Origin of the sequence: Streptomyces sp. SJL17-4, from assembly GCF_036826855.1 — a bacterium.
Lineage (GTDB): Bacteria > Actinomycetota > Actinomycetes > Streptomycetales > Streptomycetaceae > Streptomyces.
Genome location: NZ_CP104578.1, coordinates 3838896 through 4065112, shown reverse-complemented (window position 1 = coordinate 4065112; position 226217 = coordinate 3838896). Strand labels below are relative to the sequence as shown.

The 226217-nt window shown below is 72.0% G+C and carries 201 protein-coding genes, 1 tRNA gene, 16 pseudogenes and 1 riboswitch (1 of these 219 only partly in view); of the genes and pseudogenes, 117 read left to right on the top strand and 101 right to left on the bottom strand.

The window, feature by feature from the left end; genetic code table 11:
• A protein-coding gene (locus N5875_RS18095; protein WP_318208488.1) for a GNAT family N-acetyltransferase crosses the window boundary here: on the top strand, positions 1–185 show its 3' end. The gene continues 1060 nt to the left of window position 1, outside the view; only the last 185 of its 1245 coding nucleotides appear in the window; its start codon lies beyond the left edge, outside the window; it ends in the stop codon at positions 183–185.
• Between the two features lie 16 nt (positions 186–201).
• Here N5875_RS18095 and N5875_RS18090 read toward each other — a convergent pair whose 3' ends face one another.
• Both N5875_RS18090 and N5875_RS18085 read right to left on the bottom strand, forming a co-directional pair.
• A complete protein-coding gene (locus N5875_RS18090; RefSeq protein WP_318208489.1) occupies positions 202–969 on the bottom strand; it encodes an ABC transporter permease in 768 nt (255 codons plus the stop codon).
• Complete coding sequence (locus tag N5875_RS18085; RefSeq protein WP_338494860.1) at positions 962–1927, bottom strand: ATP-binding cassette domain-containing protein; 966 nt, start codon at positions 1925–1927, stop codon at positions 962–964. Before N5875_RS18085 ends, N5875_RS18090 begins: the two co-directional genes overlap by 8 nt.
• Before the next feature lie 134 nt (positions 1928–2061).
• On the opposite strand from N5875_RS18085, the gene N5875_RS18080 reads away from it, so the two are divergent.
• The 3 genes from N5875_RS18080 to N5875_RS18070 all read left to right on the top strand — a co-directional run bounded on the left by N5875_RS18080 (position 2062) and on the right by N5875_RS18070 (position 5608).
• Entirely contained in the window at positions 2062–2847 is a 786-nt protein-coding gene (locus N5875_RS18080) for a TetR/AcrR family transcriptional regulator (RefSeq protein ID WP_318208491.1), read from the top strand.
• Entirely contained in the window at positions 2844–3485 is a 642-nt protein-coding gene (locus N5875_RS18075) for a TetR family transcriptional regulator (protein ID WP_338494857.1), read from the top strand. Before N5875_RS18080 ends, N5875_RS18075 begins: the two co-directional genes overlap by 4 nt.
• 113 nt (positions 3486–3598) lie before the next feature.
• Complete coding sequence (locus N5875_RS18070) at positions 3599–5608, top strand: AAA family ATPase (RefSeq protein WP_318208493.1); 2010 nt, start codon at positions 3599–3601, stop codon at positions 5606–5608.
• Here the strand turns inward: N5875_RS18070 and N5875_RS18065 are convergent.
• The 3 genes from N5875_RS18065 to N5875_RS18055 all read right to left on the bottom strand — a co-directional run bounded on the left by N5875_RS18065 (position 5514) and on the right by N5875_RS18055 (position 8589).
• The gene (locus tag N5875_RS18065) at positions 5514–6527 is read right to left on the bottom strand and encodes a WYL domain-containing protein (RefSeq protein WP_338494854.1); all 1014 of its coding nucleotides are present in this window, start codon (positions 6525–6527) and stop codon (positions 5514–5516) included. The two genes, N5875_RS18070 and N5875_RS18065, sit on opposite strands and share 95 nt — an antisense overlap.
• Positions 6524–7990, bottom strand: coding sequence for an MFS transporter (locus tag N5875_RS18060; protein ID WP_338494852.1), 1467 nt, complete (start codon positions 7988–7990; stop codon positions 6524–6526). The genes N5875_RS18065 and N5875_RS18060 overlap by 4 nt, the downstream gene beginning before the upstream one ends.
• A 113-nt stretch (positions 7991–8103) precedes the next feature.
• On the bottom strand, positions 8104–8589 hold the full coding sequence (locus N5875_RS18055) for a MarR family winged helix-turn-helix transcriptional regulator (protein WP_338494850.1): 486 nt from the start codon (positions 8587–8589) through the stop codon (positions 8104–8106).
• Positions 8590–8709: 120 nt separating this feature from the next.
• Between N5875_RS18055 and N5875_RS18050 the strand changes: the two genes are divergently transcribed.
• Positions 8710–9189 carry a hypothetical protein gene (locus N5875_RS18050; protein WP_318208497.1) on the top strand — a complete coding sequence of 160 codons (480 nt, stop codon included), beginning with the start codon at positions 8710–8712 and terminating at the stop codon, positions 9187–9189.
• 178 nt (positions 9190–9367) lie between these two features.
• The gene (locus N5875_RS18045; protein WP_318208498.1) at positions 9368–9745 is read left to right on the top strand and encodes a hypothetical protein; all 378 of its coding nucleotides are present in this window, start codon (positions 9368–9370) and stop codon (positions 9743–9745) included.
• Positions 9746–9760: 15 nt separating this feature from the next.
• Here N5875_RS18045 and N5875_RS18040 read toward each other — a convergent pair whose 3' ends face one another.
• The 3 genes from N5875_RS18040 to N5875_RS18030 form a co-directional block, all read right to left on the bottom strand.
• Positions 9761–10519: a DUF5710 domain-containing protein gene (locus tag N5875_RS18040; RefSeq protein ID WP_318208499.1), complete on the bottom strand. Its 759-nt coding sequence runs from the start codon at positions 10517–10519 to the stop codon at positions 9761–9763.
• Positions 10520–10683: 164 nt separating this feature from the next.
• Complete coding sequence (locus tag N5875_RS18035; protein WP_266967640.1) at positions 10684–11100, bottom strand: VOC family protein; 417 nt, start codon at positions 11098–11100, stop codon at positions 10684–10686.
• Between the two features lie 140 nt (positions 11101–11240).
• Positions 11241–11636 carry a helix-turn-helix transcriptional regulator gene (locus N5875_RS18030; RefSeq protein ID WP_338494844.1) on the bottom strand — a complete coding sequence of 132 codons (396 nt, stop codon included), beginning with the start codon at positions 11634–11636 and terminating at the stop codon, positions 11241–11243.
• A gap of 173 nt (positions 11637–11809) precedes the next feature.
• Between N5875_RS18030 and N5875_RS18025 the strand changes: the two are divergent.
• Positions 11810–12046: pseudogene (locus tag N5875_RS18025) on the top strand (helix-turn-helix domain-containing protein); the annotation flags it as partial.
• A gap of 21 nt (positions 12047–12067) precedes the next feature.
• On the opposite strand, the gene N5875_RS18020 reads toward N5875_RS18025, so the two are convergent.
• The gene (locus tag N5875_RS18020; protein ID WP_338494841.1) at positions 12068–12775 is read right to left on the bottom strand and encodes an ATP-dependent endonuclease; all 708 of its coding nucleotides are present in this window, start codon (positions 12773–12775) and stop codon (positions 12068–12070) included.
• Positions 12776–12886: 111 nt separating this feature from the next.
• Here N5875_RS18020 and N5875_RS18015 point away from each other — a divergent pair, with 111 nt between their 5' ends.
• The 3 genes from N5875_RS18015 (at position 12887) to N5875_RS18005 (ending at position 14482) form a co-directional block, all read left to right on the top strand.
• Positions 12887–13414 carry a helix-turn-helix transcriptional regulator gene (locus tag N5875_RS18015; RefSeq protein ID WP_338494840.1) on the top strand — a complete coding sequence of 176 codons (528 nt, stop codon included), beginning with the start codon at positions 12887–12889 and terminating at the stop codon, positions 13412–13414.
• Positions 13415–13466: 52 nt separating this feature from the next.
• A complete protein-coding gene (locus N5875_RS18010) occupies positions 13467–14048 on the top strand; it encodes a hypothetical protein (RefSeq protein ID WP_318208503.1) in 582 nt (193 codons plus the stop codon).
• 89 nt (positions 14049–14137) lie between these two features.
• Positions 14138–14482 (top strand): DUF2516 family protein, encoded by a 345-nt coding sequence (locus N5875_RS18005; protein ID WP_073911664.1) that lies wholly within the window; start codon positions 14138–14140, stop codon positions 14480–14482.
• A 79-nt stretch (positions 14483–14561) separates the two neighbouring features.
• Here the strand turns inward: N5875_RS18005 and N5875_RS18000 are convergent, their stop codons facing one another.
• From N5875_RS18000 to N5875_RS17990, 3 genes are all read right to left on the bottom strand, one after another.
• Positions 14562–15809, bottom strand: a complete 1248-nt coding sequence (locus N5875_RS18000; protein ID WP_318208504.1) for a PP2C family protein-serine/threonine phosphatase — start codon at positions 15807–15809, stop codon at positions 14562–14564.
• Positions 15810–16140: 331 nt separating this feature from the next.
• A complete protein-coding gene (locus N5875_RS17995) occupies positions 16141–17190 on the bottom strand; it encodes a C40 family peptidase (protein WP_318208505.1) in 1050 nt (349 codons plus the stop codon).
• Between the two features lie 206 nt (positions 17191–17396).
• Positions 17397–18191: a class I SAM-dependent methyltransferase gene (locus N5875_RS17990; RefSeq protein WP_338494836.1), complete on the bottom strand. Its 795-nt coding sequence runs from the start codon at positions 18189–18191 to the stop codon at positions 17397–17399.
• A gap of 263 nt (positions 18192–18454) precedes the next feature.
• On the opposite strand from N5875_RS17990, the gene mshA (N5875_RS17985) reads away from it, so the two are divergent.
• From mshA (N5875_RS17985) to N5875_RS17975, 3 genes are all read left to right on the top strand, one after another.
• Positions 18455–19822 carry a D-inositol-3-phosphate glycosyltransferase gene (mshA, locus tag N5875_RS17985; protein WP_318208507.1) on the top strand — a complete coding sequence of 456 codons (1368 nt, stop codon included), beginning with the start codon at positions 18455–18457 and terminating at the stop codon, positions 19820–19822.
• A complete protein-coding gene (locus tag N5875_RS17980; RefSeq protein WP_338494834.1) occupies positions 19815–20327 on the top strand; it encodes a YbjN domain-containing protein in 513 nt (170 codons plus the stop codon). The genes mshA (N5875_RS17985) and N5875_RS17980 overlap by 8 nt, the downstream gene beginning before the upstream one ends.
• Before the next feature lie 85 nt (positions 20328–20412).
• Positions 20413–22083 carry a glycosyl hydrolase family 28-related protein gene (locus N5875_RS17975; RefSeq protein ID WP_338494831.1) on the top strand — a complete coding sequence of 557 codons (1671 nt, stop codon included), beginning with the start codon at positions 20413–20415 and terminating at the stop codon, positions 22081–22083.
• Here N5875_RS17975 and N5875_RS17970 read toward each other — a convergent pair.
• On the bottom strand, positions 22070–23041 hold the full coding sequence (locus N5875_RS17970; protein ID WP_338494830.1) for an AraC family transcriptional regulator: 972 nt from the start codon (positions 23039–23041) through the stop codon (positions 22070–22072). The two genes, N5875_RS17975 and N5875_RS17970, sit on opposite strands and share 14 nt — an antisense overlap.
• Before the next feature lie 114 nt (positions 23042–23155).
• Between N5875_RS17970 and N5875_RS17965 the strand changes: the two genes are divergently transcribed.
• On the top strand, positions 23156–24070 hold the full coding sequence (locus N5875_RS17965; protein ID WP_338494828.1) for an MBL fold metallo-hydrolase: 915 nt from the start codon (positions 23156–23158) through the stop codon (positions 24068–24070).
• Here the strand turns inward: N5875_RS17965 and N5875_RS17960 are convergent.
• Positions 24060–25388, bottom strand: a complete 1329-nt coding sequence (locus N5875_RS17960) for an MFS transporter (protein WP_338494825.1) — start codon at positions 25386–25388, stop codon at positions 24060–24062. The genes N5875_RS17965 and N5875_RS17960 overlap by 11 nt on opposite strands.
• Before the next feature lie 126 nt (positions 25389–25514).
• Here N5875_RS17960 and N5875_RS17955 point away from each other — a divergent pair, with 126 nt between their 5' ends.
• The 3 genes from N5875_RS17955 (at position 25515) to N5875_RS17945 (ending at position 27412) form a co-directional block, all read left to right on the top strand.
• Positions 25515–26273 (top strand): phosphoglyceromutase, encoded by a 759-nt coding sequence (locus N5875_RS17955; RefSeq protein ID WP_318208513.1) that lies wholly within the window; start codon positions 25515–25517, stop codon positions 26271–26273.
• Positions 26274–26514: 241 nt separating this feature from the next.
• A complete protein-coding gene (locus N5875_RS17950) occupies positions 26515–26865 on the top strand; it encodes a hypothetical protein (RefSeq protein WP_318208514.1) in 351 nt (116 codons plus the stop codon).
• A 73-nt stretch (positions 26866–26938) separates the two neighbouring features.
• Complete coding sequence (locus tag N5875_RS17945) at positions 26939–27412, top strand: GNAT family N-acetyltransferase (protein WP_338494822.1); 474 nt, start codon at positions 26939–26941, stop codon at positions 27410–27412.
• 71 nt (positions 27413–27483) lie between these two features.
• On the opposite strand, the gene N5875_RS17940 is transcribed toward N5875_RS17945, so the two are convergent.
• Both N5875_RS17940 and phoU read right to left on the bottom strand, forming a co-directional pair.
• Positions 27484–27642, bottom strand: a complete 159-nt coding sequence (locus N5875_RS17940; protein WP_318208516.1) for a hypothetical protein — start codon at positions 27640–27642, stop codon at positions 27484–27486.
• A gap of 91 nt (positions 27643–27733) precedes the next feature.
• Positions 27734–28414 (bottom strand): phosphate signaling complex protein PhoU, encoded by a 681-nt coding sequence (phoU, locus tag N5875_RS17935; protein ID WP_030323218.1) that lies wholly within the window; start codon positions 28412–28414, stop codon positions 27734–27736.
• Positions 28415–28679: 265 nt separating this feature from the next.
• Here phoU and N5875_RS17930 point away from each other — a divergent pair, with 265 nt between their 5' ends.
• Positions 28680–29909, top strand: coding sequence for an ATP-binding protein (locus tag N5875_RS17930; RefSeq protein ID WP_318208517.1), 1230 nt, complete (start codon positions 28680–28682; stop codon positions 29907–29909).
• Positions 29906–30586 carry a response regulator transcription factor gene (locus tag N5875_RS17925; protein ID WP_015035162.1) on the top strand — a complete coding sequence of 227 codons (681 nt, stop codon included), beginning with the start codon at positions 29906–29908 and terminating at the stop codon, positions 30584–30586. The genes N5875_RS17930 and N5875_RS17925 overlap by 4 nt, the downstream gene beginning before the upstream one ends.
• A 94-nt stretch (positions 30587–30680) precedes the next feature.
• On the opposite strand, the gene N5875_RS17920 is transcribed toward N5875_RS17925, so the two are convergent.
• Positions 30681–31313, bottom strand: a complete 633-nt coding sequence (locus N5875_RS17920) for a DUF461 domain-containing protein (protein WP_318208518.1) — start codon at positions 31311–31313, stop codon at positions 30681–30683.
• Positions 31314–31973: 660 nt separating this feature from the next.
• Between N5875_RS17920 and N5875_RS17915 the strand changes: the two genes are divergently transcribed.
• From N5875_RS17915 to N5875_RS17890, 6 genes are all read left to right on the top strand, one after another.
• Positions 31974–32456 (top strand): CarD family transcriptional regulator, encoded by a 483-nt coding sequence (locus N5875_RS17915; RefSeq protein ID WP_003953493.1) that lies wholly within the window; start codon positions 31974–31976, stop codon positions 32454–32456.
• A 365-nt stretch (positions 32457–32821) separates the two neighbouring features.
• Positions 32822–33571, top strand: coding sequence for a 2-C-methyl-D-erythritol 4-phosphate cytidylyltransferase (gene ispD, locus N5875_RS17910; protein ID WP_318208519.1), 750 nt, complete (start codon positions 32822–32824; stop codon positions 33569–33571).
• Positions 33561–34070, top strand: a complete 510-nt coding sequence (gene ispF, locus N5875_RS17905; protein WP_338494815.1) for a 2-C-methyl-D-erythritol 2,4-cyclodiphosphate synthase — start codon at positions 33561–33563, stop codon at positions 34068–34070. Before ispD ends, ispF begins: the two co-directional genes overlap by 11 nt.
• A 124-nt stretch (positions 34071–34194) precedes the next feature.
• The gene (gene cysS, locus N5875_RS17900; RefSeq protein WP_318208521.1) at positions 34195–35595 is read left to right on the top strand and encodes a cysteine--tRNA ligase; all 1401 of its coding nucleotides are present in this window, start codon (positions 34195–34197) and stop codon (positions 35593–35595) included.
• Between the two features lie 77 nt (positions 35596–35672).
• Positions 35673–36632, top strand: a complete 960-nt coding sequence (rlmB, locus tag N5875_RS17895; protein WP_318208522.1) for a 23S rRNA (guanosine(2251)-2'-O)-methyltransferase RlmB — start codon at positions 35673–35675, stop codon at positions 36630–36632.
• Positions 36633–36909: 277 nt separating this feature from the next.
• Positions 36910–38538, top strand: coding sequence for a DoxX family membrane protein (locus tag N5875_RS17890; protein ID WP_338494811.1), 1629 nt, complete (start codon positions 36910–36912; stop codon positions 38536–38538).
• An 86-nt stretch (positions 38539–38624) separates the two neighbouring features.
• Here N5875_RS17890 and N5875_RS17885 read toward each other — a convergent pair whose 3' ends face one another.
• The 3 genes from N5875_RS17885 to ugpC form a co-directional block, all read right to left on the bottom strand.
• On the bottom strand, positions 38625–39341 hold the full coding sequence (locus tag N5875_RS17885) for a nucleotidyltransferase family protein (protein WP_318208524.1): 717 nt from the start codon (positions 39339–39341) through the stop codon (positions 38625–38627).
• A gap of 67 nt (positions 39342–39408) precedes the next feature.
• A complete protein-coding gene (locus tag N5875_RS17880) occupies positions 39409–39819 on the bottom strand; it encodes a hypothetical protein (RefSeq protein ID WP_318208525.1) in 411 nt (136 codons plus the stop codon).
• 278 nt (positions 39820–40097) lie between these two features.
• Positions 40098–41195, bottom strand: coding sequence for a sn-glycerol-3-phosphate ABC transporter ATP-binding protein UgpC (ugpC, locus tag N5875_RS17875; protein ID WP_030323200.1), 1098 nt, complete (start codon positions 41193–41195; stop codon positions 40098–40100).
• 182 nt (positions 41196–41377) lie between these two features.
• Here ugpC and N5875_RS17870 point away from each other — a divergent pair.
• Positions 41378–41451: transfer RNA gene (locus N5875_RS17870), tRNA-Thr, on the top strand.
• 71 nt (positions 41452–41522) lie between these two features.
• Here the strand turns inward: N5875_RS17870 and N5875_RS17865 are convergent.
• Together N5875_RS17865 and N5875_RS17860 are read right to left on the bottom strand one after the other, a co-directional pair.
• Positions 41523–42659: a tyrosine-type recombinase/integrase gene (locus tag N5875_RS17865; RefSeq protein WP_338494805.1), complete on the bottom strand. Its 1137-nt coding sequence runs from the start codon at positions 42657–42659 to the stop codon at positions 41523–41525.
• On the bottom strand, positions 42659–42790 hold the full coding sequence (locus tag N5875_RS17860) for a hypothetical protein (RefSeq protein WP_338494802.1): 132 nt from the start codon (positions 42788–42790) through the stop codon (positions 42659–42661). Before N5875_RS17860 ends, N5875_RS17865 begins: the two co-directional genes overlap by 1 nt.
• Before the next feature lie 1315 nt (positions 42791–44105).
• On the opposite strand from N5875_RS17860, the gene N5875_RS17855 reads away from it, so the two are divergent.
• Positions 44106–44453 (top strand): DUF1801 domain-containing protein, encoded by a 348-nt coding sequence (locus N5875_RS17855; protein WP_318208529.1) that lies wholly within the window; start codon positions 44106–44108, stop codon positions 44451–44453.
• Between the two features lie 32 nt (positions 44454–44485).
• Here N5875_RS17855 and N5875_RS17850 read toward each other — a convergent pair whose 3' ends face one another.
• Together N5875_RS17850 and N5875_RS17845 are read right to left on the bottom strand one after the other, a co-directional pair.
• Positions 44486–44872: a DoxX family protein gene (locus tag N5875_RS17850; RefSeq protein WP_338494799.1), complete on the bottom strand. Its 387-nt coding sequence runs from the start codon at positions 44870–44872 to the stop codon at positions 44486–44488.
• 68 nt (positions 44873–44940) lie between these two features.
• Positions 44941–45414, bottom strand: coding sequence for a carboxymuconolactone decarboxylase family protein (locus N5875_RS17845; protein ID WP_338494797.1), 474 nt, complete (start codon positions 45412–45414; stop codon positions 44941–44943).
• Positions 45415–45662: 248 nt separating this feature from the next.
• On the opposite strand from N5875_RS17845, the gene sigJ reads away from it, so the two are divergent.
• On the top strand, positions 45663–46625 hold the full coding sequence (gene sigJ, locus N5875_RS17840; RefSeq protein WP_338494794.1) for an RNA polymerase sigma factor SigJ: 963 nt from the start codon (positions 45663–45665) through the stop codon (positions 46623–46625).
• 410 nt (positions 46626–47035) lie between these two features.
• Here the strand turns inward: sigJ and N5875_RS17835 are convergent, their stop codons facing one another.
• The 3 genes from N5875_RS17835 to N5875_RS17825 form a co-directional block, all read right to left on the bottom strand.
• The gene (locus N5875_RS17835) at positions 47036–48238 is read right to left on the bottom strand and encodes an IS110 family transposase (protein ID WP_338499191.1); all 1203 of its coding nucleotides are present in this window, start codon (positions 48236–48238) and stop codon (positions 47036–47038) included.
• A gap of 434 nt (positions 48239–48672) precedes the next feature.
• Complete coding sequence (locus tag N5875_RS17830; RefSeq protein ID WP_338494791.1) at positions 48673–49245, bottom strand: TIGR04222 domain-containing membrane protein; 573 nt, start codon at positions 49243–49245, stop codon at positions 48673–48675.
• Positions 49246–49386: 141 nt separating this feature from the next.
• Positions 49387–50220, bottom strand: a complete 834-nt coding sequence (locus tag N5875_RS17825) for an NAD(P)H-binding protein (RefSeq protein WP_338494789.1) — start codon at positions 50218–50220, stop codon at positions 49387–49389.
• Positions 50221–50375: 155 nt separating this feature from the next.
• On the opposite strand from N5875_RS17825, the gene N5875_RS17820 reads away from it, so the two are divergent.
• Entirely contained in the window at positions 50376–50741 is a 366-nt protein-coding gene (locus N5875_RS17820; protein ID WP_338494787.1) for a hypothetical protein, read from the top strand.
• Positions 50742–51173: 432 nt separating this feature from the next.
• On the opposite strand, the gene N5875_RS17815 is transcribed toward N5875_RS17820, so the two are convergent.
• Positions 51174–52340 (bottom strand): MFS transporter, encoded by a 1167-nt coding sequence (locus N5875_RS17815; RefSeq protein ID WP_338494785.1) that lies wholly within the window; start codon positions 52338–52340, stop codon positions 51174–51176.
• Positions 52341–52394: 54 nt separating this feature from the next.
• On the opposite strand from N5875_RS17815, the gene N5875_RS17810 reads away from it, so the two are divergent.
• Positions 52395–53156, top strand: coding sequence for a helix-turn-helix transcriptional regulator (locus N5875_RS17810; protein ID WP_318208539.1), 762 nt, complete (start codon positions 52395–52397; stop codon positions 53154–53156).
• 102 nt (positions 53157–53258) lie between these two features.
• Here N5875_RS17810 and N5875_RS17805 read toward each other — a convergent pair whose 3' ends face one another.
• Positions 53259–53552, bottom strand: coding sequence for an antibiotic biosynthesis monooxygenase (locus N5875_RS17805; protein WP_318208540.1), 294 nt, complete (start codon positions 53550–53552; stop codon positions 53259–53261).
• A gap of 237 nt (positions 53553–53789) precedes the next feature.
• Here N5875_RS17805 and N5875_RS17800 point away from each other — a divergent pair, with 237 nt between their 5' ends.
• Positions 53790–55886, top strand: a complete 2097-nt coding sequence (locus tag N5875_RS17800) for a restriction endonuclease (protein ID WP_338494781.1) — start codon at positions 53790–53792, stop codon at positions 55884–55886.
• Between the two features lie 207 nt (positions 55887–56093).
• Here the strand turns inward: N5875_RS17800 and N5875_RS17795 are convergent, their stop codons facing one another.
• Positions 56094–57482, bottom strand: a complete 1389-nt coding sequence (locus N5875_RS17795) for an FAD-dependent oxidoreductase (RefSeq protein WP_338494778.1) — start codon at positions 57480–57482, stop codon at positions 56094–56096.
• A 300-nt stretch (positions 57483–57782) separates the two neighbouring features.
• Here N5875_RS17795 and N5875_RS17790 point away from each other — a divergent pair, with 300 nt between their 5' ends.
• The 4 genes from N5875_RS17790 (at position 57783) to N5875_RS17775 (ending at position 59956) form a co-directional block, all read left to right on the top strand.
• Positions 57783–58055 (top strand): hypothetical protein, encoded by a 273-nt coding sequence (locus tag N5875_RS17790; protein ID WP_338494776.1) that lies wholly within the window; start codon positions 57783–57785, stop codon positions 58053–58055.
• On the top strand, positions 58052–58939 hold the full coding sequence (locus N5875_RS17785) for an aminoglycoside phosphotransferase family protein (protein WP_338494773.1): 888 nt from the start codon (positions 58052–58054) through the stop codon (positions 58937–58939). Before N5875_RS17790 ends, N5875_RS17785 begins: the two co-directional genes overlap by 4 nt.
• A 186-nt stretch (positions 58940–59125) precedes the next feature.
• On the top strand, positions 59126–59605 hold the full coding sequence (locus N5875_RS17780; RefSeq protein WP_318208545.1) for a GNAT family N-acetyltransferase: 480 nt from the start codon (positions 59126–59128) through the stop codon (positions 59603–59605).
• Between the two features lie 9 nt (positions 59606–59614).
• The gene (locus tag N5875_RS17775) at positions 59615–59956 is read left to right on the top strand and encodes a hypothetical protein (RefSeq protein ID WP_318208546.1); all 342 of its coding nucleotides are present in this window, start codon (positions 59615–59617) and stop codon (positions 59954–59956) included.
• 48 nt (positions 59957–60004) lie between these two features.
• Here the strand turns inward: N5875_RS17775 and N5875_RS17770 are convergent, their stop codons facing one another.
• On the bottom strand, positions 60005–61003 hold the full coding sequence (locus N5875_RS17770; protein WP_338494770.1) for a zinc-binding dehydrogenase: 999 nt from the start codon (positions 61001–61003) through the stop codon (positions 60005–60007).
• A gap of 57 nt (positions 61004–61060) precedes the next feature.
• A complete protein-coding gene (locus N5875_RS17765; protein WP_338494768.1) occupies positions 61061–62272 on the bottom strand; it encodes an FAD-dependent oxidoreductase in 1212 nt (403 codons plus the stop codon).
• A 116-nt stretch (positions 62273–62388) separates the two neighbouring features.
• Here N5875_RS17765 and N5875_RS17760 point away from each other — a divergent pair, with 116 nt between their 5' ends.
• Positions 62389–63063 (top strand): pentapeptide repeat-containing protein, encoded by a 675-nt coding sequence (locus N5875_RS17760; RefSeq protein WP_338494765.1) that lies wholly within the window; start codon positions 62389–62391, stop codon positions 63061–63063.
• 86 nt (positions 63064–63149) lie between these two features.
• On the opposite strand, the gene N5875_RS17755 is transcribed toward N5875_RS17760, so the two are convergent.
• The 3 genes from N5875_RS17755 to N5875_RS17745 are packed head-to-tail and all read right to left on the bottom strand — an operon-like array spanning position 63150 to position 65669.
• Complete coding sequence (locus N5875_RS17755) at positions 63150–63650, bottom strand: hypothetical protein (RefSeq protein ID WP_318208550.1); 501 nt, start codon at positions 63648–63650, stop codon at positions 63150–63152.
• A 13-nt stretch (positions 63651–63663) separates the two neighbouring features.
• Positions 63664–64401 carry a response regulator transcription factor gene (locus tag N5875_RS17750; protein WP_338494762.1) on the bottom strand — a complete coding sequence of 246 codons (738 nt, stop codon included), beginning with the start codon at positions 64399–64401 and terminating at the stop codon, positions 63664–63666.
• Positions 64398–65669, bottom strand: a complete 1272-nt coding sequence (locus tag N5875_RS17745; RefSeq protein WP_318208552.1) for a sensor histidine kinase — start codon at positions 65667–65669, stop codon at positions 64398–64400. The genes N5875_RS17750 and N5875_RS17745 overlap by 4 nt, the downstream gene beginning before the upstream one ends.
• Before the next feature lie 269 nt (positions 65670–65938).
• Here N5875_RS17745 and N5875_RS17740 point away from each other — a divergent pair, with 269 nt between their 5' ends.
• Both N5875_RS17740 and N5875_RS17735 read left to right on the top strand, forming a co-directional pair.
• The gene (locus N5875_RS17740) at positions 65939–66895 is read left to right on the top strand and encodes an ATP-binding cassette domain-containing protein (RefSeq protein WP_338499190.1); all 957 of its coding nucleotides are present in this window, start codon (positions 65939–65941) and stop codon (positions 66893–66895) included.
• Positions 66892–67695, top strand: a complete 804-nt coding sequence (locus N5875_RS17735) for an ABC transporter permease (RefSeq protein ID WP_318208553.1) — start codon at positions 66892–66894, stop codon at positions 67693–67695. The genes N5875_RS17740 and N5875_RS17735 overlap by 4 nt, the downstream gene beginning before the upstream one ends.
• A gap of 10 nt (positions 67696–67705) precedes the next feature.
• On the opposite strand, the gene N5875_RS17730 is transcribed toward N5875_RS17735, so the two are convergent.
• The 3 genes from N5875_RS17730 to N5875_RS17720 all read right to left on the bottom strand — a co-directional run bounded on the left by N5875_RS17730 (position 67706) and on the right by N5875_RS17720 (position 70897).
• Positions 67706–68911 (bottom strand): FAD-dependent monooxygenase, encoded by a 1206-nt coding sequence (locus N5875_RS17730; protein WP_318208554.1) that lies wholly within the window; start codon positions 68909–68911, stop codon positions 67706–67708.
• Between the two features lie 184 nt (positions 68912–69095).
• Entirely contained in the window at positions 69096–69716 is a 621-nt protein-coding gene (locus N5875_RS17725) for a response regulator transcription factor (protein ID WP_030223700.1), read from the bottom strand.
• A complete protein-coding gene (locus N5875_RS17720; RefSeq protein WP_318208620.1) occupies positions 69716–70897 on the bottom strand; it encodes a sensor histidine kinase in 1182 nt (393 codons plus the stop codon). The genes N5875_RS17725 and N5875_RS17720 overlap by 1 nt, the downstream gene beginning before the upstream one ends.
• A 298-nt stretch (positions 70898–71195) precedes the next feature.
• On the opposite strand from N5875_RS17720, the gene N5875_RS17715 reads away from it, so the two are divergent.
• From N5875_RS17715 to N5875_RS17705, 3 genes are all read left to right on the top strand, one after another.
• Positions 71196–71735, top strand: coding sequence for a heme-binding protein (locus N5875_RS17715; RefSeq protein WP_318208621.1), 540 nt, complete (start codon positions 71196–71198; stop codon positions 71733–71735).
• A gap of 111 nt (positions 71736–71846) precedes the next feature.
• Positions 71847–73313, top strand: coding sequence for a M1 family metallopeptidase (locus N5875_RS17710; protein ID WP_338494753.1), 1467 nt, complete (start codon positions 71847–71849; stop codon positions 73311–73313).
• A 76-nt stretch (positions 73314–73389) separates the two neighbouring features.
• The gene (locus N5875_RS17705) at positions 73390–73833 is read left to right on the top strand and encodes an NUDIX domain-containing protein (protein WP_318208556.1); all 444 of its coding nucleotides are present in this window, start codon (positions 73390–73392) and stop codon (positions 73831–73833) included.
• Here N5875_RS17705 and N5875_RS17700 read toward each other — a convergent pair.
• On the bottom strand, positions 73811–74335 hold the full coding sequence (locus N5875_RS17700) for a GNAT family N-acetyltransferase (RefSeq protein ID WP_338494750.1): 525 nt from the start codon (positions 74333–74335) through the stop codon (positions 73811–73813). The genes N5875_RS17705 and N5875_RS17700 overlap by 23 nt on opposite strands.
• Before the next feature lie 73 nt (positions 74336–74408).
• The gene (locus N5875_RS17695) at positions 74409–74984 is read right to left on the bottom strand and encodes a TerD family protein (RefSeq protein ID WP_318208558.1); all 576 of its coding nucleotides are present in this window, start codon (positions 74982–74984) and stop codon (positions 74409–74411) included.
• Between the two features lie 115 nt (positions 74985–75099).
• Between N5875_RS17695 and arfB the strand changes: the two genes are divergently transcribed.
• Positions 75100–75537: an alternative ribosome rescue aminoacyl-tRNA hydrolase ArfB gene (arfB, locus tag N5875_RS17690; RefSeq protein WP_209496113.1), complete on the top strand. Its 438-nt coding sequence runs from the start codon at positions 75100–75102 to the stop codon at positions 75535–75537.
• A gap of 65 nt (positions 75538–75602) precedes the next feature.
• On the opposite strand, the gene N5875_RS17685 is transcribed toward arfB, so the two are convergent.
• A complete protein-coding gene (locus N5875_RS17685; protein ID WP_318208559.1) occupies positions 75603–76166 on the bottom strand; it encodes a flavin reductase family protein in 564 nt (187 codons plus the stop codon).
• 295 nt (positions 76167–76461) lie between these two features.
• Between N5875_RS17685 and cdgB the strand changes: the two genes are divergently transcribed.
• A complete protein-coding gene (cdgB, locus tag N5875_RS17680; RefSeq protein ID WP_338494744.1) occupies positions 76462–78309 on the top strand; it encodes a diguanylate cyclase CdgB in 1848 nt (615 codons plus the stop codon).
• Between the two features lie 95 nt (positions 78310–78404).
• A complete protein-coding gene (locus N5875_RS17675; RefSeq protein ID WP_338494743.1) occupies positions 78405–79391 on the top strand; it encodes a CBM35 domain-containing protein in 987 nt (328 codons plus the stop codon).
• Positions 79392–79413: 22 nt separating this feature from the next.
• Here the strand turns inward: N5875_RS17675 and N5875_RS17670 are convergent, their stop codons facing one another.
• The 3 genes from N5875_RS17670 to N5875_RS17660 all read right to left on the bottom strand — a co-directional run bounded on the left by N5875_RS17670 (position 79414) and on the right by N5875_RS17660 (position 82620).
• Positions 79414–80340, bottom strand: a complete 927-nt coding sequence (locus N5875_RS17670; protein WP_338494740.1) for a 1-phosphofructokinase family hexose kinase — start codon at positions 80338–80340, stop codon at positions 79414–79416.
• Between the two features lie 178 nt (positions 80341–80518).
• Positions 80519–81661 (bottom strand): N-acetylglucosamine-6-phosphate deacetylase, encoded by a 1143-nt coding sequence (nagA, locus tag N5875_RS17665; RefSeq protein WP_338494738.1) that lies wholly within the window; start codon positions 81659–81661, stop codon positions 80519–80521.
• Positions 81661–82620 carry an ROK family protein gene (locus tag N5875_RS17660; RefSeq protein WP_318208565.1) on the bottom strand — a complete coding sequence of 320 codons (960 nt, stop codon included), beginning with the start codon at positions 82618–82620 and terminating at the stop codon, positions 81661–81663. Before N5875_RS17660 ends, nagA begins: the two co-directional genes overlap by 1 nt.
• A gap of 196 nt (positions 82621–82816) precedes the next feature.
• Here N5875_RS17660 and N5875_RS17655 point away from each other — a divergent pair, with 196 nt between their 5' ends.
• The 3 genes and pseudogenes from N5875_RS17655 to otsB all read left to right on the top strand — a co-directional run bounded on the left by N5875_RS17655 (position 82817) and on the right by otsB (position 85417).
• On the top strand, positions 82817–84124 hold the full coding sequence (locus tag N5875_RS17655) for an extracellular solute-binding protein (protein WP_318208566.1): 1308 nt from the start codon (positions 82817–82819) through the stop codon (positions 84122–84124).
• Positions 84125–84304: 180 nt separating this feature from the next.
• Positions 84305–84514, top strand: a pseudogene (locus N5875_RS17650) (DUF3263 domain-containing protein); the annotation flags it as partial.
• Positions 84515–84571: 57 nt separating this feature from the next.
• Positions 84572–85417 carry a trehalose-phosphatase gene (gene otsB / locus N5875_RS17645; RefSeq protein WP_318208567.1) on the top strand — a complete coding sequence of 282 codons (846 nt, stop codon included), beginning with the start codon at positions 84572–84574 and terminating at the stop codon, positions 85415–85417.
• 33 nt (positions 85418–85450) lie between these two features.
• Here the strand turns inward: otsB and N5875_RS17640 are convergent, their stop codons facing one another.
• Complete coding sequence (locus N5875_RS17640) at positions 85451–87754, bottom strand: immune inhibitor A domain-containing protein (RefSeq protein ID WP_318208568.1); 2304 nt, start codon at positions 87752–87754, stop codon at positions 85451–85453.
• A gap of 191 nt (positions 87755–87945) precedes the next feature.
• Positions 87946–88830: an NAD(P)-binding domain-containing protein gene (locus N5875_RS17635; protein ID WP_318208569.1), complete on the bottom strand. Its 885-nt coding sequence runs from the start codon at positions 88828–88830 to the stop codon at positions 87946–87948.
• Positions 88831–88928: 98 nt separating this feature from the next.
• Here N5875_RS17635 and N5875_RS17630 point away from each other — a divergent pair, with 98 nt between their 5' ends.
• Together N5875_RS17630 and N5875_RS17625 are read left to right on the top strand one after the other, a co-directional pair.
• On the top strand, positions 88929–89279 hold the full coding sequence (locus tag N5875_RS17630) for a helix-turn-helix domain-containing protein (protein ID WP_338494733.1): 351 nt from the start codon (positions 88929–88931) through the stop codon (positions 89277–89279).
• Between the two features lie 471 nt (positions 89280–89750).
• Entirely contained in the window at positions 89751–90239 is a 489-nt protein-coding gene (locus N5875_RS17625) for a helix-turn-helix domain-containing protein (protein WP_338494730.1), read from the top strand.
• 61 nt (positions 90240–90300) lie between these two features.
• Here the strand turns inward: N5875_RS17625 and N5875_RS17620 are convergent, their stop codons facing one another.
• From N5875_RS17620 to N5875_RS17610, 3 genes are all read right to left on the bottom strand, one after another.
• On the bottom strand, positions 90301–91743 hold the full coding sequence (locus N5875_RS17620; RefSeq protein ID WP_318208572.1) for a trehalose-6-phosphate synthase: 1443 nt from the start codon (positions 91741–91743) through the stop codon (positions 90301–90303).
• A gap of 113 nt (positions 91744–91856) precedes the next feature.
• Positions 91857–93695 carry a hypothetical protein gene (locus N5875_RS17615; RefSeq protein WP_338494728.1) on the bottom strand — a complete coding sequence of 613 codons (1839 nt, stop codon included), beginning with the start codon at positions 93693–93695 and terminating at the stop codon, positions 91857–91859.
• 90 nt (positions 93696–93785) lie between these two features.
• Positions 93786–94727 carry a glucosyl-3-phosphoglycerate synthase gene (locus N5875_RS17610; RefSeq protein WP_318208574.1) on the bottom strand — a complete coding sequence of 314 codons (942 nt, stop codon included), beginning with the start codon at positions 94725–94727 and terminating at the stop codon, positions 93786–93788.
• A 149-nt stretch (positions 94728–94876) separates the two neighbouring features.
• A riboswitch (SAM riboswitch) is annotated at positions 94877–95021 on the top strand.
• On the opposite strand from N5875_RS17610, the gene thrC reads away from it, so the two are divergent.
• The 4 genes from thrC to groL all read left to right on the top strand — a co-directional run bounded on the left by thrC (position 95015) and on the right by groL (position 99229).
• The gene (gene thrC, locus N5875_RS17605) at positions 95015–96325 is read left to right on the top strand and encodes a threonine synthase (protein ID WP_318208575.1); all 1311 of its coding nucleotides are present in this window, start codon (positions 95015–95017) and stop codon (positions 96323–96325) included. (Overlaps the previous riboswitch by 7 nt.)
• A 32-nt stretch (positions 96326–96357) precedes the next feature.
• Positions 96358–96633, top strand: coding sequence for a MoaD/ThiS family protein (locus N5875_RS17600; protein ID WP_317873523.1), 276 nt, complete (start codon positions 96358–96360; stop codon positions 96631–96633).
• A 399-nt stretch (positions 96634–97032) separates the two neighbouring features.
• Positions 97033–97236, top strand: coding sequence for a cold-shock protein (locus N5875_RS17595; protein ID WP_015035246.1), 204 nt, complete (start codon positions 97033–97035; stop codon positions 97234–97236).
• A 364-nt stretch (positions 97237–97600) separates the two neighbouring features.
• The gene (groL, locus tag N5875_RS17590; protein ID WP_189836124.1) at positions 97601–99229 is read left to right on the top strand and encodes a chaperonin GroEL; all 1629 of its coding nucleotides are present in this window, start codon (positions 97601–97603) and stop codon (positions 99227–99229) included.
• A gap of 167 nt (positions 99230–99396) precedes the next feature.
• Here the strand turns inward: groL and N5875_RS17585 are convergent, their stop codons facing one another.
• Complete coding sequence (locus N5875_RS17585; protein ID WP_338494715.1) at positions 99397–101157, bottom strand: hypothetical protein; 1761 nt, start codon at positions 101155–101157, stop codon at positions 99397–99399.
• Positions 101147–102796, bottom strand: coding sequence for a hypothetical protein (locus N5875_RS17580; protein ID WP_338494712.1), 1650 nt, complete (start codon positions 102794–102796; stop codon positions 101147–101149). Before N5875_RS17580 ends, N5875_RS17585 begins: the two co-directional genes overlap by 11 nt.
• Before the next feature lie 235 nt (positions 102797–103031).
• Between N5875_RS17580 and N5875_RS17575 the strand changes: the two genes are divergently transcribed.
• Positions 103032–103502 (top strand): SRPBCC domain-containing protein, encoded by a 471-nt coding sequence (locus tag N5875_RS17575; RefSeq protein ID WP_318208578.1) that lies wholly within the window; start codon positions 103032–103034, stop codon positions 103500–103502.
• 15 nt (positions 103503–103517) lie between these two features.
• Here N5875_RS17575 and N5875_RS17570 read toward each other — a convergent pair whose 3' ends face one another.
• The gene (locus tag N5875_RS17570) at positions 103518–103844 is read right to left on the bottom strand and encodes a deoxyxylulose-5-phosphate synthase (protein ID WP_318208579.1); all 327 of its coding nucleotides are present in this window, start codon (positions 103842–103844) and stop codon (positions 103518–103520) included.
• Between the two features lie 73 nt (positions 103845–103917).
• Positions 103918–104667 (bottom strand): class I SAM-dependent methyltransferase, encoded by a 750-nt coding sequence (locus N5875_RS17565; RefSeq protein ID WP_338494706.1) that lies wholly within the window; start codon positions 104665–104667, stop codon positions 103918–103920.
• A 594-nt stretch (positions 104668–105261) separates the two neighbouring features.
• On the opposite strand from N5875_RS17565, the gene N5875_RS17560 reads away from it, so the two are divergent.
• Complete coding sequence (locus tag N5875_RS17560; protein ID WP_338494703.1) at positions 105262–106542, top strand: lysine 2,3-aminomutase; 1281 nt, start codon at positions 105262–105264, stop codon at positions 106540–106542.
• 27 nt (positions 106543–106569) lie between these two features.
• Here the strand turns inward: N5875_RS17560 and N5875_RS17555 are convergent, their stop codons facing one another.
• Together N5875_RS17555 and N5875_RS17550 are read right to left on the bottom strand one after the other, a co-directional pair.
• Positions 106570–107319, bottom strand: coding sequence for a transporter substrate-binding domain-containing protein (locus N5875_RS17555; RefSeq protein ID WP_338494700.1), 750 nt, complete (start codon positions 107317–107319; stop codon positions 106570–106572).
• A 40-nt stretch (positions 107320–107359) separates the two neighbouring features.
• Complete coding sequence (locus N5875_RS17550) at positions 107360–108307, bottom strand: aldo/keto reductase (RefSeq protein WP_338494699.1); 948 nt, start codon at positions 108305–108307, stop codon at positions 107360–107362.
• A 1104-nt stretch (positions 108308–109411) separates the two neighbouring features.
• Between N5875_RS17550 and N5875_RS17545 the strand changes: the two genes are divergently transcribed.
• Positions 109412–110905: an alpha/beta hydrolase gene (locus N5875_RS17545; RefSeq protein WP_338494696.1), complete on the top strand. Its 1494-nt coding sequence runs from the start codon at positions 109412–109414 to the stop codon at positions 110903–110905.
• 83 nt (positions 110906–110988) lie between these two features.
• On the opposite strand, the gene N5875_RS17540 is transcribed toward N5875_RS17545, so the two are convergent.
• Genes N5875_RS17540 through N5875_RS17530 form a run of 3 tightly spaced genes read right to left on the bottom strand, consistent with a single transcriptional unit; the run spans position 110989 to position 114387 of the window.
• A complete protein-coding gene (locus N5875_RS17540) occupies positions 110989–112479 on the bottom strand; it encodes a PTS transporter subunit EIIC (protein ID WP_338494693.1) in 1491 nt (496 codons plus the stop codon).
• Between the two features lie 34 nt (positions 112480–112513).
• The gene (gene murQ, locus N5875_RS17535; RefSeq protein ID WP_338494691.1) at positions 112514–113443 is read right to left on the bottom strand and encodes an N-acetylmuramic acid 6-phosphate etherase; all 930 of its coding nucleotides are present in this window, start codon (positions 113441–113443) and stop codon (positions 112514–112516) included.
• 26 nt (positions 113444–113469) lie between these two features.
• Positions 113470–114387, bottom strand: a complete 918-nt coding sequence (locus tag N5875_RS17530) for a MurR/RpiR family transcriptional regulator (RefSeq protein WP_318212917.1) — start codon at positions 114385–114387, stop codon at positions 113470–113472.
• A gap of 145 nt (positions 114388–114532) precedes the next feature.
• Here N5875_RS17530 and N5875_RS17525 point away from each other — a divergent pair, with 145 nt between their 5' ends.
• The gene (locus N5875_RS17525) at positions 114533–114889 is read left to right on the top strand and encodes a hypothetical protein (protein WP_318212916.1); all 357 of its coding nucleotides are present in this window, start codon (positions 114533–114535) and stop codon (positions 114887–114889) included.
• A gap of 13 nt (positions 114890–114902) precedes the next feature.
• Complete coding sequence (locus tag N5875_RS17520; protein ID WP_318212915.1) at positions 114903–115175, top strand: DUF4031 domain-containing protein; 273 nt, start codon at positions 114903–114905, stop codon at positions 115173–115175.
• A 97-nt stretch (positions 115176–115272) separates the two neighbouring features.
• Here N5875_RS17520 and cpt read toward each other — a convergent pair whose 3' ends face one another.
• Both cpt and N5875_RS17510 read right to left on the bottom strand, forming a co-directional pair.
• Positions 115273–115806 (bottom strand): chloramphenicol phosphotransferase CPT, encoded by a 534-nt coding sequence (gene cpt, locus N5875_RS17515; protein WP_338494688.1) that lies wholly within the window; start codon positions 115804–115806, stop codon positions 115273–115275.
• An 88-nt stretch (positions 115807–115894) separates the two neighbouring features.
• A complete protein-coding gene (locus N5875_RS17510) occupies positions 115895–117103 on the bottom strand; it encodes a Cmx/CmrA family chloramphenicol efflux MFS transporter (protein ID WP_338499187.1) in 1209 nt (402 codons plus the stop codon).
• A 470-nt stretch (positions 117104–117573) separates the two neighbouring features.
• Between N5875_RS17510 and N5875_RS17505 the strand changes: the two genes are divergently transcribed.
• From N5875_RS17505 to N5875_RS17495, 3 genes are all read left to right on the top strand, one after another.
• Positions 117574–124836: a hypothetical protein gene (locus tag N5875_RS17505; protein ID WP_338494685.1), complete on the top strand. Its 7263-nt coding sequence runs from the start codon at positions 117574–117576 to the stop codon at positions 124834–124836.
• Positions 124837–125266: 430 nt separating this feature from the next.
• Positions 125267–132625, top strand: coding sequence for a polymorphic toxin type 27 domain-containing protein (locus tag N5875_RS17500; RefSeq protein WP_338494683.1), 7359 nt, complete (start codon positions 125267–125269; stop codon positions 132623–132625).
• A gap of 14 nt (positions 132626–132639) precedes the next feature.
• A complete protein-coding gene (locus N5875_RS17495; RefSeq protein WP_338494680.1) occupies positions 132640–133053 on the top strand; it encodes a hypothetical protein in 414 nt (137 codons plus the stop codon).
• Positions 133054–133135: 82 nt separating this feature from the next.
• Here the strand turns inward: N5875_RS17495 and N5875_RS17490 are convergent, their stop codons facing one another.
• Together N5875_RS17490 and N5875_RS17485 are read right to left on the bottom strand one after the other, a co-directional pair.
• Positions 133136–133882, bottom strand: coding sequence for a hypothetical protein (locus N5875_RS17490; RefSeq protein ID WP_318212909.1), 747 nt, complete (start codon positions 133880–133882; stop codon positions 133136–133138).
• Between the two features lie 95 nt (positions 133883–133977).
• Positions 133978–134652, bottom strand: a complete 675-nt coding sequence (locus N5875_RS17485) for a hypothetical protein (RefSeq protein ID WP_338494677.1) — start codon at positions 134650–134652, stop codon at positions 133978–133980.
• Between the two features lie 195 nt (positions 134653–134847).
• Between N5875_RS17485 and N5875_RS17480 the strand changes: the two genes are divergently transcribed.
• From N5875_RS17480 to N5875_RS17380, 21 genes and pseudogenes are all read left to right on the top strand, one after another.
• Positions 134848–136281 carry an MFS transporter gene (locus N5875_RS17480; RefSeq protein ID WP_318212907.1) on the top strand — a complete coding sequence of 478 codons (1434 nt, stop codon included), beginning with the start codon at positions 134848–134850 and terminating at the stop codon, positions 136279–136281.
• 87 nt (positions 136282–136368) lie between these two features.
• Complete coding sequence (locus N5875_RS17475; protein ID WP_318212906.1) at positions 136369–137538, top strand: aminotransferase class I/II-fold pyridoxal phosphate-dependent enzyme; 1170 nt, start codon at positions 136369–136371, stop codon at positions 137536–137538.
• 100 nt (positions 137539–137638) lie between these two features.
• On the top strand, positions 137639–138178 hold the full coding sequence (locus N5875_RS17470; protein ID WP_318212905.1) for a MaoC family dehydratase: 540 nt from the start codon (positions 137639–137641) through the stop codon (positions 138176–138178).
• A gap of 73 nt (positions 138179–138251) precedes the next feature.
• On the top strand, positions 138252–139094 hold the full coding sequence (locus tag N5875_RS17465) for an SAM-dependent methyltransferase (protein WP_318212904.1): 843 nt from the start codon (positions 138252–138254) through the stop codon (positions 139092–139094).
• Positions 139091–140134, top strand: coding sequence for a class I SAM-dependent methyltransferase (locus N5875_RS17460; protein WP_338494673.1), 1044 nt, complete (start codon positions 139091–139093; stop codon positions 140132–140134). Before N5875_RS17465 ends, N5875_RS17460 begins: the two co-directional genes overlap by 4 nt.
• A 174-nt stretch (positions 140135–140308) precedes the next feature.
• On the top strand, positions 140309–141202 hold the full coding sequence (locus tag N5875_RS17455) for a diiron oxygenase (RefSeq protein ID WP_318212902.1): 894 nt from the start codon (positions 140309–140311) through the stop codon (positions 141200–141202).
• Positions 141203–141233: 31 nt separating this feature from the next.
• Positions 141234–142121 carry a hypothetical protein gene (locus N5875_RS17450; RefSeq protein ID WP_318212901.1) on the top strand — a complete coding sequence of 296 codons (888 nt, stop codon included), beginning with the start codon at positions 141234–141236 and terminating at the stop codon, positions 142119–142121.
• 1 nt (position 142122) lies between these two features.
• Entirely contained in the window at positions 142123–142572 is a 450-nt protein-coding gene (acpS, locus tag N5875_RS17445) for a holo-ACP synthase (protein WP_318212900.1), read from the top strand.
• 22 nt (positions 142573–142594) lie between these two features.
• On the top strand, positions 142595–142846 hold the full coding sequence (locus tag N5875_RS17440) for an acyl carrier protein (protein ID WP_030322008.1): 252 nt from the start codon (positions 142595–142597) through the stop codon (positions 142844–142846).
• Positions 142843–144051: a methionine adenosyltransferase gene (gene metK / locus N5875_RS17435; protein ID WP_338494669.1), complete on the top strand. Its 1209-nt coding sequence runs from the start codon at positions 142843–142845 to the stop codon at positions 144049–144051. The genes N5875_RS17440 and metK overlap by 4 nt, the downstream gene beginning before the upstream one ends.
• Before the next feature lie 3 nt (positions 144052–144054).
• Positions 144055–145038 (top strand): carbohydrate kinase family protein, encoded by a 984-nt coding sequence (locus N5875_RS17430; protein WP_318212898.1) that lies wholly within the window; start codon positions 144055–144057, stop codon positions 145036–145038.
• Entirely contained in the window at positions 145035–148508 is a 3474-nt protein-coding gene (gene metH, locus N5875_RS17425) for a methionine synthase (RefSeq protein ID WP_338494666.1), read from the top strand. Before N5875_RS17430 ends, metH begins: the two co-directional genes overlap by 4 nt.
• Complete coding sequence (metF, locus tag N5875_RS17420) at positions 148505–149365, top strand: methylenetetrahydrofolate reductase [NAD(P)H] (protein WP_338494663.1); 861 nt, start codon at positions 148505–148507, stop codon at positions 149363–149365. The genes metH and metF overlap by 4 nt, the downstream gene beginning before the upstream one ends.
• Positions 149358–150752, top strand: a complete 1395-nt coding sequence (gene ahcY, locus N5875_RS17415) for an adenosylhomocysteinase (protein WP_338494660.1) — start codon at positions 149358–149360, stop codon at positions 150750–150752. The genes metF and ahcY overlap by 8 nt, the downstream gene beginning before the upstream one ends.
• A 2-nt stretch (positions 150753–150754) precedes the next feature.
• Positions 150755–151429 carry a maleylpyruvate isomerase family mycothiol-dependent enzyme gene (locus N5875_RS17410; RefSeq protein ID WP_338494657.1) on the top strand — a complete coding sequence of 225 codons (675 nt, stop codon included), beginning with the start codon at positions 150755–150757 and terminating at the stop codon, positions 151427–151429.
• A gap of 571 nt (positions 151430–152000) precedes the next feature.
• A pseudogene (locus tag N5875_RS17405) lies at positions 152001–154050 on the top strand (amino acid adenylation domain-containing protein).
• 764 nt (positions 154051–154814) lie between these two features.
• Positions 154815–155021, top strand: coding sequence for an acyl carrier protein (locus N5875_RS17400; protein ID WP_338499186.1), 207 nt, complete (start codon positions 154815–154817; stop codon positions 155019–155021).
• A 103-nt stretch (positions 155022–155124) separates the two neighbouring features.
• Complete coding sequence (locus tag N5875_RS17395) at positions 155125–155343, top strand: thioesterase domain-containing protein (RefSeq protein WP_338494654.1); 219 nt, start codon at positions 155125–155127, stop codon at positions 155341–155343.
• Positions 155340–155714, top strand: a complete 375-nt coding sequence (locus N5875_RS17390; RefSeq protein ID WP_338494651.1) for a hypothetical protein — start codon at positions 155340–155342, stop codon at positions 155712–155714. Before N5875_RS17395 ends, N5875_RS17390 begins: the two co-directional genes overlap by 4 nt.
• A gap of 175 nt (positions 155715–155889) precedes the next feature.
• Positions 155890–156156 (top strand): hypothetical protein, encoded by a 267-nt coding sequence (locus tag N5875_RS17385; protein ID WP_338494650.1) that lies wholly within the window; start codon positions 155890–155892, stop codon positions 156154–156156.
• A 70-nt stretch (positions 156157–156226) separates the two neighbouring features.
• Positions 156227–156640 (top strand): DUF4232 domain-containing protein, encoded by a 414-nt coding sequence (locus N5875_RS17380; RefSeq protein ID WP_338494647.1) that lies wholly within the window; start codon positions 156227–156229, stop codon positions 156638–156640.
• Between the two features lie 71 nt (positions 156641–156711).
• Here N5875_RS17380 and N5875_RS17375 read toward each other — a convergent pair whose 3' ends face one another.
• Both N5875_RS17375 and N5875_RS17370 read right to left on the bottom strand, forming a co-directional pair.
• Entirely contained in the window at positions 156712–157458 is a 747-nt protein-coding gene (locus tag N5875_RS17375) for a dienelactone hydrolase family protein (protein ID WP_338494645.1), read from the bottom strand.
• Between the two features lie 149 nt (positions 157459–157607).
• Entirely contained in the window at positions 157608–157832 is a 225-nt protein-coding gene (locus N5875_RS17370; RefSeq protein ID WP_318212603.1) for a hypothetical protein, read from the bottom strand.
• A 109-nt stretch (positions 157833–157941) separates the two neighbouring features.
• Between N5875_RS17370 and N5875_RS17365 the strand changes: the two genes are divergently transcribed.
• Positions 157942–158484 carry a GNAT family protein gene (locus N5875_RS17365; RefSeq protein WP_338494641.1) on the top strand — a complete coding sequence of 181 codons (543 nt, stop codon included), beginning with the start codon at positions 157942–157944 and terminating at the stop codon, positions 158482–158484.
• A 64-nt stretch (positions 158485–158548) separates the two neighbouring features.
• Here the strand turns inward: N5875_RS17365 and N5875_RS17360 are convergent, their stop codons facing one another.
• Positions 158549–159490, bottom strand: coding sequence for a sigma-70 family RNA polymerase sigma factor (locus N5875_RS17360; protein WP_318212601.1), 942 nt, complete (start codon positions 159488–159490; stop codon positions 158549–158551).
• Between the two features lie 129 nt (positions 159491–159619).
• Positions 159620–160906 carry an FAD-dependent oxidoreductase gene (locus N5875_RS17355; RefSeq protein ID WP_338494638.1) on the bottom strand — a complete coding sequence of 429 codons (1287 nt, stop codon included), beginning with the start codon at positions 160904–160906 and terminating at the stop codon, positions 159620–159622.
• 188 nt (positions 160907–161094) lie between these two features.
• On the opposite strand from N5875_RS17355, the pseudogene N5875_RS17350 reads away from it, so the two are divergent.
• Positions 161095–162636, top strand: a pseudogene (locus N5875_RS17350) (carboxylesterase family protein).
• Between the two features lie 21 nt (positions 162637–162657).
• Here N5875_RS17350 and N5875_RS17345 read toward each other — a convergent pair.
• Positions 162658–163309: pseudogene (locus N5875_RS17345) on the bottom strand (NUDIX domain-containing protein).
• Between the two features lie 80 nt (positions 163310–163389).
• Entirely contained in the window at positions 163390–163758 is a 369-nt protein-coding gene (locus tag N5875_RS17340) for a DUF4406 domain-containing protein (protein WP_318212609.1), read from the bottom strand.
• Between the two features lie 79 nt (positions 163759–163837).
• On the opposite strand from N5875_RS17340, the gene N5875_RS17335 reads away from it, so the two are divergent.
• The 4 genes from N5875_RS17335 (at position 163838) to N5875_RS17320 (ending at position 166040) form a co-directional block, all read left to right on the top strand.
• Positions 163838–164599, top strand: coding sequence for a DeoR/GlpR family DNA-binding transcription regulator (locus N5875_RS17335; RefSeq protein WP_338494636.1), 762 nt, complete (start codon positions 163838–163840; stop codon positions 164597–164599).
• Between the two features lie 112 nt (positions 164600–164711).
• Positions 164712–164990 (top strand): hypothetical protein, encoded by a 279-nt coding sequence (locus tag N5875_RS17330; RefSeq protein ID WP_318212597.1) that lies wholly within the window; start codon positions 164712–164714, stop codon positions 164988–164990.
• Between the two features lie 61 nt (positions 164991–165051).
• Positions 165052–165405, top strand: coding sequence for a DUF2087 domain-containing protein (locus tag N5875_RS17325; protein WP_318212596.1), 354 nt, complete (start codon positions 165052–165054; stop codon positions 165403–165405).
• The gene (locus N5875_RS17320; RefSeq protein ID WP_338494631.1) at positions 165402–166040 is read left to right on the top strand and encodes a LysE family transporter; all 639 of its coding nucleotides are present in this window, start codon (positions 165402–165404) and stop codon (positions 166038–166040) included. Before N5875_RS17325 ends, N5875_RS17320 begins: the two co-directional genes overlap by 4 nt.
• A gap of 28 nt (positions 166041–166068) precedes the next feature.
• Here the strand turns inward: N5875_RS17320 and N5875_RS17315 are convergent, their stop codons facing one another.
• From N5875_RS17315 to N5875_RS17295, 5 genes are all read right to left on the bottom strand, one after another.
• Complete coding sequence (locus N5875_RS17315; protein ID WP_318212594.1) at positions 166069–166404, bottom strand: hypothetical protein; 336 nt, start codon at positions 166402–166404, stop codon at positions 166069–166071.
• A gap of 37 nt (positions 166405–166441) precedes the next feature.
• The gene (locus tag N5875_RS17310; protein WP_318212593.1) at positions 166442–166615 is read right to left on the bottom strand and encodes a hypothetical protein; all 174 of its coding nucleotides are present in this window, start codon (positions 166613–166615) and stop codon (positions 166442–166444) included.
• 41 nt (positions 166616–166656) lie between these two features.
• Positions 166657–167688 (bottom strand): hypothetical protein, encoded by a 1032-nt coding sequence (locus tag N5875_RS17305; protein ID WP_318212592.1) that lies wholly within the window; start codon positions 167686–167688, stop codon positions 166657–166659.
• A gap of 89 nt (positions 167689–167777) precedes the next feature.
• On the bottom strand, positions 167778–167984 hold the full coding sequence (locus tag N5875_RS17300) for a hypothetical protein (RefSeq protein WP_338494628.1): 207 nt from the start codon (positions 167982–167984) through the stop codon (positions 167778–167780).
• 44 nt (positions 167985–168028) lie between these two features.
• Positions 168029–168412, bottom strand: coding sequence for a PIG-L family deacetylase (locus N5875_RS17295; protein WP_338499184.1), 384 nt, complete (start codon positions 168410–168412; stop codon positions 168029–168031).
• Between the two features lie 218 nt (positions 168413–168630).
• Between N5875_RS17295 and N5875_RS17290 the strand changes: the two are divergent.
• The 9 genes and pseudogenes from N5875_RS17290 to N5875_RS17250 form a co-directional block, all read left to right on the top strand.
• Positions 168631–169593: pseudogene (locus tag N5875_RS17290) on the top strand (asparagine synthetase B); the annotation flags it as partial.
• Positions 169523–170482, top strand: coding sequence for an asparagine synthase C-terminal domain-containing protein (locus N5875_RS17285; protein WP_338499183.1), 960 nt, complete (start codon positions 169523–169525; stop codon positions 170480–170482). The pseudogene N5875_RS17290 and the gene N5875_RS17285, both read left to right, overlap by 71 nt.
• Before the next feature lie 507 nt (positions 170483–170989).
• Positions 170990–171832, top strand: a complete 843-nt coding sequence (locus tag N5875_RS17280; protein WP_338494625.1) for a hypothetical protein — start codon at positions 170990–170992, stop codon at positions 171830–171832.
• Positions 171833–171922: 90 nt separating this feature from the next.
• Positions 171923–172669: an SDR family oxidoreductase gene (locus tag N5875_RS17275; protein ID WP_229314727.1), complete on the top strand. Its 747-nt coding sequence runs from the start codon at positions 171923–171925 to the stop codon at positions 172667–172669.
• A 37-nt stretch (positions 172670–172706) separates the two neighbouring features.
• A pseudogene (locus N5875_RS17270) lies at positions 172707–173264 on the top strand (class I tRNA ligase family protein); the annotation flags it as partial.
• A 220-nt stretch (positions 173265–173484) separates the two neighbouring features.
• Entirely contained in the window at positions 173485–173949 is a 465-nt protein-coding gene (locus N5875_RS17265) for a hypothetical protein (protein WP_338499393.1), read from the top strand.
• A gap of 55 nt (positions 173950–174004) precedes the next feature.
• The gene (locus tag N5875_RS17260) at positions 174005–174277 is read left to right on the top strand and encodes a hypothetical protein (protein WP_338499392.1); all 273 of its coding nucleotides are present in this window, start codon (positions 174005–174007) and stop codon (positions 174275–174277) included.
• Between the two features lie 174 nt (positions 174278–174451).
• Positions 174452–175657: pseudogene (gene mshA / locus N5875_RS17255) on the top strand (D-inositol-3-phosphate glycosyltransferase); the annotation flags it as partial.
• Between the two features lie 325 nt (positions 175658–175982).
• On the top strand, positions 175983–176177 hold the full coding sequence (locus N5875_RS17250) for a hypothetical protein (protein WP_338494619.1): 195 nt from the start codon (positions 175983–175985) through the stop codon (positions 176175–176177).
• A gap of 96 nt (positions 176178–176273) precedes the next feature.
• Here the strand turns inward: N5875_RS17250 and N5875_RS17245 are convergent, their stop codons facing one another.
• The 8 genes from N5875_RS17245 to N5875_RS17210 form a co-directional block, all read right to left on the bottom strand.
• Positions 176274–177353, bottom strand: coding sequence for a LuxR C-terminal-related transcriptional regulator (locus tag N5875_RS17245; RefSeq protein WP_318212586.1), 1080 nt, complete (start codon positions 177351–177353; stop codon positions 176274–176276).
• Between the two features lie 48 nt (positions 177354–177401).
• Entirely contained in the window at positions 177402–177695 is a 294-nt protein-coding gene (locus N5875_RS17240) for a LuxR C-terminal-related transcriptional regulator (protein WP_338494616.1), read from the bottom strand.
• 433 nt (positions 177696–178128) lie between these two features.
• Entirely contained in the window at positions 178129–179163 is a 1035-nt protein-coding gene (locus tag N5875_RS17235; protein ID WP_318212584.1) for a helix-turn-helix domain-containing protein, read from the bottom strand.
• A 97-nt stretch (positions 179164–179260) separates the two neighbouring features.
• Complete coding sequence (locus N5875_RS17230) at positions 179261–179701, bottom strand: transcriptional repressor (protein WP_338494614.1); 441 nt, start codon at positions 179699–179701, stop codon at positions 179261–179263.
• A gap of 132 nt (positions 179702–179833) precedes the next feature.
• Complete coding sequence (locus tag N5875_RS17225) at positions 179834–180694, bottom strand: methyltransferase domain-containing protein (protein WP_318212582.1); 861 nt, start codon at positions 180692–180694, stop codon at positions 179834–179836.
• Positions 180695–180908: 214 nt separating this feature from the next.
• Positions 180909–181130: a GNAT family N-acetyltransferase gene (locus N5875_RS17220; protein ID WP_338494611.1), complete on the bottom strand. Its 222-nt coding sequence runs from the start codon at positions 181128–181130 to the stop codon at positions 180909–180911.
• Positions 181131–181533: 403 nt separating this feature from the next.
• Entirely contained in the window at positions 181534–182451 is a 918-nt protein-coding gene (locus N5875_RS17215) for a M56 family metallopeptidase (RefSeq protein ID WP_318212580.1), read from the bottom strand.
• Positions 182448–182840 carry a BlaI/MecI/CopY family transcriptional regulator gene (locus N5875_RS17210; protein ID WP_318212579.1) on the bottom strand — a complete coding sequence of 131 codons (393 nt, stop codon included), beginning with the start codon at positions 182838–182840 and terminating at the stop codon, positions 182448–182450. Before N5875_RS17210 ends, N5875_RS17215 begins: the two co-directional genes overlap by 4 nt.
• 93 nt (positions 182841–182933) lie before the next feature.
• Here N5875_RS17210 and N5875_RS17205 point away from each other — a divergent pair, with 93 nt between their 5' ends.
• Entirely contained in the window at positions 182934–183089 is a 156-nt protein-coding gene (locus tag N5875_RS17205) for a hypothetical protein (RefSeq protein ID WP_318212578.1), read from the top strand.
• Between the two features lie 54 nt (positions 183090–183143).
• Here the strand turns inward: N5875_RS17205 and N5875_RS17200 are convergent.
• From N5875_RS17200 to N5875_RS17190, 3 genes and pseudogenes are all read right to left on the bottom strand, one after another.
• Positions 183144–183442: pseudogene (locus N5875_RS17200) on the bottom strand (metal-sensitive transcriptional regulator).
• A 64-nt stretch (positions 183443–183506) separates the two neighbouring features.
• Positions 183507–185773, bottom strand: a pseudogene (locus tag N5875_RS17195) (heavy metal translocating P-type ATPase).
• A gap of 102 nt (positions 185774–185875) precedes the next feature.
• Complete coding sequence (locus tag N5875_RS17190) at positions 185876–186160, bottom strand: heavy-metal-associated domain-containing protein (RefSeq protein ID WP_318212576.1); 285 nt, start codon at positions 186158–186160, stop codon at positions 185876–185878.
• A gap of 196 nt (positions 186161–186356) precedes the next feature.
• Between N5875_RS17190 and N5875_RS17185 the strand changes: the two genes are divergently transcribed.
• From N5875_RS17185 to N5875_RS17175, 3 genes are all read left to right on the top strand, one after another.
• Positions 186357–187346: a hypothetical protein gene (locus N5875_RS17185; RefSeq protein WP_318212575.1), complete on the top strand. Its 990-nt coding sequence runs from the start codon at positions 186357–186359 to the stop codon at positions 187344–187346.
• Between the two features lie 52 nt (positions 187347–187398).
• Positions 187399–188097 (top strand): copper homeostasis protein CutC, encoded by a 699-nt coding sequence (locus N5875_RS17180; RefSeq protein ID WP_338494607.1) that lies wholly within the window; start codon positions 187399–187401, stop codon positions 188095–188097.
• A 259-nt stretch (positions 188098–188356) separates the two neighbouring features.
• The gene (locus N5875_RS17175; protein WP_318212573.1) at positions 188357–189271 is read left to right on the top strand and encodes an aminoglycoside phosphotransferase family protein; all 915 of its coding nucleotides are present in this window, start codon (positions 188357–188359) and stop codon (positions 189269–189271) included.
• Between the two features lie 49 nt (positions 189272–189320).
• Here N5875_RS17175 and N5875_RS17170 read toward each other — a convergent pair whose 3' ends face one another.
• Together N5875_RS17170 and N5875_RS17165 are read right to left on the bottom strand one after the other, a co-directional pair.
• Positions 189321–189893, bottom strand: coding sequence for a dihydrofolate reductase family protein (locus N5875_RS17170; protein ID WP_318212572.1), 573 nt, complete (start codon positions 189891–189893; stop codon positions 189321–189323).
• A gap of 154 nt (positions 189894–190047) precedes the next feature.
• Positions 190048–192081, bottom strand: coding sequence for an ATP-binding domain-containing protein (locus N5875_RS17165; RefSeq protein WP_338494604.1), 2034 nt, complete (start codon positions 192079–192081; stop codon positions 190048–190050).
• 249 nt (positions 192082–192330) lie between these two features.
• Here N5875_RS17165 and N5875_RS17160 point away from each other — a divergent pair, with 249 nt between their 5' ends.
• The 3 genes from N5875_RS17160 (at position 192331) to N5875_RS17150 (ending at position 193440) form a co-directional block, all read left to right on the top strand.
• A complete protein-coding gene (locus N5875_RS17160; protein ID WP_318212570.1) occupies positions 192331–192519 on the top strand; it encodes a hypothetical protein in 189 nt (62 codons plus the stop codon).
• Between the two features lie 49 nt (positions 192520–192568).
• Positions 192569–192895: a hypothetical protein gene (locus N5875_RS17155; RefSeq protein ID WP_338494601.1), complete on the top strand. Its 327-nt coding sequence runs from the start codon at positions 192569–192571 to the stop codon at positions 192893–192895.
• A 218-nt stretch (positions 192896–193113) separates the two neighbouring features.
• The gene (locus N5875_RS17150) at positions 193114–193440 is read left to right on the top strand and encodes a hypothetical protein (RefSeq protein ID WP_318212568.1); all 327 of its coding nucleotides are present in this window, start codon (positions 193114–193116) and stop codon (positions 193438–193440) included.
• A gap of 17 nt (positions 193441–193457) precedes the next feature.
• Here the strand turns inward: N5875_RS17150 and N5875_RS17145 are convergent, their stop codons facing one another.
• Positions 193458–195098, bottom strand: a complete 1641-nt coding sequence (locus N5875_RS17145; protein ID WP_318212567.1) for a DNA repair helicase XPB — start codon at positions 195096–195098, stop codon at positions 193458–193460.
• A gap of 112 nt (positions 195099–195210) precedes the next feature.
• Between N5875_RS17145 and N5875_RS17140 the strand changes: the two genes are divergently transcribed.
• Positions 195211–195789 carry a Uma2 family endonuclease gene (locus N5875_RS17140; RefSeq protein WP_318212566.1) on the top strand — a complete coding sequence of 193 codons (579 nt, stop codon included), beginning with the start codon at positions 195211–195213 and terminating at the stop codon, positions 195787–195789.
• Positions 195790–195842: 53 nt separating this feature from the next.
• Here the strand turns inward: N5875_RS17140 and N5875_RS17135 are convergent.
• Positions 195843–198366, bottom strand: a pseudogene (locus N5875_RS17135) (helicase C-terminal domain-containing protein).
• 72 nt (positions 198367–198438) lie between these two features.
• On the opposite strand from N5875_RS17135, the gene N5875_RS17130 reads away from it, so the two are divergent.
• The gene (locus tag N5875_RS17130) at positions 198439–199551 is read left to right on the top strand and encodes a hypothetical protein (RefSeq protein ID WP_338494599.1); all 1113 of its coding nucleotides are present in this window, start codon (positions 198439–198441) and stop codon (positions 199549–199551) included.
• Positions 199552–199566: 15 nt separating this feature from the next.
• Here the strand turns inward: N5875_RS17130 and N5875_RS17125 are convergent, their stop codons facing one another.
• The 3 genes and pseudogenes from N5875_RS17125 to N5875_RS17115 all read right to left on the bottom strand — a co-directional run bounded on the left by N5875_RS17125 (position 199567) and on the right by N5875_RS17115 (position 202472).
• Positions 199567–200382, bottom strand: a complete 816-nt coding sequence (locus N5875_RS17125; protein ID WP_338494597.1) for an ABC transporter ATP-binding protein — start codon at positions 200380–200382, stop codon at positions 199567–199569.
• Positions 200379–201471, bottom strand: a pseudogene (locus N5875_RS17120) (iron chelate uptake ABC transporter family permease subunit). The gene N5875_RS17125 and the pseudogene N5875_RS17120 overlap by 4 nt, the downstream one beginning before the upstream one ends.
• The gene (locus N5875_RS17115) at positions 201468–202472 is read right to left on the bottom strand and encodes an iron chelate uptake ABC transporter family permease subunit (protein WP_338494595.1); all 1005 of its coding nucleotides are present in this window, start codon (positions 202470–202472) and stop codon (positions 201468–201470) included. Before N5875_RS17115 ends, N5875_RS17120 begins: the two are co-directional and overlap by 4 nt.
• A gap of 129 nt (positions 202473–202601) precedes the next feature.
• On the opposite strand from N5875_RS17115, the gene N5875_RS17110 reads away from it, so the two are divergent.
• On the top strand, positions 202602–203234 hold the full coding sequence (locus N5875_RS17110; RefSeq protein ID WP_338494592.1) for an HAD family hydrolase: 633 nt from the start codon (positions 202602–202604) through the stop codon (positions 203232–203234).
• Here the strand turns inward: N5875_RS17110 and N5875_RS17105 are convergent.
• Entirely contained in the window at positions 203222–203500 is a 279-nt protein-coding gene (locus N5875_RS17105; protein WP_338494590.1) for a hypothetical protein, read from the bottom strand. The two genes, N5875_RS17110 and N5875_RS17105, sit on opposite strands and share 13 nt — an antisense overlap.
• A 115-nt stretch (positions 203501–203615) precedes the next feature.
• Here N5875_RS17105 and N5875_RS17100 point away from each other — a divergent pair, with 115 nt between their 5' ends.
• The 3 genes from N5875_RS17100 (at position 203616) to N5875_RS17090 (ending at position 206044) form a co-directional block, all read left to right on the top strand.
• Positions 203616–204446 carry a recombinase family protein gene (locus N5875_RS17100; protein ID WP_338494589.1) on the top strand — a complete coding sequence of 277 codons (831 nt, stop codon included), beginning with the start codon at positions 203616–203618 and terminating at the stop codon, positions 204444–204446.
• Positions 204353–205366 carry a zinc ribbon domain-containing protein gene (locus N5875_RS17095; RefSeq protein WP_338499182.1) on the top strand — a complete coding sequence of 338 codons (1014 nt, stop codon included), beginning with the start codon at positions 204353–204355 and terminating at the stop codon, positions 205364–205366. The genes N5875_RS17100 and N5875_RS17095 overlap by 94 nt, the downstream gene beginning before the upstream one ends.
• A gap of 294 nt (positions 205367–205660) precedes the next feature.
• A complete protein-coding gene (locus N5875_RS17090; protein WP_318212558.1) occupies positions 205661–206044 on the top strand; it encodes a cold-shock protein in 384 nt (127 codons plus the stop codon).
• Positions 206045–206113: 69 nt separating this feature from the next.
• Here N5875_RS17090 and N5875_RS17085 read toward each other — a convergent pair.
• The 4 genes and pseudogenes from N5875_RS17085 to N5875_RS17070 form a co-directional block, all read right to left on the bottom strand.
• Positions 206114–206970: pseudogene (locus N5875_RS17085) on the bottom strand (1,4-dihydroxy-6-naphthoate synthase).
• A pseudogene (locus tag N5875_RS17080) lies at positions 206967–207772 on the bottom strand (futalosine hydrolase). The pseudogenes N5875_RS17085 and N5875_RS17080 overlap by 4 nt, the downstream one beginning before the upstream one ends.
• 7 nt (positions 207773–207779) lie before the next feature.
• Positions 207780–208259: a DUF2771 domain-containing protein gene (locus tag N5875_RS17075; protein WP_318212555.1), complete on the bottom strand. Its 480-nt coding sequence runs from the start codon at positions 208257–208259 to the stop codon at positions 207780–207782.
• 166 nt (positions 208260–208425) lie between these two features.
• Positions 208426–209805: an MFS transporter gene (locus N5875_RS17070; RefSeq protein WP_318212554.1), complete on the bottom strand. Its 1380-nt coding sequence runs from the start codon at positions 209803–209805 to the stop codon at positions 208426–208428.
• 515 nt (positions 209806–210320) lie between these two features.
• Between N5875_RS17070 and N5875_RS17065 the strand changes: the two are divergent.
• Together N5875_RS17065 and N5875_RS17060 are read left to right on the top strand one after the other, a co-directional pair.
• Positions 210321–211249: pseudogene (locus N5875_RS17065) on the top strand (DUF3027 domain-containing protein).
• Positions 211250–211778: 529 nt separating this feature from the next.
• Positions 211779–214927 (top strand): annotated as a pseudogene (locus tag N5875_RS17060) (molecular chaperone Hsp90).
• Positions 214928–216098: 1171 nt separating this feature from the next.
• Here N5875_RS17060 and N5875_RS17055 read toward each other — a convergent pair.
• Positions 216099–218507, bottom strand: coding sequence for an HAD-IC family P-type ATPase (locus tag N5875_RS17055; RefSeq protein ID WP_318212541.1), 2409 nt, complete (start codon positions 218505–218507; stop codon positions 216099–216101).
• 223 nt (positions 218508–218730) lie between these two features.
• On the bottom strand, positions 218731–219036 hold the full coding sequence (locus N5875_RS17050; protein WP_318212540.1) for a DUF2530 domain-containing protein: 306 nt from the start codon (positions 219034–219036) through the stop codon (positions 218731–218733).
• Positions 219037–219195: 159 nt separating this feature from the next.
• Here N5875_RS17050 and N5875_RS17045 point away from each other — a divergent pair, with 159 nt between their 5' ends.
• Positions 219196–220647, top strand: a complete 1452-nt coding sequence (locus N5875_RS17045; RefSeq protein WP_318212539.1) for an NCS2 family permease — start codon at positions 219196–219198, stop codon at positions 220645–220647.
• Here N5875_RS17045 and N5875_RS17040 read toward each other — a convergent pair.
• The gene (locus N5875_RS17040; RefSeq protein WP_318212538.1) at positions 220617–220850 is read right to left on the bottom strand and encodes a hypothetical protein; all 234 of its coding nucleotides are present in this window, start codon (positions 220848–220850) and stop codon (positions 220617–220619) included. The two genes, N5875_RS17045 and N5875_RS17040, sit on opposite strands and share 31 nt — an antisense overlap.
• Before the next feature lie 190 nt (positions 220851–221040).
• On the opposite strand from N5875_RS17040, the gene N5875_RS17035 reads away from it, so the two are divergent.
• On the top strand, positions 221041–221484 hold the full coding sequence (locus N5875_RS17035; protein ID WP_055600160.1) for a MarR family transcriptional regulator: 444 nt from the start codon (positions 221041–221043) through the stop codon (positions 221482–221484).
• A 26-nt stretch (positions 221485–221510) separates the two neighbouring features.
• Positions 221511–222848, top strand: a complete 1338-nt coding sequence (locus tag N5875_RS17030; protein WP_318212537.1) for an MFS transporter — start codon at positions 221511–221513, stop codon at positions 222846–222848.
• Between the two features lie 73 nt (positions 222849–222921).
• Here the strand turns inward: N5875_RS17030 and N5875_RS17025 are convergent, their stop codons facing one another.
• Positions 222922–223428 carry a GNAT family N-acetyltransferase gene (locus N5875_RS17025; protein WP_318212536.1) on the bottom strand — a complete coding sequence of 169 codons (507 nt, stop codon included), beginning with the start codon at positions 223426–223428 and terminating at the stop codon, positions 222922–222924.
• Positions 223429–223461: 33 nt separating this feature from the next.
• On the opposite strand from N5875_RS17025, the gene thpR reads away from it, so the two are divergent.
• Positions 223462–224037, top strand: a complete 576-nt coding sequence (gene thpR, locus N5875_RS17020; protein WP_338494584.1) for an RNA 2',3'-cyclic phosphodiesterase — start codon at positions 223462–223464, stop codon at positions 224035–224037.
• A gap of 237 nt (positions 224038–224274) precedes the next feature.
• On the opposite strand, the gene N5875_RS17015 is transcribed toward thpR, so the two are convergent.
• A complete protein-coding gene (locus tag N5875_RS17015) occupies positions 224275–225489 on the bottom strand; it encodes a transposase (RefSeq protein WP_318212534.1) in 1215 nt (404 codons plus the stop codon).
• A gap of 51 nt (positions 225490–225540) precedes the next feature.
• Here N5875_RS17015 and tnpA point away from each other — a divergent pair, with 51 nt between their 5' ends.
• Positions 225541–225969 carry an IS200/IS605 family transposase gene (tnpA, locus tag N5875_RS17010; RefSeq protein ID WP_338494582.1) on the top strand — a complete coding sequence of 143 codons (429 nt, stop codon included), beginning with the start codon at positions 225541–225543 and terminating at the stop codon, positions 225967–225969.
• Positions 225970–226217: the final 248 nt, after the last annotated feature.

Genomic DNA, 226217 nt, shown 5'->3' with positions numbered 1-226217 from the left:
GTACGGACGAGTCGGCCGATCTCGCCTTCGACATCGCCGAGTTGGGCGTGCTCGCCTTCGGTGACGAGTCGGCGGTACGGCTCCATCGGCTCGGGCGCGTCGAGGAGCTGACGGCCGGCGCGGCCGCCCGCGCCGACCTGCTGTTCCGTACGCCGCTGCGGCCCTTCTCGCCCGACATCTTCTGACGTCTCGCAGGGACGGTCAGCGCGTACGGAGCCGGAAGAGGAACCCGGACGCGGCGACCGCCAGGGTCAGCAGGCCCGCGCACCAACCCAGCGCGATCCACGGCGAGTTGCCGACCGGCTGGTCGAGCAGCAGGCCCCGCATGGACTCGATCAGCGGAGTCACCGGCTGGTGCTCGGCGAAGCCGTGCAGCCAGCTCGGCATCGTCTCGATCGGCACGAACGCGCTGCTCGGATAGGGCAGGAACATCATCACGAACGTCACCGCGCCGGCCGCCTCCGCCGTTCTGGTGACGAGGCCGATCGTCGCCGCCAGCCACGACACCACGGTGATGTAGGCGAGCAGCAGTCCGATCGCCGCGAGCCAGCCGCCGGGAGTGGCGGCCGGGCGGAAGCCGATGGCGAAGGCGACGCCGAGGACGAGCGTGGTGGAGAGCGCGTTACGGGTGACGGAGGCGGCGACGTGCCCCGCCAGGAACGGTGTCCCGCCGATGTCGAGCGTACGGAAGCGGTCGACGACCCCGAGCCGCATGTCCTCGCTGACGGCGAGGGCGGTGCTCGCCGCGCCGAACCCGGCGCAGAGGACGAGCACGCCGGGGACGACGTAGGTGACGTACCGGGTGCCGGTGTCGATGGCTCCGCCGAAGAAGTAGACGAAGACCAGCATCAGCATGATCGGCAGCATCATCGAGGTGACGACGGCGTCGAGGTTGCGGCGGCTGAGGCGGATGCCGCGCCCGGCGAGGGTGCCCGCGGCGGTGAACCCGCCGGTGAGGGTGTCAGACATGGCTGGGCTCCTTGTCGGCGGTGAGGGTCAGGAAGACGTCGTCGAGCGTGGCCGTGTGCAGTCCGAAGCGGGCGATGTCCCGGCGCTCGGGGTCGAGCGTGTCCAGCACCTCCCGTACGTGGGCGGCGCTGCCGTCGGTGGGGATGCCGAGCGTGCGGGTCTCGGGGTCGTGGGTCGCCGCGGGGCCGGTCCGGTCGGCCCGGTCGGTCAGCCGTGCGTAGCTCTCCTCGCCGGACGCCCCGACGTCGAGGCGGTGGGCGGCGTACCGGGCCTTGAGCTCGGCGGGGGCGCCCTCGGCGAGGGTGCGGCCCTTGCCGAGGACCGCGATGCGGTCGGCGAGCCGGTCCGCCTCCTCCAGGTACTGGGTGGTGAGGAAGACCGTCGTACCGGCGTCGGAGAGTTCGCGGACCGCCTGCCACAGTTCCCGGCGGCTGCGCGGGTCGAGTCCGGTGGTCGGTTCGTCGAGGAACATCACCTCGGTCGAGCCGGGGTCGCGGACGAGACCGGCGGCGAGGTCGAGGCGCCGGCGCATGCCACCGGAGTACGTCTTCGTGAGGCGGCCGCCGGCCTCGGTGAGGCCGAAGCGTTCGAGGAGTTCGGCGGCGCGGCGGGCGGCTGCGGGGCGGGAGAGGCCGGAGAGCCGGGCCGCCGTCCAGAGGTTCTCGGCGCCGGTCTGGGTCTCGTCGACGGCGGCGAACTGTCCGGTGAGGCTGATCGCGCGGCGGACCCGGGAGCGCGCGGTGACGACGTCGTGCCCGGCCACGCGCGCGTGCCCGGCGTCGGGTGTGGTGAGGGTGGCGAGGATGCGGACGGTGGTGGTCTTGCCGGCGCCGTTGGGGCCGAGGAGGGCGAAGACGGTGCCGCGCGGGACGTGGAGGTCGAGGGCGTCGAGGACGCGGACGTCTCCGTAGGTCTTGGACAGGCCGGTGGCTTCGACGGCCGGGGGTGTGGGTGGCATGGCTGTGCTCCCTGGGCGTGGGGGACTGCTTCGCGTGTGGGACTGCTCGCCGTACTGCGTATGACGTACGCGTTACTGTGTAAGGGTTACGCATTACTAGGATGGGCGTCAAGCATGCGAGGTGGAGGAGGGTCATGACGGGCGGCGACGGCGGTAACGGCGGCAACGGCGCGGGCGACGGCGGGGCCTTCCTGCCGCCGAGCATCGAGGCGGCCTGGGGGCTGCGGGAGCGCCCCTCGAAGGGCCCCAAGCCCGGCCTGACCCTGGACCGGATCGTCGACGCGGCCGTCTCCCTCGCTTCGACCGAGGGGCTCGGCGCGGTCTCCATGGGCCGGGTCGCCAAGGAGCTGGGCGCCTCGACGATGTCCCTCTACCGGTACGTCTCCGCCAAGAGCGAGCTGTACGTCCTCATGCAGGAGGCCGCCACGGGCGCCCCGCCCGAGCTCTTCCCGCCCGGCGCCGACTGGCGCGAGGCGATGGAGGCCTGGGCCTGGGCCATGCGCGAGGTCTACCACCGCAACCTCTGGATGCTCCGGATCCCCGTGTCGGGTCCGCCCGCGACGCCGAACGTGGTCGCCTGGTGGGAGAAGGCCCTCGTCGCCCTGAAGGGCACCGGTCTCGACGCGGGCGAGAAGATCTCGGTGGCCATGCTGCTCGGCGGCTTCGTCCGGAACGACGCCCTGGTCGTGGCCGACCTCGGCACCGTCATCGCCGCGGACGGAGGGAGCCCGGAGGACGTCCTCGCCCGTTACGGCCGCACCCTGCGGCGGCTCGCCGACCCGGAGAAGTACCCGGAGGTGGCGGGGATGCTGGACTCGGGCGTGATGGACGTCGCCGACGAACCGGAGGTCGAGTTCCGCTTCGGCCTCGCCCGGATCCTGGACGGGATCGCCGTGCTCGTGGAAGGGCGTGCCTCGTGAGTGACGAGCGCGCCGCGGCGCCGGGGCTCCGCGAGCGGAAGAAGGAGCGGACCCGTCAGGCCCTGTCGGACGTGGCCGTCGCGCTCTTCCTGGAGCGCGGCTTCGACGCCGTCTCGGTCGCCGAGGTGGCGGCCGCCGCCGAGGTCTCCAAGCCGACTCTGTTCCGGTACTTCCCGGCCAAGGAGGACCTGGTCCTCCACCGGTTCGCCGATCACGAGGACGAGTCGGCCCGGGTGGTGGCCGCGGGCCGCCGCGCCGGTACGGCCCCGCTCGACGCGCTGTCCGCGCACCTCCTCGACGGTCTCGCCCGGCGCGACCCGGTCACCGGGCTCTGTGATCACCCGTCGGTCCTGGCGTACCTCCGGCTGCTGTACGGCACGCCGGCCCTGGTCGGCCGCCTCCACGCCTACCGCGTGCGGTCGGAGGCGGCGCTCGCGGACGCGCTGGCGGCCGGCGCGGAGGGTGACCCCCTCCTCGCGCGGCTCGCCGCCGGGCAGATCGTGACCGTGCTCCGGATCCTCGCCGAGGAGAACACCGCCCGGATCGCGGCCGGGGAGACGGCCGACGCGGTGGAGGCGGACGCGGTGGCAGCGGCGGGGCGGGCGTTCCGGGCGCTGCGGGAGGGGCTCCCGTACTGAGCGCGTACGACCTGAGCGCGTACGACCTGGGCACGTACGACTTGGGCACGTACAACCCCGCGTAGACAAGTAAAAAATGTAACTCAGTAACGTTTTCCGTTAGGCTTGTAGGAATGACGTCACTGGATCTTGAGCTCGCCCGCGAACGCTCCCACCACGACGCCTGCCGCGCCGCCCTGTCCCGGATGACCGAGGACGTCGCCGAACAGGTCGTCACCGGCGAGGACACCGCCGCCTCCGGTGCCGACGCCGAGGCGCTCGGCCGCCATCTGCGCAGTCGCGCCAAGGAGATGCGGGAGCAGCCGCCGGGGCCGCTGTTCTTCGGGCGCCTCGACCTCGACGACGGTCAGGTCCACCACATCGGCCGCCGCCGGATCGGCGAGGACCCGGCCGCCCCGCCGCTCGTCGTCGACTGGCGCGCGCCCGTCTCCCGCGCCTACTACCAGGCCGGCGCCCGCGACCCGCAGGGCGTGCTCCGCCGCCGCCGCTTCGGCTGGGCCCCGTACAGCGAGGGCGCTTCGGAGGATCTGACCGCGCTCGAGGACGAACGGCTCACGGCGGGCGGGGAGGTGACGGTCAGCGCTCTGCTCGCCGGGGAGATCGAGCGCCCCCGGGTGGGCCCGATGCGGGACATCGCGGCCACCATCCAGCCCGAGCAGGACGACCTCGTACGCTCCGACCCGGCCGCCTCCCTGTGTGTGCAGGGCGCGCCCGGTACCGGCAAGACCGCCGTGGGCCTGCACCGGGCCGCGTACCTCCTCTACACCCATCCGCAGCGGATCCGGCGTTCCGGGCTGCTCGTCCTCGGCCCGCACCGCGCGTTCCTCTCGTACATCTCCGAGGTGCTGCCCTCGCTCGGCGAGACCGGGGTCCGCCAGGCCACCCTCGACGACGAGATCGCCCGCCACCCGGTCCGCGCCGAGGACGGCGAGGCGGCGGCCCGGGTCAAGCACGACGCCCGGATGGCGGAGGTGCTCCACCGCGCGCTGTACGGCAGGGTCGACCCGGCGCCGGCGGAGGACCTCGCGGTGCCGGACGGCTCGTCCCACTGGCGGCTGCCGGCCGAGCAGCTCGCCGCGATCGTCGCGGACGTCCGGGAGGAGGCGCCGCCCTACGCGACGGGCCGCGAGCGGGTCCGCGCCCGGATCGTGCGGGCCCTCCAGCTCCGGGCCGAACGCCGGTGGGGGCCGATGGGCGCGGCCTGGGCGCGGCGGATCGAGCGGGCGCGGGCGGTGACGGCGTTCCTCGACGCGTGCTGGCCGAGGACGACCCCGGAGGAGGTGCTCGCGGGCCTCCTCACGGACCCCTCCGACCCCGCCCTGACGGCGGCCGAGCGGGTGGCGATCCGCTGGGACCGGCCGCCGCGCTCGTACCGCTCGGCGCGCTGGACCGCCGCCGACCTCGTGCTCCTCGACGAACTGGCGGGCCTGATCGAGCGGCCCGAGAGCTACGGCCATGTCGTCGTCGACGAGGCGCAGGACCTCTCGCCCATGGAGTGCCGCGCGATCGCCCGCCGCACCGAGTTCGGGTCGCTCACCGTCCTCGGGGACCTCGCCCAGGGCACCACCCCGTGGGCGGCCCGCGACTGGCACGAACAACTCGCCCACCTGGGCAAGGCCGGGGCGCCCGTGGTGCCGCTCACCCTCGGCTACCGGGTCCCGGCGGCGATCGTGGACCTCGCCAACCGGCTTCTGCCGCACCTGGGCGCGGACGTGCCGGCGGGCCGTTCCGTCCGGAAGGACGGCGAGGTGACGGTCGTCCGGACGACGGCCCGCCCCGGCCTGCCCGGTGCGACCGCCGAAGCCGTACGCGAGGCGCTCGCGGCGGAGGGGTCGGTCGGGGTGATCACGGCCGAAGGCCTGCTGGGTACGGTGGCGGAGGCCGTACGGGGGTGCGGGGCGGGGGAGCGGGTGACCGTGCTGCCCGCGACGGTCGTGAAGGGCCTGGAGTTCGACCATGTCGTCGTGGTCGAGCCTGCCGCGATCGTGGCGGCCGAGGCGCGGGGGCCGAACCGGCTGTACGTGGCGCTCACCCGGGCGGTGTCACGGCTGACCCTGGTGCACGAGGCGGAGCTTCCGGAGTGTCTGAGTCCGGAGGCGTCGACTGCCCGTAGAGCAGGCTGAGTTCGGCCCCGATCCGGGCGAGGGCCGTACGTGCCTCCGGCGGGTCCAGGAGCTCCACGCGGGCGCCGAGGCCCGCCAGTTGGGCGGCGACCACCTCGGGGGACGGCCCGTCGGCCTCGAAGGGCGTCCAGTCGTCCGCGGCGCGGTCCCCGTACCGTATTCGCCCGCCGAGCAGGCCCTCCAGGACCGACTCCGTGCCGGGGGCGGCCCGGCCGCGTACCGTCGCGGCGACCATCCGGCCCTCCATCCGGGCGGCGAGCGCGCGCCAGGCGGTGGGGAGGTCGAAGCCCTCGGGGCGTACGGCGGGGGCGCCGGTCTCGGTCACGGAGGTGACGCGGCCGATCCGGAAGGTCCGCAGGCCGTGCTCGGTGCCGGCGACGAGGTAGCGGACCCCGGACTTCGCGGCGATGCCGAGCGGCTGGATAGTTCGCTCGCGGGGCTCCCGGCCGGGACGGGCGTAGCCGATCCTGACCTCTCTCGCGTCGACCACCGCCCGCTGGAGCGGGGCGAGTCGGGCCTCCTCCGTCTCCGCGCCGGCCCAGTCCGTACCGTCGGAGACGCCCGCGCGGGCCGCCGCCTCGGCGCCTTCCCGGAGCGTCGCGGGGAGGGCCCGTACGAGCTTCCGCAGGGCGGTCCGGGTCCGGGGGTCGGCGTTGGTCTCCGGTCCGGTCAGGAGGAAGAGCGCGCGGATCTCGGGGGCGGTGAGGCCGGTCAGATCGGTACGGGCTCCGCCGACGAGGGACCAGCCGCCGCCCTGGCCCGCCTGCGAGTACACCGGGATCCCGGAGCTCGCGAGAGCTTCGAGATCCCGGCGGGCGGTGCGCTCGGACACCTCCAGCTCGGCGGCCAGTTCGGCGGCGGTGACGCGCTGCCGGGTCTGGAGGAAGAGCAGGGCGGCGACGAGTCGGTCGGCTCTCATGCCGCCATTGTCGCGGGGGACTTCGTCCTGCTCTGCTTCGTGGTCCGCTGCGGCGTTCCCGGCTTCCCGGGGCGGCGCAGGACGGTGAAGGCGATGGCCAGGGCGGCGAGCAGGAGCCCGGCGCCGACGGCGAAGGCCAGGTGGTAGCCGCCGGTCAGGGCCTCGGCGGTGGGGCGGCCGGCGGCGGTGAGGGACTCGGTGCGGGTGGCGGCCAGGGTGGAGAGGACGGCGATGCCGAGGGCCATGCCGATCTGCTGGGTGGTGTTGAAGAGCCCCGAGGCGAGGCCCGCGTCCTTCTCCTCGGCGCCCGACATGGCGAGCGAGGTGAGCGCGGGGAGCGCCAGGCCGAAACCGGCGGCGAGCAGCATCACGGGGAGCAGGTCGGTGGCGTAGGAGGCGTGGACGGGGACGCGGGCCAGCAGGCCGAGGACGCCGACGAGCAGGACGAGGCCGGTGAGCAGGACGTTCCGCTCGCCGAAGCGGGCGATGAGGCGGGCCGAGACGCCGAGGGAGACGGCGCCGATGACGGCGGCCGCGGGCAGCATCGCGAGACCGGTCTCGGCGGCCCCGTACCCGAGGACCTTCTGCAGGTAGAGGGCGACGAGGATCTGGAAGGAGAAGAGCGCGGCGACCATCAGCATCTGGACGGCGTTGGCGCCGGAGACGCTGCGCGAGCGGAGGATCCGCAGCGGCATGAGCGGGTTCGTGGCCTTCGCCTGGCGGACGAGGAAGCCGGCGAGGAGGGCGAGCGCGAGGGCGCCGAGGCCGAGGGTGTGCGCCGAACCGGCCCCGTGCTCCTCGATCTTGACGACCGCGTAGATCCCGGTCATGAGTCCGGTCGTGACGAGCACCGCGCCGAGGACGTCGGCGCCCGCGCGGAGTCCGAGGCCCCGGTCGGAGGGGAGGGCGCGGAGGGCCACGAGCAGGGTGGCGAGGCCGATGGGCAGGTTGATGAAGAAGATCCAGTTCCAGGTGAGGGCATCGGTGAGGACGCCGCCGAGGACCTGGCCGAGGGAGGCGCCGGCGGCGCCGGTGAAGCTGAACACGGCGATGGCGCGGGCCCGTTCGCGCGGCACGGTGAAGAGCGTGACGAGGATGCCGAGGCCGACGGCGGAGGACATCGCGCTGCCGACGCCCTGGAGGAAGCGGGCGGCGATGAGGATGCCTGGGGAGGTGGCGACCCCGGCGAGGAGCGAGGCGGCGGTGAAGATCCCGGTGCCCGCGAGGAACATCCGTCTGCGGCCGATGAGGTCGCCGAGGCGGCCCGCGAGGAGGAGGAACGAGCCGAAGGCGATCAGGTAGGCGTTGACGACCCAGCTGAGGCCGACGGGGGTGAAGCCGAGGTCGCTCTGGATGGCGGGCATCGCGACGGTGACGATGCTGCCGTCGAGGATCGTCATGAGCATGCCGGTGGCGAGGACGCCGAGGGCGAGGTGACGGGAGGGGGCGGAGGTGGAGGGCATGGGGATCACTCCTGTTCGGTGGAGCCGACAGGAGTGACATTAGCAGAAGGTTTTGTTGCAGACTATTTTTTACGGAACGAGTGTGCCCTCTTCGAGGCCTCCCGCTGTCCGGATCAGCCGCGCTGACGGGCCCGGCGGGCCGGCCTCGGGCTCTCGATCGGGGTCTCCAGATGACCGGTGACCAGCAGGTTCAGGGCCTTCAGCAGGGCGGCGCGCGCGTCGTCGGGGAGGGAGGCGAGGGCGCTCTCGTGGACGCCGTCGACGATCTTCTGGCTCTCCACGGCGACCTTGGCCCCCGCCTCGGTCACCGCGATGATCCGCGCGCGCCGGTCCGTGCTCGACGGCCGGCGCTCGGCGAGCCCGGCCTTCTCCAGGGCGTCGACGGTGACGACCATGGTCGTCTTGTCCATGTCCCCGATCTCCGCGAGCTGCGCCTGGGTGCGCTCCTCCTCCAGGGCGTGGACGAGGACGCAGTGCATGCGGGGGGTGAGCCCGATCGCGTCGAGCGCGGCGGTCATCCGGGTCCGCAAGGCGTGACTGGTGTGGTCGAGGAGGTAGGAGAGGTCGGGCTCGGTGCGGGTGGGCGCCATGGCTGTCATGCCTGCAAGGGTAACGAGGATCGATCCGTCGCGGATTATCGCGAAGTGGACGAATGGAGGGGAGGGCCGCGGCACCCTGCGATCGGTCACCTGTGGTCGGTGGCCGGTCAGGATGGAGCCATGGCGACCCCCCTGCTCTTCCTGGATGTCGACGGCCCGCTGATCCCCTTCGGGGCGAGCGGACGGGAGTACCCGACGTACGCACCGTCGCCGCCCGCGTCCGTGAGCCCGCTCCTCGCGCGGCTCGATCCCGCGCAGGGGCCGCGGCTCGCGGCACTCCCGTACGCCCTCGTCTGGGCGACGACCTGGGAGGACGACGCGAACGCCTGGGTCGCGCCGCGCCTCGGGCTTCCGGCGCTGCCCCTGGTCCGGTGGCCCGAGGACGGGCCCGACCCCGCGCCGGGGGTGCACTGGAAGACACCGGGACTCGTGGCGTGGGCCGACGGGCGGCCGTTCGCCTGGGTCGACGACGAGATCGGCGCGGCCGACCGCGACTGGGTGGCCGCCCACCATCCCGGCCGGGCGCTGCTGCATCGGGTCGATCCCCGGCAGGGACTCACGGCGGCGGACTTCGGGGTGCTTGCCGCCTGGGTGGAGTGACGTTCGGCCCAACCGCCGTCCCGATGGCGGGTGTTGGGTGATACGAGGACCACCCCGCCGACCTCTCGTGTCATCTGCCAGTACGGCGGACGGGCCTCCGCGGAGCAGACTCGACGGGCGCGCAGAACTTCGGGACCACACGACGAAGGACCTCAACTATGCCGAGGACGTCGCGGGGATGGAGCGGATGTGCCGCCGCATCCACCAGAACCTGGTGCCGGGTGGTGAGTTCTTCGTGCTCGCCCAGCGGCCGGACTACCGGTTCGACTGTGTGTCCCTGCCCGCGTACGGCTTCCGCTGCGAGCCGACGGGCGAGGAGGGCGAGGCGGGCCCGCGCGTCCGGGTCACGGCGCTCCTCGAACCGGAGCCGATCAGCATCATCGGCACGGTCCCCCGCCGCGAGGTCTACGAGGAGTGCCTGGCGGCGGCGGGGTTCCGGGACGTGGAGTGGGTGCCGCTGGAGGTGTCGGAGGCGGGCATCGAGAAGTTCGGCGAGGACTTCTGGGCGGACCTCCTCGCCCACCCGCCGCTGGTGATGCTGCGCTGCCGCGCCTGATTCGGGGGCCGGGGCTCAGTCGCGGCGCGGGGTCGGGCGCGTGCCGGCCCCCTGCTCGCGGGTCGGTGTCCCCGGCTGCCGGGGCAGCAGGGTCTCGTCGGCGACCCGGGCGCGCTCGCCGGCGCCGGGCGGCGGGGCCAGGGCGATCCCCGCCCCGGTGAGGATGCCGAGGTCCAGCTCCCAGTCGTGGCGGGAGCGGTCCTCCCAGACGGCGAACGCGGCCCGGACATGGTCCCGGGCCTGCGGCCCGCTCATCCCCGTCACCTTCACGAGGTGGGCGAACGCCCGGTCCTCGATGCCGCGCACCTGGGCGAGGCCGAAGTGGGTGACGGTGTGGCAGTCGGTGCAGAGGCAGATGAGCCGCTTGAGGGTCTGGACACGGGTGGTGGCGTCGTAGGTCCATCGTTCATGGGCCTCCAGCCACCGCCGTGCGGAGCGGTCCTCGCCCGCCCCGCAGGCCTCGCAGCGCTGTCCGGCGCGACCGGTGATCATCCGGCGGAGCCGTTCCCAGTCGGCCTGGGCCACGCAGGACCGGACATTGGTGAACCAGCAGGTGCGCGGGACGAGGTCGACGAAGAGCCCGCTGCCGAGGGTCCGGTCCTCGCCGGGCAGCAGGTCGGGGACGTCGACGGCGGCGGCCCACCGGGCGAGTTCGGTCATCCCGGCCCGGGGCGCGAACCACCGCTTGGCGGCGGGGTCCCAACGGGCCCCGCCGCGCTTGGCCGCGTCCTTCTCGGCGTACGGCACGTCCAGCCAGATGCGCTCAACCGGCATGCGGAACCCCCCTGTTGACCTCGGCCCTCCCAAGGCCGTCTCGGGTCATGGTGGCACGGGCGATGGAAGCCGATAGGGGGGTTCGAGGAGGTTCGGGGCGCTACGAGGAGGGGGTGCCGCGAGGAGGGGGTGCCGCGAGGAGAGGGTGCCGCGAGGAGGGGGCGCTACGAGGAGCGGGGCTGGGTGAAGCGCAGCATGTTGCCCGCCGGGTCGCGGAAGGCGCAGTCGCGGACGCCGTACGGCTGGTCGACCGGCTCCTGGAGGACCTCGCCGCCCGCCGCCCGGACGTGTTCGAAGGTGGCGTCGACGTCCTCGGTGGAGAAGATCACGCCGCGCAGCATGCCCTTGGCGAGCAGCTCGGCCACCGCCTGCCGGTCGGCGGGGGAGGCGTTGGGGTCGGCGAGCGGCGGTTCGAGGACGATCTCCACGTCCGGCTGCGCGGGGGACCCGACGGTCACCCAGCGCATCCCCTCGAATCCGACGTCGTTCCGCACTTCGAGGCCGAGGGCGTCGCGATAGAAGGCGAGGGCCTTGTCGTGGTCGTCGACTGCGATGAAGCACTGCGAGAGCTTGACGTTCATGCCTTCGAAGCTACGGCGGCCCCCAGGATTCCGCTTCTCCGAAACTGATCGATGACCCATGGCCGATGACCCATGGCCGATGACCCATGGCCGATGACCCATGGCCGATGGCCGATGGCCGATGCCTGATGCCTGCTGACTCAGGTCTTCCGGACCGGCCGCGTCCGGACCTTCGCGACGCACGCCGGGATCGCGGCCCCGTCCTCGTGGCGGCGGGCCCGGTAGGCGGACGGCGTCTCGCCGACGAGTTCGGTGAAGCGGGAGCTGAAGGAGCCGAGCGAGGTGCACCCGACGGCGAAGCAGACGTCCGTGACGCTCATGTCACCCCGCCGGAGCAAGGCCTTGGCACGCTCGACGCGGCGGGTCATGAGGTAGCTGTACGGGGTCTCGCCGTAGGCGGCACGGAAGCTGCGGGCGAAGTGCCCGGTCGACATGAGGGCGACGGAGGCGAGCGCGGGGACGTCGAGCGGCAGCGCGTAGTCGCGATCCATCACGTCCCGCGCCCGGCGCAGCCGTACCAGGTCGTCCAGTGCCACGCCCACCAGCATGGCAGGCGGGACGCGGGGGGTCCGAGAGGCGACGGGGCTCCAGTCGACGACGTACACGGTCAGCTTCGCGACGTCGTCGAAGGAGGCGCCGACGTCGGCGAGGGCGGTGCCGACGTCGGCGAGGGCGGTGCCGACGTCGAGGTGGCACTGCTCGACCTGGGCGGAACGAGATCGAGGGCATCAGCCACAAGATGCTCACCCAGAACCTGCGCATGCTGGAGCGCTCCGGCCTGATCGACCGGACTGTCCACCCCGAGATCCCGCCCCGTGTCGAGTACACGCCCACGGCCCCCGGCCGGGCGCTCAGGGCGACGATCGACGGCATGTGCGACTGGACCCACCAGTATCTCGGCGCCATCGAGACGGCCCGTCGCCGCTTCGACACCCCTGCGGCCTGAAAGAGGGAAGGCGCAGTTGCCTCAGCCCGCCGACGTCGACGTCGACGTCGACGTCGACGCGGACACGGACACGTGCGCGAGCAGCCGGTCGAGCGGGCGGGGCGCCTCGGTCAGGTCGAGGGCGTCGACGAGCGAGCGGGCGTACAGGCTCTTGCGGCCGCTGATGGTGCCCATGAAACGCCGCAGCTGCCGCTCGACGTCCCGCTCCCGCTGGGCGGGCTGCTTCTGGAAGATACGGAAGGCCCGCAGGTCGCCCTGGGCGTCGACGACCTGCTGCACCGACTCGGCGCCGAGGGAGCGGATCAGCTCCTCCTCCAGGTCGGCGTCGCACACGTAGAAGCCGAGCGGCTCCATGTCGGAGCGTGCGAGGTCGTGGCCGAGTCCTTCGCGTTCGAGGGCGCCCGAGAAATGGCGCTCCTCGCCTGCGTCGCACAGACCCGCCAGCGTGATGCCGAGCCCCTGGCGCCCGAGCAGCTGCACGAATCTGCCGATGTTGGTCGCCCCGCCGAGCGGAATGACGGCGATGCCCTCCGCGTCGAGGGAGCGGCCGTGTCGGGCCGCGAGCGCGTCGAGCGCGACGTGGTCGCTGACTCCCTCCACGAGCACGGCCGTACGCAGCTCGCTGCCGGCCGCGAGTTCGCGCGCGACCGCGGCGGCGGCCGAGGCCCCCGCGCCATCGGCCGCCCACTCCCTGACCGCCGTCCGGAAGCGCCCCGTCGTCGTCTCCATGCGCCCCAGTCTCTCAGCAGCGACCGCGGAGATCACGAGGATTAAGGAGCCCGGGGCGACTCTTGCAAGCGGCTGCTTGCAATAGTTAGCAAAGGCTGGCATGGTCGGAGCATGGCATCGCTCAACGTCGGCAATCTCGGTGAGTACCTCCGCGAGCAGCGGCGGACCGCGCAGTTGTCCCTGCGGCAGCTCGCCGACGCCGCCGGGGTGTCGAACCCGTACCTGAGCCAGATCGAGCGGGGGCTGCGGAAGCCCAGCGCCGAGGTGTTGCAGCAGGTCGCCAAGGCGCTGCGGATCTCCGCCGAGACGCTCTACGTACGGGCCGGGATCCTCGACGAGAAGGAGCGGGAGGAGCTGGAGACGCGCGCCGTCATCCTCGCCGATCCCTCGATCAACGAGCGGCAGAAGCAGGTGCTGCTCCAGATCTACGACTCCTTCCGCAAGGAGAACGCGGCCGAGGCCGCCGCAGCGGCTGCCCAGGCTGCCCAAGCCGCCGAGGCGGACCACAGCGGAGCTACCGAAGCCGCCGGAGCCACCGGAGCCGCCGGAGCCACGGGAGCCACCGAAGCCCCCGCAGGCGCTCGCGCCGTGGCCGCCGAGCGGCCCGCCGACGCGCCCGATGCCCAACCCGATGCCTAACCGCCCCTGAGCCAGCGCTCGCTCGTACGTCACATCCGGGAGGACCACCAGCATGGCCATCATCGACGAACTGCGTACCCCTCTCTACTTCGCCGCCGGCACCGCGGACCTCGCCGTGCAGCAGGCCAAGAAGGTTCCCGGCCTGATCGAGCAGATCGCCGCCGAGGCGCCCGCCCGCATCGAGGCCGTACGGAAGACCGACCCCAAGGTCGTGCAGGAGAAGGTGACCGCGCAGGCCAAGGAGGCCCAGGCCACCGTGCAGTCGAAGCTCGCCGATGTCGTCGGCGGGCTCGACACGGACCTCAAGAAGCTCGGCGAGACCGCCCAGGACCTCGCCCTGCGCGGCGTCGGCGTCGCCGCCGAGTACGCCGTCAAGGCGCGCGAGAAGTACGAGGAGGTCGCCGCCCACGGCGAGGAGGCCGTCAAGGCCTGGCGTGGTGACGTGGCCGAGGAGATCGTCGAGATCGCCGTCGTGGTCGAGCCGGACGAGACCAAGGCCGAGGAGAAGGAGAAGGAGGAGCCGGTCGCCGTCGCCTCCGACGAGCCCGCCGAGGCCAAGAAGGCGCCCGCCCGGAAGACCACCGCCCGCAAGGCCCCCGCCAAGAAGGCGGCCGTCACCGCCGAGACGGAGTAGGGCCGGGCACCAATACGGGTACCTGATGCGTTGAACCGGGTACCTTGACCGCGAGGCGCTCTTCCCCTCTTCCCTAGGCGGTGCTCAGTATGTTGCGCGCGGGATTCGACTCCCTCCTCACCCTGGTGATGTTCCTGATCTTCACCGGCTTCGCCGTCGCCGCGCTCGTCTTCGCCGCCATGGCGCGCGAGGACGCCTACCGCGCCGCCGAGAAGCAGACGAAGAAGTTCTGGCTGATCGTTCTGGGCATCAACCTCGCCCTGAACCTGCTCTTCCCGATGCTGTTCCTGCAGATCGCGGGTGTGATCGCCGCCATCGTCTTCATGGTCGACGTCCGCCCCGCGCTCCAGCAGGTGTCGGGCGGCGGAGGCGGCCGAAGGGGTGGCGGCTCCAGCAGCGACGGACCGTACGGCCCCTACAACGGCGGCCGCTAGACGTAAGAACTGACAGCAGGAACAAGCAGGACCCGGAGCCCGGCTCCGGGTCCTGCTGTCACTTTCAGGGGTCCAGGGTCTAGCCCCGGGCCCTGTCCCTGTCCCTGTCCCTTTCCAGGGCCAGGACCGCGACGTCGTCCGTCAGCTCCCCGCCGTTCAGCGACCGGACCTCCGTCACCGCGGCCTCCAGGAGCTCGTCGCCCCGCAGGCCCGAGGTCAGCTGCCGGTTGATCATGCCGACCATCCCGTCCTGGCCGAGCCGCGGCGAGCCGGGTCCGGCCGAGCGTCCCTCGATCAGTCCGTCCGTGTACATGATCAGGCTCCACGCCCCGCCGAGCTCGACCTGCCGGCGCGGCCAGCGGGCGCGCGGCAGCAGTCCGAGTGCCGGGCCGCCGTCCTCGTACGGCAGCAGCCGTGCCGCCCGCCCCTGCCGGGCGATCAGCGGCGACGGGTGCCCGGCCAGGCACAGGCCCGCGCGGCGCCCGTCGGGCGCGATGTCGACGGTGCAGAGGGTCGCGAAGATCTCCTCGCTCTCCCGCTCGTGCTCCAGGACCTGCTGCATCGTGGAGAGCAGCTCGTCCCCGCACAGCCCCGCGAAGGTCAGGGCCCGCCAGGCGATCCGCAGCTCGACGCCGAGCGCGGCCTCGTCGGGGCCGTGGCCGCACACGTCGCCGATCATGGCGTGGACGGTGCCGTCGGGCGTACGGACCACGTCGTAGAAGTCGCCGCCGAGCAGCGCGCGCGAGCGGCCGGGCCGGTAGTGGGCAGCGAACCGGAGGTCGGAGCCCTCCAGGAGGGGCGTGGGGAGCAGCCCGCGCTCCAGGCGGGCGTTCTCCTGTGCGCGGAGCCGGGACTCGGCGAGCTTCACCTGGACGGCGTCGGCGCGCTTGCGCTCGACCGCGTACCGGATGGCCCGGCTGAGCAGCCGCCCGTCGAGTTCCTCGCGGAAGAGGTGGTCCTGGGCTCCGACGCGTACCGCCTCGGCCGCCAGCTCGGCGTCGGCGGAGGCCGCGAGCGCGAGGACGGCGTGGCGCGGGGCGAGCCGCAGGATGTGCCGCAGCGGGGCGAGCGGGTCGGCTCCCTCGGCGGCCCGGGGGCCGGGCAGGGACAGGTCGACGAGGACGCAGTGGACGTCGTCGGTGAGGAGCCGCTCGGCCTCGGTGAGGTTGCGGGCCGTACGGATGCGGACCCGGGTGCCGGCGGCGTCCGCCGCGTCGAGCAGTTCGGGTACGGCGAGGGCACCCGCCGGGTCGTCCTCGACGACCAGGAGAGTGAGATCGGTGCGGTCGGTGCCTGTGACTGTGCCTGTCATAGCAGTGGCGTCCATGGCGGTGGCGTCCGTGGTGGCGACGTCGCCGGGTCCCGCAACGGCAGAGACGTTTCTCTGACGCGGTACGGATACGGGCATCGGTCCGGGTTTCCTTCCCTCCCCCCGAGGGTGCGCAGGGCGCCGGGTGGCGTCCCGCCCGTCCCGGACCATAGCGGTAGGGCGGTGCGCAGCGGAATGGCGACCAGCGGGTCGGCGTTCGCGTCGGGATTGGCATATGCCGCGGAAGGGGAGGTACTTGCCCCCGTACGGCCGACGGGGCGCCCCCGAGGCAATGAGAAAGGTCACGCCGGGGCGGCGCCCGCGGTTCCGCCGCGGCGCGTGGACTCCGTCACGTCGGGCGGACGACGCCCAGGATCTCCATCGAGCCGGCCCCCGCGAGCGTCACGTTCCGGCCGGGGCGCGGCGCGTGCACCATCGTGCCGTTTCCGACGTACATCCCGATGTGGCTCGCGTCCTGGAAGTAGACGATCAGGTCGCCGGGCCGCATGTCCTTGATGTCCACGCGCGGCAGCAGGCGCCACTGCTCCTGCGAGGTGCGCGGTATCGGCCGGCCCGCCGTGCCCCAGGCGAGCTGGGTGAGTCCCGAGCAGTCGTACGAGTCCGGTCCCTCCGCGCCCCAGACGTACGGCTTGCCGATCTGCGCCGTCGCGAACTCGATCGCCTTCTTCGCCGCGGGCGTCGTGTCCCCCTTGAGACCGGCGAGGACGCCGGTGCCGAGCCAGGTCGTCTGGGCCCGGGACAGCGCCTGCTCCTCGAGGCGCCGCAGCCGCTCCCGCTCCTCGGCGGCGAGTTCGGACTCCAGCTTCTTCGCGGCGGCGATCTTGCCGTCGATCTCCTTCTTCGCCTTGGCCTGCCGCACGCGGTTGGACTCCAGCTTGGTCCAGTTCACGCCCGCGTCCTTGGCGTAGGTGTCCAACTGGGCCTGGGTGCGGGTCATTTCGCCGAGCAGGTCCGTGGTGGCCTTGGCTCCGGCCTTGAGGCGGCCCGCGTTGTCGAGGAAGAGCTGGGGGTCGTTCGTGAGGACGAGCTGCGCGCCGTCGGGGAGCCCGCCGTTGCGGTACTGGGCGCGGGCGGTGGCGCCGGCCCTGGCCTTGAGGGCATCGATCTTCTCGCGGCCCTCCACGATCATCAGGGCGACCCGGACGATCTCGGCGGACTGCTCCTTCGACTTCTCCTCCGCGAGGTTGTACGCGTCGGTGGCGACGGCGGCCTGGCGGTACAGGGTGTCTATCTCCGTGCGCACCTCCTCCAGGCTCTTCTTCGGAGGCGCGGGCGGGAGCGGCGCGGCGGCGGCCTGGAGGGTCAGCGCGGGCGAGGCCAGCACGGTCAAGGCGCAGATCATGGTGATCGCGGCGGTGGCGTGGCGGCGTCGGTTCACGAGCTCCCCCTCAAGTGACCAAATCTGATTTACCGTCAGTAACTTAGCGGTGACGTTGGCGATAGTGCCATGCGAAACCGTAAAGCAACAGGGGAAAGCGGGGCCTGTCGGGCCTGCTCCCCCCACGGGGGACGAGGGATACGTGCGGGGCGTTCCCGACGTACGGGAAATTCAGCGGCAGTTGGGGAAAGAGAGGTCTCGTTCACTCACGTCCGCGGCGCCAGCGCCTCCCACCGCACCGTCACCTCGCCCTGCCGCCACCGCCGGGGCCCGTCCGTCAGCGGCCAGTCCGCCGCCAGGTCGCGGGCCGAGCGGATCCACCGCTGTCGCGCGCCGAGCGAGGCGTACGGGGCCGCCGCCGCCCACGCCCGGTCGAAGTCCCGCAGGAACGCGTGCACCGGCTCGCCCGGCACATTGCGGTGGATCAGGGCCTTCGGCAGCCGCTCCGCCAGGTCCGACGGCCGGTCGAGCGAACCGAGCCGGGTCGCGAAGGTCACCGTCCGCGGCCCGCTCGCGTCGAGCGCGACCCAGACGTGCCGGCGCCCGATCTCGTCGCAGGTGCCCTCCACGAGCAGCCCGCCCGGCGCGAGCCGCCCGCAGAGCCGCTGCCAGACGGCCGTGACCTGCTCCTCGTCGTACTGGCGCAGCACGTTCGCCGCCCGGATCAGGGCGACCCGGCCGGGCACGGGCACCTCGAAGCCGCCGTGCAGGAACGAGAGGCCCTCGTGCTCGTACGGCTTCGCGGCCTCGACGCGGGCGGGCTCGATCTCGATGCCGTAGAGACGGGTGCGGGGTTCGGCCGTGCGCAGCCGGGCGAGGAGCTCGACGGCGGTCCAGGGGGCGGCCCCGTACCCGAGGTCGACGGCGATCGGCGGCTCGGGGGAGCGGCGCAGGGCGGGCCCGTGGACGGCGGCGATCCAGCGGTCCATGCGGCGCAGACGGTTGGGGTTGGTGGTCCCGCGGGTCGGGGTGCCGACGGGGCGGGTGGTGCGCGGGGCCATGCCGAAAGGTTACGGGGTGGGGGTAAGGGGCGGGGCGCCCCCGGTCATGGGGGTGGAGGGTGGTGCGCCCCGGGCGGTGCGCCCCGGGCGGTGCGCCCCGGGTGGTGCGCCCCGGCAATGAATTGGCAAAGCGGCATCGTCGACGGAAATGAAAGGCTCGGTTCCGGTGTTGTCCAGGCCGGAGGGTGCACCACGCCCTTCCGCCGTCATGCCCCGACGCGTCGGACCCGATGCGTTCGCCCCCGAGCGGAAGGACCGCCGACGTGAGCCAGTACGTGTCCCGGTTCGCCGGTACCCGGCACCGGCACCCGGCGCAGGCCAGGCTCCGGCTCCCCGGCCGAAGCCGCACCCCGCGCCGCGTGGCCATGCTCAGCGTCCACACCTCCCCGCTGCACCAGCCCGGCACGGGCGACGCGGGCGGCATGAACGTCTACATCGTCGAGCTGGCGAAACGACTCGCCGCCATCGACATCGAGGTCGAGATCTTCACCCGGGCCACCACCGGCGGCCTTCCCCCGGTGGTCGAGCTCACCCCCGGCGTCCTCGTCCGGCACGTCGACGCCGGCCCGTACGAGGGCCTGGCCAAGGAGGAGCTGCCGGCGCAGCTCTGTGCCTTCACGCACGGCGTGATGCAGGCCTGGGCGGGCCACCGGCCCGGCCACTACGACCTGGTCCACTCCCACTACTGGCTCTCCGGCCACGTCGGCTGGCTGGCCGCCGAGCGCTGGGGCGTCCCGCTGGTCCACGCCATGCACACCATGGCGAAGGTCAAGAACGCGGCGCTCGCCGAGGGCGACACCCCCGAGCCCGCCGCCCGGGTGATCGGCGAGACGCAGATCGTCGACGCCGCCGACCGGCTGATCGCGAACACGGCCGAGGAGGCCGACGAGCTCGCCCGTTTCTACGACGCGGACCCCGGCAAGATCGCGGTCGTCCACCCGGGCGTCAACCTCGACCACTTCCGCCCCGCCGACGGCCGCGCCGCCGCCCGCGCCCGGCTCGGGCTGCCGCAGGACGCCTTCATACCGGTCTTCGCCGGCCGCATCCAGCCGCTGAAGGCCCCGGACATCCTGCTGCGCGCCGCCGCCGAGCTCCTCGACCGGGACCCCTCGCTGCGCTCCCGCATGATCGTTCCTGTGGTGGGCGGCCCGAGCGGCAGCGGTCTGGCGAAGCCGGAGGGGCTGCAGAAGCTGGCCGCCCGGCTGGGCATCGCGGACATCGTGCGGTTCCACCCGCCGGTGGGCCAGGACCGGCTCGCCGACTGGTTCCGCGCGGCGAGCGTCCTCGTCATGCCGTCCTACAGCGAGTCCTTCGGTCTGGTCGCCATCGAGGCGCAGGCGGCCGGCACCCCGGTCGTCGCAGCGGCGGTGGGCGGCCTGCCCGTGGCCGTACGGGACGACGTGACCGGTTTCCTCGTCCAGGGGCACGACCCGGTGGACTACGCCCGCGCGCTCGGCCGTTTCGTGGCGGACCCGTCCCTCTCGGCGCGGATGGGCGCGGCGGCGGCCCTGCACGCCGGGTCCTTCGGCTGGGACACGGCGGCCTCGGGCACGGCGGATGTGTACACGGCTGCCGTGCACGACCACCGGCTGCGCGAGAACCGCCGTCGCGTACGCTCCCACCATGGCTGATCTCGAGGACGTCCGGCGGATCGTCGAGGACACGTTCAAGGACGCGGAACTGGAGTGGGAGTCCCCCGAACCGGGCTCCTACGTGGTCAAACTCCCCGGCACGCGCAAGCTCTTCACCACGCTCTCCCTGCGCGTCGGACGCCACTCGCTCTCCCTCAACGCCTTCGTCATCCGCCACCCGGACGAGAACGAGGGGGGCGTCCACCGCTGGCTGCTCGAGCGCAACCTCAAGCTGTACGGCGTGGGTTACGCGATCGACGGCCTCGGCGACATCTACCTGGCCGGCAAGCTGCCGCTCTCCGCCGTCACGCCCGAGGAGCTGGACCGGCTGCTCGGCTCGGTCCTGGAGGCGGCGGACGGCGACTTCAACACGCTCCTGGAGCTGGGCTTCGCGTCGGCGATCCGGCGCGAGTACGAGTGGCGGGTCTCGCGCGGCGAGTCGACCCGCAACCTCGACGCGTTCAAGAACCTGACCCAGAAGTCCTCCGAGAAGCCTGCCAACTGACCTCTTCCCGCAGGGGCCTTCTGCTGCCATGCTCACGCCCAACGCAGATCTGAACACCGTTCATATACGTGAAGGGCTCAGGTTCATGGCACTCAGCAGAAGGCAGTTCGTCGGCGGCGCGGTGGCAGTGGCGGGAGCGGCGGGCACGACGGGTTTCACCACACCCGCCCGCTCCACCCCTCTCTGGCGGGAGTTCGAGGCAGCCCCCTACACCCACCCCCAGATCCCCTACGTGGGCCGGGCCGGCGCCCACGGCGGCGCCCGCCGCGCACCCCGCCCCCGCGTCGTCGCGAACGCCCTCGCCCACGGGGCCGTGCCCGACGCCCGCCGCGGAGCGTCCGATGTGCACGGCACCGACTCGGCGCCCGCGATCAACCGCGCCCTCGCGGAGGCGGGGGAGCGCGGCGGCGGCACGGTCCTCCTCCCGCCGGGCACGTACCGCATCGACGACTACCTGCGGATCGGCCACAGCGGCGTCGTCCTGCGCGGCGCGGGCTCCGGCCGGACGACACTGCTCGCCACCCGGCACCTCACCGAACTGATCGGCCCGTACGGCTCCCGCTACGGCGGAGACAAGTCCTCCTGGTCCTGGGCCGGCGGCCTGATCTGGCTCTCCCCGCAGGCCCGGCACGCCTCCCTCGTCGCCGCGATACGGGGCCGGGCCTGGCCCTTCGAGGGCTGGACCGGCAACAAGCGCGACGAGTGGAGCACCCTGACGACCGTCCGGCCGGGCCGCCGGGGCGACCGTACGGTCACGGTCGACGACCCCTCGGCCCTCCGGCGCGGCCGACTCGTCGTCCTCCGCCTCGCCGACGACGCCGACCACACGCTCCTGGAGCACATGGCGGGCGGCGGCGCGGGCCCGGAGGCGTACGTCTGGGACGACAAGACGAAGCTGACCAGCTACGTCCCCTACGAGTGGCCCGTACGGATCACCGCCGTACGCGGCCGGACGGTCACCCTGGAGCGCCCCCTCCCGCTCGACGCGCGCCCGGAGTGGGACCCCCGGCTGATCTCAGGGGCCGAGGCACTCACCGACTCGGGGGTGGTGGGCCTGACCCTGGAGGCGGTGGAGACCCCGCAGTCCCCGCACCTCCTCGACAAGGGCTACAACGGCGTCACCTTCCAGGGCGCGTACGACTGCTGGGCGGAGGACGTGGTGGTCCGGCACGTCGACAACGGCTTCGGGCTCGTCGCCGCCTCCGCCTGCACCCTGCGCCGTACGCGGGTGGAGGGGCGCGGCTCCCACCACCCGTACTTCTGCCGGGAGGGCGCGCACGACAACCTGATCGAGGACTTCCGCATCGCGGCCCGTACGGTCCCCGCCCCGGCCGGCACCCAGCTCCACGGCATCAACGTCGAAGGCCTGTCCAGCTACAACGTCTGGTCGCGCGGCGTGATGGAGATGGGCACCTTCGACACCCACCGGGGCATGCCCTTCGCGAACGTACGGACCGAGATCACCGTCGAGAACAACGGCCGGCACGGCGGCGACGCCTCCGCCGGTCCCCTCTACGGGGCCCGGTTCGCCCACTGGAACGTGACGGTGACGAACGGCCGGGCCGGCCTGGTGAAGATCGACACCATCGCCCCGTACAGCGCGACGGTCGGCATCAGCGAGGTCCGCGAATTCGACCAGACCGACGTCCCGGACTTCACGGGCGAGCTCCACGCGCGCGTGGAGGCGTACGGAAGCCCGGGGTCGGTGCGCCCGGGGAACCTGTACGAGGCACAGCGCGCGCTCAGTCGGCGGTAGCCGCGGCCAGGCCCGCCCGGTACTGCCCCGGGGTCGTGCCGAACTCCCGCCGGAAGGCGTGCGAGAAGGCGTACGGCGTGCTGTAGCCGACGCGTCGTGCGACGGAGGCCAACGGGTCCCGGGTGTCCCGGAGCAGACCGGCGGCGCGGGTCAGCCGCCACCAGGTGAGGTACGCCATCGGGGGCCGGCCGACGAGGGCGGTGAAGCGGCGGGCCAGGGTGGGGCGGGAGACCCCGGCCTCGGCCGCGAGGAGGTCGTTGGTCCACGGAGCGGCCGGGTCGGTGTGCAGGGCCCGCAGGGCGGCGGCGGTCACCGGGTCGCCGAGGGCGGCCGGCCAGGTTCCGGCCGTGCCGACCCGGCTTCCCGTGGCGGCGTTCTCCGCCGTCCAGGAACGGATCATGTAGACGAGGAGCAGGTCGAGCAGGCTCGGCAGCGCGACCCCGGAGCCGGGAAGCCGCTCGGCCACCTCGTGGCCGAGCAGGGCGATGGCGGAGCGGAGACCGGGATCGGCGCCGCCGGTGTCGCCGGCCTGGTCGGCCCGGTTCGGCAGATGGACGAGCGGGGGGAGTTCCGCGAGCAGCGGATGGACGTGGCTGCGGTCGAGCCGGTACTTGCCGCACAGCATCTCGACCACGGCGCCCTCCTCGGACGGCGGCCGTGACAAGGTCCCGTCCAGCCACCGCTCGAAGGGCACGGCGCGCGCGAGCCTCGCCGCGTCGGCGGATCCGTCGGCGATCACGTGCCCGGTCCCGTGCGGCAGCAGGACGGCGTCCCCCGGGCCGAGTTCGACCGGGTCGCCGCCGTCGGGCAGCAGCCGGCAGTGCCCCTCCAGGACGACGTGGAAGCCCGCGCCGTCGTACGGGGCGAGGCGGGTGCACCAGCTCCCGCCGACCCGCACCCGCTGGGAGGAGGGCCGCCCGATCCGTACGGCCGAGATCGCGTCGCTCACCACGTCCATCGCGCCAGCGTAGGCCGTCCGGCGTGGTGTGCCGAGACGTGTTGAGACGTACGCGTATCCGGCGGAGCCGTACGGGCATTGAGAGGCTCATGTGCGCTCCCTAACGTCGAGGGCATGACACAGGAGAGCGCACAGCGCATGGTGGTGGGGGACGTCGAGGTCATCCGGGTCGTCGAGTGGCAGGGTCCGTTCGCGACCGTCGGCGAGCTCGTCCCCTCGGCCGGCCGGGAGACCTGGAAGGACAACGAGGACTGGCTGGCGCCGGACCACTGGGATCCGGAGAGCGACCGGGCGGTCATGGCGCTGCAGACGTGGGTGCTGCGCAGCGGGGGACGGACGATTCTGGTCGACACCGGGGTGGGCAACGGGCGCGAGCGTCCCGGCTCGCCGCAGTTCCACCACTGGCAGGGGGACTTCCTCGGCATCCTCGAACGGGCCGGGGTCCGTCCCGAGGACGTGGACGTCGTCGTCAACACCCATCTGCACGCCGACCACGTCGGCTGGAACACCCGGGCCGAGGGCCGAGAGTGGGTGCCGACCTTCCCGCGCGCCGAGTACCTCGTACCGGCGGCCGACGACGCCCACTTCGGGCCGGACAACGCCTACGGCGGCGGCCGCGACCGGGCCGACCGCTTCGTCTACGAGGACAGCGTCGCGCCCCTCCACCGCGCGGGGCGGACCGTGCTCTGGGACGGCGTCCACCGCATCGACGAACACCTCACCCTGGAGTCCGCGCCCGGCCACACACCCGGCTCGGCCGTGCTGCGGCTCGCGTCGGCGGGGGAGCGGGCGGTCTTCGTCGGGGACCTGCTGCACAGTCCCGTGCAGATCCTCGACCCCGCGCACAACAGCTGCTTCTGCCTGGACGCGCGAGGGGCGGCGGTGAGCCGCCGCCGGATCCTCGAACGGGCCGCCGACGAACGGGAGCTGGTCGTGCCCGCGCACTTCGGCGGGTCGGGCTTCGCCGAAGTGCGCAGGGAGGGGAGCGGGTTCGGTCTCGTACGTAGAGGGGCGTCCGTCAGGCGCTGACGGGGTCCTTCCCGGCGGAGTCGACACCGACACGGTCGCCGTCACCGGTGCCGTCACCGGTGCTGTCGACGGCGCTGTCCTCGGTGCCGTCACCGGTGCTGTCGTCGGCGAGGGCCTTGCGCAGCCGGGTCGTGTACCCGACGGCGGCGAGCACGCCGATCGCGAAGGTCGCCGCCCACAGGACGTTCGGGCCGGGGCCGCTGACGATCGCGCCGGCACCGATCGGGGCGACGAAACCGGCGACGGCCCAGGACATGCCCATGACGCCCTGGTAGCGGCCACGGGCGTGTTCGGGGGCGAGGCGGGCGGTGGCGGCGGCGTTCGTCGGGACGTGGATCATCTCGCCGACGGTCCAGACGACGACGGTCGCGGCGAAGGCCACCACGGAGGAGCCGGCGAGGGCGGTGGCGCCGGTGCCGAGGGCGAAGAGGAGCGAGGAGAGGGTGAGCAGGAGGACGGGGGAGCGCTTGTCGGTCAGCTTGTTGACGAGGAGCTGGAAGCCGACGATCACGATGCCGTTGACGGCGATGACGACACCGTAGGAGGAGGGCGAGAGGCCCTTGTCCGCCATGGTGAGGGGGAGACCGATCCAGGGCGCGGTGAAGACGAGGCAGACGAGGAGGTTGATGAGGACGAGGGTGCGGAAGGGCGCGTCGCGCAGCACGGTGAGCATGCTGACCTTGGCCTCGGCGACCGGCTTGCCGGCCTTGTCGGTCCGGGCCTCGGGACGGGTCTCGGGGAGGCGGAGGAAGACGATGACGGCGCACAGGGTGGTGGCGATGGCATCGACGACGAACAGCGTCCGGTAACCGAGGAAGATCGCGGCGCCGCCGCCGATGGAGGCGATGGCGAAGCCGAGGTTGAGGGCCCAGTAGTTGAGGGCGTAGGCCCGGCGCACGTCGTGGGCGGGGACCATGTCGGCGATGGTGGCGTTGATGGAGGGGCGGACGGCCTGCATGGCGACGCCCATGAGGAGGACGACCGTCGCGATGGCCCAGGCGCTGGTGACGACGGCGAGGGCGGCGGCGGACGCGGCGGCCGCGAGGTGCATGGTGACCATGGTGGGGCGGCGGCCCCAGCGGTCGGTGAGCATGCCGCCGAGCGGGGAACCGGCGACGCCGCCGAGGCCGTGGAGGGCGACGACGAGACCGGCGAACCATGCCGAGTGCCCGAGTTCCACCGTCAGATACAGGGAGAGGAACGTCAGGACGAAAGCCCCGGTCCGATTGACCAAGGTCGACAGCCAGAGCCACCAGAAGCCCTGCGGGAGGCCGGAGACGGTCGCGCTGGCTGATCGTCTGAGCGAGTCGATGGACATATGTGGCCGGCCCCCTGCTATCTGTAAGTACCTCTGACGGCTCTCGTAACTTACGCATCTCAGGTGCCGGACGCCAGCGGATTGACGACGCGCGTCAATCGTCAGAGGTCCATTAGGCTCGTACGCATGGCCGACGCACCGTACAAGCTGATCCTCCTCCGCCACGGCGAGAGCGAGTGGAACGAGAAGAATCTGTTCACCGGTTGGGTGGACGTGAACCTCACCGCGAAGGGTGAGAAGGAGGCGACGCGCGGCGGCGAGCTGCTCAAGGACGCCGGCCTGCTCCCCGACGTACTGCACACCTCCCTCCAGAAGCGCGCCATCCGCACCGCCCAGCTCGCGCTGGAGTCCGCGGACCGCCACTGGATCCCGGTGAACCGCTCGTGGCGCCTCAACGAGCGCCACTACGGCGCCCTCCAGGGCAAGGACAAGGCCCAGACGCTCGCCGAGTTCGGCGAGGAGCAGTTCATGCTGTGGCGCCGCTCGTACGACACCCCGCCGCCGGCGCTCTCGGACGACAGCGAGTTCTCGCAGGCGCACGACGCGCGCTACGCGACGATCCCGCCGGAGCTGCGCCCGGACACCGAGTGCCTGAAGGACGTCGTGGAGCGGATGCTCCCGTACTGGTACGACGCGATCGTCCCGGACCTCCTGTCGGGCCGCACGGTCCTGATCGCCGCCCACGGCAACAGCCTCCGCGCGCTGGTGAAGCACCTCGACGGCATCTCGGACGAGGCCATCGCGGGCCTCAACATCCCGACGGGCATCCCGCTCGCCTACGAGCTGGACGAGAACTTCAAGCCCCTGAACCCGGGCGGCACCTACCTCGACCCGGAGGCCGCGGCGGCGGCCATCGAGGCGGTCAAGAACCAGGGCAAGAAGTAACCCTGACGCGCTGAACCCCGAGAGGAAGCCCCCTCGCCGCCGGAGTCCGGTGGGGAGGGGGCTTCTCCGTCTCCGCGGCTCGGGCGGGCGCTCGGGCGGGTGCGCCGGCGGGGGCTTGGCGTGACGCTCGGCCGGACGGGTGAGGGCGAAACCTTACGGCGGCGGCCCGGCGCATGGGGCCGAGGCGGAGAGGTAGAGGTGCGGGTGAAACCGCTCCTTCTCATCCGAATCGAGAACCTTCGTGCGTCTCCGGCACTCCTTCGCCGCCGTCTGCGGTGCCCTCGCCCTCACCGCCACGCTCGCCTCCCCCGCCCACGCCACCACCGGTGACTTCGGCTACCGGTTCGTCGGGCTCGACGGGACCCCGCAGTCGGCCACGCTGCACGACCCGGCCGGCCGGGAGTGCATCACGATTCCCGAGGCCGCCGACCCCAGCTCCTCCGCGCCGGCCTTCGCACCGCACAACGACACCGACGACTATGCGATGGTCTTCACCGAGCCCGACTGCACCGGCGACTCCTGGACCCTCCGCCCCCACGGCCGCCCGGCCACGGACCGCCTCAAGCTCCGCTCGGTCTGGTTCGCCGGCTAGCGGCAGCCGAAGGACGGGCCCGGTCAGGAAAAAATCACCGGCGCCCGTCCCTCCCTGCCGCTACCGTCCCGCCATGAGCACCCGTTCCCCCCTCCGCCTGGAGAAGGTCACCCCCGCCACCGTCGACGCCGCCCTCGCCCTGCGCGTCCACCCCCACCAGGAGCGGAACGTCGCTCCCGTCGCGCGCTCCCTCGCCGAGGCGTACGCCTTCGGGGAGGCCGCCTGGCCGCGGCTGATCTTCGACGGTGACGAACTCGTCGGCTTCCTGATGGCCTTCCTCGACCTCCAGTGGGACGCGAAGAAGGACCCCACCGACCGGCGCAGCGGTCTCTGGCGGCTCAACATCGCCGCCGACGGACAGGGCAAGGGATACGGCCGCTTCGCCGTCGAAGCCGTCCGCGACGAGCTGCGCCGCCGCGGCGACTCCAAGCTGTACGTCACCTGGGAGCCCGGCGACGACGGGCCCGGCGCCTTCTACGACCGGCTCGGTTTCCGTACGACGGGGGAGACCAGCGGCGACCAGGTCGTCGGCGTGCTGGACGTATAGGGGCGACAGGGGCGGCGAGGGAGCAGAAGGGGTGGGGTGCGGATGCCGCACCCCACCCCTCGTACACCCGATCAGCCCGAGCAGCCGCCGCACTGGCACGGGCCGCCCGACTGGCAGCCGCAGCCGCACCCCGAGCCGCACCCGCAGGCGCCCAGGAGGGGCAGGTGCACCGCCTCGCGCGGTGCCTCCGCCCCGGAATCGGTCACGGTCGTGTTGGGGGATTCGGCCATGGGGGTCCCTCCCTTTTCGAGGCGCACGTCGCCTCCCCCCATTGCATGCCCACCCGGACCGGCGCATCAACGGCGCATCGGCGCCCGAGCGCTACGCGCCCTCCACCGGCGCGTCCGCCGCCTGGAGCTCGTCCGCGTGCTCACCCGTCACCAGGTACACCACACGCTTCGCCACCGACACCGCGTGGTCGGCGAACCGCTCGTAGTAGCGGCCGAGCAGCGTCACGTCGACCGCCGTCTCGATGCCGTGCTTCCAGCGGTCGTCGATCAGGTGCTGGAACAGCGTCCGGTGCAGCAGGTCCATCTCGTCGTCGTCCTGCTCCAGCTGGAGCGCCAGATCGACGTCCTTCGTGATGATGACCTCCGCCGCCTTCGCCATCAGGCGCTGCGCCAGCTGTCCCATCTCCAGGATGGTCGCGTGCAGGTCCCGCGGCACCGCCGACTCCGGGAACCGCAGCCGCGCCAGTTTCGCCACGTGCTGCGCCAGGTCGCCCGAGCGCTCCAGGTCGGCGCTCATCCGCAGCGAGGTGACCACTATCCGCAGATCCGTCGCCACCGGCTGCTGCCGCGCGAGCAGCGCGATGGCCCTGGCCTCCAGTTCGTGCTGGAGGTCGTCGACCTTCTGGTCCGCCGCGATCACGCTCTCCGCGAGCTTGAGATCCGCGTCGAGCATCGCCGTCGTGGCGCGCCCGACCGCCGACCCGACGAGTCGGGCCATCTCGACCAGGCTCTCGCCGATCGAGTCCAGTTCCTCGTGGTACGCGTCCCGCATGGATGTCCCTCTCTACGCAAAGCTCCGGGGTCCGGGTGGGGCTTCGGACCCCCACGCTCCCACGTTCGACCCCCTACGCGTCCGGTTCCACCCCCTCACATGAACCGGCACTTTCACCAAGGTGAACTCTGGGCGACACGCGCCACCGCTCCTTGCGGGGCAAATGAACCGGCCCCGTCTTCACAGTGAACTCTGAGCGACGAGTGTTCGAGCAGCCACTCGGACGGCTGGGAGAGAGTCCTCGCACCCGCATAACCTGGGAGGCATGGACGTGAACGCGGCGGTCGCCGCATTGGCCGCGATCGCCGGCGTGTGCACCGGCGTGATCGCCATGCTGGCGTTCCGCTGGAGCGAGCGCGACCAGGCGAGACCCACCCGTACTTCCCTGCACACCGACGCCGTGCTCCCGCCCGGCGTCGACACCGTGCTGTCCGTGCTGCGCTCCTCCGCGGTCGTCCTGGACGAAAGCGACTCCGTGGTGAAGGCCAGCTCGGCAGCGTACGCGCTCGGCCTGGTCCGTGGCGGGAAACTGGCCGTCGAGCCCATGCTCAACATGGCCCGTGACACCCGCCGTGACGGAGAGATACGGCAGGTCGAGCTGGACCTGGCCCGGCGCGGCAGCGGACGCGGCGAGGCCCTCGCCGTCTCCGCCCGGGTCGCCCCGCTGGGCTCGCGCCTCGTGCTGCTGCTGGTCGAGGACCTCACCGAGGCCCGTCGTATCGAAGCGGTACGGCGCGACTTCGTCGCCAACGTGAGCCATGAGCTCAAGACCCCGACGGGCGCGCTCTCGCTGCTCTCCGAGGCGGTCATGGACGCCTCGGACGACCCCGAGGCGGTCACCCGCTTCGCCGGCCGCATGCAGATAGAGGCGACCCGCCTCACCAACCTCGTACAGGAGCTCATCGACCTCTCCCGCGTGCAGAACGACGACCCGCTGGAGGACTCCGAGCCCGTGTCCGTGGACGAACTCGTCGCCGAGGCGATCGACCGCTCCCGGCACACCGCCTCCACCAAGCAGATCACCATGGTCTCCGGCGGCGCGGCCGACCTCTACGTCTGGGGCAGCCGCGGTCAGCTGGCCGCGGCCCTGGGCAACCTAGTGGAGAACGCCGTCAACTACTCACCGGCCCGTACGAGGGTGGGCATCGCCGCCCGCCACATCACGGCGCCGGGCGGGGACCTGATCGAGATAGCCGTGACCGACCAGGGCATCGGCATCTCCGAGAAGGACCGCGAGCGGATCTTCGAGCGCTTCTACCGCGTCGACCCGGCCCGCTCCCGTGCCACCGGCGGTACGGGACTCGGCCTGGCCATCGTCAAGCACGTGGCCGCCTCCCACGGCGGAGAGGTCACCGTCTGGAGCACCGAGGGCCAGGGCTCCACCTTCACCTTGCGGCTGCCCGAGGCGGGCGCCGTACGGGACCGCCGACCCGCCTCGTCCCCCACCCCTGATCTCATGACCGAACCGCTTCCTGCCCCGGAGGTCCTTCCGTGACCCGAGTGCTTGTCGTCGAGGATGAGGAATCCTTCAGCGACGCCCTGTCCTACATGCTTCGCAAGGAGGGTTTCGAGGTCGCCGTGGCGGCGACCGGGCCCGACGGCCTCGACGAGTTCGAGCGCAACGGGGCCGACCTCGTCCTCCTCGACCTGATGCTTCCGGGGCTTCCTGGTACCGAGGTCTGCCGTCAGCTGCGCGGACGCTCGAACGTTCCCGTCATCATGGTGACGGCCAAGGACAGCGAGATCGACAAGGTCGTCGGGCTGGAGATAGGAGCCGACGACTACGTGACGAAGCCCTTCTCCTCGCGGGAGCTGGTCGCCCGCATCCGCGCGGTCCTGCGCCGCCGCGGTGAGCCGGAGGAGGTCACCCCCGCGGCCCTGGAGGCCGGCCCGGTCCGGATGGACGTCGACCGCCACGTGGTGACGGTCGCGGGCGGCAAGGTCGACCTGCCCCTGAAGGAGTTCGACCTCCTGGAGATGCTGCTGCGCAACGCGGGCCGCGTGCTGACCCGTATGCAGCTCATCGACCGGGTCTGGGGCGCGGACTACGTCGGCGACACCAAGACCCTCGACGTCCACGTCAAGCGCCTCCGCGCCAAGATCGAACCGGACCCGGGCGCCCCGCGCTACCTGGTCACGGTCCGAGGCCTGGGCTACAAGTTCGAGCCGTAGACCGGAGGTGCGGCGTGCCGGCCGTGAACCGGACGCCTACGTGAAGGGCGCCCTCCCCGCCGGGGAGGGCGCCCTTCACGTAAATGCGTACGGGTCAGTGACCGGCCGGCTGGGTCGCCTCCGCGCCGTGGCCGCCCTCGCCGCCGTGCTCGCCCTCCGCCGCGCCCGAGGGCGTCGCGGTGGCGGTCGGCTGGGTGCCCGGGGGCGCCGGGACGATCTCCGGGCCGAAGTCCTTGAAGTAGCTGGTCGCCGGGACCACGAAGGCGCTCAGGCCCACGTCGCCGGTCCGGCTCAGCTTGAAGACGACCTTCTGCGCGTCACCGTCGCGGGTGGCCTCGCTGCCGTTCTCGATGACGGCGGAGGCGTTGCCCTTGCCGCCGATGACGACGGAGCCGCCGGCCGGGACGGTGATCGGGCCGACGCCGGAGGCGGACTTCAGCGCCACGGCGGCGCTGCTGCCCGGCAGGGTGATGGACTGGATCGTCTGGGGCAGCCGACCGTTGTTGAAGACGGTGGCCGAGACGACGGCCGGGCCCTTGGCCACGTCCAGCGGCTGGGTGATCACCAGCGCGTTCTGGATCTTGACGTCGTCCACGGTGATGGCGGCGTTGTCCGGCTTGACGCCGAGCGACTGCGCGTCGTTGCCCGCGCCACAGGCGGACAGCGCGGCGATGGAGAAAACGATGGCGGTGGCGGCGAGGGCGCCGCGTCGAAGGCTGCGGCTCACGGCGGCGGCATCTCCTAGGACGTACGGACAGGCTACGGACAGGCTTCGGACCGGCTTCGGAACCGAAGACCAACTACGACCAACCAAGACCAACTAAGGGCGTGTCAGCGCGCTCAGGTTACCGAGCCGCACTCTCCGTCCCGCACCCGACCCGCCCCTTACCGGCCACGGGGTCTCCGGCGGAGATCCCGCGAGTCTCCCGCCGCTCTCGCCGTGCGCCGGCCGCCGTGGCCGGATCACGACCCATTGACCTGGTGTTCACATAACCGCCTTGATCAATTCGAGGACCGCCCCGCATTCCCCGGAGCCGTACCTCCGGAAAAACCCGGACCGGCGTCCCCTGATCAATTACGGAATCACCCCGTGATGCATCCGTACGGGTGGACGATCCTCGAACGGAGTACGTTGGGAAGGCCACTCCGAACCCGACAAAACGGGGCATCGCCCCTCCCTGGAGGGGCTTCGGGTAGGTGTAACGTGCGCGTTTCTCTCCGTCCGCGCAGCCGCTCCGACCTGCGAATACCGCCTTCCGGAAGCCCTCCGCAGCACGTTCGTGTTGCTGTTGTCAAGCCCCGAGATATGCCCTGACCTGCGAAAACGCCATTCAGAAGAAGCCGTATCCGTGTTACCCTGGATAGCCACGGAAGGGGTACCTGTCACATGACGTTCAAGGTTGGCGACACCGTGGTCTATCCCCATCACGGGGCCGCGCTGATCGAGGCCATCGAAACTCGCCAGATCAAAGGCGTGGACAAGACCTACTTGGTGCTCAAGGTCGCGCAGGGCGACCTGACGGTTCGTGTGCCGGCGGACAATGCGGAGTTCGTCGGTGTTCGCGACGTAGTCGGTCAGGACGGGCTGGACCGGGTCTTCGAGGTGCTGCGCGCGCCGTACGCCGAAGAGCCGACGAACTGGTCCCGTCGCTACAAGGCAAATCTCGAGAAGCTCGCCTCCGGCGATGTCATCAAGGTCGCCGAAGTAGTCCGCGACCTGTGGCGGCGTGAGCGCGAGCGCGGTCTCTCCGCCGGTGAGAAGCGCATGCTCGCCAAGGCTCGGCAGATCCTGGTCAGCGAGCTGGCCCTCGCGGAGAACACGAACGAGGACAAGGCCGAGGCTCTCCTCGACGAGGTCCTCGCGTCCTGAGCGTGCTCTGAAGACCTCCGAGCGCGCTACCAAGTGAAGCGATGCCGCGGTGCCCGCTGGCGTGCTGTGATCCACACAGTGCTGCCGCCGGGCACTGCGGCATTTCACGAGTGGCATTTCACGACTGCGACATCACGCGACCGCGCCGTCACACGATCGCGACCGCAGGCATGTCCTGTACGCACTTTCGCGTACGCGTGTTCATGTACGTATGCTCTCGTTCCCCCTGTTACGTCCGAACCCCTGTGCGTGGGCGTCAACGCCTCGACCGTCGTCACGGAAAGGGCCCGGTCAAGGCGGAGCGTCCGGCACGGTGAGGCCATACCCATGTCGGCCGCGGAAACAAACCTGCCGGAGTGCAACCGATGTCAGACGAAGCGCGTCCTCCTCGTACCGCCGTGGTGATCCCGGCGGCCGGACGGGGCGTACGCCTCGGCCCGGGCGCCCCCAAGGCGCTGCGCGCGCTGAACGGCACCCCCATGCTCATCCACGCCGTCCGCGCGATGGCCGCCTCCCGCGCGGTCTCGCTCGTCGTCGTGGTCGCACCGCCCGACGGGGCCGCCGAGGTCAAGAACCTCCTCGACGCCCACGCCCTCCCCGAGCGCACCGACTACCTCGTCGTGCCCGGCGGTGAGACCCGCCAGGAGTCCGTGCACCTCGGCCTCCAGGCGCTGCCCGAGGGCATCAGCACCGTCCTCGTCCACGACGCCGCCCGGCCGCTCGTCCCCGTCGACACCGTCGACGCGGTCATCGAGGCCGTACGGGACGGGGCCGTCGCCGTCGTCCCCGCGCTGCCCGTCGCCGACACCGTCAAGGAGGTCGAACCGGCCGAGAAGCCGGGCGACCCCGAGCAGGTCGTCGCCACCCCGGTCCGGGCCCGGCTCCGCGCCGTCCAGACCCCCCAGGGCTTCGACCACGACACCCTGGTCAACGCCCACGCGACCATCGCCCTCACCGGTGAGGGCGCCACCGACGACGCCGGTATGGTCGAGCGGCTCGGCGCGCCCGTCGTCGTCGTGCCCGGCCACGAGGAGGCCTTCAAGGTGACCCGCCCCCTCGACCTCGTCCTCGCCGAGGCCGTACTCGCCCGCAGGAGGGCCAACGATGGCTTCTGAACCGATGATCCTTCCCCGTACCGGCATCGGCACCGACGTCCACGCCTTCGAGCAGGGCCGCGAACTCTGGTGCGCGGGCCTCCTCTGGGACGCCTCCGAGAGCGACGGGTACGGCCTCGCCGGGCACTCCGACGGTGACGTCGCCGCCCACGCCGCCTGCGACGCGCTCTTCTCCGCCGCCGGCATCGGCGACCTCGGCGCCCACTTCGGCACCTCCCGCCCCGAGTACTCCGGCGCCTCCGGCGTCACCCTGCTCGCGGAGGCCGCCCGGATCGTCCGCGCCGAGGGCTACGAGATCGGCAACATCGCCGTCCAGGTCATCGGCGTCCGCCCCAAAGTCGGCAAGCGGCGCGACGAGGCGCAGAAGGCACTGAGCGAGGCGGCCGGCGCACCCGTCTCCGTCTCCGGCACCACCACGGACGGCCTGGGTCTGACGGGCCGCGCGGAGGGCCTCGCGGCGCTGGCGACGGCCCTCGTGTACCCGGTGGCACGCCCGTAACCACGTTCCGGAGCGGCGGTCGTCACGTTCACCGGTACCGGCATCCACCGGTACCGGTGAAAAACGTCATCGGAGACGGCGAACGGGTATCGGGGCACTACCACACGCCCACTACCCTGGAGTGGTGACTATTCGCCTGTACGACACCAGCGCCCGGCAGATCCGTGACTTCACCCCGCTCACGCCGGGCCAGGTCTCGATCTACCTCTGTGGTGCCACCGTCCAGGCGGCCCCGCACATCGGCCACATCCGTTCGGGGCTGAACTTCGACATCATGCGCCGCTGGTTCGCGTACCGCGGCTACGACGTCACGTTCATCCGCAACGTCACCGACATCGACGACAAGATCATCGCCAAGGGCGCGGACCAGAGCCGCCCCTGGTGGTCCATCGGCTACGAGAACGAGCGCGCGTTCAACGCGGGCTACGACGCCCTCGGTTGCCTGCCGCCGACGTACGAGCCCCGCGCCACCGGGCACGTCCCCGAGATGATCGAGATGATGCGCGGCCTCATCGAGCGCGGTCACGCGTACGAGGCCGACGGCAGCGTCTACTTCGACGTGCGCTCCTTCCCGGGCTACCTGGAGCTGTCGAACCAGGACATCGACGACCTGCGCCAGCCCAGCGAGGACGGCATCACCGGGAAGCGCGACCCGCGCGACTTCGCCATGTGGAAGGCCACCAAGCCGGGCGAGCCCGACTGGGAGACCCCGTGGGGCCGCGGCCGTCCCGGCTGGCACCTGGAGTGCTCGGCGATGGCCCACAAGTACCTGGGCTCCGCGTTCGACATCCACGGCGGCGGCCTCGACCTGATCTTCCCGCACCACGAGAACGAGATCGCCCAGGCCAAGGCCTTCGGCGACGCCTTCGCCTCGTACTGGGTGCACAACGCCTGGGTCACCATGGCCGGCGAGAAGATGTCGAAGTCGCTCGGCAACAGCGTGCTGGTGTCCGAGATGGTGAAGAACTGGCGCCCGATCGTTCTCCGCTACTACCTGGGCACCCCGCACTACCGCTCGATGATCGAGTACAGCGAGGAGTCCCTGCGCGAGGCCGAGTCGGCGTTCGCCCGGATCGAGGGCTTCGTCCAGCGCGCCACCGAGAAGGCCGGCAGGGACGTCGCCCCCGCCCCCGAGGTGCCGCCGGCCTTCGCCGAGGCCATGGACGACGACCTGGGCGTGCCGCACGCGCTCGCGATCATCCACACCACCGTCCGCCAGGGCAACAGTGCCCTCGCCGCGGACGACAAGGACGAGGCCATCGCCCGCCTCGCCGAGGTCCGCGCCATGCTCGGCGTCCTCGGCCTGGACCCGCTCGACCCGCACTGGGCCGAGGAGAGCGGTGGCGGCGACGAGCTCCACGGCGCCGTCGACACCCTCGTACGGCTCGTGCTCCAGCAGCGCGAGTCGGCGCGCGAGCGCAAGGACTGGGCGACCGCGGACGCGATCCGCGACCAGCTGAACCAGTCCGGCCTCGCCATCGAGGACAGCCCCGACGGCCCCCGCTGGACGCTGGGCAACCGTTAGAAGACGTGCCGCTCGGGCCTCCGGGCGGCACACTTCAATTACAGACCTTTGTACGCAACACCGAGGAATAGGTAGTCATGGCCGGGAACAGCCAGCGCAGGAACCGTCGCACGTCCAACAAGAAGGGTGCGACGATCGGCAGCGGTGGCCAGCGGCGCAAGGGCCTGGAAGGCAAGGGGCCGACGCCCAAGGCCGAGAACCGCAAGGGCCACAAGGCGTTCCGCGTCTCCAACGCGATGACCCGGAACGCGGCCAAGCGCAAGCCCGTCGTCCGCCGCGGCGGCAAGGGCCAGTCCGAGATGGTCGTCGGCCGCAACCCGGTCTTCGAGGCCCTGCGCGACGGCGTGCCCGCCTCGACGCTGTACGTGCAGCAGTTCATCGACAACGACGAGCGCGTGCGCGAGGCCCTGAACCTCGCCACCGGCCGCGGCAACATCAACATCATGGAGGCGCCGCGCCCCGAGCTCGACCGGATGACGAACGGCCTGAACCACCAGGGTCTCGTCCTCCAGGTCCCGCCGTACGAGTACGCGCACCCCGAGGACCTCGTCACCGCCGCGTTCGACGACCACGACGACCCGCTGATCGTCGCCCTCGACGGCGTCACCGACCCGCGTAACCTCGGCGCCGTCGTCCGCTCCGTCTCCGCCTTCGGCGGCCACGGCGTCGTCGTCCCCGAGCGGCGCGCCGCCGGCATGACCGCCGGTGCGTGGAAGACCTCGGCCGGCACCGCCGCCCGTACCCCGGTCGCCCGCGCCACCAACCTGACGCGCTGCCTGGAGCAGTACCAGAAGGCCGGAGTCACGGTCGTCGGCCTCGCCGCCGACGGCGACCGCGAGGTCCACGAGCTGGAGGAGCTGGGCGGCCCGGTCGTCATCGTCGTCGGCTCCGAGGGCAAGGGCCTGTCCCGCCTCGTCGGCGAGACCTGCGACTTCCTCGTCCGCATCCCGATGCCGGGCGGCGCCGAGTCGCTGAACGCCGGTGTCGCCGCCGGCGTCGTGCTCTACGAGGCGGCCCGCCGCCGGATGGCCCGCTGACCCGACCGGATGGCTCAGCGGTGGACGCACTGCCGCTGAGCACGGCGCCGCTGAGCACGGCGCCGCTGAGCACGGCGCCGATGATCGGGTCGTCGGGTCGTCGGGCCATCGGGTCGTGAGGTCATCGGCCGAACGTCGGGGCGGTCAATTCGCTTTCCCTCAGGGGTAATTGGTGACGGCCTCACGGGTGTCCACCCTCCCATCCCGTTGATCTTGACGGGTCTCGGACATTTGCGGGCCGTCAAGGCAGTGTCCTAAACCCAGATCACTCGGTTAGATGAGTGTGGACACCAGAACGCCCCGGCCGGGGTTCGACGATCAGCCCGCGTTGAGCATGGTCAAGGTGGATTCCGATCCCGCCCAGGTGATCGTGAACCACGCCAGCTTCCGTGTGCGGCTCGCGCCGGCCCAGCAGCCGAAGATCGGCGCCGGCGCCCGCACCGCGGCCCTGTCCGGGGCGGCTTCAGGAGCGGGCGGCCGCCGCCGTCCCGTCGTATGGACCGGAAAGTCCTCACCGGGCGCGACCGGCCTCCTCCAGGCGGTACGGGAGTCCTCCGTCTCCACGCTCGAACCGGCCGTCGGCCACGGAGGCCCCGGCGGCCGCGGTGGTCACGGGGGTCACGCGGGTCTGGACGCGGGGGCCACCCAGGCCATCCCGCGCATCGGCGACACCATGCCCACCCCCCTGGTGACCGCCGACTCCGGCCCCCTGCTGCCGCCGATGCGCCGCGCCGAGGGCGCGTACGACGCCGCCTACGAGGACCTGTACGACCTCCGGCCCGAGACCGCCGGCCCGCACGCCGACGAGGCGCCGGAAGCCCGGCCCGCGCAGCGCCACGGGCAGGACGCCGTCCGGCACGCCTACTACCCCGGCCGCCGGATGAACCTCGGCGTCGTCCTCCTCCCGCTCCGCGTCTTCCTCGGCTTCATCTCCATCTACGCGGGCATGGGCAAGCTCTGCGACCCCGTCTACTTCGACGGCGGCGAGCGCGGCTCCATGGTGAAGTGGCTCAACTCCCTCCACCCCTGGCCCCTCGCCGAACCCCTCCGCGACTTCGCCCTCCAGCACCCGGTCGGCGCAGGACTCACCGTCGCCTTCCTCCAGGTCGTCGTCGGCGTCCTCACCGTCCTCGGCCTCTGGCAGCGCGTCGCCGCCGTCGTCGGCGCGCTGCTCTCCGCCGCGCTGCTCCTCACGGTCAGCTGGAAGACCGTCCCGGTCTACGACTCCGCCGACATCATCTTCCTGGCCGCCTGGTCCCCGCTGATCATCGCCGGCGCCCCCGTCTACTCGATCGACGCCCGCCTGGCCGGAGAGGCCTGGCGCACCCTCGGCCCGCGCGCCGACCTGTGGGACCTGCGCCGCCGCGTCATGCGCCGCAGCACCCTCGTCGCCGCGGTCGTCGTCGGCCTCACCCTCCTCATCGGCTCGGTCCTCGGCGGCGCCGTCCGCTCCACCGAGATGGTCACCGTCCCGGGCCCCAACGACGACCCGATCAACCACCTCCCGGGCCGGCCGCTCCCCACCGAGCCCAAGCGCCGCGCCCCCTCCTCGGAGGCCGCGTCCACCGTGCCCGCCCCCGCCGCGACCAGCGAGGCCCCGGCGGAGCGCGAGGAGACGCAGGAGGCGAGCCGGCCCACCGAGACCACCCGCGAGGCCACCCGGACGCAGGAGCAGCGCCCGACGGCCACGCAGGGCACGGGCACGGGCGCCGGCAGCAGCAGCCGTACGCCCACGCAGTCCGACCCGGAGCCCCCGCCGTCCACCAGCGACACCCCGAGCAGCACGGGCGGCAGCACGTCGAGCGGCGGCTCCGGCGGCGGCTCGACGGGTTCGACGGGGACGCCGTCGGAGAGCAGCTCGACGTCGGGCGGGGCGAGGAACCCGATCGGCGGACTGCTGGGCTGAGGCTCCGTACGACGCACATACGGAGGACAGGGAAAGGGCGGCACCGCGAGAACGCGGTGCCGCCCTTCCGTGTGGGAGTCGAGGTGTCATCCCCGCTGGGTGGCGAGCTCCTTGGCGGCCTCGGTGAGGTCCTTGGCGGTGTCGATGGCCCGCCAGTAGGCGCCCTGGGGCAGCGGGAAGCCGGCCAGCCGCCGCTCACGGGCGAGCCGGGGGAACGTGGTGCGCTCGTGGTCGCCCAGGTCCGGGAGGAGCTCCGTGAAGGCCGCGGAGAAGACGTACACGCCCGCGTTGATGAGGAACGGCGACGGCGGTGCCTCGACGAAGTCGGTGATGTGCCCGAAGGTGTCGGTCTCGACGGCGCCCCACGGGATGCGGGGGCGGGCCAGGGCGAGGGTGGCGAGGGCGTCGCGCTCGTCGTGGAAGGCGGCCATCTCGCGCAGCGAGAAACGGGTCCAGATGTCGCCGTTGGTGGCGTACCAGGGCTGGTCCGGCGCGGGCAGGTGCGCGGCGGCGTACTTGAGGCCTCCGCCGCGGCCCAGGGGCTCGCTCTCGACGACCGTCGTCACCTTGAGGGGGAGGTCGGCGCTTTCCAGCCACTCCTGGAGCACTTCGGCGAGGTGGCCGCAGGAGACGACGGCGTCGGTCACGCCCTCGGCGGCGAGCCAGGAAAGCTGATGGCCGATGATCGGGGTCCCGGTGCCCGGGATCTCGACCATCGGCTTGGGGCGGTCGTCGGTGTACGGGCGGAGCCGTGAGCCCTGGCCGCCCGCCAGGACCACGGCCTGCGTCGGAGAGGTGTGCATACGGGGAACGATAGGCGTCCCGCGCGCGAGAGGTCCGGACGCGCGACGTCGCTCAGTGTCCGGCTGTTCAGCTCGCGCGCATCACGCCGGTCGCGTACGAGGTGTCGCAGACCGGCCGCGAGAAGCTCTGGGCGCGGGAGGGGCCGTACTGCTCGACGGCGGCGCGGCCGAGGGAGCGGGCGATGGACATGCAGTGCTTGGCGAGGGAGGGCCGGTTCTCCACCTCGCGCTGGAGGTGGGTGAGGGCGACCCCGGGGTCCTTCTCCTGGAGCTCGGCGAGGAGCTGGTCGCGCAGAATGTCCTGCGGGGCGCGGGACTTGGCCCGGACGGAGACCTCGGAGGAGGACGCCGTCAGCTGGGTCCCGGCGTTCTCGCCGGCCCACGGAACGGCGGACACCGCGAGCGTTCCCGAGAGCACCAGGACGACGGGCAGGACGAGGGCGAGAGAGCGGCCGATTCGGCGGGCAGTAGGCGTCACGCAGGCGAGCGTAGCGGCCGGTAGTGATATGGCGACATTTAGTCACTCTCGCGGGGGATGGTTCGAAGCGGCTTTTCGAATTCCGTGTTGACGCGGGGGTGGGGGCGGGCCCGGAATGCCGGGGTTTTCTCCGGTAAACCCCGACCGGGCACCGCACTACGGCGAACGACCCCGCATCTGCAAGAGATACGGGGCCGTTCGGCCAGCCTGGTGCCTGGCGAGGTTCAGCGGCTGAGGCAGTCGCTGGGGGCCAGTCGCTGGGGGTCAGTCGCTGGGGGTCAGTCGCTGAGGCGGGCGCCGGTGGACGTCGAGAAGACGTGGAGCTCGGCGGCGCGCGGGACGACGTGCAGCGTGGTGCCCTTGGCGGGGACGTCACGGCCGCCGACGCGGACGACCAGGTCCTTGTCCTCGCCGCCGACGCGGGTGGAGCCGTACACGAAGCCGTCGGAGCCGAGCTCCTCGACGACGTTGACGGTGACGGCCAGGCCGTCCTTGCCGGTGGGGCCCTGCACGTCGAAGTGCTCGGGGCGGACGCCGACGGTGACGGTGGTGTCGCCGTTGGCGGAGGCGGCGGCGATGGCGTCACGGGAGACCGGGACGACGCTGTTGCCGAACTTCACGCCGCCGTCGGTGATCGGGACCTCGACCAGGTTCATGGCGGGGGAGCCGATGAAGCCGGCGACGAAGAGGTTGGCCGGCTTGTCGTACATGTTGCGCGGCGAGTCGACCTGCTGGAGCAGACCGTCCTTGAGGACGGCGACGCGGTCGCCCATGGTGAGGGCCTCGGTCTGGTCGTGGGTGACGTAGACCGTGGTGATGCCGAGACGGCGCTGGAGGCCGGCGATCTGCGTACGGGTCGAGACACGGAGCTTGGCGTCGAGGTTCGACAGCGGCTCGTCCATGAGGAAGACCTGCGGCTCACGCACGATGGCGCGACCCATGGCGACACGCTGACGCTGACCGCCGGAGAGCGCCTTCGGCTTGCGGTCGAGGTACTCGGTGAGGTCCAGGATCTTCGCGGCCTCTTCGACCTTGGTGCGGATCTCGGACTTGTTGACACCGGCGATCTTGAGCGCGAAGCCCATGTTGTCGGCGACGCTCATGTGCGGGTACAGCGCGTAGTTCTGGAACACCATGGCGATGTCCCGGTCCTTGGGCGGCAGGTGCGTGACGTCGCGGTCACCGATGCGGATGGAGCCGGCGTTGACGTCCTCGAGACCCGCGAGCATGCGCAGGGAGGTCGACTTGCCACAGCCGGAGGGCCCGACCAGGACGAGGAACTCGCCGTCGGCGATCTCGATGTCGAGCTGGTCGACGGAGGGCTTGGTGGCACCGGGGTACACCCGGGTCGCCTTGTCGAAAGTGACGGAAGCCATGGTGATGTGTCCCTTCACCGGCAGGAACGTGCCGGACGATCCGAGTAAAGGAAGGATTGAGGTCTAGTCCACCTGGATGAACTGCACGTGACGCTACCTGGCGCCGCGGGATCTGTCAGCAGTCCGACGGGGGTGAGATTTCCGACCGCCGCCGGGACGAGGTTGGTTACACTGCACTCGCTGCCTCCTTAGCTCAGCTGGCCAGAGCACCGCTCTTGTAAAGCGGGGGTCGTCGGTTCGAACCCGACAGGGGGCTCACGGCAAAGGGCCAGCGCAGGGGCATGATTCCCCGGCGCTGGCCCTTTCGCATGATCACGGCCGTGCCACCTACGTGCCAGAAGGCCTGTCCTTACGGGCTTGGCGGATCATCTCTCCGAGCTTCCCGGCGATGTGCTGATCACGGTCGCTCGTCATGTGCTGATAGATCAGCGCGGCCCGGGTGGTGCTGTGGCCCATCCGCGTCATGAGCTCGCGCGTGCTGGCCCCGGCGCTGGAGGCGAGGGTGTTCCCGGTGTGGCGGAGATCGTGGAAGTGCACGTCCCCGGAGACGCCGGCGGCGGCGCGGGCGGCGATCCAGTCGTCCCGGAAGTTGCTGCGGCGGAGGAGGCCGCCGCGGGGACCTTGGAACAGGTGGCCGTCCTGCCCGGCCCCGGCGAAGTGCTCCAGGTGGTGAGCGAGCTCGGGGGCGAGTTCGGCCGGGAAGGCGACCGGCCGGACGCCGGCGGCGGACTTCGGGGCCTTGTCGGCCAGGGTGCCGTTCTGCAGCTCGGCCTGGGCGCGGCGGACCAGGACCACGCAGCGGGTCAGGTCGAGGTCCCGACGGCGGAGCGAGGCCAGCTCGCCGAACCGGAGGGTGGTGAAGGCGGCGAGGAGGACGAGCACCCGGTGGTGCGGCCGGATGGCGTCGGCCACCGCGTACACCTCGGCCACGGTGAGGATGGGGCGTTCCGGGACGTCGTAGCGGTCGGCGCCTTTGATGCGGCACGGGTTGCGGCGGATCAGCTCGTCGTCCACGGCCGTGTTCAGGATCGCGCGGAGGAGTTGGTACGCCTTGACGACGGTCGGCTCGCCCACGCCGTCTTCCAGGAGGGCGGTGCGCCAGGCTCGTACGCGGGGTGTGGTGATCGCGGCTATCGTCCCGGCGCCGAAGGTCGGCTTGATGTGCAGCCGGATCACGCTCTCGCTCCGTTCCCGGGTGCGGTCCTCCAGCTTGCGGTGCTTCAACCAGTCGTCGGCATACGGCCCGAAGGCGACCTTGCCCGCGTCGGGGGCCTGATAGGTGCCCCGGATGATCTCCGCCTCGATGGTGGTCAGCCAGACGAGGGCGTCCGTCTTCGTCTCGAAGGTGTGCGGCGCCGACTTCGTCTCGCCCGACAGCGGGTCGCGGTAGCGCGCCTGCCAGCGGCCGGACGCGAGCTGTCGCACGGTGCCGAACCGGCGGCGCAGGCCCTTGCGGTTCGCCATCAGGCCACCTGCCCGTAGCGACGCTCGACAGGCTGCACGGTGTGCGTCGCGATGTACGCCTCGATGGCGGGTTCGGGGATGCGGACGTGACGGCCGACCTTGGCATCCTCCCTCTCTTGTGAAGAGGTCATGGCATCCGCTTTGGCTAGATGGCGATTTCTGCGACCGTCTGTTGCCAGGGTTTGCAGCTCTCGGTCGGCACAGCCAGGGTTCGTTGGTGGGCAACCGCCGACCGACGGACCCTGAGCCATGGGCCCCACCGTGCCCCCATGTGCGCCTTCCTCGTCCACCGCAGTTGGAGAGACGCTGCCAGTGTCCGTTCGGGCTTTTGGGAGGGAGACGACGTGACCCAGCCGAAGTGTGGGGCTCCGAAGAAGGGTGGGGGCCGGTGTACCCGGCCGGCTGTCGTGGGCAGCGGTCAGTGCTACCAGCATCAGGGAGCGTGGACAGCTCGCGCGCAGGCGGATCGCAAGAAGAAGGAAGCCGAAGCGAAGAAGCAGGAGCTTCGGAAGAAGCGGTCTTGGTGGTGACCGGCGGCTGACATCCATGGTTGACATCAACGACGGCGGACGAGGGCGGTACGGCCCGGCCGACCGCAAGAGCCGTCAAGAGTGGACCTTGCCCGCTCAGGACCCCGCAATCGAACTTGTAGAGCGGGGGTCGTCGGTTCGAACCCGACAGGGGGCCTCTGGTTTTGCCGCTCCGACCTGGGCTTTCCGCCCGGGGGACCTATTCAGCCTCGGACGTCTCGTCCGGGGCCGGCGAGGACACCGACGTCGCCCGCCGCGGCGACAAGAAGCCGGTCGTACTGCCCGGACGAGGCGACCGCCCGCCGCTGCATCGAGGCGCTGGATCCCGCTGGAGAACGTCGAGGGCTCCCAGTGGTGACTGAACTTGAACCCGCGAGCGCGATCGACGCGGGGGCCGCGAGCCGGAGACCTCCCATGTCAGGCAGGAGAACGCCAGCGGGTTCGGCGGCAGGCGGAGGTTCCCGGCGAGGCCGTTCGCCGCGAGCGCCCCGGCGCCGGTGGCTGCGAGCGCGGCCCCGTACGAGCTGGAGGGTGATGGCGGGCAGCGCGAGGGCGACGGTGTGGGCGGCGATGCCGGCACCAGGGATCCCGATCGCGACGGCCGTGTCCGGCCGGCCGATGCCGGGATCTCGCCCGGCGTCCGTCTCTCCGGCCCTGAAGCCCGTCGCCTCATCGTCCGTGGACAACTACCCGTAGCCGAAGCACCTCTGTGGCCGGCCCTGCTTGCGATTCGCCGAGGTGCGGCCCTCTCGGAGTCTCCGAACCAGCGTCCCGCCGCGCTGGACATGGCAAACGTGCCGGCGGCCCAACCGCCGCGATGAGCCTGGCCGGATCGCCCGTTCGCCACGCCCGGCATGACAGGACGGCGGCAAGAGGCCATCGTGCCGGAAGGGAATCCACGGACGGGAACGAGCAGATGACTGAGGTCGAGGACTACTTCGCCGGTCTGGACGCGGCCTCGCGGGAGGCGTTCGAGCACGTCCGAGCGATCGCGCTGCGGATCGCCCCGGAGGCCGAAGACGGCAGAAGCTACGGCATGGCGGCCCTGCGGTTCGGCGGCAAACCCCTCATCGGGTTCCGGGCGGCCAAGGAGCACCTGAGCGTCTTCCCGTTCAGTCCGCAGGCGGTGGACGCCGTACGCGAACGGCTGACCGGGTACGAACTGTCCAAGGGCACCGTCCGCTTCACCCCTGACCACCTCCTGCCCGACGACGTCATCGCCGACCTCGTCCGCCACCGGATGAACGAGATCACAGGCTGCTGAACGCAGCGGGGTGTAGCCGGACAATGCCCCGGTCAGGTCGTGAAGGACTCGGGGCCGAAGCGCCCCCACACGACGAAGGCGGCGAGGGCGAGGTAGACCAGGTCCACCACCATGAATGTGGTCTCGTGACGCCGTATGCGGGTGATCGCCGCGCCGGTCATCATCAGCACCAGGCCGAGGGCTGCCAGCGGGACCAGAACCGGTGCGTTGCCGAGCACTGCGGGCAGGACCAGGCCCACCGCGGCCAGCACCTCGAGGGCTCCGATGGTTTTGATGCCGCCGGCGCTGAAGTCCTCGGCCCAGCGGGCGCTGGGGCCGCTGGCGGCGATCTTCTCCTTCGGCGTGATCACCTTGAAGGCGCCGCCGAGCAGGTAGGCGGCGGCAAGCAGTCCGGTGATGATCCACAGGGCGAGGTTCATGGGATGTGTCCTTGCATGGTGTCGGCTCGGGGAGCCGGGGCCGGAACGGTCGCGTGGCGTGCGGTTGGTCAGCCGTGCTGGCCGGGCTGGTAGTCGCCCGCGGGCTGCTGGATCATGACGTTTCCGCGGTTGAAGGCGTTGATGATGGCGATCTGGGCCACCAGGTCGGCGAGCTGGTCGTCGTCGTAGTACTTGGCGGCATTCGCCCAGACCGCGTCCGGGACACCGCCGGCCGCGTCGGCGATGCGGGTGCCCTCTTCGGTCAGCTCCAGGGCGGCGCGTTCGGCGTCGGTGAACACCGTGGCCTCGCGCCAGGCCGCGACCAGGTTGAGCCGTACCGCACTCTCCCCGGCGTGCGCGGCGTCCTTGGTGTGCATGTCGATGCATCCGGCGCAGCCGTTGATCTGGCTGGCGCGGAGCATCATCAGTTCGCGGGTGGAGGCCGGAACGGTCGACTCCGCGAGCGCCCTGCTCGCGGCGACGATGTGCTTCATGGCCTTGGCGGCGACGGGGCTGGTCATGAAGTTCAGTCGAGCGTTCATCGTGCACTCCTTTTGTTCCTGCTGTTCTTGTTCCTGCTGTTCGCTGTCGCCCTCTAAGACAGGGCACCCCGGCAGCCTGTGACAGGGGCCGATGTGACGTGCGTCTCCCCTTCGGGCTGCGATGGACCGCCGACGGCCGACCGAAACCCCTCGGATACCCTCTGCGCATCCTGTGGATCTTGGAATGGGCAGGCGGGGCGGCACGCTCGGACTGAGCACCGCCGTCCGCGAGGTGGGGGAGGGGTCCGATGTCGGGAGCAACGGATGGGACGGACGAGGCCGGCTACCGACCGCTGATGTTCTCCATCGCCTACGGGATGACCGGGTCGGTGGGCGACGCCGAGGACCTCGTCCAGGACGCCTTCCTCGGCCTGACCCGGGCGCACCGGGCGGGTACCGCGATCTCCGCACCAAAGGCGTACCTGACCACAGCCGTGACGCGGTTGGGGATCAACCACCTGAGCTCGGCACGGGTACGGAGGGAGACCTATGTGGGGAACTGGCTGCCCGAACCGGTCGTTGTGACCAATGACCGGCCGGGACCGGTCGAGCACGCCGAGCTGGCCGACTCACTGTCCATGGCCTTCCTCGTGCTGCTGGAGGCCCTCTCCCCGGTGGAGCGGGCAGTGTTCATGCTGCGCGAGGTGTTCGGGTACGACTACACGGACGTGGCGAGGACCACCGGGAAGTCCGAGACGAACTGCCGCCAGATCTTCGCCCGTGCCAAGAAGCGCATCACCGCGGCTGGGCCGGACGCGGACAGCGTGCCGCCCCTCGCCAAGCGGGCCGAGGGCGAGGAACTCGCCCGCACGTTCTTCGAGGCGGCTGAGGGCGGCGACCTGGACGCGCTGCTCGGCATGCTCGCGCCCGATGTCGTGTACTACGGGGACGGCGGTGGCAAGGCGCGTGCGACCAGGAATCCGGTGGCCGAGCCGCAGCGCGTCGGGCAGCTGCTCGTCGGGGGGTTCCGCCGGATCCGGAGCCTCGGTGCCGATCTCCGTCCGGCCTGGGTCAACAGTCGGCCCGGCGCCGTGACGTACGACCCTGAGGGCCGGGTGGTCAACGTGGTCGAGCTCGACATCGTCGACGGTGTGATTCGGGCGATCCACTCCGTGTCCAACCCCGACAAGCTTGGCCACCTCGGACCGGTGTCCGACATGGCACGGCTGTCGGAGGAAAAGTCCACCCGGCCCGCGGCACCGGGCAGGTAAGTGGACAGGGATTTGCGGCATGCCGCTGTCGTGGCGCTCGGTGAACTCGGGCGAAGTCACGACTTCCGTGACCGCGCGGATGCCGGTCACGGCCTGGCAGCGTTTGCCGGCATGCAGGAGGCCCCCGCGATCTTCGATGCGTTCAGCATCTTTTCCCACGACCGGGACGACGCGATCCGGTTGTGCGAGGAGCTGTCACAGGAGGCTGACAACCGCGTTATCCGGGGGGGGGTGCCCCTATGTCTTTGGTCAAGGTGGTCGGGTGGCAGTGTGGCTGTCATGAGTGATGACGTGCCCGTTCAGGACTCGGCGGGTGAGGGCATCCGGTCGTGCGACTTTTGTGGTCATCCGGTCGCGATGGACTCGGTCGACGAGCGTGACTGCCCTGCGTGCGGCGAAGGTGCTGAGGATCAGCCCGCTGCGGCTGGCCGGGATTCGTAGAAGGTGCCGTCGCGGAGCATCGCGAAGAGGACGTCGGCTCGTCGTCTGGCGAGACAGAGGAGTGCTTGGGTGTGGTGCTTGCCCTGGCTGATCTTCTTGTCGTAGTAGGTGCGGGAGGCCGGGTCGGCCAGGGATGCGAACGCGGAGAGGAAGAAGGCCCGTTTGAGCTGCTTGTTTCCTCTCCGAGACGGTTGTTCGCCTCGAATCGACGAACCCGAGCTGCGGGTTGCCGGGGCGAGGCCGGCGTAGGCGGCGAGGTGGGCGGCGGACGGAAAGCTGCTGCCGTCGCCCACGTCGATCAAGATCCTGGCTCCGGTCCTGACGCCGATCCCCGGCATCGAGGTCAGGACCTTGGAAAGAGGGTGGGCCTCCAGCAGTTCCTCGATCCGTCCGGCCAGCAGTTTCCGCTGGTCAAGGACGGCGGTCAGCGATCCGGCCAGGCTCGGGACGATCAGAGCGGCCGCCTCGGTGCCGGGAACGACCACTGTCTGCTCGTCCAGCGCGGTGAAGATCTCCTCGACCAGTCGCTCGGCCATCCGCGGCGCCTTCGGCCGCAACAAGGTCACGAGTCGGCGGCGTCCGGCCTTGCGGACCTGGGCCGGGGACCCGAACCGTTCCAGCAGCGTGAGCACTGCCGGGTGCTGGATGCGCGGGCCGAGGACTCGCTCCAGGTGCGGGTGAATCTGGGTGAGCAGGCCGCGAAGCCGGTTGCTGATCCGGGTGGCTTCGCCGGCCAGATCGTCGTCGAAGCCGACGATCATCTCCAGCTCGGCGATGGTCTCTTCTTCAAGATCGACCGAGCGGAGTGTGTGAGGCATGACGCGGGCCGCGTCGGCGATGATGAACGCGTCGCGGGCATCGGTCTTGGCCTCGCCTGGGTAGAGGTCGGCGATCCGCCGCATCGTCAGACCGGGCAGATAGGCGACGGGGCAGCCCATGTCCCTGGCCACCGCCAGTGGCAGGGCGCCGATCGAGGCGGGCTGGTCCACGACCACCAGCACGGTCCCGTGCTTGGCCTGCAGCTTGTCGAACACCTCGCGGAGCTTGGGCTCGCTGTTGGGCAGCCGCTTGTCGAATGCCTTCTTCCCGGCCGGGGTGACGGCAGTGGCGTGGTGTTCGCCCTTGCCGACGTCCAGGCCGAGGAAGGCGCCGATCTCGCTGACGTCGATCACGTGCGTCCTTCGGTCGTCCCCGCCCGGCCGTCCCACGGCACCGATCGCCACATCCACATTACGAAGAGCCTCCCGACCTGCGAAGAAGCCGGTGGTCATGCCCCTAATCAGCGGTCTGTCGATGCCTCCGGAGCCGGTGACACCACCCCCCAGGCCATACGTTCGACAGGGGGAGAAAGTCATGCCAACTCCGGAGGCCAGGCACCCCCTTGCGGGGCCACCAAGAAGGTAATGGGGGGGGGCTCGTCAGCTGCACGAACAACTGGCTGAGATCGATCCCGTTCTTCGTCCCGCATAGCGGGAGGCGACCGCTGTCGTGAGAGGGCAGGTGCTCGACGGCAGAGCTGGCGACAACACGTGATCGACTGGACAGCTCCTAGCCAGGGGGTGCGGCGATGGGAGTGGGGTGAGTCGTGGTCGGCGGTGAGGTGAACCTAGTCCCCGCCCCCACCTCCACCGCCGAAACCGCCGTCTCCATCTGAGCCTCTGTCCGCAGGGTGACCGCGGTCGTCTTCGAGGGCTTTCCCCATGCGGAGGAGGGTGCGGCCGAGTCCGCTGGGGGCACCCGCGTGGGCGCTGAGCGATCCGTACCGGACGGACCCCAGCGCGGCAGCGCCTTCAAGCACGTGGGTGGGAAGGTCTCCGTCAGATGCCGCAGTTGCCAGGCGTCGTCGGCCCGCCCGGGTGATCCGTCGGCGCCAGTTGCGCAGTAGCCCGAGGGAAGCGAGCCGACGGGCAAGCTCGTCGAGCTCACGAGCGTTCCTGAGTCCCTCGAAGACGTCCTGGACGCGCTTGCTCCGAGGACAGGCACTGATGACCGCGAGTTCGATCGCGTGCTGGGGGCGTTCCTCACCGACAGTGCGAAGACGACCGGCCCGCAGGGACAACATCCCGCGTTCGGTGAGCGAAACGATCGCGCTCTCCACAACCCGGTCTTTGCCGCCGGCGAGGTAGGCGTACTCGTACACGTCCAGTACCACCTCATCGCCGTTCCCCGTTTCGGCCATACCGCCTCCCCACGTTCAGGCACTCCGTTGCCTGCAGGGTCTCCTGGAACGGGTTGTCCTCGGCCCGTGTTCAACCTTGTTCAGAGCTTCTTCTGAGCTTCCTGTCGAGGCCCGATGGACGTGCTCAGGCGCCCGGGCGGTTCAGCGGAAGGTGTCGGCGTTCTCTGAGGCCCACTGCTGGAACGGGCGGGCGGGCGTTCCAGTGATCTGTGCGACCGTGTCCCGCACCATCAGCAGCTCGTCGTTCACGTCTCCGCCCGTGACGTCGAGTACCGCTTCCGCGGCCTCGGCGCCGAAGACCGCGGCCATCTGTGCGTGGGCCTGCCGGCGGCTGATTTCCGCGAAGGGAACCTCCCTCCCCAGTTCTGCTGCGATGGCCTCGACCTGTTGTCGGGCGGTCACCGGCTCTGGACCGGTCAAGGCATACGTGCGCCCGTGGTGGCCGGGCTCGGTAAGGCTCACCCGTGCCACCGCCGCGATGTCCGCAGGATGGATGGTTGGCAGCGCGGTCTCGGCGTACGGTGCGCGGACGGTCTCGTGGCCACGGATGGAAGCCGCCCACATCAGGGCGTTCGAGGCGAACTGTGTCGGTCGCAGGATCGTCCAGGCCATGCCGCTTGCCTTGAGCAGTTGCTCCACCGCCAGGTTCTCGCCGGCAGGGCCGAGGTGCGGGTGGGTCTGGACGGTGATGGACGACACCAGCACGACATGCTCCACACCCGCCTGACTGGCGGCTTCGAGTATCTCGGCGTCCGAGCCCAGACGTGACACAAGAAACAGCGAGCGCACCCCTCGAAGCGCGGGCTTCAACGACGCCGGCTGTGCGAAGTCGCCCTCCACGGCCTCGACCCCTCCAGGGAAGACGGCCCGTGAGGCATCACGGGTGAGTCCTCTCAGCGGCCCGGCACCGCTTGCGTGCAGCTCCTTCAGCAGGGCACTGCCTATGTTCCCGGTGGCTCCTGTCACGAGGATCATGTGTGTTTCTCCCGTCGCCAGATGATCAACCAGAGAACACGCTAGAAGCTCAATCACGCTTCAGGTCAAGGAGAAGACCCCTCTGGCCTTTCCTGCCGCTGGGCATCTTGATCCCTCTGGAGCATGCGTACGGAATGGCTCAGGACGTACCGCAGATGCTGCGAGACCTCATGGGCGCCGATGTGCGCGTGAGGTCAGAGGCATTGAGCCGTCTGTCTCACCTGGTGCACCACCAGAACACCCTGTACACCGCTACCGCGCCGGCCGCCCTGTACGTAGCGGGAATCCTCGGTGATGCCCGAACCCTTGAAGCCGTCGAGAAGAGGCCACACTCCTTCCCCGGACCGATGCGCGCCGAGCTGCTGGGGTGGCTTGACTCCGTCGCAGATGCAGCAGACGACGAGGCCGCAGCCAGCAGTCGGCATTTGGGGTTCCCGCCGGAGGAGTACCCGCCGTTCATGCGCATCCCCAGCGAGGTCCACGGGGCGGAGAACGTGCGTCTCGTCGTCTGGTTCCACTGACTGGACCCCTCCCGCTCAGCGCGGGGTTGAGGCAGTCCTGGCCCGAATGACTGGGGCGTTGTGCTCGGAACCGGGTGACACTCCGTACGCGGCGTTGAGTCTGCGCCGTCGGAGAAGTGGAGGAGTCGGATGTGATGTCCGAGAACTGCGCGGGCGACACGTTCCCTGGTCTTCACGCTCACCTCTCGGGGACGCTCGTGGTCACCGACGACGGCTGTGTCGCCGTGACCACCGCCAAGAGCAGCGAGCCGACAAGTGGTGCCTGGGGCACGGCTGGTCGGTCCGCGAAGAGAGCGGCATGGCCGCCGTGTGCAACGCCGAGGGCAAGCTGTTCGCCCGAGAGGGCGACAAGGTGGGGTTGGGCGGCGGAGGGGCCGAGCGGTTCGGCGGTATGCCGTGTGCCATCGGTGAGGTCTTCGAAGCGAACGACACTCAAGCTGCCTCGTAGGGAGTGGGGGGTGGGGGTTCGGGGAGGGTGCGGAACAGGAGCCAGCTCAGGGCCGGCATGGCGATCAGGGGTGTCAGGGCCGTTCGCAGGGAGGTGGAGTCGGCCAGGTGTCCCAGCAGGGGGCTGGTCAGGCCGCCGATGCTGACGGTGAGGCCGAGGGTGACGCCGCTCGCCGTGCCGATGCGGGAGGGCAGGTAGTCCTGGCCGAGGGTGACCTGGAGGGAGAAGGGGACGTACAGGCCGGCGGAGGTGAGCGCCACGAAGAGGAGCATGGCGGGGCCGGGGGCGTGGATCACGCCGGCGACGGCGAGGACCGAGACCAGGTAGGACCAGCGGGAGACGTGGACGCGGTCGTATCGGTTGGCCAGGTAGCCGCCCAGGACCGAGCCGACGGCGCCGCCCAGGAACAGCAGGAACAGGGCCATGGTCCCCGCGGTGGCGTTGCCCTCCATGCGCTGCTGGGCGTAGAGGGAGATGAAGGTGCTCAGGCCGGTGAAGACGACGGAGCGGAAGACCACGGCCAGAGACAGCTTCACGAACGAGGTCAGGTCGTCGCTGCCCGTCGCAGGCGGCGTCTCGGAGCTGCCGGCCCGAGGCCGGCCGAGTATCCGGAGCATCCGGAGCACCGGGACGCACAGAGCGGCACCGGCGAGCGCCGGCAGGACGAGTACCGGTGTCCAGCGCAGGGAGCCGTGTCCGATCGCGACCGCCACCATGATCGGGGCCAGAGCGAAGCCGACGTTGCCGCCGAGGGAGAACCAGCTCATCGCGCTGTGGCTGCCCCCGCCTGCCAGCCGGGCCACGCGGGCGGACTCCGGGTGGTAGGCGGCGATTCCGATCCCGGAGACCGCGACGAAGACCAGGGTGAGCCCGTAGGAGCCGGTCAGGCCGCTCAGCGCGATGCCCACGCCGCTCAGCAGGGTGCTGACCGGCAGCAGCCACGGCATCGCCCACCGGTCGGTGAGCGCGCCGAACACCGGCTGGGCCACGGACGACAGCAGGGACGCGGCCAGTACGATGCCGGAGGCGACGGCGTAGCCGTAGTCGCGCTCGGCCACGAAGAACGGGATCAGCGCCGCGACGCAGCCCTGGTAGATGTCGACGCAGGCATGCCCGACGGCAAGCAGAGAGATCTGTGTTTTCCTTCGCACCCGTTCATGCTCGGGGCCGACGCGGGTGTCGCGCTTTCGATAGATTGCCAGGTGATGCAGGAAACCCGCCACACTCTCCGCACCCGCTACACGCCTGTCGCGCCCACCCGGACCCAGCATCTCGCGTCCGGCGGCGAGATCGACGCGCACCGCCATGACGACCACCAGATCGTCTACGCCAGCAAGGGCACCATCGCCGTCACCACCGACGCCGGTTCATGGGTCGCCCCCGCCACCCGCGCGCTCTGGATTCCGGCGGGCACCGTCCATCAGCACCAGGCCCACGGGGAGCTCGATCTGCATCTCGTCGGGCTGCCCGCCGACGAGAACCCTCTCGACCTCCGTACGCCGGCCGTTCTGACCGTCAGCCCCCTCCTGCGCGAACTCATCGTCGCCTACACGCGCGAGCCCGAGGACGACAGGCCGCCCCGCCTGCGCCTGCGCGCCGTCATGCTCGACCAGCTCACGCTCTCCCCCGAGCAGCCGCTGCACCTCCCGACCCCCAGCAGCCCCCTGCTCCGGGAACTGCACGACATCCTGCGCGCCGACCCGGCGGACAACCGGTCCCTCGACGAACTCGGCAGGCAGATCGGTGCCAGCGCCCGGACCCTCTCCCGTCGCCTCCGCGACGACCTCGGCCTCACCTATCCCCGGTGGCGCACCCAGGTCAGGCTCCACCACGCGCTGATCCTCCTCGCCGACGACACCCCCGTCACCACTGTCGCCCACCGGTGCGGCTGGTCATCCGCCAGCACCTTCATCGACGTCTTTCGCCGTACCTTCGGCCACACCCCCGGCTCCCGTCCCGCCGCCTGACACCAGGTCCGACGAACGTGTCAGCCCCCGGCCCATCTCGGCCGGGGGCTGCGGTTCCTGCGGTTCCTGCGGTTCCTGTGGTTTCTGTGGCTTCTGCGGTTCCTAGGAGACGACCACGTTGTGCGCCGGAGTGATCGTGGGCTGCATGTCCGCCTGGCCGAGGTCGGACAGGATCGGGCCGAAGGTCTTCGCGTGGGCTTCGAGGGCCTCCTCGCTCTCCCAGACCTCGGTCACGCGGAAGCCCCCGTCGGCCGGTCCCGCCGCGTGGGAGATGAGGCCGGGGTTCCCCAGGTCCGCGAACCGCGTGAAACCCTGCCCGCCGGTCACGCGCTCGATGACGGTGTCGTAGAGCTCCTGCCCGGCGCCGGGGAAGTCGAAGGTGACGATGATGGCCATGTGCGTGCCCCTGTCTCGGTCCGCCGCTTGGGCTGCGGCAACGCCCGAGATCCTAGCGGTATGTGATCGGGTGTGTTCACAGAGCGATGGGGTGGGGGAGGTGAGGGGGGCGAGGGAGCGACCGCCGACAGGCGTCCTGCGTTTGTGTGTTGTGGGCGCGGGTGGTCCGGGACACTTGGTCGTCACGGGGGCTTACTGGTGGCTGGGCTGGGGTGTTCTGCGGGAGGGGTGGGGCTGATGGGGCGGCGTTCCGGGGGGCTGATCGGAGTGTGGGCCGAGCAGCAGCGGGTGGCGCAGCGGCAGCGGGAGGGGCAGCATCAGGCCGTGCTGCGGCAGCAGCGGGACGCCGAGCGGCAGCAGCGGGCGTACGAACGGGATGTCGCCCGGATGCAGCGGGAGCAGAAGGCCGCCTATCGGCAGCGGCGGGAGGCCGACGCCCTGCGGCGCACCCAGGAGTTGGACGCGCGCGTCGCCGAGCTCGAAGGGTTGTTGGCCGCCGGGTGCCGGGCTCCTGCCTTCAGTGTCGCCGGCCTGCGGAGGGCGGAGGACGTCGAGCCGTTCTCGCCCGGCCCGCTCGGGGAGCCCGTACCCATGCCCGATCAGCGGTTCTACCAGCCCGAGGCCGCCTGGTCCGCCTCCGGGCGGGCCCAGGCCGAGCGGGACGCGCGCGCCCGGTTCGAGCGGGACTGGTACGCCGCCCAGGCCGCCGAAGCGCGGCGCGTCGAGCAGTTGGCCGCCTATCGGAGGGCGTACGACGACTGGGCCGCCGCGCGGCTCGATGAGATACGTGCCCACAACCGTGGGGTCGCCGGGACCGAGACCGCCCTCGGCGGCCAGGATCCCGAGACCGTCGTCGAGTTCTTCTCCGCCGTCCTCTTCGCCTCCACCGCCTGGCCCGAGGGCTTTCCCCGCGAGGTGTCCGCCGCCTACGAGCGCGGCCGACGCCGGCTCGTCCTCGACTGGGACCTTCCCGGGTACGACATCGTGCCCGGGGCCAAGGGCGTGAAGTACCTGCCGAGTACCGATCAGGAGAAGGAGGTTCCCCGGCCCGTCACCCAGCGGCGCGCCCTCTATCGGGACGTGCTCGCGCAGAGCGTGCTCCTCGCCGTGCGTGAGCTCTTCGCCGCCGACCGGTCCGGCGCCCTCGACAGCGTCACCCTCAACGGGTACGTCGCCGGCGTCGATCCCGCCACCGGGCTCGCCGGCCGGGTGTGCGTCGCCTCCGTCGCCGTGGACCGGGGTGTCTTCGACCGGCTGAACCTGGAGTTCGTGGGTGCTGTGGAGTGCCTGACCGGCGCTCTCGCCGGGCGGCTCTCCGCGAAGCCCGACGAGCGGGTCGCCGTCGCCCCCCTGTGGACTCCCGATCAGGTCGGGGCCGATGTGGTCGTGCAGGGGGACGGGGAGGAGCCCGATCTGCTCGCCATGGACCCGATCGCGTTCGAGGGGCTCGTCGCCCGGCTGTTCCGTGCGCGGGGGCTCCAGGCCGTCACCACCCAGCGGTCCAACGACGGCGGCGTCGACGTCGAGGCCCTCGACCCCGACCCGATCCGTGGCGGGTCGATCCTCGTCCAGGTGAAGCGGTACCGGAACACCGTCCCTCCGTCCGCCGTGCGCGACCTCTTCGGGACCGTGCAGAGCGCCGGCGCCAACAAGGGTGTTCTCGTCACCACTTCGGGGTTCGGGCCTGGCTCGTACACCTTCGCCAACGGCAAGCCCCTGACCCTGATCTCCGGGGCCGAGCTGGTCGATCTGCTGCATCAGCACGGACTCCGGGGCCGGTTGGGGCCGGGGACGGCCCCCGCGCCCGTGGCCGCCGCGCCCGTCACCGCCCCCACCGCCGAGGCCGATGACGACTTCAATCTGCTCGGGATGGACTGGGCCGGGTCGGCCGCCCTCGACGTCTGCGCGCTCGTCTGCTCCGGTCAGCGGGTCCTCGGCGACGAGTGGTTCGTCTTCTTCAACAACCCCTCCACGCCCGACGGTTCCGTCGCCATGGTCGCCGCCCCGTCCGGCGACCGGGCCGCCGTCCGCGTCGGTTTCGACGCGCTCCCGGACCGCGCCGACCGCCTCGTGCTCGTCGCCGCCGTCGACCCCGAGGTCAACCCGGACGCGGACCTCGGGGGGTTCACCGACGCCGGCATCCGGCTGCGCGACGACTCCGGCGCCGAACTCGACCGGCTCGTCGTGTCCGACGGCCGCCCCGGCGAGACCGCCCTCGTCCTCGGGTCCTTCCGGCGGCGCGCCGGCGGCGACTGGGACTTCGTTCTCGGGGGGAAGGGGTATCGGGGCGGGCTCGAGGAGTTGGTGGGGGACTTCGGTATCGAGGTGGAGTGAGGCCGGCGTCGCGCGGCGGCCGGGTCGGGGGCACTGGGGCCTGAGCTGCGGGGCCCAGGCTCCCCCGAGGGCCTTGGCGCCCCCCCCGAGGGCCCAGGCACCCCGAGGCCTAGGCTCCCCCGGGGGCCCAGGCCCCCCGAGGCCCAGGCTCCCGGAGGCCCAGGCCTCCCTGAGGCTCAGGCCCCCCCGAGGGCCTTGGCCCCTTCCTCAGCGGCCGCTCAAACGGTTCGCCAGGATCGCCACCCTGTCCGTCGTCGCCGCGTGGCCCGTCGCCTCGCGGCGGTCCGCGCCCCGGAAGGCCGCGTACATCGTCTGGACTCCCAGCCAGCGCAGCGGCTCGGGCTCCCACTTGCGGACCTTGTGGTTCACCCAGGGCAGGGCGGTGAGGTCGGTCGGGCCCGACTGGCCGGAGTCCTGCTGGATGAGGTCGCGCAGGGTGCGGGCCGCGAGGTTGGCCGTGGCGACGCCCGAGCCGACGTAGCCGCCCGCCCAGCCGAGGCCGGTGGAGCGGTCGAGGGTGACCGTGGCGCACCAGTCGCGCGGGACGCCGAGGACACCGGACCAGGCGTGGTCCACCCGTACCCCCGCCAGCTGGGGGAAGAAGCGGACCAGGATGTCGCGGAGCGCCTCGATCGTCTGGGGCTGCGTGCGGCCGTCGTTGTCCGTCTTCGAGCCGAAGCGGTACGGGACTCCCCGGCCGCCCAGCGCGATGCGGCCGTCGGCGGTGCGCTGGGCGTACATGTAGGCGTGCGCCATGTCGCCGAGGGTCTCGCGGCCCTCCCAGCCGATCGACTCCCACTGGGCGTCGGTGAGCGGCTCGGTGGCGATCATGGAGGAGTTCATCGGCAGCCAGGTGCGGCGCTGTCCGGCGAGGGAGGCCGTGAAGCCCTCGGTGCAGCGCAGGATGTACGGGGCGCGGACCGTGCCGTACGGGGTGACGGCGTGCTTCGGCTTGATCTCGGTGACCGGCGTCGACTCGTGGATGGTGACGCCGAGCGCCTCGACGGCCGCCGCGAGGCCCTTCACCAGTTTCACCGGGTGCAGGCGGGCGCCGTGCGGGGTCCAGGAGGAGCCGACGGCGCCGGTGACGCGGACGCGCTCGGAGGTCTCGCGGGCCCCGTACATCTCCCGGTCCGTCTCGCCGAAGGCGATCTCGACGGCGTGGAAGTCCTTGAGGCGGGCGAGCTGGGCGGGGGAGAGGGCGACCTCCAGGACGCCGCCGCGGTGCTGGTCGGCCTCGATCTTCTCGGTCTCGCAGACGTCGAGTACCTCGGTCACGGTGGCGTTCATGGCCTGCTGGAGGCGGACGGCGGCCTCGTGGCCGTGGAGCCTGGCGTAGCGGTCGCGGCCGGCGATGCCGTTGTAGAGCCAGCCGCCGTTGCGGCCGGAGGCCCCGTACCCGCAGAACTTCGCCTCAAGGACGGTGATGTTGAGGAAGGGGACGGCCTTCTTGAGGTAGTAGGCGGTCCACAGGCCCGTGTAGCCGCCGCCGACGATGCAGACGTCGGCGGTGGTGTCGCCGGGGAGCGGTTCGCGGGGAGCGGGGGCGCCGTCCTGCGCGTACCAGAACGAGATGCCGCCGTTGACCGTACTCATGTGTATCCCTCTTCCGGGTGCGTGGGCGGGAGGTTACCGGGGGCCTTGGTCCTGTGGATACGGGTCCTTCGGCGGCGATTCCCGGCCGGGGCCCGGCCTAGGTTCGAGGGTGGACGGCGCAGGCGTGGCCGCCACGGATTTCGTCGCTCCGGAAGGACTCCCCCATGCCCGTACGCAGGACCCGGCGGCTGGTCGCCGCGGCTGTCTCGGCAGGTGTCATCGGCCTTGCGGTGCTGGGGTGTTCGGGGGGCGGGGCGCCGACGGCCGCCGTGGTTCGAGGCGAGCGGGGGGACGGTCCTCGTGGAGGAGGCCGCGGCGGGCGCCGTGAAGGTCGAGTACGTCGTCGCCTCCTTCCTCGACGACCGGACCGGTGGTACGGCCTCGGCGCGGGACGCGAACGCGCTGCGGGCGTCGGTGGACGCGGGGCCTGGGAAGTTCGCGGCGTTCCAGGCGGCCCTCTTCGCCTCGCAGCCGACGGCCGGGACGGAGGACGGGTACTCCGTCGGGCATCTGCTGCGGATCGCCGACCAGGTGGAGGGGCTGCGGAGCGCCGCGTCTAGGGTCGTGGGGTGATCCACGTACCGGAGGAACTGGCGGCGTCGCAGGCGAAGTACAACGGTGAGGCGGGTCGGGCGTTCGTCGCCGGACTGCCCGGGCGGGCCGAGGAGTTCCTCGGCCGGTGGGGGCTGCGGGTCACGGGCCCGTCCATGTACGGGGTGGTCTCCCTGGTCCTGCCCGTCGAGCGGGTCGCCGACGGCACGCGCGCCGCGCTGAAGATGCAGCTCCTGGACGACGAGACCGAGGGGGAGCCGGTCGCGCTGCGCGCCTGGGACGGCCGCGGGGTCGTGCGGCTCCTCGACCACGACGCCGGTACGGGCACGATGCTCCTGGAACGGCTCGACGAGGCCCGGCCGCTGAGCTCCGTCGCCGACACGCGGGAGGCGACGGGCGTCGTCGCGGGGCTGCTCGCCCGGCTGGTGGCGGTGCCCGCGCCGGAGGGGCTGCGGGGGCTCGGCGACATCGCGGCCGGGATGCTCGCGGACGTGCCGGACGCGGCCGGACGCCTCGGCGCGGAGGACGCGGCGGTACTGCGGGACTGCGCGGCGGCCGTACGGGAGGTGGCGGGCGAGCCGGGCGACCGGCTGCTCCACTGGGACCTGCACTTCGGGAACGTGCTCGCCGCCGAGCGGGAACCCTGGCTGGCCATCGACCCCAAGCCGCTCGCCGGCGACCCGGGCTTCGAGCTGCTGCCGGCCCTGATGGACCGCTTCGACCCGGCGGACGTCCTGTGGCGCTTCGACCTCCTCGCCGAGGTCGTCGGCGACCGGGGGAGGGCGGTGGCGTGGACGCTGGGGCGGGTGCTGCAGAACGGGCTGTGGGACGTGGCGGCCGGGGAGCCGGAGCTGGACGAGGAGCAGGTGGAGGTGGCGCGGATTCTGCGGGCGGCGCGGGGGTGAGGCCTGTGCGGCCTGGGGCAGCGGGCGGGGAGCAGCGGCGGGGAGGGGCGGCGAGGGGGCGGTGAGGAGGGGGCGGTGAGGGGGCGAGGAGGGGCGGTGAGGGGGCGAGGAGGGGCGGTGAGGCCGTTCGTCGGGCCCCGTGAAACCTCCTGGCCAGGACGGGTGCGCCCGAGGCAGGCTTGCCCCATGATCCGTACAGCCACGCCTGCCGACGTTCCCGTCATCCATACCCTCGTCCGTGACCTCGCGGAGTACGAGAAGGCCCTCGACGAGGTCCGTACGACCCCCGAGCAGCTCCACGAGGCCCTCTTCGGCGAGCGCCCCGCCGCCTTCGCGCACGTCGCCGAGACCGAGGACGGCGAGGTCGTCGGCTTCGCGATCTGGTTCCTCAACTTCTCGACCTGGCGCGGAGTCCACGGCATCTACCTGGAGGACCTGTACGTCCGCCCGGAGGTGCGCGGCGGCGGCCACGGCAAGGCACTGCTGACCGAACTGGCCCGGATCTGCGTCGAGCGCGGGTACGAGCGCCTGGAGTGGTCCGTACTGAACTGGAACACGCCGTCGATCCAGTTCTACGAGTCCCTCGGCGCCCGCCCGCAGGACGAGTGGACGGTCTACCGCCTGACGGACGGGGCGCTGGCCGAGCTCGGTGGGGCGGGGGTGTAGGAAGGGGGCATGGATACGGACATTGAGCAGCGGTTTCAGCGGATCACGGCGTTCATCGAGGCGCGGTTGACGCCGCTCTTCGACCCGGCGAACGGGAGCGACCACGGGTTCGGCATGGACGACACCTCCCGGGCCCTGCGCGCCGCGCGGTACACCGTGCAGGCCGCCTCCGCCGTCAACGGGCTGGTGGAGAAGCGGGAGTCGGCGCCCGAGCTGCGGCATGTGGTGGACCAGGCGCTGGAGCACAACTGGGACGTGCTGCGCTCCGTCGCCCGGATGTGGGAGGACCACCCCGACTTCCTGAAGGAGTTCAAGGCGCACTCCTGGGATGTGGTCGGGGCCGCCGTCTGAGGCCCGCCCGGTTCCAGGTTCCAGGTTCCAGGTTCTAGGTTCTAGGTTCTAGGGGATCAGGACCACCTTGCCCGTCGTGCCCCGCGTCTCCAGGGCGCGGTGCGCGCCCGCCGCGTCCGACAGCGGGAAGCGGTGGACCGCCGGGCGGAGGGTGCCCGTGGTCGCGGCGTCCAGGGCGGCGAGTTCGAGGTTGCGGACGTCGCCGCCCGCCTTCCGGAGCATGGCGGGGCCGAGGACGGACTCCGACGTGATGCCGCGCGCGGCCAGTTCCTCCGGTGTGAAGGTGAGCGGCTCGCCGTCGTGGAGTCCGGCGCTCGACCAGCCGAAGACGATGTGCTGCCCGCCCTTGCCGAGGAGGTCGACGGCGGCCCGGCCGGTGTCGCCGCCGACCGAGTCGAAGACGACGGTGGCGGTGCGCCCGTCCAGGTATGCGCGGACCTTCTCCGGCCATTCGGGCAGCTTGTAGTCGACGGCCAGGTCGGCGCCGTTCTCCTCGACGAGCGCGACCTTCGCCGGGCCGCCGGCGAGGCCGATGACGGTGGCGCCGGCGTTCTTGGCGTACTGGACGAGCAGGGTGCCGATGCCGCCGGCCGCCGCGGGGACGATCGCCACCGAGTCGGGGCCGAGCTCGGTGAACTGCAGGATGCCCAGGGTGGTGCGGCCGGTGCCGATCATCGCGACGGACTCCGCCTCGCCGAGGTGGTCGGGCAGGGCGTGGAGGCGGGCGGCGTCGGTGACGGCGAGCTCGGCGTAGCCGCCGGGGGCCATGCCGAGGTGGGCGACGACCCGCCTGCCGAGCCAGGCCGGGTCGGTGCCCTCGCCGAGCGCGTCGACGGTGCCGGCGACCTCGCGCCCCGGGATCGTGGGCAGTTCGGCGGGCGCCGGGAAGGGGCCCGTCATGCCCTCCCGGAGCGCGGTGTCGAGGAGGTGCACCCCGGCCGCCGCGACCTTGATACGGACCTGGCCGGGGCCCGGTACGGGGTCCGGGGCCTCCTCGTACGTGAGGTTCTCGGCGGGTCCGAAGGCGTGGAGGCGGATGGCGTGCATGGCGTTCCCCGTTCGTCGCGTGGGTGATCGGTGTCCGACGAGGAACAGCCTCCAACCTCAAGCATGCTTGAGGTCAAGCCCCTTCCGCGGGACGCCTCGCTCCGTCCGCGGGACACCTCGTCCCGTGCGGAGCGCCAGCGACACCGCCTCCACCGCGCTCGTGAACGCCACTTCCGCCAGGACGCCGGGCGCCGCCACCTGGTCGCCCACCAGGTACACGCCGTCTCCCCGCTCGACGGCCGGCCGGTCGCGCCAGGTCGTGCCGGGCCGGTCGACCGCCCCCGTACGCCCCTGGGACACCGACTCCCGCCGCCACACCGTCCGCTCGCGCCAGCCCGGGAAGCCGAGGTCGAGGAGGCGTTCGGCGTGGGCCACGCCGTCCGCCTTCGACTCGTCGGGGCCGATCGGCAGTTGGGCCTGGATCAGCTGCTCCCCGGCCGGGGCCAGCGAGGGGTCCTGGGCCGTGAAGCGCTCGATCCAGCCCGGCGCGTCCAGGTCCGAGATCACGAACGGGTCGCCCTTCCGGGTCCGCAGCGCCAGGTCGAACAGGACCGTACGGCCGCTCTCCCAGGTCAGCGACGGGTCGCCGAGCAGCCGGGCGGCGGCCGGCAGGGCGGTCGCGACGACCACGGGCCCCTCGCCGAGCGGCAGGTCGGCGAGGCTCTCGACACGGGACGACGTCTCGATCCGTACGCCCGTCTCCCACGCGCGCGCGATCATCCGTTCGATCAGCTCGCCCCAGCCCCCGCGCACGTATCGCGCCTCGGGCGGCAGCGCGGCGGTCCGGTGCAGACGCTCCTGCACGAAGCGGGCGGAGAGCGCGCCCGGGTCGTGGTGGAAGGTCGCGACCCCGACGTACGCGGCGGCGGCGTCCGCCGCCCGCTCACCCACGAGCCCGGTGGCCCAGCTGCGGAAGTCCAGGTCCACGGGGGCCTGTTCCGCGCCGCGGAGGGACTGCCGCAGCATGCCGAGCGGCGGGGTGCGGCGCAGGGCGCCGCCGCGGTGGAAGCGGAACCGGAGGGCCTCGGAGACCGGCAGCGGGGCCGGCGCGCCGATGAGGCCGCGCTGCTTGAGCCAGGTCCAGTGCGGGCCGCCGTCGTAGAGCGCGTGCGGACCTTCGTTGGTGAGGTACGGGCCCTCGGCGGTGCGCGCCCGGCCCCCGGGGGTGCGGTGCGCCTCGTGGACGGTCACCTTGACGCCCGCCTCGGCGGCGGTGATGGCCGCGGTCAGTCCGGCGAAGCCGCCGCCGATGATCGTGAGCTTCCGCATGTCGCTCTCCTGTCCTCCGTGTCGACCTGGTGTGTCCGGTCTCGCAAGGGGGACGAGGGGCGGGGCCGCGTTCGTGACATCGGGGCGTTGTCAGTGGCGTACATCACCATGGGGGCATGGCGACGACTCGGAAGAAGAAGACGGCGGTCGCGGGGGCGCGGCGGCCCGAGCTGCGGCTCCCTCCCCTGGAGCCGTACGGGGGAGGGCTGGAACCGGACGGGGACTACGACGGCCTCGAACTGACCGGCCTCGACCTCACGGGGCAGTCGGCGGAGGGCGCGCGGTTCCTGGACTGCGCGCTGCGCGAGTGCGGGCTCGACGAGGCGCGGCTGACGGGAGCCCGGTTCCTCGACTCGGTGCTCACGGGCGTACGGGGGGTGGGGACGGTCCTCGCCGGGGCGCAGCTGCGGGACGTGGAGCTCGTGGACGCCCGGCTCGGCGGGGCGCAGCTGCACGGGGCGGTGCTGGAGAGAGTGGTCGTACGGGGAGGGAAGAGCGACTACCTGAACCTGCGGTCGGCGAAGCTGAAGGACGTCGTCTTCGAGGGGTGCGTGCTGAGCGAGCCCGACTTCGGGGGCGCCTCGCTCGAACGGGTGGAGTTCGTGGACTGCGTGCTCACGGGGGTGGACTTCAGCGGGGCGCGGCTCAAGGACGTGGACCTGAGAGGCGTCCAGCGGCTGGAGATCGCGCGCGGGGTGGAGTCGCTCGCGGGCGCGGTGATCTCGACGGCCCAGCTCCTCGACCTCGCGCCGGTGCTCGCGGCGCAGCTGGGGGTGCGGGTGGAGGAGTAGCGGGCTGGGCGCCTGGGGGGACGGCGTGCCTGGGGGGACGGTGCGCCTAGGGGGACGGTGTGCCCAGGGGAGGGGTGTGCCCGGGGTCAGGGCAGGCGGGGGAAGCGGGCCTGGAGGGACCAGATGGCCGGGTTGTCGGCGAGGCCCTCGTGCATGTCCGTGAGGTCCGCGATCAGGTCGTGCAGGAAGTCGCGGGCCTCACGGCGGAGCACCTTGTGGTTGAAGGTGAGCGGCGGCTCGTCGCCCGGCATCCAGTCGGCCTCGACGTCCACCCAGCCGAAGCGGCGCTCGAAGAGCATGCGGTCCGAGGACTCGGTGAAGTCGAGCTCGGCGTACTGCGGCTGGGAGGCGCGGTTGCCGCGCGGGTCCTGGTCGATCTGCTCGACGATGTCGCACAGGGCCCAGGCGAAGTCGAGGACCGGCACCCATCCCCAGGCTGTGGACACCTCGCGGTCCGTCTTCGTGTCGGCGAGGTACACGTCTCCGCAGAACAGGTCGTGGCGCAGGGCGTGGACGTCCGCGTGGCGGTAGTCGGTCTGCGGCGGGTCGGGGAAGCGACGCGAGAGGGAGTAGCCGATGTCGAGCACGGAACCGATGGTGTCACGGCGCCAGGCCCGCCTCGTACGCGAGGATCACCAGCTGCACCCGGTCGCGGGCGTCCAGCTTGGTGAAGAGGCGCGCCACGTGCGCCTTGGCGGTGGCCGCGCTGATGTGGAGCCGTTCCGCGATCTCGCCGTTGGACAGACCCCGGCCGACGAGGGCGAGCACCTCGCGCTCCCGCGCGGTGACTCCGGGGAGGGTACGGGGATCCCGTTCGGGTCCCGGGCGGGAGCCGGGCTCCGGGCCGGTGCCGGGTCCCGGACGGGTGCCGGGCTCCGGACGGGCCGCGAACTCCTCGATCAGGCGGCGTGTGACGCCCGGCGCGATCAGGGCGTCCCCGGCGGCGACGACCCGGATCGCCGCGAGGATGTCGTCCAGGGCCATGTCCTTGACCAGGAAGCCGCTGGCGCCGGAGCGGAGCGCGCCGTACACGTACTCGTCGTCGTCGAAGGTGGTGAGGACGAGGACCCGGGGCGCGCTGGGGCCGGCCGTGACGATCCGGGTGGCCTCGATGCCGTCCATGCCGGGCATCCGCACGTCCATCACGACCACGTCGGGCCGTAGCTCGCGGGCGAGCCGGACGGCCTCGTCGCCCGTGCCCGCCTCGCCGACCACGGCGAGGTCGGGGCTGTCCGCCATCAGGACGCGCAGGCCCGCCCGTACCAGCGGCTGGTCGTCGACGAGGAGCACGTGGATCGGGGGGATCGGGGGGATCGGGGCGGCGGTGCCGTCGCTCATGGGGCGGGGGTTCCTTCCTGGGCCGGTTCCGGTTCCGGCGCAGTGAGGGGCAGGGGGATGGGGAGCGGCTGGGACAGGGGCAGTACGGCGGTCACGTGGAAGCCGCCGCCGGGGCGCGGGCCCGCCGAGAAACGGCCGCCGAGGAGTGCGGTGCGTTCCCGCATCCCGACGATGCCGTACCCGGCCGAGTCGGGCGCGGTCCGAGCGGCGGGCGCGGCGCCGGGTTTCGTCGGGTGGCCGTCGTCCGTGATCTCGACGAGCAGCGCGTCCTCGCCCCGTTCCACGGTCACCCGGCAGGTGGGCGTGCCCGCGTGCCGTACGACATTGGTCAGCGACTCCTGGACGATCCGGTACGCGGCGAGGCCGACCTCCGGTGGCAGTGACCGGTCCGGGTCGCCGAGGTGCCGCACCTCGACCCGTACGCCCGCGTCCGCCGTCGACGCGACGAGCCGGTCCAGGTCCGTGATGCCCGGCGCGGGGTCGCGCGGTGCGGGGGCGTGCCCCGGCCCGAGCCCGGGGGCGTCCTGGGCGGAGGCCCGCAGCGCGCCCAGGGTGCGGCGCAGACCGGCGAGGGTCTCCCGGCTGGTGGTCTCGATGGTGGCGAGGGCGTTGCGGGCCTCGTCGGGCTGGGTCTCGATGACCCGGCGGCCGACGCCCGCCTGGATGGCGATGACGCCGATGCTGTGCGCGATCACGTCGTGCAGCTCGCGGGCGATCCGCAGCCGTTCGGCGGTGACGGCCTCGGCCGCCGCCCGGGAGCGCAGCTCGGCCGCGTGCGCGCGTCGCTCACGCGTCGAGTGGCCGAGCAGCCCCGCGGTGAACAGCGCGAGGGCCAGGGCGACGACGGTGGTGACGAAGACGTCCTGACCCGAGGTCGTGTACAGCGCCGAGCCGATCTGCACGGTGAGCGTCACGGCGGCGGCGGGCAGGGCGACCCGGAGCAGCGGACGACGGGCCGCGAGGAGGCCGACGCAGGCGTCGGCGGCGAGGACCGGAAGGTAGGTCAGTTCGGGGTACGGCCGGGTCGTCGACGCGGCGAACAGGCCGACGAGCAGCAGTCCGAGCGCCGCCTCGGGCCTGCGGCGCGCGAGCGGGAGCAGGAGCCCCACGGCGACGGCGCTGAGGAACAACCGCAGCTCGGCGGAGCGGAAGGGCCCGGCCTGTACGCCCGTGAGGAGGACGAAGGGATGGACGGCGGCGGCGCACCAGGCCAGGAGGGCGGGGACGCGCCCGGGGGCTCGGGGCGGCGGGCTGGGCGTGGCGGGCATGTGGCCGATCGTAGGCGCGGAGGGGTGGCCGGACATCGGCCCACGGGCGTACGCCGACGGGCCACCGTCCCCGCCCGGTTGTGGCCGGCCGGCCGATGCCGGTGGGGGTGCCGTCCCGGCAGCGTGGTCCTGTGATCGAAGCCCATGAACTGACCAAACGCTACGGCCGCCGCACCGTCGGCCGCGCCGGCCGAGCCGCCCTCGCCGGCACCGTCGGCCGGACCGCCCTCGCCGGCCGCACCTCCCGGGCCGGCCGGGCCGCCATCGCCCTGACCCGCCGTGAAGAGGCAGCCGTCCCCACCCCCACCCGTCTCGCTGTCGACCGTCTCGCCGTCGACCGGCTCGGCTTCACCGTGCGGGCCGGGCGGGTGACCGGGTTCCTCGGGCCCAACGGGGCCGGGAAGTCCACGACGCTGCGGCTGATCCTCGGTCTCGACGAGCCGACGTCCGGGAGCGCGACCGTCGACGGGCGGCGGTTCCGGGACCTGCCCCGGGGGCTGCGCCACGTCGGGGCGCTGCTCGACGCGCACGACGTGCACGGCGGGCGGACCGCCGAGGGTCATCTCGCCGCGCTCGCCCGTACCAACGGCATCCCGCGCCGCCGGGTCGGCGAGGTCCTCGACGAGGTGGGTCTCGCGGAGGCGGCCCGCCGCCGGATCGGCGGCTACTCCCTCGGCATGAAGCAGCGGCTCGGGATCGCCGCCGCCCTCCTCGGCGACCCTCCCGTGCTGCTCTTCGACGAGCCGGTCAACGGCCTCGACCCGGAGGGCGTGCTGTGGGCGCGCGGGCTGTTCCGTCGGCTGGCCGCCGAGGGGCGGACGGTGTTCGTCTCCAGCCATCTGATGAGCGAGATGGAGCACACCGCCGACGACCTCGTCGTCATCGGCCGCGGCAGGCTGATCGCCGCCGAGAGCCTGGCGGACTTCGCCGCGCGCGGCACCGGCGCCGGAACCGGCCGGGGCGTGACCGTGCGGACCGCCGACCCGGCCGCCGGACCGGGCCTCGCCGCCGTACTGACCCGCGCCGGGGCGACCGTAGGACCGCCCGAAGAGGGAGCAGGGGCGTTCACCGTGACCGGGATGAGCGGGGACCGGATCGGGATGCTCGCCTTCCGGAACGGCACACCGCTCGCCGAACTGGCGTCGCGGGGCTCGTCCCTGGAGGACGCGTTCATGGAACTGACCGCCGACAGCGTCGAGTACCAGCGGAAGGGACACGCCCGATGAACGCCCGCTTCCGTGACCTCCTCGCCGGCGAGTGGATGAAGCTGTGGTCGCTGCGCTCCACCCCCTGGGCGTTCGGCGTCGGCGCCTTCGCCGTCCTCGCCGTCAACCTCAACGCCACCTTCGCCGACTACCGCAATTACCCGCGCTACCCCGAGGGCATCCGTGAACTCTTCGTGCCCATCTGGGCCATGCGGGACGCCTTCACGCTCGGCGGGGCCATGGTGTTCATGCTGGCGACCGGGGCCGTCGGCGCGCTCGTGATCGTCGGCGAGTACGGCACCGGGCAGATCCGTACGACCTTCGCCGCCGTCCCCGACCGGCGGGCCGTGATCGCGGCGAAGGCGCTCGTCCTGGCGGGCGTGATGCTCGTGTACGGGGCGCTCGTCGCCGGAGTGTCCTTCGCCGCCACCCAGGCGGTGCTGTCCGGCCGGGACGTCGGCATGTCGATCGGCTACCCGGGAGCGGCGGCGGCCGTCACCGCGTCCGCACTGCTCGCCCCCGTGTCCGCGCTCGTCGGCTTCGGCCTCGGGGCGCTGCTGCGGCACACGGCGACGACGATCGTCGGCCTCACCGGGGTGCTGCTCCTGCTGCCCGCGCTCCTCGACGGGCGCAGCCGCTGGTCGGCGACGTTCCTGCACGCCCTGCCGCAGGGCGCGTGGCAGCGGCTTACGGAGGTGGGGGACTCGCCGGTGCCGGTGGAGTTCCCGTGGACGACGGGCGGCGCGTGGACGGTGTACGCGGTCTGGTCGCTCGCCGCGGTGGCGGTGGCCCTGGTCGCGGTCCACCGCCGGGACGTCTGACGCGGGCGCCTCAGCGGCGGCCGTGGACCGCCCGCGCCACCCGCGGGCCCAGCCAGCGCTTGAACCGGCGCAGCGGCTCCAGCTGTTCGGCGGCCCGGTCGATCCGGTAGTAGAGCTGCGGCGGGATGTGCGGGAGCAGCGGCGAGTGGCGCTGGCCGAGCAGCGCGAACATCTGCGCCGGCTCCAGGCGCATGTACCGCGGGAGGTTCTCGTACCACTGGGCGCTGTAGCGGGCCGCGCTCTGCGCGGAGACGAGCTCGGCGCGGCGCCGCTTCCCGTACGTGGTGAGGGCCGTGTCCAGGTCGGCGTGCGTACGCAGCGCGTCCGCCAGGACCAGCGCGTCCTCCAGGGCCAGGGTGGTGCCCGCGCCGATCGAGTAGTGCGTGGTGTGGGCGGCGTCGCCGAGGAGGACGAGGTTGCCGCGGTGCCAGACCCGGTTGGTGAGGGTGCGGAAGGTGAGCCACTGGGCGGCGTCGTCGGCCCGGTCCCGGCCGATCAGCTCGTGCCCGTCGAGGAGGTCGTGGAACAGCTTTTCGAGGAGGTGCAGGCTGTCGGCCTCGCCGAGCGTGTCGAGACCGAGACCGGTCCACGTCTCCCGGGAGCACTCGACGACACACGTCGAACGCTCGCCGCTGAACCCGTAGGCGTAGCACCAGATCCAGCCGCGCTCGGTCTCCTTGAAGGCGAAGCTGAAGGAGTCGAAGACCTTGGTGGTGCCGAGCCAGATGTACTGGTTGCGGCCGCTCGTGACCGCGCTGCCGAAGTGCTCCGGGTGGGCCTCGCGGAGCACGCTGTTGACGCCGTCGGCGGCGACCACCAGATCCGCGTCGGCCAGCTCGGGCGCGTCCGGGCCCGCGATGTCGTGCTCGAACTCGACGCGTACGCCGAGCTCTTCGGCCCGGTCGGCGAGCAGCGCCAGCATCCGCCGCCGCCCGATGCCGAAGCCCGCGTCTCCGCGGTGGACGGTGCGCTCGTCACGGACGATCGCGACCCCGTCGGTCCAGGTCACCGAGGCCTCGGCGACGGCGGCCGCGGACTCGGGGTCGCCCGCGCGGAGCTTGTCGAGGAGCCCGGCCCAGTACGTCACGCCCCAGCCGTACGTGGAACCCGCGGGGTTCCGCTCGTACACGGCGATCTCGTGGGCGGGGTCCTGCCGCTTCAGCAGGATCGAGAGGTAGAGGCCGGCGGGTCCGCCGCCGACGATCGCGAGCTTCACGTGCGCTCCCACTGGGACTGAATTGCTGACACCGTGCGGTTGAAGGGCAACGCAGAGTAGCAGCGGAGGGGCGCGCGTATGACGAGGCGCGGTGTCGCGTCCGGACGAGGCGCGGTGTCGCGTACGGGCGAGGCGCGGTGTCGCGTATGACGACGCGCGGTGTCGCGTACGGACGAGGCGCGGTCTACGGCAGCAGGCGCCGTTCCTTCGCGACCGCGACCGCGCCCGCGCGCGTGTCGACGCCGAGCTTCGCGTAGATGCGGCCGAGGTGGGTCTTCACCGTCGCCTCGCTGATGAACAGCGCCCGCGCGATCTCCCGGTTGCCGAGGCCCCGCCCCAGCTGGCCCAGGATGTCCCGCTCCCGGTCCGTGAGGCTCGGGCCCGCCGCGCCCCGCATCCGGTCCATGACCCGGCTGGCGACCGGCGGGGAGAGGGCGGTGCGGCCCTGGGCGGCCGAGTGGATCGCGGCGAACAGCTCCTCCGGCCGCTCGGCCTTGAGGAGGTAGCCGGTGGCGCCCGCCTCGATGGCCCGGGTGATGTCGGCGTCCGTGTCGTAGGTGGTGAGGACGAGTACGTGGACGCCGGTGGGCGCGATCAGGCGGGTCGCCTCCACGCCGTCGATGCCCGCGCCCAGCTGGAGGTCCATCAGGACGACGTCCGGCTTCAGCTTCGCCGCCATCGCGACGGCCTCCTCGCCGCTGCCGGCCTCGCCGACGACCTCGATGTCGGGGGTGCTGCCGAGCAGGGCGAGCAGGCCGGCGCGGACGACGACGTGGTCGTCGCAGAGGAGGATCCGTACGGACATCACGACTCCTGGGAGGGCGGGTTCGGGGGCGGGTTCGGCGGCGGGGGTGGGGCCGAGGGCGGGTTCGCCGGGTGCGGACCCGGGAGGGGGATCGCGGCCGAGAGCACCGTGCCCTCGCCCGGCGTGGACTCGACTGTCAGGGTGCCGCCCAGCTGCCGCGCCCGCACGCGCATCGCGGGCAGCCCGTGCCCCCGCACGCCGCCCGGAGTCTCGACCGGGTCGAAGCCGCGGCCGTCGTCGGCGATGTCCAGGACCACCTGGTCGTCGAGGTAGGTGAGGGTCAGGGCGGCGGAGTCGGCGCCGGCGTGCTCGCGGATGTTGGCGAGGGCGCCCTGCGCGATCCGCAGGAGCGCCGACTGCACCCGTTCGGGGAGCGGGACCGCGGTCCCGTCGACCCGGAAGGCCGTCGACTCGCGGGCCGCCAGGCCCCGCAGGGCCTCTTCGAGGCCGCCGCCCTCGGCGAGGTCGGCGGGTGCCAGGTCGTGGACGAAACGGCGGGCCTCGGCGAGGTTGCGTTCGGCGATGGACTCGGCCGTACGGACATGGCGGCGGGCGGTGGCCGGGTCGCTGTCCCAGGTGCGGTCGGCCGCCTGGAGCAGCATCTGCTGACTGGACAGGCCCTGCGCCAGGGTGTCGTGGATCTCCATGGACAGCCGCTGGCGCTCGGCGAGGGTGCCCTCGCGGCGCTCGATCGCGGCGAGTTCGCGCCGGGTGCGGATCAGGTCGTCGATGAGCGCCCGCTGACGGGCCGCCTGCCGGTCCGAGTACACGAAGACCCCGGTGGCGATGGCGGCGACGGCCGGCGGAGCGACGATCAGGTTCGGGTCCCAGCCGCCGTGCGCGAGCTGCACCTGTGCGAACACCACGAACGCGGTGAGCAGCGTGACCAGGCCGAGCGCGGCCCGCGCCGGGAGGGTGCGCAGGCCCGTGTAGAAGAGCGGCACCGCGCACCAGGCGAAGCTCGGCGCGAGGACGACGAGGAGGATCCAGACGGCGACGACGGTGCCCAGCCAGGCGATCCGGCGGGGCGCGGCGCGGGTGCCGACGACGGGCCCGAGGAGGTAGAGGGAGGCGAGGGCGCCGGAGAGGGCGACGATCCAGGGGCTGCGGTCCTCCCAGGGGTGGCGCAGCAGGAAGCGGGCGAGCGAGGCGCCGAGGAGGAGGAAGAAGGCGATGTGCATGACCCGCGCGAGCCAGCGGGCGTCGGGGTCCCGCTCCTGGGTCTCCGTCGGCCGTGTCACGTTCTCACCTTCCTGACCTGGGGATATCTGTCCATCCTGGCCCGGGGGGACCACGGGGGCATCAGCCGATCGGCTGACCCGGCCGTCCTCCAGTGTGCGTGAGCAGGGCAGCCGGACCGTGGACCGAACGGCCCGGGTTCCGGCCACAGGATTGATGGCAGAGCGAGGGAACGGCACACACACCGCCCTGCGGCTCGAACGGCCTCCTCATCCGCACCTCACCCTCACGGAGTTCCTCATGAAGAAGATCCTCTTCGGTGCCACCGCCGCCGCTGTCGTCGCCGCCGGTACCTTCGGCGCGGTCTCCGCGAACGCCTCCGCCCCGGCCGCCGCCCCTGCCGCCGTGGTCCGCGCCGACGCCGGCGACGACAACCTCCAGCAGTCGACCCACCTGACGATCGAGGCCGCCACCAAGGCCGCGCAGGCGACCCTCGACGCCGCCGAGAAGGAGAACCAGCGTGTCTCCGTCGCCGTCGTCGACCGCAACGGCAACACCATCGTCACCCTGCGCGGCGACGGCGCCGGCCCGCAGTCCTACGAGTCGGCCGAGAAGAAGGCGTACACCGCCGTGTCCTGGAACGCCCCGACCTCGGAGCTGGTCAAGCGCCTCGCGAACGCCCCGACCCTGAAGGACATCCCCGGCACCCTCTTCCTCGGCGGCGGCGCCCCGGTGACCGCCAAGGGCGCGCCCATCGCGGGCATCGGTGTCGCGGGCGCCCCCTCGGGCGACCTCGACGAGAAGTTCGCCCAGGCCGGCGTCGCCGCCCTCGACAAGTAGCCCCCCGGCCATCACAAGTAGCCCCCGGCCACCCCACAGCCGGTGACGGCGCCCGGATCCCCCGCCGGGCGCCGTCACCTTTCGCGTATCGGCCCTGCATAGGATCGATACGTGACCCAGCGCAACCGGACGGACCGGCGCCACCGGGCCGGAGCAGCCGCGGGCGGCCTCGCCGCCGCCCTCACCGCCCTCGCACTCCTCGCGGGCGGCTGTACGGAGGCCACCGGCGGCGTCCGGGGAACCCCCGGGGCCGCCGGGCTGCGCGACCCGTACTTCCCGAGGCTCGGCAACGGCGGCTACGACGTGAGCCACTACGCCCTCACGCTCGCGTACGAGCCCCGGACCGGGCGGCTCGACGGCACCGCCGAGATCACCGCCCGCGCCACCCAGGACCTCAGCGCCTTCAACCTCGACCTCGCCGGGCTCACCGTCGACCGGGCGTCCGTCGACGACGCGCCCGCCGCGGTCAACCGGGCCGGGAACGAGTTGACGCTCCGGCCGCGCGAGGAGATCCGCGAGGGCGCGGAGTTCCGGACCACCGTCACCTACCGGGGCGTGCCCGAGCCGATCACGGACGCGGACGGCTCCGAGGAGGGCTGGCTGCGCACCGACGACGGTGCCGTGGCGGTCGGCGAACCGGCCGGCTCGATGACCTGGTTCCCGGGCAACCACCACCCCTCCGACAAGGCCGCGTACGAGCTGACGCTCACCGTCCCGGCCGGACTCGAAGGTCTGTCCAACGGTGTCAGGACCGCCCGCCGGACGGCGGCCGACGGCCGCGTGACGACCGAGTGGCACATGGCCGAGCCGATGGCGAGCTATCTCGCGACGGTCGCGATCGGCCGGTACGAGACGGCGACCGGTGTCGCGAAGGGGGACGGGGACGGGGACGGGGTCGCGACCGGGGCCCCTGACTCCGTCCCCGTGCTCACGGCCGCCGAACGCCCGATCGCCGACGCGACCGCCCCGCTGCGCGGCGAGATCCCCGAGATCATCGCCCGGCAGACCCGGCGCTTCGGGCCGTACCCCTTCTCCAGCGCCGGCGCGATCGTCACCGAGGACGGGACGCTCGGGTACGCCCTGGAGACCCAGACGCGGCCCGTCTTCCCGGCCGCCGCCTTCGACCGGACGACCCTGGTCCACGAGCTGGCCCACCAGTGGTTCGGGAACTCGGTCTCGCCCGCGAGCTGGCGGGACCTGTGGCTGAACGAGGGCTTCGCGACGTACGCCGAGTGGCTGTACACGGAGGAGTACGAGCACGTCCCCGCGCGGACGCACTTCGAGCGGGCCCTCGCCCAGGAGGCCAACTGGGCCTTCCCGCCGGCCTCCCCGCCCACCGCCGAGAACCTCTTCGACCCGCCCGTGTACCAGCGGGGCGCGATGGTCCTGCACATGCTCCGCGAGACGGTCGGGGAGAAGACCTTCGACGAGATCCTCCGCGGCTGGCCCGCGAAGTACCGTCACGCCAACGCCTCCACGGACGACTTCACCGCCTACGCGGAGAGCGTGGCCGGACGCGACCTGGACGAGCTGTGGGACATCTGGCTGTACGGCGAGGAGAAGCCGGACACCCGATGAACCCGGAAGGGAAGCGATGAACCCGGAAGGGAAGCGATGAACCCGGAACGGAAGCGATGACCCCGGAGGGGAAGCGATGAACACCCGCATACGGAGACGCGTATCGGCCTACGCGATCGTCGTCGAGCGCGAGCAGCTGCTCCTGACCCGTCTGTCGGAGGCCTCGGCGGTCTTCGAGCCCGGCCTCTGGCATCTCCCGGGCGGCGGGATCGACCCCGGCGAGCAGCCGGTGGAGGCGCTGGCGCGCGAGCTGTACGAGGAGACGGGCCGGGTGCTCGCCGAGGCCCGGCTGGTCGACGCCCGTACGTACACGGCCACCCGGAACGGTGTGACCTGGCACCTGGTGGCGGTCTTCTACGCGGTGGAGCTCCGGCCCGGCGACCCCCTGGTCGTCACCGAGGTGGACGGCAGTACGGAGGCCGTCGAGTGGCGGCCGCTGACCGCGCCGGTGGAAGAGCTCTCCCCGGCGGCGGCCGACGCGCTCTCCCTGGTCGAGGTCAGGCCAGGCCCTTCCGCATGACCACGCACGGGCGGCCGTGGGCGAGGTCCGGTCGGCGGCCGGTCTCCTCGTAGCCGAGGGAGGTCCAGAAGGCCAGCGCCTTCGGGTTGTTCTCCAGGACGGCGAGCCGCAGGCCCGTACGGCCCCCGGCACGGAAGCGGTCCTCGACGTACGCGGCGAGCCGGCGGCCGTGGCCCGTACGCCGTTCGTCCCCGTGGACCATGAGGAGCCCGAGCCACGGTTCGGGTTCCGCCGGGTCGGGGTGCCGGCCGAGGGTGACGGCGACGGCGACGAGCCGGCCCTCGGAGCGGGCCAGCAGGACCTCGGCCGTGGCCCGCGCGAGTTCGTCGGCGAGGGCGGCCGCGACCTGCTCGGGCCGGATGTCGGACGGGTCCGGGAAGTCGCCGCTCAGCTGCTGGAACTCCTCGTCGGAGGCGTACAGCGCGGTGAGTTCGGTGAGCAGCGGGCCGGGGAGGGCCGCACCGTCCTCCAGGGCCTTGGGCGCGAGGGTTTCGACGATCACGCCGAAAGGTTAGGGCCAACGGGAGAGCCCCGGCCGGGGAAACCCGGCCGGGGCTCTCACGCGTCGTGACGGGTCAGAGGTTGACGCCGAAGTCGCGGGCGATGCCCTCGAGGCCCGAGGCGTAGCCCTGGCCGACCGCGCGGAACTTCCACTCGGCGCCGTTGCGGTACAGCTCGCCGAAGACCATGGCGGTCTCGACGGCCGCGTCCTCGGAGAGGTCGTAGCGGGCGAGCTCGGCGCCGCCGGCCTGGTTCACGATGCGGATGTAGGCGTTGCGCACCTGGCCGAAGTTCTGCGAGCGGTTGACCGCGTCGTAGATGGAGACCGGGAAGACGATCTTGTCGACGTTCGGCGGGAGGGCCGCGAGGTTGACGTTGATCTGCTCGTCGTCGCCGCCGCCCTCGCCGGTGCGGTTGTCACCGGTGTGGACGATGGTCTGGTCCGGCGTCGCCTTGTTGTTGAAGAAGACGAAGTGTGCGTCGGAGGCGACCTTGCCGGCGGCGTCCACGCCGATCGCCGAGGCGTCGAGGTCGAAGTCGGTACCGGTGGTGGTGCGGACGTCCCAGCCGAGGCCCACAGTGACAGCGGTGAGGCCCGGGGCCTCCTTGGTCAGAGAGACGTTGCCGCCCTTGGACAGGCTCACAGCCATGGAAAGTCCCTTTCATCGTGGTGTCTTCGCCTGGAGAAACGCGTGGTGCCCCCGGACGGTTCCCGGTGCTCTCCCGGCGAAAACAGGATGACTCCGATGGCCCCCTGCGGGGAACATGGGAGGCATGTCCGGTCCGTATCCCATCCGCGGCTCCGTCTCGCTCCCCGAGGCCGAGCTCCAGTGGCGTTTCTCGCGTTCCTCGGGCCCGGGCGGTCAGCATGTGAACACCAGCGACTCCCAGGTCGAGCTCCGCTTCGACCTCGCCGCCACCGACGCGCTGCCCGAGGTGTGGAAGGCCCGCGCCCTGGAGCGCCTCGCCACCCGCCTGGTGAACGGCGTCGTGACGGTCCGCGCCTCGGAGCACCGCTCCCAGTGGCGCAACCGCGAGACGGCGGCGGTGCGGCTCGCCGCGCTGCTCGCCGAGGCGACGGCCCCGCCGCCGAAGCCCCGCCGGCCGACGAAGATCCCCCGCGGTATCAACGAGCGCCGGCTGCGCGAGAAGAAGCAGCGCTCGGAGACGAAGCGGACGCGCCAGTCCCGCGACTGGGGCTGATCCGGTCCCGTACCGCCGTACGTCCCGTACCGCCGTACGTCCCGTACCGTCCGTACGTCCCGTCCTCAGGACAGGTGCCGGTACTTCCCCTGGTAGTACGTGAGCGGGCCGCCCTCCGCCGCCCCCGCGGCGACCGTCAGGACCCGGCCCACCACGAGCGTGTGGTCGCCGGCCACGACCCTGCTCTCCGTACGGCACTCCAGGGTCGCCAGCGCGCCGCCCATGAGCGGGGCGCCGCTCTCCTCGCCGCGGGCGTACGGCAGGTCGGCGAAGAGGAGCCGGTCGCTGACCCGGTTCTTCATGGCGAAGCGCCCCGCGATGTGCCGCTGGTTCTCGCCGAGGATCGACACCGCCCAGACGGGCACGTCGGTGAGCAGGTCGTCCATGCGGGAGCCGTTGCGCAGGCTGACCAGGACCAGGGGCGGGTCGAGGGAGACCGAGACGAAGGCCGTGGCCGTCATGCCGACGTCCTCACCGCGCGGGCCGTCGTCGGGGTCGTGCGCGGTCACCAGGACCACGCCGGCCGCGAGGCGGGACATCGCCGCCCGGAACTCGTCGTTGCTCACTCCCTCAGCATGAGGGATGGCCAGATCGGACACGGGGGGCGAGGCGGGAGTTTTCTGCAGCACACCCGCACGCTAGCCCCGGCCCTCCGGCGCCGCATCGGACCGGGGGACCAGTCCGCCACCCCCGCCGGTCCTAGGACCCGGGCGGGAGGCAGGTGCGAGCCGCCGTGACCTGCCATGACCCGCCATGACCTGCTGTGACTTGAGTCACAGCGACCAGTATTTGCTGACCCTGTGTACCGGGTGCGCAGCTCGCTGTGATTCAGTGGCAGTGACAGTGCAATACGAACGGTGACTGTGCAACACGAAGCCGATGAGAACCCTGGAGTTGCTGTCGAGGTCTCGGGGAGAGCGAGCGATGGAGACCGAGTCGGAGCCGTACGTCCGTCTCTCGACCCTGCGGCAGCTGCATCAGGTCGTGGCGGACCTCAACACTGCGCGCAGCCTGGCGGACACCCTGCAGACCGTCGCCGAGGGTGTGGTCGCCGGTCTCAACTACGAGCTTGCCTGCGTCAACCTCGTACGCCCCGACGGTGACCTCGTCGTCGCCGCCTTCGCCGGCAGCTCCGCCGCCGAGGCCCTGATCACCGGCCGGGTCGGCTCCCGCGCCTCCTGGGACCGCCGCCTGTCCATGGCCACCGCCTGGGGCGACCTGCGGTTCATCCCGCACACCGAGGGCTGGGTACTGATGGAGGACGACGTCCCCCAGTGGCACACCGACGGCCCCGCGCCCCGCTTCGAGGACGAGTGGCACCCGCACGACCGCCTCTACGCCCCCATGTACTCGCCCAGGCTCGGCTCCGCCCGCCCGGGGGGACCCCCGCCCGGCTCCGGCCGTGAGCTCCTCGGCGTCATATCCGTCGACCGCCCGCGCAACGGCCGGCACCCTGGTCCCTGGGGCCAGGAGGCGCTCCAGATGTACGCCTCCCAGTCGGCGATCGCCATCAGCAACGCCCGGCTCCGCTCCAACATGCAGCGCGCCCTCGTCCGCCTGGAGCGGGAGCAGCAGGCACTCCGGGCCAGCGAGGAATCCTTCCGGCAGGCCTTCGAGTACGCCCCCTCCGGGATGGCCATCGCCGAGATGGGCGGCGACCAGCACGGCCGGCTCCTGCGCACCAACGACGCCCTGTGCCGGCTCCTCGGCCGGCCCGCCGCCGCGATGCGGCGCTACTCCTTCGCCGACCTCGTCCACCCCGAGGACATAGGGACGCTGCTGCGGACCTCCGCCGAGGGCGGCCGGGCCGAGCTGCGGCTCGGGCGGCGCGACGGCACGTACGTGTGGGTGTCCCTCCGCAACTCGGTCGTCGCCGACGCGGCCGACGGCCCCCGTTTCCTCCTCACCCACGTCGAGGACATCGAGGAGCGCAAGCGGCACGAGCTCCAGCTCGCCCACCGGGCCTCGCACGACGCCCTCACCGGTCTCCCCAACAGCGCCGAGCTGCGGTCCCGGCTCTCCGCCCGGCTGTGCGAGCGCCCGGCGGCGCACGTGTCGGTCGACCAGGCCGCCGGGTACGGCGGTGGGTACGCGTCCGGGGGGTACGACTCCGCGCGGGACGGCGGCTACGAGACGGGACACGACACCGGATACGACAACGGATACGGCACCGGCCAGGACTCCGGTCACACGGGCTACGACCCCGGCGGTTCCGGCGGTTCCGGGGGCTCCGGGGGGTCCGGCCACTCCGGCTACGAGTCGCCGTACGAGCACGAACACGAGCACGGCTTCGGCTTCGAGCCGGCGGGCGTCGGCCCGTACGACCACCATGTCCACATGGTGGCCCCCTCGGGTGGTGACATCGACGACGGCACCAAGGGCCTCGCCGTCCTCTTCTGCGACCTCGACGGCTTCAAGTCGATCAACGACCGCTTCGGGCACCACACCGGTGACGCGGTGCTCATCGAGGTCGCGCGCCGTCTCACCACCGGGGTCCGCGACGGGGACACGGTCGCCCGGCTCGGCGGTGACGAGTTCGTGGTCCTCGCCGACGGTCTCGGCGCGGCGGACGCGGCCGACCTGGCCGTACGCCTGCGCAACGCGATCATTCCGCCGATCCGGGTGGACGGTCGGGCGGTCCGCGTCGGGGCGAGTTTCGGCATCGGCTGGGCCGAATGCGGGATGACCGTGGAAGAGGTCCTGAACTCCGCGGACCAGCGGATGTACGTGGAGAAACGCTCCCGTGCCAAGGTTCACCGCCGCGCCGGCTGAGGCTCCTGACACGCCCGGGGCCGCTTCGGGGGCTGGTCCGTTCGAGGTAGGCTCGGCCGGTCGGCGACGGCTGGCGAGCATGGAGAGGAACCCGGATGGCTGCCGGTAACGACGGCGCGAACAAGCCCGAGAACGACGACCCGTTCGGCTACCTGTACGAGGACGGTCAGGCCGCGGGCGCCCAGCCCCCGGGTGGGGGCGGCTACGGCTACCCCGGCCCCGCCGCGGCCCAGCCCGGCGTGCCCCGCACCTCGTACAACCAGGTCAGAACGGTCGGCGAGCGCCAGTACGGCGGTCACGGCGGCCAGCAGCACGCGCAGCCGTACGTACCGCCGCAGCAGCAGGCCCCGTACGGCCAGCCGCAGGCGCAGTACGCCGCCCCCGAGACGTACGGCGGCCCGCCGACCCGGCAGGGCCCCCCGCCGCAGCAGCACCACGGTGGCGGCTCCGGCCGCGGCCCCAACACCCGGGGCATCCTCATCGGCGCGGTCGCGGTCGTCGCGGTCGTCGTGGTCGGCATCGCGGCCGCCGTGATCACCAACATGGGCAACGAGGACGACAAGGACAAGCAGGCCGGCACCGGTGGCACCACCACGACCGCGCCCGTGAACCCGTCCGAGGAGCCCAGCACCGAGCCGAGCGCGGACGAGACCCCGGTCGAACTCCCGAAGCAGGACGCGGCCACGCTGAAGCTGGGCGGCAGCGCGGGACTCGCCACGGACGTCAAGGGCGCCGAGGGCTCGAACGGCACCTATGTCGCGGGCTTCAACCAGGTCGGTTCCTCGGTGACCTGGAAGGCGAACATGCCGACGGAGGGGAAGTACCACCTGACCGTGCGCTACGCCATCCCCGCCGTCGACGCCAACGCGACGCTGACGGTCAACGGCAAGGCGAACACCTCGCCGCTCGGGCTGAAGAACTTCATCCACTCCTCGGACCCGAACCTGGAGAAGAACTGGCAGACCACCTGGGCGCCGGTCGACCTCCAGAAGGGCGAGAACGAGATCAAGATCTCGTGCGAGACCGGCAATCAGTGCGACGTGCTGCTCGACTGGCTGGAAGTGACCCCGCCGAAGTCCTAGTCCCGGTCGACAGCGGCGTGCGTCACGGCCGGTCGGGTTCCTCGGTGACCTTCACGCGGGGCAGCAGCTCCTCGTAGGCCGTCGGGTCGAACTCGCCGGCCACCGGGGAGAGGACCGTCGCCGCCGAGAGGGCGACCGCGCGGGCCAGGCGGTCGGGCCAGGGGGCGGCGTCGACCAGGCCCGACAGGAGGCCCGCTACGGCGGAGTCGCCCGCGCCCGTCGGGTTGCCCTTCACGGCCGCCGGCGGGGCCGCGCGCCACAGGCCCTCCGGGGTCGCGGCGAGGAGGCCTTCGGGGCCGAGCGAGGAGACGACCGTACGGGCGCCCCGGCCCCGGGCCTCGCGGGTCGCGCGCAGCGGGTCGCGGGCGCCGGTGAGCTGGGCGAGTTCGTCCGCGTTGGGCTTGACGAGGTCCGGGCGGGCGGCGATGCCGCGCCGGAGGGGTTCGCCGCTGGTGTCGAGGAGGACGGGCACTCCGGCCGTACGGGCGAGGCGGACGAGCTCCGCGTACGCGCCGACGTGGATGCCCGGCGGGAGGCTGCCGCAGAGCGCGACCGCCGCGGCGCCGTCGAGGAGCGCGGCGAAGCGGGTGCGGAAGACGGTCCACTCGGCGGCGGTGACCGTGGGGCCCGGTTCGTTGAGCTGGGTGGTGTCGCCGCTCGCGGTGTCGACGATCGCGACGGTACGGCGGGTGGGGCCCGCGGTCTCGACGAGTTCGTCGCGGACCGGGGTCGCGGCGAGCTGCTCGCGGAGCACGGCTCCCGTGGCGCCGCCCGCGAAGCCGGTGGCGACGGTCTCGTACCCGAGCGCGGCGAGCACCCGGGCGACGTTGAGGCCCTTGCCGCCGGGGCGTTCGATGACCTGGGTGACCCGGTGGGAGGCGTGCGGGGTGAGGGCGGGGACCCGGTAGGTCAGGTCCACCGCCGTGTTGAGGGTGACCGTGAGAATCACCTGACCAACCCCCGTACTCCGTGTGAAGTCCTGCGGAACGTGCGCTCCGACGGGCACTGATCATGCCAAACGAATAGCGGTAGGCCCAGACCCCCGGCCCACCGCCCTTCCGCGTGACTCCTGATCAGAAGCGTGTGACTCCGGATCAGGAGGGTGTGACGCCGGGGCAGAAGTGTGTTCAGGCCTTCGGGTCGACGATCCACTCGCCCTTGCGCATGACGCCCTTGAGGTTGAACTCGGCGTCCAGGACCACGATGTCGGCGTCCTTGCCGGGCTCCAGGGAGCCGACGCGGTCGTACACGCCCAGCAGACGGGCCGGGTTGGCCGAGATCGCCTGGACGACCGACTCGACGGGCAGGCCGTCGATGGTGGCGGCGCGCTTGAACGCGCGGTCCAGGGTGAGGGTCGAGCCGGCGATGGAGCCGCCCTCGACGAGGCGGGCGACGCTGTCCTTCACCTCGACCTCCAGCGTGCCGAGCATGTAGCGGCCGTCGCCGAAGCCGGCGGCGTCCATGGCGTCGGTGATGAGGGCGACGCGCTCGGGGCCCGCGTGGTGGAAGGCGAGCTCCAGGGCGGCGGGGTGGAGGTGGGTGCCGTCGTTGATGAGCTCGACGGTGATCCGCTCGTCCTCCAGGAGGGCGGCGATCGGGCCGGGCGCGCGGTGGCCGAGGGCGGGCATCGCGTTGTAGAGGTGGGTGGCGACGGTGGCGCCCGCGTCGATGGCGGCGACGGTCTGCTCGTACGTCGCGTCGGTGTGGCCGATGGCGGCGATCACGCCGTGCTCGGCGAGCAGGCGTACGGAGTCGATGCCGCCGGGCAGCTCGGTGGCGAGGGTGACCATCTTGGCCTGGCCGCGGGCGGCGTCGATCAGCTTGCGGACCTCGGCCGGGTCGGGGTCGCGGAGCAGCGTCTCGTCGTGGGCGCCCTTGCGGCAGGGGGAGATGAACGGGCCCTCGAAGTGGAGCCCGGCGATCTCGCCCTGTTCGGCGAGCTCGGAGAGCAGCCCGGCCCGCTGGGTGAGGAAGTCCATCTCGCCGGTGACGAAGGAGGCGACGACGGTGGTGGTGCCGTGCAGCCGGTGGGTGTGGACGCCCTTGAGGACCTCGTCGACGGTGCCGGAGGTGAAGGACGCGCCGCCGCCGCCGTGGTTGTGCATGTCGACGAAGCCGGGGACGAGCCAGTGCCCGGTCAGGTCCAGGCTGGGGGCGTCCTCGTGGGTGCTGCCGGTGATGCGTTCGCCGTCGACGATCACGCGTCCGTTCTCGACGATCCCGGTGGGCAGCACGACGTGTGCGCCGGCGAGAACCTTGTGATCGGCCATCAGGCGGAAACCTCCGAGTCGGTGGGGCGCTGGGGGCGCCGGTCGGCGAGCAGGTCCCAGGCGAGGAGGCCCGCGCCCAGGCAACCGGCGGTGTCCCCGAGGGCCGCCGGGACGATGGCGGGCAGCTTCTGGAACGTGACTCGCTCCTCCACCGCGGCCCGAAGTGGTGTGAACAAGGTTTCCCCCGCCTCGGCCAGTCCGCCACCGATGATGAGCGTGCGGGGGTCCAGCAGGGTGAGGGCCGTGACCAGGCCGTCCGCGAGGGCGTCTACGGCGTCCTGCCAGACCCGCAGGGCCGTGGTGTCGCCGGACTCGACGGCCTTCGCGCAGTCGGCGGCGTCGGCCTTCGGGTCGCCGCTCGCCTCGGCCCAGGCCAGGGAGACGGCGGAGGCGGAGGCGTACCGCTCCAGGCAGCCGCGCTGGCCGCAGCCGCAGACCGTGCCGCCGGGGCGGACGACGATGTGGCCGATCTCGCCGGCGTAGCCGTGGGCGCCGGCCTCGATGCGGTCGCCGATGCCGATGGCACCGGCGATGCCGGTGCCGAGGGGCACGAAGAGGAAGCGGTCGGCGCCGTTGCCCGCGCCGATGCGGCCCTCGGCGAGGCCGCCGGTGCGGACGTCGTGGCCGAGGGCGACGGGGATGCCGTCGAGTCTGCCGCTGAGGAGTTCACGCATGGGAACGTCGTGCCAGCCGAGGTTGGCGGCGTAGACGGCGATGCCGTTCTCCGCGTCGACGATGCCGGGGACGGCGACTCCGGCGGCCGCCGCGGGCTCGCCGTACCGCTCCTGGCCGAGGGCGCGGAGCTCGGCGGCGAAGCCGAGGATCGTCTCCACGACGGCCTCGGGGCCGCGGTCGCGTCCGGTGGCGCGGCGGGCCTCGTGGAGCAGGGTGCCGTCCGCCCCGACGAGGGCGGCCTTCATGCCGGTGCCGCCCACATCCAGGGCGATGACGTGTCTCACGGGGGACAGTTTGGCCCTCGCGGACCCAAAAGGTCTAGTCCACTGCCGAGGATTGTTGCGTACGGATACAAATTCGGGTCCCGTCATGGGGCCCATCGTCCCGGTGGCGTTGCGGAAGTGATACCCGAGTGGTGTAGACCTCATACCCGCGCACGCGAGAGACTTACGGCCCTGCGCAGAGCAAACGTGCGGCTCGATGCAGCTCAACGACGAGCAAAAGGTGGATGAAGCCGTGGAGCGGCGACGATTCCTTGGACTGACCGCGGCCGTCGCCGCATTCGGACTGACCGCCACGGTCGCCGGCTGTGGCTCCCTCGGGGGCGACTCCGGCGACGTGACCCTCAGACTGGTCGCCGCCGACTACGACCTCACCGGCGGCGACACCACCAAGAAGTACTGGGCCGGCCTCGTCTCCGCCTTCGAGGCCGGACACCCCGGCGTCAAGGTCGAGGTGCAGATCGAGTCCTGGGACGACGTCGACCGCAAGGTCGCCGAGATGGTCAAGGCCGACAAGGCCCCCGACATCGCGCAGATCGGCGCCTACGCCGACTACGCGGCCGCCGACCAGCTCTACGCCGCCGACGAGCTCCTCTCCATACCCGTCCAGTCCAACTTCCTGGCGCCGCTCGTCGAGGCCGGGGAGCACAAGCGGATCCAGTACGGGCTGCCCTTCGTCGCCTCCACCCGGCCGCTGTTCTACAACAAGGCCCTCTTCGACGAGGCCGGCGCCAAGGCTCCCACCAGCTGGGACGAGCTCGCCGAGGCCGCCGAGAAGCTGAAGGACAACGGTGTCCGCACCCCCTTCGCGCTGCCCCTCGGCCCCGAGGAGGCCCAGGCCGAGGCCCTGATGTGGATGCTCAGCGGCGGCGGTGGCTGGACCGACGGCACCGACCACTACGCGGTCGACTCCGACGCCAACATCAAGACCTTCGACTGGCTCAAGAACAACCTGGTCGGCAAGGGCCTCACCGGGCCCGTCGCCCCCGGCAAGCTCAACCGCAAGGCCGCCTTCGCCGCCTTCGCGAGCGGCGAGGTCGGCATGCTCAACGGCCACCCCTCGCTCCTCAAGGAAGCCGCCAAGAACGGCGTCGAGGTGGGCCAGGTCCCGCTCCCGGGCGTCGACGGCCAGGCCGACGCCGCCATGGGCGTGGCCGACTGGATCATGGGCTTCAAGCAGAACGGTCACCGCAAGGAGATCGGCGACTTCCTCAACTTCGTCTTCAGCGACGAGAACGTCCTGAAGTTCGCCGGCGACAACGACCTCCTCCCGGTCACCGTCACCGCCTCCACCCGCATGGAGACCGAGCCCGAGCACGCCAACCTGCGCGTCTTCCTCAAGACGCTGCCGGAGAGCCAGCTCCCGCCGGTCGGCAAGACGTCCTGGGCCAAGGTCAGCGAGAACGTCAAGCAGAACATCGGCAAGGCCGTCACCCCGGCCGGAGTACCCGCCGAGGTCCTCGGGTCGATAGGCCGGGCGGCGACGGCGGCGGAGAGCGCCGAGTAATAGGTTGGTCTTATGACCGAGGACCGGGAAGCGGTGGACGCCGCCGCCGATGACGGCGACGGCGCCGACGCTGCCGATGGCGCCGTCGACGCCGGTGACGGCGCCGACGCTGCCGAGGCCGCCGTCGCTGCCGGTGTCGGCGGCCTCGCCGACCTCGCCGACCTCGGCGGGCTCGGTGAGCGCGAGCAGGCCCTCCTCGCCGTCGAACGCCGCTCCTGGCCCGGCCCCGGCGCCAAGGAGCGTGCGGTCCGCGAGAACCTCGGACTCTCCCCGACCCGCTACTACCAGCTGCTCAACGCCCTTCTGGACGACCCGAGGGCCCTCGCCCACGACCCGGTGACGGTGAACCGCCTGCGCCGGGTACGGGACGAGAAACAGAGAAGGCGCTGAGCTCACGTCTCGTTCGTGCCCCTGACGCGGGCGCCCCGCATCGGTAGGGTCGGGGACATGGTCAGCAGCCTCCCGCACCCGACCACATCCGCCGGCCGCGACGGTCTGGCCGCGCTCCTCGCGCGGCCCGCGAAGGCCGTCGTCGCCCTCGACTTCGACGGCACCCTCGCCGAGATCGTCCCCGACCCCGAACGGGCCCGCGCCCACCCCGGCGCCGTCGAGGCGCTCGCCGCCCTCGCCCCCGAGGTCGCCTCCATCGCCGTCGTGACGGGCCGCCCCGCCGGGGTCGCCGTCCGGTACGGCGGCTTCGCCGGCGTCCCCGGCCTGGAGCACCTCGTCGTCCTCGGCCACTACGGCGCCGAACGCTGGGACGCCCGCAGCGGCACCGTCCGGGCCGCCGCCCCGCACCCGGGCGTGGCCTCCGTCCGCGCCGAGCTCCCGGGCTTCCTCGACCGGGCCGGCGCCTGGCCGGGCGTCTGGATCGAGGAGAAGGGCCGCGCGGTCGCCGTCCACACCCGCCGCGCCCTCGACCCCGAGCGCGCCTTCGAGGCCCTCAAGGGCCCACTGAGCGACCTCGCCACCCACCACGGCCTCGTCCTGGAGCCCGGCCGCATGGTCCTGGAGCTGCGGCCCCCGGGCATGGACAAGGGCGTCGCGCTCGCGGAGTACGTACGGGAGGTGGACGCGGGGTCCGTCCTGTACGCGGGCGACGACCTGGGCGACCTGCCCGCCTTCGCCGCCGTCGAGAAGCTCCGCTCCGACGGCACCCCGGGCCTCCTGGTCTGCAGCGGCTCCACGGAGGTCCCCGAACTGGCCGACCGCGCGGACCTGGCGGTGCGGGGCCCGGCGGGCGTGGTCGCGTTCCTGGCGGAACTGGCGAGGGCGGTACGGGAGGAGGCCTGAGGCCCCTCCCGTACCGCCCCCCTCAGCGGTTGATCAGTGCGCGGCCGGGTTGGCCACGCTGATCGTCAGGTCGTCACCGGCGTCGCCGGTGATCGTGACGCGGACGCCATGGCCGGCGACCTTCACGCTGGCCTGCGGGGCCGACGTGTCGTAGTACGCGTTCGGGTCCGTGTCGTCGAAGACCGGGATGCCCGGGACGGAGGGCGCACAGGCCGCAAGGGTCTGGACGGTCTGGCTGCCGCCCTTGCCCACGAGGGCCTCCTTGTGGAGGCAGGTCGCGTCGGTGGCCTCCAGGCCGAAGGTCGCGTCGAAGGGCTGGCGCCGGTTGCTGGGCGCGGTCCCGTCGGCGTACCGGAACGGGGCCGGGCGGGCGTCGACGGCCATGGCCTGGCCGCCGCCCGGGTGGGCGCTGACGTTGTTGTCGTCGAAGGACCGGTCGACGTACCAGACGAGCATGCCGTTCTGGTAGCGGAAGTACTCGACCCAGTCCGGCGCGGTGATGCCCTTGCTGAACTGGTACGGGCCCTCGGCGAGGAGCGCGTCGGAGCCGACGTACTCGCGGTTCTCCAGGAGGTAGTAGCGCGGGTAGGTCGCCGTCTCGGTGCCGGTGGAGATGTTCCAGCGGCCCGTGGCGGTCCAGGCGCCCGCGCCCTGCTCGACGTCGTCGGTGGCCAGGGTCGTACCGCCCGAGCTCAGCGAGATGTCGTCGAGGAACGCGCCGGCGTAGTGCACGCCGCCGTCCGTCTGGTAGCGGAACCGGAAGAGGGAGGGCTTGCCCGCGGAGTCGTACGCGTACCGCAGCGTCGTCCACTTCCCGGCGGAGGAGCCGTCGACGGCCGCGCCCGCGCGGGCCCAGTTGGCTCCGCCGTCGAGGGAGTACTCGGCGAAGAGGTAGTCGAAGTCGGCCTCGATCTCGTACCAGGCGCTCGCCTTGACGGTGACGCGCGAGGCGGCCGGCACCGAGCGGGTGAGGGACTGGTTGAGGCCGTCGGCCGAGCCCGTCCACCAGGCGTGGGTGCCGGAGGTGGGCGTGGTGTAGGTGGTGCTGCTCGCCTTGTCCGGGAGCGCGACGCGGACCGCCTGGTCCTTGCCGGTGACCTGGAGCTGCGCCGGGTTGAGGGTGTACGTGCCGGTGGCGCCGAGCGGGGCGTCGGTGTAGTCCAGCCAGCCGAGGAAGAGCTTCTCCTCGGCGCCCATGAGGCCCGGGTGGGTGCCGATGCCCGCGTTCGCGGCGGCGCCGTGGCTCAGCCAGGAGCCGGAGCTCATGAGGGTCCAGAAGGCGGTGGAGTTCTCGCCGCCGTCGGTGTCGTAGTAGTCCGGCAGGCCGAGGTCGTGGCCGAACTCGTGGCAGAAGACGCCGAGTCCGCCGTTCTCGCCCTCGGTGGTGTAGTCGCCGAGCCAGTACTTGGACTGGCCGATGCGGGCGCCGCCCGCCTTGTTCTGCGTACCGGAGACGTCGGGCCCGGTGAGCCCGTAATCATCGCCATTCACATACCAGCGGTGCGACCAGATGGCGTCCTCGCCCTGGGCGCCGCCGCCCGCGTCCTCGCCCATGCCGGCGTGGACGGCCTGGAAGTGGTCGATGTAGCCGTCGGCCTCGTCGAAGTTGCCGTCGTGGTCCCAGTCGTTGCGGTCCCAGACGTCGAACTGGGCGAGGTAGGCGTCGATCTCGGCGGGGGTCTTGCCGGCGGCGAGCTGCGCGTTCCACCAGGCGTCGCCGGTGTCCTGGACGAAGGCCCACGAGCCGCCGTTGTCCTCGATGGCGTTGTCGCCGTAGAAGGAGGCGTTGTGGGGGACCTTGACCCAGTCCTCGACGGTGTTGGTGACCGAGTAGCGGCCGCCCGAGAGCTTCTCGTAGTACGTCTTCATCGACTCGCCGGAGCCGTTGAAGAGGTTCTCGTAGTACGCCTTGTCGAAGTCGGCCGTCCAGGCGTTGGAGTTGTCCACGCTCCGGTCGGGCTGGGCTATCTCGTTGTGCAGGGGGCCGGGGACGGTGCCGTACTTGCCGGCGCCGTCCGTGCCGAACTCGGAGAGGATCGTGAAGATCTTCTCCTGGCGGTCGGCGGTGGTGGTCTCGATCTCGGTGAACTTGCCGGGCGCGACCTCGACGACGCCCTCGGCGTTCGCCTTGGCCTTGCCCTTGGCGACCAGGTCGATCGCCTTCTCCCGCAGCTCGGTGCGCTGCTTCGTGAGCGGTCCGGGACGGTTGTCCGGCCGGTGCGCGGCGGCGCCGGCGGGGGTGTCCGGGGCCTCCTGCGCGGTGGCGGGGGTGAGCCCCGCGGCGAGAAGGGCGGTGAGCGCCGACCCGAGGGTCATGCCCACGACAATCTTCTTCACGTCTGTTGCGATCCTTCCGCTTGCCTGAGGGGGAAAACGGATCGCCTGGGGGAACGATCGCCGCAGAGTCTGACACGAGACCACCCCTCAGGAGGAGGGGGTCGCACCGATTACCGGTAGCCGATTTACCGGCTACCGGTAATCGGCTGCCGGGCACCGGGCACCGGGCTACCGGCCGCAGGTGCCGCCCGCTACGCGAGAAGAAGGTCCACCGTGCCCGTCAGGTCCTCCTCGCCGGTGCTCACGGCGAGGAGGCGGCGCATCAGGTCGAACTGCGGCCGGATCAGCTCCGCGCTGACGCCCTGCTCCTCGGCGGTGGTCAGCAGCGTCGTCGTGCCGGCCACCTGCATCGCCAGGTTGGAGACCACGTCCGCGGTGAGATCGCCGCTCACCAGCTGGCGGGCCGTCTGCCCGACCGACGGATCGACCATCGCCTTGATCCAGTTCCCGAGCAGCGGGGCGAACGCGACCGGGTCGATGTTCTCCCGCCGGATCAGGGCGAAGGCGTGCGTGGCCCCGGCGAACATCCCGTACATCGCGCTGAGCAGAGCCACGTCGTGGAGGGCCGCGAAGCCCGCGTCCTCGCCGACGTAAGTGGTGCCGACCGGCACGGCGAGGGACTCCCGGTGGAGCTCGAACAGCTCCCGCGAGCCGCTGTAGAACACATAGCCGCCGGCCTCCGGGATCCCGACCATCGGCGGTACGGCCATGATGCCGCCGTCCAGGTAGCGGGCGCCCCGCTCCTCGGCCCACGCGGCGCGGGTCCGGGCCTGGGCGGGGGTCGTGGTGGTCAGGTTGACCAGGTCCTTGCCGGTCAGGTCGACGCCGTCCAGGGTCGTCTCCACCGAGGCGTCGTCGAGGAGGCAGACGATGACGAGGGTGCTCGCCGCGACCGCCTCGGCCACGCTGTCCACGGCCTTCGCGCCCTCGGCGGCCAGCACCTCCGCGCGGGCCGGGGTGCGGTTCCAGACGGTCAGCGGGTGACCGGCGGCGAGCCAGGTCCGGGCGAGCGCGGTCCCCATGGCGCCGAGGCCGAGGAGGGTGAGCGGGGTCTTCTGCGTCAGGTTCGCTGTCATGACCACAAGACTGCTCCGAGGCTCTGACCTGCTCAAGTACCCACTTGGAAGTGGGTGGTTACCCTGAGGTGAGCGAACAGGTCAGAAGGGTGGGGCACATGGCGACGCTGAACCGGCCCGGAGCCGAGGACGGGCACGTCTGCGGCATCGACACCGCGATGGAGATCATCGGCGGCAAGTGGAAGGTGCTCATCCTCTGGGCGCTGCACCAGCGGCCGAACTGCCGCTTCGGCGAGCTGCGCCGAAGCATCCCGGGCATCACCGAGAAGGTCCTCGCCTCCCACCTGCGAGAACTGGAGGCGGACGGCATCGTGGACCGCGTCTCCTACGAGGAGGTCCCGCCGCGCGTCGAGTACGCCCTCACGAAGGACGGCATCCGCCTCAACGATGCCCTGGAACCGCTGGCGGCCTGGGGCGGCGAACGCCGGGAGCGGACGGAGGCGTCCTAGGAGACCAAGCCCGCACCTTCGGGAAAGCCCGTCGTGACCTCGGCCCACGACAGCCCGCCGAAGCGGCGGGAAGGCCGGACGGGCGTCCGTCACGTGTGCACGGGAACCATCCACCCGCCTCGGCCACGCTTCCCTTTGATGCCCCGACCTCGGCCCACGGCGGCCGGTGGATGCCCAGGGCGAGGGTGGGGCACCCCCGAGGAACGGAGCGCAGCGAGTACCGCAGGGGCTCCCGCGCGGCGGGTGCCCTTTCCCTATTAAGACGAGCTGACCGCGACAAGCCCCTGACCTGCACGAAGGGCCGAGCTGTGTTGCAGGTATGGAGATCGATTATTCAAAATTGCATAGAAGGGCCTAGTGGTCGCTTGGGTTATGCGAAAATGAATGCACAGTGAAGGTCTTAGGTGAGGCCATCCAGCTCTGGATGGCCTCATTTAGTCACGGAGGTACCCTGTGCGTGCGGCCCGACGAGTGACCAAGATCGAGACGCTCAACCGGACCACTGGCGAGGTGCAGGACCTCACTGTGCACTCGTCGGTCGGCGCCGCGCACGGGCTCTGGTTCCGGGGAGGTGGGTTCACGACGATGGGATACGACGCGCACAACGCTCTCGCCGAGGCGGACCTCAGTGGGGCGTCCTACAGGCTGTTCCACAAGATGTGTGCCCTTCAGAACCGCAAGGACCATGGTCTGGTCCGTGTGGAGACCCAGGTCAAGTTCGCCGAGCAGGTGGGCATGTCCCAGTCGACCGTTTCGCGGGCTCTTCGGCAGCTCGCCGAGGCCGGGTTCATCTACCCGGACGGCCGTGACTGGCGTATCCGGCCCGACTTCGTGTTCAACGGCAACGGGGCCGCCCAGGGGCAGGCCATCCAGAACATTCCTGCGGGCACCCCTGACCCGTACGCGCCGAAGGCCACCGAGCTGACTGTCATCGACGGCGGCAAGGACGGCGAGGCCTGAGGCCTCGGAGATCCTCGGGGGCGACTGCTCTGCACTCGTCGATCCGGAACGGGAGTGACGCTCAGCCCTCCCGCAGCGCCTCCAGCTGGTTCAGGAACCAGCGCTGTGGGGGCAGTGCCGTCGCCGCTGTCGCGAGGCGCTTCGTGCGGTCGGCGCGTTCGGGCGCCGGCATCGTCAGGGCCGTGTGGAGGGCGGCGGCCGTCTCCGAGACGTCGAAGGGGTTCACCGTCAGGGCGTCCTGCCGTAGTTCCCGGTACGCGCCCGCGCCCGTCGACAGGACCAGGGCGCAGCCCGCCTCCGAGACCACCGGTATCTCCTTCGCGACCAGGTTCATGCCGTCGCGCACCGGGTTCACCAGGGCCACGTCCGCCAGGCGGTAGGCGGCCAGCGAGCGGGCGAAGTCGTCCTCCACGGAGACGATCACCGGCTGCCAGTCCTCCGTGCCGAACTCCGCGTTGATCTCGGCGGCCAGGTCCGCCACCGCCGCCGTGTACGCGCGGTACGACTCCAGGTCCTGCCGGGACGGGTACGCCGAGGCCAGGTGGACCACCCGGTCGCGCCACTCCGGGTGGACGGTGAGCAGCTCCCGGTAGGCGAGGAGGCCGCGGAGGATGTTCTTGGAGAGTTCGGTGCGGTCGACGCGCACGATGGTCCTGCGGTCGCCGACCTCGGCCCGGAGCGCGACGAGCTTCTCGTCGACCTCGGGCCGGTGGGCGAGCGAGCGCAGCTCGTCGCCGTCCACGCCCAGCGGGTACGCCCTGACCCGGGTCCGGCCCTTCCCGACGCCGTAGCGGCGCCACTCCACCCCGTGCCAGGGGTCGCCGCTCGGCCAGACGCCCTGGGCCATGCCCGTGGAGTCGTCGAGCTGAGAGCAGCAGCCGATGAAGAACGACGCCCATCCCCAGGTGTGGAAGCCCAGCTCGTCCGCGCCGAGCATGCCCCACAGCAGCTCCTCGACGATGTCGTCCGGCACCATCCGCAGGTACTCGGAGGACGCCCACGGCGTGTGCGTGAAGTGGCCGATCCGCAGGTCGGGGCGGAGCTCGCGGAGCATTCCGGGGACCAGCGCCAGGTGGTAGTCCTGGACCAGGACCGCCGCGCCCTCGGCCGCCTCCGCCGCCAGAGCCTCGGCGAAGGCCCGGTTGTAGGCGCGGTACGACTCCCAGCGGCGCCGGAACTCCGCGTCGAAGACCGGCTCGCGGGGGATGTCGTACAGATGGTGGTGGAGGAACCACAGCACCGAGTTCGCGATGCCGTTGTACGCGTCGGCGTACACCTCCGGGTCGATGTCCAGCATCCGGACGCCCGGCTCGCCGATTCCGCGCCGGACGGCCTCCCGGTCGCCCTCGCCGAGCGCCGCGCACACCCACAGGCTGTCCTGCGAGGAGACGGCGCTCAGCCCGGAGACCAGTCCGCCGCCGCCCCTGCGGGCGTCGAGCGAATCGTCCTCGCCGAGCACGTACGAGACAGGGCCCCGGTTGGATGCCACGAGCACAGATGCCATGGGGCGAACCTAGCCCGTCCCGTAAACGCTCAAACGTACGTATACGAGACGGGCGTATCCGGCCACCGTGAGTGAGCGGCGATCAGTTCTCGCGGCGCCGTGCCGCCGCCGGGTCAGGTCTCTCGGCGTCCGCGCATCGCCGCCTTCGCCACGACGCCCGTCGCCGCGAGGGCGAGTCCCAGGGCGCCGAGGAGCCACAGACGCTCGCCGTTGCCGCCGGTCTCGGCCATCGAGCCGCCGCCGTTCCCGTGCGGTCCCGGGGCCGGGGCCGGGGGCTCCGGAAGGGTCGGGAAGGTCGGGGAGGGCGGCTCGGACGGCGCCGGGGGTGTGGGGGTGGGGTCCGTCGGCGTCGGGGTCGGATCCACCGGGGTGGGGGAGGGGTCCGTCGGCGTCGGCGTCGGCGTCGGCGTCGGCTTCGGCGTCGGCTTCGGCTTTTCGAGTTCTGGGGTCACCCCGCAGGCCGGGTCCGCGCTGCCGTCTCCGCAGTTGGAGCGGGGGGTCTCCACCTTCACGCTGTTGCGGAGCCTCCCGTCGCCCGTCGGCGGGTTCTTGATCTTCACCGAGTAGGTGACGGTCGCCGTCTTCCCGGCCGGGATGGTCCCCACGTACCCGATCTTCGGTGCCGTGTACGTCGCCCTGCCCAGGTCCGTCTTCACGTCGCCGTTGTAGTCGGCGTCGTCGAGGTTCCCGGTCAGGTCGTCGCTGAACGTGGCGTTCGGGTAGTCGAGCGTGCTGATGTTCTTCGCGGTGATCTTGTAGGTGAGCGTGTCGCCCGGCTTCACCGTGCGCGGGCTCGCCGTCTTGGTGATCTCCAGGTCGGGGACCGGGACGGAGAAGGCGAGTCCGGACGGCACGTAGGTGTCGCCGTTCGTGGCGAAGGTCAGGTCCGCCGAGGTCGCGCCCTGCGGGACGGCCCCGTCCGGGATGTCGAAGGCCTTGGCGTCGATGCTCAGGTTGTTCACCAGCTTGGGATCGACGGCGCCGTCGTCCTCGCTGATGAAGAAGTTGTCGGTGTTCCCCGTGTGGGACTCGGTGACGTTCTTGCCGTCGACGAGGAACTTGTCACCCGGGGTGTTCCAGTCGCCCTCGTACGCGGTGACGCTCGCCCGTGCCGTGCCGCCGCTCCGGTAGAAGCCGTCCACGGTGATCGTGGTCGCGGGGGAGGTCGAGCGCTGGAGGACGTGCCCGCCGTACACGTGGACGTTGCGGCGCTCGGGGGCCTTCACCGGGTCCGGGCCGGGGAACTTGTGGACCACAGTCAGCGACCAACCCGCCACGCAGCCCTTGCCGTTGGGCGCCCAGATGTTGCCGACCGCCACCTGCGCGTCCGTCCCCGACGTGCCCGCGAAGGCGGCCGTCACGTCCGACTCGCCCGTGTAGTAGTGCGGGCCGTTGGTGTCGGCCGGGTCGGCGACCATGCTGTCGATCGACACCGGAGTCGCGGCGCCCGCGCCCACCTTGATCACCGGGGCGGTCGTCGTGGGGTCGCCGGGCGAGCGCTCGACATCCGCGCCGGAGATGTCGCAGCGCTTCAGCTGCGCCCCGCTCGGCCCCTTGTACGTGCCGTCGTTGCCGCCCCAGAAGAGCCGGGCGTACGCCACCTCCGCGCCCGCCGGGATCTTCACATGGCCGGTGCTGGAGCCGTAGTCGCCTCCGGTGCCGCCCGTGTCGATCCGCCGCATCACGAAGGTGTTGTTGTTGTCCGTGCCCTGGCCGCTCGCCGAGGTCGCACAGCGGGCGGCCAGGTCGGCGGGGGCGGTCGGGCAGCCCATGACCGTGTTGCCGATGGTCGTGAAGTCGCCGTACAGCGACTCGTCGTACCGCTTGCCGAAGGGCTCGACCACGTCCGCCGCGGCCGGGCCCGCCGCGGTGAACACGAGCGAGCCGGCCGCCAGTCCGGCCGCCGTGACGGCCGCGAGCCCCCTGCCCAGGTGATGTTGTCTGAAGCGCATAAAAGGGCAATGTAGGCAAAACAGATCATCATCGGGCGTTACGCCACGCGGTCGGTTCGGGCGGCCGGGCCCCGTGGTCGGTTCGGGCGGTCAGGCCACGCGGCGGCGCGCGTACTCCACGATGTCGGCCATCGGCGGCCGCTCCTCCGTGTCCACCGCGTACGTCCGCGGCTCGAAGCCCTTCTCGCCCCGCTCGAACTGCGTCAGCCGCGGCCGCACCAGATGCCCCCGCGACAACCGCAGCTGCGCCGTCCGGTAGATCGCCGCCGCCATCCGGCCCAGCGCGAGACCGTCCTGGTGCCGGTGCTTGCGCACCCCCACGTCCACCTGCGCGAGCGCGTCCAGGCCCACCGTGTGCAGGGCGTCCACGAGCAGGCCGAGCTCCACCCCGTAACCGACCGGGAAGGGGAGCCGTTCGAGGAGGGAGCGACGCGCCGCGTACTCGCCGCCCAGCGGCTGTACGAAACCGGCCAGCTGCGGCCAGTGCAGATTGAGGAGCGGGCGGGCCACGAGCTCCGTCACCCGGCCCCCTTGACCAGGAGTGTCTCCGAACGGGCGGTCGTACATCGCCTTTACGAAGTCCACGTCCGGGTCGGTCAGCAGCGGGCCCACGATCCCCGACACGAAGTCCGCCGAGAAGTCCCGCAGGTCCGCGTCGATGAAGCACACGACGTCCCCGGTGGTCACCATCAGCGACCGCCACAGGACCTCGCCCTTGCCCGGCACGGCCGGTATCCGGGGGAGTATCGCGTCCCGTGCGACCACCCGCGCCCCGGCGGCCGCCGCCACCTCCGCCGTACGGTCCGTGGAGCCCGAGTCGATCACCACCAGCTCGTCGACGAGCGGCACCGCCTCCGTCATCAGCTCGCGCCGGATCACCGCGACGATGTCACCCACCGTCGCCTCCTCGTTCAGCGCCGGCAGGACGACGCTGACCTTCGTGTTCCGCTTGGCGGCGAGGATCCGCTCCAACGGCCGGTCCGCCACGGACCAGGACCGCCGGTCCAGCCAGCGCTCCACCTCTTCCAGCACGTGATCTCCATCTCGCGGTTCGGACGGCCGGTCCAAGCGTCCGGGCCTTCGGTTACAGTCTTGAACAACGCGGATGCCCGATGCACGTCGGGGTGCCGCCCGCGCCGGAGCGCAGGAACGAAAGTTCACCGCGCTTCACAATCGAATACCGCTCATCCAGAGGGGCAGAGGGAAACGGCCCGTTGAAGCCCCGGCAACCCTCCAGTCGGTTACTCGTCCTCCAGCGAGGCTCCCGGCTAGGGAAGGTGCCAAATCCGTCTCATGGCGAAAAATTCGTCATGGGAAAGATGAGGAGAAAGGGCCTCGCCTCCATGGCTGTACAGACTGTTACCCCCGCCACTTCGGTCGACCTCGGTCCCGCGTCCGGGCTTTCCTGTCGCGAATGCGGTGAATTCTTCCCGCTCGGCCCGATCTTCGCCTGCGAACTCTGTTTCGGACCGCTCGAAGTCGCGTACGACCTCCCCACCGGTGACCCCGAGGCACTGCGCAAGCAGATCGAGGCCGGCCCCGCCAACATCTGGCGCTACGCCCCGCTGCTGCCCGTCCCCGCCGACGTCGCCGACAAGCCGAACCTGAACCCGGGCTGGACCAAGCTCGTCCAGGCCGACAACCTCGCCCGCGAGATCGGCGTCGCCCCCGGCAAGCTCTTCGTCAAGGACGACTCCGGCAACCCGACCCACTCCTTCAAGGACCGGGTCGTCGCCCAGGCCATCGAGGCCGCCCGCGCCTTCGGCTTCACCACCCTCTCCTGCTCCTCCACGGGCAACCTGGCCGGCGCCGTCGGCGCCGCCGCCGCCCGCGCCGGCTTCCGCTCCTGTGTGTTCATCCCGCACGACCTGGAGCAGGGCAAGGTCGTCATGGCCGGGGTCTACGGCGGTGACCTCGTCGCCATCGAGGGCAACTACGACGACGTCAACCGCTTCTGCTCCGAGCTCATCGGCGACCCGCTGGGCGAGGGCTGGGGCTTCGTCAACGTCAACCTCCGCCCGTACTACGGCGAGGGCTCGAAGACGCTGGCGTACGAGATCTGCGAACAGCTCGGCTGGGTCATCCCCGACCAGCTCGTCATCCCGATCGCCTCCGGCTCCCAGCTCACGAAGATCGACAAGGGTCTCCAGGAGCTCATCAAGCTGGGCCTCGTCGAGGACAAGCCGTACAAGATCTTCGGCGCCCAGGCCGAGGGCTGCTCCCCGGTGTCGGTGGCCTTCAAGGCCGGCCACGACGTCGTACGGCCCCAGAAGCCGAACACGATCGCCAAGTCGCTGGCGATCGGCAACCCGGCCGACGGCCCGTACGTCCTCGACATCGCCCGCCGGACGGGTGGCGCGGTGGAGGACGTCGACGACGAGCAGGTCGTGGACGCGATCAAGCTCCTCGCGCAGACCGAGGGCATCTTCGCCGAGACCGCGGGCGGCGTGACCGTCGGCGTCGCGAAGAAGCTCGTCGAGAACGGGCTGATCGACCCGAACCTCACCACCGTCGTCCTCAACACCGGCGACGGCCTCAAGACCCTGGACGCGGTGGCCGACACCTCTCAGGCGACCGTCACCATCCGCCCGAGCCTGGACGCGTTCCGCGACGCCGGCCTGGCCCACTGAAGACCGCTGGACCGCTGAAAGGTTACGAAGACATGGCCGTGAACGTCCGCATCCCCACCATCCTCCGCACCTACACGGGCGGTCGGTCCGAGGTCCAGGCCGAGGGCACGACCCTCGCCGAGGTCATCGCGGACCTGGAGAAGAACCACACGGGCATCGCCGCCCGCGTCCTGGACGACCAGGGCAAGCTGCGCCGCTTCGTCAACGTCTACGTGAACGACGACGACGTGCGCTTCGAGCAGGGCCTGGAGACGGCCACCCCGGCCGGCGCCGGCGTCTCGATCATCCCGGCCGTCGCCGGAGGCTGACCCGTATCGCTTGTCCCGTCTTTCTTGAATTGCCCCTTCCGCGCCATAAAGCGGAAGGGGCAATTCTGCATGGTTGAGCGCGGTAGAGTTGGGGAAGTCCCCTCCGCTGCCCATGCCGGGCGCATATGAGAATGCGTCCCCGCACGACAAGAAGCAGCCAAAGTGCGTGCGCGTTGTGTACCTTCTGCACGCTTTGCCGGGCCCGACTTGCCCCGTAATTCAAGGGATTCTCCCCAATTCGCCTTTCCGTGGCGCCCAGAATTCTCGCTCGATTGACCTGTTGCAGAGGGCAGTTGGGCAGATACATTCAGCCGCGGTCGACGCGTTCCGGCGCAGGGTCTGACCCGGGTTCCGCGAAGTGCGGGTCCCGCGCAAGGGCCAGTAATAGGGGAGTTAGGCATGGCTCAGGGCACCGTCAAGTGGTTCAACGCGGAGAAGGGCTACGGCTTCATCGCGGTCGACGGTGGTGCGGATGTTTTCGTCCACTACAGCGCGATCCAGATGGATGGCTACCGCAGCCTCGAAGAGGGACAGCGAGTCGAGTTCGAGATCTCGCAGGGCCAGAAGGGTCCGCAGGCGGACATGGTCAAGCTCGCCGTCTGAGCGCGGCGCGATCGGCCACCGACGCAACGCCGTCGAGGGGCCCGCATCCCTGAGGGGAAGCGGGCCCCTCACGCGTTCCCGGACCCTCGTCCGTACGTCCCGATCGTCGAGAGTCGCTTGCCCCCTCCCGTCGCCCGACCACCGCCCCTCATCGACGTTCCTTCGGAACGGCTTGCACTCTCATAGGGCGAGTGCTAATCATTGGCGTTAGCACTCGGCAGGTGAGAGTGCTACGAGGATCGGGCAGACGAGGCCGCCGGCCGGGTGGGGCAAGGAACCACGCGGAGTTGCGGAGGCCGTCCGTCGCGGGCGTCGGCGCGGTCCTGGAGCGTTATCCACCCCATGTCCGGGAGGACCACTTCACATGGCCAAGATCATCGCGTTCGACGAGGAGGCCCGGCGCGGTCTCGAGCGCGGCATGAACCAGCTCGCTGACGCCGTCAAGGTCACCCTCGGCCCCAAGGGTCGCAACGTCGTCCTCGAGAAGAAGTGGGGCGCCCCCACGATCACCAACGATGGTGTCTCCATCGCCAAGGAGATCGAGCTCGAGGACCCGTACGAGAAGATCGGCGCCGAGCTGGTCAAGGAAGTCGCCAAGAAGACGGACGACGTCGCCGGCGACGGTACGACCACCGCCACCGTTCTCGCCCAGGCGCTCGTCCGCGAGGGCCTGCGCAACGTGGCCGCCGGTGCCAACCCGATGGCCCTCAAGCGTGGTATCGAGAAGGCCGTCGAGGCCGTCTCCGGCGCCCTGCTCGAGCAGGCGAAGGATGTCGAGACCAAGGAGCAGATCGCTTCCACGGCCTCCATCTCCGCCGCCGACACCCAGATCGGCGAGCTCATCGCCGAGGCGATGGACAAGGTCGGCAAGGAAGGCGTCATCACCGTCGAGGAGTCCCAGACCTTCGGTCTGGAGCTGGAGCTCACCGAGGGTATGCGCTTCGACAAGGGCTACATCTCGGCGTACTTCGCCACCGACATGGAGCGCATGGAGTCGTCGCTCGACGACCCGTACCTCCTCATCGTCAACTCCAAGATCTCCTCGGTGAAGGACCTGCTCCCGCTCCTGGAGAAGGTCATGCAGTCGGGCAAGCCGCTGCTGATCATCGCCGAGGACGTCGAGGGCGAGGCCCTGTCGACCCTGGTCGTCAACAAGATCCGCGGCACCTTCAAGTCCGTCGCGGTCAAGGCCCCGGGCTTCGGCGACCGTCGCAAGGCCATGCTGAACGACATCGCCATCCTCACCGGCGGCACGGTCATCTCCGAGGAGGTCGGCCTGAAGCTGGAGAACGCGGGCCTCGACCTGCTGGGCCGCGCCCGCAAGGTCGTCATCACCAAGGACGAGACCACCATCGTCGACGGTGCCGGTGACAGCGAGCAGGTCGCCGGTCGCGTGAACCAGATCCGCGCCGAGATCGAGAACAGCGACTCGGACTACGACCGCGAGAAGCTCCAGGAGCGCCTCGCGAAGCTGGCCGGCGGCGTGGCCGTCATCAAGGCCGGTGCCGCGACCGAGGTCGAGCTCAAGGAGCGCAAGCACCGCATCGAGGACGCCGTTCGCAACGCGAAGGCGGCCGTCGAGGAGGGCATCGTCGCCGGTGGCGGCGTGGCCCTGCTCCAGGCTTCCTCGGTCTTCGAGAAGCTCGAGGCGGACCTGGCGGGCGACGAGGCCACCGGTGCCAACATCGTCAAGCTGGCGCTTGAGGCCCCGCTGAAGCAGATCGCGGTCAACGCCGGCCTCGAGGGCGGCGTCGTGGCGGAGAAGGTCCGCAACCTGCCCGTCGGCCACGGCCTGAACGCCGCGACCAACGAGTACGTCGACCTCATCGCCGAGGGCATCATCGACCCGGCGAAGGTCACGCGCTCCGCGCTGCAGAACGCCGCGTCGATCGCCGCGCTGTTCCTCACCACCGAGGCCGTCATCGCCGACAAGCCGGAGAAGGCGTCCGCGCCGGCCGGCGGCGGCATGCCGGGCGGTGACATGGACTTCTGATCCTTCGGGATCGGTGGTTCATCGCGGAACGCGGAACGCGGGACGCAAGAACGGACCGAGGGCGGCACCCCCACCAGGGGGTGCCGCCCTCGGGCGTTTCACAGCGGTCGATCAGCCGGTAGGTCGGCCGGTCGACCAGCCGACCAGCCGGTCAGCCGGTCAGTAGATCAGCGCACGTCGAGGTAGTCGGCCCAGGAGAACGGCGACGTGAAGTGCGTGGCGTCGCCGTAGTACCGGAGACGCCAGGTCCCGTCCACGGTCGCCTTCGCCCTGAGCGAGATCCTGCCGTTGGCGGCCGGGCGGCCGGTGGCGACCTGACGCCAGGTCGTCGAACCCTTCGCCTGGAACTGCAGGGCCACGGACCCGCTCCCGAACGTCCGCCAGGCGCGGTTCGTGTAGTGCTGGAGCGTGCCCGTCATGGTGACGTACGCGCCCTTGCGGACCGGCTCGGGACCGGCGTTCGCTCCGGTGATCCGGGTCTCGGTGCGGACGAGGCGGAAGGTGTTGCTCACGGCCTCGGCGAGGACGTCCGTCGCCGGGTGCCGCAGCCGGTACCAGCCGCCGCGGCTGCCGGCCCTGACGACGGTGTCGTAGTAGTCGTCCGCCTTGGCGGAGCCGATCTGCCGCCAGCCGGTCCGGCCGTCGGCCGAGACCTCCAGGAGGAGCGGCTGCGCGCTGACGGAGGCCTCGGGGTCGTAGGTGGCGCGCAGCTTCCCGGTCGCCGTCACCTTCGCGTCGGCCGACAGTGTGCGGGAGCGGAGGAGGACCCGTGCCTCCTGCGGCATCGCGAGCCGGCCGCCCACCGTGGCGGTGCCGAAGCTCTGGTACGGGTCGACCGGGGCGGCCGCCCAGCCGTCGATGCGCAGCCCGGGGAGGGACGGGATCCGTGTGGTGAACCGGCCGTCGGCGTCGGTCGTGACGACCTTGGCGAACGTGGGGTGGAGGTAGCTGCCCGAGGTCGGGCCGATCCGGAGCTGCTGGCCGGCCAGGGGCGCGCCGCCGTTCTTCGGGTCGGTCATCCGGCCGGTGACGGTGGCCTGCTGTCCGGGGAGGACCCGTACGCGGTCGGTGGTGGCCTTCACGGTCACGGTGTGCGGGCGCCAGGTGTAGAGGGTGCGGGTCCAGACGGCGCTGCCGTGGACCTCGTCGCTGTCCTCGGTGTAGGCGACCCGGAACTCGTCGCCCGGCCTGACGTCCGTGTACGCCTCGCCGGTGAAGGCGCCCGTCCCGTCGGTGACGGGGGACTGGACCGGGCTCGCCGGGGGTGTCGTCCGCTGGACGTCGATCGTCCGGCCGGTGATCGGCACGATGTCGCCGGAGCCGGGCTGGACACCGGTCAGGGTGCCGCTGGGGACCGTGGTGCGGTCGTCCCAGCCGGGGGCGGAGAAGGCGAACTCCAGCTGCGGCCTGAGCGTGAAGTCGAGGACGCCGGCGTCGGTGCGGGTGCGGGTGTTGCCGCGCGAGTCGGTGGCCGTGATGTCGATGGCGTACCGGCCGAGGGTGGGCATCGTGCCGCCGTCCTCGGTCAGCTTCAGCGGCGCCTGGCCCAGGCCGAAGCGGCCCTTGTCCCACTCGTACGCGGGGAGCGAGGGGATCTCGACGACGGTGTCGCCCTTGCGGAGCGTCGCGGAGACCTTGGTGATGGTGACACCGGGGGTGTCGGTCCAGGCGGACACGCCGAAGATGCCGCGCTGGTGGCTCTCGGTGACGGCGGGGCCGATGCCGAGGGGGGAGGGGGTGGGGGTGTCGGCGGCGGCCGGGGCCGGGGTGGCGAGGGCGCCGCCCGTGCCGAGGAGGACCGCGGCGAGGGCCGTGGCGAGGGTTCTCGGCACTGCGGTGGTGAGGGTTCTCGGCACGGCCGTGGTGAGGCGTCTCGGCACGGCCGTGGCGAGCGGGGCGGCGGTGGTCCGCCGGAGGTCAGCGCGCATCGATGTACTTCGCCTTCGTCTCGCTGTAGAAGTAGCCGTTCGCGGACTGCTTCACCAACGCCCAGGAACCGTCGCCGTAGTTGGTGGCGCGGAAGCTGAACTTTCCGTTGCTGCCGGTGGTGACGTTCCGGGTCACCCAGTACCACTGGGTGTCGCCCTTGGGCTTGAACACGAGCGTGACCTTGGCGCCCTTGAGGGGCTTCCAGACGCCGCCGGTCCGCTGCTGGAGGGTGCCGGAGACAGTCATCTTGGCGTCCACGTACGGCCGGGAGGGCGTGATGGCGAAAGCGGAGAACCGGGTCGGGACGCGGCCGAGCCGGACGCTGCCGGTGGTCCTGGCGACCATGTGGTCGTTCTCGGCGTGGTGCAGCCGGTAGAGCGCGTTGACGTAGCCGCCGGACGAGACGTCGAACGGGCAGTAGCCGGCGGTGCCGCCGCTCGCCCTGGCGCCGGAGAGGTTCCGCCACGTGCGGCCGTTGTCCAGGGAGGCCTGGAGGGTGACGGTCTGCTCCCCGCACCACGCCTGGGTCGTCATCCGGCCGGTGCCGCGGACCCGGCCGTACTCGTCGAGGGTGATGCGCCAGTTGGTGAACGAGAAGGGCTGGGGGACGGCGATGTTCCCCTCGTCGTACGCGCGGGACTGGTAGTACACCGACGGCGCGAGGGAGGTGAACACCTGCGTCGCGTGCGTGGCGCGCGCCCCGTACGAGAAGGTGCCGTTCGCCGCCGAGACGCCGCTGCCCATGCGCCCGTGGACCGCCAGGTCGAAGGACGGCTTCTGGCTGGTGGTGATGAGCGGCGCGCCCGCGTACGGCTTCCAGCCGTCCGGGGTCAGCCGCTCGACGCGGCCGGCGACGGTGACGTTCGTGTGCTGCGCGACGCGGTACTTGTTCAGCTTGGCCGCGATCCGGTACGTGGTCTTCTCGACGCCGACCTCGGGGACGGGCGCGGCGGCGGCGGGCACGGTGTCGGCGACCGGGGTGACGACGGTCGCGGTGCCGCGGTTGATCGCGGCGTTCGGGGTGAACGGCAGCGAGAAGGCGCCGTCGGCGCCGGTGGTCGCCGTGCCCGTCAGCTCCTTCCAGGTGTCGGAGACGGTGCTGAGGCTGACCTTGACCCTGGTGCCGGCACGGGCGGGCGTCACGGTGCCGGTGACCGGGTCCCAGGTCGTGGCCTTGCCGGAGAGGACGACCGTCCGGGCGGTGAGGCTGGTGGTCTTCCGGTCGAAGGAGAGCTGCGAGACGCCGGTGTGCAGCTTGTGGGCGTACGTGCCGCCGGTCCACCTCTGGACGGTGCCGCCGGGCAGCCGGTACTCGACGCGGACCGGATAGCTGCCGTACGGGGTGCCCTCGGGCAGCCGCAGCGCGGTGTCGGTGACGTAGCCGTAGGGCCGGCCGGTGTCCGTGTTCCCGTCCTGCCAGCTCAGGGCGTCGGTCGAGGCGAGGGCGGCGGCGTCGGGCGCGGTGGAGGCCAGGACACTGACCTGGATCCACAGCGGGCGGCCGGCGATCTGGACGCCGAACTTGGCGTCGTCGGTGGTGAAGGTGGCGGACACGTCGGCCGCGTAGGCGGTCGGGGCGTGGACGAGGGCGGGCACGGTGACGCCCGCCGAGAGAACGAAAACGGCAGCGGCACGCACGAGGGCGTGCGGAAGCCGGCGCGTAGTGCGCGGCAAAGGGGACCCCCCACAGGTCTGAAGTCGGCGGCTGCGTCATGGTCGGGACGGCCGCGTGGCAGAACTTTAGCGCTCATGCGTTGAACATGTTCACTTGGTTTGCGCGCGGGCTGGACGTGCTGGGCCGGGGCGGCGGGGCGATCCTGGAAGAGCCACTGGAAGAGCCACTGGAGCGGCTTCTTTCGGAAGGGAACGGACCATGGTCACCCTCCTGACGACCCCGGCCGACCGCGAGCTGGTCATCACCCGCACCTTCGACGCCCCGCCGGCCAGGGTCTGGGAGGCGTGGACGGTCCCGGCGCACGTACGGGAGTGGTACGGGGTGTCCGGACTGACCACGACGGTCGTCGACATCGATCTGCGGGTGGGCGGCGCGTGGCGCTGGGGCCAGACCGCCCCGGACGGACAGCAGATCGTCTTCTCCGGCAGGTACGAGGACGTCGTCCCGGCCGAGCGGCTCGACTACACGGAGGTCTTCGAGCAGATGCCGGACGGGGACCCGGTCCGCGTCACGCTCACCTTCGACGCGACTCCGGACGGCGGTACGGCCCTGACCAGCACGTCCTTCTGGCCGTCGAACGAGATCAGGGACCAGGCGCTGGCGGCGGGCATGGAGGCGGGAGTACGGGAGCAGTACGACCGGCTCGCGCAGCACCTGACGTCGATGTGAGGGCCTTGTCCGGCCCTATCCGCAGCGGGTGAGCGCCTGCGCGATCGGCTCACCGGTGCGGCGGGCGCGGACCAGGCCGGCCTTGACCTCGGAGAGGGTGCGGGGGCGGTAACCGGGCCCGCCGAAGCAGCAGTTCTTGTGGAACCGGATTCCGGCATGGAGGACGACCGACAGTGCCCGCCAGCCCGAGACGTCCCGGCGGCGGGGCGGCGCGAAGGCGGACCCGACGTGGATGAGGGCGCGCGCACAGCGCGGACACCGCCGCTCGCGCGAGGTGTCGTACGGCTGCTTGTACGAGGCGCGGCACGGCAGGCAGACGTACGAGGTCTTGGCGTGGCCCATGGGGCGAGGGTAGGGGGCCGGGGTCCCGACCCCCACCGAATTACGGTCGCCGGGGCCCCGGCCCCCCATCGGATTACGGGCGTCGGAAGAGTGCCGTCCAGAGGAAGGCTTCGCCGAAGGTGGGGGCGTCGGCCGGCTCGTCGCGCATGCGACGGACCTCGACGTCGGTCAGGTCGGCGAAGATGCCGCACAACGAGGCGTCCGTATAGGCGAGTCCGCCGTCCAGCCTGCCCTTCCGGTAGAAGTCGGCGTCGGGCAGTTCGGAGCCCATGCCGCCCTCCCCGGCGGCGAACGCGGTGAGTGCGAAGTGCCCGCCGGGCGCGAGGACGCGGTCCAGGAGCGCGAGGTAGCTGATGCGGCGGTGCGGCGGCAGGTGGTGGAAGCAGCCGGAGTCGTAGACGAGGTCGTACGGCCCGTCGAGGACGGTCCCGGGTGCGAAGGCGTCGCCGCACACGAATCGGATTCCGGTGGCCCCGGTCTCGCGGGCCCGTTCCCCGGCCCAGCGGATCGCGGTGGCGGAGAGGTCGACGGCGTCCACCTCGTAGCCGAGCGACGCGAGGTACAGGCTGTTCCGTCCGGGCCCGCAGCCGAGGTCGAGGGCCCGCCCGCCCCCGGCCGGGAGCAGCCCCCGCTCGACGTACGAGACGAGGTTCTCGTCGGGCTTGGCGACGAAGAACGGCACGGGCTTGTCCCGGTCGGCGTAGAACCCGTCCCACCAGTCGGCCCCGCCACCGGACCACCGGTCGGCATCGGGCGCGAAGAGCCCGTCGAGCAGGTTCAGGACGTCGTCGACGGTGCGGATGTTGCGGTCGTTCAGACCCATGTGGATCTCCCCTCCGAGTCCCTCAAGGCTAGGGGGAGTTGGGGTGAAAGGCCAGGTCAGAGCCTATGCGGGGAGGGGTTGTGTGGCGCAATGACGGCCCCTTGGGGCGGTGTTGGAGCTGGGGGTGGCGCGGGGCGGCCGGGCCTCCGGAAGAGGGCTTTCAGGGCCGGGAAGGCGGCCTCCCGGCCGCCGCCGAGGGCACTTCCTCGGCCGATTTCCGAAGCGCTCCCACGCGGTGGCGCCTACGGCTTGAGCCGCAGTTGTCGGTGGGGAGGAAAGGCGCCAATCTGGCAGTTGCCCCGGGCGTACGCCGGGCCGAAAGCCCTCGGGTGTGAACCCGGTCGTAACGGCCCGTACCGGACGTTCGTGTCACACGGCACTGTCCGGTACGCGCCGCGCATGATTGGCCGGACTCCTCAGTTGTCCCCAAGACGGGCCACCGCTAGGGCCATTGGCGGGCCGGGGCCCCGCTCCCCATCATCGTCCGGGGTGCGCCGCACCAGCCATCGGTGAGGCCTTCGAGGAGGCCTTCGGTGAGGTCTTCGGGGAGGCAACGACCGTGCAGACGACCGACGTCCTGGTGGTGGGGAACGGGTGACCGTCTACACAGGTCACCGCCTTGCCGCACTCATCGCCGACCGCACCGGGCAGCCCGCCCTCGCCCACGACGCCGACGTCGTCGGCCGCGTGCTGCCGCTCAGGGTCGGCTCCCACGCCGCCGACGAACTCATCGACTGGTCGCGCGCCCCCGACGACCCCCTCTACCGGCTCCTCGTGCCCCACCGCGACCTGCTCGCCCCCGCGGACTTCGCCGCCGTCGAGCAGACGCTGCGGAACGGCGACCGGGACCGACTACGGCTCGTCGTCGACGGCCTGCGCGAACGGCTCGACCCCCACCCGGGCGGCCGGGACTGCGGGGAACTCCGCCACCCGTACCCGGAGACGCTGCTCGTCCTCCCCGACCAGGACCCCCGCCGGGGCCGGACCTGCCCCACCCACTGTGCATCCTGCTTCCGCTGGCCCCGCTACACCGGCGACCCCGCGCGCGAGCGGGCGCTTGGTGGGCCCGGGGCGCTCTCCGCCCACCTCGCCGGGCACCCGGAGATCACCGACGTCGTCCTCGGCGGCGAGGACCCCCTGCTCATGCGGGCCGAGCTGCTCGATCCGTACGTCACCGCGCTCCTCGACCGGCCGCGCATACGGACGGTCCGCATCCGCAGCAAGGCCGTGTCCTTCTCCCCGCAGCGCTTCCTCGACGCCCCCGACGCCGACGACCTCCTCCGCCTCCTCGAACGCGTCGTCGCCTCCGGCCGCCACCTCACCCTGCTGCTCCACGTCTCCCACCCCCGGGAGCTCCACCCGGAACCGGCCCGCCGGGCCGTCGGCCGCCTCCTCGCGACGGGAGCGGTGGTACGTACCCAGGCCGCCGTCCTCCGGCACGTCAACGACGACGCCGGGACCTGGGCGCGCATGTGGCGGGAGCAGACCGGGCTCGGCCTCGTCCCGTACCGCATGCTCGTCGAGCGCGGCGCGGGCGCGCGGCGCTGCTTCGGTCTGCCGCTGGCCACGGTCCTGGACGTCCACGCCGAGGCCGTACGGCGGCAGGTCCAGGGGCGCGCGCCCGCCGTCGGCGGGCCGGTGATGCGCACGGAGCGCGGCCCGCTGGCCGTCGACGGGATCGTCCGGCTCCAGGACGGTCCCGCCTTCGCCCTCCGCGCGCTCAGGGCCCGCGATCCCGCCCCGGCCGGCACGGTGGCGTACGCCCGTTTCGACCCGGCGGCGAGGTGGTGGGACGAGCTGATCCCGTACGGACCCGGGGACCGGATCCTGATCCCGGGGAAGCCGCTGACGCCGGCGGACGTGACGGGCGGCTGAGCGTCCTGTCCCCCGGTGCTGTCAGGGTCAGGCGGGCGGGGCGAGCAGCCCCGCGTCCTGCCCGGCGCGGCGGAGCGAGTCCGCGACGAAGCCGTTCGCCTTCAGCTCCTCGACGGTGGAGCGGAGGAAGGCGACGGTCTCCGGGGCGCGGTCGACCGTCGTCCCGACCGCCTGCCGGATCTCCATGAACCGGCCCTCGATCAAGCGGACTTCGGGGTTCGCCGCGACGTACGAGGTCATCGGCTGCCGGATGCCTGCGCCCACCTCCAGGCCCCCCTCCCGGAACGTGTCGACGCCCTCCGCCCCTCGGACGACCGACGCGTGCGCGAGGGTCCGGGAGAGGAACAGGTCGTACGCGGAGCCCTGCTTGACGCCGATCCGGATGCCGGGCGCGTCGACGTCCTCGACGGCGGTGAGGCCGGAGTCGCGGGGGACGGCGTACACGCCCTCGATGACGACGTACGGGGCGGTGAAGGCGACCTCCGTCTCCCGCGCCGGATCCACGGCGAGGAAACAGAGGTCGGCCCGGCCGTCGGCCATCGCCTCGAAGGACTTCCGAGCCGCGTCGAAGCAGAGCAGCTCGACGGGAAGCCCGAGCCGCGCCCCGATCTCCCGCGCCAGATCGACGGTGATCCCGGACGGCGCCTCGGGGGTGCCCTGCGCGAGCACCGGGTTCCCGAGGTTGACGGAGGCGCGGAGGATGCCGGTGGGGGCGAGGTCGGCGGCGAGGGCGGCGGCCAGGGCGGAGCGGGCGGCGGGGCTCGGCGTGTGCGTCATGACGGTGGAGTCTATGAGGGCGCCCGGGGAGCCGGCGGGGCTAGGAAGCGTCGTCGTCGTCGGCGGGCGTGCGGTGCGGTCGGTCGAGGAGGGCCAGGTCCTCGTCGGTGAGCCGGAGCGCGCCGGCGGCGACGTTGGCGGCGAGGTGGTCGGGGTCGCCGGTGCCGGGGATGGCGAGGAGGTGGGGGCCCTGGTGAAGGGTCCAGGCGATCCGGATCTGGGCGGGGCTCGCGCCGTGGGCCTCGGCGACGGCGAGGACCTCGGGGCTCTCCGGGGTGGTGACTCCGCCCTGACGGCCGGCGGCGGCGATCGCGTAGAACGGCACGAAGGCGATGCCCTGCTCGCCGCAGAGACGCACGAAGTCCTCGTACTCGGGGCGGACCCCGATTCCGTACATGTTCTGCACGCAGACGACGGGGGCGATGGCCTGCGCCTCGGTGAGCTGCTCGGGGGTGATGTTGGAGACGCCGAGATGGCGGATGAGTCCGGCGTCACGGAGCTCGGCGAGGGCGCCGAAGCGCTCGGCGATCGAATCGCTGCCGACGACACGGAGGTTGACGACGTCGAGGTGGTCGCGACCGAGCTGGCGCAGGTTCTCCTCGACCTGGCCGCGCAGGGCGGCGGGGGTGCGCGCGTGCGTGGCCCAGGCGCCGGAGGTGTCACGGCAGGGGCCGACCTTGGTGGCGATGACGAGGTCGTCGGGGTAGGACCCGCCGAAGGCGCTGTTGATCAGCTCGTTGGCGGAGCGGAGCGGCGAGAAGTAGAAGGCGGCGGTGTCGATGTGGTTCACGCCGAGGTCAACGGCCTTGCGCAGTACGGCGATGGCCTCGCCGCGATCGCGCGGGACGGCGGTCTCGACGAGAGCCTCGCCGCGCTGGGGCAGCCGCATGGCACCGAAGCCGATGCGGTTGACGGTGAGGTCCCCGAGGGTCCAGGTGCCGGCGGCGGAGGCGGTGGTGGGGGTAGTGGTGGTGGGGGTAGTGGTCATGAGGGGGATGATCTCCCGGGGGCGGGGGCGCCGTCACCCCGATAAGGCTCAGGGGGTGGGCCGACTGTGAGGGTGCGGGTGCGGCCGCCCTCTTTCCGAGTGTGGCGGCCTCCACCACCGCGTCAAGGGCGCTCCCTTCGGTCGCGTCGCTGCGCGATGGGCTGCGCCCACCCTTGACCCGGCGGCGGAGGCCGCCTTTTCACACTCGGAGGGCGGCCGAGGGCCGGGGCCTACGCGGACTGCTGGGGGGTGGTTGCGCGTCGTGGGCGGCGTGGGGCTTGTGGGTGGGGTGCGAGGCCGGGCATCGGTGGGGCGTGTGTTGGCTGTGTGCCTGGGTGGGTGGGGGCTTGGTTCGTTGCTCGGGCCGGTGGGTGAAGTCCGGTGGGTTGGGGGTGCGCGGTTGTTGAATGGGGCGGTCGGGCTGGGCTCAGCGGATTGCGGATGTCGGTTAGCTGGGCTTCAGGCCCCGCTGGTCTGTGTGAGTGGGTGGTTCGGCGGTGGCGGTGAGAGTTTCTTGCACTTTCATCGCCCGATAAGGGCGATTCACCCCCAATGAGGCTTAATCTGGGGCCTGTTACTTCGAGAAGTGCAGAGTTACTCACGCCCCCACCCGCCGGGAGTGACCAGCGGGGCCTGAAGCCCCGCTCCGATCGGCATTCCGACGCTAAGCGTCGCCCCGCCGCCCCATTCAACAACCGCGCACCCGAACCGGCCGACGGAAGCCCATCCCCCTCGGCCGCGAACCAAGCCCCCACCCACCGGCCGGCACACGCCCTCCCGCCCCGGCCGCTGCCCGGGCCGTACGCGTGACCCCGTCCCCTGGACCGCCCTCCGAGAGTGTTTTCGCTCCTGGAGGTGGTGGGTCAAGGGTGGCCGAAGGCCATCGCGCAGCGACGCGACCGCAGGGAGCGCCCTTGACGCGCCGCCGGAAGGAGCGACTCTCGGAAAGAGGGCGGTCCCACCCGCACCAAGGAAGTCGGCCCACCCCAAGGACCCCTCCCCCCCCGGGCCCGAACACCCCTCCGCCCTCCGGGGGTTGGCCCTACCCCTGGGGCGCCTGCCTGCCGGATGGGACCCGTGGCCCGGTTTCGCGAAGCTGTGGGCATGACAGCGAACCTCGCACGCAACGCTTCCCTCCTCGGCCTCTCCGTCGCCATCGTCGCCGGGCTCGGTCTCGCCGGTGGCGGCGTCGCTCCCGCCTCCGCCGCCGGGCTCGACTGGGGAGTGTGCGACCCCGCCGTGAAGCCGCTGCCCGGGCAGCAGTGCGCCAAGCTCTCCGTACCCCTCGATTACGCCGATCCCGACGGGGAGCAGGTTCAACTTGCCGTGTCCCGGATCGCCAGTACCCACCCCGACGTCCGGCGCGGCACCCTCATGGTGATTCCCGGCGGGCCCGGTAGCTCCGGCGTCCAGCGGCTCGCGCAGAAGGGGGCCGCGCTCGCCCGGGAGATGGGTGGGGCCTATGACCTCGTGGCCTTCGACCCCCGCGGGGTCGGTGGGTCCGACAAGGCGCGGTGCGGGCTCGCCGAGGCCGATCGGTGGATGGTCACCCTGCGGTCCTGGCCCGGTGCCGACGGGACGATCGATGACAACGTCGCTCGGTCGAAGCGGACCGCCGAGGCCTGCGCCCGCAACGGCGGTGCCATGCTGCGCGGGCTGACCACCGCCAATCAGGTGCGCGATCTCGACCGGCTGCGGCAGGCCCTCGGCGAGCGGAAGCTGTCCGCCTGGGCCGTCTCGTACGGGACCTACGTCGCCGCCTCGTACGCCGAGAAGTTCCCCGGGCGCACCGACCGCTGGGTCCTCGACAGCAGCAACGACCCCGACCCGAAGCGGGTCGCCCGCGGATGGCTGGAGGGTATGTCACGGGGCGTTGAAGACCGCTTCCCCGACTTCGCCGCCTGGGCGTCCCACCCCGACAGGGGTGAGGGCCGTCTCGCCCAACGGCCCCAGGAGGTACGGCCCCTCGTGCTCGATCTCGCCGCTCGGCTCGACCGGGAGCCTCGCCCCACCAGCACTTCCGGCGTGGCTCTCACCGGCACCATGCTGCTTCAGGCCCTCCAGCAGGCCCTCTACTCCGACGCCGCCTTCCCCGGCTTCGCCCGGCTCGTCACCTCCGCCCTCGATCCGGAGGGCGAGCCCGTCCTGCCGCCCGAGTTGGCCGGCGCCATGCCCGACGACGCCGCCGCCATCACCGTCGGCGTCATCTGCAACGACGTCGACTGGCCCCGGCAGTCCGTGCGGACCTTCGAGCGGGCCGTCGACGCCGACCGGGCCCTGCACCCCCTGACCGGCGGCATGCCCGTGAACGTCACCCCCTGCGCGTACTGGAAGGGCGGGGCCGTCGAGAAGCCCGTCCGCATCACCGACCGGGGGCCGTCCAACTTCCTGATGATCCAGAACCTGCGGGATCCCTCCACCCCGTACTCCAAGGGGATGGGCATGCGGCGCGCCCTCGGCGAGCGTGCCCGGCTCGTCTCCGTCGACCGTGGCGGGCACGGGGTCTACCTCGGGAACGGGAACGCCTGTGGGGATCTGGCCGTGACCCGGTTCCTTGTCGACGGTGTGCGGCCGGACGAGGACGTCCTGTGCAGGTGAGCCCCGTGAGCCCGTGAGCCCGTGAGCAGGTGAGGAAGGGCCCGGTCGGATTCCGTCCGGCCGGGCCCTTCGTGTGTCTGTGCTCAGACCTTCGCCGGCTCCGGCTCCCGTTCCGGCGTCGGGCCGCCCGCCGCCACCGTGACCTCCGCCGGTTCCGTCTCCGTGTCCACGTTGAACTCCTCCAGGAGTTCCCTGCTGAAGCCCCAGAAGTACGTCGCCACGAAGCCCGCCAGGTAGCCGGCGATCAGGCCGCCCGCGTAGATCGCGATCGTCTCGCCCAGGCCCTTGTTTCCGTCGAGGAGGGGGAACAGTGCCCAGCCCGAGGGGCCGATCGCCGTCGAGCCGACCGTGTCGCCCAGCATGCTGAACAGCCCGACGAAGCCGCCGCCGAAAGCTCCACCGACGCAGGCCGTGATGAACGGGCGGCCGAGGGGGAGGGATACGCCGTAGATGAGGGGCTCGCCGACGCCCAGGAAACCGGCCGGGAGCGCCGACTTGATCGTGCGGCGGATCGAGCCGTTGCGCGGGAGCTTCAGGTAGACGGCCATCGCCGCGCCGACCTGGCCCGCGCCCGCCATCGCCAGGATGGGGAGGAGGACCGTGTAGCCCTGCTGCTCGATGAGCGTGGTGTGGATCGGGATGAGGGCCTGGTGCAGGCCCAGCATCACCAGCGGCAGGAACAGGCCGCCGAGCAGGAAGCCCGCTCCGGCGCCCGCGTTCGCGAGGAGCCAGTCGGCGAACTCGCCGATGGCGGCGGAGATCTCACCGGCAACGAACATCAGACCGAAGATCGTGACCAGGCCCGAGATCAGGACCGTCAGGGTCGGGGTGACCAGGACGTCGAGGGACTCCGGCACCCAGCGGCGGCACCACTTCTCCACGTACACCGCGAGGATCGCCGCGCCGAGCGCGCCGAGCACACCGCCCTGGCCGGGGGAGAGCGTCTGGCCGAAGGCGTCGATCTTGGCGACGCCCGGGAAGACGATGATCGCCGCGACCGCGCCGCCGAGGATCGCCGTACCGCCGAACTCCTTCGCCGTGTTGTAGCCGACGAAGACCGCGATGAGCGCCATGAAGCCGCTCGCCATCGCCGCGAGCGCCGGTGTGACGCCGGGCAGCCAGCCGAGGTTGACGAGCAGTCCGTTGAGGCCGGCGATGATGCCGCAGCCGATGAGCGCGGGGATCAGCGGGACGAAGATGTTCGCGATCCGGCGGAGGAAGAGCTTGAACGGGGTGGCGTTCTTCGCCTTCCGTGCCGCCTTCAGGGCCGCGCCCTGCGCCGCGAGGTCCTCCGCCGAGTGCGTCGGCTGCGGGGCCGCCGACACCAGGGCCTCGATCTCCGGGGTCACGCGGGCGACGGTGCCCGGGCCGAGGACGATCTGGTACGTGTCGTCCTCCACGACGCCCATCACGGCGGGCAGTGCCTTGAGGGCCTCGTCCTGGACGAGCGAGCGGTCGCGCAGACCCAGCCGGAGGCGGGTCATGCAGTGGGCCACGGAGCTGATGTTCTCGGCGCCGCCGACGAGGGGGAGGATCGCGGCGGCGATGGCGCGGTTCTTGTCGTCTGTGCTCATGGAGGGGTGGTGCCTTGCTGTGAGGGGAGGGGGCTCAGCTGGTCTTCGCGTGCAGCGCCGCGCGCAGGTGGCCCTGGGAGTCGGTCAGGCGCTGGGCGGCCGTCGGGGCGTCGATGTCGGCGAGGATCATGAGGATGGCGTTCTTCACCTCCCCGTCGGCGGCGGCGAGGGCGGTCTCGATCTGCTCGTCCGGCGCGCCGGTGGCCAGGGCGACGATCCGCCGCGAGCGGGCCTGGAGCTTCTCGTTGGAGGCGCGGACGTCGACCATGAGGTTTCCGTACGTCTTGCCGAGCCGGATCATCGTGATCGTCGAGATCATGTTGAGGACGAGCTTCTGGGCGGTGCCCGCCTTGAGCCGGGTCGAGCCGGTGAGCAGCTCCGGGCCGGGGACGACCTCGATGCCGTGCTCGGCGGCGGCGGCGAGGGCGCTGTCCTCGTTGCAGGAGAGGCCGATGGTGAGCGCGCCCCGCGCGCGGGCGTGTTCGACGGCGCCGATGGCGTACGGGGTGCGGCCGGAGGCGGAGATGCCGACGACGGTGTCGTCCGCGGTGACGCCGAGCGCGGTGAGGTCCTCGGCGGCGAGTTCCTTCGAGTCCTCGGCTCCTTCGACGGCCTTGATCATGGCGGACGGGCCGCCCGCGATGAGGCCGACGACCTCGCTGGGGTCGGTGTTGAAGGTGGGCGGGCACTCGCTGGCGTCGAGGACGCCGAGGCGGCCCGCGGTGCCGGCGCCGAGGTAGATGAGGCGTCCGCCGCGGGCCATGCGCTCGGCGGTGGCGTCGATGGCGGCGGCGATGGCGGGGAGCTGCCGGGCGACGGCGGCGGGGACGGTGGCGTCCTCGCCGTTCATGAGCGCGGCGATCTCGGCGGTGGGGAGCTGGTCGATCTCGGCCAGTTCCGGACGGAACGCTTCGGTGGTGAGCGTGGCCAGCTGGGCGCGGAGTTCGGAGTAGGTAGCAGACACGAGCGGCTCTTTCGGTGCTGTGGTCGTCAGCGGGTGCGGGGTGAGTGGCGGTGGGCCAGGGCTTCGTACGAGGCGGCGAGGGCAGGGGCCGCCGTCTCGTACGTACGCTGTGTGACGCAGGTGAACAGGCAGTCCACGACCAGGAGTTGGCTGGTCCGGGACGACATGGCGGCGGGGCGCAGTTCGCTCTCGCGGGCGGTGGAGGTGGTCAGGATGTGGTCGGCGTACTGCGTGACCGGCCCGTCCGGGCGGCCGGTGATCGCGACCGTCGTCGCCCCGCGGTCGAAGGCGACCCGGAGCGGCTCTATGACGTCGCCGGTCGAGCCGGAGTGGGTGATGGCGATGGCGACGTCGCCGGAGCGGAGCTGCACGGCGTTGGTGACGGCGAGGTGCGGGTCGCTGTGGGCGTGTGCGATCAGGCCGATGCGGAGGAGTTTCTGGCCGAGGTCCTGGGCGACGAGTCCGGAGGCGCCGATGCCGTAGATGTCGATGCGGCGGGCGGTGGCGAGGGCGGCGACGGCGGCGCCGAGCTGGACGGTGTCGAGTCCGGCGGCGGTGTCGGCGAGGGTCTGCTGCTCGTCGTAGGCCAGCTTGGCGACGACGTCGGCGATCGGGTCGTCGACGGCGATGTCGGCGGTGACGGCGGGCGCGCGGCCGGACTGCTGCTGGGCGGCGAGTCCGGCGAGGGCGAGCCGGAGGTCGCGGTAGCCGGGGTAGCCGAGGAGGCGGGCGGTGCGGACGACGGTCGCCTCACTGGTGCCGGTGAGCTCGGCGAGGCCGGTGACCGTGAGCGCGGCGCAGCCGGCGGGGTCTTCGGCGACGGCTTCGGCGACCCGCTGCATCGAGCGGGTCATGGACGGCGCGAGGGTCCGCACCTTGGCCGCGAGCGCGGCGGGGGCGGGCGGCGCGTCACCCGTGAAACTTTCCTTCACATCATTGGTCACATCTGAAAGATACTTTCGGATGGGTGGTGCGACAAGAGCCCGTCGGTCCCGGACCGATCCCCGACCGATCCCGGACCGGTCCCGGGTCGGGGTGGGACCTTCGGCCTTTTCGCGAGGTGCGCTCGCCCCGGGTGACAATGGGGGCATGGACGACATCGACCCCCTGGAGCAGGCGCTGCACACTGCCCGCGCCCTGGTACTGGCCGACCTGGTGGCACGCGAGGTCGCCGCGGCCGAGGTGGTGTCGATGGTGGAGGACGCGGTGACCCACCGGCGCTGGTGGGTCGAGCAGTGGCCCGAGGGCCTGACGTACGTCGCCGGTCTCGTCGCCCAGGACGTCCAGGACGCCCTGCTCGAACGGTACGGCCGCTGGCCCCTCTGCCCGGTCTGCTCCACGGGCGACCCGCACGCCCTGGACGTGGAGCCCGAGCTGGGGCCGGACCCGCACTGGGTCTGCGGGAAGCAGGGTGTCGTGGTCGCGCCGGTGGGCGGCCTGAAGTGAGGAGCTCCCGCAGGTGACCCTCTATATCGACCCGCCGACCTGGCCGGGGCACGGCCGCATGTGGTCGCACCTGGTCAGCGACGTCTCCTTCGAGGAGCTGCACGCCTTCGCCGCCTCGATCGGCGCACCGCCCCGCGCGTTCGAGCGGGACCACTACGACATCCCCTCCGACCGGTACGCGGACGCCGTGGCCGGTGGTGCGGTCGAGGTCGGGTCGAAGGAGCTGCTGAGGCGTCTCACGGAGGCGGGGCTCCGGCGCCCGAAGGGCCGGCCGGCACCCGCCTGACGGTGTTCACGGAGGCCTGGTGCGGGACCTGACCTCGGCGTGAGGCGTACGGGTCGGACGACCTCGGTGTACGGGTCGGACGACCTCGGCGTACGGGTCAGGCGACGCGGTCCGCGATGGCGCGGGCGCACTCCAGCGATTCGGTGTGAGTGGTGTCGACCTCCACGTCGTAGACGACGCCCCGGTGCACGATGTCCGCCTGCTTCGCGGCCATTCCGGCGACCCGGTCGCCGCGCGCGATCTCGCGGCCCTCGGCGACGGTGCTGTCGCACCGGACGCCGACCCAGAGCACGTCGAGGTCGCCGACGAAGCTCCGCCAGCGGTCCTGGGCGGCGGCTCCGCTCAGGAAGACGTCGTCGATGATGATCCGGGCGCCTGCGCGGGCCATGGTGACGACGCCCTGGGCCCAGGCGCCTTCCAGGGCGCGGAAGTCGGCGCCGATGTTCACCCCGCCGTCGGCGTCGAACTCGATGCCGTCGTCCGAGCTCTGCATCTTCAGGGGCATCGCGTCGATGAGCGAGTCGACGCCGAACGCGAGCCAGGGGTCGGGGAGTACGGCCTGGAGGCACCGTACGATGCCGGACTTCCCCGCGCTGGAGCCGCCGTTGAGGATGATCATCTGCGTCGTCACCGGGCCACCGTACGGCGGTGACGGAGCCGCACCAAGGGGATTTCGGCCGCGGGCCCCCGGCCCGCTGCCCGCGGCCCGACGTCGGGGGTCAGCGGGAGGTGGGGGATGCGGCCTTCTCGGCCTGCGGGATCCCGGAGGTCACCACGCGGGACCGGGAGGTGTGGAGCTTCAGGGCCACCGCTGCCGTCGCCAGGCCGACGGCCGTCATCGCCGCGCCAGCCCAGGCCGTCGAGGCGAAGCCGAGGCCCGCGTCGATGACCGTGCCGCCGAGCCAGGGGCCGCCCGTGTTGCCGAGGTTGAAGGCGGCGGTGGTGGTGGCGCCCGCGAGGGTGGGGGCGACGCCGGCGACGTTGAACATGCGGGCGTTGAGGGCCGGGGCCGTGTAGAAGGCGGAGACGCCGAGGAGGAAGGTCAGCACGATCGTGGCGACCGGGCTGGACACGAAGAGGGCCAGGGCGACCAGGAAGACCGTGGAGGCGGCGATGCCGGTGAGCATCACGCCGAAGAGGTGGGCGTCGGCGACCCGGCCGCCGATCGTCGTACCGATCACCGCGCCGATGCCGAAGAGCCCGAGGACGCCCGAGACCCAGCCGTCGTCGAGGCCGGACACGTCGGTGAGCAGCGGGGCCAGGTAGGAGAAGGCGCAGAAGACGCCGCCCGCGGCGAGGGCGGTGACGACGATCGAGAGGAGGACCTGGCGGTCGCGGTAGATGGCGACCTCGCTCCTGAGGCGGGGCTTCGTCTCGGGGAGGGGGATGCGGGGGATGCGGGTCGCCACGCCGACGAGGGCGATCGCGGAGGCGAGGCCGACCGCCCAGAACGCGGAGCGCCAGCCGAGGTGCTCGCCGAGGAAGGCACCGGCGGGGACGCCGAGGACGTTGGCGATGGAGAGGCCGCCGATCATGACCGCCATGGCGCGGGCGCGCGAGCCGACCGGGACCATCGCGATGGCCACCGCCGCGCCGACCGCCCAGAAGCCGGCGCAGGCGAGGGCGCTGATGACGCGGGAGGCGAAGAGGATCGCGTAGTTGGGTGCGAGGGCACCGGCTATCTGGCCGAGTCCGAAGACGGTGATGAGGGCGATGAGGGTGGCCTTGCGGGGGAGCCGCAGGGTGGCGACGGCGAGCAGGGGCGCGCCGACGACCATGCCGATCGCGAAGGCCGAGATGAGCAGTCCGGCGCGGGGGATGGAGACGTTCATGTCCTCCGCGATGGACTCCAGCAGTCCGGAGAGCATGAACTCGCTCGTGCCGAGCGCGAAGACGGACAGGCCGAGGATGTAGACGGCCAGCGGCATGCGGGTGGCGGGGGCGGGGGATCCGGGGGCCGCTGTGGAGGACTCGGCGGCCCGTGCGGAGGGCCCGGGGTTCGGCTCGGCGGGGGGTGTCGTGGGCTCGGCGGAGGAAGGCGGCATGACATGCGTCAACCTCCGTTTCATGCCTGTCATTCCCGGATCGCGGGGGATCTCGGCATACGGGACGGTGCAGGTCCAGGCCTTCTTACGACCGGTAACAACATGATCAACAGGCGAGGCGCCTTGTCCCTCGCTGGGCGATTGTGTGCCCTTGGTGAAGATTATTTGATCTTCACGTGCCGCGTCGGACATGACACAGTCGCGGAGTAAGCGGCAGCGCCGGGTTCGTGGGGGGCGAGCATGCCGGTGCTGTCGTGCCAAGGGGGAACTCTGCCTGGTCGGCGAGCCGTCGACTGTGTCATGCCCATGTTCAGAGCGTGCTGCCGGACGATCGCGAGATTGCAAGGCAGAACATGTCATTGCTCAGAGACGTCGGCAGACGCCGGCGTCGCATACGGTCCGCCCTGACCAAGGCGACCGCGACCACCGCCCTCCTGACGGCGTCCGCCGTCCTCATGGGCATGATCCAGGCGGTCCCGGCCGTCGCCGACACCGAGCCCGAGCAGGACGACCTCACCCAGTACCGGAACAGCATCGGCTCCGACCGACGCCTCGACCGCTGCAAGGGCGCGCAGGCGCTGCGCGTCGGCGGCCCCCTCACGAAGGCCAAGGCCATCGAGGGACTGGCCGGAACCGAGGCCCAGCTCAACACGGTCCTCGGTGACGACCTCGACTGGTGGCTCGACAGCCCCCTGGACGTCGCCGTCGACGCGGACAAGGAGGCCGGGGGCGTCTACGCCAACGCCGTCCGGGACCGCGACGAGGCCCTGTCCCTCGCCAACCAGGTCTACGCCAAGAACGACGGCGGCGGCGAGCTGGAGTGGTTGGCGCCGAAGTTCGGCGACGCCGTCTGGAACTTCACCATCGGCACCCAGCGGGAACTCGCCTGGCAGCTCAGCGATGACACCCTCAGCAAGGCCAGCCCCGAGGCCCTCGCCCGCGCCAAGGTCGTCGCCGAGGAGAACCAGGGCAAGGACGAGTGGCACGACTGGGCGTCGCGGAGCATGCTCAGCGACAGCCAGATCGGCTGGACCTCCAGGACCTCCACCGACATCGCGGCCTACCTGAAGCGCGGCGGCTTCCCGACCGTGGCGCCGGCCAAGGACTCGCCCGAGTACCGCGTCGAGGTCGAGGACCTCAAGCAGGCCTGGGCCGCCTGTGACTACGCCAACCCGTACGACCCGTCGCGCAGGCTCAACGAGCCCGTGATGACCGCGATGATCGAATGGGAGCTGGAGTACGCCGGTCAGGCCGACCAGCGCGCCACGATCATGCGCGCGGAGGCCGAGGCCTCGGCGGCGACCCGCGAGGCCACCGACGACCTGGTCGAGGCCATGGGGCAGGCGTGGCTCGCCGAGCAGCTCCTGCTCTGGCGCAAGGGATGGCAGGACACTCTCGACGGCTGGCCCTTCCCCACCTATTCGGGCCAGCCCGACCAGGCGACGTACGACAGGGCAGACGCCGACCTCGCCCGCTACCGGGCCAACGTCGCCGCCCTCGTCACCTCGGCGAAGGCCCAGGCGGCCAAGGCCACCGCCGCCGCCCAGAAGGCGACCACGGCGCAGCAGGCCGCGTGGGCCGTCGCCGACACGGCCCACGTGCCGCGCGGCCGGGGTCTGATGTACGCCCAGCAGTCCGTGCAGGTGGCCCGTGCCTCCGCCGCTGCCGCCACGGCCGCCGCGAAGGCGACGGAGACCGCGCTCGCCGCCGCCAACGCCACCGTCGCCACCAGCGACGCGCTGCTCGCCAAGGCGCAGACCGAGATGCAGGGGCTCGACACCGAGTTCCGCCGGGTCGCCGCGGAGGAGGCCGCCGCGCAGGCGAAGGCCGCCGCGGACAGCGCCGAGGCCAACGCCACGGCCGCCACGGAGAGCGCGAACCTCGCGAAGTCCGCGCGTACGACGGCCGAGACGAAGCGTGACAAGGCCAGGACCGCCGCCGCCACGGCCGCCTCCGAGCGTGCCAAGGCGGAGGCGGAGAAGGCCACCGCCGTCGCCTCCCGCGCCAAGGCCGCCACCGAGCGCGCCAAGGCCAAGGCGGCCGAGGAGAAGGCCGCCACGCAGCAGACCACCGCGACGAGCGCGGGTACGGCCGCCGGGACGGCGACCGCCGACGCCGCGGCGAAGCGCAAGCTGGCCGACGAGAAGGCGAAGGCCGCGCAGACCGCGCGCGAGAAGGCGATCGCCGCGCTCCGGGCGAAGCAGGCCACCGCGGCCCGCGCCGCCGCCCTCGAAGCCGCCGCCACCGCCGCCGAGGGCAGCGACGCCGCCGCCGAGACGCGGGCAGCGGCCACCGCCGCCCGTACGGCAGCGAACGAGGCCGTCCAGGCCGCGTCCGCCGCGCAGAGCGCCGCCGACCAGGCGACCACCGCCGCGGTCGGCGCCCGCACCGCCGCCACCACCGCGGAGGGCGCCGCCGAGCGTGCCAAGGCCGGTGCCGACACGGCCTGGTCCGCCTACTACGCCTCGTTGGGCGAGGCTTCGTCGGCGCACGCCGCCGCGGCCACCGCCCTCGACGCGTCGCAGGACGCGGTGGTCCGCGCCGACAACGCGGCCACGGCCTCGGAGAACGCCACCGAGCTGGCCAAGAAGGCCCAGCAGGAGTCGGCCGCCGCCGGAGCGAGTGCCGCCGAGGCCGTGAAGTCGGCCGCGACCGTCGTCGGCCGCGCCTACGCCGCCGGTCAGGCCGCGCTCGCCGCCCGCGACGCGTCCAAGGCGGCGATCACCTCCGCCGCCGAGGCCGTCGCCCTCGGCAGCCCGTACCAGGAGAAGGACAGCGCGGCCGCCTTCGCCGTACTGGTCGGCCAGTCGTCGAAGACGGCCGCCGAGCAGCAGGCCGCAGCGGCCGCGGCCAAGGCCACCGCCGCCGCCGCGGCCGCGGAGTCCGCGCAGCAGACCGCCGCGCAGGCCACCGGTGACGCGAAACTCGCCGCCGAGGCAGCCGCCCGGGCCGCGAGCGACTCGGTGCGCGCCATCGAGGCCGCGACCCGGGCCCAGGCGTCCGCCGCACAGGCCTCCGACGCCCAGAAGGGCGCGAAGGACGCCTCCGACGACGCCGCCGTCCACACCGAGCAGGCCGGAAAGGACGCCCTCAGCGCCCGTACCACCGCCGGATCGGTGAGCGACATCGCCGCCGAGGCCGCCCGCGAGGCGACCGACGCCGAACGGCACGCCGCCGAGGCGAACGAGAAGGCCGGCCGCTCGTCCGAGGCGGCTCTGGAGGCCGCGCGGAAGGCGGCCGAATCGGAGAAGGACGCCAAGGACGCGGAGGACAGGGCGTCCGACGCGGAGGGCGACAGCTCCGCGGCCGAGGAGGCCGCGAAGAAGGCCGAGCAGGAACAGCGGGAGAAGAACGAGGCCGCCCACGAGGAGGCCCTCGCCGAGGGCGACACGCCCATCAAGGGCGGCGCCTCCAACTGGCCGGCGCTGGGCGAACGGGAGGAGAAGATCCTCCTCGACGTCTGCGGCCAGACCTGTGTCGACGACTACCGGAAGGGCCTCGCGGCCGTCTCCGTGAACGTCGTCGAGTGGGCGACCGCCAACGGCGGGCAGATCCTCTTCGAGCAGCTCGACGCCGCCAAGGTCAAGGAGTGTCTGGCCTCGTCCGACGTGGACGACTGCCTCTGGGCACTGGTCGACATCCCCTCGTCGTCCGTGATCGTGGGCCGTATCCCTGCCCTCTCGCAGGCGATCGACAAGGTCTCCGACGGCATGCGGAAGATCTTCCGCGACGCCGACGACGCCCTGCGCCGGCTCAACGAGCTGGCCGCCGAGATCAGCCATGTCCGCTCCACCCCGCGTCTGGAGCGCTGCATCACCGGCGTCGCCCTCCACGCGGGCGGTGCCAGGACCAAGGCCACGGCCATCGAGGGCCTGAGCGGCACCAAGGAACAGCTGCACGCCGTCATGGGCGACCTCGCCTGGCTGTCCTTCACGCCACTGGGCCAGGCCAACTCCCAGGACCGGCAGGCCGCCTACGAGTACATCGACCGCATCGCGGCGCGCAAGGCGGTACTGGAGGACGCCAACCACCCGTACGCGATGAGCTCGTTCGACGACGGGATCACGCTGCACGCACCGCAGTTCGGCGCCGAGATCATGGCGTTCACGTACTCCGCGCAGCCGAAGCTGTCCGCCCGCCTCGGCTGGGACGGGCACACCAACCCGAGCGCGGAGGCGCTGGCGCAGGCCCGGGAGATCACCGAGCAGAACCGCGGCAAGGACGACTGGCACGACTTCGCGGCGGACTCCATGCTGCGGGACGCCAGCACGACCAACACCCGGTTCTGGGGCGGTACGACCTCCGCCGACATCGCCACCTATCTGCGGCACGGCGGCTTCCCCGCCAAGAAGGTCACCCAGGGCACCGCGGCGTTCCGCGTCGAGGTCGAGAACCTCAAGCAGGCCTGGGCCACGTGCAACCACGGTGACCCGGTCGACCCGCGCAACGCCCTCAGCGAGGTCGTCTCCCAGGCCTCGGCCGAGTGGGAGGCGGAGTACGCCGGTCAGAACACGCAGCGCACGCTCATCATGCGGGCGGAGGCCGACGCCGCCGCGGCGACGAAGGCCGCCACCGACAACATGATCGAGGCCATCGGCCAGGCGTGGCTCGCCGACCAGATCCTGCGCTGGCAGAAGTACTGGCACGACCAGCTCGCCCGCGACCCGGACCACATCTTCAAGCCCAAGCAGGCCCTGTTCGACCAGGCGAAGTCCGACCTGGAGAAGGCCCGCGGCAAGGTCCGGACGCTCGTCACCACGGCCCAGGAGCAGGCCGGTCTGGCCACCGCCGCCGCCCAGCGCGCGGTGACCGCCCAGCAGCAGGCCTGGACCATCGCGGACGCCGCCGAGGCGCCGCGCGGCCGTGGCCTGATGTACGCCCAGCAGTCGGTCCAGGTCGCCCGCGCCTCCGGTGCGGCCGCCACGGCCGCGGCGAAGGCGACGGAGACGGCGCTGAACGCGGCGAACGCCACGGTCTCGACGTCCCACACCCTGCTGGCTCTGGCGCAGACCCAGACGCACGCGGTGAACACCGAGTTCCGCCGCATCGCCGCACAGGAGGCCGCCGCCCAGGCGAAGGCCGCCGCGGACAGCGCGGACAAGCACGCGGCCGAGGCCGAGGCGAACCTGAAGATCGCCCAGGAGGCCAAGGCCACCGCGGAGAGGGAGGAACAGGAGGCCAAGCAGGCCGCCGCCACGGCACAGGCCAAGCGCGCCGAGGCCGAGCTGGAGCGCGCCAACGCGGCGGCGCACCGGGCCACGGCGGAGAGCGAGCGGGACAAGGCCTCGGCGGCCGAGGCCCGTGCTGTGGAGGAGCAGGGCAGGGCGAGCACCGCGCGCGCCACCGCGGACGGTGCCGGCGAAACGGCCGGGACCAAGCGGGACGAGGCGTCCGAGGCCGAGGAGGAGGCGAGGCTCGCACGGAACCGTGCCGTCGTCGCCGAACGCGAGAAGCGGGCCGCCGACTCACGGGCCGCGGCGCTCGAATCCGCCGCGGCCGCGGCGGTGGGCACCGAAGCCGCCGCCGAGACCCGGCAGGCGGCGACCGAGGCGCGTACGGCCGCGAACGAGGCGACCACCGCCGCGACCAACGCCCGTGCGGCGGCGAACGAGGCGGGCACGGCCGCGGTCAACTCCCGTACGGCCGCGCTCAAGTCCAAGGGAGCCGCCAAGCGCTCCGAGGCCGCGGCCGACGGCGCCCAGGCGGCGTACTCGACCGCGCTCGGTGCGGCGGCGGCCGCCCACGCGGCCGCGGCCACGGCGATCGACGCCTCCGAGGCGGCCGCGCTGAACGCGCGGAACGCCGAGGCGGAGTCCCGCAAGGCGTCCGCGGCGGCGCTCGTGGCGAAGCAGGAAGCGGGGGCCGCGCACGTCGAGGCGGTCGAGACCGCGCAGTGGGCGGCGAAGACGGCCGGCTACGCGTACGCCGTCGCCACGGCGGCGAGCGCGGCGCGGGACACCGCGACGCAGACCGCCACGTCGGCGAACGAGGCCATCGCGATCGGAACTCCGTACCAGGAGACCGACGCGTCGGCGGGCTTCGCGGTCCTCACCGGCCAGAGCGCGCTGACCCTCTCGGAGCAGCAGGCGAAGGCCGCGGAGGCCAAGGCGACCCAGGCGGCCGCGTACGCGGCGGAGGCCCAGCGCCTCGCCGACCGGGCGGCGGCCGACGACAAGCTCGCCGCCCAGGCGGCAGCGGCGGCGGCCAAGGACGCGGAGCGTGCGGCCCAGGCCGTGAAGCGCGCCCAGACCGCGGCCGTGGAGGCGGAGAAGGCGGCCAAGGCCGCCCAGGCCGCCGCCCAGCGCGCCGACGGCTACGCCCTGCAGGCGGGCAAGGACGCGCTCGCCGCGACGTCCGCCGCCAACGCGGCGATGGGCGAGGCCGCTGCGGCCGACAGCGCGGCCACGGAGGCGGAGAAGGACGCCGCCGGCGCACGTGCGGCGGCGACCTCGGCGGAGAGCGACGCCGCCGCCGCCCGTTCGACGGCCACCCAGGCCGAGAGCGACGCCGACGCGGCCGAGACGTCCGCGTCGAACGCGCAGACCCTCGCGAAGGAGGCCGACGAGGCCGCCAAGCGGGCGGAGGAGGAGTACCGCAAGAGCGTCCTGGCGCAGCAGGCCAAGCACGTCGAGACGGGCTCCCTGTACGACGGGCCGCAGCTCGGCGCCGACGACGAGGAGCTGCTGAGGCAGCTCTGCGGTCAGCAGTGCGTCGACGAGTACAAGGCGGCCAGGGATCTGGCCGGCGGGGACATCATCGAGTGGGTCAAGGCCAACGGTGGCGCGATCCTGCTTGAGCTGTTCGGCCTCGCGAACATCAAGGAGTGTCTGTCCTCCGGGGACTTCGAGGCCTGTATGTGGGCCATCCTCGACGTGGCGGCGCACCTCGTCCCCGTCCTGAAGATCCCGGCGGTGGCGAAGGCCCTCTACCGGATCGGGACGGCGCTCTACGGCTACTTCGAGAAGTCGAGGCTCGCCCAGAAGCTGCTGTCCAAGTACGACGCCCTGGTGAAGCAGGCCAAGAACCTGCCGTCCTGCCTGGTCCCGCAGCCGAAGAGCGCGGTGTCGAGTGCCTCGTTCGCCGGCCCGGCGTCCTTCACCACGGCGTCCTTCACCACGGCGTCGTTCAGCGCCTCGTCCTCTTCCAGCAGCCGCGGCGGCTGGGACGACTACTACCCGGACGGCCCGGAGACGCCCAGCACCGACGACATCTGGGAGCAGTACGAAGCTCAGAAGCAGCCGGAGCAGGAGGACCCGGGCGGCTGGGACAAGGTCAACCCGGGGAAGATGTGCCGGAAGGTGATGACCAACCCGTGGTTCTTCGACGACATCCGTGAACACCACTTCGACGGTGGCAAGTTGACCAAGCCGGACAAGGGCATCTGGAAGGCCAACACCTCGGACGAGGTGCTCCAGAAGATCTTCGACATGGCGGAGCACCAGTGCGCGCAGTGGCTGCAGGGTACGGCGGCGACGTACCGCAAGTGTGTCTTCAACCCCGGAATCGGAACGGTCGGCAGGGCGACGCGCGACGATCCCGAGTCGCACACCTCCTTGGTGGAGGTCATCGTGTCCACGGCTGGAGACGCGGTCAGCATGTATCCGGTGATCAGGTAGAGCGCGCTGCCCGCGGTGACTGATCCGCGGTGATCCGCCCTCTCGTACGAGAACGCCCGGCCGGGACCCACCCGGCCGGGCGTTTCGTGTTCCCGGGAGGTTTCTTGCGCCGGGTGATACGCCGGGTAACAAGATGATCAAAAGGCGGTTGTTTTGTCCGCCGGTGGGGCACCGCGTGCCGTTGGTGAACATTATTTGATCTTCCCGTGTGGATCTGTGCGTGACATGGTCACCGTGTAAGCGGCAGCGCCAGCTCGTGGGGAGACGAGCGCGCCGGTAGTTGCCGTACCGAGGGGGATCCCGTCCGGGCGGTGAGCCGCCGTCTGTCATGCCCATGTCGGGATGCTGCCGAAACGATCGAGAGATTGTCAGGCAGAACATGTCATTGCTCAGAGACGCCGGCAGACGCCGGCGTCGCCTACGGTCCGCCGTGGCCAGAGCCGTCAGCGTGACGGCACTGGTCACCGCCTCGGCCGTACTGACCGGCCTCGTCCAGGCCGTGCCCGCCGCGGCCGACACCGTGCCCGAAGAGGACACCGGTTACGACCGCAACACCATCGGCCAGGACCGGCGGCTCGACCGCTGTCTCACCGGGGTGGCGCTGCACGTCGGCGGCCCCCTGATGAAGGCCAAGGCCATCGAGGGCCTGACCGGCACCGAACAGCAGCTCCGCGACACCGTCGGAGACCGGGGCTGGATCGGCTACGGACCCCTCGGCCAGGCCGCCGACGCCGACAAGGAAGCGGCCGGCGAGTACTCCAACCTGTCGACGGCGCGCACCACCGCCCTCGACGACGCCAACAAGGCCTATCGCGAATCGGCCTGGGCCAGCGAGGACATGGAGTGGCACGCGCCGCGATTCGGCGCGGACGTCGTCAACTTCGCCCTCGTCACCCAGACCGAACTCGCCTGGCGCCTCGGCAAGGACGAGCACAGCAAGGCGAGCGCCGACGCCGTCGCCCGCGCCAAGGCGGTCACCGAGGAGAACCGCGGCAAGGACGACTGGCACGACTGGTCCGCGGACTCCATGCTGCGGGACAGCGAGGTCACCTGGGACTACTTCGGCGGTACGACCTCCAGCGACATCGCGTCCTACCTTCGGCGCGGCGGCTTCGCGAAGGAGGCCCTCGCCAAGGACTCCCCGGCGTACCGCGTCGAGGTCGAGGACCTCAAGCAGGCCTGGGCGGCCTGTGACTGGCAGAACCCGGTCGACCCGCGACGGACGCTCAACGAGCCCGTCATGAACGCCATGGTCGAGTGGGAGGAGGAGTACGCCGGGCAGGCACCCCAGCGTGCCACGATCATCACGGCCGAGGCCGAGGCCTCGGCGGCGGCTCGTGAGGCCACCGACCAGATGATCCAGGCCATCGGGCAGGCGTGGCGCGCCGACCAGATCCTGAGCTGGCGCAAGTACTGGCAGGACACGCTCGCCCAGGACCCCGACACGATCCTGGACAAGCCCGACCAGGCGTTCTACGACAAGGCCACGGCCGACCTGGCCGAGGCCCGTACCAACGCCACCGCCCTCGTCACTTCGGCGAAGGCGCAGGCGGCCAAGGCCACCGCCGCCGCCCAGAAGGCCGCGACCGCCCAGCAGGCTGCGTGGGCCGTCGCCGACGCGACCCACGTGCCGCGCGGCCGGGGTCTGATGTACGCCCAGCAGTCCGTGCAGGTGGCCCGTGCCTCCGCCGCTGCCGCCACGGCCGCCGCGAAGGCGACGGAGACCGCCCTGGCCGCCGCGAACGCGACGATCGCCACCAGCGACGCGCTGCTCGCCAAGGCGCAGACCGAGTCGCACGCGATCAACACCGAGTTCCGTCGCGTCGCCGCGGAGGAGGCCGCCGCGCAGGCGAAGGCCGCCGCGGACAGCGCCGAGGCCAACGCCACGGCCGCCACGGAGAGCGCGGACGTCGCGAAGTCCGCGCGTACGACGGCCGAGACGAAGCGCGACAAGGCCAAGACCGCCGCGGCCACGGCCGCCTCCGAGCGGGCCAAGGCGGAAGTGGAGAAGGCCACCGCGATCGCCTCCCGCGCCAAGGCCGCCACCGAGCGGACCAAGGCGGAGGAGGCCGAGCAGCGGGCGACGACCCAGCAGACGACGGCCAAGAACGCCGACACGGCCGCCGGGACGGCGACCGCCGACGCCGCGGCGAAGCGGAAGGTCGCCGACGAGCGGGCGAAGGCCGCCCAGACCGCGCGCGAGAAGGCGGTCCAGGCCCTCCGGACGAAGCAGGCCACGGCGGCCCGCGCGGCCGCTCTCGAAGCCGCCGCCACCGCCGCCGAAGGGTCCGCGGCGGCTGCCGAGACCCGTGCGGCCGCCACCGCGGCCCGTACCGCCGCGAACGAGGCCGTCCAGGCCGCCGCCTCCGCGCAGACCGCCGCCGACCAGGCCACCACGGCCGCCGTCGGTGCCCGCACCGCCGCCACCACCGCGGAGGGTGCCGCCGAACGCGCCCAGGCCGACGCGACCAGTGCCTGGTCGGCGTACCGCGGCTCCCTCGACGCGGCCTCCACCGCGCACGCCGCCGCGGCCACCGCCCTCGACGCCTCGCAGGACGCGGCGATCCGCGCCGACAACGCGGCCACGGCCTCGGAGAACGCCACCGAGCTGGCCAAGAAGGCCCAGCAGGAGTCGGCCGCCGCCGGGGTGAGCGCCGCCGAGGCCGTGAAGTCGGCCGCGACCGTCGTCGGCCGCGCCTACGCCGCCGGTCAGGCCGCGCTCGCCGCCCGCGACAGCGCCACGGCCGCGGTCGCCGCCGCGGGCGACGCCGTTTCGATCGGTACGCCGTACCAGGAGAAGGACAGCGCGGCAGCGTTCGCCGTGCTCGTCGGCCAGTCGTCGAAGACGGTCGCCGAGCAGCAGGCCGCCGCCGCTGCGGCCAAGGCCACCGCGGCCGTCGCCGCGGCGGAGTCCGCGCAGCAGACCGCCGCGCAGGCCACCGGTGACGCGAAACTCGCCGCCGAGGCAGCCGCCCGAGCGGCGAGCGACTCGGTGCGCGCCGTCGAGGCCGTGACCCGCGCCCAGGAGTCGGCCGCCGAGGCCGCCACCGCCCAGGCGGGTGCGAAGACGGCGTCCGACGCCGCCGCCGGCCACGCCGAGCAGGCCGGGAACGACGCCGCGTCGGCCCGCCTGACGGCGGACGCGGCGAGCACCGCCGCCGCCGAGGCCGACCGTGAGGCGACCGACGCCGAACGGCACGCCGCCGAGGCCAACGAGAAGGCCGGCCGGTCCTCCGCGGCCGCCGAGGAGGCCGCGCGCAAGGCGGCCGAGGCGGAGCAGGAGGCCAAGGACGCCGAGACGAAGGCCGGTGACGCGGAGGGCGACAGCTCCGCCGCCGAGGAGGCCGCGAAGAAGGCCGAGCAGGAACAGCGCGAGAAGAACGAGGCCGCGCACCAGGCCGCCCTGGACGAGGGCACCACGCCCATCAAGGGCGGTGCCTCCAACTGGCCGGCGCTCGGCGAGCGCGAGGAGAAGATCCTCCTCGACGCATGTGGTCAGACCTGTGTCGACGACTACCGGAAGGGCCTCGCCGCCGTCTCGGTCGACGTCGTCGAGTGGGCGACCGCCAACGGCGGGCAGATCCTCTTCGAGCAGCTCGACGCCGCCAAGGTCAAGGAGTGCCTGGCCTCGTCCGACGTGGACGACTGCCTCTGGGCACTGGTCGACATCCCCTCGTCGTCCGTGATCGTGGGCCGTATCCCCGCCCTCGCGACGGCGATCGAGCAGGTCTCCGACGGCGTCCGGAAGATCTTCTACGACGCCGACGACGCCCTGCGCCGGCTCAACGAGCTGGCCGCCGTCATCAGCGACGTCCGCTCCACCCCGCGCCTCAACCGCTGTCTCGCGGGAGTCGCCCTGCACGCGGGCGGCGTCAAGACCAAGGCCATGGCCATCCAGGGCCTGACCGGCGGCGACGCGGGTCTGGAAGCCGTCATCGGCGAGCGCGGCTGGATCGGGTTCATGCCCCTCGGGCAGGCCGCCGACCAGGACCGGGACGCGGGTTACCTCTACCTGGACTCCTTCGCGGCCCAGAAGGCGGTCCTGGAGGACGCCAACCGGCCGTACGCGATGAGCTCGTTCGACGACGGGATCACGCTGCACGCGCCGGAGTTCGGCGCCGACATCAGCGCGTACACCTACGCCACGCAGTCGAAGCTCGCGGAGCGCATCGGCTGGGACGCGCACACCAACGCGAACGCCGAGGCGATCGCCAAGGCCCGGCAGATCACCGAGCAGAACCGCGGCAAGGACAGCTGGCACGACTTCGCGGCCGACTTCATGCTGCGGGACTCCGAGGTCGGCAACACCCGCTTCTTCGGCGGTACGACCTCCGCGGACATCGCCACCTATCTGCGGCACGGCGGCTTCCCCGCAAAGAAGATCACCGAAGGCACGCCCGAGTTCCGCGTCGAGGTCGAGAACCTCAAGCAGGCCTGGGCGACGTGCAACCACGCCGACCCGGTCGACCCGCGCCACGCCCTGAGCGAGGCCGTCTCGCAGGCCTCGGCCGAGTGGGAGGCGGAGTACGCCGGTCAGGCCGCTCCGCGCGCCGTCATCATGCAGGCGGAGGCCGACGCCGCCGCCGCCACCCGGACCGCCACCGCCACCATGATCGAGGCCATCGGCCAGGCGTGGCGCGCGGACCAGATCCTGCGCTGGCAGAAGTACTGGCACGACCAGCTCGAAGCCGACCCGGGCCACATCCTCAAGCCGAAGCAGTCCCTCTTCGACAAGGCGAAGACGGACCTGGCGAACGCCCGGGGCAAGGTCCAGGCACTGGTCACCAAGGCCAAGGAGCAGGCCGCCCTGGCCACCGCCGCCGCGCAGCGCGCGGTGACCGGCCAGCAGCAGGCCTGGACCATCGCGGACGCCGCCGAGGTGCCGCGCGGCCGTGGCCTGATGTACGCCCAGCAGTCGGTGCAGGTCGCCCGTGCCTCGGGCGCGGCCGCCACGGCCGCCGCGAAGGCGACGGAGACGGCGCTCAACGCCGCCAACGCCACGGTCTCCACGTCGGAGGCGCTCCTCGCTCTGGCGAAGACCGAGGCGCACGCGGTGAACACCGAGTTCCGCCGGATCGCCGCGCAGGAGGCCGCCGCCCAGGCGAAGGCCGCCGCGGACAGCGCGGACGCCTACGCGGCCTCGGCAGCGGCCAACGCCGAGAAGGCCAAGAAGGCCAAGGAAACCGCGCTGGCGGAGGAGGAGCAGGCCCGTCAGGCCGCTGCCGACGCCGCCTCGCAGCGGGCCGTGGCCGAGCTGGAGCGCGCCAACGCGGCGGCCTACCGGGCCACCGCGGAGAGCGAGCGGGACAAGGCGAAGGGCCACGAGGCCGACGCCGTCGCCCAGGGTCTGATCGCCTCCAACGCCCGTACGTCGGCGGAGACGGCGGGAGCCACGGCATCGGCCCGCAGGGGCGACGCCGAGCAGGCGGAACGCGACGCGGTCGCCGCCCGCGACAAGGCCCTCGAGGCCGAGCAGCGGCGTGACTCGCTGAACGCGAAGGCGGCGGCCCTCGAGGCCAACGCCGCGGCCGACGAGGGTACGGACGCGGCAGTGGCCTCCCGCGCCGCCGCGACCGACGCCCGTGCCGCCGCGAACACGGCGACCACGGCGGCCACCAATGCCCGCGCGGCGGCGAACGCGGCGACCACAGCCGCCGTCAACGCCCGCGAGGCGGCCACCAAGGCGCAGGGCTCCGCGTCCCGCGCCAAGGCGGCGGCGGACGCCGCCTGGTCGTCCTACCTGATCGCCGCCGGTTCCGCGGCGGCCGCCCACGCGGCGGCGGCCGAGGCCATCGACGCCTCCGAGGCGGCGGCGGCCGATGCCAAGGGCGCCAAGGAGCAGTCGGACAAGGCCTCCGCGGCGGCGAAGGTCGCCAAGACGGAGGCGGCAGCCGCCCGTACCGAGGCGCTGCAGACGGCGGCCTGGGCGGCGACCACCGCCGGCAAGGCCCTCGCGGCCGTGAAGTCCTCGCTCGCGGCCCGTGACTCCGCCGCGGCGGTGATCAAGCCGGCCAACGAGGCGATCAGCCTCGGCGGCCCGTTCCAGGAGGTCGACAGCTCCGCGGCGTTCGCGGTGCTGACGGGGCAGCAGTCCCTGACGATCTCGCAGCAGCAGGCGGCGGTGGCAGCCGCCACGGCCGCCATGGCCGAGGAGTTCTCCGCCGAGGCGAAGGCCCTGGCCGCGCAGGCCGCCGCGGACATGAAGCTCGCGGCGCAGGCGTCCGCGGCCGCGGCGTCGGACGCGCTCCGTGCCGCCAAGGCGTACGAGCGGGCTCAGGCCTCGGCCACCCAGGCCGCGAAGGACGCCAAGGAAGCCCAGGCGTCGGCGAACCGTGCCGACGGCTACGCCCAGTCGGCCGGCAACGACGCCATGGCGGCGTCGTGGGCGGCGATGGACGCCGAACAGGACGCCATCGCGGCCGACCAGGCGGCCACCGAGGCGGAGAAGGACGCCGCCAACGCCCGTGCCGTGGCCACCAAGGCCGAGGAGGACGCCGCCAGCGCCCGCGCCACCGCCACCAAGGCGGAGGAGGACGCGACGGCGGCGGAGGGTGCCGCGGAACGCGCGTGGGACGCGGCGAACGAGGCCCAGGCGATCGCGGACCGCACGGAGCAGGGCGGTAACAGCGAGCAGATCCAGCAGGGTGTCACCACCGGCATCAGTGACGTGTGGGCGGTCCTCGACCACATCGAGTACATCGGCGAGCCGCAGAACGTCGTCAAGGACAACTGCAGCCCGTGGCTCCACGTCGGCAACTGCACGATCACGTCCGACGTCACGTACAAGTCGCACGTCGACGTGTTCATGTGCATGGCGGCGTGGGAGACGTACACGGGTGGCTGCCCGGACGCGGACACCGTCTACCTCGGCCCCGAGGTGACGAAGGCGGAGACGAAGCGGCTCAGCGTCACGCTGACGATGGTCGAGTTCAACTCGGGCATCGACCCGATCGACGTCCTGCTCGGCGACTTCATCGGCTGCGCCAAGCTGATCACGCCGGGTCTGTCCGGTGGCAGCTGGGGCGACTGCGCCTGGGCGGCCAGCTGGTTCGTCGCGGGCCCGATCTTCCGGTCGGCGAAGGCCGGGGTGATGGCGATGGACGCCGCCATCAAGACGGGCATCGGGTTCATGGACGCCTTCATGGCGCTCCGCACCATCGGTCTGACCGAGGCCGCCGTCCAGGGCATCATCAGCCGCCTCTTCCGGAAGCTCGGCGAGGCGTGCGAGGTGGCGGACACCGCGACCTTCAAGCTCGCGTCGTTCTCCGTCGCGGCGGTCGACGACGATGTCGTCAACAAGTGCCGGGAGATCCTCAAGGACATAGTCAAGGACGGCGATCACATCGTCCTCGGAGTCAACCCTGGCTCGGACAGACTGGCCGCCGCCATCGGCGGGCGCACCTTCAACAACAAGGACTTCGGTATCGTCATGCCGGCGAGCATGGGGATGGGGGAACGCGCCCTGTGGACGGTGGGCGTGGAGCGCGCGGTGGAAAGGCCCGGCGTGAAGATCTCGGTGTCCCTGGACGGAGTCCAAGGCGCCAAGACCGCCGACGAGGCGCTGAGCATGCTTCTGGCGCGAGGGGAGACGATCGAGAAGAGCTCCTGGGAGGTCATCCAGTCCGCGGGCCACGGAACCGCATGGGAGATGGTCAAGCTCCGTACGGCCACCCGGATGTGGTACCGCGACTGGGACTCCATCGAATGGTGGATGACCAACTCGGAGGGCAAGGTCGTGCGCGTCTATCCGGAGCGCTTCAAGTACGCCAACGGCCAGCCGGTCGACTGAGGAAATGAGAGGTCGTGACAGATTTCGTCCGGGAAGGGCGGCTCTTCAGAGTGAGCGGGTTCCACCCCTCGCACCGTCAGCTCTTTCTGACCAGTGAGGCCCTGCTCGAGGACCGGACCACGACGAGGGTCGAGGTCTTTATCGGGCATGTGGAACTGATGTTCCTCAAGCCCATCTACGAGAACGGGCTCCACATCCGGCGGGCGACCGCCGCAGAGTTCGCCGTGCTCAGCGAACGGCACGGCATTCCGGCGGAGGACGCCGCCTACACCTGGATGCTGGAGCCCGACGGCGACAGCTTCGTCGTCGGCAGCAATCCGAACTGGCGGGAGGCGGAGTTCGCGCTGATGGGCGAACGGCAGGCGTTGTACGACCCGCGTGAGACCTGGCCGCCGGAGTTCCCGGCGGAATCGGGGAGTGTCATCTGACCGGTCGTCCTCTGTGAGAAGGGGGCCGTCCCCAGTGCATCGCACTGGGGACGGCCCCTTCTCCGTGCCTGCGGCGGCGGTGTCAGCCCGTCGCGTCCGCGATCCGCTCCAGCTGGGCCTTGATCACCGGCTCCGGGATCGCGGCTTTCTTCTGGTCCAGCATGTTCACGCCGTAGAACGCGGAGATGACGCCTCCGCTGCGTACGACCGTGTACGTCATCGGCACTTTCTGCTTGCCGATGTCGCCGGTGATCCGGTAGCCGACGGCCTCGTCGCCCAGCTTCGGCGCCGGGAGGCTTTCGACCTTGCCGTAGGTCAGGCCGAGCGTCTTGAAGCCCTTGGGGCATTCCGTGACGGCCGTCCGGAGGTCCTTCATGACCTGGGCGGCGTTCTCCTCCGAGTGGGAGGCGAGCCACATCGAACCGACCGTCGCGTTGGCCGCGTCGCCGGGCTGGAGGGAGCGGTGGACCACGCTCACGGCGGGGATGTGCGTGAAGCCGCCGATCAGACTGGCGAGAGGCTGGCAGACCTTCTTGTCGGCCTTCATGTCGCGGCCGGCCTCGACCTCCGCCTTGGCGATCTTCTTGGCGTCGAATCCCGCGGCCTTCCCGGTGAGGGCGACCTTTTCGAGGGCCTTTCCGTCGAACGCCCCCAGGCGTTTCGCCTCCGCGGCCTCTTTCTGCTCGGCGCTCTGCGTTTTCTTCGCGCTCGCCTCCGCGCTCGCCTCGGGCTTCTTGTCGCCGGAGTCCGCCGAACCGCCGCTGCATGCGGATATCGCGAGGAGGGCCGGCAACGCGGCGGCAATCGGGAGGACCCTGCGCAGTCTCATGTTCTTTTCTTTCCTGGCATCTCTCGCGGGTGAAGACAAACGAAAATGATCTTACCGGCGGTAGATGTCATTCCCCGTCACGGTTTGGCGTCGGCTCACGCGGTTCCGGACATGTCCGTCAATTCCGCGAGTTCGCGTTCCAGGTTCTCCCGCGCCTTCTCCTCCCAGACCGCCGCACCGTAAGGCGTACGGAAAAGGCGGGGCAGTCCGAGGAGTTGGCGGAGGACCGCCGCTCGGCCTTTGCGGAAGGCCTCGTCGGGCACGAAGCCGTACTCCTCACGGACGGCGGCCGCATACCCCCTGTAGGTATCGGGATCGGTCGCCAGGATCGCGAGGTCCGCGTCGCAGAGGGTCTCGCCGTTCAGGTCGCCCGGGGACGGGTCGTGAGTGATCGTCAGGCGGACCAGGCGGGCGACCTCCGCCACCTCGTGGGGGGTGAGTCCGGCCTCGGTGAGCGCCTTCTCGGCGAGGACGGCCGAGCGCTCCTCGTTCTCGGAGCGGTCGGGCCGGTAGACCGCGTCGTGGAACCAGGCAGCGAGCCGCACGAGCTCCAACTCCCCGCCCTCGCCGCCCTGGTCGGTGAGTTCGTCGATGCGGCCGAGGACCGCCCGCAGGTGGTCGACCGTGTGGTAGCGGCGCTGCGGCTCGGCCCAGCGGGCGAGCAGGTTCTGCCCGTACGGGGCGGGGTCCGGACCCCTACGGCCGGCGCGGGCGGCGAGCAGGGTGGTGTTCCAGCGCTGGAGCAGCTCGGGGTGTTCCTCGGCGGTCATGGGGGCATTCTGCCCGCCGGGGTGCGCGGAGGCGGTGCTTCCCTCGCCCGGAAGCGACGCTTCCCGGCGTCCTCACCTCACTCTTACATACCCCCCATGGGTATGCTACGGTGCTCCGCACAGGTACCCCCTAGGGGTATACCTCGAGTCCCGTTCGGGCCGCTCGGGGGCCGCAGCGAGTGAAGGGTCAGGGCAATGTCAACCGTCAATCCCCGGCGCTGGTGGGCACTTGTCGTGCTCGCCGCCGCACAGTTCATGGTCATCATGGACACGTCGATCATCGGGGTCGCGCTCCCCGAGATGCAGAAGGACCTGGGCTTCTCGCAGAGCGAGCTCCAGTGGATCTTCAACGCCTATGTGATCGTCTTCGGCGGCCTCCTGCTCCTCGGCGGACGCCTCTCCGACCTCGTCGGAGCACGCAAGATCTTCGTCGCCGGCTGGGCGGTCATGATCGCCGGCTCGGTCCTGGCCGCCGCCGCGCAGACCGCCTGGGTCGAGATCGCGGGTCGCGCCGTCCAGGGTGTCGGCGGTGCGCTCATCGCGCCCTCCGCCATGACCCTGCTGATGATCCTCTTCATGCACGACCCGAAGGAGCTCGGCAAGGCGATGGCGCTCTACGGCGCCGCCGCCCCGGCCGGCGGCACCGCGGGCGTCTTCCTCGGCGGCGTCTTCACCGAGTGGATGAGCTGGCAGTGGGTCTTCATCATCTACATCCCGATCGGCCTCGCGACCCTCGCCGCCACCAAGCTCCTCCCGAACGTCGAGTCCCGCCGCGGCTCCGTCGACATCCTCGGCGCCGTCGCCGTCACCGCCGGTCTCGCGCTCGCCGTCTTCGCCGTGGTCCGCGCCCCCGAGGTCGGCTGGGGTTCCACCGGCACGATCCTCCAGCTGGTCGGCGCCGCCGCCCTCCTCGTCCTCTTCTTCGTGATCCAGAAGAGCATCAGCGAGCCGCTCATGCCGCTCAGCGTCTGGCGGGTCCCGCGCCTCGGCTCCGCCAACCTGGCGATGACGCTGCTCGGTGCCGCCTGGATCCCGATGTGGTACTTCCTCAACCTGTACCTCCAGCAGGTCCTGGGCTTCGGCGCCTTCGAGTCCGGTGCCGCGCTGCTCCCGATGACCGTGCTCCTCATGATCTTCATGACGGCCATCACGGCCCGGCTCATGATGAAGGTCGGCGCCAAGCCGCTCATCGCCGGCGGTCTGCTCGTCCTCGCCGCCGGGCTGGTCTGGCTCGCCGCCGTCCCGCCCACCGGCTCCTTCCTCGTCGACGTCCTCCCGGCCTCGCTGGTCGCCGCGCTCGGCATGTCCCTCGCCTACATCCCGACGATGATGACCGCGATGTCCGGCGCCCCGCAGGAGCAGGCCGGTCTCGCCTCCGGCATCGTCAACACCACCTACAACGTCGGCTCCGCGCTCGGCCTCGCCGCGCTCACCGCCGTCGCCATGTCCCAGGGCGCCGACCAGCTCGGCAACCTGCCGAAGCTGACGGACGGCTTCTCGTCCGCCTTCATCGGCGCCGCGATCATCGCCGCGCTCGGCGGTGTCATCACCCTCCTCGTGATGAAGAGCGACAAGGCCGTCGCCGGAGCGTCCGCCCCCGCCCCCGAGGGCGAGAAGGTCTCCGTCTGAGCCCGCCCCGAAGGGGCCGCCCGATGTCCGTGCGCGGACGTCGGGCGGCCCCTTTTCCGTATCAGGGAAGGAACGTGAAGGAACGTCATGGAACTGAACACCCGCGCCGTCCACGTCGTCAACGAGCCGCTCCAGCACGGCAGTCGGCCGCTCTCCGTGCCCCTCGTGCAGTCCTCCGCCTTCGCCTTCGAGTCGGCCGCCGAGCTCGCCGACGCCATGGCGGGACCCGACGGGCCGTACGTCTACAGCCGCCGCGGCAACCCGACCGTACGGGCCCTGGAGCAGACCCTCGCAGGCCTTGAGGGCGGCGAGGGGGCCCTCGCCTTCGCCTCCGGCATGGGTGCCATCAGTGGCGTCCTGCTCGCCCTTCTGCGGCCCGGCGACCGGGTGGTGGCCCAGCGCTGCCTGTACGGGGGGACGCATGCCGTCCTCACCGACCTGGCCGAGCGGTACGGGATCGAGGTCGTACGGATATCCGGCGACGACCCCGCCGAGTTCGAGGCCGCCGCCGTGCACCCCGCCACCCGGCTGCTCGTCCTGGAGACCATCGCCAACCCCACCGGCCAGGTCCCGGACCTGCCGGGGCTGCTCGCCGCCGCCCGCGCCCTCGGGGTGACGAGCCTCGTCGACAACTCCCTCGCCTCGCCCGTCCTGTGCCGCCCCCTGGAGCTCGGTGCCGACATCGTCGTCCACTCCACCACCAAGTACCTCTCCGGGCACTCGGACGTCCTCGGCGGCGCCGCCGTCTTCGCCGACGACGAGCTGCGCCGCCGGGTCTGGCCCCGCACGGTCGAACTCGGCGCCTGCGCCGACCCGTTCGCCGCCTGGCTGACGCTGCGCGGGATCCCCACCCTGCCGCTGCGGATGCGCGAGCACTGCGCCAACGCCGCCGTCCTCGCCGAGCGCCTCGGCGCCCACCCCGGCGTCTCGGCCGTGCACTACCCCGGGCTCCCGGGCCACCCCTCGTACGAGCGCGCCGGCAAGGTGCTCTCCGCGGGCGGCGGGCTGCTGGCCTTCGAGCCGGCGGGGGGCCGGGAGGCCGGCCGGGCCTTCATCGAGCGCGTACGGCTCGCCACGCTCGCGCTCTCCCTCGGCGGCGTGGAGACCCTCGTGACGCATCCCGCGTCCACGTCCCACCGGGAGCTGGACGAGGCGGCTCTGGGCGCGGCCGGGATAGCTCCCGGTCTGGTGCGGATGTCGGTCGGCATCGAGGACGTCGAGGACCTCTGGGCCGATGTCGAACAGGCCCTCGCGTAGCACCCTTCGGATGCTTCTTTTGGGTTGACAAAATAAATGACTGATTCGTAGATTGGTGGGTGCCAGGGAAAGACCACTCCTAGGTCAAGGGGGGCGCACGATGCGCTACTTCGAGGACTTCCGGCCCGGCGACGTCCACGAACTGGGCGCCGTCACCGTCACGGCGGAGGAGGTGCTGGAGTTCGGCAGGCGCTTCGATCCGCAGCCCTTCCACACGGACCCCGAGCGCGCGGAGCAGTCCCCGTTCCGCGGACTGATCGCGAGCGGGTTCCACACCCAGGCGATGTTCATGCGCCGCTACGTCGACGGACTGCTCGCCTACAGCGCCTGCATGGGCTCGCCCGGCATCGACGAGGTCCGCTACCTGCGGCCCGTCCGCCCGGGTGACGTCCTCACCGCGCGCGTCGAGATCCTCGGCTCCACCCCGTCGCCGTTCAATCCCGCCACCGGCACCGTCAAACCGCGGTGCACCCTGGTGGCCTCCGACGGGACGGCCGTGTTCAGCATGATCCTGCACAGCATCTTCCGCCGGCGCCCCGCCGACTCCGAGGCCGACCATCTGTCGTCGATGCCCGCGGCCGAGGACCCCGTCGCCTGTGTGCGACCGGCCAAGACCTGTGTCCCGGTCATGAGCGCCTGACGGAACCGTCCTTCGTCGGGCCCCTGAACACGGCCGTCCGTATCTCCGAAACCCAAGTGAAGGGGGACCTCCTGTGGAGGCCGTATCCCGCACCGCCCAGTGGACCGCCGCCGCGCGCGCCCTGGAGACCGAGCGCGAGGACCGGCTGTTCGCCGATCCCTACGCGCGCACCGTCGCCGACGAGATCGGCTTCGAACTGCTCGCGCGCTACGACGGGGGCGGCATCGTGCCGTTCCTCGCCATCCGCACCACCTACCTCGACCGGGCCATCGTGAAGGCGGTGGAGGAGCGCGGCATCCGCCAGGTCGTCTTCCTCGCCGCCGGCATGGACACCCGCTTCTTCCGGCTGCCCTGGCCCGACGGCGTCACCGTCTACGAGCTCGACCGCCCGGCCCTCCTCGAGGCCAAGGCCGAGATGCTCAAGGGCGAGCCGCAGCCCGCCGGCCGCACACGGATACCGATCCCGGTCGACCTGACCCAGGACTGGACCGGCCCCCTGAAGGAGGCGGGCTGGAAGAGCGAGGAACCCGTCCTGTGGGTGGTCGAGGGACTGCTGTTCTTCCTGCCCGAGCAGGCCGTACGGACCCTCATCTCGACGCTCGCCTCGCACGCCGCTCCCGGCTCCGTGCTGCTCGGCGACGTCATCTCCAGGGCCGCCCTGGAGAACCCGCTGGCCCGGACCTTCATGAGCGCGCTCAAGGAGGACGGCAACCCGTGGCTCTTCGGCACCGAGGAGCCCGAGGCGCTGCTCGCCGACTGCGGCTGGGCCGTACGCGAGGTCAGGCAGCCCGGTGAGCCGGGCGCCGACTTCGACCGCTGGCCCTACCCGGTACCGGCGCGGTCGGTCCCGCGCGTGCCCCGTTCCTTCCTGTTCACCTGTGACACGCCCACGTACGAGGAGGAGACGGCCGCATGAGCGCCCACGACTTCCACCAGAGGGTCATCACCGACGCCGGCGCGGCCGTCCGCGGACTGACCGTCTCCCTCGGCCAGCGCCTCGGCCTCTACCGGGCGCTCGCCGAGCAGGGCCCGCTCACCGCCGGGCAGCTCGCGGAGGCGACCGGAACCAACGAGCGGTACATCGAGGAGTGGCTGCACGCCCAGCTCTCCGCCGGGTACGTCGAGCGACACCCCAGCTCCCTCACGTACACGCTCCCCGCCGACCACGTCGAGGTGCTCGCGGACCCCAAGGCCGTCACGTACGCCGCCGGGTTCTTCACCGCCCTCAAGGCGCTGTACGCCACCGAGGACCTGCTCGTGGAGGCGTACCGCACCGGTGACGGCGTCGGCTGGGCCGAGCACGACGCGGCCCTCGACACCGGCATGGGCTCCTTCTTCCAGCCGACGTACGAGCACAAGCTCGTCGCCGACTGGCTGCCCGCCCTCCACCAGGTCACCGACAAGCTCGCCGCCGGCGGCACCGTCGCCGACGTCGGCTGCGGCGTCGGTCACACCACGCTGCTCATCGCGAAGGCCTTCCCGAACGCCACCGTCCACGGCTTCGACTACTCGGAGGAGGCCATCTCGATCGCACGGGAGCTCGCCGAGGAGGCCGGTCTCTCCGAGCGGGTCGTCTTCGAGGTCGCGTCGGCCGACGACTACCCGGGCTCCGGCTACGACCTGGTCTGCTTCTTCAACGCCCTGCACGACATGGGCGACCCGGTCGCCGCCGCCCAGCACGTCCACAAGTCCCTGGACGCCGACGGCACGTGGATGCTCGTCGAGTCGAACGTGTCCCCGCAGGACATCGACGTCCAGACGCCCGCCGCCCGCATGTTCATGGCCCTGTCCGCCGTCATGTGCCTGCCCGTCGCGGTCGCCCAGCGCGGCCCGCACGCACTCGGCAACCACTCCGGCGAGAAGGCCTTCCGGGCCATCGCGGAGGAGGCCGGCTTCACCCGCTGGCGGCGTGCGACGGAGACGCCCGTGAACGCCGTGTACGAAGTCCGTCCCTGAAACCCACCGGGGCCCGGTCCCCCTGCGCCGGCGAGTGAGCCGAAGGGGCCGTCGGGGGAACGCGTCCGAGCGCGCGGAGCTCCCGAGGGACGAGGGAGCGAGCACGCACGGACGCGTGAGCCCGGCTCAAGGCCCCCGGAGGGGAACCGAGCCCCAAAAAAAAGGAGCCTGATCATGGGCGTGACCGCCCCCCTGCCCGTCACCGACCGGTTCATGGAGGTCCTCGCGCGGCTCAGCGAGCGCTCCGTCGAGGACTACTACAACCCGTACCAGACCTTCCAGTGGCCCGAGACGCTGGAGGAGAACCGCTTCTGGATGACCCCGGAGCTGCTCACCGTCTACGGCACCCGGCACTACGACGCCCTCGATGAGGAAACGCTTCAGCGCCTGTCGAAGTGGGAGTCCATCAACTTCTACAGCCTCAACGTGCACGGCATCCGCGAACTCCTCATCGAGGTCGTCGGCCGCATCCACATGCCCGGCTTCGAGGTGCCCTCGGACTTCTTCCACCACTTCATCGGTGAGGAGAACGAACACATGTGGTTCTTCTCCGAGTTCTGCCGCCGCTACGGCCACAAGATCTACGGCTCCACCGCGATGCGCGCCGACGCGGCCTGGGAGCCCGAGGTCGAGAACTTCCTCGTCTTCACCCGCATCCTGTTCTTCGAGGAGCTCGTCGACCACTACAACTCCCGGATGGCGAAGGACGCCTCGCTCTGCCACACCATCCGCGAGGTCAACCGCATCCACCACCAGGACGAGTCCCGGCACATCGCCTTCGGGCGCGAGCTGGTCTCCCTCCTGTACGGCCGGATGTGCCAGGCGGTGAGTGCCGAGCGGGTCCGCGAGGTGGAGGCGTACCTCAAGCGGTACGTCGTCTACAGCGTCAACTCCCTCTACAACCCCCACGTGTACCGCGACGCCGGCATCCCCGACCCGCTGGCCCTGCGCAACGCGCTGGTCGCCGACGAGAGCCGCCGCCCCCACGAGCGCAAGGCGATCCGCAAGCCGCTCGCCTTCTTCCTGAAGACCGGGATCTTCTCCGACGACACCCTGCCCGTCGTCTGAGCGACACCCTCACCCGAGAGGTGCACCGACCATGACCGTGACGACCCCCGGAACCGTCGGGGACACGAGGGGCCTCCCCTCGCTCGGCCCGGAGGGGACCCGCCTGCTGCGGCTCCTCGACGACACCTTCGAGAGCTGGGGTGTGACCGCGGGCGCCCGCCCGATGACCATGCCCCCGCTCCTGCCGGCCGCCGACCTGGCGAAGCTGGACTACTACGACAACTTCCCCCACCAGGCCGTCCTCGCCGCCCCGCTCGACCTGGAGGGCCGCCTCACCACCCCCTTCGACGGCGAGCACGGGCACTGGCCCGCCGCCGCCCTCGAACCGGCCGGCCTCGGACTGCCCTCGGCGTCCTGCTACGCCGTCTACCTCGACCACCAGGGCACTCAGGTCGCCGACGACACCCTCGTCACGATCTGCTCCTGGTGCTTCCGCAAGGAGACCCACTACGAGGGCATGCGACGCCAACTCGGCTTCCGCATGCGGGAGATCGTCGCCATCGGTGCGCGCGAGCACGCCGAGACGCACCTCGCCGACTTCACCACCCGCATCGGGTCCTTCGCCGCGGCGCTCGACCTGCCGTTGCGCAGGGAGGCCGCCTGCGACCCGTTCTTCGACAAGGGCGGCTCGAAGGCGCTCCTCCAGCGGCTCACCCCGGTGAAGTACGAGTTCCTGTACGAGGACCTGGCGATCGCCTCGGTCAACACGCACCGGAACTTCTTCGGCGACCGCTGCGACATCACCCTGGCGTCGACCGGCGGACCGGCCTTCACCAGCTGCGTCGCCTTCGGCCTCGAACGCTGGCTGTCCGCCCTCACCCGCCGCCACGGCGGCTGGGAGGCGGCGACCGAGGCGGTGCTCGACGCGAACGCCCGCATGAGGGCCGGTGCGAGTGGCGCGGCCGGGCCGGTGATCTGACGTGCCGGCCCGTCCCGCCGCCCCGCCGGCGGGCGGCCTGGGGTGGGCGAACCTCGGCATGGACATCGTGTCCGTCAACCGTGTCCGCAGGCTCCTCGCCCAGTACGGGGAGCGGTTCTTCGAGCGGATGCTCACCCCCGGCGAGCTCGCCGACTGCCGTACCTCCTCCGGGCTCGACGTACTGAGCCTGTGCGGACGGATCGCGGCCAAGGAAGCGGCTTTCAAGACCTTACGGGTCAGGGGCAGGTTCCTGCCCTGGCCGGACATCGTGGTGCGGCGTTCCGAGGGCGGCTGGCCGCTCGTGGAGCTGCACCGGGCCGCCGCCGAGATGGCCGCGGAGTCCGGCATCACCGAGATCACCGTGTCCATCAGCCACGACGTGGACTACGCGGTGGCGGTGGCCGCACCGATCATCGCCCCCACCCCCTACGTATCCAGCAGCAGTAGCTAGCAGCAGCTAAAGGAGAGCAACCATGGCCGACGGCCTGCAGACGGTGAAGAACTGGATCCTCGAGCGTCACCCCGAGCGCGACGACATCGCGTCCGACCTCGACCTGATCGAGAACCGGCTCATCGACTCGCTGTCCTTCGTCGAGTTCGTCTTCCTCCTGGAGCAGGAGAGCGGCACCGCGATCCAGATGGAGACCCTGGAGGTCGAGTCCATCCGCACCCTCGGTGCCATCGAGCAGCACTTCTTCAAGACCCCGGTGGAGGCCCAGGCATGAGCCGCCGCCTCTTCACCTCGGAGTCGGTGACCGAGGGACATCCCGACAAGATCGCCGACCGGATCAGCGACACCATCCTCGACGCGCTGCTCGCCGAGGACCCGTCCTCGCGGGTCGCGGTGGAGACCCTGATCACCACGGGTCTCGTGCACATCGCCGGCGAGGTGACCACGACGGCGTACGCGCCGATAGCGAAGCTGGTGCGCGAGGCCGTCCTCGACATCGGCTACGACTCCTCCGCGAAGGGCTTCGACGGCGCCTCCTGCGGCGTCTCGGTGTCCATCGGCGCCCAGTCGCCGGACATCGCGCAGGGCGTCGACACGGCGTACGAGTCCCGGGTCGAGGGCGCGGGTGACGAGCTCGACGCCCAGGGCGCCGGCGACCAGGGCCTGATGTTCGGCTACGCCTGCGACGACACGGCCGAGCTGATGCCGCTGCCGATCGCGCTCGCCCACCGGCTCTCGCGCCGGCTGACCGAGGTCCGCAAGAACGGCACCGTGCCGTACCTGCGCCCGGACGGGAAGACCCAGGTCACCATCGAGTACGACGGGGACCGCCCGGTCCGCCTCGACACGGTCGTCGTCTCCTCGCAGCACGCCGCCGACATCTCCGTCGAGGGCCTGCTCACCCCGGACGTGCGCGAGTACGTCGTCGAGCACGTCCTCAAGGAGCTGGTCGAGGAGGGCGTCAGCCTGGAGTCCGACGGCTACCGGCTGCTGGTCAACCCGACCGGGCGCTTCGAGGTCGGCGGCCCGATGGGCGACGCCGGACTCACCGGCCGGAAGATCATCATCGACACGTACGGCGGGATGGCCCGGCACGGCGGCGGCGCCTTCTCCGGCAAGGACCCGTCGAAGGTCGACCGGTCGGCGGCGTACGCGATGCGCTGGGTCGCGAAGAACGTCGTCGCGGCGGGCCTGGCGAGGCGCTGCGAGGTCCAGGTCGCGTACGCGATCGGCAAGGCCGAGCCCGTCGGCCTCTTCGTGGAGACCTTCGGCACCGGCGCCCTCGCCGACGAGCGGATCCAGGAGGCCGTCAGCGCGGTCTTCGACCTGCGGCCGGCGGCGATCATCCGCGACCTGGACCTCAAGCGGCCCATCTACGCCAAGACGGCGGCGTACGGCCACTTCGGCCGCGAGCTCCCCGAGTTCACCTGGGAGCGCACGGACCGCGTGGAGGCCCTGAAGCAGGCAGTGGAGGCGTAGGCCATGCGTATCGCTGTCACGGGATCCATCGCGACCGACCATCTGATGACCTTCCCCGGCTGGTTCAGCGAGCAGCTGCTCGCCGACCGGCTCGACCGGGTCTCCCTGTCGTTCCTCGCCGACAACCTGGAGGTCAGGCGTGGCGGAGTGGCAGCGAACATCGCCTTCGGACTCGGTGTCCTCGGCCTCCGTCCCGCCCTGGTGGGCGCGGTCGGCGCCGACTTCGAGCCGTACCGGGTCTGGCTGAAGGACCACGGTGTGGACACCGACTCGGTGCGCGTCAGCGAGTCGCTCCACACCGCCCGGTTCGTCTGTACGACCGACCGGGCCCAGAACCAGATCGCCACCTTCTACGCGGGGGCAATGGCCGAGGCACGCGAGATCGACCTGCGGGAGGTAGTGGCGCGCACCGGCAGGCTGGAACTGGTCCTGGTCTCCCCGGACGACCCCGAGGCCATGCTGCGGCACACCCGCACCTGCCGTGACCTGGGGATTCCCTTCGCCGCCGATCCGTCGCAGCAGCTGGCGCGGCTCGACGGCGAGCAGGTGCGGGATCTGGTGGACGGGGCGCGGTTCCTGTTCACCAACGAGTACGAGACGGCGCTCCTCCTGGAGAAGGCCGGCTGGACCGAGGCGGACGTGCTCCGCCGGGTCGGCACCTGGGTCACCACCCACGGCGAGGCGGGCGTCCGCATCCGGGGCGAGGGCCGCGAGCCGCTGGCCGTGCCGGCCGTGGAGGTCGCGGCGGTCGTCGACCCGACCGGGGTCGGGGACGCCTTCCGGTCCGGGTTCCTCGCCGGCCGGCTGTGGGGCGTGCCGGAGCGGTGCGCGGCGCAGCTGGGCTGCGCGGTGGCCGCGACGGTCCTCGACTACGTGGGGACGCAGGAGTACCGGCTGCACCGGGAGTCGCTCCTGGACCGGATCAGGACGACGTACGGCGCCGGGTGCACCGCCACCCTCGTCACCCATCTGAGGGGGCTCACATGAGTGTCGTACGGAGGTCCCTGCGGGAGGAGTTCGCGAAGCGGGTCGTGGTGGCCGACGGGGCGATGGGCACGATGCTCCAGGCCGCCGACCCGACGATGGACGACTTCCAGAACCTCGAAGGCTGCAACGAGATCCTCAACCTCACCCGCCCCGACATCGTCGCCTCCGTCCACGACGCCTACTTCTCGGTGGGCGTGGACTGCGTCGAGACCAACACCTTCGGGGCGAACCTGGCCGCGCTCGCCGAGTACGGCATCGAGCACCAGGTGTACGAGCTGTCCGAGGCCGGCGCCCGGATCGCCCGCGCGGCGGCGGACGCGCACACCGCCGCCGACGGACGGCCCCGCTGGGTCCTCGGCTCCATGGGCCCCGGCACGAAACTGCCGACCCTGGGCCACGTCACGTACGAGCCGCTGCGCGAGGCCTTCCAGCAGAACGCGGAGGGCCTGATCAGGGGCGGCGCGGACGCCCTCCTCATCGAGACCTCGCAGGACCTGCTCCAGACGAAGGCGGCCGTCATCGGCGCCCGCCGGGCCCTGGACTGGGTCGGCGTGGACCTGCCGGTGATCGTGCAGGTCACCGTGGAGACGACGGGCACGATGCTGCTCGGCTCCGAGATCGGGGCGGCGCTGACCGCCCTGGAGCCGCTCGGCATCGACATGATCGGCCTGAACTGCGCCACGGGCCCGGCGGAGATGGCCGAGCACCTGCGGCACCTGTCCCGCCATGCCCGTATCCCGATCTCGGTCATGCCCAACGCCGGGCTGCCCGTCCTCACCTCCGACGGCGCCCACTACCCGCTGTCGCCGGCCGAACTGGCCGACGCGCAGGAGGCGTTCGTCCGCGAGTACGGCCCCGCGCTGGTCGGCGGCTGCTGCGGTACGAGCCCGGAGCATTTGCGGGAGATCGTGGAGCGGGTGCGGGGCGCGGCCGTCCTCGACCGGCGCCCCGAGCCCGAGCCCGGCGCGTCCTCCCTCTACAGCCATGTGCCGTTCCGGCAGGACACCGCGTACATGGCGATCGGCGAGCGCACCAACGCCAACGGCTCGAAGAAGTTCCGCGAGGCGATGCTCGACGGCCGCTGGGACGACTGTGTCGAGATGGCGCGGGACCAGATCCGCGAGGGCGCGCACATGCTCGACCTGTGCGTGGACTACGTGGGCCGGGACGGCACCGCGGACATGGCGGAGCTGGCCGGCCGGTTCGCGACGGCCTCGACGCTGCCGATCGTCCTCGACTCGACGGAGGTCGGAGTCCTGCGGGCGGGTCTGGAGAAGCTCGGCGGCCGGGCGGTCGTCAACTCCGTCAACTACGAGGACGGCGACGGACCCGAGTCGCGGTTCGCGCAGGTCACGGCCCTGGCGAAGGAGCACGGCGCGGCCCTGATGGCCTTGACCATCGACGAGGAGGGCCAGGCCCGTACGCCCGAGCACAAGGTCGCCATCGCCGAGCGGCTCATCGAGGACCTCACCGGGAACTGGGGGATCAGGGAGTCGGACATCCTGATCGACACCCTCACGTTCACGATCTGCACGGGCCAGGAGGAGTCGCGGAAGGACGGCATCGCCACGATCGAGGCGATCCGCGAGCTGAAGCGCCGCCACCCGGACGTCCAGACGACCCTGGGCCTGTCCAACATCTCGTTCGGCCTGAACCCGGCCGCGCGGATCGTCCTCAACTCGGTCTTCCTCGACGAGTGCGTGAAGGCGGGCCTCGACTCGGCGATCGTCCACGCCTCGAAGATCCTGCCGATCGCCCGCCTGGAACCGGAGCAGGTGGAGGTCGCGCTCGACCTCATCCACGACCGCCGCCGGGAGGGCTACGACCCCCTCCAGCGCTTCCTGGAGATGTTCGAGGGGGCGACGGCGAAGTCCCTGAAGGCCGGCAAGACCGAGGAGCTCCTCGCCCTGCCGCTGGACGAGCGCCTCAAGCGTCGCATCATCGACGGCGAGAAGAACGGTCTGGAGGCGGATCTGGACGCCGCTCTGGCGGCCCGCCCGGCCCTGGAGATCGTCAACGAGATCCTGCTCGACGGCATGAAGACGGTCGGCGAACTGTTCGGCTCCGGCCAGATGCAGCTGCCGTTCGTCCTCCAGTCCGCCGAGGTCATGAAGACCGCGGTGGCGTACCTCGAACCCCACATGGAGAAGACGGACGCCGACGGCAAGGGCACGATCGTCCTCGCCACCGTCCGCGGCGACGTCCACGACATCGGCAAGAACCTCGTCGACATCATCCTCTCCAACAACGGCTACAACGTCGTCAACATCGGCATCAAGCAGCCGGTCTCCGCGATCCTGGAGGCGGCGGAGCAGCACCGGGCCGACGTCATCGGCATGTCCGGCCTCCTCGTGAAGTCCACCGTGATCATGAAGGAGAACCTGGAGGAGCTGAACGGCCGGGGACTCGCCTCGACGTTCCCCGTGATCCTCGGCGGCGCCGCCCTCACCAGGGCGTACGTCGAACAGGACCTGCACGAGCTGTACGGGGGCGAGGTGCGGTACGCCCGCGACGCCTTCGAGGGCCTGCGCCTCATGGACGCGCTCATGGGCGTCAAGCGCGGCGTCCCCGGAGCCGTACTCCCCCCGCTCAAGCAGCGCCGGGTGCCGAAACGCGAGACCCCGCTGCTCGCGGCGGAGGTCCGGGAGCCGGAGCCGGCCGGCCGCTCCGACGTCGCCGCCGACAACCCCGTACCCGAGCCCCCCTTCCTCGGGACCAGGGTCGTCAAGGGCATCCAGCTCGCCGAGTACGCCTCCTGGCTCGACGAGACCGCCCTCTTCAAGGGCCAGTGGGGCCTGAAGGACGCCGAGACGATCGAGTCGGAGGGCCGGCCGCGGCTGCGGGCGCTCCTCGACCGCGTCGAGCGCGAGGGCCTCGTCGAAGCAGCCGTCGTCCACGGCTGGTTCCCCTGTGTGTCCAAGGGCGACGACCTGATCATCCTGGACGAGGACGGAGGCGAGCGGACCCGCTTCTCCTTCCCCCGCCAGCAGCGGGGCCGCCGCCTCTGCCTGGCCGACTTCCACCGCGCCGAGGACTCTGGCGAGATCGACGCCGTCGCGATGCAGGTGGTCACCGTCGGCTCCCGGATCGGCGAGGAGACGGCGAGGCTCTTCGCCGCCGACGCCTACCGGGACTACCTCGAACTCCACGGCCTCTCCGTCCAGTTGGCGGAGGCGCTCGCCGAGTACTGGCACGCGCGGGTGCGCGCGGAGTGGGGCATCGCCGGGGACGCGGAACCGGCCGGGATCGAGGGCATGCTCCGCACCGAGTACCAGGGCTGCCGCTACTCCCTCGGCTATCCGGCCTGTCCCGACCTGGAGGACCGGGCGAAGATCGCCGCTCTCCTCCGTCCGGAGCGGATCGGGGTGGAGCTGTCGGAGGAGTACCAGCTGCACCCCGAGCAGTCGACGGACGCGATCGTCGTCCACCACCCGGAGGCGAGCTACTTCAACGCGGGAGGCCGCAGGTGAGCCCCACCTATTCGTTCGAGTTCTTCCCGCCGAAGACGGACAAGGGCGAGCGGACCCTGTGGGAGGCGATCCGCCGGGTCGAGGCCCTGTCCCCGGACTTCGTCTCGGTGACGTACGGCGCGGGCGGCTCGTCCCGCGACCGGACCATCGAGGTGACGAAGCGGATCGCGACCGAGACGATCCTGCGCCCGGTGGCCCATCTGACGGCCGTCGGACACTCGGTGGCGGAACTGCGGGCGATCATCGGCGCGTACGCGGACGCGGGTGTACGGGACGTCCTGGTCCTGCGCGGAGACCCGCCGGGCGATCCGCGCGGGCCGTGGACCCCGCACCCGCAGGGATTCACGTACGCGCACGAACTGGTCTCCCTCGTCCGGTCGTTGGGAGACTTCCGCATCGGCGTGGCGGCCTTCCCCGAGGGGCACCCGAGGTCCGGCAGCCCGGCATCCGACCTCGCTCACTTCCTCGCGAAGTGCCGGGCGGGCGCCGACTACGCCATCACGCAGATGTTCTTCGACCCGGAGGACTATCTGCGGCTGCGGGACCGGGTCGCGGCGGCCGGCTGCGACACCCCGATCATCCCGGAGATCATGCCGGCCACCGACGTACGCCAGATCAGGCGCTTCGCGGAGCTGAGCGACGCGGCGTTCCCCGAGGACCTGGCGCACCGCCTGGAGGCGGCGAAGGGCGACCCGGCGGCGGCGTACCGCATCGGCGTCGAGCACGCGACGCGGATGGGCCTGCGGCTGCTCGACGAGGGAGCGCCGGGACTGCACTACATCACGCTGAACAAGTCGACGGCGGCCCTCGAAATCCACCGAACCATCCTCAGCGCAAGGAGCGTTGTACATGTCTGAGTTCACCGATTACAAGGTCGCCGACATCTCGCTGGCCGAGTTCGGCCGCAAGGAGATCACGCTCGCCGAGCACGAGATGCCGGGCCTGATGTCGATCCGCAGGGAGTACGCGGAGACGCAGCCGCTCGCGGGTGCACGCATCACCGGCTCCCTCCACATGACCGTACAGACGGCGGTCCTCATCGAGACCCTGGTCGCGCTCGGCGCGGAGGTCCGCTGGGTGTCCTGCAACATCTACTCGACGCAGGACCACGCGGCCGCCGCGGTCGCCGCCGCCGGCATCCCGGTCTTCGCCTGGAAGGGCGAGACCCTGGAGGAGTACTGGTGGTGCACGGAGCAGGCGCTGACCTGGCCGGACGCCGACGGCCCCAACATGATCCTCGATGACGGCGGCGATGCGACGGTCCTGGTCCACCTGGGCGTCGAGTACCAGAAGACCGGCAAGCTGCCCGAGGCCTCCAACGAGGAACTGGCCGTCATGCGGGCCCTGTTGGAGAACAGCGCACTCGACTGGTCGACCATCGCCACCGGCATCCGAGGGGTGACGGAGGAGACCACGACGGGCGTGCACCGCCTGTACGAGATGCACCGCGAGGGCGCGCTCCTCTTCCCCGCGATCAACGTGAACGACGCCGTGACGAAGTCGAAGTTCGACAACAAGTACGGCTGTCGGCACTCGCTCATCGACGGCATCAACCGCGCGACGGACGTACTGATCGGTGGCAAGACGGCGGTCGTCTGCGGCTACGGAGACGTCGGCAAGGGCTCGGCGGAGTCGCTGCGTGGCCAGGGCGCGCGCGTGATCGTGACGGAGATCGACCCGATCTGCGCACTCCAGGCGGCGATGGACGGCTACCAGGTCGCGACCCTGGAGGACGTCGTCGAAACGGCCGACATCTTCATCACGACCACCGGCAACAAGGACATCATCATGGCGTCCGACATCGCCCGCATGAAGCACCAGGCGATCGTCGGCAACATCGGCCACTTCGACAACGAGATCGACATGGCCGGCCTGGCGAAGATCCCGGGGGTGGTGAAGGACGAGGTCAAGCCGCAGGTCCACACGTGGACGTTCGAGGACGGCAAGGTCGTCATCGTCCTCTCCGAGGGCCGCCTCCTGAACCTCGGCAACGCGACCGGCCACCCGTCCTTCGTGATGTCGAACTCCTTCGCGGACCAGACGCTCGCGCAGATCGAACTGTTCACGAAGACCTCGGACTACCCGGTGGGCGTCTACACCCTCCCCAAGCACCTGGACGAGAAGGTCGCCCGCCTGCACCTGGACGCCCTCGGCGTACGCCTGACGACCCTCCGCCCGGAGCAGGCGTCGTACATCGGGGTCCCGGTGGAGGGCCCGTACAAGCCGGACCACTACCGCTACTGATGATGTGTACCAACGATGACGGGCGTGACCCGTGGCTCCCGGACCGGCTCCTGAGAACGGAGCGGGACCTGCTGATGCCGCTGCTTCGCCGGACACCCGAGGAGGCGTACGAGCTCCGCACGGCGTGCCCCGGGTGGACGGCGCGGCAGGTCCTCGCCCACTGCGGGGCGGCCCTGGTCAGGATCGTCGAGGACCGCCTGGAGGAGGGCGTGTTCCTGCCGGAGGCGAACGCCTATGACGTGGCCGAGCGCGAGGACTGGCCGCTGGGCCGGATCCTCGACGAACTGGAACGCGGCCTGACGGAGGCGGGACCGGTCATCGCCGCACGCGAGGACGGCCGGCTGGACGCGGTGGCGCTCGGGGAATGGGTCCACGCGGGCGATGTACGGGAGGCTTTCGGCGAACCGGGCGCCTACTGCGGCAAGGCGCTGGAGCTGGCGCTCCCGCTCCTGACGGTCACGAGCCGCAAGCGGGAGACCCCGCGCCTGGTGGGAGTCCTGGCGGACGGCGGCGCGACGGCCCGGGTCTCCCTGGGCAACGAGGTGGAGGGCCGGCCGGCAGCGACCTTCAAGGGCGACGCGTCGACCCTGATCCGCATCTACGCGGGCCGCCCCCTGGTAAGAACCCGCTACGACCTGAGGGGCGCGACGGAACAAGAACTCCTCATCTACCGCTGACCCGAACCTCCGCGCCGTGCGGGCCGCGCCCCGCAGCACGCCGCACCCGCGCCACCCGCGTGCGGGCCGCGCCCGGGAGGACGCCGCGTCCGCACGCGCGAGGGCCGCGCCCCGCAGGACGCCGCGCCCGCGCCCCCCGCCGTGCGGGCCGGGCCCACCCGCCCCGCCGTGCGGGGCGCGCCCGCGCCCTCGCCACCCGCCGCGCGGGCCGCGCCCGCACCCTCGCGACCTCCGTGTGGGCCGCGCCCGCACCCTCGCTACCTCCGTGTGGGCCGTGCCCGCGCCCGCCCCCACCCGCCGTGTGGGCAATCGTCCCGCAGGGCGGGACGGGTGGGCACACGGGACGGCGCCCTCTGGCGGCGCCTCCGCCCCTTGTGCCTGGACCCGCACCAACACGTGCGGCGCGCACCCGGTGCGGGTTCAGGCGCGGAAGCCTAGGCCCGGCAAGGGGCGCCGTTCCGTTGTGCCCACCCGTTCCGCCCCAGCGGAACAGCTGCCCACAACGTGGTGGGCGCGGCTGCCACAACGGCGGCGGGCGCAGCAGCGTATCCGCACCCAAGAAGGGACACCCATGCGCACGCTCGACCGTCTCCTCCACTCCGAGACCCTGCACCACCCCGACGCCACCGCCGCCGTCGCCCACGAGGGCGACACCCTCACCTTCCGGGAGCTCTCCGAGGGCGCCCTGGTCCTGGCCCAGTACCTCCGCGACCTCGGCGCCCGCGCCGACAACCGCGTCGGCATCCACACCGACCCCTCCCTCGAACTGATCACCGCCACCTGGGGCACCGTCTGCTCCGGCGCCGCCTACGTCCCCCTCTCCCCCGACTACCCGGAGGAACGCGTCCGGTACATGATCGAGGACAGCGCCGCCCGCATCGTCGTCACCCAGGACCACCTCCGCGCCCGCGTCACCGACCTCGCCCCGCCCGGTACGACCGTGGTCACCCTCGGCGACGCCGTCCAGCACGCCTGGCGCACCGCGGGCGAGGAGCCGGAGCCGTACGACATCCGGGAGACGGACCTCGCGTACGTCATCTACACCTCGGGCTCCACGGGCAGGCCGAAGGGCGTCATGGTCGAGCACCGCTCGATCGCGGCGCAGATGTGCTGGATGGCGGCGGAACACCACCTCGCCCCGGGCGCGGTCGTCCTGCAGAAGACCCCGATGAGCTTCGACGCGGCCCAGTGGGAGATCCTCGCCCCGGCCGTCGGCGCCCGCGTCGCCGTGGGCCCGCCGGGCGTCCACCGCGACCCCGAGGCCCTCATCGACACGGTCCGCGCCCATGGCGCGACGATGCTCCAGGGCGTCCCCCCTCCTCCAGGCCCTCGTGGACACCGAGCGTCTCGCCACCTGCACCACTCTGCGCCGGGTCTACTCGGGCGGCGAGATCCTCTCCCGCAACCTCGCCGCGCAGCTTCTCGCCGAGCTCCCCGCCGCCGAGCTGATCAACCTCTACGGCCCCACCGAGTGCACGATCAACGCCTCCTCGCACACGGTGGACCGCGCCACCGTCACCGATCCGGACGCCGCGGCCCCCACGGCGATACCGATCGGCAGACCGGCGTACGACACGACCTTCCACATACGCGACGGGGAACTGTGCATAGGCGGGGTCCAGGTGGCGCGGGGGTACCTGGACCGCCCCGAGCTCACGGCGGAGCGTTTCCTCACCACCGACACCGGCGAGCGCCTCTACCGCACCGGCGACCTGGCCCACTGGAACGAGGACGGCACCGTCCAGTTCGCCGGCCGCGCCGACAACCAGATCAAGCTGCGCGGCTTCCGCGTCGAACTGGACGAGATCGCGCTGGCGATCGAGAACCACGACTGGGTGCGGAACGCGGCGGTCATCGTCAAGGACGAGCCCCGCACGGGTTTCCAGAACCTCGTCGCCTGCGTCGAGCTGGCACCCAAGGAAGCCGCCCTGATGGACCAGGGCAACCACGGCGCCCACCACCAGTCCAAGGAGTCGAAGCTCCAGGTCAAGGCGCAGCTGTCGAACGCCGGCACCCGCCCCGACGCCGACCTGGCCGGCCGCCCCGCCGTCGTGCTCCCCGGCGCCACGCCTTCGGACCGGATGCGCCGCACGGTCTTCGCCCGCAAGACGTACCGCTTCTACGAGGGCGGGGAGGTCACGCGCGCGGACGTCCTGGCGGCCCTGGCCCGTCGCCCGGAGGGCGTCGGATCCCGGGCGGTCGGCAGCCTGACGGCGGCGGACCTGGGGGAGATCCTGCGGTGGTTCGGCCAGTTCACGAGCGAGGAGCGGCTGCTCCCGAAGTACGGATACGCGTCACCGGGCGCGCTGTACGCGACCCAGCTGTACGTGGAGCTGCGCGGCATCGCGGGCCTGGAGCCGGGCACGTACTACTACCACCCCGTCCGTCACCAGCTGTACCTGATGGACGGGGAGGGCCGGGAACTCCCGGGGCGGCGGCGACCGGCCCCTACCTCGGTCTGTCCTTCCGGGGCCTGCGCTCGGCGATCGAACCGGTCTACCGGAACAACATCCAGGAGGTCCTGGAGATCGAGACGGGCCACATGGTGGGCCTGTTCGAGGAGATCCTGCCGGGCTACGGCCTGGACGTCAGGCCGCGCGAGGACGGCACCTGGGAGGTGATCCCGTACGACGAGGAGTCCCGTACGCCCCCGGAGATCGACGTGTACGTCCAGGCGCACGGAGACGGGGTGACCGACCTCCCCAATCCCAATACGCCTACATCAACGGGGACTTACGGCCGATCTCCACCTCCCTGATCGAGAAGAAGCACGTGATCGCGATCAACCAGGCGGTGTACGAGCGGGCCCGGCTCGGCATCACGGTGATCAGCCGGACGACGGACGACGCCCGCGCGTACGTCGACCTCGGACGGGCCCTCCAGCGCCTTCAACTCGGCGACCACGGCCTCGGGTTCATGTCCTCCGGCTACAGCTCGAAGTCCGGCCACCCGCTGCCCGCGGCCCGCCGGACGGACGAGATCCTGACGGCGGCGGGCCGGCCGACCGGCCCCTCGTACTTCTTCGTGGGCGGCCGGGTCGCCGAGGAGCAGCGGCTGAGCGAGGGCATGTACGAGGACACCGTCCACATGAAGGGCCCGGCGGAGCTGATCCGCGACGATCTGGTCCACCACCTGCCGGACTACATGATCCCCAACCGGGTGGTCGTCCTGGACCGGCTGCCGCTCTCGGCGAACGGCAAGGTGGACACGAAGGCACTGGCCGACCTGGCCGTGGTCAACGCCGGCCTGCACGGCCGCCCGCACGTCCTCCCGCGCACCCGCACGGAGAGCCGGCTCGCGGAGATCTGGGCGGCGGCACTGAAGTACGAGGACGTCGAGGCGGTCTCGGTCCTGGACGACTTCTTCGAGTCGGGCGGCAACCCTCATCGCCGTCGCGCTGGTCACGAGGATCAACCGCGAGTTCGGCTCCGAGCTGCCGCTCCAGATCCTCTTCGACCGCCCGACGATCGAGAAGCTCGCCCACCGGCTGGACGGCGCGGCCGCGACCCCGCCTCCCGCCTGGTCCGGCTCCACGCGGCCGGTGCGCGGCCGCCGGTCTTCTGCTGGCCGGGCCTGGGCGGCTACACGATGAACCTGCGGCACCTGGCGGAGGAGCTCGGCATTGACCGCCCGTTCTACGGGGTGCAGGCGTACGGCATCAACCGGGGGAGGAGCCGTACGCGACGATCCGCGAGATGGCGGCGGCGGACGTGGAGGCGATACGGCGCCGCCAGCCGGCGGGCCCGTACACGCTCTGGGGCTACTCGTTCGGCGCGAGGGTCGCCTTCGAGTCGGCGCATCTCCTGGAGGCGGCGGGGGAGCAGGTGGAGAACCTGTTCCTGATCGCGCCGGGCTCGCCGAAGGTCCGCTCGTCGGAGACGGGGGAGCGAACTACGGGAACCCGGCGTTCGTGACGATCCTGTACTCGGTGTTCGCGGGCACGATCGACCCGACGGTACGGGCGGACGACCGGGAGGGCTTCGTGAAACGGGTGGCTGCCGACTTCCCGGCCCTGGACCCGGATCTGATCGGCCGGATCGTGGCGATCGTGGAGGAGACGTTCGAGTTCACGTACACCTTCCGGGAGCTGACGGAACGCCAAGTGGCGTGCCCGGTGACGCTCTTCAAGGCGTCCGGCGACGACTACTCGTTCCTGGAGAACGCGGAGGGCTGGTCGACGCGCCCGCCGACGGTGGTGGAGCTGGACGCGGACCACTACAGCCTGCTGCGACAGCCGGATCTGAACGAACTGATCAAGAAGGTCAGGTACCGACTGGGGCAGTAGAGCCCCCGCAAGCCCCCGCAAGCCCACGAAATCCGGCCACCGGCCCGGAAGGGTCCGTTCCTTGTCCGCGATCGGTAACGATCCCCTCGGGGGTCGTGATTCCGACGACGGGCAGCCTCATCCTGAGCGACGCAGCGTGAAGGAACGCAGGCCAAGAGTCACGGGGGAACGTGAAATGAGCACCGTCAGCAGGAAAACCCTTCGTACCCACCGCACATGGAGGCTCGGCGCCCTCGGGCTGACCGCCGCCGCCCTTCTTTCGGCCACGGCCTGTGGGCCGACCGACGACGAGGCGGGGCACGGCGCCGTCGGCGACCCCGCCGACGACACCCACGAGCGCCCCCACGACACCCCCCACCACCGCTCCCACCACCGCTCCCGCGTCGCCGTCGACAGAGCCGGGCGACTCGGGCAGCAAGGACGGCTCGCCGTCTGCCAGTGAGCCCCCGGGCACGACGGGCGAGACGGACTGGGAGCCGAAGGACGGCATCTGCCAGGACCTGAACACCGAGGTGAAGGTGGACTGGGCGCTGCCGCCGGTGAAGGACGACTCACGGCTGGAACTCGTCATCACCAACACCGGTACGAGGCCGTGCAAGCTGTACCAGTACCCGGCGGTGAAGTTCGGCAACGACCAGCCCTTCCTGCCGCCGGTGAAGAGCTCGAAGCCGCAGAACCCGATCGTCCTGGCGCCGGGCAGGCAGGCGTACGCGGGCCTGCTCGCCCGCATGGGCAACAAGGAGGCCAGCCCGCTGGAGAAGGACCTGATCATCGCCCCGGCGGGCAAGAACGAGCCCAGGGACACGGGCGAGGGCGCACTCCTCGAAGTCCCCGCACCGGGCGTGCACGTGGACACCAGGACGGCACGCGTGTCGTACTGGCGCCCGGACTCGGAGAGCGCACAGTCGGCCCTGTATCCGCAGTAGCGGTCGTCCGGGTCCCGCCGAGCCGCGAAGACGGCGGCGGGACCCGGGTGACTCCCGCCCGGCCGCAGCGGTCAGTTCGTGAGGGTGCGGTCGAGGAGGGGCAGCAGGCGGTCCCAGTGGCGCTGTGTACCGTCCGGGCTGTAGGCGCTCGTGTCGGCCATCGTGAAGCCGTGGATGGTGCCGGGATAGATCTCGTTGCTGTGACGGACGCCGGCGGCTTCCAGGATCGCGTTGAGCCCGTCGAACTCCTCGGGCGTCATGTCGCCCTCCGCGATGCCGAAGTGCACCTCGGCGGTGACCTTCGGGGCGAGGAGGTGCGGGCTGTCGGCCGCGTCCGTGACCAGGGCGCCGGGATGGAACCCGGCGACGGCGGCGACCCGGTCGGGACGGGCCGCGGCGGTACGCATCGCCAGGACGCCCCCGAGGCAGTACCCGACGACGCCGACGGGCCCGTCGACGACCTCGGGCCGGTCGGCGAGGAACGCGAGGTAGGCGTCGGCGTCGCGCAGGATGCGCTCGGTGGTGTGCGCGAGGTAGAACGGCATGAGCTGCTCGAAGAGCGCGGGCCGCTCCTCCTCCCCGATGTGCTCGGGAAGCTCGATGAGGGGCGCCTGCCCCTCCCGGTAGTAGACGTGGGGGACGAGCACGTAATACCCGTGCCCGGCCAGCTCGCGCGCCATCTCCTCCAGCCGAGGCCGCGGACCGAACACGTCCATGTAGAGGAGCACGCCGGGGTGCTGCCGGCCGTCGTCGGGGAAGGCGGCGAAGGCGTCCGCCTGGCCTTCGGGGGTGGGTATCCGCAGTGTCGTGGTGGCCATGGGAACGACCGTAACAGTCATGATCGGCGAAGGGGCGGGACGCCGATTCCCCCTTCGGAACGCCACCCCCGCCCAGCGGCGGTGACTTGGGCCCGGTGCCGCCTGACGTCTGAGGTACGGGGCGGTCGGCCGACGGCGGAGGCGGCCTCCTACGACGAGCTCATCGAGCACCGGGGAAGCAGGTCGTGCACGTCGTAGTCGGCTTCGGCGCGTGTGCAGGCGGCGAGGATCCGCAGCGCGGGGCCGTCGAGCCCGGCGACGAGCGCGTCGCAGGCCGCGCCGACGACATCGGCGGCGGAGAGCTCGCCCTCCCTCCAGAGCGCGGCACAATCCCGCAGCCGGCGGGCTGTTGCTTCGGTCGACGTCGACGACATCCGCTCATGATTCCCGTACTCCGGGGGATCGGCGAAGGGATATCGCCGGCCTCCCCACCGGCGGCTTATTGGTTTGCCGTCGGCGAGGCGGGTCGGATAGGAAGCTCGCATGCTTAGGGGTAGCAAGGTCGGGCTCAGGGCTCGGTACGAGGAAGACATCCCGGTTCTGCGGGCCGAGCTCTACGACGACGTGGTCAACGCCTCGCGGGCCGAGGCCGGGCCGTGGCGGCCGGTCACGCCCGGCTCGAAGGACCGGCGGCTCGTCGTGGACGACACGGTCGAGGGGCATGTGCCGTTCTCCATCGTCGAGTTGGAGGGAGGCACCCTGATCGGTAGCGCGAACCTGTGGGGCATCGACACCCACAACCGGGCCGCGCACATCGGGTTGGGGCTGCTGCCCTCGGCCCGTGGCAAGGGTTACGGCACCGACGTCGTCGCGACGCTGTGCCACTACGGCTTCGTCGTCCGCAGCTTCCAGCGGCTGCAGATCGAGACGCTGGCGGACAACACCGCGATGCTCCGCTCCGCCGAGAGCAACGGCTTCGTCCGCGAGGGCGTACTGCGCTCCTCGGCCTGGGTGATGGGCGAGTTCCTCGACGAGGTCATCCTCGGACTCCTCGTCCAGGACTGGAAGCCGAAGCCGGGGGTTTAGGGGGCCTTGCGCTCCGGGGCCCTCCACGGAGTCGGGGGCGCCGTACGGTGTCGTCTGCCTGAGGTCACCACGTGGCGACGACCGGCGCTTCCGGCGTGTGCCGCCGCCAGGCCTCGTCGAGTCGCGTCAGCCGGTCCGCGGTCGCGATGCCGTGCAGGGACGTGACCCTGCCGTCGCCGACCGCGAACGCCACCGCGCCCACGACCCGCCCGTCGACCACGGCGAGGACCGCCGGGCCGCCGTTGACCAGCGCGATGTGCATCGACAGCGAGCCGCCGGCCAGTCGCCGCTTCGCGGGCGTCGGCTTGAACCCGGCCCGTACGAACGAGGCGACGCGCTCGCGCGTTGTGACCCGCAGCAGCCGCCTGGTCAGTCCGGCGCCGTCCGAGACCGCCGTCACGTCGTCGGTGAGCAGCGCCACCAGCCGGTCGGTGCGCCCCGACATCGCGGCGGCCAGGAACTCCTCGACCACCCGGCGCGCGGACGCGGGGTCGGCCTCGACGCCGCCGCCGCGGCGCTCGGCGGCGACCCGGGTCCGGGCCCGGTGGAGGTGCTGCTGGCTCGCGGACTCGGTGATGTCGAGGATCCCGGCGATCTCGGCGTGGCCGTACGAGAAGGCCTCACGCAGGACGTAGACGGCCCGCTCGACCGGCGAGAGGCGCTCCAGGAGGGTCAGTACGGCCAGGGACACCGACTCGCGCTGCTCGAAGGTGTCGGCGGGGCCGAGCATCGGGTCGCCTTCGAGGAGCGGCTCCGGCAGCCAGGCGCCCGCCGAGCGCTCGTGGCGGGCGTGTGCCGAGCGGAGCCGGTCGAGGCAGATGTTGGTGAGGACCTTGGTCAGCCACGCCTCCGGCACCTCGATCCGTTCGCGGTCCGCCGCCTGCCAGCGCAGGAACGTGTCCTGCACGGCGTCTTCGGCGTCGGCGGCCGAGCCGAGCAGGCGGTACGCGAGCGAGGCCAGCCGGCCACGGCCGGCCTCGAAGCGATCGACGGCTGCGCTGTCCATGAGGAACACCCTAGGGGTGTCCGGCCGAGCGGGCCGGACCGGGCCGACCGGTCGGGCCGGGCTCGGTCGGCCCCGGCTCGGTCGCGCCCGGCTCGGTCGGCAAGGCACCCCCTGGGGCCGTCCGGCGGATCACGGACGGGGAGCCGGTCCGCCGGACAGGCCCTGGACCGCGACCCTCACGCCCGCACGCTCGGGCGTCGGTGCGGTGGTCAGGCGGCGCCTGCGCTTCGGCATGCCGAGCGTCGGGTGGGCGATGTTCCACCCGGCGCCGCTGAGCACGCCCGCCTTGAGCCGCGCGGCGGTCCTGCCGCCCAGGTACCAGGCCTTCGACCGGACGTCCCCGTCCACCATCTGGAAGATGGCGTCCCGCCGTCCGAGGCTGATGTGGTTGCCGTGGTACTTCAGCCCGACGGTCGGGACCTCGCCGCCCGTCAGACGCGCGATGATCGCCGCGGTCGCCTGCATGGTGGTGAAGCCGGCCGAGGCGCAGGACATCGGCAGCGGACGGCCGTTGTCGCCGATCGCGTGGACGGCGTCACCGGCGGCGTAGATGCTCGGGTGCGAGACCGAGCGCATGGTGCGGTCGACGACGATCCCGCCCGTCCCGGTGACCTCCAGACCGGCGGCGGCCGCGAGCGGGTGCACGGCGAACCCGGCCGTCCACACGGTCACGTCGGCCGGGATGGGCGTACCGCCGGCGGCGATCGCCCGCGTCGGCTCGACGGCCTCCACGGCGGTGTGCTCGTGGACGGTGATGCCGAGCCGGTCGAAGGCCTGGCGCAGGTGGCGCCGGGCCTTCGGGGAGAGCCAGGCGCCCAGCTCGCCGCGGGCGGCGAGGGCGACGGAGAGGTCGGGCCGGGACTCGGCGAACTCCGTGGCGGTCTCGATGCCGGTCAGTCCCTCGCCGACGACCAGCACGGTGCCGCCCGCGCCCAGGGCGGCCATGCGCTCGCGCAGACGCAGCGCCGAGGAACGGCCGGCCACGTCGAAGGCGTACTCGGCTGCGCCGGGGACGCCGTGGTGGGCGACGGAGCTGCCGAGGGCGTAGAGGAGGGTGTCGTAGGGGACTTCGCCGGTGCGGTGGTCGGTGCTGTTGTCGCCTTCGCCGTGGGTGCCGCCGTCCTTGCCGGTCGTGGTGGCCACCGGGGTCACGGCGACGGTCCCGCGCTCGGGGTCGATGCCGGTGACGTGCGCCAGCCGGACCCGCACTCCGGTACCCGCGAAGACGTCGGTGAGCTTGCGGACCGCGAGGTCCTGGCCGCTCGCGAGCTGGTGGAGCCGCATCCGCTCGACGAAGTCGGGGGCGGCGTTGACGACGGTGATCTCGGTGTCGGCGGGGGAGAGCCGGCGCGCCAGGTTTCCGGCGGCGTAGGCCCCGGCGTATCCGGCGCCGAGTACGACGATGCGGTGCTTCATGGCGATGCTCCTGTCTCGTTCGGGCGCCCCTTGAACGAGACGGAGCGCCGATTGCTGACAGGAGGCGGATGTGACGCCGGTCACGTCGACGCGGGCCGTCGCATCCCGTCCGATTTACATCGATGGTGCGTCAATCTTCGTGGTCTTGGTGTTGGCCTGTGCGCGCCGCGAGATGCAAAGCTCCGTCCATGGACATCTTCAGGACGAACAACGGTCTGGCCCGAGGCTTCCGGGCTTCCGCCGATGTCGTCGCCGCGCTCGGCATCCCCTACGCCGCCCCGCCCTTCGGCGCCGACCGGTTCCGCGCGCCCCTTCCGGCACCCGCGTGGAGCGGTGTGCGGGACTGTACGAAGTTCGGCCCGATAGCGCCGCAGTCGGCAGAGCTCCCCGGCTCACCCGTGTGGTCTCCCGGCGACGGCGACGGCGACGGCGACATCCTCACCCTCAACATCTGGACTCCCGTCCCCGACGGCGGTCGGCTCCCCGGCCGACTCCCCGTCCTCGTGTGGATCCACGGCGGTGCCTACACCTTCGGCTCCTCGGCCCAGCCCGACTTCGACGGCCTCGCGCTCGCCCGTGCCGGTCTCGTCGTGGTCACCATCAACTACCGCATCGGTTTCGAGGGCTTCGGCCACGTCCCGGGCGGCGCGGCGGCCGGCCACCCGGACAATCGCGGTCTGCTCGACCAGGTCGGCGCTGCGGTGGGTACGGGACAACATCGCCGCCTTCGGTGGCGACCCCGGCAACGTCACGATCGCCGGACAGTCCTCCGGCGCCGCCTCGATCGCCTGTCTCATGGTGATGGACCGCGCCCGCGGCCTGTTCCACCGTGCCATCGCCCACAGCCCCGCCAGCCCTTGCTACACGCGCGAGATCTCCGAGGCGACCACCCGTGAGATCGCCGCGGCGGCGGGCTGCCCCGCCACGCCCGAGGGCCTGACCGCCATGACTCCGCAGGCCCTGGTCACCGCCGCCGACCAGGTGGTCGACGACTACCGGCGGGACCCCGCCTCCGGATCCCGTCACTACGACCCCTCGCTCTACGCCCCGGTCCTCGACGGCGACGTCCTGCCCACCGACCCCCTCGCCGGGATCGCCGCCGGCGCGGCCGGGGAGTGGACCTGCTGGTCTGCCACGCCACCGAGGAGTACTGGCTGCTCGACGCCGTCGGCAGCTGCGCGAAGGTCACCACCGACGAACAACTCGCGGTCTTCGCCGATGACTTCGGTCTCCCCGAGGGCCTCGTCGCCGGATATCGCGCCGCGATGCCCGATGCCCCGGTGCTCGACGTCTACCTCGCCGTCTTCGGCGACCTGCTCTTCGGCGAGTACGGCAACCGGCTCGCTGAGGCCCACGCCCGAGCGGGCGGCAGGACGTTCCTCTCGCGCTTCGACCGTCGGCGCACCGGGCCGGAGGGGACCGTGCGGGCCTGGCACTGCGCGGACATCCCCTTCGCCTTCGGCACTCTGGACGACGACGCCGTGGCCTTCCTCATCGGCGGTACGCCCACCCCTGCCGACCACGAGCTGTCGCGCCGCATGGTGCGTGCCTGGGCGGACTTCGCCGCCGACGGGAACCCCGGCTGGCCGTCGCTCGACGAGGACCCCCCGTCGCAGGTCAAGGTGTGGGCCGACGGCGACGACAGGACCGACGGCAAGCCGGCCGCCGGCCGGCCGGTCTCCCTCCGCGCTCCCTGGGCCGGAGCACACTTTCCCGTCCTGCGTCCGTAAGCAAACAGCTCTGCCCCCGGCTCAGGCGAACGGCCCGTCCAGCGCCGCCCACTGCAGCAGCAGGATGGTCTTCCCGTCGGCGATCCGGCCGTCGCGGGTCATCGCGAGGGCCTCGGTGAAGGGAAGTTCGAGGACCTCGATGTCCTCGCCGTCCTCCTCCAGTCCGCCGCCGGTCCCGGTCCGGTCGGCCGGGGTGTAGGGCGCGGCGAAGAAGTGGAGGCGTTCGGTGACGGATCCGGGGCTCATGTACGCGTCGAGGACGTGGGTGAGCGGGCCGAGGGTGACGCCGAGTTCCTCGGCGCTCTCGCGGCGGACCGCGGTCAGCGGGTCGTCGGCGTCGAGCAGCCCCGCCGCCGCCTCGACGAGCATGCCGTCGGGGTGGTCGTTGACGTAGGCCGGGTAGCGGAACTGCCGGGTGAGCAGGACGGTGCCGCGCTCGGTGTCGTACGGGCAGGACGACGGCGCCGTTCCCCCGGTCGTACGTCTCGCGCTGCTCGGTGACCCAACGCCCGTCGCGGCGGCGGTAGTCGAAGGTGGTCCGCCGCAGAACGTGCCAGCCGCGGGAGGTGAGCTCGACGTCGCGGACCACGACACCGGGGTTCCGGTCGAGATCGCGTCCGGCGCGGTCGAGGTGGGTCCGGCCCCGGTGGTCGGGGACGTCGACGCCGGGCAGCCGGTCGTCAGGCAGCTGGTCGTCGGGCAGCTGGTCGTCGGGCAGCCGGTCGCCGGCCCGCCCCCGCGCGGGGCCGGTGCTCACGCGTCCTCCCGCGCCGTACGGCCGGGGATCTCGGTCACGTCGTGGTAGACCGGCAGGCCGCGGCGGCGGGCGGTGGCGACGTCCTGGTCGGCGCCGGTGGAGTCGCCGGGCAGCCGCAGTACGGCGTCGCAGTGGGCGAGCAGACGGTCGGCGGCCGGGTACAGGACCTGCTCGGCGAGGGGGTCTGTGGGACCCGCGCCGGCCGAGTGCAGGACGGGCAGGGCGATCCACTCCCCGATCACGGGGAGATGGCCCGCGGCGAAGACCGGCCACGCCGCGGCTTCCAGGCGGGCGAGGTTGGCGGCCATGGCCTCCGGGTCGCCGTCGGTGCCGGAGCGGTAGGGCCCGGCGATGAGGATGAGCATGGGCTTGTCGAGCGTCTGCTGGTCGTCCATGGCGCGCTACGATACATGCAGAAACGTGCAAGAACAGGAGAGAGTGCGGATGCTGGCTGCCGAACGGCGCGACCACCTGCTGGAACTGCTCGCCCGCGAGGGCAAGATCGTCGCCAAGGACGTCGCCGCCGAACTGGGGATCTCCGAGGACAGCGTGCGGCGCGACCTGCGCGATCTCGCGAGCGAGGGGCTGTGCCAGCGGGTGTACGGCGGGGCGCTGCCGGTCTCGCCGGCCGTGGCGGACTACCGGTCCCGGCAGTCCGTCGCACCGGACGGCAAGCGGAAGGTCGCCGCGGTGGCCGCCGGTCTCGTACGGCCGGGCGGCGCGGTGATCCTCGACGGCGGCACCACCGCCCTGGCCGTCGTCCACGCCCTCCCGCAGGACCTGGCGTGCACCGTGATCACCCACAGTCCGACGATCGCCGCCGCCCTCATCGACCATCCGCGGGCGGAGGTCTTCCTCATCGGCGGCCGCGTCTACAAGCACTCCGCCGTCGCCTGCGGCGCCGCCGCCGTCGAGGCCGCGCAGAACGTCTCCGCCGACCTCTGCTTCCTCGGCGTCACCGGCGTGCACCCCGACGCGGGACTGACCACCGGCGACGCGGAAGAGGCCGCCATGAAGCGCGCCCTCTCGGCGCGCGCCGCGGACACCTACGTCCTCGCCTCCTCCGAGAAGATCGGCACCGCTTCGCGCTTCCGTGTCCTGCCGTGGGAGGAGATCAGCGGGCTGATCACCGACGCGGACCCCCGCGACCCGGTGATCGGGCAGCTCACGGCGCGGCGGGGCGTCGAGGTCCTCCCCGCGGGCTGACGGCCGCGTCGCTCGTTCGGAGTGCGCCGCCGTGCGGGGTGTCCCGGCCGCTGGTGTGCTGGTCGCGATCTCGCACGTTCATCTCCGCCGCCCCACACACAGGAGCAGCGGCATGGCTGTCATCGTCACCGTAGAGATCCCCGGCGGCACGCAGGAGCAGTACGAGGAGACCACCCGGCTCCTGGAGGCCGCCGACTGGTTCCCGCCGGAGGGGTTCCTCGCGCACGCCGCCGGGCCCGACGGAAGTGGGGGGTGGCGGGTCGTGGACTTCTGGGACTCCGAGGACGCCTTCCTCGCCTTCGTGGAGAAGGCCCGGCCGATCTTCGACCGCGGCGGCGGCCGTACGATCCTGCCGAAGGTGCAGGAGGCCGTGAACGTCATCCTGAAGTGAGCGGGCGTCCACGGCGAAAACCCTTTGCGGGGCCGACCGGTGGCCGTCAGGCTTCACCCTCATGACCAGTCATCCTTCCCGTCCTTCCGGCGAGGCCCGTCCTTCCGGCGAGGCCCGTCCTCCCCGCCCGGTCGCGGACCTGTTCTCCGCCGACGGGCGCCTCAAGGCGATCCCGCGCAGGCCGGCCCGCCGTGAGGACCTCCTCGCGCACCTCGCCGAGAACCTCTTCGCTCCCGACCGGGACTACCGCGAGCCCGAGGTCAACCAGGCGCTGCTCACCGTCCACGAGGACTTCTCCGCCCTGCGGCGCTATCTCGTGATCGGCGGCTTCCTCGCCCGGACCAAGGACGGCTCGGCGTACCGCCGACAGCAGCGGACCGGCTCCCCCGAAGGTGCGATCCCCGCCGTCGCGTGACCACCGCGGTGGTGGCCGGCCTGCTCGCCGGCTACGGCATCGCGATCCCGGTCGGCGCGGTCGGGGCGTATCTGGTGGCCGTGACGGCCCGTACCGGCTGGCGTACGGGCGTGGGCGCGGCGCTCGGAGTCGCCACGGCGGACGGCGTCTACGCCGTGATCGCCGTGGCGGGCGGCTCCGCGCTGGTTCCGCTGCTGGCGCCGGTGACGACCCCGCTGCGATGGGCCTCGGCCGTGGTGCTCGTGGTGCTCGCGGTACGGGCGGCGTACGTCGCCGTCACCACGTACCGGACGGGCGGGCTCGCCTCCCGCGACGACGGGACCGACGGGACGGCCCTCGGTCCCGCCCGTGCGTACCTCACCTTCCTGGGGATCACGATCCTCAATCCGATGACGGTGATCTACTTCGCCGCACTCGTCCTCGCGACGGGCCCCTCGGCGCCCGCGACCCTCCCCGACAGGACGGCCTTCGTCCTCGCGGCGCTGCTCGCCTCGGCGAGCTGGCAACTGCTCCTCGCCCTGGGCGGGACGCTGCTGGGCCGGACCCTGACGGGGGCCCGGGGGCGGCTGACCACGGTGCTCGCGTCGAGCACGCTGATCGTCGTCCTCGCGGTACGGCTCGTGGCGCGCTCCTGAGCGAGCGTCCAGGGTCCGCTGACCGCGCTCAAGGACAAGATCGACGCGACGGCCTGAGCGGGACCGGCGCCGAGGGGGCCGACGCCGACAGCGCCACGGCCCCCGCGACCGCGAGCACCGCGCCCGCCGCGAGCACGCCGCGGCGCGAGCGCCAGGAGAGCACCGACCAGCAGGACTGGGCGGAGAGCAGGGAGCCGACGCTCGCCCAGGACCCCACGGAGCCGGCCGACAGCGCGGAACCGACCGAGCCGACGGACAGGAACGACCCGACCGAGCCGATCGAGAGGGTCGATCCGACGGACCCGATGGACAGGAACGAGTCCCTCGACCAGAGCGACAGCGACGAACCGCAGCGAGAGGTCATACCTCGATCGTAGGCCCGCTCCAGCGGACCCGGACGTCTAACCCGCGCAGGCCGGCAGGAACTCCAGACCCTCGGGGGTGCCGAAGCGCACCACCGCGAGGTAGGCCTCCGGGTAGTCGCAGCCGGCCTCCGTCCACTGGAGCGCGAGGACTGTCCAGACGACGAAGACGGCAAGGAAGAACCAACGCCAGCCCTTTGACATGTACGCCAAGTACCCGCCGTCCCCGCGGAGGAACCGCTTCCTTCCGTGCCCTACCTCATCCACCAGAAGCGGCCCCTGGTCTCGTCGTCGGTGTCCTTCGCGTCCTTGGAAGCCGCGCGGATGGCGTCGGAGAGAGGGCCGGTCAGGTGGTTGCCGAGGGCGCGGGTGGCGAGGACGAGATCGTCGACGAGCGGGCTGTAGCCTGCGGCGATCGAGGATCCGAGCGTGCCGCTCGCACCGAACTCCGTCACGTCGAGTACGGCCCGGCCGAGTTCCGCCGACGTCTTGTCGCGCAGGTGGGTGGCCACCTTGTCGAGGGATTCGACGGCGCGCTTGTGCTCGTCGTGCTCGATCCAGAAGTTGTGGGACGAGTGGCCGCCCGCGGACGCCAGCCGCATGGTGTCGCCGCTGATCGCGCGACCGCCCTCGCCGCCCCCGGTGCCGCTTTCGGCCCCCGGCGCCGTGCTCCCGTCTCCTTGTCCCGTGATGCCCGGTGCCACCCCGCCGATCGCCCCCTGGTCACCGTTCCCCGTGCCCTCCGGGAGTCCGGCGATCTGCTTGAGTGACCGGACGTCGGAGTCGTTCCGCACGAGGGTCAGGCGGGAGTTGCTCCGCGTCCGGGTCGTGGCGATCTCGGGCTCCAGCTGCGCCCTGGTGATCGCGGCCTCCGACTCCTCCTCCGCCGAGTGGTCCACCTGCCCGGGCATTTCGCCCTCGGACAGCAGGCTGAGACGCCTCTGGAAGTCCTCGACGATGTCGATGACCGTGTCCTTCGTGTCGCCGATGATGTCGGCGGAGCCGCTGAGCCCCTCGGCGATCGCGCCCGCCGCCGCGGCCACCCTGTCGAACTTCCTCACGAACTCGTCCCAGTGCTCCCCGAGGGCCTTCGTCGCCTCGCCCTGCCCGTGGGAGACCAGGCGCTGGACGGCCTTCGTGGCGTCCGCGCGGTCGTCGGGAAGGTTCCCCTGGAAGGTTCGCAGGTTCTTGGCGCCGTCACGGCACAGGTCCTCGTTCGCCTCGACCCAAGGCAGCCGGTACAGCTCCATCTGCAGCTTCATCTGTTCCGAGCGTCGGTCTGTCATCGCATGAACTCCCCCGGATCACGTCCCGTTGGGCGCCACGGTCTCACGCGCCCCCGAACCCCACAAGGCTGACCGGCACCGGTCCGCGCTCAGTCGATGTGCACGATCTGGAACGCCTCCGCCATCCGTCCCGCCGGTAGCCCGCCCGCCGTCGCGTGTTCGCCGAGCCAGGTGCGCAGGAGGCCCGCGAGGTCGTCGAAGTGGGCCGTCTGGGAGGTGTGGATGCGCAGTGCCTCGACCTTGCGGTCGAAGACGGGGGTGACGTCCACGTACTGGTTCGGGGTGGGGCCGGTCATCAGCCAGAGTTCGTGGACGGTCCACGGCTCCAGGCCCTCCTCCTTCAGCAGGGAGGGGTGGGCGAAGGGGTTGCGGGCCTCGGGGTAGACGGCGCGCAGACAGGCGTCGCCGACGGCGCGGTGGTCGGGGTGGAGGTCGGCGACCCGCGCCCAGTTGATCTCGGGGAGGGGATGATCGCGCGCTGCGGCCGTACCTCCCGTATCACCCGGCACAGGTCGCGGCGGAGTTCCACGGAGGCTTCCACGAAGCTGTCGGGGTAGCCGAGGAAGCGGACGTCGGCGACGCCGCTGAGTTTGGCGGAGTGGACCTGTTCGGCGCGGCGCAGATCCGCCATCGCCTGGCGGGGGAGCCTGTCGTCGTAACCGCCGGCGCCGCCGTCCGTGACGATGCAGTACGTCACGCGGGTGCCGCGCTCGATCCACTGCATGACGGTGCCGCTGACGCAGAACTCGATGTCGTCGGGGTGCGCGGCCACGACGAGCAGCGATTCGGGGGCGGTGCGAGCGGTGTGGTCGAAGTCCTCCATGAGGTCAGCCTGTTGGGGCGGCGGGGGCGTCGCAAGGCCAAGCCTTGGCGTGAACTGGACATGGCACTTACGCGCCATTCAAAAAGTTGGTAGATTCAAATCATTGGTCAAGTTGGGTGATGTGCTTGGAGGGTGACCGCTATGTGCAGGATTCTCGGCTCCTTCGCCGCGGGGGCGGCGGCCCACGCGGACCGCCCCGAGCCGGCCCAGCTCGCGGCGGTCTCGGCCCGTCAGCGCACGGCGGACCCGACGAGCACGCCGTGCTCACCGGGCCCGGCTGGGCCCTCGGCTGCGACCGGCTCGCCGTCACCGACCCCTGCGGCGGCCGGCAGCCCTACCGGCTGCCCCACCTCCCCGGCATCCTCGCCGTCCTCAACGGCGAGATATACAACCACGCCGAGCTGCGCCGCACCCTCGCCGCCCGCGGCCACCGGTTCCCCGACCGCTGCGACGGCACGCTGCTGCCCGCGCTCTACGCCGAGTACGGGCCCGCGTTCGCCGAGCACCTCGACGGCATGTTCGCCGTCGCGATCCTCGACCTGCGCCCCGGCAGCACCCAACTCGTCCTCGCCGTCGACGACATGGGCATGAAGCCGATCCATCTCCACCACGACCCGTACGACGGCTCCACCCGCTTCGCCTCCGAGATCCCCGCGCTCCTCGCCTTCGAAGGGGTACGGATCTCCCCGCGCGAGGACTCCCTCGACACCGTCCTCGCCACCCGTACGTCCTTCTCCACGCACACCGCCCTCGACGGCGTCAGCGTCCTGCCGCCCGGGGCCACCGCCTTCGTACGGCCCGGCGCCGCACCCGTCGTACGCCGCCGGGGACCGCACCGGAGCACGCCCGTCGGCGACACCCAGGACGTCCTGCGGCACGAGGTGCGGCGGCTCGCCGAGGCCGAGGTGCCCGTCTGCGCCATCACCAGCGGCGGCCTCGACTCCGGTCTCGTCACCGCGCTCGCCGCCGAACACGCCCGCGAGACCGACGCGCCGCCGCTGCACACCTTCCATCTCACCTACCGGGGCCGGTGGCCCGACTCCGAGGCGGCGTACGCCCGTTCCGTCGCCCGCCGGGCCCGGACCGTGCACCACGAGGTCGCCGTCGACCCCGACGAGATCGGCTCCCTCCTCACCCGGACCGTCCCCCCTCGGCCAGCCCAACGCCGACCCCATCGCCCTCTCCACGTACGCGCTGTTCCGCGCCGTCCGCGAGAACGGCTTCACCGTCGCGCTGACCGGCGACGGCGCCGACGAACTCTTCGGCGGGTACGACCGGATGCGCGCGGCGCTCGCTGCGCCGGCGGGGACGGACTGGGCGGGGACGGACTGGGCGGCGTCCTACGCGGACGCGCTCTCGGCGGCGCCGCGGCTGCTCCGCGAGCACCTCTACACGTCCAACTACCGTGCCCACATCGCCGATCAGGGCTCGGCGGCGGACCGCATCGAGCAGGAGCTCCGCTCGGCGGAGGCCGTCGGCGAGGACCGGCTCACCGCGATGACGGCCTTCGAGACGCGGTGGCGGCTGCCCGCGTACCACCTGCGGCGCGTGGACCACCTGTCGATGGCGTGGGCGGTCGAGGCGCGGATGCCGTTCTGCCAGCCGGCGGTCGTGACGCACGCGCGTGCGCTGCCGACGGCGGCGCGGACGGGGAAGCGGGCGCTGTACGAGGCGGGGGCGGAGCTGTTGCCCTCGGCGGTCCTGCGCCGCCCCAAGCAGCCCTTCACCCTGCCGCTGTCGGCGATGCTCGCACCCGGCAGTCCGCTCCTGGAAACGGTCCGGGAACTCCTGTCCCCGGCCCGCCTGGTCCTGGGCGGCAAGGTCCGGGCGGACCGCGTCCAGAAACTCCTCACCCGTCACTGCGAACGACCCTCCCACCACGACGCCCAGGCGCTGTGGGCCCTGGCGGTCCACGAACTGTGGACGGAGGTGGTCCAGGGCATGCGCATCCCGATCGGCTGTGCGGCCTGACCCCCCGGGACCTCCGCGCCCCGCCACAGCGCCTGCGGCCGCCACGGCGCCCGTGCCTGCGGCGCCTGCGCCCACGGCCGCCGCGTCTACCGCCCCTGCGCCTGCGGCTGCCGCGCCTCCCGCGCCTGTGGCGCCTGCGCCCCCGGCTGCGGCCCCCCGCCCCGCCCGTGTGGGCAATCGTCCCGCAGGGCGGGACGGGTGGGCACACGGGACGGCGCCCTCCGGCGGCGCCTCCGCCCCCGTAACCGGCCCGCACCACCAGGGCGACGCGCTTCCGGTGCGGGTCCAGGCACAAGGAGCGGAGGCACCCGCAAGGGTGCCGTCCGTTGTGCCCACCCTCCCCCAGACTCCGTCCGGGGGGACCCCCACCGCCCCTGCGGAACGTATGCCCACAACGGGGGTGGAGGCGGCCCTCGTCCGCGCCCACGACGCCCCCGGCCCCACCCTCGTCCTCCGGCTCGACCACCTCCCCCCGGCGCCCTCGCCCTCGGCGGAGAGCTGGCGGCGTTGCGCCACGCGCTCGCCCGCACGCCCCACGCCGGGATCGGCAAGATCGCCCTGTACCGCCCCGCAGGCCACGGCCGTCTCGACCACCGCTTCGTCCAGGCCCTCCCCGACGGCGGTTTCGACTTCCGCGCCGGATGCGGACACTCCCTCCTCGCCTGCGTCGTCGCCGACGGCCGCCCCGGGCCCGTCACCGTCCGCGCCGTGACCACCGGCGACACCGTCCTCTGCGAACCGCAGCCACATCCGCAGCCACATCCGCAGCGGCAGCCACAGCCGCAGCCACATCCGCAGCGGCAGCCACATCCGCAGCCCCACCCGCAGCCGCAACCCCACGGCGACGCCTACACCCTCAGCTTCCTCCGGGCCCCCACCGCCCCCGGCACCCTCCCCACCGGCCGCCCCGTCGACCTCCTCGACGGCACCCCCGTCTCCCTCGTCCGCTACGGCAACCCTTACGTCTTCGTCGACGCCCGAAACCTTCCCCAAGAGGCCCTCCACGACCGGCTCCTCGCCCTCCGCGCCCACGCCGCCCGCCTCCTCGGCCATCCACCCCACTCCGCCCTCCCCAAGATCGCCGTCTTCACCGCCGGTCCCGGCGGGATCGCCGTCCGCGCGCTCACCGTCGGCGGCTGGCACCCCCGGCTCGCGCTCACCGGCGCCGCCGCCCTCGCCGCCGCCGGCGCGATCGACGGGACCGTCGTCCCGCCCGTGGACGGCGCGGTCCATACCCCCGGCGGCACCGTCACCGTCTCCACCGCGCCCGACCGCGTCCGCGTCCACCACAAGCGCGCCGAGCTGCTCGAAAGGCTCGTGCTGCCGTGGCGTATCCACGCAACGGCGTGAACGCGCACCCTCTCGCCAGGCCCGCGGTCCCTTTCCTCTGCCACGCTGAAATGGACCGGCCATCGGTATCCGTGGGGAGAGCAGGCACACATGAAATTCGAGAATCTGCGTGTCGTCGTGACCGGAGCGTCCCGCTATTTCGGTCGCGCGCTCGCCGTCGGATTCGCGCATCTCGGTGCCGAGGTCTATGTCTCGGCGCGGACCGTCGAGGCCGCCGAACGCACCCGTACCGAAGTCATGGGCTCGGCCCGTGACCGTATCCACGCCTTCGGCTGCGACCTCAGCAGGCCCGCCGAGATCCGGGAGTTCGCCGCCCGCGTCGGCGAACGCACCGACCGGGTCGACCTGTTGGTCAACAACGGCGCCCGCTGGCTCGACGGCATGGACCTGGAGGCGGCCAGCGACGCCGAGATCGTCGAGACGATCGAGTCGACGGCCGGCGGCACGGTCCTCATGGTGAAGCACTTCCTGCCGTTGCTGCGCGGCTCGCTGCGGCCCGACATCGTCAACATGGTCGCCGTCCGTGACGCCGAGGGCGCCTCCGCCGCGGCCGCCGGCGCCGCCCACGAGGCCTTCTGGGCGGCGAAGAGCGCCCAGGCCGGATTCGCCGACATCCTCTCGCGCCGCCTCCGCCCCTCCGGCGTCCGCGTCTTCTCCCTCTTCCCGCCCGACTTCTCGACCTCCGACCCTCGCTTCGCGGAATGGGACGGCTCGAATCCGGACGGAATAGCACCCGACGAGAAGCTGACCACCCAGGCGCTTTTCGAATGCATCGTCTACGCGGTCGAGCAGCCCCGCGACTGCTTCATCCGTTCCTTCCACTTCGAACCGCGCTGAGCCCACCGCACCACAGCGTCAAGGAGGTTCCAGCCCCATGAGCACCCCCGTCTGGATCACCGCGACCCCTCCCGCCACCCACGGCGAACTCCACATCGGCCACCTCGCCGGGCCGTACGTCGCCGCCGACGTCCTCACCCGCTATCTGCGCGCCGAGGGCGAGGCCGTCCGGTTCACCACCGGTACCGCCGACCACGCAAGCTCCGTCGAGGTCCGCGCGCTGCGCCACAACCGCAAGCCCGAGGAGGTCGCGGAGGGCTACCGGGCCGCGATCACCGCGGACTGGCTACGGTCGGGCGTGGAGTTCGACCACATCGTGCGCCCGCGCCGCGACAAGGGCTACGGACGCTGGGTGCAGGACCTCTTCGGGCGGCTCTTCGCGCAGGGCGTCATCGCCCCGCGCACCCGCCTCCTCCCGTACTGCGAGCCCTGCGACCGCTGGCTGTACGGGGCGCACGCCACCGGCACCTGCCCGCACTGCGGCGCGGTCAGCGACGGCGGCATGTGCCACGAGTGCGCGCGGCCGAACGACGGCGGCGACCTGATCGGCGCCCGCTGCGCGCTCTGCGACACCCCGGCGGTGGCCCGCCGCTGCCGCCGGCTCTACGTACCCCTGGAGCCGTTCCGGGAGACGCTCGCCGACTACTGGGCGACGGCCGGGCTGCCGCCGCGGCTCGCCGCGCTGTGCGAGTCGCTCGCTCGTCGAGGACGGGCTGCCGGACATCGCGGTCGGCCACCCCGCCGAGTGGGGCCTCCAGGTCCCCGTCGAGGGCTTCCCCGACCACCGGATCGACGGCTGCTTCGAGGCCGCCGCGATGCACCTCTTCGGCTACGACGTGAAGGGCCCGCTGCCCCGCCGCGCGATCCACTTCTGCGGCTTCGGGCACGCCTTCTGCCACGCCGTGCTGCTTCCGGTGCTGCTCCTCGCGCAGGACATCAAGCTGCCGCAGGACTTCAACGTCAACGAGTCGTACGTCATCGAGGAGGGCGTCCAGGAGGGCAACGTCTGGGCGCTCGACCTGCTCACCGAGTACGGCTCCGACACCCTGCGCCGCCATGTCCTCCAGGCCCGCCCGCTGGGCCGCCGCACCGTCTTCCACCGGGAGCGGCTCGCCACCGCCCGCCGCGAGCTGGACGAGAACTGGAACAGCTGGCTGTCCCGGCTCTTCGCCGCCGTACGGGAGGAGTGCGGCGGTCTCGCGCCGCGCAGGCCTGCCCGGCGGCACCGGCTGGGAGATCCTGGAGCGGCGGCTGCACCGGGGCGTCGACGACCTTCGTGAGGCGTACGGCCCCGATGCCTTCGACCCGCGCCGGGCCGTCGCCGTCCTGGACGAGATGGTCCGCTCGGCCGCTGACTTCGGTCACGTCAACGCCCACGAACGCTGTCGGCCCAGCACCTCCTGCCGTCATCTCCCTGCGCTCGCCGCCCAGTTGGCGGTCGCCTCGGCCCTGTCGGCCTGGTCGCGGCCGGTGATGCCGGAGGGCGCGGACCGCCTTGCGGCGGCGCTCCAGGTGGCGCCGGGCCGTCCGGTCGACTGGCACGCCCTGACGGCCCCCCTGCCGGGGACCCGCCTGGCACCCCCGTCGGGCCCGGTCTTCGGCTTCTGACCCGCCCTCCGTACTCCTACTACTAAGCAACTAAGTAGCCCAGTACCCAGTAACCGGTACCCCGGTACCGTCCGATCCCCCACCCTGCCGCGTGACCGTGCGCGCGCGCGAGCGACGCGCAGGGGCACGTGGCTTCCCTCCCCTCAGGAGCCCCTCGTGTCCCTGCGCGTCGCCATGCTCAGCGTCCACACCTCCCCGCTCCACCAGCCCGGGACGGGGGACGCCGGCGGCATGAACGTGTACATGGTCGAGCTGTCCCGCGCCCTGGCCGAACAGGGCGCGGAGGTCGATCTGTTCACCCGCTGCCGGGGCGAGGACCTGCCCCCGCTCGTCGAACTCGCCCCCGGGGTGCGGGTCCGCCATCTGCACGCGGGGCCGCGCCGGGCGCTGCCCAAGGAGGCCATGCCCGACCTGGTGGTGCCGTTCTCGCTGGCCCTGCTCAAGGAGGAGCGGCGGTACGACCTGCTCCACTCGCACTACTGGCTCTCCGGGCAGGCGGGCCGGATCGCCTCGGTGGGCTGGCGGATCCCGCTGGTGCACACCGCCCACACCCTGGCCCGGGTGAAGAACGCCTCGCTGGCCGCCGGTGACACCCCCGAGCCGGAGCTGCGGGTCCGGGGCGAGCACCAGGTGGTGGGCGCCGCGGACCGGCTGATCGCGAACACGGCAGACGAGGCCGAGGCGCTGCGGTCGCTGTACGGGGCGGCGGGGGAGCGGACCGAGGTGGTGCGCCCGGGGGTCGATCTGCGGACCTTCCACCCGGGGGACGGCCGGGTGGCGGCGCGGGTCCGGCTCGGGCTTCCGGCCGACGCGTTCGTGCCGCTGTACGCGGGCCGCATACAGCCGTTGAAGGGCCCGGACGTGCTCGTACGGGCGGTCGCCGAGCTGCTGCGGGAGGCCCCGGACCTGCGCCGCCGGCTGCTGGTGCCGGTGGTCGGCGGCCACTCGGGCGCGACCCGCGAGGGGTCGGCGTGGCAGCTCGCCGCGGATCTCGGGGTGACGGATGTGCTGCGGTCCTGCCCGCCCGTACCGCAGGCGCGGCTCGCGGACTGGTATCGGGCGGCGGACGTCCTGGTGGTGCCCTCGCGCAGTGAGTCGTTCGGTCTGGTGGCCCTGGAGGCGCAGGCCTGCGGGACTCCGGTGCTCGCGGCGGCGGTCGGCGGGCTGTCGACGGCGGTGTGGGACGGGGTGACGGGGCTTCTGGTGCACGGTCACGACCCGTCGGACTACGCGCGCAGGCTGCGCCGGCTCGCGGCGCACCCGGCGATGGTGGAGACGATGGGGGAGGCGGCGGTGCGGCATGCGCACGGGATGAGCTGGCGGGCGTCGGCCGCGCGGACCGTCGAGGTGTACCGGGGGGCGCTGGCGGAGACGCGCCGGCCGGTGTTCTCCGGCGGGGAGCGGGTGGTGGGGCAGGGGCGGCGGCACGCCCCCTACCCCGACGGCCTCTCTCTCCTGGAGGAACGAGAAGACCGTCGCACCAGTCTAGCACCTCTTTTGGTTCGACCAAAAGTTAGAGGCGGCCAGGATGAAGTAATTCCGTTCCCGCGGCGGCCTATTGACGCAATCACGCCATGGCAGGTCCACGCATCGAACAACTCTGGATTCGCCTCGGGGGAGCTACAGAATGGAGATGTCTTCAGGGAGCGCCCGGCGGCACGGGCCCCCAGAAGGCGGAATTCACATTCCAACTCCTGGAGGAATCATGTCCGCTGAGCAGAACTCCGGAATTCGCATGGCCGTCCGTCAGTTCGCCCTCGCCCTGGTGGCGTGTCTGGCCGTCGGGGGCGGCGCCGCCCTGGCGACCACCGCCGACGCCGCCCCGGCCGGGCAGCAGCAGGCCGGTCCGACCGACGACTGGCCGCACGCCGTTCCCACCACCACCTCGCCGATCAACTGACGCATCCGGCGCGGCCCGGCCGGCCGCACCTCTCCCGGCCGGACATGAGAAAAGCCCCGCAATCGACCTGCCACGATTGCGGGGCTTTTCGGGTGCTCAATCCAGCCAGCCCAGCCGTACCGCCCGTACACCCGCCTCGAAGCGACTCGACGCGCCCAATTCCTGCATGAGTTCGGAGAGCATCCGGCTCACCGTGCGCAGCGAGACCCCGAGATTGCGGGCGATCTTCTCGTCCTTCATCCCGGCCGCGAGCATCTGCAGCGCCGCCTGCTGCTGCTCCGAAAGGCCGTCCCCGCCCCGCTCGGGCGCCACATGGTCCCCGTAGGGCGAGGCCGTGTGCCAGCAGTGCTCGTACAGGCTCAGGAAGGAGCGGACGAGCAGCGGCCCGCGGGCCAGGATCGCCCCCTTGCCGGGCTCCTCGGGACGCAGCGGCACGATCGCGTACTGCTCGTCGACGATGACCATCGTCATCGGCAGATCGGGCGCGATCCTGACCTCGACACCCAGCTCCGCACGGCGGTTGAGGACCTCCGCCGCCTCCGGCCGGGCGGCGTCCCTGCCGCGGTAGATGGCGCGGACCCGCACTCCGTGGTCCAGCTTGCGGCGGTCCCGTTCGAAGATCCGCTCGGGGACCTGCCGGGCCGGGCCGGTCGGATACATCGAGCAGGACGCCTCCTGCGTGACGTCGATGATGTCCTCCAGCGCCTGCTGGATCCGCCGGTAGTCGGTGATCGCCTCGACCGCGATCTGGGAACGGGTCAGCGAACCCGGCCGGAGAAACGTGCCGGCCAGCGTCTCCAGCGCGCTGTACGCGTGGTCGGCCTCGGCCAGATGCTCCCGCAGTCGGGCCCGTTCGCGGTCCAGGATGCGCAGCAGCGCGATCTCCGGATCGACCGAGGCGACCGCGTCCGCGTCCGGCTGCCACCGGGCGTCACGAAGGTCGGCACTGGTGGCGTGGGTGCTGGTGGTGGGAACGATGAGACCGAGGGAGATCAGTTCGGCGCGACATCGCTCGTACTCCTCGGCCCCGAGCCCTAACTCCTTCGCGACCTCCGGGAAGTTCGACACGCCGCGCCGACGCAGCTCGCGGTGGAGGGCCACCAGCTGCGCGTCGGCCCGGCCGTCCGCCCGGCCGTCCGCCCGGCCGTCCCTCATGGAGCCATCCGTCGTGATCACGGCGAGGTTCCCCCTTCTCTTCGTGGTCCGGTGTCCCGAGCCGTCAGATTACGTGCCGTGCGAGCGCGGGTCCTCGGTCAGGAGGCCGAGCATGAAGGCCCTCGACCCGGCCTCGAAGCGGCTCGACGCGCCCATTTCCTGCATGAGTTCGGAGATCTGACGGCTCACCGTGCGCAGCGAGACCCCGAGGGCGCGGGCGATCCTCTCGTCCTTCATGCCCGTCGCGAGCATCCGCAGCAGCTCCCCCTGCTGTTCCGTGAGCCGGTCGCCGGGCCCGCCCGGGTGCAGGGCGGCGAGATCGGTCCGGACGACATGCGCGATCTTCGGGTCGACGGTGGCCACCGTCCCGAGGTCCGGGCGCCGGTCGGCGCGTCGCGCACGTCGGAGCGGGTGGCGTGTGGGGTGCCGGTCGGCACGATCAGGCCGAGCGAGGTGAGGTCCGCCCGGAAGCGGGCATGTTCCTCGGCCGCCGGCCCCGCGGCGGCGGCCCCCGCGAAGTCCGCGACGCCGCGCCTGCGCAGCTCCCGGTAGAGCGGGACGAGCCGGTCGGCAGACCGGTCCGGCACGCCGGTGTCCGCCGTTGCCATGCCGCCCCTCGTGTCGTCGACTTCCCCTGCCCGCTGCCCGCTGCCCGCTGCCCGCTGCCCGCTGCCCGCTGCCCGCTGCCCGCTGCCCGCTGCCCGCTGCCCGCTGCCCCGCCCGCCCGTGCGTCCGTCCGTGCGTCCGCCCGTCCGCCCGTCCGCCCGTCCGCCCGTCCGTCCGTGCGTCCGTCGCGTTACGCCGTGTGCTCGTAGGGCTCGCCGTCGAGCAGACCGAGCCGGGCGGCCTGTACGCCCGCCTCGAAGCGGCTGGCCGCGCCCAGTTCCTGCATCACCTCGGAGATCAGCCGGCTGACCGTGCGCAGCGAGACACCCAGGCTCCGGGCCACCTGCTCGTCCTTGATGCCGGACGCGAGCATCCGGAGCGCGGCCCGCTGCTGCTCGGTCAGTCCGTCGCCGCCGTGCGGGGCCGGCTCCGCGTGGCCGTACGGGGTGGCCGCGTGCCAGCAGTACTCGTACAGGGCACGGTAGGAGCGGACCAGGCCCGGACCCCTGGCCAGGATCGCGGCGGACTCCGGATCCCGCGGGTCGGTGGGGAGCAGCGCGAAGTTCTCGTCGGCGAGGACCATGTTCATGGGGACGACGGGGGAGAGCCGCACCTCGACGCCGAGCGCGGACCGCTCCGCGAGGTGCTGCACCATCTCGGGAACCTGTCCGACCCGCTGGCTGTACATGGCCTGGACCCGCACGCCGCGCGCCACCCGGCCCCGGTCCCGGTCCAGCTCCAGGGCCATCTCCTCACGCCGCACCGATCCGGTGAGCATCGAATGGACCGATCCGCGCACCGTGTCTGTCAGGTCGGCCAGTTCGCGGCGGATGCGCGCGGGGTCGTCGACGATCTGCACCTCGACCTCGGAGCCGGTTTCCATCCCGGCCCGCAGGAACGGTCCGGCGAGCGTCTCCAGGGCGGTGTGGGCCCGGCTGGTCTCGGCGAGCCGGCTCTCCAGGCGGTCGCGCTCGTGCTGGAGGAGCCGCAGCAGGGCGATGTCCGGGGTGACGACGACGGGGGCGGGCTCGGGGGCCGGTTCCGTGCTCGGCTCGATCAGGCCGAGGTTCACCAACTCGGTGCGGCAGCGCTCGCGTTCGGCTTCGGTGAGGTCCAGTCGGTGTGCGACCGCGTCGAGGGGTTCGCCGGGACTGGTGCGAAGTTCCTGGTAGAGGGCGAGTGCCTGTTCGCTTGCCGTACGCGCTCCGGCGGCGTTCTTGGACACGGCGCAGCAGACTCCCCTCGGATCGCGCGGATCCTGTTGAAACGCCCCGCTAGACCCTGCCACACATTCGAACGCGCCGCACGGTGTTCGTGTGCTTTCAGTGTGAGGGGTGCGCTTCGCGGCAGTCGGGGCACAGGCCCTTGAAGACCACCTCGGCGTCGCTGACCGCCCATGCGGAGAGGCTGCCGCGCGGTGGCGCGGGCGCGGCGGCCGTCACGTTCTCCACCCGGCCGCAGTTCAGGCACAGCGCGTGCTGGTGCGCGGGACCGGAGATCTCGAAGACGGCGGGCAGGCCGGGCCGGTCGAACTTGCTGACCAGGCCCGTCTCCTGGAAGTGCCGCAGCATCTCGTACACGGCCTGGCTGGTCAGCGTGCCGAGCCGCTCGCGGGCGGTCGTGGTGATGGCCTCGACGTCGAGATGGCCGCCGGCGGCGAGCACCGTGAGCACCTCCAGGCGCGGGCCCGTGACCCGCAGCCCGACGTCGCGCAGGCGCTGGATCACCGCCTCGCGGCCCGTCAGCTCTTCCACGACTGCCATCTTCTCCGCCCGCCCGCCTGCCATCTGGTCGGCTCAAACTTTTGTGGGCATCGTACCTCTTGCTCGTCAACCTCGTCAGGACTCTTCGCGGGCCACCGTCAGCCGTCAGCCGTCCGGCCACTGTCGGCCCCGTCAGTCGTCCGTCCTGCACACGAGCAGGACGGACTCGGTCCGGTCGTCGATCCGGTGCCGCCGCCGGCCCTCGATGTGCAGGCCCGCGGAGTGCAGTTCCGCCGCGAGCCGCTCGGGGTCCACGATCCACTTGTCGGTGGTCAGGACGACCCGCTCCGTGGACAGCTTCCCGGTCCTGGCCGCGTAGTACGTGATCCGCTCGCTCATCGACGGCAGGTCGAAGACCTGCCGGGCCACCACCCACTCGTCGATGCCGTCGAAGCGGGGCACCTGGAACGCCCAGGTCCGCTGCGGCTCCGCGATGAGCCCCGGCAGCTGGTGCGCCGTGTAGTCCAGGGCGAGGGCGCCGCCCGTCTGCAGATGGGACGCCACCTCCCGCAGCAGCTCGGGCCGCCGCGCCGGGGGTACGGCGGTGACCATCGCGCCCGCGAGCAGCGCGAGCCGGTAGCTGCCTTCGAGGCGCAGCTCGGTGAGGTCCGTCCGGTGGGTGACGACGAGCCCGGCCACCTGCGGACCGATCCGGCGGGCCCAGCCGTCGAGGCGCGCCAGGGCCGAGGCGTCCCGGTCCACGGCTTCCACGGCGAAGCCGTGGCGGGCGAACGGGACGGCGAGCCGCCCGGCGCCGGAGCCGAGGTCCAGAACGGGTCCGCCGGTGGAGCGGGCGAGGCTGAGGTACCGGACGATGTCCGCGCTGTGCGGGCCGAGCAGGGCGTCGTGCAGCCAGACGGAGTTCTCGTCGGCGGGGGAGACGGATTCGAGTCCGGGCAGGGTGTCCGAGGTGACCCGGATGCCGGCCCCGGGGGCGGGCTCCGGCTCCCGGCCGTATCGGGACGGCAGGACCGGAGCGAACGCTGCGGGCACGACGGGCAGGGAAGTGCCGCTCGGTGTGTGCATCGCTCCTCCAGGGGCTCGCTCGGTCCATGCCGTCCGGACGAGGTACCCGTGCCGCCGGGGCCCGCGCCGCTGGACCCATCCTGACCTGGGGGAGGAACCCCGATCCACCGGATCGGGCTGCGTGAACACGCGATGGCGTGGATCTGCCACGCCCAGGAGCACGCCGGGAGTACGGCTGTCGCTACAGCGTTCTGCTCCAGCGTCGGGCGGAGAGGGCGGCGAAGCCCAGGTGGGTGTAGAAGGGCAGGGCCGGGTCCGCCTCCGCGGGGAGTTCCACCCGCTGGTCCAGGGCCCCGAAGGTCCGCATCCGGTCCGTGGCCGCCGCCAGCAGGGCCGTACCCACACCCCGGCGGCGGGATCCGGACTCCACGGCCAGGGCGTACACCTCGCCCTCGCCCGGCAAGGGGACACCGCCCGCGGCGACGCCGACGACCGTGCCCTCCGCGTCCGTCGCGACGAGCCAGCCGAGCCAACCGGGCGCGCCCCGGGAATTTCAATTTCCGCGCGTATGCGGGGAGTGCGCATTGCGCGGAGATCAGTCGCCGCATCGGGATTTCGTCCAGGATTCCCGTGTAGCTGCTCCGAATGGCGTCGGCGAGCAGCCTGGATATCGTCGTCGCATCGCCGGCCGCGGCCGTTCGAACGCCAGCCAGCTGCATCGGTTTTGTACCCTTCGACGTGCCGAGCCCGAGCCCCAACATACCCACAATAGCGGGGAATTCAGTTGTTCGTGACCGATGCGAAATCTACGAATTCGCTTAGTAAATAGCGCTGTTCGGCGGGTCGGTCGTGCTGAAGCGAGTAAATTATCCGGGGAAGGAACAGCAGGCGACGATCAACGGTGTCATCGCGAGACCCGCGGCCGCGATGGTCGTCAGACCGCGCAGGACGGGATGGCCGGCGCTGTGCGGAGTGAGGATGCGCCGCATCCGCAGTGCCGCCGACGGCCCGCCCGCCGCGAACGCCGACCGCGGCGCCCGCCCCGACGCGAGTGCGTACAGCGCCGTGGCCAGCGCGTCCCGCGTACATCGGCGCAACGCCCGGTCGTCCGCCGCCATTTCGAGCAGCAGCGGTACGGAGCCCACCCCGTGCCGGGCGAGTGGCAGGCGGGAGAACACGGCCGCGAAGGCCTCCGACGCGGCGACGAGGAGATGGTGCCGCCCCGCGATGTGGGCCCGCTCGTGCGCGAGCGCCGCCGCGAGCTGGGCGGGGGTGAGGGTGTCCACCGCGCCCGAGGAGACGACGACCCGGCGCGAGCGGCCCGGCAGGCAGTACACGGCGGGGCGCGCGTCGTCGAGGACGGTGGCCCGCAGCGCGGGGTCGTACCGTCCGACGAGCCGCAGCACCCCCGCGTGCCGCAGCCGCACCCGGCGGGCCCTCACCAGTCGGCGGGCGAACGCGGCGGCGGGCATCGAGAGCACCACCAGGGAGAGCGAGAAAGCGAGACGCTCCCGGCCGTCGAGGGCCAGGAGCTGTTCCACGGTGGGCAGTTGGAGGGCGAACATCATGTCCGCGAGGCGGTGGCTGCTGGCGCTCGACAGGACCAGCTGGGCCGGGAGCAGGGCGCTCGCGGCGGCGAAGGCGGTGCCGCACGCGGCCCACACGCCGAGGGCGAGCCGGGGCGCCTGCTGCGCCCAGCGCGCCCGGACGAGCAGCCAGGGGACGAGGAAGCCGGTGAGGACGAAGAGCCCGAGCGGGACGAGGACGTGATGGTTCACGTTCACGCGCCGCTCCCGCCGCCGAGGTGTGGATCGTGGTCGCCGCGGGCAGCGCGGAGGGCCGCGTCGAGGGCGTCCATGTCCTCGTCCGAGATGGCCTCGACGAACCGGAGGAGGGCGGCGGGGCGGTCCTGGCTGTCGCCGAGGGCGTCCCGCATCAGGCCGGCGGTGTACTCCTCGCGGCTGCGGACGGGCTCGTACAGCCAGGCGCGGCCGGCCTTCTCGCGACGGAGCCAGCCCTTGCGGTGCAGGATGTCCGCGACGGTCATGACGGTCGTGTAGGCGACCCGTCGGCCGCGGTTGATGTCGTCGACGATCTCGCGGACCGTGGCGGGCCGCTGCCAGGCCCACAGTCGGTCCATGATCTCGGCCTCCAGCTCTCCCAGCCGGCGCACGTGCATCCCCTCCCTATGGGCGGCTCATCGTACGGGCCGCTCCCCTCGCTCAGGTATACCCCCTAGGGGTACTCTGCCAGGATGTCGACCCTCATGAAGCTCCCTACGCGGAACCGCCCCTGCGTGAAGGTCTGCGACTCCGGTCCTCCCGGAACGGTGGAGTTGGTGCTCCTCCGGCAGCTGCTCGGCCTCTGTCTCCGGCTGAGCCTCACGCTGTCCGCCGACTGTCCCTCACGCAAGGGCGGTTGATTCCGCCTCGCTAATCCGTCATGTCGCTCGTCATGCCACTCGTCATGTCGCTCGTCACGTCCGGATCAGCCGGGCGATCGCCTTCGACGCCTCGCCCACCTTCACCTTCGCCTGGTCCCCGCCCTGCGCGATGGCCTCCGTCACGCAGCAGCTCAGATGCTCGTCGAGCAGGGCCACCGCGCAGGACTGGAGGGCCGCGTTGATCGCGGAGACCTGGGTGAGGACGTCGATGCAGTAGACGTCCTCGTCGACCATCCGCTGCACCCCCTGACCTGGCCCTCGATCCGGCGCAGGCGTCTGATGATGTCTTCCTTGTGCTGTCCGTAACCGGCCACGACGGGCTCCTCGGAGATTCGGCGGGGAAGGGTGGGTCCGCCGGCGGAATCACCGGCGGACCCGTCGATCAGTGGAATTCCGTCAGCGGTCGGCGGCCTGGAAGCCCCGCAGGCGGAGGCTGTTGCCGACCACGAAGACCGAGGAGAAGGCCATGGCCGCGCCCGCGATCATCGGGTTGAGCAGTCCGGCCGCGGCGAGCGGCAGGGCCGCCACGTTGTAGGCGAAGGCCCAGAAGAGGTTCGAGCGGATCGTGCCGAGCGTCTTTGGGAGAGGCGGATCGCGTCGGCCGCGGCCCGCAGGTCTCCCCGTACGAGGGTCAGGTCGCCGGCCTCGATGGCGGCGTCCGTGCCGGTGCCCATGGCCAGACCGAGGTCGGCCTGGGCGAGGGCGGCGGCGTCGTTCACGCCGTCGCCGACCATCGCGACCGAACGGCCCTCGGCCTGGAGCTTCTTGACGACGTCGACCTTGTCCTGCGGCATGACCTCCGCGATGACCTCGTCGATGCCGACCTCGGCGGCGACGGCCTCGGCGACCGCCTTGTTGTCACCGGTGAGCAGGATGGGGGTCAGGCCGAGCGCGCGGAGCCGCTTGATGGCCTCGGCGCTGGTCTCCTTCACCGCGTCGGCGACTTCGAGGACCGCGCGGGCCTCGCCGTCCCAGGCCACCGCGATCGCGGTCTTGCCGGCCTTCTCGGCGGTGTCCTTCGCGGACTTGAGGTCCGCGGGGAGCGCCATGGCCCACTCGTCGAGGAGCTTCTCGCGGCCGACGAGGACGGCGTGGCCGTCGACGATGCCCTGGACGCCGAGTCCGGGGATGTTGGCGAAGTCCTCGGGGGTCGGGAGGGTCCCCACCTTGGCGGCGGCGCCGGTGGCGACGGCCTGGGCGATCGGGTGCTCGGAGGAGTGCTCCAGGGCGCCGGCGAGGCGCAGGACGTCCTTCTCGTCGACGCCCTCGGCGGTGTGGACCTTGATGAGGGTCATCCGGCCGGTGGTGACGGTGCCGGTCTTGTCGAGGACGATCGTGTCGACCTTGCGGGTCGTCTCCAGGACCTCGGGTCCCTTGATGAGGATGCCGAGCTGCGCGCCGCGGCCGGTGCCGACCATGAGGGCGGTCGGGGTGGCCAGACCGAGGGCGCAGGGGCAGGCGATGATCAGGACGGCGACGGCGGCGGTGAAGGCCGCGGTCAGACCCTGTCCCGTGCCCAGCCAGAAGCCGAGGGTGCCGAGTGCGAGCGCGATGACGACGGGGACGAAGACGGCCGAGATCCGGTCGGCGAGCCGCTGGGCCGCGGCCTTGCCGTTCTGCGCGTCCTCGACGAGCTTCGCCATCCGGGCGAGCTGGGTGTCGGCGCCGACGCGGGTGGCCTCGACGACGAGCCGGCCGCCGGCGTTCAGGGTGGCGCCGGTGACGGAGTCGCCGACGGAGACCTCGACCGGGACGGACTCGCCGGTGAGCATGGAGGCGTCGACGGCGGAGGAGCCCTCGACGACGGTGCCGTCGGTGGCGATCTTCTCGCCGGGGCGGACCAGGAAGCGGTCGCCGACCTGGAGTTCGGCGGTGGGTACGGTGACCTCGCGGCCTCCGCGCAGGACGGTGACCTCCTTGGCGCCCAGCTGCATCAGCGCCTTGAGCGCGGCGCCCGCCTTGCGCTTCGAGCGGGCCTCGAAGTACCGGCCGGCGAGGATGAAGGCGGTGACGCCGGCCGCGGCCTCCAGGTAGATGTTCCCGGCGCCGTCGGTGCGGGCGATCGTGAACTCGAACGGGTGGGTCATCCCCGGCGTACCGGCGGTCCCGAAGAACAGCGCCCACAGGGACCACAGGAACGCGGCGATCGTGCCGACCGAGATCAGGGTGTCCATGGTGGCGGCGCCGTGCTTGGCGTTCGTCCAGGCGGCGCGGTGGAACGGCCAGGCGGCGTAGACGACGACCGGGGCGGCGAGCGTGAGGCTCAGCCACTGCCAGTACTCGATCTGGAGCGCCGGGACCATCGCCATGGCGATGACGGGCACGGCGAGGGTGACGGCGGTGACCAGCCGCTGCTTGAGGGGCCGCAGCTCCTCGTCGGCCTTCTCCTCGTCGGTGGGGCCGTCGGGGGCGCCGGGGGTCTCGGACCTCGGGGGCGCGGGCTCGGCGGCGGTGTAGCCGGTGGCCTCGACGGTGGCGATGAGGTCGGCGACGTCGATGTCGGCGTCGAAGGTGACCTTCGCCTTCTCGGTGGCGTAGTTGACGGTGGCCTCGACCCCGTCCATGCGGTTGAGCTTCTTCTCGATGCGGGCCGCACACGAGGCGCAGGTCATGCCGCCGATGGCGAGCTCGACCTGGGCGGTGCCCGGTGTCGTCGTAGTCATGACTGTTCCTGCTCCTCGTGAGTACGGGGGTGTCGGGGGCCGGGGCCCGGGCGTGGTGGGCGGGCCCCGGCGGCCGAGGACAGGCCCCGAGGGGGCTGTCGGTCAGGCGCGGCCGGTGAGCTCGTAGCCCGCGTCGTCGACCGCCGCGGTGATGGCCGCGTCGTCGGGCTCGCCGCCCGTGGTCACGGTGACGAGGCCGCCGGCGACGTCGACGTCGACGGAGATGACGCCGTCGAGCGCGCTGACGGACTTGGTGATCGCGGTCTTGCAGTGGCCGCAGGTCATGCCGGAGACGGCGTAGACCGTGACGGTGCTGTCGGCGACCGCGACGGCGGTGGTCTCCGTGGTGGTCGAGCAGCTGTTGTCGGGGGTGCAGCAGGAGCCCATGGCTTCTCCTCGGTCGGTTCCGGTCGGTTCCGGTGGGGCGAGATACCCTCGGGGGGTATCGGCTTCGGTTCCATGTATACCCCCTCCCGTATCTGACGCAAGCGGTTCCCTGACTTGACTTGATACCCCCCAGGGGTATGGTGAAGTGCATCGAACGGCTACGACGCCGCCACCACCCACGTACGGGAGAGCAGCCATGAACACCGGAGTGAAGATCACTGCCTATGCCGCCGCACTCGCCGCGACCTTCGGGGCCGCATACGGGGTGGGCGCGGGCGTCGGCCCCGTCGAGGAGCCCGAGAAGGCCGGGCACGGGGAGCACGCGGCCGCGCCCGCGCCCTCGAAGAGCGGGGCGGCCGACGGTCACGCCGGGCACGGCGAAGAAGCCCCCGCGAGCACCGCCGCCGCGAACACCCCCGGCGGCCTCCAGGTCTCCGAAGGCGGCTACACCCTGGCCATGGAGACCCCCGTCCCCGCCGCCGGCAAGAGTGTCCTGAAGTTCTCCATCAAGGACTCGGCCGGCAGGAAGGTCACCGCGTTCACCACCGAACACGGCAAGGAACTGCACTTCATCGTCGCCTCGCGCGACCTCAACACCTTCCGCCACCTGCACCCCGTGAAGGCGGCCGACGGCACCTGGTCGGTGACCGCGGACCTGCCCGCCGCCGGCGGCTACAAGGCCTTCGCCGACTTCAAGCCCGCCGCGCCCGGCGCCCGGGGCATCACGCTCGGCGTCGACCTCTCCGTACCGGGTGCGTACGCGCCGAAGCCGCTGCCCGCCGTCGCCCCGACCTCCACCGTCGACGGCTACCAGGTCCGCCTCGGCGGCACCCTGGACCCCGGCAAGGCGGGCGAGCTCCGGCTCACCGTCACCAAGGCCGGAAAGCCGGTCACCGACCTGGAGCCGTACCTCGGGGCGTACGGACACCTCGTCGCCCTGCGCGACGGCGACCTCGCCTACCTCCACGTGCACCCGAACGAGGGCGGCCCCGGCCCGGACGTCTCCTTCACGGCGACGGCGCCCAGCGCGGGCACGTACCGCCTGTTCCTCGACTTCCAGCACGAGGGCAAGGTGCGGACGGCGGCCTTCACGGTCACCGCGGGTGGCGCGTCGGCCGGGACGAAGGCGTCCGTCCCCGCAGCCGGTGAGGCCACGCACGATGCGGGAGGCCACTCGCACGGCTAGGCTGGTCATTGGACTAGACCTGTAGAGACGCATTCATGGAGGAATGGGCTCGATGAGCAACCGTGCAGTCCTTGAGGTGATCGCCCTCGACGAGGAAGACGCGGTCGCCGCCCAGACCGGTGGAGCCGACAGGCTCGAACTCGTCACCGACATGGCGGCGGACGGACTCACCCCGTCCCGGACCGGCTTCGCCGCCATCCGCGCCGCCGTCGACATCCCGCTGCGCGTGATGCTCCGCCTCACCGACGGCTTCTCGGCCGGCGGCCCCGAGGGCGTCGACGCCCTGGTGGCCCGGGCCCTGGAACTGCGCGAGGCGGGCGCGGACGAGTTCGTCCTCGGCTTCCTCACTCCCGACGGCGAGCCCGACCTGGTGGCCGTCGAGCGCCTCATCGCCGTCCTCGACGGCTGCCGCTGGACCTTCCACCGGGCGATCGACCGCGCCGCCGACCGCGACGGACTGCGCAAGCGCCTCGCCGACCTGCCCGGCCTCGACACCTATCTGACGGCCGGCGCCGCCACCGGCGTCGACGACGGACTGGCCACCCTCAAGGCCGAGGCCGCCCGCGCGGGCGAGCCCGGCTACGAGGCCCGGATCCTCGTCGGCGGCGGCCTCCGCCTCGACCACCTCCCCGAACTGCGCGCCGCGGGTCTCGACGCCTTCCACATCGGCGGCGCGGCCCGCCCCCAGGGCTGGGCGGCCCCGGTCTCGGCGGACGCGGTACGCGCGTGGCGCGAGGCGGTGGACGGGTAGATCCCGGCGGCCGTCCCCGGACGCGCCCGGCCCCGGCGGCCGTCCCCCGACGTGTGGGCCTCGGCGGCCGTCCCCGGAGACCTGTCAGGCTCCGGCGGCCGGCCCGACGCGTGGGCCCCGGCGGCCGGTTTTGGACGTACAGGCCCGGGTGGCCCCGGACCGTACCCCGCCCGGGGCGGCGGGTCGCGGGCGCGCGCCCCTACGAGGCCGTGTGAAAACGCGTCGCCCCGCTCGGCGGGCGCGAGCTAACCTCCCCGGCATGGCAGCCACCACGACCCCGACCACGCCGTCCGACGAGCCTGTCGTCGACACCGAACTCGTCGCACGGCTCGTCGCCGGGCGCTTTCCCGAGTGGGCCGGGCTCCCCGTCCGGGCCGTGCGGTCGGCCGGCACGGACAACGTCATGTTCCGGCTCGGCGACGACCTCGTCGTACGGCTGCCCCGCGTCCCGTACGCCGCGCACCACGTCGAGAAGGAACAGCGCTGGCTGCCCCTGCTCGCCCCGCACCTGCCGCTGGACGTCCCGGTCCCGGTGGGGCGCGCCGGGGCGAGCGCGGACTTCCCGTGGCCCTGGTCCGTCTACCGCTGGCTCGACGGCGACGACACGTACAACGTCCCGCTCACCGACCTCGCCCACGCGGCCGTCGAACTGGGCCGCTTCGGCGCCGCCCTGCGCGCCGTCGACGCGAGCGACGGACCCGCCTCCTTCCGGGGCGGCCACGTCACCACCTGGGAGGAAGGCCACCTGCCGGGCGTGATCCGCGACTTCGGCGCCGAGGGCCTGATCGACGCGGAACTGGCCACGGCCTCCTGGGAGGCCGTCCTGCGGCTCCCGCAGTGGGACGGCGCACCGGTCTGGGTCCACGGCGACCTGCTCCCGGGCAACCTGCTCGGCCGCGAGGGCCGCCTCAGCGCCGTCATCGACTTCGGCGGCGTCGGCACGGGCGACCCGGCCTGCGACACGATGCCCGCCTGGACGCTGTTCACCGCCGACACCCGCCCGCTCTTCCGCGAGGCGGCCCGCGTCGACGACGCGACCTGGGCGCGCGGACGCGGCTGGGCCCTGGCCTGGGGCCTGGTGACCGAGCACTACTACCGTGAGAAGAACCCGGTGCTCGCGGCGGTCGCCCGCCGCACCCGCACCGAGGCGCTCGCGGAGTACGCGACGCTGTAGGTCACCGCCTCACCGCCTCACCGCCTCACCGCCTCACCGCCTCACCGCCTCAGCGGACGACGTCGAACACGTTCTTCTGGATGCCGTTGGCGTACACCTCGTGCTCGACGAGCTTCAGCTTCTGCGCGTCCCTGTCCGCCTCGCTGAACAGCCGCTTGCCCGCGCCCAGCAGCAGCGGGAAGACGAGCAGGTTGTACCGGTCGATCAGACCGGCGTCCGAGAGCGCCCGGCCCAGCGAGGCGCTGCCGTGCATGATGATCGGGCGGCCCTCGGTCTCCTTCAGCGCGGCGACCTCGTCGATCGAGCGCAGGATCGTGATCTCGCCCCAGTTGTCGACCAGGTCGTCCTCGGTGAGGGTCGTGGACACGACGTACTTCGGCATCGCCTTGTAGCCGGCGAAGTCCTCCATGTCGGGCCAGACGGCGCTGAACGCCTCGTAGCTGGCCCGGCCGAGCAGCATCGCCCCGGCCTCACCCTGCTCCTGGCCCTTGAGCGCGTACGCCTCCGGAACGAACTCCACGTCCTTGAAGGTCCAGCCCGAGTTCCGGTAGCCGGGCTCGCCGCCGGGCGCCTCCACGACGCCGTCGAGCGAGACGAAGGCGGTACTGATCAAGGTGCGCATCTGGAGTCTCCCGTGAGGTTCATGACGGCCGCTCAGCACCGGCGCTCAGCAGCGGATACAACCTATAGACCGGCGCTCCCGAAGAAACTCATCGGTCGACGGCCGAGGCGCCCGCGTGTCGCCCCGCGCCGCCTCGCCTCACACCCGCCTCGCCTCACACCCGCACGGGCTCCAACTGCTCCGGAAGCGGCGCGGAGTGAAGGATCGTCAGCCCGGACACGGCACGGGTCAGCGCCACGTACAGCCGCCGCAGACCGGTCCGCTCGTCCGGCTCGCCGTCGACGACGGCCGCGGGCTCGTCCAGGACCACGTAGTCGTACTCCAGGCCCTTCGCGAGCGAGGCAGGGACCAGCGTCAGCCGCGACTCGGCCGTCGTCTCCTCGCCGGGGGAGAGGTACGCGAGACCGGCGGCCGTCAGCGCCTCCGCGAGCGGGGCGATCCGCGCGTCGGCGGCGATGAGCCCGATGGAGCCCTCGTGGGCCAGCGCCTCGACACAGGCCGCGACGACGTCCTGGTCGAGCGCGTCCGTGCGCCGTACGTCCAGCGAACCCGGATTCTCACGCACCGACTCCACCGCCGCGAGCCCCGGCGACATGTGGGGCAGGAGCCGGGAGGCGTACGCGATGACCTCACGCGGCACACGGAAACCGGCGGTCAGCTCCTCCACCACCGCCTCCGGCTTCCCCAGGTGCCCGAGCGCCTCCGCCCAGCTCGCCGTCGCCCACGGGGTCGTACCCTGCGCGAGGTCGCCCAGGATGGTCGCCGAACCGGTCGTGCAGCGCCGGCCCACCGCCCGGTACTGCATCGGGGACAGGTCCTGCGCCTCGTCGAGGACGACATGGCCGAGCGAATGCGTCCGCTCCACCAGGTCCCGCGCCTCGTCGATGAGGACCGCGTCCGCCGCCGACCACTTCGCCGTCCTGACGCTCCGGGCGGGCTTCGTCCAGAGCAGCAGCTTCTGCTCGTCCTCGGTGAACAGCCCCTCGGCGTGCTCCGCAAGGAACTCCGGGTCACCGAGCAGCCGGAGCACCAGCTTCGCGGGCTCCACCAGCGGCCAGCACTCCTTCACGACGGCCTTCACGGCCGTGTTGCGCGCGACGGCGTTCTGCACCCGGTCGTCGGGCGCCTCGCCGGCCTCCTCCATCCGCACCAGGACGGCGTGCGCGATGCGCTGCGGAAGCGCCTCGCGGGCGGCCCCGTACCGGATGTCGCGGTCCATCAACTCCCGGACGATCTCCTCCAGTTCGTACGCGGGCACCCGCCAGCGACGTGACCCGCGCACCACCATGAGGGACTCCGTGGGCAGCGCGATGTGCGAACGCACCGCCCGCCGCAGCAGCTCCGCCATCCGGGCGTCGCCCTTGACGACGGCGGTGGCGGCCTCGTCCGTGCCCCGCACCTCGACCTGCCCGCCGACGAGGTCGTCGACGGTGGCCTGCTTTACCTCCAACTCGCCGAGAGCGGGAAGGACTTGCTCGATGTAGTGCAGGAAGGACCGGTTGGGCCCGATCACGAGCGTGCCGGTCCGGGCGAGCCGCTCCCGGTGCGCGTACAGCAGATAGGCGACACGGTGCAGACCGACGGCGGTCTTACCGGTCCCGGGCCCTCCCTGCACGCACACGGTCCCGGAGAGCTCGGACCGGACGATCCCGTCCTGCTCGGGCTGGATCGTGGCGACGATGTCCCGCATGGGGCCGACACGGGGCCGCTCGATCTCCGCCTGAAGCAGCCGGCTGGTCTGCTCCAGCTCCGCCGGGTCGGAGAGGTGCTCGTCCTCGTACGCGGTGAGCTCGCCGCCCGTGTAGCCGAAGCGCCGGCGCAGCCCGACGTCCTGCGGGTCCTTCTTCGACGCCTGGTAGTACGGCTGCGAGACCGGCGCGCGCCAGTCGATCACCATCGGGTCGCCGTCGGCGTCGTGCACGTGCCGCCGCCCGATATAGAAGCGCTGCCCCTCCTGCGTGGTGTGCAGATAGTCGAGCCGCCCGAAGAACAGCGGGGTGTGGGACAGGTCCGCGAGCGCCTTGATCCGGTCCTCGATCTGCCGCCCGAGGACCAGCGAGTTCACCCAGTTCGCGGTGACGTCCTTGATGTCGAGCGCCTCCACGTCCTCGCGCATCGCGCGCAGGGCGGCGCGGGAGGAGGTCAGATGGGCACGCTCGCGCGCGAGGGGATCGTCGGACACGGGCACGGCGGAGCCTCCGGGGAGAAGTACGCGGACACGTCGAGGTGGCCGCCGGTTACCGACCGGGCGGCGGCTCTCCACGGAGGGAGGCGGGGAAGCTGGCGAGTGTAACTCCAGGGCGGGGGCCAAGGCGAACGGTTTTCCCCGGGATCCACCCCGTAGGGGACGGGGTCCGCCTCACGTCGGACACGGCCGTCACCCCGGTTCACCCCCCAGACCGATGTGTTCGGAATGTCCGAATTCCATCATGGAGACATGACCGCGACGACCTTCACCCTCGTGACCACCGCGACCCGCCCCCGGGTCCGCCCCCTCGGCACCGCCCTGCGCGCGATACGCGCCTTCGGCGGTGCCGCGGCGGGCGTCGTCCTCCTGGGCGACTACGGCCCGCCCGAGGCCGGAGTCAGGAACCCGCGCCCTGAGTACGCGCCGGGCCCCGACTGAGTACGAGAACGTCTGTCGCCACGGGACGGCTCCCTGATGTGATCGCCCCATGACGACGACGCCCACCGACCGCACGGACCTCACCGACCGCGCCCCCGGCACCGACCCCTACGCCCCGAGCCCCCGCGCCCTGCGCGTCATCGCCGGACTCGGATTCGTCTTCCTGGCCGTGTGCTACGTCGCCACCATCGTGGTGGTGATCGTCGACGCCGTCGAGGGGGACGGCGCCGCCAAGGGATTCGTCACGGCGGGCTTCTGGGCCCTGGGCGTCGGAGCCCTCACCGGAGTGGCGGCCCTGATCGCCCCCCGCAAGGGCCTGGTGATCGCCGAATACGCCCTGGCGATCACGGGCCCCGTGCTGGCCCTCATGGACTGACCGACCGCTCCAGGGGGCCGCTCCACGGGTCCGCCCCCTCGGCACCGCCCTGCGCGCGATACGCGCCTTCGGCGGTGCGGCGGCGGGCGTCGTCCTCCTGGGCGACTACGGCCCGCCCGAGGCCGGCGTCGGGAACCCGCGCCCTGAGTACGCCCCCGGCCCCGACTGAGTACGAGAACGTCTGTGGCGGGCGGGCCGCCGCCTGATGTGATCACCTCATGACGCCGACCACGCCCACGCCCACGACCGACGACTTCGTCCGCACCACTCGGGACCTGCGCTTCACCGCCCTCGGCGGTTTCCTCGTCCTCGCCGCGCTCCTGGTTCTCACCGCGACCCTGGTCATCGGCGACGGCGTCAGCGGGGACGGCGTGGGCGGAGGCTTCACCGACGCCGCCTTCTGGATGTTCCCCTTCGCGGCGGCGGCCGGCCTCGTCGCCCTCGTCACTCCCCGGGCTCTGATGCCGGCCACGCCCCGTCGGGCCCTCGTCATCGCCCAGTACGCCCTCGGGGTCCTCGGAGTCTTCCTCCAGATCCTGGACTGACCGGACCGTGCCCGCCCCTACGGCGCCAGCAACTCGTCCGCGTCCACGATCCGGTACGCGTACCCCTGCTCGGCCAGGAACCGCTGCCGGTGGGCGGCGAAGTCCTGGTCGATGGTGTCCCGCGCGACCACCGAGTAGAAGTGCGCCTGGTGCCCGTCGGCCTTCGGCCGGAGCACCCGGCCGAGGCGCTGTGCCTCTTCCTGGCGGGAGCCGAAGGTGCCGGACACCTGGATGGCGACGGTCGCCTCGGGCAGGTCGATGGAGAAGTTCGCGACCTTCGACACGACGAGCACGCTGATCTCGCCGGTCCGGAACGCGTCGAAGAGCTTCTCCCGCTGGGAATTCGGCGTCTCGCCCTTGATGACGGGCGCGTCCAGGTGCTCGCCCAGCTCGTCGAGCTGGTCGATGTACTGCCCGATGACGAGGATCTGCTGCCCCTCGAACTTCTTCACGAGGGCCTCGGTCACCTTCCGCTTCGTCGCGGTCGTGGCGCAGAAGCGGTACTTCTCCTCGGCCTCGGCGGTGGCGTAGGCGAGCCGCTCGGAGTCGGTCAGGTTCACCCGGACCTCGACGCAGTCGGCGGGCGCGATGTAGCCCTGCGCCTCGATCTCCTTCCAGGGCGCGTCGAACCGCTTGGGCCCGATGAGCGAGAACACGTCGGACTCCCGCCCGTCCTCGCGGACGAGGGTGGCGGTGAGCCCGAGCCGGCGCCGGGCCTGCAGATCGGCGGTGAACTTGAAGACGGGCGCGGGAAGCAGATGCACCTCGTCGTAGACGATCAGGCCCCAGTCCCGGGAGTCGAACAGCTCCAGGTGGGGGTAGATCCCCTTCCGCTTGGTGGTGAGCACCTGGTACGTGGCGATGGTGACCGGCCGGATCTCCTTCTTCGTACCGCTGTACTCGCCGATCTCGTCCTCGGTGAGCGAGGTCCGCTTGACCAGCTCGTGCTTCCACTGGCGGGCGGAGACGGTGTTGGTGACGAGAATGAGCGTGGTCGCCTTGGCCTGCGCCATGGCACCCGCCCCGACCAGCGTCTTCCCCGCGCCACAGGGCAGTACGACGACGCCGGACCCACCGTGCCAGAAGCCCTCGACGGCCTGCTTCTGGTAGGGCCGCAGGGACCAGCCGTCCTCGGCGAGGTCGATCCGATGGGCCTCGCCGTCGACGTACCCGGCAAGGTCCTCGGCGGGCCACCCCAGCTTCAGCAGCGTCTGCTTGATCTGCCCGCGCTCGGAGGGGTGCACGACGACGGTGTCGGCGTCGATCCGCTCCCCGACGAGCGGCTGCACCTTCCGCGACCGCAGGATCTCCTCGAGCACGGGCCGGTCGGTGCTGGTCAGCACGAGCCCGTGCGTCGGATGCTTGGACAGCGTGAGACGCCCGTAGCGGGCCATGGTCTCGGCGATGTCGACGAGCAGCGCGTGCGGCACGGGATAGCGCGAGTACTCGACGAGCGCGTCGACGACCTGCTCGGCGTCGTGCCCGGCGGCCCGCGCGTTCCACAGCCCGAGGGGCGTCAGCCGGTACGTGTGGATGTGCTCGGGTGCGCGCTCCAGCTCGGCGAACGGCGCGATGGCCCGCCGACAGGCGTCGGCGAGCTCGTGGTCGACCTCCAGGAGCAGCGTCTTGTCACTCTGGACGATGAGTGGACCGTTCACGTACGTACATCCCTTCGCACGGGCCAAACATCCAGTGTGCCTGAGGTCCGGCGGTTGTCGGTGGGCCCTGCCACACTGAAGGCGACCGGTTCCACGAGAGGGAGGTGGCGAGATGAGCGTCGCGCACGATCCGCACTACGGGCCCTGGACCATAGAAGAAGTCCTGGCACTGGGGGAGGACCGCGGTCAGCGTCGTGAATTGATGGGGGAAGCGCTCATGATGTCTCCGGCTCCGGGAACCAAGCACCAGCGGGCGTCGTCGCGTCTCTGGAGTCTGCTGGATCGCGCCATGGAGGCGTACGGCGTGCCCGCCGAAGTCCTCGAAGCGGTCAACCTCATCCTGCCCGACGGGCTCTTCATCCCGGACATCGTGGTGGTCGAGGCCGCCGCCGCCGCGGAGAACCCGATCACGTACGACGCCGACGACGTGCTGCTCGTCGTGGAGATCGTCTCGCCCTCGTCGTCCGGCCGCCGTACCGACCGGCTGCTCAAGCCGCCGTACTACGCGGAGGCCGGCATCGAGCACCTCTGGCGCCTTGAGCTGGAGCCCGTGCCCACGCTGGTCGTCTGCGAGCTGCAGGACGGCCGCTACGTGGAGCGGACCGTCGCCGAGGCGGGGCGGACGACGCTGATCGAGAAGCCGTTCCCGCTGGAGGTCGACCCGGAAGCGCTCGTCAGCCCGAGGTCCTGACACCTGTCCTCCGGATCGGTCCGGGCTCTCGGGACCGACCCGGAGGACACGCCCTACACCTGGTCGTCCGCCAGCTCCGCGACACCCGTGATGCGGTGCAGCGGGTACGTGCGGACCTCGTCCGCCGTGTGGTCGTAGGCCGTCACGAAGCCGCCCTCCACCCGCACCGGGGCGATCACCCGCTGGCTCGCCCCGCCCTCCGCGTTCACGTAGCCGATCCAGACCGCCGAACCCGTCATCGCCGCCGCCTGGACCGTCGCCAGGGTCTCCGCCGCCGACGTGCGCGGCAGAGCGCCCGCCGCCGTCGGGGCCGCCGCCGGCTCCTTGCGGACCGCCGTCGCCGCCCGGTCGCCCGCCCGGATCGCCCGTACCGCCGCCCCGAGCAGCGTCGTGTCGGGCGCCGGGGGCCGTCCGGCACCGGCACCGGGGCCGTACGCGCGCCCGTGCGGTACGCGTCCGCCCGCGTGATCAGGACATCGCCCGTCGTCGACTCGGCCGCCGGCGCGTACCCCATCGACCGCAGCCCGTCGAGCAGCGACCCCGGGTCCGTCTGCGCCGCGAGCACCGTCGGCGCGAGCCGCCGCAGGCCGAGGGAGGACGAGCGGCGGTCCGCCAGGATCTCGCCGAGCACCGTGTCGTCGTCGCAGCGCACATACGCCGACGCCGCCCCGACCCGCAGATGGCCGTGGCGCCGCGCCACGTCGTCGACCAGGTACGCGAGCGGCTGCGGGACCGGCGTCCGCGAGTGCGCCTTCAGGAACTCGTGCAGATCGGTGGCGGTCTGGCCCGAGTCGAGCGCCCGCCGGACGGACCCGGGCGTGAACCGGTAGACCGTCGCGCCACCCTTCGACTCCACGTCCGCGAGCACCGCGAGCGCGTCGGCGAGCGGCCGCCGCAGCGGCCCCGGCGCCACCGCCGTCAGATCCGCCTGGAGCAGTACGTGATCGACGGCCTCCGGCAGCAGAGGGGCCAGCAGCGTCGCCGCCCGCCCCGCCGCCACCGACAGTTCCACGCCCCCGCCCAGCGCCCCGGCGGACGCCGCCTCCGCCAGCGGAAGGTTCAGCAGCGCACGAGCCGGACCCGACAGGGCACCCCGCCCGGTCAGACCGAGCAGCTCCGCCTCCGCCAACGCCCAGCGGGCCAGCCGTGACCGCAGGTCGCCGCCCTCCTCGCCGGCCGCCGCACCCTCAGCGGCCGCTCCCACCTCAGCCGCGCGAACAGCGACTCCGGCTCCACCGACGAACCCGGCGGCAGCGTCGCGAGCAGCCCGAGCACCCGGTGCCGGACCTCCGGCGCGGGCGACCGGTCCAGATCCGGACCGAGCACCGACAGCGTCCGGCCCTTCGTGTCCTGACCCCCGACCAGCCCCGGCGTACGGGTCGCCGTCAGCCACGGCGTGACGAGCAGCGCCCAGCGCTCCGCCGGCGGCAGATCGAGCCAGTCGTCGTACGCCGGAGTCGGCGCGTACCGCTCGTCAGCCTCACCGTCCGACGCCAGCAGCCCCGCCCCGTAACAGAGCTCCAGCCAGAACGCCGCCGTCTCCTCCGAGACGTCCAGCGCGGCCGCCGTCCGCTTGAGATCCCGTACGGACAGACCGCCCGCCCGCAGCACCGGCGGCCCACCCCTGTCCCAGGACTTCAGCAGCTCCTCGACCGTCGCGAGCGCCAGCTGTGCCTGCCCGGCCGCCGCACTGTCCACAACCTGTGGGCGGTACTCCCGCAACACCCCCGGCACCGGCGCCACCGGCTCCGGCACCCGGTGCGCCCGCCCGCCCCGCAGATGCAGCGCCACCTCACGCGGCAGCACCATCGTCCGAGGCGACACCGGCAGCAGCAGCCCCCGGTCACGCAGCCACCGCACCGGCGGCGCCGGATTCGCCGTCACCTCCCCGTACGGCGGACCCCACACCAGCCGGTCGAGCACGGACAACGCGTCCGGCGACGCCGTGTCGAGCAGCGCCCCCATCCGGTCCCGGTCCGTGAACAGCTCCGTCAACGCCGCCACCGCCGACACCGCGTCGTGCGTCCCCGGCAGCCCCGCCGCCGCGATGATCTCCTGCACCCGGCCCGGCGACATCCCCGACGTCGCCTCGGCCACCGTCGGCCCGAGCCCCGTCGGCGACGGATGCTGCGCCGACGGCGCGAGCAGCTCCCGCGCCGTCCGCACCAGCCGCAGCCGGTCGTCCTCGCCCCACACCAGCGCCTGCTCACGCAGCAGTGCCACCGCACCCGGCAGCGCCGCCTCGATCACCGGATCACCCTCGTCGCCAGTGAGCAGCCCCAGGAGTACGGGGTACGGCGCCGGGTCCTGTGCCACCGCCAGCGCTTCGGCCGTCTGGAGGGCGAACCTGTCGAGCCGCTCCAGGGCCCGCACCACCGAACCCCGCGTCCCGGCGCGCGTCGCCAGCTGCGTCAGATCGTTCGGCACGGGACTCAACAGATCGGGCCGGGCCCGCAACAGCGCGGCGAGCCCCTCGTCGCCCCGCGCGCGCAGCGCCTCAGCGAGTGTGCGGGGCGCCGCGGCGGCGCCAGTTACCTCGGGCACGTGCGCCTCCCGGTCGAGCTCACCGATCCCCATCCGGACCACGTTAGCCGCTGCGCAGGCGCTAACGTCGGGCCGTACCGGGCGAACCGGCCGTGGAGGGGCAGCGTGGGGATCGAGAGCGACCAGTTGGTCTACGACTATCTGAGCCGGGTCGGCGATCTGGCCCAGCAGCGGCAGCTGCCGGCGAGCGACCGGATGCGGCTGGTGTCCACCCTCCGCAACGAGATCGACCGCCGCCGCGCCACCCACGGCGAGGAGAGCCCGGCGGCGATACGAGGCATCCTCGGCGCGCTGGGAACCCCTGACGAGGTGGTGGAACGGGCAGAGGGCCCGGGCGCGGCGCCGCCGCCCACGCCTCCTTCGAAGCCGGCGAAGAAGCCTGTGCCGAAGCCTCGCGCGGGGGAACGGTCGGGGAAGCGCCTCGGGTGGGTGCCGGGCAGCCGCCGGTCCCGCGAGGGAGCGGCCCCGGTGTCGACGCCGAAGCCGATGCCTGAGCCGACTGCGACTCCGGCCCCGGACGCCGCGGTCGCCGACACCACCGACGCGGTGGGCCTCGCCGGGGCGGACGCCGGCACGGACTGGTGGCAGGTCGACGCCGCCGACGGCCTCCCGGGCTTCGTCGGCGGGGTCGAGCGCCCGGACCTCTTCAAGGAGCCCGTCGCCGAAGAGGGCGAGGACGACGACCGGGACGGGGACGACGACCGGGACGGGGACGGGGACTGGGAGGACGACGAGGACGCGGCGGACCCGGCGGACCCGGTCCCCGGGAAGCGCCGCCGCCTCGCCCGTATCCTCCTCCGCCGCAGGCAGACGGCCCCCGAGGCCGAACCGGACGCGGACGAGGGCACGGAGCCCGAGGCGGCCCCGGTCTCCCGTCTCCGCCTCACCAGCCCCTTCGTCCTGCTCGCCGCGCTCCTGCTGCTCGGCGGCGCGCTCTTCGGCTCACTCGTCGCCCTGGCCGCGGGCTGGCTCATCGCGTACGCCTCCCGCCGGCTGACCCCCGGCGAGGTCAAGGGCGCCGTCCTGGTGATCCCGGGCCTCGCCGCCGCGTCCGGCATGGCCTGGCTGTGGGGCCGTGTGGAGGGCCGCTGGGGCGAGCCGGTGGCCGCGGGCGGCGAGGCGATGGGCGTGGCGATCTCGGAGACCTGGCCGTGGGTCCTGCGGGGCGCGGCGGTCGCGTCGGCCCTGTTCCTGCTGTGGAGGGCCCGGAGGCACTGACCGGGTGAGCTCAGCTCACCCCGCAGAAACCTTCACATCCGCATCCGCGTGCCACGGCGCCCCCGGCACCACCAGCGGCGACCCCGTCACCGGGTCCGGGACCACGACCGACGCCAGCCCGAAGACATCCCGTACGAGCTCCTCCGTCACGACCTCCCCCGGCGGCCCCTCCGCCACCACCCGGCCCGCCTTCATGGCGATCAGGTGGTCGGCGTACCGGGCCGCCTGGTTCAGGTCGTGGAGGACGAGGACGACCGTGCGGCCGCGCAGCCGGTTCAGGCGGCGGACCAGGTCCAGGACCTCCACCTGGTGGGAGATGTCCAGGTAGGTGGTCGGCTCGTCGAGGAGCAGCAGGTCCGTCTCCTGGGCGAGGGCCATCGCGATCCACACCCGCTGCCGCTGCCCGCCCGACAGCTCGTCCACGGAGCGGTCGGCGAGCGCGGCCACGTCCGTGCGGTCCATCGCCTCGACGACCGCCCGCTCGTCCTCCTCCGACCACTGCTTCCACCAGGCCTGATGCGGCTGGCGGCCGCGTGAGACCAGGTCGGCGACGGTGATCGCCTCCGGCGCGACCGGTGTCTGCGGCAGCAGCCCGATCGAGCGGGCGATCCGCTTCGTCGGGAGCTTCGCCAGCTCCTCCCCGTCGAGGAGGACCGCGCCGCCCGCCGGCCTGAGGAGCCGGCCGAGCGCCCGGAGGGTGGTCGACTTGCCGCAGGCGTTGGGGCCGACGATCACGGTCACCTTGCCGTCGGGGATCGCCAGGTCCAGCTCGTGGACGACGGTGCGGTCCTCGTAGGCGAGCGTCAGCTCGCGCGCGGTCAGCCTGCTCACGCCTTGCCTCCTGAGGATGCTGCGGTACGGCTCCGGACGATGAGCCAGATCAGATACGGGGCGCCGACGGCCGCCGTGAGGACGCCCACCGGAAGTTCGACGGGCGACAGGAGCCGCCGGCCGATCAGGTCGGCGAGGACGACGACCGCGGCGCCGGTCAGCGCCGAGGCGAGCAGCGGGATCTGCGCGGTACGGGTCATCCGGCGGGCGATCTGCGGCGCGAGCAGCGCCACGAAGTCGACCGGGCCCGCGACCCCCGTCGCCACGGACGCGAGGACGACGCCCACCGCGACGAGCCCGAGCCGGACCCGCCCGAGCCGTACGCCGAGCGCCGTCGCCGTGTCGTCGTCGAGGGAGACGGTCCGCTGCGCGCGGGCCGCCCACCGGCACGGCGGGCAGCATCAGCAGCAGCGTCCAGCGGATGGGCGCGGACTCGTCCCAGCCGCGCCCGTTGAGCGAGCCCGTCATCCAGATCTGGGCCTGCTGGGCGACGAGGAAGTCGCCCTTGGTCATGAAGAGGGTGGTGAGCGACCGCAGCGCGATCGCGAACCCGATGCCGATCAGGACGAACCGCGTCGCGTGCAGCCCGCCGCGCCACGCGAACGCGTACACGAGCGCCGCGGCGAGCACACCGCCGGCGATCGAGAGGTACGGCAGCACGGTGTACGAGGTGAGCCCGAAGGTCATCGCGGCGACGGTGACCGCCCCCGCGCCCTGGCTGATGCCGATGATGTCGGGGCTGGCCAGCGGGTTGCGGGCGACGGTCTGGATCAGCGCGCCGGCCACCCCGAACGCGGCGCCGACGGCGAGCGCGACGACGAGCCGCGGCTCCCGCAGCTCCGCCACGACGAACGTCGACGGCGACGGCTGCCCGAGGAGGACGCGTACGACCTCGGAGGGTTCGACGAACCGCTCACCGACGCAGAGGTACGCGATCGAGGACGCGGCCAGGAGCAGCAGCAGGCCCACGGTGACGGCGGCGGACCGCCGGTGCACCAGGAACGAGGCGCGCCCGGCACGCACGAGCCCGTACCCGGCGGGCCGCAGCGTGTCCTTCGTGGGTCGGACAGCAGTGGTGGTCGTACTCACGCCGCCACCGCCTTCCGGCGTACGAGCGTGACCAGGAACGGCACCCCGATCAGCGCCGTCATCACCCCGGCGGGCACCTCGCCCGGCGGGAACAGGATCCGCCCGGCGACGTCCGCCACGAGCACCATCACCGGACCGATGACCGCGGCCATCGGCAGCATCCACCGGTGGTCGGAGCCGACGACGGCCCGCGCGATGTGCGGGACGGCGAGGCCGACGAAGGCGATGGGCCCGGCGGCGGCCACCGCCGCGCCGGTGAGGACGGTCGCGCCGATCCCGCCGACGATCCGCACGGTCGCGACCCGCTGCCCGAGCCCCTTGGCGACGTCCTCGCCGAGCGCGAGCGCGTCGAGCCCGCGCGCCACGGAGACGACGAGGAGCGAGCCGAGCAGCAGGAAGGGCCAGATCTGGCCGACGATCTGGGCGTCGCGCCCGTCGAGGGAGCCGATCTGCCAGAACCGGAACTCGTCGAGCGCGGAGGCCTTGGTGGTGAGGATGCCGGTGGTGACGGAGAGCAGCAGTGCGTTGATCGCGGCCCCGCCGAGCGCCAGCTTCACCGGGGTCGCGCCGCCGCGCCCGCTGGACGCGATGGCGTGGACGGCGACCGCGGCGAGGGCGGCGCCGGCGAAGGCGAACCACACGTAGCCGGTGAGCGTGTGCACCCCGAAGAAGGCGATGGCGAGGACGACGCCGACGGAGGAGCCCTGGCTGATGCCGAGGATGCCGGGGTCGGCGATCGGGTTGCGGGTGATGCCCTGGAGGGCGGTACCGGCGAGCGCGAGCGCCGCGCCGACCATCAGCCCGATGAGGGTCCTGGGCACCCGGAGCTGCCGTACGACCTCGGCGTCGGGGCTCGTACCGCCGTGCAGCAGGGCGTCGAACACCGTGGACGGGGCGATGGCGCGGGCGCCGACGGCGAGGCTCAGGAGCACGGCGAGGAGCAGGGCGACGAGAGCCGCCGAGGTCGCGAGGACCCGTCTGGAACGGAAAGCGGCTGGCATCAGGACCCATCGGGCGGTGAGGTTCGGTAAGGCTTGGCTTGGTTCAACTGGCTCGGCTCAGTGTAAGCAGCAGCGATATTCGAACACCTGGGTCATGGGTCCCCCGGAACGGTCCCCGAGAATGGCCCCATGACGACCTCCACGGAAAACGCCTCCGCCCCGCTCACCGTCGGCTTCGACCTCGACCTGACGCTGATCGACTCCCGCCCCGGCATCAAGGCCGCCTGGGAGGCGTTCTCGGCCGAGTTCGGCGTCCCCGTCGACGCGGACCTCGTCGTCAGCCGCCTCGGCCCGCCGCTCGAGCACGAGATGGCGTACTGGGTCCCCGCGGAGCGGGTCCCCGAGATGGTCGCCCACTACCGGACGCTCTACCCGGCGTACGCGATCGAGCCCTCGCCGCCGATGCCGGGCGCGAGGGACGCGATCCAGGCCGTACGCGACGCGGGCGGCCGCACCATCGTCGTCACCGCGAAGAACGGCCCGCACGCCGAGCTGCACCTCGCGCACCTCGGCATCGAGCCGGACGCGATCGTCGGCGGCCTGTGGGCCGAGGGCAAGGCGGAGGCCCTGCGCGCCCACGGCGCCCAGGTGTACGTCGGCGACCACATCGGCGACGTCCGAGGCGCCGCCACTGCGGGCGCCCTCTCGGTGGCCGTCGCCACCGGCCCCTGCGCCCCCGAGGAACTGAAGGCGGCCGGCGCGGACGTCGTCCTGCCGGACCTGACGGAGTTCCGCCCCTGGTGGGAGAGCTACCTGGCCTGAACCGACGCGGCCGGAACGCTGCGCGCCTGCCGCCGCTGAGCCGCGATCGAGCGCAGCACCCCGGCGGCGGCGACGGCGAATCCGACCCCCATCAGCATGGAGACGGTGTACGCCACCGTGGGGAACGGGTCCGTACCGAGGAACAGCGGAGCCACGGTGACCAGCGTCGCCACCGCACCGATGGCGAAGAGCACGACACCGGCCTTGACGAGCCCATCACCCGGAGCGCTGTCGTTCGCCGGCGCGGCAGGGGTTTCGTTACGCATCCGGCCAGGGTAGTTCCCAGGCCGAAGGAACACATCGGCGACGTCTTGTCACCGAAAACGCGTGCTTATCGACAAGTCCTATGAGGCTGCCTGAACACGCAATACCGTGCCGCTCATGGAACCCCACCTGCGCTATCTGGCGTGCCTGCGACTGTCTTCCGACTCCGACGAGTCGACCGCCATCGTGAGGCAGCGGAGGGGTGTCACGCATTACCTCAACGCACCGCATGTGGCAGGTGTCCTCGTCGGCGAAGCCGAGGACACGGACGTCTCCGGTGGTCTGTCTCCGTTCAAGCGGCCTCAGCTCGGCAGCTGGCTCAACCACCGCGCCGACGAGTTCGACGTGCTCATCGCATCCCGGCTCGACCGCTTCACCCGTCGGTCCCTCCACTTCAACGAGTTGCTGAAGTGGTGTCAGGACAACGGCAAGTTCATCGTGTGCGTCGAGGAAGGATTCGATCTTTCCACCGGCCCCGGAAAGATGATGGCCCAGATCACCGCCGTCTTTGCCGAGGCCGAATGGGACGCGATCCAGGCCCGTGTCCTGAACGGCGTCCAGACCCGCCTCGAGAACAAGTCCTGGCTCGTGGGTGCACCGCCCGCCGGGTACAAGATCGTCTCCGTGGAGGGGGAACGTCGGAAGGTCCTGGCGCGGGACGAGACCTATTGGCCTGTGATCGAGGACATCAAGACCGGGATCCGTGAGCGGAAACAGTCCACGCACAAGATTGCCAAGGAGTTCAACGCGAAAGGCGTTCTCACCTGGAGCGATCATCTGCGCGTGTTGAAGGGCCAGGAGCCGAACGGCGTCTTGTGGCAGGCCACGATCATCAACAAGATGGTTCGCTCGAACTGGTTCGCCGGCATCTACACGTACAAGGTGAAGCCGTCCTCGGTGACGACGGCGACCCGTTCATCCTGCCCGACCAGCCCCACGCGGACCTGAACGAGTGGTTCGACCTGGTCGGCAGGATCGCTCCGAAGGAGAAGAGTGGCGGCGACGGGCCGCGGGCCCGGGCATCCAGAAGCCTGCTCGCCGGAATCGCCAAGTGCGGAGAGTGCGGTGCGCCACTGGCCCGGGTCTCGACCTCCGGTGCCAAGCGCAAGGACGGTACCCGTACCCCCTCGAAGTACTTCTATCGGTGCACGAACCGGTTCCGAGGTGGCTCCTGCACGAAGGGGGCTTATATCTCGTGTGAGGAACTGGACCGGGTCGCCGAGGACATCATCCTCGCGAGTGTCGGCCAGTGGCAGCAGTACGAGCGGGCCGGCGCGGCTCTCTCGTACGAGAAGGAACTCGGGGTGGCCGAGGTGCGGCTCACCAGGCTCGAAGCCGACTATCTCGCGGGAAAGTACGACGGCGAGGGGCAGGAGGACTCCTACTGGCGGATGCACAAGTCCCTGTCGAGCAAGGTGCGGCACCTGAGGAAGCAGGAGGCGGAGCGCAGAGATCCGCCGATCAGGCCGACCGGTCGCCAGTACAGCCAGGTATGGGAAGGAAAGGATCAGGACGACCGCCGGTCCTTCCTGAACGAGTACAAGGTGACCATGTGGGTCTGGCGTGACTGTCTGCCGGACATGGTTCGAGGAGAGCGCTCCGGGGCCGTGCTGGACCTCGGCGAGATCGCGAGGCTCGCGGCGGAGCAGAAGCTCGTCATGCCGGAACAGGTGGACTGGCTCTGGCGCGGCTGGAACGTTCCGGAGCACTGGACATCCCCGCATCTCCTGAAAGATCCCGAGGCACGTGGGGGCCCGGCCGAGGGCTACGAACCGATGGAGCTGCCCAAGACGCTGCGCGTCCGGTGGGACGCGTACGAGCAGCGGCGCAGCTCGCGCGGAGAGGCCGTTACGGCCCCGTGGGCCTGACCTGACAGATCCCTCTCCTCCATTCGTCGCAGGAGGGGGTTTTGTCGCATCTCCCACAGGCATTCGCCGCCCCGGCACCACCGACATGTGCTGTGATGTGCGTGCCTTCTCGCCGTTCCCGGGCGAGCCGCAATCGATGTCGGCCACTTGTGCCGACCGGTATGGATGGAGCGGCTTGACGGGGGGTACAGAGCCGGGGAGGCTTCCAGGCGACACGGCAGGCACGAGCAAGCGCTAGATAGCCTGACCTGCGAAGACAGTGGTTTGGCTAACTGGTGGAATGGGGTGCGTGCTTTGCCTACCGGCAAGGTCAAATGGTTCAACAGCGAGAAGGGCTTCGGCTTTCTCTCCCGTGACGACGGCGGCGACGTCTTCGTCCACTCGTCGGTGCTCCCTGCCGGAGTCGACGCACTGAAGCCGGGGCAGCGGGTCGAGTTCGGGGTCGTCGCCGGCCAGCGCGGCGACCAGGCACTGTCCGTCACGATCCTCGACCCGACGCCGTCCGTCGCCGCGGCGCAGCGCCGTAAGCCCGACGAACTGGCGTCCATCGTGCAGGACCTGACGACGCTCCTGGAGAACATCACGCCCGCGCTCGAGCGGGGCCGCTACCCGGAGAAGACCCAGGGCGCCAAGATCGCGGGCCTGCTGCGCGCGGTCGCGGACCAGCTGGACGTCTGATGCTCTCGGCCGCCCTCGCACCGCTGCGCGGGCTTCGGGCGGCTGCCGGACTCCGTCCGGCGGTCCCGGCTACGGGAACGACAGCGCGTCCGGGCCGAGGGGCGGTACCAGCCCCTCGGCCGCGGCGCGGGTGAGCAGCCCGCGGACCGCCGCGTACCCGTGCTCGCCGAGGTCGGCCGTGAACTCGTTGACGTAGAGCCCGATGTGCTGGTCGGCGACCTTCGGGTCCATCTCCTGCGCGCGCTCTCCATGACGTACGGGCGGGAGGCCGCCGGGTCGTCCCAGGCCATCCGCACCGACGTACGGGCCGAGTCGGCGAGCCGCCGCAGGGTCTCCGGACCGAGGGAGCGGCGGGCGACGATCGCGCCGAGCGGGATCGGCAGGCCGGTCGTGGACTCCCAGTGCTCGCCCATGTCGGCGAGGCAGTGCAGCCCGTAGTTCCTGTACGTGAAGCGGGCCTCGTGGATGACGAGCCCGGCGTCGACCTTGCCGTCGCGCACGGCGGGCATGATCTCGTGGAACGGCATCACGACGACGTTCCCGACCCTTCCCGGCACCTGCTCGGCCGCCCAGAGCCGGAACAGCAGATACGCGGTGGAGCGCTCGCTCGGCACCGCGACCGTCTTCCCGGCGAGGTCGGCGCCGGTCGCGTCCTCCCGGGTGAGGACGAGCGGCCCGCAGCCGCGGCCGAGGGCGCCGCCGCAGGGCAGCAGCGCGTACTCGTCGAGGATCCAGGGCAGTACGGCGTACGACACCTTGAGGATGTCGTGGCCGTCGGTGCCGCTCTCGGCCCAGCCGTTGGTGATGTCGATGTCGGCGAAGGTGACGTCGAGCCGCGGGGCGTCCGGGACCCGGCCGTGGGCCCAGGCGTCGAAGACGAAGGTGTCGTTCGGGCAGGGCGAGTAGGCGATCTTCAGCTTGGTCACGACGGCTCCAGCTCCATGAAGACGGTCTTGCTGAGCAGCTCGAAACCGTGCCGGAGCGCGTTCAGGGCCTCGCCGATGCGCCAGGCGGCGCGGTCGCGGGGCCCGACGGCGTTCGACACGGCGCGGATCTCGACGACGGGCACGCCGTACGCGGCGGCGGCCTCGGCGACGCCGAAGCCCTCCATCGCCTCGGCGGCGGCTCCGGGATGGCGCGCGGCCAGCTCGGCGGCGCGGCCGGCGGTGCCGGTGACGGTGGAGACGGTGAGGACGGGCGCGACGGTGTGCGGCAGGCCGGCGGCGTGCAGGGCGTCGGCGATACGGCCGGTCAGGTCCTCCGGCACGGGGTGGACGGACCGCCCGAAGCCGAGCTCGTCGACGGTGAGGTACCCGTCGGGGGTCTGGGCGCCGAGGTCGGCGGCGACGACGGCCGACGAGACGACGACCGACCCGAGGGGCGCGCGAGGCTGGAACCCGCCGGCGATCCCGGCGGAGACGACGAGCCCGTAGGGGTGGTCGGTGCCGTACGACTCGGTTGCGTACGGCTCGGTGCCGTACGACCCGGTGGTGCCGGTGAGCGCGGCGTACGCCAGCGCGGTCCCGGTCGAGGCGGCGACGGCGGCGGGGCCGAGCCCACCGACGAGTACGTCGATCATCCGCACGCGACCGCCCGGTGAGTCCGTGTGGCGGCGCAGGACGAGACCCCCGGCAGCGGGAGCAGCTCGGGGGCGCCGAGGCCGAGGCCGGCGGAGACGGAGTCCGCCTCCGCCGCCACGGCCGTCACGATCAGGATCCGGTGGACCACCGGAGGATCAGGATTCCTTCTTCAGCTGGAAGTGCCAGATACCGGTCAGCTTCTTGCCGGTGTTCTCGACGATGGTCACCTGGGAGGTGTCGGTGGCCTCGCCGGTCTGGCTGGAGAAGAAGGCGCTGGCCGGAATGGTCCGGTACGTCTTCTTGTACGGCTCCGGCTCGGCCTGCTGGCCGCCGAGGAAGATGGTCCAGCCGTTGTCCGCGATCTCGGGGTCGACCCCGAAGCGGATCTTGTCGTCCATCGCCACGGTGATGGACTTCTCGGCCTTCTTGTTGAGGCACTGCTGGATCTGCGACTCCTTGATGGCTTCGCCGTCGTTGTAGCAGGCGGCCTCGGAGTGGATCGAGTCGGACCCGACCGTCACGGTCGCGATCGGAGTCGGCTTGTCGCAGGCGGAGAGAACGAGGAGCCCGGCGGAGACGGCCCCGAGGGCGACGGCGGCCCGGCGGCGCGAGCCGGAGAAGAACGCAACGGTCATGAGCCGAAGGCTATCGGGCCGCGCGCGCCCGCGCCACGCGGGGGTACGGCGTGCCGCTGTCCGGTACCGGAAGGAGGGCGGCGGGTGAGACGGAACGAGGGTGGCAGGCGAGACGGAACGAGGGCGGCAGGTGAGACGGAACGAGGGCGGCAGATGAGAGCGATTCCTACGCCACCCGCGCCTTCGACCGCCCCTTCGGCCCCGGCCGCCGCCGGGCCGCCGTGAGCAGCCCCCGTACGGCGAGGAGCGCGCCCGTGGCCAGGATCCCGGCCGCCACCGCCATGCCCAGGGACCCGTTCAGGGGCAGGGCGATGCCGATCGCGCCACCCACCACCCACGCCATCTGCAGCGCCGTCTCGGAACGCGCGAACGCCGAGGTCCGTACGACCTCCGGCACGTCCCGCTGGATCAGCGCGTCCAGGGACAGCTTCGACAGGGCCTGGGTGAGGCCCGCGACCGCGCCCAGGACGGCCACCATCACCCCGCCGAAGAAGATCGCCGTACAGATCGCCGTGGCGCAGACCACGCTGATCATCGTGGCGATGATCACCTCGGGCCCGTGCCCCCGGTCCCGCAGGAGCGAGCCCATCGCCGTGCCGCAGGCGTTGCCCACGCCCGCCGCCACGCCCACGATCCCCAGGGAGACGGCGGCGCTCTGCCCCGACAGCGGGTGCTCGCGCAGCAGGAACGCCAGGAAGAAGATCAGGAAACCCGACAGCATCCGCTGCGCCGCGTTCGCCTCCAGACCGTGCAGCACCGAGGGCCCCACCGTCCGCAGGCTCGGCTTCCGCTCGCCGTGCGTCAGCAGGTGCGCCCGCCGCTCACCCTTCGCCGAGTCCACCTTGTGCGGCATCCGCAGCGCCCAGAACGTCCCGAGCAGGAACAGCGCGCACGCGCCGTACAGCGGATAGCGGGGCCCGAGCACCTGGAGCCCGGCACCGATGGGCGCGGCGATGCCGGTGGCGAGCAGCCCGGCCAGGGTGACCCGGGAGTTCGCCTTCACCAGCGAGAAGGTCGGTGGCAGGAGCCGGGGTACGACGGCGCTGCGCACCACCCCGTACGCCTTCGAGGCCACCAGGACGCCGAGCGCCGCCGGGTACAGCTCGATGCCGCCGGTGGCGACCGCCCCCGACATCATGATCGCGAGGACCGCCCGGGTCAGCATCGCGCCGGCCATGGCGGCCCGCCGCCCGTGCGGGATGCGGTCGAGGAGCGGCCCGATCACCGGGGCGAGGAGGGTGAAGGGGGCCATGGTGACGGCGAGGTACAGGGCGACGCGGCCGCGGGCCTCGTCGGTGGGGACGGAGAAGAAGACGGTGGAGGCGAGGGCGACGGTGATCATGACGTCCCCGGCGCCGTTCACCGCGTGCAGCTCGATCAGTTTCCCGAGCCCCGACTCGCCCGCGCCATGGGCGTGGGTGGCCTTGCGGATGCCCTTCGCGGTCCCCGTGAACGGCAGGTGCAGGGCACGGCCGACCTTCCGGCCCGCTCGGCGGAGCGGTCCGGCATGATCTTCGGATCGTGCGGGGGACCGTGCGGCTGCCACTCCGTCATAGTGCCCCACCGGCACGCAGGACGAACCGTGGCGCGGCGGTGAAGGCGACCTCGGAACCGTGCACGAGGGAGACGCGAGGGGCGGGCGAGGGCTGTGTGAGGGGTACGCGAGGGGCGCGCGCGGGCTGCGCGAAGGGCGAGCAAGGTGGACGCTGGGGCTGCCCGCGTGGGGTGCGCGGCGGCTGCGCGGCGGCTGCGCGAGGGGCGCGCGAGGGGGTTTCGTAGCCTCCCGGGCGTCCGCGATCCGGGCCACTTGGGACGGGCAGGTGGGCTGAGGCTCGCGAACGGGGTAGCGTGCGTAGCGCGTCACCGGCGGAAGCTCTCGGCCGCGCGCCTCTTCGGCATCCCGCAGAATGGATGACGATAGGTGTGCCCGAGACACGCGAGACAAGTCGGGTGCGCGGACGTCGATGCGGCCCACAGGTCCGCTCCGCCCGCTGCCCGTGGCTTCGCTCCCGCCCCTCGGCCGGCGCACCCGTGAGACGGCGTAGGAGAGAAGCGAGACCTGTGAGTGCTGCGACGACGCGAAGCGGTACCCCGCGTACCCCGCGAGCCACGCGTATCCCCGACCGCCTGTGTGCCGAGGCCGTAGAACTCGCGCGGGAGGCCGCCGAGGAGGCGGCCGCCCCCGGGATCGTCGGCGCACATGTCGAAGTGATCGCCGAGGGTGACCGTGTCGTCACCCACTACTTCGAGTCCAAGGAGCCCGGCTACCGGGGCTGGCGCTGGGCGGTGACGGTCACCCGGGCCTCCCGCGCCAAGAACGTCACGCTTGACGAAACCGTCCTGCTGCCCGGCTCCGACGCGCTGCTCGCCCCCGAGTGGGTGCCGTGGAGCGAGCGGCTGCGGCCCGGCGACATGGGCCCCGGCGACCTGCTGCCGACCGAGGCGGACGACCTGCGCCTGGAGCCCGGCTACTCGGGCGAGGACGCGCCGCCGCCGAACTCCGTGGTGTCGGAGGAGCTGGCGGACACCTCGACGTCGAGGACGCCGAGATCGTCGCCCGTACCCCTTCGCGGGGTGCGATCGCCGCGGTCGCCGAGGAGCTCGGCATGCGCCGGGCCAGGGTCCTCTCCCGATACGGGCTCCACATGGCAGCGGACCGTTGGGAGGAGTCCTTCGGCGCGCGGACGCCGATGGCACAGGCCGCCCCGGCCACCTGCGAGTCCTGCGCGTTCCTGGTGCCGCTGGCGGGCTCCCTGAAGCAGACGTTCGGCATCTGCGCCAACGAGTTCGCCCCGGCGGACGGGCGGGTCGTCTCCCTCTCGTACGGCTGCGGGGGCCACTCGGAGGCCGCGGTCATGCCGAAGCCGCCGCGGCCGGCGCCGCCGGTGCTCGACTCGATGGGGGCGGACGCGTTCCCCCTCCGCCCGGCGAAGGACTCCGGCTCGACGACGGAACCGGACGCGACCCAGGAAGACCTGGGCCACTCGTAACCCCTGGGGCCCGCGGCCAGTCCCGGGGGCCCGCGGCCCCTGCGCGCGCGCGCCCACCCCCGTGTGGGGGCGCCCGCGCCCGCCCCCCGCCGTGTGGGCATTCGTCCCTCCCCCAGACTTCGTCCGGGGGGACCCCCAGGGCGGGACGGGTGGGCACACGGGACGGCGCGCTCTGGCGGCGCCTCCGCCCCTTGTGCCTGGACCCGCACTCCTTGCGCGCCGCACCTGTGGTGCGGGTTCAGGCGCGGGAGCCTAGGCCCGGCAAGGGGCGCCGTCCGTTGTGCCCACCCGTCCCGCCCTTGCGGGACGATTGCCCACAACGGGGGGGCGACGGGGCGAAGCCCCAACGGCGGAGGCACGCGGCCCGGCCCGCACAGATGCACCCTGGACATAAAGGGCGCCCCCGCACACCCCCACCCGCGCCCCAGCAAACCCCCCGCCCCCGAGCGCGGTACCTTCGGGCCCCCGGGTCCAAGGGCTCGCACCCTGGCCCCCCGGCCCGGGTCCCGCAACATCACCGCCCCGCAGAGTGGAGTCAGACGTGAGCGTCAGCGTCCGGACGACGACCGACGGAACCGACCCCTTCGGCACCGCACGGCTGCGGCGGGGTGTGCTCGACGCCTGGGGCGCGTCCCCCGCCCGGTTCCGGGAGGACGCCAACGCCGAGGAGGACCTCGCCCTCGGCGGCTACCGCGACCGCCTCGTCGTCGAACTCGCCCAGAACGCCGCCGACGCCGCCCACCGCGCCGCCGTCCCCGGCCGCCTCCGCCTCACCCTCCACCCCGCCGACCACGAGGGCCCCGCCGTCCTCGCCGCCGCCAACACCGGCGCCCCCTGGACGCCACCGGAGCCGAGTCCCTGTCGACCCTCCGCGCCTCCGCCAAGCGCGAGCAGCAGGCCCACGGCGCGGTCGGCCGGTTCGGCGTCGGCTTCGCCGCCGTCCTCGCCGTCACCGACGAGCCCGCCGCCGTCCTCGGCCGCCACGGCGGCGTCCGCTGGTCCCTCGCCGAGGCCCGCGAACTCGCCGCCGAGTCCGCCCGGTACAGCCCCGGCCTCGGCGACGAACTGCGCCGCCGCGACGGCCACGTACCCCTCCTCCGGCTCCCGCTGCCCGCCGAGGGCACCGCCCCCGACGGCTACGACACCGTCGTCGTCCTCCCGCTCCGCGACACCGCCGCCCGTGACCTCGCCGAACGGCTCCTCGGCTCCGTCGACGACGCGCTCCTCCTCACCCTTCCGGGGCTCGCGGAGATCGTCGTGGAGACCCCGGAAGGGGTACGGACCCTCCGCCGCTCCGAGGACGACGGCTACGTGCGGATCGTCGACTCCGCCACCGGCACCCACCGCTGGCGGACCGTCTCCCACGGCGGCCCCCTCGACGCCGAACTCCTCAAGGACCGCCCGGTCGAGGAGCGCCTGCGCCCCCACTGGTCCGTCACCTGGGCCGTACCCGTGGACACGGAGGGAGCCCCGCGCTACCCCCGGACGACCCCGGTCGTGCACGCCCCCACCCCCACCGACGAACCCCTCGGCATCCCCGCGCTCCTCATCGCCTCCCTGCCCCTGGACACGGCCCGGCGGCACCCGGCGCCCGGCCCGCTCACCGACTTCCTGGTGCAGCGCGCGGCCGACGCGTACGCCGAACTCCTCGCCGAGTGGCAGCCGGTGACGACCGCCACGCTCGACCTCGTCCCCGGCCCGCTCGGCAAGGGCCCCCTCGACGGGGCCCTGCGCGAGGCGATCCTGGACCGGCTGCCGAGGGTCGCGTTCCTGGCGCCCGCCGCCCCCACCGAGGAACTCCCCGCACTCCGCCCGATCGAGGCCGAGGTCGCGGAGGGCGCGGGCGTCGACACCGTCGACGTCCTCGCCGAGGTGTTCCCGACCCTGCTGCCCGCCGGTCTGGAGCGCCGCCCCGAACTCCGCACCCTCGGCGTCGGCCGCGTCCCCCTGACCGAGGCGATCGACCGCCTCGCCGGGGTGGACCGCGCCCCGACGTGGTGGTGGCGCCTGTACGACTCCCTCGCCGGCGTCGACCCGGACCGCCTGTCCGGCCTCCCGGTGCCGCTGGCGGAAGCCGCCGAGGGAGCCCGGATCCGTACGGCGATCGGCCCCCGCCAGGTCCTCCTGCCCCAGGACAGGACCCCCGCCGAGCTGACCCGGCTCGGCCTGAAGGTCGCCCACCCCGAGGCCGCCCACCCGCTCCTGGAGAAGCTGGGCGCCCTGCCCGCCACGCCCCGCGCGGTCCTGACGACCCCGCAGGTACGGGCGGCGGTCGCGGCCTCCCTCGACGCGGGCGAGATCTGGGACGAGGACGCGGACACCCTGGACGCGGACGAACTCGTCGAGACCGTCCTCGCCCTGGTCCGGGACGCGGAACTCGACCCGGGCGAGGAGCCCTGGCTGGGCGCGCTGGCGCTGCCCGACGAGGACGGCGAACTCTCCCCGGCGGGCGAGCTGGTGATGCCGGGCTCGGCGTTCGCCGCCGTCATGCGCGCGGACGAACTGGCCCACGTGGACGCCGATCTGGCCGCACGCTGGGGCGAACAGCCCCTCGCCGCCTGCGGAGTCCTCGCCACCTTCGCCCTGGTCCGCGCCACCGACCTGCTCCTCGACCCGGACGAGGTCGAGCCGCGCGAGAGCGACTACCCGGAGCCGGACGACGCGGGGCTCCTGGACGCGGTCGACGTGTGGTGCGAGGACGTCCTGGACCGGCTGCCGGAGACACCGGTGCCGCCGGTGGCGACGGAGATCGTGGCCGTACGGGACCTGGACCTGGTCGACGACGACGCCTGGCCGCAGGCGCTGGCCCTCCTGGCGCAGCCTCCTCTCCGCGACGCCCTCACCCAGCCCGTACGAATCCTCCTGCCGGACGGCACGACGGAGACGGTCCGCTCGTACACGGCGTGGTGGCTCCGCGACCACCCCGTCCTGGACGGCCGCCGCCCGGCGGGCCTGCGCGCGGAGGGCTCGGACCCCCTCCTCTCCGGCCTGTACGACTCCGCCGACGCGACCGGCTTCGAGGACGAGCAGGTCCTGCGGGCCCTGGGAGTCCGCACGTCGGTGGCGGCGCTCCTCGACGAGCCGGGCGGGGCGGCGGAACTCCTGACGCGGCTGGCGGACCCCTCGCGCGAGGTCACCGACGCCCAACTCCACGCGCTGTACACGGCACTGGCGGACCTGGACCCGGAGCAGGTGACGCTGCCGGACGAGCTGCGCGCGGTGGTGGACGGCGAGGTGGTCGTGGTGGACGCGGCGGAGGCGATGGTGGCGGACGCGCCGGACCTGCTGCCGCTGGCGGGCGGAGTGCCGCTGCTGCCGGTGTCGCCGGCGCGGGCGGCGGACCTGGCGGAGCTGTTCCAGGTGAGGCGGCTGAGCGAGGCGGTGGAGGCGGAGGTGGCGACGACGGGCGAGGAGCACGAGGTGCCGGACTCGGTCGGGACCCTGCTGGGCCCGACGACCCCGACGACGTACGTCGAGCACGAGGAACTCAGGGCGGCGGACACGGAACTCGACTGGCGCCGCACGGCGGACGGCGTCGTCCACGCCTCCACCCTGGAGGGTGTGGCGGCGGGCCTGGCCTGGTCGGCCGGCCAGTGGCCCCGCCGCTTCGAGGTGGCGGCCCTGCTGGAGGACCCGTCGAGGACGGCGGAACTGGCGAGGGACCGCTGGTTCGACTGAGGGGGAGTGGACCGGCTCGGCTCGGCGGAGGCGGGGGCGGGGGCTCAGCGGAGGGGGACTCGGCGGAGGACGGTCCTCGCCCCGGCCCCAGAGCCGCTCGACAATCCCCATGGGACCAGGGTGCCGGACGGAAGGGGTGCGGGGCGCGGGGGTTTCGAACGAGGTGCGGGTGCGGCCGCCCTCTTTCCGAGTGTGGCGGCCTCCACCACCGCGTCAAGGGCGCTCCCTTCGGTCGCGTCGCTGCGCGATGGGCTGCGCCCACCCTTGACCCGGCGGCGGAGGCCGCCTTTTCACACTCGGAGGGCGGCCGAGGGCCGGGGCCTACGCGGACTGCTGGGGGGTGGTTGCGCGTCGTGGGCGGCGTGGGGCTTGTGGGTGGGGTGCGAGGCCGGGCATCGGTGGGGCGTGTGTTGGCTGTGTGCCTGGGTGGGTGGGGGCTTGGTTCGTTGCTCGGGCCGGTGGGTGAAGTCCGGTGGGTTGGGGGTGCGCGGTTGTTGAATGGGGCGGTCGGGCTGGGCTCAGCGGATTGCGGATGTCGGTTAGCTGGGCTTCAGGCCCCGCTGGTCTGTGTGAGTGGGTGGTTCGGCGGTGGCGGTGAGAGTTTCTTGCACTTTCATCGCCCGATAAGGGCGATTCACCCCCAATGAGGCTTAATCTGGGGCCTGTTACTTCGAGAAGTGCAGAGTTACTCACGCCCCCACCCGCGGGGGTGACCAGCGGGGCCTGAAGCCCCGCTCCGATCGGCATTCCGACGCTAAGCGTCGCCCCGCCGCCCCATTCAACAACCGCGCACCCGAACCGGCCGACGGAAGCCCATCCCCCTCGGCCGCGAACCAAGCCCCCACCCACCGGCCGGCACACGCCCTCCCGCCCCGGCCGCTGCCCGGGCCGTACGCGTGACCCCGTCCCCTGGACCGCCCTCCGAGAGTGTTTTCGCTCCTGGAGGTGGTGGGTCAAGGGTGGCCGAAGGCCATCGCGCAGCGACGCGACCGCAGGGAGCGCCCTTGACGCGCCGCCGGAAGGAGCGACTCTCGGAAAGAGGGCGGTCCCACCCGACACTCGCGTACCCGGCCCACCCCTTGGGCCCGACCCATTGCCGCGCCGTTCGCACCGGGGCGCGGTCCAGCGCGTCCCGGTTCTGCTCGACGCTCCCGCCGCCTGACCCCTGCGGCTACGCCGGGAACCTCCTGCTCACCCAGCGGTACGCCACCTCCAGCAGTACCGCTCCCGCCGCCGCGATCGCCACCGCCGCCCACGGCATCGTCGTGCCCACCAGTTTCAGGGCGAAGAAGTCCTGGAGCCAGGGCACGACCAGGACCAGGAGGAACGCGCCTCCCATCGTCGCCACCAAGGTGAGGCGCCACCACGTGTACGGGCGGGCGATGATCGCCAGGACCCACATCGAGACCAGGAAGAGGGTCAGGGTGGCCGCGCTCGTCTCCGCCTCCAGGGCGCCCTCGCCGCTGTAGTGGTGGCGGGCCAGGAGGTACGTGGTGAAGGTGGCCGCCGCCGCGATGACGCCGCCCGGGATCGCGTACCGCATCACCCGGCGTACGAAGTTCGGCTTCGCCCGTTCCTTGTTGGGGGCGAGGGCCAGGAAGAAGGCCGGGACGCCGATCGTCAGCGTGGAGAGGAGGGTCAGGTGGCGGGGGAGGAAGGGGTACTCCACCTGCGAGCAGACCACCAGGACCGCCAGGAGGACCGAGTACACCGTCTTCGTCAGGAAGAGGGTGGCGACCCGGGTGATGTTGCCGATGACCCTGCGGCCCTCCGCCACCACCGACGGGAGCGTCGCGAAGCTGTTGTTCAGCAGGACGATCTGGGCGACAGCCCTCGTCGCCTCCGAGCCCGAGCCCATCGACACGCCGATGTCCGCGTCCTTCAGCGCCAGTACGTCGTTCACGCCGTCGCCGGTCATCGCGACCGTGTGTCCGTGGGACTGGAGCGCTGCCACCATGTCCCGCTTCTGCTGCGGCGTGACCCGGCCGAAGACCGCGTTCTCGTCGAGGGCCTTCGCCATCTCCTCCCGGTCCGTGGGGAGCAGCCGGGCGTCCACCGTGTTCTCCGCGCCCGGCATGTCGAGCTTTCCCGCCACCGCCCCCACCGACACCGCGTTGTCACCCGAGATGATCTTCGTGGCGACGTTCTGGTCGGCGAAGTAGGCGAGGGTGTCGCCCGCGTCCGGGCGCAGTCGCTGCTCCAGGACGACCAGGGCCGTCGGGTGGGCGCCGGTCGCGACCTCGGGGGAGTCGAGTTCGTTCGCCGTCCGCGCCAGGAGCAGGACCCGCAGGCCCTGCTCGTTGAGGTGGTCGATCTCCGTGAGCGTCGGGTCCCCGGCGGGCAGGAGGACGTCCGGGGCGCCCAGCAGCCATGTCGAGTTCTCGCCGTCGCCTTCGCTGAACGCCGCCCCGCTGTACTTCCGCGCCGACGAGAACGGCAGCGCCTCCGTGCACCGCCACTCCACCGTGTCCGGATAGGCCTCGATGATGGCCTGGAGGGAGGCGTTCGGGCGGGGGTCGGATTCCCCCAGGGCGCCGAGGACCTTCCGTACGTACGTCTCGTCGCTGCCGTTGAGGGGACGGAGCTCCGTGACGTCCATGCCGCCCTCGGTCAGCGTGCCCGTCTTGTCCAGGCACACGACGTCCACGCGCGCGAGGCCCTCGATCGCCGGCAGTTCCTGGACGAGGCACTGCTTGCGCCCGAGTCGTACGACTCCGATCGCGAAGGCGACCGAGGTGAGCAGGACGAGTCCCTCGGGGATCATCGGGACGATGCCGCCGACCGTACGGGCGACGGAGTCCTTGAAGTTGTTGTCCTTGACGACGAGCTGGCTGATGACGAGCCCGATCGCGGTCGGGATCATCATCCACGTCACGTACTTGAGGATCGTGGAGATGCCCGTACGCAGTTCGGAGTGGACGAGCGTGAAGCGGGAGGCCTCTTCGGCGAGCTGTGCGGCGTAGGCCTCGCGGCCGACCTTGGTGGCGGTGAACGCGCCGCCGCCGGCGACGACGAACGAGCCCGACATCATCCGGTCGCCGGGCTTCTTGACGACCGGGTCGGCCTCGCCGGTGAGCAGTGATTCGTCGATCTCCAGGCTGTCGGCCTCCGCGACCACGCCGTCGACGACGACCTTGTCGCCGGGGCCGAGTTCGATGAGGTCGCCGAGGACGATCTCGGAGGTGGAGAGTTCGCCGGCGATGCCGTCGCGCCGGACGGTGGGTTTCGCCTCGCCGATGACGGCGAGTCCGTCGAGGGTCTTCTTGGCGCGGAGTTCCTGGATGATGCCGATGCCGGTGTTGGCGATGATCACGAAGCCGAAGAGGCTGTCCTGGATCGGCGCGACGAAGAACATGATCACCCAGAGCACGCCGATGATCGCGTTGAAGCGGGTGAAGACGTTGCCGCGGATGATGTCCGTGGTCGAGCGGGAGCTGCGGACGGGGACGTCGTTGACCTCGCCGCGGGCGACGCGTTCGGCTACCTCGGCGGAGGTGAGTCCGGCGGGTCGGTGGACAACGGGCGGCCCCACCGCCTCGGCCTCGCTGCCGTCCGTGTCGATCTTCGCCCGCTGAGTCATGTTTTCGACGGTACGACCGGAATCGACCGTTCACCTGCTGAGGGGGGCGGATCTCAGACCGGGGGAGGAGGGGAATCGTTCCCCGGTGCCATGCCGGTCGCTACGCCTCGGGACCTCGGGTGGACTCGGGCTCGGACTCGGGCTCGGACTCGGGCTCGGACTCGGGCTCGGACTCGGGCTCGGGGTCGGGCTCGGATTCGGGGTCGGACTCTTACTCGGGCTCTTACTCGGACTCGGGCGTGGACTTGCCCGCCGCCGGGCCTCCCGCCGCCTCCGTCGCCCGCGCCGCCTCGTGCCGCTTGATCGCCGCGTCCCGCTTCCGTACGTACCAGATGCCGATCAGGCCGAGGCCCGCGCCGGCCAGGCAGGTCCACACCCACCAGGTGAGGTCCCGGTCGTCGAACCAGCCGTAGAACGGGACCTGGACGAGGAAGAGGACGAACCACAGGATCGTTCCGCCGGTGATGGTGGCGACGACGGGCCCTTCGAGGGGCTCGGGTGCCTCGTGCTTCGGTGTCCACTTCGCCATGGGGTCAGTCTAGGTGGCGGGAAATCGTACCCACGCATGGTCTACGCGCGGAGATAGACGCTCGCTCGTTCATGTGTTCATACTGAAACGGTTTGCCTCTGGCGGGTTTCCTTCGTATGAACCGCCAAACGGACATCTCCCGAAGAGGAACCCCACCCCATGAGCACCACGGCCACCGCCAAGGCCATGCCCCCCGAGCCTTCCGCTCCCCAGGAGCCGACCTCGGGCCTCGACCGCTACTTCAAGATCTCCGAGCGCGGCTCGACCGTCGCCCGCGAGGTCCGCGGCGGCTTCGCCACCTTCTTCGCGATGGCCTACATCATCGTGCTGAACCCGATCATCCTCGGCAGCGCCAAGGACATGTACGGGCACCAGCTCGACGGCGGCCAGCTCGTCACCGCCACCGTCCTCACGGCGGCGTTCTCGACGCTCCTCATGGGCGTCATCGGCAACGTCCCGATCGCCCTCGCCGCCGGCCTCGGCGTCAACACGGTCGTCGCGCTCCAGCTCGCACCGAAGATGTCCTGGGCCGACGCCATGGGCATGGTCGTCCTCGCGGGCGTCGTCGTGATGCTGCTCGTCGCGACCGGTCTGCGCGAGCGCGTCATGAACGCCGTCCCGGTCGGCCTGCGCAAGGGCATCGCGATCGGCATCGGCCTCTTCATCATGCTGATCGGCCTCGTCGACTCGGGCTTCGTCTCCCGCATCCCCGACGCCGCGCACACCACCGTCCCGCTCCAGCTCGGCGGCGACGGTCACCTCACCGGCTGGCCGGTGCTCGTCTTCATTCTGGGCACGCTCCTCACCCTCGCCCTGATCATCCGCAAGGTGCCGGGCGCGATCCTCATCTCGATCGTCGTCATGACGATCGTGGCGATGGTGATCAACGCGGTCGCGACCGTCCCGTCCTGGGGTCTGACCACCCCGGAGTGGCCGGGTAACCCGGTCGCCTCGCCCGACTTCGGCCTGGTCGGCGAGGTCAGCCTCTTCGGCGGCTTCGAGAAGGTCGGCTACCTGACCGGTGTCCTCTTCGTCTTCACCGTGCTGCTGTCCTGCTTCTTCGACGCCATGGGCACGATCCTCGGCGTCGGCGACGAGGCCAAGCTGATCGACAAGGACGGCAACTTCCCCGGCATCAACAAGGTCCTGCTGGTGGACGGCCTGGCCGTCGCCTCCGGCGGCGCGACCTCCTCCTCGGCCACCACCTGCTTCGTGGAGTCCACGGCGGGCGTCGGCGAGGGTGCGCGCACGGGTCTCGCCTCGGTCGTGACCGGCGGTCTGTTCTCGGTGGCGCTGTTCCTCACGCCGCTGGCCACGATGGTCCCGTCCCAGGCGGCCACGCCCGCGCTGCTCGCGGTCGGCTTCCTGATCCTGGCCGGATCGGTCAAGGACATCGACTGGAGCGACTACACCATCGCGGTGCCGGCGTTCCTGGCCATGGTGATGATGCCGTTCACGTACTCGATCACGAACGGCATCGGCATCGGCTTCATCGCGTTCAGCGTGCTGCGGCTCGCGGCCGGCCGGGGCCGTGAGGTCCCGGTGGCCATGTACGCCGTGTCGGCGGTCTTCGTCTTCTACTACGCGATGCCGGCGCTCGGCCTCACGTGATCCTCGGGCCCGGAAGCAGACGCTTCCGGGCCGTAGAACTTCTCCGTCTCGTCGACGGCGGTCTTGAACCGCTCGTCGAAATCCTCGCGAATGAGCGTCCGGACGACATAGTCCTGGACGCTCATTCCTCTTTTCGCGGCGTGACTCCTGAGCCGGTCGAGCAGCTCACCGTCGATGCGCAGGCTGAGCACTGTCGATCCCATGTCGTTCAGGGTCGGGGCAGCCGGGGTTCCTTTGCGTCACTTTCTGGATCCGACTCACTCGTTTGGGTGATACATGGCTGCGGAAGCGTGATCTGCGTGCATCCGGTTCACCCGCGCGCCCGTGTGATCCGTACTACGTCGGCGCGTCCCCGTTGGTATTTAGACAGAGTAATGAGTTAGGCTAACGAACATGCCTGACCTGTCCCACGGCACCGCCGACGACGCCGCGGCCGTGAACGCGCTCCGCTCCTCCGTCATGCGACTGGGCCGACGCCTCAAGCACCAGCGCGTCGACGAGTCGCTGAGCCCCACCGAGATGTCGGTACTCGGCACCCTCGCGCTCTGCGGCTCCGCCACGCCCGGCGAGCTGGCCCGCAAGGAGCACGTCCAGCCGCCGTCGATGACCCGCATCGTCGCGCTGCTCGAAGCCAAGGGACTGGTCCGGCTGGAGCCGCACCCCGACGACCGCCGGCAGAAGGTGGTCAGCCAGACCGAGCAGGCCGAAGCCATGCTCGAAGAATCCCGCCGCAAGCGGAACGCCTGGCTGGCCTCTCTCGCCGAGGGCCTGGACGAGGACGAATGGGCCAAGCTGCGCGCGGCCGCCCCCGTCCTGGAGAAGCTCGCCCACCTCTGATCCACGCGCCAAGGAGGCGACGCACTTTGAGTACGGGACCCGGAGCAGACTCCGCACCCGTCCACAAACCCACCCTCGACACCCGCGGGCGGGGGGAAACCTTCTCCTCGCTCAGGATCCGTAACTACCGGCTGTTCTTCACCGGCGCGATCGTCTCCAACACCGGTACGTGGATGGCCCGCATCACCCAGGACTGGCTGGTCCTGAGCCTCACCGGCTCGGCCGCCGCCGTCGGCATCACCACGGCCCTGCAGTTCCTGCCGATGCTGCTCTTCGGCCTCTACGGCGGAGTCATCGCCGACCGCTACCCGAAGCGGCGCCTGCTGCTCGTCAGCCAGGCAGCCCTCGGCCTCTGCGGCATCGCGCTCGCCGTCCTCACCCTCTCCGGCAACATCCAGGTCTGGCACGTCTACCTGATCGCCTTCCTGCTCGGCATGGTGACCGTCGTCGACAACCCGGCCCGGCAGGCCTTCGTCTCCGAGATGGTCGGCCCGAAGCACCTCCGTAACGCCGTCTCCCTCAACTCGGCGAACTTCCAGTCCGCGCGGCTCGTCGGCCCGGCCGTCGCCGGTGTCCTGATCGCCGGAGTCGGCAGCGGCTGGGCCTTCCTCCTCAACGGCCTGTTCTTCCTCGCGCCCCTCACGAGCCTGCTGCTCATGCGGACGAGCGAACTCCACAAGGTGGAGCGCGCCCCGCGCGGCAAGGGCCAGCTGCGGGAGGGCCTGCGGTACGTGGCCGGGCGCCCGGACCTGATCTGGCCGATCGTCCTCGTCGGCTTCGTCGGCACGTTCGGGTTCAACTTCCCGATCTGGCTCACCGCCTTCTCGGGCGACGTCTTCCACGTCGGCGCCGGCGCGTACGGCTTCCTCAACACCCTCATGGCGGCCGGCTCGCTCGTGGGCGCCCTCGCGGCGGCCCGGCGCGGCTCGACCCGGCTGCGGATGCTGGTGATCGCGGCGGGAGTCTTCGGCGTCCTGGAGATCGCGGCGGCCCTTTCGCCGACGTTCTGGCTGTTCGCGCTGCTGCTCGTCCCGATCGGCATGATCGGCCTCACGGTCAACATCACCGCGAACTCGGCCGTCCAGATGGCGACGGATCCGGCCATGCGGGGCCGGGTGATGAGCCTCTACATGATGGTCTTCGCCGGCGGTACGCCGATCGGCGCGCCGCTCCTCGGCTGGGTCACCGACACGTACGGCGCGCGCGTCGGCTTCGCGACGGGCGGCGTGATCTCGCTGGCGGCGGCGGTCGTCGTGGGCCTGGTCCTGGCCCGGGTGGGCGGCCTCAAGGTCGCCTGGGCATGGCGCCACGGGCACCCACAGGTGCGGTTCGTGGCGCGGGAGCGCCTGGCGACCGCGGCGTAGCCCTTGGGCGGGCGGCGGCCTGGGATCCGGGGCCGGCCCCCCAGGCCGCCGCCCGCCCGCCGTCGCCCCGGTCTCAGACCCGTCGTTCCAGCACCTGTCCCGCCCAGTCCCCGACCAGGAACGTGTCCGTCGGGGTGAAGCCCTGGCCCTCGTAGTACGTGACCAGCCGGCCCTCGCTGCCCGCGAAGCAGTCCACCCGCAGCAGCGACACCCCCTGCCGCCGCGTCTCCTCCGCCGCGTGGGCGAGCAGCGCCGCGCCCACCCCGTGGCCGTGGAACCGCGCGTCGGTCGCCAGGAGCCGTACGTACACCTCGGGCTCGTCCGCCGGCTCGATGTGCTGTCCGGGGAACGGCGTCAGCGTCATCGTCCCCGCCGGTACGCCGTCGATCTCGGCGATCCACGGATCACCCGCGGCCATCGTGTCCTCGACCTGCTTCACGGCCTTGGGGCGCCCGGAGAACGACTCGGTGCCCCACTGCGCGGTGATCCCCTTGCCGTTGAGCCACACCACGGCGCTGTCGAGGACGCCGAGTATCGCGGGGAGGTCCGCCGCCCCGCCCTTCCTGATGGAGATCTTCATGCCGCAGAGGCTAACCGCTGCCACACTCGCCCCATGAGGATCTTCGCCGCCGTCCTGCCGCCGCCCGAGCGGCTGGACGAGCTCGGACACGTCGTCGACCGGCTCCACCGGCTGCCCGGGGCCGACGGGCTCCGCTGGACCTCGCGGCCCGGCTGGCACCTCACGCTCGCCTTCATGGGAGAGGTCGACGAGGAACTGCTGCCCGAGCTGCGCGTCCGGCTCGCCCGCGCCGCGCACCGCACACCGCCCTTCCCCCTGCGGCTCCACGGCGGCGGGCACTTCGGGCGCCGCGCCCTGTGGGTCGGGATCGCCGGAGACCTGGACGAGCTCCGGCTGCTCGCCGAGCGCGCCGACGCCGCCGCGCGCAGGGCCGGGCTCCCGATGGACGAGCACCGCCGCTACCAGGCGCACCTGACGGTCGCCCGGGCGCGGGGGGACGAGGTGGACCTGCATCCCTTCCTCGACGAGCTCGGCACCTTCGAGGGCTCCCGTTGGGAGGCGGGCGAGCTGGCCCTGGTGCGCTCGAACCTGCCGGTCAGCGGGGTGCGGGGCGAGCAGCCCCGGTACGAGAAGGTGGACGGCTGGCCGCTGGGGCGGGAGGCCCCTTGAAGGACGGGAGGGGCGGTCGGGTTAACCTCGTCGGGTGGACCCGAAGACCCGTAACCGGATCATGGCCGGTGTGCTCGTACTGATGTTCGCGATCATCGCGGTGGCATCGGTGGTCGGCCAGTAGCCCTTCCCGCCCCGTGGGACCCGCCGCGTGGGAACCCCCTTGCTTCGAGCGCACTCGAAGCAGTTGGCTTGACGCCCGTGACTCCTCCCCTTCGTGAACGAGGGGGCTTCTCGCTATGCCGGGTGGGCGTCGCGACGGACCAGCCCGGCCCGTAGAACGTTAAGGGCGCCCACCGTGTCCGCGTGTGCGTGGTGGCCGCACGCCTGGCAGTGGAACTTCTCCTGGGTGGGCCGGTTCTCCTTGGCGGTGTGCCCGCATTCGGGACACTGCCGTGAGGTGTTGCGGGGGTTCACGGCCATCACTTCCCGCCCGGCACTCTCAGCCTTTGCGTTCAGGATCGCGAGGAACACCCCCCATCCGGCATCAGCGATCGATCGGTTGAGCCCGGCCTTCGCGGCGGCCCCGTTGGGCAGGAAGCCACCAGGCTGTCCGGGGTCGGGCTTCGGTGCAGGGGCCTTGCTCATGTTGCGGATCTTGAGGTCCTCGTGCGCGATGAAGTCGTGTGCGCGGACCAGGTCGAGGGCCGTCTTGTGTGCGTGGTCGAGCCGCTGGCGACGTACCTTGCCGTGCAGATTGGCGACCTTCTCCACCGCGCGCTGGTGATTCCTGGTGCGGTCCTTGGCCTTGCGGCGCGGGAACCGGGACAGTTCCTGCTGCGCGGCTTCGAGCTTCGCGGCGGCCCTGCGGCCGTGGCGCGGGTTGGGCACGAACCCGCCGCCCGAGTCGGCGAGGAAGTTGGCGATGCCCAGGTCGATCCCGGCCACGCTGCCGGTCGCGGGCAGCGGTTCGGGCGTCTCCTGCTCGGCGGTCAGCACGACGAACCACTTGCGGCCCTCGCGCTTGACGCTGACGGTCCTGACCCTGCCGGCCACCGGCCTGTGCTGGTTGACCTTGACGTGACCGACACCCTGGAAGCGGACGCGGGTCACCGGGTCGTGCGGAGTGGAGTTCCACCGGCAGCCGTCCCCGTCCTTGGGGAAGTCGACCGTGTCGAACCAGTTCACCCCGCGAAAACGCGGGTAGCCGGGGGCGTCCCCGGACTTGACCCGGCGGAAGAACGCAGCGAACGCCTTGTCGAGACGGCGCAGCGTCGCCTGCTGGGAAGAGAACGACCAGCGTCCCTGACGTTCCGGGTCGTAGGCCCGGATGTCTTTGAGCTGCGCGGACTGCATCCCGTACTTGACCGAGGTCTTCGACACGTGCCGGTAGGCGTCGCGGCGTTCCTGCAACGCCCCGTTGTACAGCGAGCAGTGATCAGCCAGCATCTCGCCCAGCGCGATCGTCTGGCCCACGGTGGGCCGCATGAGGAACTTGTACGCACGGATCACCTCAGCCCACCCCCTCCGGTCGAGTTCGCTCCCTCACACTGCCCTTGGCGTATGTCACCCCGCTGGGAACCAAACCCCGATGTCCGGACCGGACGACATGTTGCGTACAGCCTGCGTGCCCACTTGGTGTTCGTGACCAAATACCGGCGCGATGTGTTCGATGACGCCATGCTCAAGCGCTGCGAAGAGATCATGCGGGAGGTCTGCGCCGGCTTCGAGGTGGAACTGCGCGAGTTCAACGGCGAGGCTGATCACGTCCACCTGCTGGTGCACTACCCGCCGAAGGTCGCCCTGTCGAAACTGATCAACTCGCTCAAGGGCGTCAGCTCCCGATACCTGCGGGCCGAGTACACCGGCCGGATCAACCGGATCGGCATGGGGTCCGTGTTCTGGTCACGCTCCTACTTCGCCGGATCCTGCGGCGGCGCTCCACTGACCGTGATCCGCCAGTACATCGAAGACCAGAAGCGGCCCGTCTGACAGTCACCGACGGCCGCGCAGCGAACTCCGGCGCAGCGAACTCCGGCGCAGCGCGCCTCCGGCCCGAGGACGCGTTTCCCTCCCCGGCTGAAGCCGGGGAGGACCCACGCAAGATTAAGGATGGACACGGCGTTGGACACGGGGCTCAACTTCTTCGTAACAGCCAAGCAGGGACTTTGACGCCCGTGTGATGCGGTGGCCGTCGCCCCACCGGAACGGGCGACGGCCTTGCGTACGAGGCTCTACTC

What these genes read in the sequence shown, in the direction of transcription:
- N5875_RS18090 (WP_318208489.1), bottom strand. Translation starts at nt 969, where the DNA reads ATGTCTGACACCCTCACCGGCGGGTTCACCGCCGCGGGCACCCTCGCC.
- N5875_RS18085 (WP_338494860.1), bottom strand. Translation starts at nt 1,927, where the DNA reads ATGCCACCCACACCCCCGGCCGTCGAAGCCACCGGCCTGTCCAAGACC.
- N5875_RS18080 (WP_318208491.1), top strand. Translation starts at nt 2,062, where the DNA reads ATGACGGGCGGCGACGGCGGTAACGGCGGCAACGGCGCGGGCGACGGC.
- N5875_RS18070 (WP_318208493.1), top strand. Translation starts at nt 3,599, where the DNA reads ATGACGTCACTGGATCTTGAGCTCGCCCGCGAACGCTCCCACCACGAC.
- N5875_RS18065 (WP_338494854.1), bottom strand. Translation starts at nt 6,527, where the DNA reads ATGAGAGCCGACCGACTCGTCGCCGCCCTGCTCTTCCTCCAGACCCGG.
- N5875_RS18060 (WP_338494852.1), bottom strand. Translation starts at nt 7,990, where the DNA reads ATGCCCTCCACCTCCGCCCCCTCCCGTCACCTCGCCCTCGGCGTCCTC.
- N5875_RS18055 (WP_338494850.1), bottom strand. Translation starts at nt 8,589, where the DNA reads ATGACAGCCATGGCGCCCACCCGCACCGAGCCCGACCTCTCCTACCTC.
- N5875_RS18050 (WP_318208497.1), top strand. Translation starts at nt 8,710, where the DNA reads ATGGCGACCCCCCTGCTCTTCCTGGATGTCGACGGCCCGCTGATCCCC.
- N5875_RS18045 (WP_318208498.1), top strand. Translation starts at nt 9,368, where the DNA reads ATGGAGCGGATGTGCCGCCGCATCCACCAGAACCTGGTGCCGGGTGGT.
- N5875_RS18040 (WP_318208499.1), bottom strand. Translation starts at nt 10,519, where the DNA reads ATGCCGGTTGAGCGCATCTGGCTGGACGTGCCGTACGCCGAGAAGGAC.
- N5875_RS18035 (WP_266967640.1), bottom strand. Translation starts at nt 11,100, where the DNA reads ATGAACGTCAAGCTCTCGCAGTGCTTCATCGCAGTCGACGACCACGAC.
- N5875_RS18020 (WP_338494841.1), bottom strand. Translation starts at nt 12,775, where the DNA reads ATGGAGACGACGACGGGGCGCTTCCGGACGGCGGTCAGGGAGTGGGCG.
- N5875_RS18015 (WP_338494840.1), top strand. Translation starts at nt 12,887, where the DNA reads ATGGCATCGCTCAACGTCGGCAATCTCGGTGAGTACCTCCGCGAGCAG.
- N5875_RS18010 (WP_318208503.1), top strand. Translation starts at nt 13,467, where the DNA reads ATGGCCATCATCGACGAACTGCGTACCCCTCTCTACTTCGCCGCCGGC.
- N5875_RS18005 (WP_073911664.1), top strand. Translation starts at nt 14,138, where the DNA reads ATGTTGCGCGCGGGATTCGACTCCCTCCTCACCCTGGTGATGTTCCTG.
- N5875_RS18000 (WP_318208504.1), bottom strand. Translation starts at nt 15,809, where the DNA reads ATGGACGCCACTGCTATGACAGGCACAGTCACAGGCACCGACCGCACC.
- N5875_RS17990 (WP_338494836.1), bottom strand. Translation starts at nt 18,191, where the DNA reads ATGGCCCCGCGCACCACCCGCCCCGTCGGCACCCCGACCCGCGGGACC.
- N5875_RS17980 (WP_338494834.1), top strand. Translation starts at nt 19,815, where the DNA reads ATGGCTGATCTCGAGGACGTCCGGCGGATCGTCGAGGACACGTTCAAG.
- N5875_RS17975 (WP_338494831.1), top strand. Translation starts at nt 20,413, where the DNA reads ATGGCACTCAGCAGAAGGCAGTTCGTCGGCGGCGCGGTGGCAGTGGCG.
- N5875_RS17970 (WP_338494830.1), bottom strand. Translation starts at nt 23,041, where the DNA reads ATGGACGTGGTGAGCGACGCGATCTCGGCCGTACGGATCGGGCGGCCC.
- N5875_RS17965 (WP_338494828.1), top strand. Translation starts at nt 23,156, where the DNA reads ATGACACAGGAGAGCGCACAGCGCATGGTGGTGGGGGACGTCGAGGTC.
- N5875_RS17960 (WP_338494825.1), bottom strand. Translation starts at nt 25,388, where the DNA reads ATGTCCATCGACTCGCTCAGACGATCAGCCAGCGCGACCGTCTCCGGC.
- N5875_RS17955 (WP_318208513.1), top strand. Translation starts at nt 25,515, where the DNA reads ATGGCCGACGCACCGTACAAGCTGATCCTCCTCCGCCACGGCGAGAGC.
- N5875_RS17945 (WP_338494822.1), top strand. Translation starts at nt 26,939, where the DNA reads ATGAGCACCCGTTCCCCCCTCCGCCTGGAGAAGGTCACCCCCGCCACC.
- N5875_RS17940 (WP_318208516.1), bottom strand. Translation starts at nt 27,642, where the DNA reads ATGGCCGAATCCCCCAACACGACCGTGACCGATTCCGGGGCGGAGGCA.
- phoU (WP_030323218.1), bottom strand. Translation starts at nt 28,414, where the DNA reads ATGCGGGACGCGTACCACGAGGAACTGGACTCGATCGGCGAGAGCCTG.
- N5875_RS17930 (WP_318208517.1), top strand. Translation starts at nt 28,680, where the DNA reads ATGGACGTGAACGCGGCGGTCGCCGCATTGGCCGCGATCGCCGGCGTG.
- N5875_RS17915 (WP_003953493.1), top strand. Translation starts at nt 31,974, where the DNA reads ATGACGTTCAAGGTTGGCGACACCGTGGTCTATCCCCATCACGGGGCC.
- ispD (WP_318208519.1), top strand. Translation starts at nt 32,822, where the DNA reads ATGTCAGACGAAGCGCGTCCTCCTCGTACCGCCGTGGTGATCCCGGCG.
- ispF (WP_338494815.1), top strand. Translation starts at nt 33,561, where the DNA reads ATGGCTTCTGAACCGATGATCCTTCCCCGTACCGGCATCGGCACCGAC.
- rlmB (WP_318208522.1), top strand. Translation starts at nt 35,673, where the DNA reads ATGGCCGGGAACAGCCAGCGCAGGAACCGTCGCACGTCCAACAAGAAG.
- N5875_RS17890 (WP_338494811.1), top strand. Translation starts at nt 36,910, where the DNA reads ATGAGTGTGGACACCAGAACGCCCCGGCCGGGGTTCGACGATCAGCCC.
- N5875_RS17885 (WP_318208524.1), bottom strand. Translation starts at nt 39,341, where the DNA reads ATGCACACCTCTCCGACGCAGGCCGTGGTCCTGGCGGGCGGCCAGGGC.
- ugpC (WP_030323200.1), bottom strand. Translation starts at nt 41,195, where the DNA reads ATGGCTTCCGTCACTTTCGACAAGGCGACCCGGGTGTACCCCGGTGCC.
- N5875_RS17865 (WP_338494805.1), bottom strand. Translation starts at nt 42,659, where the DNA reads ATGGCGAACCGCAAGGGCCTGCGCCGCCGGTTCGGCACCGTGCGACAG.
- N5875_RS17860 (WP_338494802.1), bottom strand. Translation starts at nt 42,790, where the DNA reads ATGACCTCTTCACAAGAGAGGGAGGATGCCAAGGTCGGCCGTCACGTC.
- N5875_RS17855 (WP_318208529.1), top strand. Translation starts at nt 44,106, where the DNA reads ATGACTGAGGTCGAGGACTACTTCGCCGGTCTGGACGCGGCCTCGCGG.
- N5875_RS17850 (WP_338494799.1), bottom strand. Translation starts at nt 44,872, where the DNA reads ATGAACCTCGCCCTGTGGATCATCACCGGACTGCTTGCCGCCGCCTAC.
- N5875_RS17845 (WP_338494797.1), bottom strand. Translation starts at nt 45,414, where the DNA reads ATGAACGCTCGACTGAACTTCATGACCAGCCCCGTCGCCGCCAAGGCC.
- sigJ (WP_338494794.1), top strand. Translation starts at nt 45,663, where the DNA reads ATGTCGGGAGCAACGGATGGGACGGACGAGGCCGGCTACCGACCGCTG.
- N5875_RS17830 (WP_338494791.1), bottom strand. Translation starts at nt 49,245, where the DNA reads ATGGCCGAAACGGGGAACGGCGATGAGGTGGTACTGGACGTGTACGAG.
- N5875_RS17825 (WP_338494789.1), bottom strand. Translation starts at nt 50,220, where the DNA reads ATGATCCTCGTGACAGGAGCCACCGGGAACATAGGCAGTGCCCTGCTG.
- N5875_RS17820 (WP_338494787.1), top strand. Translation starts at nt 50,376, where the DNA reads ATGCTGCGAGACCTCATGGGCGCCGATGTGCGCGTGAGGTCAGAGGCA.
- N5875_RS17810 (WP_318208539.1), top strand. Translation starts at nt 52,395, where the DNA reads ATGCAGGAAACCCGCCACACTCTCCGCACCCGCTACACGCCTGTCGCG.
- N5875_RS17805 (WP_318208540.1), bottom strand. Translation starts at nt 53,552, where the DNA reads ATGGCCATCATCGTCACCTTCGACTTCCCCGGCGCCGGGCAGGAGCTC.
- N5875_RS17800 (WP_338494781.1), top strand. Translation starts at nt 53,790, where the DNA reads ATGGGGCGGCGTTCCGGGGGGCTGATCGGAGTGTGGGCCGAGCAGCAG.
- N5875_RS17795 (WP_338494778.1), bottom strand. Translation starts at nt 57,482, where the DNA reads ATGAGTACGGTCAACGGCGGCATCTCGTTCTGGTACGCGCAGGACGGC.
- N5875_RS17780 (WP_318208545.1), top strand. Translation starts at nt 59,126, where the DNA reads ATGATCCGTACAGCCACGCCTGCCGACGTTCCCGTCATCCATACCCTC.
- N5875_RS17775 (WP_318208546.1), top strand. Translation starts at nt 59,615, where the DNA reads ATGGATACGGACATTGAGCAGCGGTTTCAGCGGATCACGGCGTTCATC.
- N5875_RS17770 (WP_338494770.1), bottom strand. Translation starts at nt 61,003, where the DNA reads ATGCACGCCATCCGCCTCCACGCCTTCGGACCCGCCGAGAACCTCACG.
- N5875_RS17765 (WP_338494768.1), bottom strand. Translation starts at nt 62,272, where the DNA reads ATGCGGAAGCTCACGATCATCGGCGGCGGCTTCGCCGGACTGACCGCG.
- N5875_RS17760 (WP_338494765.1), top strand. Translation starts at nt 62,389, where the DNA reads ATGGCGACGACTCGGAAGAAGAAGACGGCGGTCGCGGGGGCGCGGCGG.
- N5875_RS17750 (WP_338494762.1), bottom strand. Translation starts at nt 64,401, where the DNA reads ATGAGCGACGGCACCGCCGCCCCGATCCCCCCGATCCCCCCGATCCAC.
- N5875_RS17745 (WP_318208552.1), bottom strand. Translation starts at nt 65,669, where the DNA reads ATGCCCGCCACGCCCAGCCCGCCGCCCCGAGCCCCCGGGCGCGTCCCC.
- N5875_RS17735 (WP_318208553.1), top strand. Translation starts at nt 66,892, where the DNA reads ATGAACGCCCGCTTCCGTGACCTCCTCGCCGGCGAGTGGATGAAGCTG.
- N5875_RS17725 (WP_030223700.1), bottom strand. Translation starts at nt 69,716, where the DNA reads ATGTCCGTACGGATCCTCCTCTGCGACGACCACGTCGTCGTCCGCGCC.
- N5875_RS17720 (WP_318208620.1), bottom strand. Translation starts at nt 70,897, where the DNA reads ATGCACATCGCCTTCTTCCTCCTCCTCGGCGCCTCGCTCGCCCGCTTC.
- N5875_RS17715 (WP_318208621.1), top strand. Translation starts at nt 71,196, where the DNA reads ATGAAGAAGATCCTCTTCGGTGCCACCGCCGCCGCTGTCGTCGCCGCC.
- N5875_RS17705 (WP_318208556.1), top strand. Translation starts at nt 73,390, where the DNA reads ATGAACACCCGCATACGGAGACGCGTATCGGCCTACGCGATCGTCGTC.
- N5875_RS17695 (WP_318208558.1), bottom strand. Translation starts at nt 74,984, where the DNA reads ATGGCTGTGAGCCTGTCCAAGGGCGGCAACGTCTCTCTGACCAAGGAG.
- arfB (WP_209496113.1), top strand. Translation starts at nt 75,100, where the DNA reads ATGGGAGGCATGTCCGGTCCGTATCCCATCCGCGGCTCCGTCTCGCTC.
- cdgB (WP_338494744.1), top strand. Translation starts at nt 76,462, where the DNA reads ATGGAGACCGAGTCGGAGCCGTACGTCCGTCTCTCGACCCTGCGGCAG.
- N5875_RS17675 (WP_338494743.1), top strand. Translation starts at nt 78,405, where the DNA reads ATGGCTGCCGGTAACGACGGCGCGAACAAGCCCGAGAACGACGACCCG.
- nagA (WP_338494738.1), bottom strand. Translation starts at nt 81,661, where the DNA reads ATGGCCGATCACAAGGTTCTCGCCGGCGCACACGTCGTGCTGCCCACC.
- N5875_RS17655 (WP_318208566.1), top strand. Translation starts at nt 82,817, where the DNA reads ATGCAGCTCAACGACGAGCAAAAGGTGGATGAAGCCGTGGAGCGGCGA.
- otsB (WP_318208567.1), top strand. Translation starts at nt 84,572, where the DNA reads ATGGTCAGCAGCCTCCCGCACCCGACCACATCCGCCGGCCGCGACGGT.
- N5875_RS17635 (WP_318208569.1), bottom strand. Translation starts at nt 88,830, where the DNA reads ATGACAGCGAACCTGACGCAGAAGACCCCGCTCACCCTCCTCGGCCTC.
- N5875_RS17630 (WP_338494733.1), top strand. Translation starts at nt 88,929, where the DNA reads ATGGCGACGCTGAACCGGCCCGGAGCCGAGGACGGGCACGTCTGCGGC.
- N5875_RS17620 (WP_318208572.1), bottom strand. Translation starts at nt 91,743, where the DNA reads ATGGCATCTGTGCTCGTGGCATCCAACCGGGGCCCTGTCTCGTACGTG.
- N5875_RS17615 (WP_338494728.1), bottom strand. Translation starts at nt 93,695, where the DNA reads ATGCGCTTCAGACAACATCACCTGGGCAGGGGGCTCGCGGCCGTCACG.
- thrC (WP_318208575.1), top strand. Translation starts at nt 95,015, where the DNA reads ATGAGGAGAAAGGGCCTCGCCTCCATGGCTGTACAGACTGTTACCCCC.
- N5875_RS17600 (WP_317873523.1), top strand. Translation starts at nt 96,358, where the DNA reads ATGGCCGTGAACGTCCGCATCCCCACCATCCTCCGCACCTACACGGGC.
- N5875_RS17595 (WP_015035246.1), top strand. Translation starts at nt 97,033, where the DNA reads ATGGCTCAGGGCACCGTCAAGTGGTTCAACGCGGAGAAGGGCTACGGC.
- groL (WP_189836124.1), top strand. Translation starts at nt 97,601, where the DNA reads ATGGCCAAGATCATCGCGTTCGACGAGGAGGCCCGGCGCGGTCTCGAG.
- N5875_RS17585 (WP_338494715.1), bottom strand. Translation starts at nt 101,157, where the DNA reads ATGCGCGCTGACCTCCGGCGGACCACCGCCGCCCCGCTCGCCACGGCC.
- N5875_RS17575 (WP_318208578.1), top strand. Translation starts at nt 103,032, where the DNA reads ATGGTCACCCTCCTGACGACCCCGGCCGACCGCGAGCTGGTCATCACC.
- N5875_RS17570 (WP_318208579.1), bottom strand. Translation starts at nt 103,844, where the DNA reads ATGGGCCACGCCAAGACCTCGTACGTCTGCCTGCCGTGCCGCGCCTCG.
- N5875_RS17565 (WP_338494706.1), bottom strand. Translation starts at nt 104,667, where the DNA reads ATGGGTCTGAACGACCGCAACATCCGCACCGTCGACGACGTCCTGAAC.
- N5875_RS17555 (WP_338494700.1), bottom strand. Translation starts at nt 107,319, where the DNA reads ATGACGCACACGCCGAGCCCCGCCGCCCGCTCCGCCCTGGCCGCCGCC.
- N5875_RS17550 (WP_338494699.1), bottom strand. Translation starts at nt 108,307, where the DNA reads ATGACCACTACCCCCACCACCACTACCCCCACCACCGCCTCCGCCGCC.
- N5875_RS17545 (WP_338494696.1), top strand. Translation starts at nt 109,412, where the DNA reads ATGACAGCGAACCTCGCACGCAACGCTTCCCTCCTCGGCCTCTCCGTC.
- N5875_RS17540 (WP_338494693.1), bottom strand. Translation starts at nt 112,479, where the DNA reads ATGAGCACAGACGACAAGAACCGCGCCATCGCCGCCGCGATCCTCCCC.
- N5875_RS17525 (WP_318212916.1), top strand. Translation starts at nt 114,533, where the DNA reads ATGGACGACATCGACCCCCTGGAGCAGGCGCTGCACACTGCCCGCGCC.
- N5875_RS17510 (WP_338499187.1), bottom strand. Translation starts at nt 117,103, where the DNA reads ATGCCGCTGGCCGTCTACATCCTCGGCCTGTCCGTCTTCGCGCTCGGC.
- N5875_RS17505 (WP_338494685.1), top strand. Translation starts at nt 117,574, where the DNA reads ATGTCATTGCTCAGAGACGTCGGCAGACGCCGGCGTCGCATACGGTCC.
- N5875_RS17490 (WP_318212909.1), bottom strand. Translation starts at nt 133,882, where the DNA reads ATGAGACTGCGCAGGGTCCTCCCGATTGCCGCCGCGTTGCCGGCCCTC.
- N5875_RS17485 (WP_338494677.1), bottom strand. Translation starts at nt 134,652, where the DNA reads ATGACCGCCGAGGAACACCCCGAGCTGCTCCAGCGCTGGAACACCACC.
- N5875_RS17480 (WP_318212907.1), top strand. Translation starts at nt 134,848, where the DNA reads ATGTCAACCGTCAATCCCCGGCGCTGGTGGGCACTTGTCGTGCTCGCC.
- N5875_RS17475 (WP_318212906.1), top strand. Translation starts at nt 136,369, where the DNA reads ATGGAACTGAACACCCGCGCCGTCCACGTCGTCAACGAGCCGCTCCAG.
- N5875_RS17470 (WP_318212905.1), top strand. Translation starts at nt 137,639, where the DNA reads ATGCGCTACTTCGAGGACTTCCGGCCCGGCGACGTCCACGAACTGGGC.
- N5875_RS17460 (WP_338494673.1), top strand. Translation starts at nt 139,091, where the DNA reads ATGAGCGCCCACGACTTCCACCAGAGGGTCATCACCGACGCCGGCGCG.
- N5875_RS17455 (WP_318212902.1), top strand. Translation starts at nt 140,309, where the DNA reads ATGGGCGTGACCGCCCCCCTGCCCGTCACCGACCGGTTCATGGAGGTC.
- N5875_RS17450 (WP_318212901.1), top strand. Translation starts at nt 141,234, where the DNA reads ATGACCGTGACGACCCCCGGAACCGTCGGGGACACGAGGGGCCTCCCC.
- N5875_RS17440 (WP_030322008.1), top strand. Translation starts at nt 142,595, where the DNA reads ATGGCCGACGGCCTGCAGACGGTGAAGAACTGGATCCTCGAGCGTCAC.
- metK (WP_338494669.1), top strand. Translation starts at nt 142,843, where the DNA reads ATGAGCCGCCGCCTCTTCACCTCGGAGTCGGTGACCGAGGGACATCCC.
- N5875_RS17430 (WP_318212898.1), top strand. Translation starts at nt 144,055, where the DNA reads ATGCGTATCGCTGTCACGGGATCCATCGCGACCGACCATCTGATGACC.
- metH (WP_338494666.1), top strand. Translation starts at nt 145,035, where the DNA reads ATGAGTGTCGTACGGAGGTCCCTGCGGGAGGAGTTCGCGAAGCGGGTC.
- ahcY (WP_338494660.1), top strand. Translation starts at nt 149,358, where the DNA reads ATGTCTGAGTTCACCGATTACAAGGTCGCCGACATCTCGCTGGCCGAG.
- N5875_RS17410 (WP_338494657.1), top strand. Translation starts at nt 150,755, where the DNA reads ATGTGTACCAACGATGACGGGCGTGACCCGTGGCTCCCGGACCGGCTC.
- N5875_RS17395 (WP_338494654.1), top strand. Translation starts at nt 155,125, where the DNA reads ATGGCGGCGGCGGACGTGGAGGCGATACGGCGCCGCCAGCCGGCGGGC.
- N5875_RS17385 (WP_338494650.1), top strand. Translation starts at nt 155,890, where the DNA reads ATGAGCACCGTCAGCAGGAAAACCCTTCGTACCCACCGCACATGGAGG.
- N5875_RS17375 (WP_338494645.1), bottom strand. Translation starts at nt 157,458, where the DNA reads ATGGCCACCACGACACTGCGGATACCCACCCCCGAAGGCCAGGCGGAC.
- N5875_RS17370 (WP_318212603.1), bottom strand. Translation starts at nt 157,832, where the DNA reads ATGTCGTCGACGTCGACCGAAGCAACAGCCCGCCGGCTGCGGGATTGT.
- N5875_RS17365 (WP_338494641.1), top strand. Translation starts at nt 157,942, where the DNA reads ATGCTTAGGGGTAGCAAGGTCGGGCTCAGGGCTCGGTACGAGGAAGAC.
- N5875_RS17360 (WP_318212601.1), bottom strand. Translation starts at nt 159,490, where the DNA reads ATGGACAGCGCAGCCGTCGATCGCTTCGAGGCCGGCCGTGGCCGGCTG.
- N5875_RS17355 (WP_338494638.1), bottom strand. Translation starts at nt 160,906, where the DNA reads ATGAAGCACCGCATCGTCGTACTCGGCGCCGGATACGCCGGGGCCTAC.
- N5875_RS17340 (WP_318212609.1), bottom strand. Translation starts at nt 163,758, where the DNA reads ATGCTCATCCTCATCGCCGGGCCCTACCGCTCCGGCACCGACGGCGAC.
- N5875_RS17335 (WP_338494636.1), top strand. Translation starts at nt 163,838, where the DNA reads ATGCTGGCTGCCGAACGGCGCGACCACCTGCTGGAACTGCTCGCCCGC.
- N5875_RS17330 (WP_318212597.1), top strand. Translation starts at nt 164,712, where the DNA reads ATGGCTGTCATCGTCACCGTAGAGATCCCCGGCGGCACGCAGGAGCAG.
- N5875_RS17325 (WP_318212596.1), top strand. Translation starts at nt 165,052, where the DNA reads ATGACCAGTCATCCTTCCCGTCCTTCCGGCGAGGCCCGTCCTTCCGGC.
- N5875_RS17315 (WP_318212594.1), bottom strand. Translation starts at nt 166,404, where the DNA reads ATGACCTCTCGCTGCGGTTCGTCGCTGTCGCTCTGGTCGAGGGACTCG.
- N5875_RS17305 (WP_318212592.1), bottom strand. Translation starts at nt 167,688, where the DNA reads ATGACAGACCGACGCTCGGAACAGATGAAGCTGCAGATGGAGCTGTAC.
- N5875_RS17300 (WP_338494628.1), bottom strand. Translation starts at nt 167,984, where the DNA reads ATGACCGGCCCCACCCCGAACCAGTACGTGGACGTCACCCCCGTCTTC.
- N5875_RS17295 (WP_338499184.1), bottom strand. Translation starts at nt 168,412, where the DNA reads ATGCAGTGGATCGAGCGCGGCACCCGCGTGACGTACTGCATCGTCACG.
- N5875_RS17275 (WP_229314727.1), top strand. Translation starts at nt 171,923, where the DNA reads ATGAAATTCGAGAATCTGCGTGTCGTCGTGACCGGAGCGTCCCGCTAT.
- N5875_RS17265 (WP_338499393.1), top strand. Translation starts at nt 173,485, where the DNA reads ATGCACCTCTTCGGCTACGACGTGAAGGGCCCGCTGCCCCGCCGCGCG.
- N5875_RS17260 (WP_338499392.1), top strand. Translation starts at nt 174,005, where the DNA reads ATGGTCCGCTCGGCCGCTGACTTCGGTCACGTCAACGCCCACGAACGC.
- N5875_RS17250 (WP_338494619.1), top strand. Translation starts at nt 175,983, where the DNA reads ATGTCCGCTGAGCAGAACTCCGGAATTCGCATGGCCGTCCGTCAGTTC.
- N5875_RS17230 (WP_338494614.1), bottom strand. Translation starts at nt 179,701, where the DNA reads ATGGCAGTCGTGGAAGAGCTGACGGGCCGCGAGGCGGTGATCCAGCGC.
- N5875_RS17205 (WP_318212578.1), top strand. Translation starts at nt 182,934, where the DNA reads ATGAAGCTCCCTACGCGGAACCGCCCCTGCGTGAAGGTCTGCGACTCC.
- N5875_RS17190 (WP_318212576.1), bottom strand. Translation starts at nt 186,160, where the DNA reads ATGGGCTCCTGCTGCACCCCCGACAACAGCTGCTCGACCACCACGGAG.
- N5875_RS17185 (WP_318212575.1), top strand. Translation starts at nt 186,357, where the DNA reads ATGAACACCGGAGTGAAGATCACTGCCTATGCCGCCGCACTCGCCGCG.
- N5875_RS17180 (WP_338494607.1), top strand. Translation starts at nt 187,399, where the DNA reads ATGAGCAACCGTGCAGTCCTTGAGGTGATCGCCCTCGACGAGGAAGAC.
- N5875_RS17175 (WP_318212573.1), top strand. Translation starts at nt 188,357, where the DNA reads ATGGCAGCCACCACGACCCCGACCACGCCGTCCGACGAGCCTGTCGTC.
- N5875_RS17170 (WP_318212572.1), bottom strand. Translation starts at nt 189,893, where the DNA reads ATGCGCACCTTGATCAGTACCGCCTTCGTCTCGCTCGACGGCGTCGTG.
- N5875_RS17160 (WP_318212570.1), top strand. Translation starts at nt 192,331, where the DNA reads ATGACCGCGACGACCTTCACCCTCGTGACCACCGCGACCCGCCCCCGG.
- N5875_RS17155 (WP_338494601.1), top strand. Translation starts at nt 192,569, where the DNA reads ATGACGACGACGCCCACCGACCGCACGGACCTCACCGACCGCGCCCCC.
- N5875_RS17150 (WP_318212568.1), top strand. Translation starts at nt 193,114, where the DNA reads ATGACGCCGACCACGCCCACGCCCACGACCGACGACTTCGTCCGCACC.
- N5875_RS17140 (WP_318212566.1), top strand. Translation starts at nt 195,211, where the DNA reads ATGAGCGTCGCGCACGATCCGCACTACGGGCCCTGGACCATAGAAGAA.
- N5875_RS17115 (WP_338494595.1), bottom strand. Translation starts at nt 202,472, where the DNA reads ATGCCAGCCGCTTTCCGTTCCAGACGGGTCCTCGCGACCTCGGCGGCT.
- N5875_RS17110 (WP_338494592.1), top strand. Translation starts at nt 202,602, where the DNA reads ATGACGACCTCCACGGAAAACGCCTCCGCCCCGCTCACCGTCGGCTTC.
- N5875_RS17105 (WP_338494590.1), bottom strand. Translation starts at nt 203,500, where the DNA reads ATGCGTAACGAAACCCCTGCCGCGCCGGCGAACGACAGCGCTCCGGGT.
- N5875_RS17100 (WP_338494589.1), top strand. Translation starts at nt 203,616, where the DNA reads ATGGAACCCCACCTGCGCTATCTGGCGTGCCTGCGACTGTCTTCCGAC.
- N5875_RS17075 (WP_318212555.1), bottom strand. Translation starts at nt 208,259, where the DNA reads ATGACCGTTGCGTTCTTCTCCGGCTCGCGCCGCCGGGCCGCCGTCGCC.
- N5875_RS17055 (WP_318212541.1), bottom strand. Translation starts at nt 218,507, where the DNA reads ATGACTCAGCGGGCGAAGATCGACACGGACGGCAGCGAGGCCGAGGCG.
- N5875_RS17050 (WP_318212540.1), bottom strand. Translation starts at nt 219,036, where the DNA reads ATGGCGAAGTGGACACCGAAGCACGAGGCACCCGAGCCCCTCGAAGGG.
- N5875_RS17045 (WP_318212539.1), top strand. Translation starts at nt 219,196, where the DNA reads ATGAGCACCACGGCCACCGCCAAGGCCATGCCCCCCGAGCCTTCCGCT.
- N5875_RS17040 (WP_318212538.1), bottom strand. Translation starts at nt 220,850, where the DNA reads ATGGGATCGACAGTGCTCAGCCTGCGCATCGACGGTGAGCTGCTCGAC.
- N5875_RS17035 (WP_055600160.1), top strand. Translation starts at nt 221,041, where the DNA reads ATGCCTGACCTGTCCCACGGCACCGCCGACGACGCCGCGGCCGTGAAC.
- N5875_RS17025 (WP_318212536.1), bottom strand. Translation starts at nt 223,428, where the DNA reads ATGAAGATCTCCATCAGGAAGGGCGGGGCGGCGGACCTCCCCGCGATA.
- thpR (WP_338494584.1), top strand. Translation starts at nt 223,462, where the DNA reads ATGAGGATCTTCGCCGCCGTCCTGCCGCCGCCCGAGCGGCTGGACGAG.
- tnpA (WP_338494582.1), top strand. Translation starts at nt 225,541, where the DNA reads ATGTCACCCCGCTGGGAACCAAACCCCGATGTCCGGACCGGACGACAT.